The 222,522-nt window shown below is 69.1% G+C and carries 222 protein-coding genes, 5 tRNA genes, 1 pseudogene and 1 riboswitch (2 of these 229 running past the window's edge); of the genes and pseudogenes, 69 read left to right on the top strand and 159 right to left on the bottom strand.

The window, feature by feature from the left end:
• Both EPO51_RS17610 and EPO51_RS17605 read left to right on the top strand, forming a co-directional pair.
• A protein-coding gene (locus EPO51_RS17610; protein WP_293352928.1) for a TonB-dependent receptor crosses the window boundary here: on the top strand, positions 1-587 show its end. The gene continues 1,816 nt to the left of window position 1, outside the view; the window shows 587 of its 2,403 coding nt (coding positions 1,817-2,403); the start codon falls outside the window, past its left edge; it ends in the stop codon at positions 585-587.
• Between the two features lies 1 nt (position 588).
• Positions 589-1,809 (top strand): ComEC/Rec2 family competence protein, encoded by a 1,221-nt coding sequence (locus tag EPO51_RS17605; RefSeq protein WP_293352926.1) that lies wholly within the window; start codon positions 589-591, stop codon positions 1,807-1,809.
• On the opposite strand, the gene EPO51_RS17600 is transcribed toward EPO51_RS17605, so the two are convergent.
• The 5 genes from EPO51_RS17600 to glmU are packed head-to-tail and all read right to left on the bottom strand — an operon-like array spanning position 1,806 to position 7,870.
• Positions 1,806-3,191: a class II 3-deoxy-7-phosphoheptulonate synthase gene (locus EPO51_RS17600; protein ID WP_293352964.1), complete on the bottom strand. Its 1,386-nt coding sequence runs from the start codon at positions 3,189-3,191 to the stop codon at positions 1,806-1,808. The genes EPO51_RS17605 and EPO51_RS17600 overlap by 4 nt on opposite strands.
• Before the next feature lie 43 nt (positions 3,192-3,234).
• A complete protein-coding gene (locus tag EPO51_RS17595; RefSeq protein ID WP_293352924.1) occupies positions 3,235-4,428 on the bottom strand; it encodes an O-antigen ligase family protein in 1,194 nt (397 codons plus the stop codon).
• 11 nt (positions 4,429-4,439) lie between these two features.
• Positions 4,440-5,825 carry a glutathione-disulfide reductase gene (gene gor, locus EPO51_RS17590; RefSeq protein WP_293352922.1) on the bottom strand — a complete coding sequence of 462 codons (1,386 nt, stop codon included), beginning with the start codon at positions 5,823-5,825 and terminating at the stop codon, positions 4,440-4,442.
• 9 nt (positions 5,826-5,834) lie between these two features.
• On the bottom strand, positions 5,835-6,521 hold the full coding sequence (rpiA, locus tag EPO51_RS17585) for a ribose-5-phosphate isomerase RpiA (protein WP_293352920.1): 687 nt from the start codon (positions 6,519-6,521) through the stop codon (positions 5,835-5,837).
• Positions 6,518-7,870 (bottom strand): bifunctional UDP-N-acetylglucosamine diphosphorylase/glucosamine-1-phosphate N-acetyltransferase GlmU, encoded by a 1,353-nt coding sequence (glmU, locus tag EPO51_RS17580; protein ID WP_293352918.1) that lies wholly within the window; start codon positions 7,868-7,870, stop codon positions 6,518-6,520. Before glmU ends, rpiA begins: the two co-directional genes overlap by 4 nt.
• A gap of 110 nt (positions 7,871-7,980) precedes the next feature.
• Here glmU and EPO51_RS17575 point away from each other — a divergent pair, with 110 nt between their 5' ends.
• Together EPO51_RS17575 and gph are read left to right on the top strand one after the other, a co-directional pair.
• The gene (locus EPO51_RS17575) at positions 7,981-10,239 is read left to right on the top strand and encodes a transferrin receptor-like dimerization domain-containing protein (RefSeq protein ID WP_293352916.1); all 2,259 of its coding nucleotides are present in this window, start codon (positions 7,981-7,983) and stop codon (positions 10,237-10,239) included.
• Positions 10,229-10,945: a phosphoglycolate phosphatase gene (gene gph, locus EPO51_RS17570; RefSeq protein ID WP_293352914.1), complete on the top strand. Its 717-nt coding sequence runs from the start codon at positions 10,229-10,231 to the stop codon at positions 10,943-10,945. The genes EPO51_RS17575 and gph overlap by 11 nt, the downstream gene beginning before the upstream one ends.
• A gap of 17 nt (positions 10,946-10,962) precedes the next feature.
• Here gph and EPO51_RS17565 read toward each other — a convergent pair.
• The 4 genes from EPO51_RS17565 to EPO51_RS17550 form a co-directional block, all read right to left on the bottom strand.
• Positions 10,963-11,037, bottom strand: a tRNA-Val gene (locus EPO51_RS17565).
• Positions 11,038-11,098: 61 nt separating this feature from the next.
• Positions 11,099-13,588, bottom strand: a complete 2,490-nt coding sequence (locus EPO51_RS17560; RefSeq protein WP_293352912.1) for an ABC transporter permease — start codon at positions 13,586-13,588, stop codon at positions 11,099-11,101.
• 4 nt (positions 13,589-13,592) lie between these two features.
• The gene (locus EPO51_RS17555; protein ID WP_293352910.1) at positions 13,593-14,273 is read right to left on the bottom strand and encodes an ABC transporter ATP-binding protein; all 681 of its coding nucleotides are present in this window, start codon (positions 14,271-14,273) and stop codon (positions 13,593-13,595) included.
• Between the two features lie 9 nt (positions 14,274-14,282).
• Positions 14,283-15,527 carry an efflux RND transporter periplasmic adaptor subunit gene (locus EPO51_RS17550; protein WP_293352908.1) on the bottom strand — a complete coding sequence of 415 codons (1,245 nt, stop codon included), beginning with the start codon at positions 15,525-15,527 and terminating at the stop codon, positions 14,283-14,285.
• Positions 15,528-15,713: 186 nt separating this feature from the next.
• Between EPO51_RS17550 and EPO51_RS17545 the strand changes: the two genes are divergently transcribed.
• Together EPO51_RS17545 and EPO51_RS17540 are read left to right on the top strand one after the other, a co-directional pair.
• The gene (locus EPO51_RS17545) at positions 15,714-16,949 is read left to right on the top strand and encodes a sigma-54-dependent transcriptional regulator (RefSeq protein WP_293352906.1); all 1,236 of its coding nucleotides are present in this window, start codon (positions 15,714-15,716) and stop codon (positions 16,947-16,949) included.
• Complete coding sequence (locus tag EPO51_RS17540) at positions 16,939-18,147, top strand: sensor histidine kinase (protein WP_293352904.1); 1,209 nt, start codon at positions 16,939-16,941, stop codon at positions 18,145-18,147. The genes EPO51_RS17545 and EPO51_RS17540 overlap by 11 nt, the downstream gene beginning before the upstream one ends.
• Positions 18,148-18,156: 9 nt before the next feature.
• Here EPO51_RS17540 and EPO51_RS17535 read toward each other — a convergent pair whose 3' ends face one another.
• From EPO51_RS17535 to EPO51_RS17515, 5 genes are all read right to left on the bottom strand, one after another.
• The gene (locus EPO51_RS17535; RefSeq protein ID WP_293352902.1) at positions 18,157-18,651 is read right to left on the bottom strand and encodes a hypothetical protein; all 495 of its coding nucleotides are present in this window, start codon (positions 18,649-18,651) and stop codon (positions 18,157-18,159) included.
• 29 nt (positions 18,652-18,680) lie between these two features.
• The gene (locus EPO51_RS17530) at positions 18,681-20,765 is read right to left on the bottom strand and encodes an acylase (protein ID WP_293352900.1); all 2,085 of its coding nucleotides are present in this window, start codon (positions 20,763-20,765) and stop codon (positions 18,681-18,683) included.
• Between the two features lie 32 nt (positions 20,766-20,797).
• Positions 20,798-23,587, bottom strand: coding sequence for a TonB-dependent receptor plug domain-containing protein (locus EPO51_RS17525; protein WP_293352898.1), 2,790 nt, complete (start codon positions 23,585-23,587; stop codon positions 20,798-20,800).
• Positions 23,588-23,667: 80 nt separating this feature from the next.
• On the bottom strand, positions 23,668-24,663 hold the full coding sequence (locus tag EPO51_RS17520; RefSeq protein WP_293352896.1) for a FecR family protein: 996 nt from the start codon (positions 24,661-24,663) through the stop codon (positions 23,668-23,670).
• Positions 24,593-25,183 carry an RNA polymerase sigma factor gene (locus EPO51_RS17515; protein WP_293352894.1) on the bottom strand — a complete coding sequence of 197 codons (591 nt, stop codon included), beginning with the start codon at positions 25,181-25,183 and terminating at the stop codon, positions 24,593-24,595. Before EPO51_RS17515 ends, EPO51_RS17520 begins: the two co-directional genes overlap by 71 nt.
• A gap of 188 nt (positions 25,184-25,371) precedes the next feature.
• Here EPO51_RS17515 and EPO51_RS17510 point away from each other — a divergent pair, with 188 nt between their 5' ends.
• Positions 25,372-26,676, top strand: coding sequence for an MFS transporter (locus EPO51_RS17510; RefSeq protein WP_293352893.1), 1,305 nt, complete (start codon positions 25,372-25,374; stop codon positions 26,674-26,676).
• Between the two features lie 10 nt (positions 26,677-26,686).
• Here EPO51_RS17510 and EPO51_RS17505 read toward each other — a convergent pair whose 3' ends face one another.
• Entirely contained in the window at positions 26,687-27,544 is an 858-nt protein-coding gene (locus tag EPO51_RS17505) for an SDR family NAD(P)-dependent oxidoreductase (protein WP_293352891.1), read from the bottom strand.
• A 129-nt stretch (positions 27,545-27,673) separates the two neighbouring features.
• On the opposite strand from EPO51_RS17505, the gene EPO51_RS17500 reads away from it, so the two are divergent.
• The gene (locus tag EPO51_RS17500) at positions 27,674-28,573 is read left to right on the top strand and encodes a hypothetical protein (protein ID WP_293352889.1); all 900 of its coding nucleotides are present in this window, start codon (positions 27,674-27,676) and stop codon (positions 28,571-28,573) included.
• Positions 28,574-28,619: 46 nt separating this feature from the next.
• Complete coding sequence (locus tag EPO51_RS17495; protein ID WP_293352887.1) at positions 28,620-29,258, top strand: glutathione S-transferase family protein; 639 nt, start codon at positions 28,620-28,622, stop codon at positions 29,256-29,258.
• 10 nt (positions 29,259-29,268) lie between these two features.
• Here EPO51_RS17495 and EPO51_RS17490 read toward each other — a convergent pair whose 3' ends face one another.
• The 3 genes from EPO51_RS17490 to EPO51_RS17480 are packed head-to-tail and all read right to left on the bottom strand — an operon-like array spanning position 29,269 to position 30,947.
• Positions 29,269-30,081: a hypothetical protein gene (locus EPO51_RS17490; protein ID WP_293352885.1), complete on the bottom strand. Its 813-nt coding sequence runs from the start codon at positions 30,079-30,081 to the stop codon at positions 29,269-29,271.
• Between the two features lie 30 nt (positions 30,082-30,111).
• Positions 30,112-30,612, bottom strand: a complete 501-nt coding sequence (locus EPO51_RS17485; RefSeq protein WP_293352883.1) for a YdcF family protein — start codon at positions 30,610-30,612, stop codon at positions 30,112-30,114.
• A gap of 23 nt (positions 30,613-30,635) precedes the next feature.
• Complete coding sequence (locus EPO51_RS17480) at positions 30,636-30,947, bottom strand: hypothetical protein (RefSeq protein ID WP_293352881.1); 312 nt, start codon at positions 30,945-30,947, stop codon at positions 30,636-30,638.
• 252 nt (positions 30,948-31,199) lie between these two features.
• Between EPO51_RS17480 and EPO51_RS17475 the strand changes: the two genes are divergently transcribed.
• Genes EPO51_RS17475 through EPO51_RS17460 form a run of 4 tightly spaced genes read left to right on the top strand, consistent with a single transcriptional unit; the run spans position 31,200 to position 34,745 of the window.
• On the top strand, positions 31,200-32,327 hold the full coding sequence (locus EPO51_RS17475; protein WP_293352879.1) for an ABC transporter permease: 1,128 nt from the start codon (positions 31,200-31,202) through the stop codon (positions 32,325-32,327).
• Positions 32,324-33,154 (top strand): ABC transporter ATP-binding protein, encoded by an 831-nt coding sequence (locus EPO51_RS17470; protein ID WP_293352877.1) that lies wholly within the window; start codon positions 32,324-32,326, stop codon positions 33,152-33,154. Before EPO51_RS17475 ends, EPO51_RS17470 begins: the two co-directional genes overlap by 4 nt.
• A complete protein-coding gene (locus EPO51_RS17465; RefSeq protein ID WP_293352875.1) occupies positions 33,154-34,119 on the top strand; it encodes an MlaD family protein in 966 nt (321 codons plus the stop codon). The genes EPO51_RS17470 and EPO51_RS17465 overlap by 1 nt, the downstream gene beginning before the upstream one ends.
• On the top strand, positions 34,116-34,745 hold the full coding sequence (locus tag EPO51_RS17460; protein ID WP_293352873.1) for an ABC-type transport auxiliary lipoprotein family protein: 630 nt from the start codon (positions 34,116-34,118) through the stop codon (positions 34,743-34,745). The genes EPO51_RS17465 and EPO51_RS17460 overlap by 4 nt, the downstream gene beginning before the upstream one ends.
• On the opposite strand, the gene folD is transcribed toward EPO51_RS17460, so the two are convergent.
• The 4 genes from folD to EPO51_RS17440 are packed head-to-tail and all read right to left on the bottom strand — an operon-like array spanning position 34,742 to position 37,746.
• A complete protein-coding gene (folD, locus tag EPO51_RS17455; RefSeq protein ID WP_293352871.1) occupies positions 34,742-35,635 on the bottom strand; it encodes a bifunctional methylenetetrahydrofolate dehydrogenase/methenyltetrahydrofolate cyclohydrolase FolD in 894 nt (297 codons plus the stop codon). The genes EPO51_RS17460 and folD overlap by 4 nt on opposite strands.
• 17 nt (positions 35,636-35,652) lie before the next feature.
• The gene (locus EPO51_RS17450; RefSeq protein WP_293352869.1) at positions 35,653-36,114 is read right to left on the bottom strand and encodes an NUDIX domain-containing protein; all 462 of its coding nucleotides are present in this window, start codon (positions 36,112-36,114) and stop codon (positions 35,653-35,655) included.
• Positions 36,114-37,121: a phospholipase C/P1 nuclease family protein gene (locus EPO51_RS17445; protein ID WP_293352867.1), complete on the bottom strand. Its 1,008-nt coding sequence runs from the start codon at positions 37,119-37,121 to the stop codon at positions 36,114-36,116. Before EPO51_RS17445 ends, EPO51_RS17450 begins: the two co-directional genes overlap by 1 nt.
• Positions 37,122-37,164: 43 nt before the next feature.
• Positions 37,165-37,746, bottom strand: coding sequence for a glutathione S-transferase family protein (locus tag EPO51_RS17440; RefSeq protein ID WP_293352865.1), 582 nt, complete (start codon positions 37,744-37,746; stop codon positions 37,165-37,167).
• A 186-nt stretch (positions 37,747-37,932) separates the two neighbouring features.
• Here EPO51_RS17440 and EPO51_RS17435 point away from each other — a divergent pair, with 186 nt between their 5' ends.
• The 3 genes from EPO51_RS17435 to EPO51_RS17425 are packed head-to-tail and all read left to right on the top strand — an operon-like array spanning position 37,933 to position 39,230.
• Complete coding sequence (locus tag EPO51_RS17435) at positions 37,933-38,412, top strand: 3D domain-containing protein (protein ID WP_293352863.1); 480 nt, start codon at positions 37,933-37,935, stop codon at positions 38,410-38,412.
• An 18-nt stretch (positions 38,413-38,430) separates the two neighbouring features.
• Complete coding sequence (locus EPO51_RS17430; protein ID WP_293352861.1) at positions 38,431-38,661, top strand: hypothetical protein; 231 nt, start codon at positions 38,431-38,433, stop codon at positions 38,659-38,661.
• 32 nt (positions 38,662-38,693) lie between these two features.
• The gene (locus EPO51_RS17425) at positions 38,694-39,230 is read left to right on the top strand and encodes an AAA family ATPase (protein ID WP_293352859.1); all 537 of its coding nucleotides are present in this window, start codon (positions 38,694-38,696) and stop codon (positions 39,228-39,230) included.
• On the opposite strand, the gene EPO51_RS17420 is transcribed toward EPO51_RS17425, so the two are convergent.
• The 8 genes from EPO51_RS17420 to cobA form a co-directional block, all read right to left on the bottom strand.
• Entirely contained in the window at positions 39,227-39,400 is a 174-nt protein-coding gene (locus EPO51_RS17420) for a hypothetical protein (protein ID WP_293352857.1), read from the bottom strand. The two genes, EPO51_RS17425 and EPO51_RS17420, sit on opposite strands and share 4 nt — an antisense overlap.
• The gene (locus EPO51_RS17415; RefSeq protein ID WP_293352962.1) at positions 39,397-40,263 is read right to left on the bottom strand and encodes an adenylate/guanylate cyclase domain-containing protein; all 867 of its coding nucleotides are present in this window, start codon (positions 40,261-40,263) and stop codon (positions 39,397-39,399) included. Before EPO51_RS17415 ends, EPO51_RS17420 begins: the two co-directional genes overlap by 4 nt.
• A 143-nt stretch (positions 40,264-40,406) precedes the next feature.
• Positions 40,407-41,234 carry a ferredoxin--NADP reductase gene (locus EPO51_RS17410; protein WP_293352855.1) on the bottom strand — a complete coding sequence of 276 codons (828 nt, stop codon included), beginning with the start codon at positions 41,232-41,234 and terminating at the stop codon, positions 40,407-40,409.
• Between the two features lie 11 nt (positions 41,235-41,245).
• Positions 41,246-41,983, bottom strand: a complete 738-nt coding sequence (locus EPO51_RS17405) for a phosphoadenylyl-sulfate reductase (protein ID WP_293352853.1) — start codon at positions 41,981-41,983, stop codon at positions 41,246-41,248.
• Between the two features lie 3 nt (positions 41,984-41,986).
• Positions 41,987-42,487 carry a DUF934 domain-containing protein gene (locus EPO51_RS17400; RefSeq protein ID WP_293352851.1) on the bottom strand — a complete coding sequence of 167 codons (501 nt, stop codon included), beginning with the start codon at positions 42,485-42,487 and terminating at the stop codon, positions 41,987-41,989.
• The gene (locus tag EPO51_RS17395) at positions 42,471-44,126 is read right to left on the bottom strand and encodes a nitrite/sulfite reductase (protein WP_293352849.1); all 1,656 of its coding nucleotides are present in this window, start codon (positions 44,124-44,126) and stop codon (positions 42,471-42,473) included. Before EPO51_RS17395 ends, EPO51_RS17400 begins: the two co-directional genes overlap by 17 nt.
• Positions 44,127-44,130: 4 nt before the next feature.
• Positions 44,131-44,493, bottom strand: coding sequence for a DUF2849 domain-containing protein (locus EPO51_RS17390; RefSeq protein ID WP_293352847.1), 363 nt, complete (start codon positions 44,491-44,493; stop codon positions 44,131-44,133).
• A complete protein-coding gene (gene cobA / locus EPO51_RS17385; RefSeq protein WP_363200901.1) occupies positions 44,490-45,344 on the bottom strand; it encodes a uroporphyrinogen-III C-methyltransferase in 855 nt (284 codons plus the stop codon). The genes EPO51_RS17390 and cobA overlap by 4 nt, the downstream gene beginning before the upstream one ends.
• A 177-nt stretch (positions 45,345-45,521) precedes the next feature.
• Between cobA and gcvA the strand changes: the two genes are divergently transcribed.
• The gene (gcvA, locus tag EPO51_RS17380) at positions 45,522-46,478 is read left to right on the top strand and encodes a transcriptional regulator GcvA (RefSeq protein WP_293352845.1); all 957 of its coding nucleotides are present in this window, start codon (positions 45,522-45,524) and stop codon (positions 46,476-46,478) included.
• A 25-nt stretch (positions 46,479-46,503) separates the two neighbouring features.
• Positions 46,504-47,133 (top strand): hypothetical protein, encoded by a 630-nt coding sequence (locus EPO51_RS17375; protein WP_293352843.1) that lies wholly within the window; start codon positions 46,504-46,506, stop codon positions 47,131-47,133.
• Here the strand turns inward: EPO51_RS17375 and EPO51_RS17370 are convergent.
• Both EPO51_RS17370 and EPO51_RS17365 read right to left on the bottom strand, forming a co-directional pair.
• Positions 47,130-47,426, bottom strand: a complete 297-nt coding sequence (locus EPO51_RS17370) for a DUF6958 family protein (protein WP_293352841.1) — start codon at positions 47,424-47,426, stop codon at positions 47,130-47,132. The genes EPO51_RS17375 and EPO51_RS17370 overlap by 4 nt on opposite strands.
• Positions 47,427-47,484: 58 nt before the next feature.
• Positions 47,485-47,805 (bottom strand): Hpt domain-containing protein, encoded by a 321-nt coding sequence (locus tag EPO51_RS17365; protein ID WP_293352839.1) that lies wholly within the window; start codon positions 47,803-47,805, stop codon positions 47,485-47,487.
• A 121-nt stretch (positions 47,806-47,926) separates the two neighbouring features.
• Between EPO51_RS17365 and EPO51_RS17360 the strand changes: the two genes are divergently transcribed.
• Positions 47,927-48,274 (top strand): hypothetical protein, encoded by a 348-nt coding sequence (locus EPO51_RS17360; RefSeq protein ID WP_293352837.1) that lies wholly within the window; start codon positions 47,927-47,929, stop codon positions 48,272-48,274.
• Here EPO51_RS17360 and lepB read toward each other — a convergent pair.
• From lepB to EPO51_RS17315, 9 genes are all read right to left on the bottom strand, one after another.
• Positions 48,271-49,047 (bottom strand): signal peptidase I, encoded by a 777-nt coding sequence (lepB, locus tag EPO51_RS17355; RefSeq protein ID WP_363200897.1) that lies wholly within the window; start codon positions 49,045-49,047, stop codon positions 48,271-48,273. The two genes, EPO51_RS17360 and lepB, sit on opposite strands and share 4 nt — an antisense overlap.
• Before the next feature lie 134 nt (positions 49,048-49,181).
• A complete protein-coding gene (locus EPO51_RS17350; RefSeq protein ID WP_293352835.1) occupies positions 49,182-49,556 on the bottom strand; it encodes a DUF6491 family protein in 375 nt (124 codons plus the stop codon).
• Positions 49,557-49,682: 126 nt separating this feature from the next.
• Positions 49,683-50,306 carry a LysE family translocator gene (locus EPO51_RS17345; protein ID WP_293352833.1) on the bottom strand — a complete coding sequence of 208 codons (624 nt, stop codon included), beginning with the start codon at positions 50,304-50,306 and terminating at the stop codon, positions 49,683-49,685.
• A 22-nt stretch (positions 50,307-50,328) separates the two neighbouring features.
• The gene (locus tag EPO51_RS17340; RefSeq protein WP_293352831.1) at positions 50,329-51,822 is read right to left on the bottom strand and encodes a tryptophan halogenase family protein; all 1,494 of its coding nucleotides are present in this window, start codon (positions 51,820-51,822) and stop codon (positions 50,329-50,331) included.
• A gap of 23 nt (positions 51,823-51,845) precedes the next feature.
• A complete protein-coding gene (locus EPO51_RS17335; protein WP_293352829.1) occupies positions 51,846-52,874 on the bottom strand; it encodes a cupin-like domain-containing protein in 1,029 nt (342 codons plus the stop codon).
• Positions 52,874-53,602 (bottom strand): SapC family protein, encoded by a 729-nt coding sequence (locus EPO51_RS17330; RefSeq protein WP_293352827.1) that lies wholly within the window; start codon positions 53,600-53,602, stop codon positions 52,874-52,876. Before EPO51_RS17330 ends, EPO51_RS17335 begins: the two co-directional genes overlap by 1 nt.
• 102 nt (positions 53,603-53,704) lie before the next feature.
• Positions 53,705-56,806, bottom strand: a complete 3,102-nt coding sequence (locus EPO51_RS17325) for a TonB-dependent receptor (protein WP_293352825.1) — start codon at positions 56,804-56,806, stop codon at positions 53,705-53,707.
• 243 nt (positions 56,807-57,049) lie between these two features.
• On the bottom strand, positions 57,050-59,539 hold the full coding sequence (locus EPO51_RS17320) for a glycoside hydrolase family 3 protein (RefSeq protein ID WP_293352823.1): 2,490 nt from the start codon (positions 59,537-59,539) through the stop codon (positions 57,050-57,052).
• Positions 59,540-59,813: 274 nt separating this feature from the next.
• A complete protein-coding gene (locus tag EPO51_RS17315; protein WP_293352821.1) occupies positions 59,814-60,875 on the bottom strand; it encodes a LacI family DNA-binding transcriptional regulator in 1,062 nt (353 codons plus the stop codon).
• 95 nt (positions 60,876-60,970) lie between these two features.
• On the opposite strand from EPO51_RS17315, the gene EPO51_RS17310 reads away from it, so the two are divergent.
• Both EPO51_RS17310 and EPO51_RS17305 read left to right on the top strand, forming a co-directional pair.
• Entirely contained in the window at positions 60,971-62,218 is a 1,248-nt protein-coding gene (locus tag EPO51_RS17310) for an MFS transporter (protein WP_293352819.1), read from the top strand.
• Between the two features lie 39 nt (positions 62,219-62,257).
• Positions 62,258-63,280: a serine hydrolase domain-containing protein gene (locus EPO51_RS17305; protein WP_293352817.1), complete on the top strand. Its 1,023-nt coding sequence runs from the start codon at positions 62,258-62,260 to the stop codon at positions 63,278-63,280.
• Positions 63,281-63,343: 63 nt separating this feature from the next.
• Here the strand turns inward: EPO51_RS17305 and EPO51_RS17300 are convergent, their stop codons facing one another.
• The 5 genes from EPO51_RS17300 to EPO51_RS17280 all read right to left on the bottom strand — a co-directional run bounded on the left by EPO51_RS17300 (position 63,344) and on the right by EPO51_RS17280 (position 67,763).
• Entirely contained in the window at positions 63,344-64,930 is a 1,587-nt protein-coding gene (locus EPO51_RS17300) for an AMP-binding protein (protein ID WP_293352816.1), read from the bottom strand.
• Positions 64,927-66,252, bottom strand: a complete 1,326-nt coding sequence (locus EPO51_RS17295) for a spinster family MFS transporter (protein WP_293352815.1) — start codon at positions 66,250-66,252, stop codon at positions 64,927-64,929. The genes EPO51_RS17300 and EPO51_RS17295 overlap by 4 nt, the downstream gene beginning before the upstream one ends.
• Positions 66,253-66,255: 3 nt before the next feature.
• Positions 66,256-66,504, bottom strand: coding sequence for a TonB-dependent receptor (locus tag EPO51_RS17290; protein WP_293352813.1), 249 nt, complete (start codon positions 66,502-66,504; stop codon positions 66,256-66,258).
• A gap of 308 nt (positions 66,505-66,812) precedes the next feature.
• Positions 66,813-66,888, bottom strand: a tRNA-Lys gene (locus tag EPO51_RS17285).
• Between the two features lie 161 nt (positions 66,889-67,049).
• Entirely contained in the window at positions 67,050-67,763 is a 714-nt protein-coding gene (locus tag EPO51_RS17280; RefSeq protein WP_293352811.1) for a PEPxxWA-CTERM sorting domain-containing protein, read from the bottom strand.
• A gap of 187 nt (positions 67,764-67,950) precedes the next feature.
• Here EPO51_RS17280 and EPO51_RS17275 point away from each other — a divergent pair, with 187 nt between their 5' ends.
• A complete protein-coding gene (locus EPO51_RS17275) occupies positions 67,951-68,682 on the top strand; it encodes a helix-turn-helix transcriptional regulator (RefSeq protein ID WP_293352809.1) in 732 nt (243 codons plus the stop codon).
• A gap of 90 nt (positions 68,683-68,772) precedes the next feature.
• Complete coding sequence (locus tag EPO51_RS17270) at positions 68,773-69,219, top strand: hypothetical protein (protein WP_293352807.1); 447 nt, start codon at positions 68,773-68,775, stop codon at positions 69,217-69,219.
• Between the two features lie 4 nt (positions 69,220-69,223).
• Here EPO51_RS17270 and EPO51_RS17265 read toward each other — a convergent pair whose 3' ends face one another.
• Positions 69,224-70,807: a caspase family protein gene (locus EPO51_RS17265; RefSeq protein ID WP_293352805.1), complete on the bottom strand. Its 1,584-nt coding sequence runs from the start codon at positions 70,805-70,807 to the stop codon at positions 69,224-69,226.
• A 214-nt stretch (positions 70,808-71,021) separates the two neighbouring features.
• Between EPO51_RS17265 and EPO51_RS17260 the strand changes: the two genes are divergently transcribed.
• From EPO51_RS17260 to spt, 5 genes are all read left to right on the top strand, one after another.
• Positions 71,022-72,392 (top strand): lipopolysaccharide biosynthesis protein, encoded by a 1,371-nt coding sequence (locus tag EPO51_RS17260; RefSeq protein ID WP_293352803.1) that lies wholly within the window; start codon positions 71,022-71,024, stop codon positions 72,390-72,392.
• Entirely contained in the window at positions 72,389-74,098 is a 1,710-nt protein-coding gene (locus EPO51_RS17255) for a fatty acyl-AMP ligase (RefSeq protein ID WP_293352801.1), read from the top strand. The genes EPO51_RS17260 and EPO51_RS17255 overlap by 4 nt, the downstream gene beginning before the upstream one ends.
• The gene (locus EPO51_RS17250) at positions 74,095-75,045 is read left to right on the top strand and encodes an NAD-dependent epimerase/dehydratase family protein (RefSeq protein ID WP_363200922.1); all 951 of its coding nucleotides are present in this window, start codon (positions 74,095-74,097) and stop codon (positions 75,043-75,045) included. The genes EPO51_RS17255 and EPO51_RS17250 overlap by 4 nt, the downstream gene beginning before the upstream one ends.
• A 109-nt stretch (positions 75,046-75,154) precedes the next feature.
• Positions 75,155-75,406 carry an acyl carrier protein gene (locus EPO51_RS17245; protein WP_465246611.1) on the top strand — a complete coding sequence of 84 codons (252 nt, stop codon included), beginning with the start codon at positions 75,155-75,157 and terminating at the stop codon, positions 75,404-75,406.
• Between the two features lie 2 nt (positions 75,407-75,408).
• Positions 75,409-76,623 (top strand): serine palmitoyltransferase, encoded by a 1,215-nt coding sequence (gene spt / locus EPO51_RS17240; RefSeq protein ID WP_293352797.1) that lies wholly within the window; start codon positions 75,409-75,411, stop codon positions 76,621-76,623.
• On the opposite strand, the gene EPO51_RS17235 is transcribed toward spt, so the two are convergent.
• Genes EPO51_RS17235 through EPO51_RS17225 form a run of 3 tightly spaced genes read right to left on the bottom strand, consistent with a single transcriptional unit; the run spans position 76,578 to position 79,452 of the window.
• The gene (locus EPO51_RS17235; protein ID WP_293352795.1) at positions 76,578-77,507 is read right to left on the bottom strand and encodes a hypothetical protein; all 930 of its coding nucleotides are present in this window, start codon (positions 77,505-77,507) and stop codon (positions 76,578-76,580) included. The genes spt and EPO51_RS17235 overlap by 46 nt on opposite strands.
• Positions 77,504-78,415 (bottom strand): diacylglycerol/lipid kinase family protein, encoded by a 912-nt coding sequence (locus EPO51_RS17230; RefSeq protein WP_293352793.1) that lies wholly within the window; start codon positions 78,413-78,415, stop codon positions 77,504-77,506. The genes EPO51_RS17235 and EPO51_RS17230 overlap by 4 nt, the downstream gene beginning before the upstream one ends.
• Complete coding sequence (locus EPO51_RS17225; RefSeq protein ID WP_293352956.1) at positions 78,412-79,452, bottom strand: CDP-alcohol phosphatidyltransferase family protein; 1,041 nt, start codon at positions 79,450-79,452, stop codon at positions 78,412-78,414. The genes EPO51_RS17230 and EPO51_RS17225 overlap by 4 nt, the downstream gene beginning before the upstream one ends.
• Positions 79,453-79,595: 143 nt before the next feature.
• Here EPO51_RS17225 and EPO51_RS17220 point away from each other — a divergent pair, with 143 nt between their 5' ends.
• On the top strand, positions 79,596-80,477 hold the full coding sequence (locus tag EPO51_RS17220) for a metallophosphoesterase family protein (RefSeq protein WP_293352791.1): 882 nt from the start codon (positions 79,596-79,598) through the stop codon (positions 80,475-80,477).
• Here EPO51_RS17220 and EPO51_RS17215 read toward each other — a convergent pair.
• A complete protein-coding gene (locus EPO51_RS17215; protein WP_293352789.1) occupies positions 80,474-80,941 on the bottom strand; it encodes a DUF2141 domain-containing protein in 468 nt (155 codons plus the stop codon). The two genes, EPO51_RS17220 and EPO51_RS17215, sit on opposite strands and share 4 nt — an antisense overlap.
• A 62-nt stretch (positions 80,942-81,003) precedes the next feature.
• Here EPO51_RS17215 and EPO51_RS17210 point away from each other — a divergent pair, with 62 nt between their 5' ends.
• The 5 genes from EPO51_RS17210 to EPO51_RS17190 are packed head-to-tail and all read left to right on the top strand — an operon-like array spanning position 81,004 to position 85,588.
• Complete coding sequence (locus EPO51_RS17210; protein ID WP_293352787.1) at positions 81,004-81,438, top strand: HIT family protein; 435 nt, start codon at positions 81,004-81,006, stop codon at positions 81,436-81,438.
• Positions 81,439-81,460: 22 nt separating this feature from the next.
• Positions 81,461-82,648, top strand: coding sequence for an LptF/LptG family permease (locus EPO51_RS17205; RefSeq protein ID WP_293352785.1), 1,188 nt, complete (start codon positions 81,461-81,463; stop codon positions 82,646-82,648).
• A complete protein-coding gene (locus EPO51_RS17200) occupies positions 82,645-83,703 on the top strand; it encodes an LptF/LptG family permease (protein WP_293352783.1) in 1,059 nt (352 codons plus the stop codon). Before EPO51_RS17205 ends, EPO51_RS17200 begins: the two co-directional genes overlap by 4 nt.
• On the top strand, positions 83,703-84,842 hold the full coding sequence (locus EPO51_RS17195) for a dATP pyrophosphohydrolase (RefSeq protein ID WP_293352781.1): 1,140 nt from the start codon (positions 83,703-83,705) through the stop codon (positions 84,840-84,842). The genes EPO51_RS17200 and EPO51_RS17195 overlap by 1 nt, the downstream gene beginning before the upstream one ends.
• Positions 84,839-85,588 carry a nucleotidyltransferase family protein gene (locus EPO51_RS17190; RefSeq protein ID WP_293352779.1) on the top strand — a complete coding sequence of 250 codons (750 nt, stop codon included), beginning with the start codon at positions 84,839-84,841 and terminating at the stop codon, positions 85,586-85,588. The genes EPO51_RS17195 and EPO51_RS17190 overlap by 4 nt, the downstream gene beginning before the upstream one ends.
• Here the strand turns inward: EPO51_RS17190 and EPO51_RS17185 are convergent.
• From EPO51_RS17185 to EPO51_RS17155, 7 genes are all read right to left on the bottom strand, one after another.
• On the bottom strand, positions 85,585-86,664 hold the full coding sequence (locus EPO51_RS17185; RefSeq protein WP_293352777.1) for a methyl-accepting chemotaxis protein: 1,080 nt from the start codon (positions 86,662-86,664) through the stop codon (positions 85,585-85,587). The genes EPO51_RS17190 and EPO51_RS17185 overlap by 4 nt on opposite strands.
• Positions 86,665-86,831: 167 nt before the next feature.
• Complete coding sequence (locus EPO51_RS17180) at positions 86,832-87,581, bottom strand: phosphocholine cytidylyltransferase family protein (RefSeq protein ID WP_293352775.1); 750 nt, start codon at positions 87,579-87,581, stop codon at positions 86,832-86,834.
• A gap of 158 nt (positions 87,582-87,739) precedes the next feature.
• Positions 87,740-88,000, bottom strand: a complete 261-nt coding sequence (locus EPO51_RS17175) for an SWIB/MDM2 domain-containing protein (RefSeq protein ID WP_293352773.1) — start codon at positions 87,998-88,000, stop codon at positions 87,740-87,742.
• 120 nt (positions 88,001-88,120) lie between these two features.
• The gene (locus EPO51_RS17170; protein ID WP_293352771.1) at positions 88,121-88,759 is read right to left on the bottom strand and encodes a dienelactone hydrolase family protein; all 639 of its coding nucleotides are present in this window, start codon (positions 88,757-88,759) and stop codon (positions 88,121-88,123) included.
• A 66-nt stretch (positions 88,760-88,825) separates the two neighbouring features.
• Positions 88,826-89,938 carry an HlyD family secretion protein gene (locus tag EPO51_RS17165; protein ID WP_293352769.1) on the bottom strand — a complete coding sequence of 371 codons (1,113 nt, stop codon included), beginning with the start codon at positions 89,936-89,938 and terminating at the stop codon, positions 88,826-88,828.
• A complete protein-coding gene (locus EPO51_RS17160) occupies positions 89,935-90,393 on the bottom strand; it encodes a PaaI family thioesterase (protein WP_293352767.1) in 459 nt (152 codons plus the stop codon). The genes EPO51_RS17165 and EPO51_RS17160 overlap by 4 nt, the downstream gene beginning before the upstream one ends.
• Positions 90,390-90,974: a TetR/AcrR family transcriptional regulator gene (locus EPO51_RS17155; RefSeq protein WP_293352765.1), complete on the bottom strand. Its 585-nt coding sequence runs from the start codon at positions 90,972-90,974 to the stop codon at positions 90,390-90,392. Before EPO51_RS17155 ends, EPO51_RS17160 begins: the two co-directional genes overlap by 4 nt.
• A gap of 63 nt (positions 90,975-91,037) precedes the next feature.
• Between EPO51_RS17155 and EPO51_RS17150 the strand changes: the two genes are divergently transcribed.
• The 3 genes from EPO51_RS17150 to EPO51_RS17140 all read left to right on the top strand — a co-directional run bounded on the left by EPO51_RS17150 (position 91,038) and on the right by EPO51_RS17140 (position 94,881).
• Positions 91,038-92,636 carry a DHA2 family efflux MFS transporter permease subunit gene (locus tag EPO51_RS17150; protein WP_293352763.1) on the top strand — a complete coding sequence of 533 codons (1,599 nt, stop codon included), beginning with the start codon at positions 91,038-91,040 and terminating at the stop codon, positions 92,634-92,636.
• A 67-nt stretch (positions 92,637-92,703) separates the two neighbouring features.
• A complete protein-coding gene (locus EPO51_RS17145) occupies positions 92,704-93,165 on the top strand; it encodes an Lrp/AsnC family transcriptional regulator (RefSeq protein ID WP_293352761.1) in 462 nt (153 codons plus the stop codon).
• Between the two features lie 84 nt (positions 93,166-93,249).
• Complete coding sequence (locus EPO51_RS17140) at positions 93,250-94,881, top strand: acyl-CoA synthetase (protein WP_293352759.1); 1,632 nt, start codon at positions 93,250-93,252, stop codon at positions 94,879-94,881.
• A 40-nt stretch (positions 94,882-94,921) separates the two neighbouring features.
• On the opposite strand, the gene EPO51_RS17135 is transcribed toward EPO51_RS17140, so the two are convergent.
• From EPO51_RS17135 to EPO51_RS17125, 3 genes are read right to left on the bottom strand one after another with little or no spacing between them, the layout of a single operon-like run.
• Complete coding sequence (locus EPO51_RS17135; protein ID WP_293352757.1) at positions 94,922-96,238, bottom strand: M20/M25/M40 family metallo-hydrolase; 1,317 nt, start codon at positions 96,236-96,238, stop codon at positions 94,922-94,924.
• Between the two features lie 5 nt (positions 96,239-96,243).
• The gene (locus EPO51_RS17130; RefSeq protein WP_293352755.1) at positions 96,244-96,630 is read right to left on the bottom strand and encodes a helix-turn-helix domain-containing protein; all 387 of its coding nucleotides are present in this window, start codon (positions 96,628-96,630) and stop codon (positions 96,244-96,246) included.
• A 31-nt stretch (positions 96,631-96,661) separates the two neighbouring features.
• Positions 96,662-96,892: a hypothetical protein gene (locus tag EPO51_RS17125; RefSeq protein WP_293352753.1), complete on the bottom strand. Its 231-nt coding sequence runs from the start codon at positions 96,890-96,892 to the stop codon at positions 96,662-96,664.
• Positions 96,893-97,028: 136 nt separating this feature from the next.
• Here EPO51_RS17125 and EPO51_RS17120 point away from each other — a divergent pair, with 136 nt between their 5' ends.
• Positions 97,029-97,301, top strand: a complete 273-nt coding sequence (locus EPO51_RS17120) for a hypothetical protein (RefSeq protein ID WP_293352751.1) — start codon at positions 97,029-97,031, stop codon at positions 97,299-97,301.
• A 5-nt stretch (positions 97,302-97,306) separates the two neighbouring features.
• Here the strand turns inward: EPO51_RS17120 and EPO51_RS17115 are convergent, their stop codons facing one another.
• Both EPO51_RS17115 and EPO51_RS17110 read right to left on the bottom strand, forming a co-directional pair.
• The gene (locus EPO51_RS17115) at positions 97,307-99,385 is read right to left on the bottom strand and encodes a response regulator (RefSeq protein WP_293352749.1); all 2,079 of its coding nucleotides are present in this window, start codon (positions 99,383-99,385) and stop codon (positions 97,307-97,309) included.
• Position 99,386: 1 nt separating this feature from the next.
• Complete coding sequence (locus tag EPO51_RS17110) at positions 99,387-105,227, bottom strand: HAMP domain-containing protein (RefSeq protein ID WP_293352747.1); 5,841 nt, start codon at positions 105,225-105,227, stop codon at positions 99,387-99,389.
• A 224-nt stretch (positions 105,228-105,451) separates the two neighbouring features.
• On the opposite strand from EPO51_RS17110, the gene EPO51_RS17105 reads away from it, so the two are divergent.
• Complete coding sequence (locus tag EPO51_RS17105; RefSeq protein WP_293352745.1) at positions 105,452-105,580, top strand: hypothetical protein; 129 nt, start codon at positions 105,452-105,454, stop codon at positions 105,578-105,580.
• A gap of 226 nt (positions 105,581-105,806) precedes the next feature.
• Here the strand turns inward: EPO51_RS17105 and EPO51_RS17100 are convergent, their stop codons facing one another.
• The 9 genes from EPO51_RS17100 to EPO51_RS17060 form a co-directional block, all read right to left on the bottom strand.
• Positions 105,807-107,060 carry a spinster family MFS transporter gene (locus EPO51_RS17100; protein WP_293352743.1) on the bottom strand — a complete coding sequence of 418 codons (1,254 nt, stop codon included), beginning with the start codon at positions 107,058-107,060 and terminating at the stop codon, positions 105,807-105,809.
• Positions 107,061-107,118: 58 nt separating this feature from the next.
• Positions 107,119-109,347, bottom strand: a complete 2,229-nt coding sequence (locus tag EPO51_RS17095) for a TonB-dependent receptor (protein ID WP_293352741.1) — start codon at positions 109,345-109,347, stop codon at positions 107,119-107,121.
• A gap of 173 nt (positions 109,348-109,520) precedes the next feature.
• Entirely contained in the window at positions 109,521-110,213 is a 693-nt protein-coding gene (locus EPO51_RS17090) for a TetR/AcrR family transcriptional regulator (RefSeq protein WP_293352739.1), read from the bottom strand.
• 75 nt (positions 110,214-110,288) lie between these two features.
• Positions 110,289-112,172 carry a hypothetical protein gene (locus EPO51_RS17085; protein WP_293352738.1) on the bottom strand — a complete coding sequence of 628 codons (1,884 nt, stop codon included), beginning with the start codon at positions 112,170-112,172 and terminating at the stop codon, positions 110,289-110,291.
• A gap of 118 nt (positions 112,173-112,290) precedes the next feature.
• Positions 112,291-113,757, bottom strand: a complete 1,467-nt coding sequence (locus tag EPO51_RS17080; RefSeq protein ID WP_293352737.1) for a cobyric acid synthase — start codon at positions 113,755-113,757, stop codon at positions 112,291-112,293.
• 1 nt (position 113,758) lies between these two features.
• A complete protein-coding gene (locus tag EPO51_RS17075) occupies positions 113,759-114,535 on the bottom strand; it encodes an ABC transporter ATP-binding protein (RefSeq protein ID WP_293352735.1) in 777 nt (258 codons plus the stop codon).
• On the bottom strand, positions 114,532-115,521 hold the full coding sequence (locus tag EPO51_RS17070; RefSeq protein WP_293352733.1) for a FecCD family ABC transporter permease: 990 nt from the start codon (positions 115,519-115,521) through the stop codon (positions 114,532-114,534). Before EPO51_RS17070 ends, EPO51_RS17075 begins: the two co-directional genes overlap by 4 nt.
• Positions 115,518-116,375 carry an ABC transporter substrate-binding protein gene (locus EPO51_RS17065; protein ID WP_293352731.1) on the bottom strand — a complete coding sequence of 286 codons (858 nt, stop codon included), beginning with the start codon at positions 116,373-116,375 and terminating at the stop codon, positions 115,518-115,520. Before EPO51_RS17065 ends, EPO51_RS17070 begins: the two co-directional genes overlap by 4 nt.
• A gap of 18 nt (positions 116,376-116,393) precedes the next feature.
• The gene (locus EPO51_RS17060; protein WP_293352729.1) at positions 116,394-118,394 is read right to left on the bottom strand and encodes a TonB-dependent receptor plug domain-containing protein; all 2,001 of its coding nucleotides are present in this window, start codon (positions 118,392-118,394) and stop codon (positions 116,394-116,396) included.
• 193 nt (positions 118,395-118,587) lie between these two features.
• Positions 118,588-118,793: riboswitch (cobalamin riboswitch) on the bottom strand.
• Positions 118,794-119,021: 228 nt separating this feature from the next.
• Between EPO51_RS17060 and EPO51_RS17055 the strand changes: the two genes are divergently transcribed.
• From EPO51_RS17055 to EPO51_RS17045, 3 genes are read left to right on the top strand one after another with little or no spacing between them, the layout of a single operon-like run.
• Entirely contained in the window at positions 119,022-120,725 is a 1,704-nt protein-coding gene (locus EPO51_RS17055; protein ID WP_293352727.1) for a GMC family oxidoreductase, read from the top strand.
• Positions 120,722-121,327 carry a gluconate 2-dehydrogenase subunit 3 family protein gene (locus tag EPO51_RS17050; protein WP_293352725.1) on the top strand — a complete coding sequence of 202 codons (606 nt, stop codon included), beginning with the start codon at positions 120,722-120,724 and terminating at the stop codon, positions 121,325-121,327. Before EPO51_RS17055 ends, EPO51_RS17050 begins: the two co-directional genes overlap by 4 nt.
• Positions 121,328-121,338: 11 nt before the next feature.
• Entirely contained in the window at positions 121,339-122,016 is a 678-nt protein-coding gene (locus EPO51_RS17045; RefSeq protein ID WP_293352723.1) for a 3-keto-disaccharide hydrolase, read from the top strand.
• On the opposite strand, the gene EPO51_RS17040 is transcribed toward EPO51_RS17045, so the two are convergent.
• Together EPO51_RS17040 and EPO51_RS17035 are read right to left on the bottom strand one after the other, a co-directional pair.
• A complete protein-coding gene (locus EPO51_RS17040; RefSeq protein ID WP_293352721.1) occupies positions 122,013-122,549 on the bottom strand; it encodes a gluconate 2-dehydrogenase subunit 3 family protein in 537 nt (178 codons plus the stop codon). The genes EPO51_RS17045 and EPO51_RS17040 overlap by 4 nt on opposite strands.
• A gap of 1 nt (position 122,550) precedes the next feature.
• Complete coding sequence (locus tag EPO51_RS17035; protein ID WP_293352719.1) at positions 122,551-124,284, bottom strand: GMC oxidoreductase; 1,734 nt, start codon at positions 124,282-124,284, stop codon at positions 122,551-122,553.
• 117 nt (positions 124,285-124,401) lie between these two features.
• Between EPO51_RS17035 and EPO51_RS17030 the strand changes: the two genes are divergently transcribed.
• Entirely contained in the window at positions 124,402-125,202 is an 801-nt protein-coding gene (locus EPO51_RS17030) for a 3-keto-disaccharide hydrolase (RefSeq protein WP_293352717.1), read from the top strand.
• Position 125,203: 1 nt separating this feature from the next.
• On the opposite strand, the gene EPO51_RS17025 is transcribed toward EPO51_RS17030, so the two are convergent.
• Genes EPO51_RS17025 through EPO51_RS17010 form a run of 4 tightly spaced genes read right to left on the bottom strand, consistent with a single transcriptional unit; the run spans position 125,204 to position 129,561 of the window.
• Complete coding sequence (locus EPO51_RS17025) at positions 125,204-126,259, bottom strand: sugar phosphate isomerase/epimerase family protein (RefSeq protein WP_293352715.1); 1,056 nt, start codon at positions 126,257-126,259, stop codon at positions 125,204-125,206.
• Positions 126,256-127,374 (bottom strand): Gfo/Idh/MocA family protein, encoded by a 1,119-nt coding sequence (locus tag EPO51_RS17020; protein ID WP_293352954.1) that lies wholly within the window; start codon positions 127,372-127,374, stop codon positions 126,256-126,258. The genes EPO51_RS17025 and EPO51_RS17020 overlap by 4 nt, the downstream gene beginning before the upstream one ends.
• Before the next feature lie 26 nt (positions 127,375-127,400).
• Positions 127,401-128,321, bottom strand: a complete 921-nt coding sequence (locus tag EPO51_RS17015; protein ID WP_363200876.1) for a sugar phosphate isomerase/epimerase family protein — start codon at positions 128,319-128,321, stop codon at positions 127,401-127,403.
• A gap of 25 nt (positions 128,322-128,346) precedes the next feature.
• The gene (locus EPO51_RS17010; RefSeq protein ID WP_293352713.1) at positions 128,347-129,561 is read right to left on the bottom strand and encodes an MFS transporter; all 1,215 of its coding nucleotides are present in this window, start codon (positions 129,559-129,561) and stop codon (positions 128,347-128,349) included.
• A gap of 178 nt (positions 129,562-129,739) precedes the next feature.
• On the opposite strand from EPO51_RS17010, the gene EPO51_RS17005 reads away from it, so the two are divergent.
• Positions 129,740-130,744: a LacI family DNA-binding transcriptional regulator gene (locus tag EPO51_RS17005; RefSeq protein WP_293352711.1), complete on the top strand. Its 1,005-nt coding sequence runs from the start codon at positions 129,740-129,742 to the stop codon at positions 130,742-130,744.
• 43 nt (positions 130,745-130,787) lie between these two features.
• Here the strand turns inward: EPO51_RS17005 and EPO51_RS17000 are convergent, their stop codons facing one another.
• From EPO51_RS17000 to EPO51_RS16985, 4 genes and pseudogenes are all read right to left on the bottom strand, one after another.
• On the bottom strand, positions 130,788-131,534 hold the full coding sequence (locus EPO51_RS17000; RefSeq protein WP_293352709.1) for a class I SAM-dependent methyltransferase: 747 nt from the start codon (positions 131,532-131,534) through the stop codon (positions 130,788-130,790).
• A 235-nt stretch (positions 131,535-131,769) separates the two neighbouring features.
• Positions 131,770-131,904: a hypothetical protein gene (locus EPO51_RS16995; RefSeq protein WP_293352707.1), complete on the bottom strand. Its 135-nt coding sequence runs from the start codon at positions 131,902-131,904 to the stop codon at positions 131,770-131,772.
• A pseudogene (locus EPO51_RS16990) lies at positions 131,901-132,356 on the bottom strand (integrase core domain-containing protein); the annotation flags it as partial. The pseudogene EPO51_RS16990 and the gene EPO51_RS16995, both read right to left, overlap by 4 nt.
• A gap of 310 nt (positions 132,357-132,666) precedes the next feature.
• Positions 132,667-133,866, bottom strand: a complete 1,200-nt coding sequence (locus EPO51_RS16985; RefSeq protein ID WP_293352705.1) for an SAM-dependent methyltransferase — start codon at positions 133,864-133,866, stop codon at positions 132,667-132,669.
• 392 nt (positions 133,867-134,258) lie between these two features.
• On the opposite strand from EPO51_RS16985, the gene EPO51_RS16980 reads away from it, so the two are divergent.
• Both EPO51_RS16980 and EPO51_RS16975 read left to right on the top strand, forming a co-directional pair.
• Entirely contained in the window at positions 134,259-135,296 is a 1,038-nt protein-coding gene (locus EPO51_RS16980) for a hypothetical protein (protein ID WP_293352703.1), read from the top strand.
• A 25-nt stretch (positions 135,297-135,321) separates the two neighbouring features.
• Positions 135,322-136,404 carry a 2OG-Fe(II) oxygenase gene (locus EPO51_RS16975; RefSeq protein WP_293352701.1) on the top strand — a complete coding sequence of 361 codons (1,083 nt, stop codon included), beginning with the start codon at positions 135,322-135,324 and terminating at the stop codon, positions 136,402-136,404.
• Between the two features lie 17 nt (positions 136,405-136,421).
• Here the strand turns inward: EPO51_RS16975 and EPO51_RS28075 are convergent, their stop codons facing one another.
• The 4 genes from EPO51_RS28075 to EPO51_RS16960 are packed head-to-tail and all read right to left on the bottom strand — an operon-like array spanning position 136,422 to position 139,072.
• Positions 136,422-136,619 carry an MAPEG family protein gene (locus tag EPO51_RS28075; RefSeq protein WP_363200872.1) on the bottom strand — a complete coding sequence of 66 codons (198 nt, stop codon included), beginning with the start codon at positions 136,617-136,619 and terminating at the stop codon, positions 136,422-136,424.
• Positions 136,598-136,813, bottom strand: a complete 216-nt coding sequence (locus EPO51_RS28070; protein WP_363200870.1) for a hypothetical protein — start codon at positions 136,811-136,813, stop codon at positions 136,598-136,600. The genes EPO51_RS28075 and EPO51_RS28070 overlap by 22 nt, the downstream gene beginning before the upstream one ends.
• 55 nt (positions 136,814-136,868) lie before the next feature.
• Positions 136,869-137,570: a response regulator gene (locus EPO51_RS16965; RefSeq protein ID WP_293352697.1), complete on the bottom strand. Its 702-nt coding sequence runs from the start codon at positions 137,568-137,570 to the stop codon at positions 136,869-136,871.
• Positions 137,567-139,072 (bottom strand): ATP-binding protein, encoded by a 1,506-nt coding sequence (locus EPO51_RS16960; RefSeq protein ID WP_293352695.1) that lies wholly within the window; start codon positions 139,070-139,072, stop codon positions 137,567-137,569. The genes EPO51_RS16965 and EPO51_RS16960 overlap by 4 nt, the downstream gene beginning before the upstream one ends.
• A 701-nt stretch (positions 139,073-139,773) precedes the next feature.
• Here EPO51_RS16960 and nhaA point away from each other — a divergent pair.
• A complete protein-coding gene (gene nhaA / locus EPO51_RS16955; RefSeq protein ID WP_293352693.1) occupies positions 139,774-140,970 on the top strand; it encodes a Na+/H+ antiporter NhaA in 1,197 nt (398 codons plus the stop codon).
• Positions 140,971-141,359: 389 nt separating this feature from the next.
• Positions 141,360-141,674: a hypothetical protein gene (locus tag EPO51_RS16950; RefSeq protein ID WP_293352691.1), complete on the top strand. Its 315-nt coding sequence runs from the start codon at positions 141,360-141,362 to the stop codon at positions 141,672-141,674.
• A 396-nt stretch (positions 141,675-142,070) separates the two neighbouring features.
• On the opposite strand, the gene EPO51_RS16945 is transcribed toward EPO51_RS16950, so the two are convergent.
• The 26 genes from EPO51_RS16945 to EPO51_RS16820 all read right to left on the bottom strand — a co-directional run bounded on the left by EPO51_RS16945 (position 142,071) and on the right by EPO51_RS16820 (position 168,075).
• Positions 142,071-143,024 carry a proline iminopeptidase-family hydrolase gene (locus EPO51_RS16945; protein WP_293352689.1) on the bottom strand — a complete coding sequence of 318 codons (954 nt, stop codon included), beginning with the start codon at positions 143,022-143,024 and terminating at the stop codon, positions 142,071-142,073.
• Positions 143,025-143,080: 56 nt separating this feature from the next.
• Positions 143,081-144,484: an amidohydrolase family protein gene (locus tag EPO51_RS16940; RefSeq protein ID WP_293352687.1), complete on the bottom strand. Its 1,404-nt coding sequence runs from the start codon at positions 144,482-144,484 to the stop codon at positions 143,081-143,083.
• Between the two features lie 37 nt (positions 144,485-144,521).
• The gene (locus EPO51_RS16935) at positions 144,522-145,907 is read right to left on the bottom strand and encodes an amidohydrolase family protein (protein WP_293352685.1); all 1,386 of its coding nucleotides are present in this window, start codon (positions 145,905-145,907) and stop codon (positions 144,522-144,524) included.
• A 74-nt stretch (positions 145,908-145,981) separates the two neighbouring features.
• Positions 145,982-148,915 carry a TonB-dependent receptor domain-containing protein gene (locus EPO51_RS16930; RefSeq protein ID WP_293352683.1) on the bottom strand — a complete coding sequence of 978 codons (2,934 nt, stop codon included), beginning with the start codon at positions 148,913-148,915 and terminating at the stop codon, positions 145,982-145,984.
• Between the two features lie 121 nt (positions 148,916-149,036).
• The gene (locus EPO51_RS16925) at positions 149,037-152,201 is read right to left on the bottom strand and encodes a TonB-dependent receptor (RefSeq protein ID WP_293352681.1); all 3,165 of its coding nucleotides are present in this window, start codon (positions 152,199-152,201) and stop codon (positions 149,037-149,039) included.
• Positions 152,202-152,329: 128 nt separating this feature from the next.
• Entirely contained in the window at positions 152,330-153,274 is a 945-nt protein-coding gene (locus EPO51_RS16920; protein ID WP_293352679.1) for a FecR family protein, read from the bottom strand.
• Between the two features lies 1 nt (position 153,275).
• The gene (locus tag EPO51_RS16915; protein WP_293352678.1) at positions 153,276-153,893 is read right to left on the bottom strand and encodes an RNA polymerase sigma factor; all 618 of its coding nucleotides are present in this window, start codon (positions 153,891-153,893) and stop codon (positions 153,276-153,278) included.
• Between the two features lie 123 nt (positions 153,894-154,016).
• A complete protein-coding gene (locus EPO51_RS16910) occupies positions 154,017-154,193 on the bottom strand; it encodes a hypothetical protein (RefSeq protein ID WP_293352676.1) in 177 nt (58 codons plus the stop codon).
• 1,270 nt (positions 154,194-155,463) lie between these two features.
• Positions 155,464-155,540: transfer RNA gene (locus EPO51_RS16905), tRNA-His, on the bottom strand.
• 53 nt (positions 155,541-155,593) lie between these two features.
• Entirely contained in the window at positions 155,594-156,385 is a 792-nt protein-coding gene (locus tag EPO51_RS16900; RefSeq protein WP_293352674.1) for a LytTR family DNA-binding domain-containing protein, read from the bottom strand.
• A gap of 421 nt (positions 156,386-156,806) precedes the next feature.
• Positions 156,807-157,511 carry an energy transducer TonB gene (locus EPO51_RS16895; protein ID WP_293352672.1) on the bottom strand — a complete coding sequence of 235 codons (705 nt, stop codon included), beginning with the start codon at positions 157,509-157,511 and terminating at the stop codon, positions 156,807-156,809.
• An 11-nt stretch (positions 157,512-157,522) separates the two neighbouring features.
• On the bottom strand, positions 157,523-157,957 hold the full coding sequence (locus tag EPO51_RS16890) for an ExbD/TolR family protein (protein WP_293352670.1): 435 nt from the start codon (positions 157,955-157,957) through the stop codon (positions 157,523-157,525).
• Positions 157,958-157,962: 5 nt separating this feature from the next.
• Positions 157,963-158,868 (bottom strand): tonB-system energizer ExbB, encoded by a 906-nt coding sequence (gene exbB, locus EPO51_RS16885; RefSeq protein WP_293352668.1) that lies wholly within the window; start codon positions 158,866-158,868, stop codon positions 157,963-157,965.
• Positions 158,869-159,450: 582 nt separating this feature from the next.
• Positions 159,451-159,526, bottom strand: a tRNA-Phe gene (locus tag EPO51_RS16880).
• Positions 159,527-159,611: 85 nt separating this feature from the next.
• Positions 159,612-159,779: a DNA gyrase inhibitor YacG gene (locus EPO51_RS16875; RefSeq protein ID WP_293352666.1), complete on the bottom strand. Its 168-nt coding sequence runs from the start codon at positions 159,777-159,779 to the stop codon at positions 159,612-159,614.
• Positions 159,776-160,816 (bottom strand): ribonuclease E/G, encoded by a 1,041-nt coding sequence (locus EPO51_RS16870; RefSeq protein WP_293352664.1) that lies wholly within the window; start codon positions 160,814-160,816, stop codon positions 159,776-159,778. The genes EPO51_RS16875 and EPO51_RS16870 overlap by 4 nt, the downstream gene beginning before the upstream one ends.
• Positions 160,813-161,397 (bottom strand): Maf family protein, encoded by a 585-nt coding sequence (locus EPO51_RS16865; protein ID WP_293352662.1) that lies wholly within the window; start codon positions 161,395-161,397, stop codon positions 160,813-160,815. Before EPO51_RS16865 ends, EPO51_RS16870 begins: the two co-directional genes overlap by 4 nt.
• Before the next feature lie 17 nt (positions 161,398-161,414).
• Positions 161,415-161,633, bottom strand: a complete 219-nt coding sequence (gene infA / locus EPO51_RS16860) for a translation initiation factor IF-1 (RefSeq protein ID WP_111458197.1) — start codon at positions 161,631-161,633, stop codon at positions 161,415-161,417.
• A gap of 119 nt (positions 161,634-161,752) precedes the next feature.
• Positions 161,753-162,220, bottom strand: a complete 468-nt coding sequence (locus tag EPO51_RS16855) for an arsenate-mycothiol transferase ArsC (RefSeq protein WP_293352653.1) — start codon at positions 162,218-162,220, stop codon at positions 161,753-161,755.
• 6 nt (positions 162,221-162,226) lie between these two features.
• Positions 162,227-162,706, bottom strand: coding sequence for a UPF0262 family protein (locus EPO51_RS16850; RefSeq protein WP_293352651.1), 480 nt, complete (start codon positions 162,704-162,706; stop codon positions 162,227-162,229).
• 127 nt (positions 162,707-162,833) lie between these two features.
• Positions 162,834-163,406: an SH3 domain-containing protein gene (locus EPO51_RS16845; protein ID WP_293352649.1), complete on the bottom strand. Its 573-nt coding sequence runs from the start codon at positions 163,404-163,406 to the stop codon at positions 162,834-162,836.
• 90 nt (positions 163,407-163,496) lie between these two features.
• A complete protein-coding gene (locus EPO51_RS16840) occupies positions 163,497-164,723 on the bottom strand; it encodes a mechanosensitive ion channel family protein (protein WP_293352647.1) in 1,227 nt (408 codons plus the stop codon).
• A gap of 1 nt (position 164,724) precedes the next feature.
• Positions 164,725-166,011, bottom strand: coding sequence for a histidinol dehydrogenase (gene hisD, locus EPO51_RS16835; protein WP_293352645.1), 1,287 nt, complete (start codon positions 166,009-166,011; stop codon positions 164,725-164,727).
• A gap of 43 nt (positions 166,012-166,054) precedes the next feature.
• Entirely contained in the window at positions 166,055-166,480 is a 426-nt protein-coding gene (locus EPO51_RS16830) for a DUF2948 family protein (protein ID WP_293352643.1), read from the bottom strand.
• A 3-nt stretch (positions 166,481-166,483) separates the two neighbouring features.
• Positions 166,484-167,779 carry a UDP-N-acetylglucosamine 1-carboxyvinyltransferase gene (murA, locus tag EPO51_RS16825; protein WP_293352641.1) on the bottom strand — a complete coding sequence of 432 codons (1,296 nt, stop codon included), beginning with the start codon at positions 167,777-167,779 and terminating at the stop codon, positions 166,484-166,486.
• An 89-nt stretch (positions 167,780-167,868) separates the two neighbouring features.
• Positions 167,869-168,075: a hypothetical protein gene (locus tag EPO51_RS16820; RefSeq protein WP_293352639.1), complete on the bottom strand. Its 207-nt coding sequence runs from the start codon at positions 168,073-168,075 to the stop codon at positions 167,869-167,871.
• A 34-nt stretch (positions 168,076-168,109) separates the two neighbouring features.
• Here EPO51_RS16820 and EPO51_RS16815 point away from each other — a divergent pair.
• Positions 168,110-168,184: transfer RNA gene (locus EPO51_RS16815), tRNA-Thr, on the top strand.
• A 115-nt stretch (positions 168,185-168,299) separates the two neighbouring features.
• Here the strand turns inward: EPO51_RS16815 and EPO51_RS16810 are convergent.
• A complete protein-coding gene (locus EPO51_RS16810; RefSeq protein WP_293352637.1) occupies positions 168,300-170,615 on the bottom strand; it encodes a hypothetical protein in 2,316 nt (771 codons plus the stop codon).
• Positions 170,616-170,762: 147 nt separating this feature from the next.
• Here EPO51_RS16810 and EPO51_RS16805 point away from each other — a divergent pair, with 147 nt between their 5' ends.
• Positions 170,763-171,326: a DUF2239 family protein gene (locus EPO51_RS16805; RefSeq protein WP_293352635.1), complete on the top strand. Its 564-nt coding sequence runs from the start codon at positions 170,763-170,765 to the stop codon at positions 171,324-171,326.
• Here EPO51_RS16805 and EPO51_RS16800 read toward each other — a convergent pair.
• The 7 genes from EPO51_RS16800 to EPO51_RS16770 all read right to left on the bottom strand — a co-directional run bounded on the left by EPO51_RS16800 (position 171,323) and on the right by EPO51_RS16770 (position 175,472).
• Entirely contained in the window at positions 171,323-171,544 is a 222-nt protein-coding gene (locus EPO51_RS16800; RefSeq protein ID WP_293352633.1) for a hypothetical protein, read from the bottom strand. The two genes, EPO51_RS16805 and EPO51_RS16800, sit on opposite strands and share 4 nt — an antisense overlap.
• Positions 171,541-171,990, bottom strand: a complete 450-nt coding sequence (locus EPO51_RS16795; RefSeq protein ID WP_293352631.1) for a D-Ala-D-Ala carboxypeptidase family metallohydrolase — start codon at positions 171,988-171,990, stop codon at positions 171,541-171,543. The genes EPO51_RS16800 and EPO51_RS16795 overlap by 4 nt, the downstream gene beginning before the upstream one ends.
• A 21-nt stretch (positions 171,991-172,011) precedes the next feature.
• Positions 172,012-172,260 (bottom strand): hypothetical protein, encoded by a 249-nt coding sequence (locus EPO51_RS16790; protein WP_293352629.1) that lies wholly within the window; start codon positions 172,258-172,260, stop codon positions 172,012-172,014.
• Positions 172,261-172,277: 17 nt separating this feature from the next.
• Positions 172,278-173,144 carry a hypothetical protein gene (locus tag EPO51_RS16785; protein WP_293352627.1) on the bottom strand — a complete coding sequence of 289 codons (867 nt, stop codon included), beginning with the start codon at positions 173,142-173,144 and terminating at the stop codon, positions 172,278-172,280.
• On the bottom strand, positions 173,145-173,510 hold the full coding sequence (locus EPO51_RS16780) for a hypothetical protein (RefSeq protein WP_293352625.1): 366 nt from the start codon (positions 173,508-173,510) through the stop codon (positions 173,145-173,147). It abuts the gene before it with no gap.
• Positions 173,507-175,039, bottom strand: a complete 1,533-nt coding sequence (locus EPO51_RS16775; protein ID WP_293352623.1) for a hypothetical protein — start codon at positions 175,037-175,039, stop codon at positions 173,507-173,509. Before EPO51_RS16775 ends, EPO51_RS16780 begins: the two co-directional genes overlap by 4 nt.
• Positions 175,040-175,157: 118 nt before the next feature.
• Positions 175,158-175,472, bottom strand: coding sequence for a hypothetical protein (locus tag EPO51_RS16770; RefSeq protein ID WP_293352621.1), 315 nt, complete (start codon positions 175,470-175,472; stop codon positions 175,158-175,160).
• A gap of 253 nt (positions 175,473-175,725) precedes the next feature.
• Between EPO51_RS16770 and EPO51_RS28065 the strand changes: the two genes are divergently transcribed.
• A complete protein-coding gene (locus EPO51_RS28065) occupies positions 175,726-176,550 on the top strand; it encodes a glycosyltransferase family 9 protein (RefSeq protein ID WP_363200920.1) in 825 nt (274 codons plus the stop codon).
• Here EPO51_RS28065 and EPO51_RS28150 read toward each other — a convergent pair.
• The 8 genes from EPO51_RS28150 to EPO51_RS16735 form a co-directional block, all read right to left on the bottom strand.
• On the bottom strand, positions 176,525-177,241 hold the full coding sequence (locus EPO51_RS28150) for a glycine-rich domain-containing protein (protein ID WP_465246610.1): 717 nt from the start codon (positions 177,239-177,241) through the stop codon (positions 176,525-176,527). The two genes, EPO51_RS28065 and EPO51_RS28150, sit on opposite strands and share 26 nt — an antisense overlap.
• Positions 177,241-177,648 (bottom strand): hypothetical protein, encoded by a 408-nt coding sequence (locus EPO51_RS16765; protein WP_293352619.1) that lies wholly within the window; start codon positions 177,646-177,648, stop codon positions 177,241-177,243. The genes EPO51_RS28150 and EPO51_RS16765 overlap by 1 nt, the downstream gene beginning before the upstream one ends.
• Before the next feature lie 10 nt (positions 177,649-177,658).
• A complete protein-coding gene (locus tag EPO51_RS16760; protein ID WP_293352617.1) occupies positions 177,659-178,249 on the bottom strand; it encodes a hypothetical protein in 591 nt (196 codons plus the stop codon).
• On the bottom strand, positions 178,249-178,494 hold the full coding sequence (locus tag EPO51_RS16755; protein WP_293352615.1) for a hypothetical protein: 246 nt from the start codon (positions 178,492-178,494) through the stop codon (positions 178,249-178,251). Before EPO51_RS16755 ends, EPO51_RS16760 begins: the two co-directional genes overlap by 1 nt.
• Positions 178,494-179,120 (bottom strand): phage adaptor protein, encoded by a 627-nt coding sequence (locus tag EPO51_RS16750; protein ID WP_293352613.1) that lies wholly within the window; start codon positions 179,118-179,120, stop codon positions 178,494-178,496. Before EPO51_RS16750 ends, EPO51_RS16755 begins: the two co-directional genes overlap by 1 nt.
• Before the next feature lie 89 nt (positions 179,121-179,209).
• Positions 179,210-179,671 (bottom strand): hypothetical protein, encoded by a 462-nt coding sequence (locus EPO51_RS16745; RefSeq protein WP_293352611.1) that lies wholly within the window; start codon positions 179,669-179,671, stop codon positions 179,210-179,212.
• A 357-nt stretch (positions 179,672-180,028) separates the two neighbouring features.
• Positions 180,029-180,490 carry a DUF6973 domain-containing protein gene (locus EPO51_RS16740; RefSeq protein ID WP_293352609.1) on the bottom strand — a complete coding sequence of 154 codons (462 nt, stop codon included), beginning with the start codon at positions 180,488-180,490 and terminating at the stop codon, positions 180,029-180,031.
• 75 nt (positions 180,491-180,565) lie between these two features.
• Complete coding sequence (locus tag EPO51_RS16735; protein ID WP_293352607.1) at positions 180,566-181,741, bottom strand: P22 phage major capsid protein family protein; 1,176 nt, start codon at positions 181,739-181,741, stop codon at positions 180,566-180,568.
• A 202-nt stretch (positions 181,742-181,943) separates the two neighbouring features.
• Between EPO51_RS16735 and EPO51_RS16730 the strand changes: the two genes are divergently transcribed.
• On the top strand, positions 181,944-182,354 hold the full coding sequence (locus EPO51_RS16730; RefSeq protein WP_293352605.1) for a hypothetical protein: 411 nt from the start codon (positions 181,944-181,946) through the stop codon (positions 182,352-182,354).
• On the opposite strand, the gene EPO51_RS16725 is transcribed toward EPO51_RS16730, so the two are convergent.
• The 10 genes from EPO51_RS16725 to EPO51_RS16680 all read right to left on the bottom strand — a co-directional run bounded on the left by EPO51_RS16725 (position 182,331) and on the right by EPO51_RS16680 (position 190,217).
• The gene (locus EPO51_RS16725; protein WP_293352603.1) at positions 182,331-182,906 is read right to left on the bottom strand and encodes a hypothetical protein; all 576 of its coding nucleotides are present in this window, start codon (positions 182,904-182,906) and stop codon (positions 182,331-182,333) included. The genes EPO51_RS16730 and EPO51_RS16725 overlap by 24 nt on opposite strands.
• Positions 182,906-183,706, bottom strand: coding sequence for a hypothetical protein (locus EPO51_RS16720; RefSeq protein WP_293352601.1), 801 nt, complete (start codon positions 183,704-183,706; stop codon positions 182,906-182,908). The genes EPO51_RS16725 and EPO51_RS16720 overlap by 1 nt, the downstream gene beginning before the upstream one ends.
• A 102-nt stretch (positions 183,707-183,808) precedes the next feature.
• Complete coding sequence (locus tag EPO51_RS16715; protein WP_293352599.1) at positions 183,809-184,249, bottom strand: hypothetical protein; 441 nt, start codon at positions 184,247-184,249, stop codon at positions 183,809-183,811.
• 6 nt (positions 184,250-184,255) lie between these two features.
• Entirely contained in the window at positions 184,256-184,990 is a 735-nt protein-coding gene (locus EPO51_RS16710) for a thioesterase domain-containing protein (protein ID WP_293352597.1), read from the bottom strand.
• Positions 184,991-185,136: 146 nt separating this feature from the next.
• A complete protein-coding gene (locus EPO51_RS16705; protein ID WP_293352595.1) occupies positions 185,137-187,008 on the bottom strand; it encodes a portal protein in 1,872 nt (623 codons plus the stop codon).
• A 194-nt stretch (positions 187,009-187,202) separates the two neighbouring features.
• Positions 187,203-187,577 carry a hypothetical protein gene (locus tag EPO51_RS16700; protein ID WP_293352593.1) on the bottom strand — a complete coding sequence of 125 codons (375 nt, stop codon included), beginning with the start codon at positions 187,575-187,577 and terminating at the stop codon, positions 187,203-187,205.
• 330 nt (positions 187,578-187,907) lie between these two features.
• A complete protein-coding gene (locus EPO51_RS16695) occupies positions 187,908-188,345 on the bottom strand; it encodes a hypothetical protein (protein ID WP_293352591.1) in 438 nt (145 codons plus the stop codon).
• A gap of 406 nt (positions 188,346-188,751) precedes the next feature.
• Complete coding sequence (locus tag EPO51_RS16690; RefSeq protein WP_293352590.1) at positions 188,752-189,081, bottom strand: hypothetical protein; 330 nt, start codon at positions 189,079-189,081, stop codon at positions 188,752-188,754.
• Between the two features lie 31 nt (positions 189,082-189,112).
• Entirely contained in the window at positions 189,113-189,583 is a 471-nt protein-coding gene (locus EPO51_RS16685) for a hypothetical protein (protein WP_293352588.1), read from the bottom strand.
• Positions 189,584-189,791: 208 nt separating this feature from the next.
• Positions 189,792-190,217, bottom strand: coding sequence for an OsmC family protein (locus tag EPO51_RS16680; RefSeq protein ID WP_293352586.1), 426 nt, complete (start codon positions 190,215-190,217; stop codon positions 189,792-189,794).
• A 162-nt stretch (positions 190,218-190,379) separates the two neighbouring features.
• Here EPO51_RS16680 and EPO51_RS16675 point away from each other — a divergent pair, with 162 nt between their 5' ends.
• Complete coding sequence (locus EPO51_RS16675) at positions 190,380-192,533, top strand: hybrid sensor histidine kinase/response regulator (protein WP_293352584.1); 2,154 nt, start codon at positions 190,380-190,382, stop codon at positions 192,531-192,533.
• Here EPO51_RS16675 and EPO51_RS16670 read toward each other — a convergent pair.
• The 7 genes from EPO51_RS16670 to EPO51_RS16640 form a co-directional block, all read right to left on the bottom strand.
• Entirely contained in the window at positions 192,530-192,988 is a 459-nt protein-coding gene (locus EPO51_RS16670; protein ID WP_363200852.1) for a low affinity iron permease family protein, read from the bottom strand. The genes EPO51_RS16675 and EPO51_RS16670 overlap by 4 nt on opposite strands.
• Positions 192,989-193,026: 38 nt before the next feature.
• Positions 193,027-193,425 (bottom strand): BlaI/MecI/CopY family transcriptional regulator, encoded by a 399-nt coding sequence (locus EPO51_RS16665; protein WP_293352582.1) that lies wholly within the window; start codon positions 193,423-193,425, stop codon positions 193,027-193,029.
• A 5-nt stretch (positions 193,426-193,430) separates the two neighbouring features.
• Positions 193,431-193,949 (bottom strand): MotA/TolQ/ExbB proton channel family protein, encoded by a 519-nt coding sequence (locus EPO51_RS16660; protein ID WP_293352580.1) that lies wholly within the window; start codon positions 193,947-193,949, stop codon positions 193,431-193,433.
• A gap of 101 nt (positions 193,950-194,050) precedes the next feature.
• Complete coding sequence (locus EPO51_RS16655) at positions 194,051-194,308, bottom strand: GlsB/YeaQ/YmgE family stress response membrane protein (protein ID WP_293352578.1); 258 nt, start codon at positions 194,306-194,308, stop codon at positions 194,051-194,053.
• 60 nt (positions 194,309-194,368) lie between these two features.
• On the bottom strand, positions 194,369-194,491 hold the full coding sequence (locus EPO51_RS16650) for a hypothetical protein (protein ID WP_293352576.1): 123 nt from the start codon (positions 194,489-194,491) through the stop codon (positions 194,369-194,371).
• Between the two features lie 98 nt (positions 194,492-194,589).
• The gene (locus EPO51_RS16645; RefSeq protein WP_293352574.1) at positions 194,590-195,996 is read right to left on the bottom strand and encodes a hypothetical protein; all 1,407 of its coding nucleotides are present in this window, start codon (positions 195,994-195,996) and stop codon (positions 194,590-194,592) included.
• Positions 195,993-196,517, bottom strand: a complete 525-nt coding sequence (locus EPO51_RS16640) for a terminase small subunit-like protein (protein WP_293352572.1) — start codon at positions 196,515-196,517, stop codon at positions 195,993-195,995. The genes EPO51_RS16645 and EPO51_RS16640 overlap by 4 nt, the downstream gene beginning before the upstream one ends.
• 165 nt (positions 196,518-196,682) lie before the next feature.
• On the opposite strand from EPO51_RS16640, the gene EPO51_RS16635 reads away from it, so the two are divergent.
• Positions 196,683-196,868 carry a hypothetical protein gene (locus EPO51_RS16635; RefSeq protein ID WP_293352570.1) on the top strand — a complete coding sequence of 62 codons (186 nt, stop codon included), beginning with the start codon at positions 196,683-196,685 and terminating at the stop codon, positions 196,866-196,868.
• Between the two features lie 3 nt (positions 196,869-196,871).
• Here the strand turns inward: EPO51_RS16635 and EPO51_RS16630 are convergent, their stop codons facing one another.
• The 3 genes from EPO51_RS16630 to EPO51_RS16620 form a co-directional block, all read right to left on the bottom strand.
• The gene (locus EPO51_RS16630; protein ID WP_293352568.1) at positions 196,872-197,054 is read right to left on the bottom strand and encodes a hypothetical protein; all 183 of its coding nucleotides are present in this window, start codon (positions 197,052-197,054) and stop codon (positions 196,872-196,874) included.
• Positions 197,055-197,122: 68 nt separating this feature from the next.
• Positions 197,123-197,815 carry an RES family NAD+ phosphorylase gene (locus EPO51_RS16625; protein WP_293352566.1) on the bottom strand — a complete coding sequence of 231 codons (693 nt, stop codon included), beginning with the start codon at positions 197,813-197,815 and terminating at the stop codon, positions 197,123-197,125.
• Between the two features lie 3 nt (positions 197,816-197,818).
• Positions 197,819-198,259 (bottom strand): antitoxin Xre-like helix-turn-helix domain-containing protein, encoded by a 441-nt coding sequence (locus EPO51_RS16620; RefSeq protein ID WP_293352564.1) that lies wholly within the window; start codon positions 198,257-198,259, stop codon positions 197,819-197,821.
• A gap of 186 nt (positions 198,260-198,445) precedes the next feature.
• On the opposite strand from EPO51_RS16620, the gene EPO51_RS16615 reads away from it, so the two are divergent.
• The 3 genes from EPO51_RS16615 (at position 198,446) to EPO51_RS16605 (ending at position 200,598) form a co-directional block, all read left to right on the top strand.
• Positions 198,446-198,994: a hypothetical protein gene (locus tag EPO51_RS16615; protein WP_293352562.1), complete on the top strand. Its 549-nt coding sequence runs from the start codon at positions 198,446-198,448 to the stop codon at positions 198,992-198,994.
• Positions 198,995-199,320: 326 nt separating this feature from the next.
• Positions 199,321-199,671 (top strand): hypothetical protein, encoded by a 351-nt coding sequence (locus EPO51_RS16610; protein WP_293352560.1) that lies wholly within the window; start codon positions 199,321-199,323, stop codon positions 199,669-199,671.
• Positions 199,672-199,914: 243 nt separating this feature from the next.
• A complete protein-coding gene (locus EPO51_RS16605) occupies positions 199,915-200,598 on the top strand; it encodes a PEPxxWA-CTERM sorting domain-containing protein (RefSeq protein ID WP_293352558.1) in 684 nt (227 codons plus the stop codon).
• Between the two features lie 16 nt (positions 200,599-200,614).
• Here the strand turns inward: EPO51_RS16605 and EPO51_RS16600 are convergent, their stop codons facing one another.
• The 3 genes from EPO51_RS16600 to EPO51_RS16590 are packed head-to-tail and all read right to left on the bottom strand — an operon-like array spanning position 200,615 to position 201,632.
• A complete protein-coding gene (locus EPO51_RS16600; protein WP_293352556.1) occupies positions 200,615-201,202 on the bottom strand; it encodes a hypothetical protein in 588 nt (195 codons plus the stop codon).
• On the bottom strand, positions 201,199-201,396 hold the full coding sequence (locus EPO51_RS16595) for a hypothetical protein (RefSeq protein WP_293352554.1): 198 nt from the start codon (positions 201,394-201,396) through the stop codon (positions 201,199-201,201). The genes EPO51_RS16600 and EPO51_RS16595 overlap by 4 nt, the downstream gene beginning before the upstream one ends.
• On the bottom strand, positions 201,393-201,632 hold the full coding sequence (locus EPO51_RS16590) for a hypothetical protein (RefSeq protein ID WP_293352552.1): 240 nt from the start codon (positions 201,630-201,632) through the stop codon (positions 201,393-201,395). Before EPO51_RS16590 ends, EPO51_RS16595 begins: the two co-directional genes overlap by 4 nt.
• 28 nt (positions 201,633-201,660) lie before the next feature.
• On the opposite strand from EPO51_RS16590, the gene EPO51_RS16585 reads away from it, so the two are divergent.
• Both EPO51_RS16585 and EPO51_RS16580 read left to right on the top strand, forming a co-directional pair.
• A complete protein-coding gene (locus EPO51_RS16585; RefSeq protein WP_293352550.1) occupies positions 201,661-202,341 on the top strand; it encodes a LexA family transcriptional regulator in 681 nt (226 codons plus the stop codon).
• Between the two features lie 46 nt (positions 202,342-202,387).
• Positions 202,388-202,936: an SOS response-associated peptidase gene (locus tag EPO51_RS16580; RefSeq protein WP_293352548.1), complete on the top strand. Its 549-nt coding sequence runs from the start codon at positions 202,388-202,390 to the stop codon at positions 202,934-202,936.
• Between the two features lie 9 nt (positions 202,937-202,945).
• On the opposite strand, the gene EPO51_RS16575 is transcribed toward EPO51_RS16580, so the two are convergent.
• The 3 genes from EPO51_RS16575 to EPO51_RS16565 form a co-directional block, all read right to left on the bottom strand.
• The gene (locus EPO51_RS16575; protein WP_068876285.1) at positions 202,946-203,152 is read right to left on the bottom strand and encodes a DUF3126 family protein; all 207 of its coding nucleotides are present in this window, start codon (positions 203,150-203,152) and stop codon (positions 202,946-202,948) included.
• Between the two features lie 62 nt (positions 203,153-203,214).
• Positions 203,215-204,045, bottom strand: a complete 831-nt coding sequence (cysE, locus tag EPO51_RS16570) for a serine O-acetyltransferase (RefSeq protein ID WP_293352543.1) — start codon at positions 204,043-204,045, stop codon at positions 203,215-203,217.
• A 28-nt stretch (positions 204,046-204,073) separates the two neighbouring features.
• Complete coding sequence (locus tag EPO51_RS16565) at positions 204,074-204,688, bottom strand: NUDIX domain-containing protein (protein ID WP_293352541.1); 615 nt, start codon at positions 204,686-204,688, stop codon at positions 204,074-204,076.
• Positions 204,689-204,773: 85 nt separating this feature from the next.
• Here EPO51_RS16565 and EPO51_RS16560 point away from each other — a divergent pair, with 85 nt between their 5' ends.
• Entirely contained in the window at positions 204,774-205,385 is a 612-nt protein-coding gene (locus EPO51_RS16560) for a nitroreductase family protein (RefSeq protein ID WP_293352539.1), read from the top strand.
• A 312-nt stretch (positions 205,386-205,697) separates the two neighbouring features.
• Here EPO51_RS16560 and queF read toward each other — a convergent pair whose 3' ends face one another.
• Positions 205,698-206,153 (bottom strand): preQ(1) synthase, encoded by a 456-nt coding sequence (queF, locus tag EPO51_RS16555; RefSeq protein WP_293352537.1) that lies wholly within the window; start codon positions 206,151-206,153, stop codon positions 205,698-205,700.
• A 52-nt stretch (positions 206,154-206,205) separates the two neighbouring features.
• Between queF and EPO51_RS16550 the strand changes: the two genes are divergently transcribed.
• From EPO51_RS16550 to EPO51_RS16540, 3 genes are all read left to right on the top strand, one after another.
• A complete protein-coding gene (locus tag EPO51_RS16550) occupies positions 206,206-207,006 on the top strand; it encodes an SDR family NAD(P)-dependent oxidoreductase (RefSeq protein ID WP_293352535.1) in 801 nt (266 codons plus the stop codon).
• A gap of 180 nt (positions 207,007-207,186) precedes the next feature.
• On the top strand, positions 207,187-207,885 hold the full coding sequence (locus EPO51_RS16545) for a TorF family putative porin (RefSeq protein WP_293352533.1): 699 nt from the start codon (positions 207,187-207,189) through the stop codon (positions 207,883-207,885).
• 230 nt (positions 207,886-208,115) lie between these two features.
• Positions 208,116-210,044: a polysaccharide biosynthesis protein gene (locus EPO51_RS16540; RefSeq protein WP_293352531.1), complete on the top strand. Its 1,929-nt coding sequence runs from the start codon at positions 208,116-208,118 to the stop codon at positions 210,042-210,044.
• A 74-nt stretch (positions 210,045-210,118) separates the two neighbouring features.
• Here EPO51_RS16540 and EPO51_RS16535 read toward each other — a convergent pair whose 3' ends face one another.
• Positions 210,119-211,981 (bottom strand): phosphoenolpyruvate carboxykinase (GTP), encoded by a 1,863-nt coding sequence (locus EPO51_RS16535; protein ID WP_293352529.1) that lies wholly within the window; start codon positions 211,979-211,981, stop codon positions 210,119-210,121.
• Positions 211,982-212,474: 493 nt separating this feature from the next.
• On the opposite strand from EPO51_RS16535, the gene EPO51_RS16530 reads away from it, so the two are divergent.
• The 5 genes from EPO51_RS16530 (at position 212,475) to EPO51_RS16510 (ending at position 218,594) form a co-directional block, all read left to right on the top strand.
• Positions 212,475-213,026: an RNA polymerase sigma factor gene (locus EPO51_RS16530; protein WP_293352527.1), complete on the top strand. Its 552-nt coding sequence runs from the start codon at positions 212,475-212,477 to the stop codon at positions 213,024-213,026.
• Between the two features lie 97 nt (positions 213,027-213,123).
• On the top strand, positions 213,124-214,104 hold the full coding sequence (locus tag EPO51_RS16525; protein WP_293352525.1) for a FecR family protein: 981 nt from the start codon (positions 213,124-213,126) through the stop codon (positions 214,102-214,104).
• Between the two features lie 36 nt (positions 214,105-214,140).
• Positions 214,141-216,600 (top strand): TonB-dependent receptor, encoded by a 2,460-nt coding sequence (locus tag EPO51_RS16520; protein ID WP_293352523.1) that lies wholly within the window; start codon positions 214,141-214,143, stop codon positions 216,598-216,600.
• A gap of 86 nt (positions 216,601-216,686) precedes the next feature.
• Positions 216,687-217,514 (top strand): glycosyltransferase family protein, encoded by an 828-nt coding sequence (locus EPO51_RS16515; protein ID WP_293352521.1) that lies wholly within the window; start codon positions 216,687-216,689, stop codon positions 217,512-217,514.
• A 72-nt stretch (positions 217,515-217,586) separates the two neighbouring features.
• Positions 217,587-218,594 carry an NAD-dependent epimerase gene (locus tag EPO51_RS16510; protein ID WP_293352519.1) on the top strand — a complete coding sequence of 336 codons (1,008 nt, stop codon included), beginning with the start codon at positions 217,587-217,589 and terminating at the stop codon, positions 218,592-218,594.
• A gap of 88 nt (positions 218,595-218,682) precedes the next feature.
• Here EPO51_RS16510 and EPO51_RS16505 read toward each other — a convergent pair whose 3' ends face one another.
• A complete protein-coding gene (locus tag EPO51_RS16505) occupies positions 218,683-219,918 on the bottom strand; it encodes a M24 family metallopeptidase (protein WP_293352517.1) in 1,236 nt (411 codons plus the stop codon).
• A 212-nt stretch (positions 219,919-220,130) separates the two neighbouring features.
• Between EPO51_RS16505 and EPO51_RS16500 the strand changes: the two genes are divergently transcribed.
• Positions 220,131-220,451 (top strand): UrcA family protein, encoded by a 321-nt coding sequence (locus EPO51_RS16500; protein WP_293352515.1) that lies wholly within the window; start codon positions 220,131-220,133, stop codon positions 220,449-220,451.
• Between the two features lie 3 nt (positions 220,452-220,454).
• Here EPO51_RS16500 and EPO51_RS16495 read toward each other — a convergent pair whose 3' ends face one another.
• Both EPO51_RS16495 and EPO51_RS16490 read right to left on the bottom strand, forming a co-directional pair.
• Entirely contained in the window at positions 220,455-220,931 is a 477-nt protein-coding gene (locus EPO51_RS16495) for a RidA family protein (RefSeq protein WP_293352513.1), read from the bottom strand.
• 19 nt (positions 220,932-220,950) lie between these two features.
• On the bottom strand, positions 220,951-222,522 hold the 3' portion of the coding sequence (locus tag EPO51_RS16490; RefSeq protein ID WP_293352511.1) for a flavin monoamine oxidase family protein. It continues 48 nt past the right edge of the window; only the last 1,572 of its 1,620 coding nucleotides appear in the window; the start codon falls outside the window, past its right edge — the gene reads right to left on this strand; the stop codon is at positions 220,951-220,953.

Here is a 222,522-nt window from a genome sequence, read left to right as displayed (position 1 = left end):
GGTGGAACGACCGCGCACGGCTCAACGCCTCGGTGTTCCACATGACCTATGACGACAAGCAGGAGCTGCTGTTCAACGGCCTCACCCGGGTGCTGACGATCATCAACGCCAGCGAGGCGACCTCGAAAGGCTTCGAGATCGAGGCGACGATCGTGCCGATCGCCGGCGTCAGCCTGGGCGCCAACTACGGTTACCTCGACACCCGGTATGACGACTTCATCATCCCCGGCGGCGCCAACAACACCGGCAACCGGCTGGGGTCGTCGCCGAAGGTCAAGTACAGCCTGCTGCTCGACGTGCGGCGGCCGCTGGCCGACCTCGGCTACGCACTGGCCTCTGCTTCCTACACCCGGACCGGCGGCTACTTCACCGGCGCGGCGCGGGACCCCAACCTGTTCGTCGCCGCCTACGACCTGCTGAACGCCTCGGCCGGCTTCGAAACCCGTGACGGGCGCCTCCGCGTGATGGCCTGGGCCAAGAATCTCGGCGACACGGACTATGTGCTGATCCCGTCGACCCAGGGCGTGCTGGGCGAATACCTCGGCGAGCCGCGCACCTACGGCGTCAGCCTGACGGCGCGGTTCTGAGATGCCGACCCGCCGCCGGCTGCTGGCCCTCCTGCTCGCGTCGGGCGCGGGACCGGCCATCGCCCAGGAGACCCGGGATCGGCCGGGCGCGCCGCTGTCGCCCTGGCGTCCCGGTGAGGTGGACATCCACCACATCGCCACCGGCCGCGGGGACAGCGCTCTCGTCGTGGGGCCGGACGGCCGCACGGTGCTGATCGACGCGGGCGCCTCGGCCAGCCCGGCCGAGTCCTCGACGCCGGCGCGGCCGGACGCCAGCCGCAACGCCGGCGACTGGATCGGACGCTATGTGCGGCGACGGTTGCGCGACACCGGCGGCCGCCGGCTGGACCATGCGCTGGTCACGCACATCCATCCCGACCACGTCGGCGATCCGGCGGTCGGGACGGCGGATCCGCGCGGCTACGCCCGCACGGGCCTGAGCGCCGTGGCCGAGGTCGTCCCCATCGGAGTCATCGTCGACCGCGGGGCCCCGGACTATGCCGTGCCGGCCGTCGGCGGCGACCCGACGTGGCTCAACCACCGCCGCTTCGTGGCGGCGCGGCTGAGCGAGGGCGGACGAGTGGAGCGCGTGCGGGTGGGCGATCCCGAGCAGTGCGGCCCGGCGGGCGGCGGCTTCGAGATCCGGCCGCTGATCGCCAATGGTGAGGTCTGGACCGGCGTCGGGCGCGCGACCCGCGACCTGTTCGCCTCCCGGGCGCCCGGCGACGTGATCGACGAGAACCCCTGCTCCATCGGCCTGCGCCTCAGCCACGGCCGCTTCCGCTACTTCACCGGCGGCGACCTGGTCAGCTACACGGCCGACGGCGCCCTGCCCTGGCGCGACGTCGAGACCGCCGCGGCCCGGATCTGCGGCCGGGTCGATGTGGCGGTGGCCCCGCATCACGGCATGTTCGACGCCGTCGGAGCCGAGATGGCGCGCGCGCTGCGGCCGCGGGCCTGGGTGATCCAGGCCTGGCACGCGGCCCATCCGGGCATGTTGCAGCTCGAGCGGATGTTGAACGCCCGGCTCTATCCCGGTCCGCGCGAAGTGTTCGCCACCGGCCTCACCGAGGCCAGCCGGATTACGAACGATCGCCTGGTGCGGCGCATGGCCGCCAGCGACGGCCACGTGATCGTCCGCGTGGCGGCCGACGGCGGTTCATTCCGGATCGTGGTCACGTCCAACCGCGACGAAACGGACACCGTGACCGGCGTCCACGGGCCGTGGCGCGCCGGGGTCTAAATCCCCGCCGCCACCCGTTGCGACAGGTCCACGCGCTCGTCCTTGAGCTTCTCGGCCACCAGGAACGCGAGTTCCAAGGCCTGCTCGCCGTTGAGGCGCGGGTCGCAGTGGGTGTGATAGCGGTCGGCGAGATCGCCTTCCGACACCGAACGGGCGCCGCCCAGGCACTCGGTGACGTTCTGACCGGTCATTTCCAGATGCACGCCGCCGGGGTGGACGCCCTCGGCCTTGCAGACCTCGATGAAGGTCTTCACCTCGGAAAGGATGCGGTCGAACGGCCGGGTCTTGTAGCCGTTGGCGGCCGTGAGCGTGTTGCCGTGCATCGGGTCGATGGCCCAGACGACGTTGCGGCCCGAGGCCTTGGTCGCGCGCAGCAGCCCCGGGAGGCGGTCCGCGATCTTGTCGTAGCCGAAGCGGCCATACAGCGTGATCCGCCCGGCCTCGTCCTTCGGGTTCAGCGTCTCGATCAGGCGCAGGACGTCGTCGCCCTCCATGGTCGGGCCGCACTTGATGCCGATCGGATTGCGGATGCCGCGGAAGTATTCCACGTGCGCCCCGTCCAGTTGGCGGGTGCGTTCCCCGATCCACAGCAGGTGGGCCGAGGTGTCGTACCACTCGCCCGAAGTGCTATCGACGCGGGTCATCGCCTCCTCGTAGCCCAGCAGCAGGCCCTCGTGGCTGGTGAAGAACTCCACCTGGTGCAGGGTCGGCTGGCTCTCGGGCGTGACCCCGATGGCCTCCATGAACTGCAGCGTCTCGCTGATCTTGTCCGCGACCTCACGGTATCGCGCGCCCTGCGGGCTGTCGGCCACGAAGCCCAAGGTCCAACGGTGGATGTTGTGCAGGTCGGCATAGCCGCCGCCCGCGAAGGCGCGCAGCAGGTTCAGCGTCGCGGCCGACTGGCCGTAGGCCTGCATCAGGCGCTGCGGGTCCGGGATCCGCGCCTCGGGCGTGAACTCCATGCCGTTGATGTTGTCGCCGCGGTACGACGGCAGCTCGACGTCGCCGATCTTCTCGACCGGGGACGAGCGCGGCTTGCCGAACTGGCCGGCCATGCGGCCGACCTTCACCACCGGCTTGCCGCCGGCGAAAGTCAGCACCACCGCCATCTGCAGGATCAGGCGGAAGGTGTCGCGGATGTTGTCCGCGGCGAATTCCTTGAAGCTCTCGGCGCAGTCGCCGCCCTGCAAGAGGAAGGCCTTGCCGGCCGCGACGTCGCCAAGGAGGCTTTTCAGGCGACGGGCCTCGCCTGCAAACACCAGGGGCGGCATCTTGCGAAGGGTGGTCTCAACCCGCGAAAGCTCGGCCATGTCCGGATAGTCGGACGGGATGTGCTTGGCGGGTTTTCCTCTCCAGGATGCGGGCGTCCAGTGTTCGGTCATCGTCTTCACTCAGAACCGCCGGTTGTTCGACGGGCCGGGCGTTTTACTCGTAATGACCCGCAGCGTCGATGGGCTTGGCCGTCGCGGCCTCCTCGGCGTCGCCCAGGGTGGCGATCACCGCGGTGAGGGCCGCGAGCGCCAGCCACCATTCCTGCCAGACGCCGAAGCTGACCACCCCGAAGAACAGGTATACGGCGGCCGACCCGGCGGTGGCGGACGCCACCAGGCTGCGCTGGTCCCGAGCCATTCGGCGGAAGGCGAAGGCGTAGGCGAGCGCCGCAGCGGTGGCGCCCAGCAGGCCCAACTCCAGCCAGACCTGCAGCGCCCCGTTGTGGGGGTGGAGCACGATGTGCGGGCTGAACGCGCGGCTGGAATCCAGGCCCCAGCCGCGGAACGGATGCTCGGCGATCCGCTGCATGGCGTAGGTCCAGTAGCCGACCCGCTGCTCCCACGAGTCCGGCAGGCGCCGGCCCAAGCCCAACAGGTGCATCGCCAGGATCAGCAGCGGCATCACCAGCACCAGGCCCGCCGCGCCCAGCGCCAGCGCCTTGGGCCCGGAACGCGGCCAGACCCAGACCAGGCCGCCGACCGCGACCGCCAGCCCGACCGCCAGCACCGGCGCGTCGGACAGGAAGTTGTGCGCCAGCAGCACCGTCCCCGCCGTCATGGGCAGCGCCAGCCAGGCCGGCGCCCCGGCCCGCAGCCCACCCGCCGCCGCCACCGGCCACAGCAGCGCCAGGACGAAGCTGCCCTGCGCGACATTCTTGCGGCCGAGGTCCGCCCGGATGGGGTCGCCGATGGCGTCGCGCAGGCCCCGGTAGATCGCCGCGCCGGTGAACGCCTCCACCAGCAGGATGGCGCCATAGGCGGCCAACCCCCACGCGAAGACCTGCAGCGCCAGCCGCCGCAGCCTCGGATCCGCGCGGCGGGCCGCGGCCCAGGCCGCCCAGTAGAGCGGGAGCTGCAGCAGCAGCTTCAGCGCGACGCTGTCCTCCAGCTCGCCGGGCTTGTGGATACTCCAGAACATCGAAAACGCCGCCCAGACGACAGCCGCCGTCAGCACCACCGCCAGCGGCGCCTCGCGCCGGCCGATCTTCAGCGCCGGCAGGCACAGCAGGCCGACCACCGCCAGCAATTGGAAGCCCAGAGGGCCCAGCCAGGCGAACAGCGGCGTCAGCGCCGCCATCCCGACCAGCACCCAGCCGCACCAGACGCCCAGCCGGTCGTCGGTTCTCAACGTAGCTGTCGTCACGCCACCTGGCCGAGCGACGGCGGGAGGTGCTTCTCGCGCATGGTCACCAATTCCTCGGCCAGGGTCGGATGCACCGCGCAGGTCGAGTCCCATTGGGGCTTGGTGACGCCCATCTTGATGGCGACGGCGGCCATCTGGATGATCTCCGGCGCGTCCGGCGCCACCACGTGGCAGCCGAGGATCTTCTCGCTCCCCTGCTCCACCACCAGCTTCATCAGGCAACGCACGTGGCCGCCGTAGAAGGTCTCCTTCATGGGCCGCAGGTTAGCCATGTAGATGTCGATCTTCGGTCCGTACTGATGGCGCGCATCGGCCTCGGACAGGCCCACCGAACCCACCGGCGGCTGTGAGAACACCGCCGAGGCCACCATCTCATGATCGAACCGCGTCGGTTGGTCATGGAATACGGTGAGCGCGAACGCCTGCCCCTCGCGGATCGCCACCGGGGTCAGGTTGATGCGGTTGGTGACGTCGCCCACGGCCCAGATGTTGTCGACGTTGGTCTTCGAATAGTCGTCCACCTTGATCGCGCCGGTCTCGGCCAGTTCCACGCCCGCCGCCTCGAGCCCAAGGCCCTCGGTGTAGGGCTCACGGCCCACAGCGAACATGACCACGTCGGCGTCCAGGTTATGTCCGTCGACGCAGGCCGCGACCAAACCGGCCTCGGTCTTCTCGATGCTGCCGATCTGGGCGCCCAGGCGGATCTTGACGCCGCGCTCTTCCATCTGCTGCGCCACGTGGCTGCGGACGTCGTCGTCGAAGCCGCGCAGCAGGTTGGGGCCGCGGTGGACCAGGGTGGTGTCGACGCCCAGACCGTTGAAGATGCCGGCGAACTCCACCGCGATGTAGCCGCCGCCCACGATCACGATCCGCTTGGGCAGTTCGGTCAGGTGGAAGGCCTCGTTCGAGGTGATGGCGTACTCGAGCCCCGGCAGGTCGTGGGGCATCCAGGGCCGGCCGCCCGTCGCCACCAGGATCTTGGCCGCCGTCACGCGGCCCCGGCCCTCGACCTCGACGGTGTGGCGGTCGATCAGCCGGGCCTTGCCGTGGACCAGTTCGGCGCCGGCGTTCTGGAGGTTGCGGACGTAGATGCCGGACAGGCGGGCGATCTCGTTGTCCTTCGCCATCAGGAATCGAGGCCAATCGAAGCTGGTCTCTCCGATATCCCAGCCGTAGCCGCGGGCCGTCTCGAAATGCTTCGAATATTCAGAAGCATAGACCATGAACTTCTTAGGCACGCAGCCGCGGATGACGCAGGTGCCGCCGACGCGGTGTTCTTCGGCGACCAGCACCTTGGCGCCGGACATGGCCGCCACGCGCGCGGCGCGGACGCCGCCCGAGCCGGCGCCGATGACGAAGAGGTCGTAGTCATGCTCCGCCACTGCGGTCTCCTAAGGTTCAAGCTCGACGACGCCGTCCGGCGTGCCGATCAGGGCGCGGTCCGCAAGGTCGAGGAACAGGCCGTGGTCCACCACGCCGGTGACGCTCTTGAGCGCCGCCGCCAGGGCCGCCGGCTCCTCGATCCGACCGCAGTGAGCGTCATAGATAAGGTTGCCGCCGTCGGTTCTTACAGGCTCGCCGTCCTTTCGGCGAAGCATGGGGACGATACCGAGATCGCATTCCGCCAGCGCGTCGCAGATCCGGTCGGCTGTTGTCTTGTGCCCGAACGCGACCACCTCGATCGGCAACGGGAATTTCCCGAGGATTTTCACATTTTTGGCGGCGTCGGCGATGACCACGCAGGACTTCGACGCCTCCCAGACCAGCTTCTCGCGCAGCAGGGCCGCGCCGCCGCCCTTGATCAGCGACAGGCCCGGCCCGATCTCGTCCGCGCCGTCGATGGTGAGGTCGATACCCCTGGTCTCGCCCAGTTCGCCCAGCCGGATGCCCAGGCCGGCGGCCAGATCGGCGGTCGCCTGCGAGGTCGGCACGCCCACGATGTCCAGCTTGCGCTCGGCCAGGGCGCGGACGAACCAGGCGGCGGTCGAGCCCGTGCCCAGGCCCACCACCATGCCGCTCTTCACCAGGGCGGCGGCGGCTTCGCCGGCGGCCCGCTTCTGGGCGTCCGGATCGTTCATTTGCCTTTCGAGGCCTTCTTCTCGGTCATCCGCCTGCGGAACGCCGCCGCCCAGCCATCCTTCTGCACCTGCTTGCCCCGGGCGACGGCCAAGGCGTCGGGCGCCACGTCCTCGACGATCACCGAACCGGAGCCGGTGTAGGCCCCAGCCCCGATCCTAACCGGCGCCACCAGAGCCGAGTTCGAGCCGATGAAGGCGCCCTCACCCACGTGGGTGTCGTATTTGAAGAAGCCGTCGTAGTTGCAGAAGATGGTGCCGGCGCCGATGTTGGCGCCCGCCCCCACCGTGCCGTCGCCCAGATAGCTGAGATGGTTGGCCTTGGCGCCCTTGCCGACGGCGACCTTCTTCACCTCCACGAAGTTGCCGATGTGGGCGTCCTCACCGATGTCCGCGCCCGGCCGCAGGCGGGCGTAGGGCCCGATCAGAGCGCCCTCGCGCACGAGGCAGCCCTCCAGGTGGCTGAACGCCCGGATCACGGCGCCGGTCTCCACCTTCACGCCCGGCGCGAAGACCACATAGGGCTCAACGGTCGCCCCGGCGGCGATCTGGGTGTCCCAGGCGAAGAAGACGGTTTCCGGCGCGGTCATCGCCACGCCCTCGGCCAGGAACCAGGCGCGCCGCCGCTTCTGGAACTCGGCCTCGGCCTGGGAGAGCTGCATGGGCGTGTCGGCCCCCATGACCGCGGTCTCGGGAGCCACGCTGGCCCGGACCAGGGCCTCTTCGGCCACCGCCTCGGCGATGATCGCGGTCAGGAAGTATTCGCGCTTGGGATTGTCGTCGGTGATCCGCGACAGCCAGCGGAACAGGTCGGCGCGTCCCGCGAGGTACATCCCGGCGTTGCACAGGCGGACCTGCTTCTCACCGTCGCTGGCCTCGCTCGGCTCCACCACCCGCATCACATGGCCGTCCGCGCCGCGGATGATCCGGCCGTACAGCAACGGATCGACCGGCTCGAACCCCAGGATCGCCAGCGCCGCGCCATTGCGGCGCAGGGTGAAGAGCGGCTCCAGATCCTGGGCCTGCAGCAGCGGCGGGTCGGCGTTGACCACCAGCACGTCGCCGTCGAAGTCGACCAGGGCGTCGTGGGCGCACAGCACCGCGTGGCCGGTGCCCTTGGGCGGGTCCTGCACCACGACCGCGGCCTCGCCGAGGCGCTTCACCACCAGGTCGCGGACTTCGGGGATCGTGCCGACCACCACGTGGATCCGCTCGCAGCCGGCCGCCCGTACAGTGTCGATGATGCGGTCCAGCAGCGTGCGGCCGCCGACCTTGTGCAGCACCTTCGGCGTCTTGGACTTCATCCGCGTGCCGTGGCCTGCGGCCATGATCACGGCGGCTCTGGCGGTCATTCGGCTCTCCCGGTGCAGCTCGTCTGAGTCTTCTCACCCCCCGCTTAGCAAGCCTTGTGGCGAGGCGCGAGAAGGCGGTAGCGTCCGCCCCGTCCTTCGGGGGAGTCTTCATGAAATCTCATTCGCGTCTCACCGCCCTTCTCACCGCGGGGGCGCTGATCGCGCTCGCACCCGCCGCCGCCCAATCTGCCGACGCGGCGCTGGAGGCGAAGTTCGACGGCATGATCAACGACGCCGAGATGGGGGGCTGGCTGAAGACCATGGCGGCGGAGCCCAACCACGTGGGCTCGGCGCACAACAAGCTCAACGCCGAGATGACCTTGGCCCAGTTCAAGGCCTGGGGCTGGGACGCCAAGATCGAGACCGCCTGGGTGCTCTACCCCACGCCCAAGGAGGTCCTGATCGAACTGGCCAGCGGCCCCGGCGCGCCGTTCAAGGCCACCCTGACCGAGGCGCCGGTCCCCGGCGACGAGAGCTCCAGCCGCACCAAGGACGAGCTTCCGGCCTATGTGGCCTTCCAGGGCGACGGCGACGTCACGGCCCCGCTGGTCTACGTCAACTACGGCATGCCGGCCGACTACGACGCCCTGGAGCGCCTGGGGGTCTCGGTGAAGGGCAAGATCGTCATTGCCCGCTACGGCGCCGGCTGGCGCGGCCTGAAGCCCAAGCTGGCGCAGGAGCACGGCGCGGTCGGCGCGATCATCTATTCCGACCCGCGCGACGACGGCTATTCCGTGGACGACGTCTATCCCAAGGGCCCGGCGCGTCCGGCCAACGGCTTCCAGCGCGGCTCGGTGGCCGACATGACCGTGTTCCCGGGCGACCCCACGACGCCAGGCTACGGCTCCAGCAAGGACGCCAAGCGCGTACCGCGCGAACAGGCCGAGACGATCCTGAAGATCCCGACGCTGCCGATGTCCTACGGCGACGCCCAGGTGCTGCTGAAGGCGCTGGACGGCCCGGTGGCGCCGGCGAGCTTCCGGGGCAGCCTCCCGATCACCTACCATGTGGGCGGCGGCGAGACGGCCAAGGTCCACCTGAAGGTGCTCTCGGACTGGAGCCTGAAGCCCGCCTACAACGTGGTCGGGACGCTCAAGGGCAAGGAAAAGCCCGACGAGTGGATCGTCCGCGGCAACCACCGCGACGGCTGGGTGTTCGGCGCCTCCGACCCGCTGTCGGGCCACGTGGCGATGATGGGCGAGGCCAAGGCCCTGGGCGCGCTGGTCAAGGGCGGCTGGAAGCCCAAGCGGACGATCATCTACACCAGTTGGGACGCCGAGGAGCCGATGCTGCTGGGCTCCACGGAATGGGCCGAGACCCACGCCGCGGAACTCAAGACGAAGGCGGTGGTCTACATCAACTCTGACTCCAACAGCCGCGGATTCCTGGACGTGGGCGGCAGCCATTCGCTGCAGCACTTCGTGAACCAGGTGGCCGCCGACGTGAAGGACCCGCAGACGGGAGTCACCGTCGGCCAGCGCCTGCGGGCCGGCCTGGCGGTGCAGGCCGAGGCGCCGGGCGCAAATCCGCGCGCCGTGGCGCTGGGCAAGATCGCCGCCGACCCGGCCAGGGACCTGCCGATCGACGCCCTGGGCTCGGGCTCGGACTATTCCACCTTCCTGCAGAACCTGGGCATCGCCTCGCTCAACATCGGCTTCGGCGGCGAGGGCGACTCGGGCGGCGTCTATCACTCGGCCTACGACACCTACGAGCACCACAGCCGCTTCGTGGACCCGGGTCATGCCTATGCCGGCGCGCTCGCCAAGTACATCGGCCGGACGGTGATGCGGATGGCCGACGCCGAGACGACGGTGCAGCGCTACGGCGACTTCGCCGACACGGTCTCGGGCTATCTCGACGAGGTGAAGAAGCTGGCGGACACCACCCGCGATCAGGCCGCCGCCCGCACGCGCCTACTGGCCGCCGGGGCCTACAAGCTTGCCGACGACCCGACGATCCCGCGCGCCGACCCCGGCCCCCTCGCCGCCTCGCCGAAGATCGACTTCGCCCCCATGGACGGCGCGGTCGCAAAGCTGAAGACCAGCGCCTCGGCCTTCGACACCGCGCTCGCCGCCAAGGGCGCCACACTCACGCCGGCCCAGAAGAAGAAGTTGGACGCCGCCCTGCTACCGCTGGAGCAGCGCCTGCTGCGGGAAAAGGGGCTGCCGTTCCGGCCCTACTACAAGAACATGATCTACGCCCCCGGCCGCTTCACCGGCTACGGCGCCAAGACCCTTCCCGGCATCCGAGAGGCGATCGAGGAGCGCCGGTTCGACGACGCGGCGACCTATATGGTCCTCACCGCCGAGGCGCTGACCGACTACGCTTCCGGCCTCGACGCGGCGACCGCGGTGATCAATGGCGGCTAGCGCTCTTGAGGGCGCCGTCATCGCCTTCGACCTGGACGGCACGCTGGTCGATACGGCCCCCGACCTGATCGGCACGCTCAACGTGCTGCTGAAGGACGAGGGGCTGCCCGCCCGGCCCCTGGACGAGGCGCGGCCGTTCATCGGCCGCGGCGCGCGCTGGCTGATCGAGCGCGGCTTCGAGGCGGCGGGCCAGCACCTGCATCCCGCCCGGGTGCAGCCGCTGTTCGACCGCTTCATCGCCCACTACCTGGAGCACATCGCGGACGAGAGCCGCCCCTTCCCGGGGTGCGAGGCGGCGCTGGACGCCCTGAAGGCCCAGGGCGCCAGGCTGGCCGTCTGCACCAACAAGCGCACCGACCTGTCGATGGCTCTGCTGGAGGCGCTGGGACTCGCCGACCGGTTCGAGGCGGTGATCGGCGCCGACAGGGCTCCGGCCATCAAGCCCGACCCCCGCCATCTCCAGGCGGCCGTGGACGCGGTCGGCGGCGACATCGGGCGCACGATCCTGGTCGGCGACGCCGCCACCGACGCCGGCGCGGCGCGGGCCGCCAAGGCGGGCCTGATCCTGGTCAGCTTCGGCTACACCGAGATCCCGGCCGAGGACCTCAACCCGGATATCCTGATCCACAGCTTCGACGAACTGCCCGAGGCCTGCGGGCGGCTGTTGGGCCGGACGTGGACGCCGGAGCGCACGGCGAGAGCCTGATGTATCGGGGACGAAAATGGTGGATGCGACAGGGATTGAACCTGTGACCCCCTCGGTGTGAACGAGGTGCTCTCCCGCTGAGCTACGCATCCGCCGCAGGAAGTGGCGCGCTATAGCGGTTCGGATTGCGCGCCGCAAGCGCCCAAGTCCCCCCTATTCGTACCGCAGCGCCCGGGCCGGTTCGCTGCGGGACACCCGGATCGCCTGTTCGGCCACCGTCAGCACGGCGACGGCGACCGCCGCCAGGCTGGGGACCAGGAAATAGGCCGGGTTGAGGTCGATCCGCTGGTCGAAGCCCGAGAGCCACGAGCGCATGGCGAACCAGGCCACGGGCCAGGCGATGAGGTTCGCCCACAGCACCGGCCGCAGGAACTCGCCGACCAGCAAGCGCAGGACGTCGGCGGTCGAGGCGCCGAGGGTCTTGCGGATGCCGATCTCCTTGATCCGCCGGCTGGTGTTGAAGGCCGCCAGGCCATAGAGGCCGAGGCAGGCGATGGCGGCGGACAGCACCGCGCCGACCGCGAAGAGCTGACCGCGCCGCGCGTCCCCATCGTAGAAGGGCTTCATGGCCACCTGGACGGTCTCGGCGCTGAACGGCGTGCCCGGCGCCAGACGCCGCCACTGCGCCTCCAGCCGCTGGCGCACCAGGGGCATGTCGGCTTCCCGCACGCGAACGGCGGCCGACCAGCTCGAGGCCTGGCCGACCCGGCCGAGGTGGCTGTTCATCTCGTAGAATTGCGGCGGCGGGGAGATGCGAGGCGAGACGAACCGCACGTCACGCACCACGCCGACGACGGTCATGAGCGAGCGCCGGCCGCTGGTGGTATGCCCCCGCATCAGTTGCTGCCCGATCATGCGGGCCGGATCCTTGAAGCCGTAGAGGCGTGCGGCGCTCTCATTGACCATGATGTTCACGCCGCCGCGCGCCGCTGTCGCTTCCGCGTCCAGTCCCATGCGGTCGTCCAGGCCGTGGGCCATGTCCAGCGGTCGGCCGGCCGCCATGGTGAGGCCATAGGTGCGGACATAGTCCGGCCCGATACGCTCGTACGTGATTACCGGCTCGACGGCCGGGTTGCTGGCCAACTGAACGTTTCCGTTGGACTCGTCCCCGGTGGCCGGCCGGCGATCCGAGGCGGTCGCGGAGATCACGCCCGGCGTCGCCCGAAAGGCTTCGAGGATCGTGCGCATCTGGGGCGCGACTTGGGGGTCTCCGAGGCGCTGCACGATCAACAAGCCGTCGCGGCGGAAGCCCACGTCGGCGCTGCGCAGGAACTGTATCTGGCCGAAGATCACCGCCGTGCAGATCATCAGGGTGATCGCGATGGCGAACTGGCCGACGGCCAGCACCTCGCGCGCCCGCGTCCCGGCGCGGCCTCCGCCCGGCGTTCGCGCCGAGGCCAGCACCGAGGCGGGGCGGAAGCCCGACAGGGCCAGCGCGGGATAGGCGCCCGCCGCCAGACCCACCATCAGGCACAGGCCGGCCAGCGGCAGGGCGACGCCGTCGGCGCCGAAATAGGTCATGGTGATCGGCTCGCCCAACATCGCACTGACACCGGGCAACGCCAGCTCGACCATGGCGGCGGCGATCAGGCCGGCCACGCAACTTACGGCGACGGATTCGGCCACGAACTGCACCACCAGCGCCCGGCGCGTGGCGCCCATCACCTTGCGGACGGCGACCTCCCGCGCCCGCATACCGGATCGCGCCGTGGCCAGGCTGACGTAGTTGACGACGGCGATCAGCAGGATGACGGCCCCCATCACACCCAGCGCGCCGACGAACAGCGGATCGACGCCGGGCTTGAACGCCTCCGTCGTGTTGGCGTCGTCGAAGCGCGTGGAGGTCAGGGGGATCAGCCGATAGTTGATCATGTCGCTGGCGGGTTTCGGGAGCTCGATCGCCTCACGGTCGATGAACGCCTTCAGGCCGGCCCTGACGCCGGCGATGTCGGACGGGTCGCGCAGGCGGATATAGCTGTACAGCATCGCGCTGCCCCACCGATGCAGCTGCTCCTCATGGTTGGGCAGAACCTCGGGGCTGAACCGCGCGACGAAATCGAGCACCAGGGTCGTGTTGGGCGGCAGGTCACGCATCACGCCGGTGACGCGGTAGTCGCGGAGCCGACCGTCGATCATCACCGTCAGGCGCCGCCCGATGGCCCGCTCGCTGCCGAAATACTTGCGCGCCATGGCCTGACTCAGCACCACGCTGGACGTGTCGCCCAGCGCGGTCGCGCGGTCGCCCGCCACGAACGGCAGAGGGAAGACGTCGAACACCGACGGATCGGCCAGGACGAAGCGCTCGTAGTTCTGCTTGTCGCCGGCGCGGACGATGTACGGCCCTTCCATCAAGCGCGCCCCGGCCTTGATCTGCGGGAAGGTCGCCAGCAGACGCGGCATCATCACCGGCTGGGTGCCCGGCCCGTCCTTGGGCGCTCGGCCCGGCCAGGTGCCGACCAGGTTCATGCGGTAGACGGACTCCGCCCCTGGGATCCAACGGTCGAAGCTGCGTTCGAAGCGGACCACCAGGAACAGGATCGTGCAGACGGCGATGCCGAGCGCGAGGCCCAGGGTGTTGAGCGCCGCGTAAAGCCGGTGGCGGGTCAGGGTGCGGTAGAGCGAGAGCGCGTAGTTCTGCCACATGCGATCACGCCGCCCGACGCGCGGAGACGATGATGCGGCCGTCCAGCATGTTGACCACCCGCTTGGCGACGTCGGCGTGCGCGGGCGAATGGGTGACCATGACGATGGTCGCGCCCTCGCGGTTCAGGCTGCGAAGGATCTCCATCACCTGCTCGCCATTCTCGGTGTCGAGGTTGCCGGTGGGTTCGTCAGCGAGGATCAGGCGCGGCTCGCCCACGATGGCCCGCGCGATGGCCGCCCGCTGCTGCTGGCCGCCGGAGAGCTGGTGGGGATAGTGGCGGGCGCGGTGGGCGACGCCCACGCGGTCCAGCGCCGCCTCGACCCGGGCCTTGCGCTGCTTACCCGCCCAGCGGCGGTAGACCAGGCCCAGCTCGACGTTCTCGGCGATGGTCAGTTCATCGATCAGGTTGAAGCTCTGGAAGACGAAGCCCAGGTTGTCTCGGCGCATGCGCGCCAGCGCCGCCTCGCCCATCCGCGTGACCTCGGCCCCGTCGAAGACGTAGCTGCCGCTGGTTGGGCGGTCGATCATGCCCAGCGTGCTGAGCAGGGTGGACTTGCCGCAGCCGGACGGACCCATGACGGCGACGAACTCGCCCTCGTCGATTTCCAGGTCGATGGCGCGCAGCGCGGTGGTTTCGACCTCGTCGGATCGGAACATGCGGTGGATGTCGTTCAGGGCGATCATGGGGCCTTCTCAGCGCAGGATCAGGTGCTTGTAGGGCTCGAGGCCCGCATAGGAGGAGACGACCACCTTCTCGCCCCGGCGCAGGCCCGAAGCGACCTCCACCTGCTGGGGATTGCGGCGTCGCACGACGATGGCGCGGCGGTCGGCCTTGCGGCCGTCGGGCCGCACGACGAAGGCGTAGGCGCCGCCGGAACCCTCCAGCCAGGCGCCGTTGGGCAGGACGACCGCGGGTTGGGTCGCGCCAAGGGTCAGGCGGACCTCCAGGGTCTGGCCGCGGCGCAGGCCCGCGGGCGGGGCGCCGGCGAAGCCGAACTCGACGCGGAACCGGCCCTGGCTCACCTGCGGCAGCACGCGGCCCACGCGCAGGAGCACGGCCCGGCCGCCCAGATCCGCCTGGGCCGCCTGGCCGGGCGCCACGCGGCTCACGTAGAACTCGTCGAAGTCGGCGGTGAGCTTGTAGGCGCCTTCCACGTCCACCTGCCCGACCGTCTCGCCCGCCTTCAGGGTCTGGCCGGGCTGGAGGTCGAAGTTGGTGAGGCGGCCCTTGAGCGGCGCCTTGACCGTCAGCGCGTCCAGGCTGGCGGTGACCACGCCCAGGTTGGCGCTCAGCCGGCCGGCGAGCTGGCGCATCTGGCTGCGCTGGCTTGCACCGATCGCCGCCTCGCGGATATTGCCGCTGCTGAGGGCTGCGACGCGGCTGGCGTGGTACGCGGCCTCATCGGCCAGGCTGCGGATCGCCGCGGGGGATTCGAACCCGGCGTCATACAGGCGCTGGCGCTTTTCCAGGTCGCGGCGCGCCTTCAGCAAGTCGTAGCTGGCGGCCGCCAATTCGCGGTCGCGATCGGCCTGCGCCCGCTGCAGCTCCAACTCCTGGCCGCTGACGTCGCCCAGGCGGCCGGCGATCTCGGCCTCGCGCGAGGTCACGGCCAGGCGGAGCTGGGGGTTGGCCAGGCGGGCCAGCGGCGCGCCGGCGGCCACCGCGGAGCCGTCCTGGGCGATCACCTGCTCGACCTGGCCGCCCTCCACGGCGGTCACGAAGACGGTGGTCAGCGGAGCAACGACGGCGCGGACGGGGATGTAGTCGTGAAACGGCTCCTGGCGCACCTCGGCGATCTCGACCTCGCCGCGCCTGACGGCCACCGTTCCGGCGTCGGGCAGCAGCCAGGCCGCCGCCCCGCCCGCCCCAAGCACGACCGCGCCGATCCCCGCCGCCAGCCACAGCCTTCGGCGCGGCCGGGCGACCTTGCGGTCCATGCCTTCGGCGGCGGCCGCCGCAGGAAATCGGGAGATATGGGAACTGGACGTCATGGGCCCGGGAATGCAACGTTCATCGCCAGGATAGCGCGGCTTTCCGACAGACTAACCAGCGGTTTCCATTGATATTTTTCCTGCACCAGCGACTCCGTCGCCCGCTTTCGGACGAGGTGTTCGTTTCCGGACATGGCTGAGGCGGCGTCAAATGAATCCGGCGTCATCCTGTTCGTCGACGATGACCAGGACGTACTGACGGCCGCGCGCCTGCTGCTGGGCCGCAACGGCTTTCGGATGATCCCCGCGCGGAGCCCGACCGAGGCCTGGAGCGCGCTGGCCGGGGAGGCGGTGGACGCCATCCTGCTGGATCTCAACTTCACGCGCGGCGTCACCTCCGGGGCCGAGGGCTTCCAGTGGCTCGCCGACATCCGCGGCCACGATCCGGACGCCGTGGTCGTGGTGGTCACCGGTCACAGCGGGATCAACGTCGCGGTGGCCGCGATGAAGGCCGGGGCCAGCGACTTCGTCATGAAGCCGTGGAGCAACGCGCGCCTGCTGGACACCCTGCGCGACGCGGTTTCGCTGCGCCGCGGACGCCGCGGTGAGGCGCCCGCCCCGCTCGACGACGACCTGCTGCTGATCGGCGACAGCCCCGCCGCCCAGAGGGTCCGCGACCTGGTCGCCCGCGCCGCGCCCACCGGGGCGGCGGTGCTGCTCCGGGGCGAGGCCGGGACCGGCAAGAGTCTGGTCGCCCGCCTGCTGCACGCCCGTTCCGGACGGGCGGGCCCGCTGGTGGCCCTGGATGCGCAATCGGCCGGCGAGGCGGTGGACGCCGCCGTGGTCCAGGCCGAAGGCGGCACGCTGTTCCTGGACGAGGTCGCGAGCCTGCCGCCGGTCGAACAGCGGCGTCTGCTGGCCCTGCTCGACCGCGGCGTGGACGTGCGGCTGGTGTCGGCGAGCCGTGGGCCGGTGGACAAGCTGCGCGACGACCTGCGGGCCCGGATCGAGACGGTGGAGATCGCCCTGCCCCGGCTGGCCGAACGCGGCGACGACGCGATCCTGATCCTCGAACACTACCTGCGCCTGTTCGCGCGACGCTACGGCCGAGCGCCCAAGCCGCTGGACGCCAGCGCCCTGGAGCTGCTGCGTCGCCAGCCGCCCCCGGGCGAAGCACGAGGGCTGCGCCAGGCCGCGGAACGGGCCGTAGTGCTGTCCGACGCCGACGTACTGACCGCCGCCGAACTCACCCGGCTCACCGCGCCGGCCACGGCGCCGGCCACGGCCGACCTGAATCTGGCGCGATCGGAACGCACGATGGTCGAGGCGGCGTTGAGGCGGCACGGCCACAACGTCAGCCACGCGGCCCGCGAGTTGGGACTGACCCGCGCCGCCCTCTACCGCCGCATGGTCAAGCATGGCCTCTAGGCGCCTCTGGACGGGCCTGGCGGTCCAGGGCCTGGTCCTGGCCAGCGGCGCGCTCGCCGTGCTGGCCTGGCGCGGCGGGCTGGCCGCGAACGCGCTGCTGGCCGCCCTGGTGGGCGTGGCCGGCGCGGCCTGGACCCTGGGCGAGCTGCTCCGCCGGCCGCCCGCCGAACCGCCGGTCGAGGCGCCGCCCGCCCATCTGGACCGCGAGCGCGAGCGGCGCACGCTGCAGGCTTTCCTGGACCAGGCGCCGACACCGCTGGTCACCTGGCAGGCCGGCGGGCCCGTGACGGCGGTGAACCGGGCCGCGCGGCGGCTGTTCCACACGGACGGGGTGCTGCCCGACCCCGGCGGCGACCTGGGCGTCGCGATCCTGGACGCCTCGCCGGAGACCCGACGGACCGTCCGGCTATTGTCCGACGGCGTCTGGCGCACCTATGCGCTGTCGGTGGCGGACGTGGTGGGCGCCGGCGGCGCCCTGCGGCTGGCCGCCCTGACCGACATCGAGGCCGAGATCCAGGCGGCGGAGGCCGCGGCGCTGCGCGAGCTGCTGCAGGTGCTGAGCCACGAGATCATGAATTCGCTGACGCCGCTGGCGTCCCTGGCCCAGAGCGCCGAAGACCTGCTGGCCGTTGGCCGACCCGACGACGTGGAGGCGGCGCGCGAGGCGGTGGGGGTGATCGCCCGGCGGACCGGCGGCCTGCACCGGTTCGTGGAGGCCTATCGGGAACTGGCGCGGCTGCCGGCGCCCGTCCCGCGCCGGGTGAGCCTGCAGGCCCTGCTGGCCGAGGCCGCGCAGCTTTTCGAGACCCGGTGGACGCCGCTGGGCGTGCGGCTCGCCTACGAACCGCCGAAGCCCGACATCCTGATCCGCCTGGATCCCGACCTCACCGCCCAGGCGCTGCTCGGCCTGCTCACCAACGCCGCGGAGGCGGCCCTGGCGGGCGAGCGCATCCCGCGCACCGTGCGCCTCTCCGCACGCCCCGCCGGCGACGGCGCCGCCATCACCGTCGAGGACAGTGGACCGGGGGTCGACCCGGCCTCGGCCTCGGAGATCTTCCGGCCCTTCTTCACGACCAAGCCGGCCGGCAGCGGCATCGGCCTCAGCCTGGCCCGCCAGGCGGTGGTCAGCCAGGGCGGGCAGCTGGTGCTGGAACCCGCCAATCCCGGCGGCGGCGCCCGGTTCACGATCGCGCTCTAGCCTCGCGCGCTATTTCTTGAACTGCGGCTCCGCGGTCACCCTGACGAAGTGCTCCTGATAGGCGCGCGACTTGCCTTCAGGGCTCTTGCCGACGCCGCGGCGCACGGCGGTCTTGCCGTCCTTGCTGATGGTCCAGAACTCGCCGGCGATCACGTCGCCGTCCTTCATCTTCAGGATCTGCAGTTCGGTCGGCTCGGTCACCAGGGTCGAGACCTGGTTGAACCGCACTTGGTCCGGGAACGGCGCGACGGTCCCGTCCAGCTTGGAGATGTGATCGCTGATATAGGGCTTGTCGGGCTGGGTGGTGTTCTCCGAGTGATAGTGGAGCTGGTCGCCCTCCACCTTCATCCAGATGGTCAGCTTGAAGTTGGCCGGGGTGGTGATGCCGGGGGTGTCGTTGTGCTTCTCCTGCCAGGCCCCTTCGAAGGGCTGGGCGGCGAAGGCCGGGCCGGCGACCAGGGCGGCGCTCAGCGCCAGGCTTGCAAACGTCGCGCGGAAGTTCATGTCGGCGTCCTCTCGAAAATGAAGCGAAACTAGAAGGCGACCCGCTCTTCCACGTGTTTCTCGACCTCTGGGCGGGTGGTCCAGAGCGTCCGGAACGTCTTCTGCGACAGCTGTTCGAGCTGGTCGCTGCGATGCGGCGAGCCGGGCTGGGTGGAGTTGCCGTAGCTCATCAGGCCCAGGGCTTTGATCGGGGTCGAGAACTCCACCATCGACACCCAGGTCTCCCCATGGACCGGGGTCCGCTTGCCGTCCTTCAGCGGGCCCCAGGTGATCACGCGGAAGATGCCCGTGTTGCCGAAGCCGCCGTTGCCCGGCAGGTCGACCTTGCCGAGCGCAAAGCGCGAGACGTCGCCGAACGGCCGGTCAAGGGCGCCGTAGCTGGTCTTGGCCTCCGCCGCGGCGGCCTTGAGCATGGCCACGGCCTGGGCCGGGTCCTTCAGGCCCACGGGCGTGTCGATCGGCTTGGCGGGATCCCAGCGGACCCGGTAGTTCGCGTCATTGTTGTAGGTCGGCCCGGCGAACTTGCGCGCCCAGGCCTCGAACAGCAGCGCGCCCTTGGCGTCGGCGTTGACCGTGCGGTTCCACGCCTTGAGGACGGCGGCCGCCTCCTGCACATCGGCGTCCGTGCTTTGGGCCGCGGCGGCCAGCAGGTCGTCCAGCACCCGGTCGGTCATCAGGACGTGGTTGGTCAGCTTGCGGGCCACGAAGTCGTCGAAGGTGATCTTCGACGGATCGGCCATCAGGTGCGACGACTGCTGCGCGCGCAGCGACATCGGCCCGTTGTTGGCCATGTAGGCGGGATAGTCCTTGGCCTGGATCGCCTGCGGCCAGGTCGACACCCAGGGTGGGTCGTTGGTGTTCTGGACGTAGCCGCTGGGCGGATCGACGACCTTGGGCAGGTCCTCGTAGCTGTGGGTTTCGGTCCAGAGCGTCGCCGAGGTGTCGCCGGGGACGAGCCCGCTCCACTTGGCGACGTCGCCGTCGGCATGCTTGGGCAGGATGCCGTTGTAGAGGTACTGGATGTGCCCTTCGCGATCGCCGTAGACGATGTTGAAGGACGGCACCTGCAGGCGCTTCATGATCGCCTGGTAGTCGGCGAAGCTCTTCGACTTGCCCATGTCCCAGTACTGGCGAAGGCCGCCCGGCCGATCGAGGCCGGCCACGCGCAGGGCCACGGTCTTGCCGTCCGCGCGGGTGAACACCGGACCATGCACCGAGGAGCGGACCTCAAGCGTCTGGGTGCGCAGCGTGCCATCGGCCTGTTTGACCTTGAACGTCCGGGTCACCGTCGTGAACGGACGGACCTTTCCGTCGAACAGATATCCGCCGTCGGCCAGCTTGAGCTCGTAGTTGGTGGCGCCCAGGACGCCGTTGACGGTGTTGGTGAAGCCCATGCGGTCGTTAAACGCAAAGCGCAGGACCGGCAGGCCCACCTGGGTGGCGCCGTACATCTTGATGCCGGGCCCGTTCAGGTCGGCTTCGAAATAGGTGAGCTGGCTGGGCGCCCAGGGCAGGTGCGGGTTGGCCAGCAGCAGGGTGTTTCCGCTCGCCGACTTCTTCGGCATCACCGCCCAGGCGTTCGAGCCCGCATCGGCGTTGCCGCCCATGGTCCGGGCCTGGGGCGCCACATAGACGTAGTTCATCAGCCGGTGGCCGTGGGCCATGACGTCGACCCCGGTGATCGGGAAGACCTGCAGCACCGACGGGTCCAGCTTCTCCGGGTGGGCCTTGGCGTAGGCGTTCATACCCGCGGCGAAGGCGTCGAGGTTGGCCCGGAAGTTGGCCGGCTCCTGGGAGTACCAGGCCTTGGCGCGCTCATAGATGCCGTTGGCGATCACCCACTTGTCGGACTCGACCTCGGCCTCGCCCCAGTACTCGGCCGCGCGGCCGCGGGCCTGGCCGTACAGCTTCACGACGACGTTGCCGTGGTTCTGCACCGTGGCGTAGCCGAAGCCGTAGAAGACCGAGGCTTCGTCCTTCCCGTAGACGTGCGGCACGCCATAGGTGTCGTAGAGGATCTCGCCCTTGGGGGCCGTCTTCTGCGCCAGCGCCTCGCCGGACGCCGTGAGGGTCCCCACCGCCAGGACCGCGGCCAATACATACTTGCCGAACACTGCTACGCCTCCCCTGCGCCGACCCGACACCGTCAGAACGTGTACTGGACCCGGGCGTACCAGGAGCCGCCGGTGAATCCGAACGGCGAGGTGCCGGGGAAATGGCCGCTGCCCGTGGCGGCGTTGTAGATGCCGTTCTTGTCCGGGTACTCGTTGAAGAGGTTGTTGGCGCCCGCAGCCACGGTCACCGTCTCCAGGACCTTGTAGCTGACCTCCAGGTCCGTGATCCACTTGGCCCCGAAGCTGCGGTCCTGAGCCGGCAGGTCGGCGATCACCGTGTACTTGCCGTAGCGCGTCGAGCGCAGGTTCACGTTCAGCTTGTTCCAGTCCCAGTTCAGGCCCAGCGCCACCTTGCTCCTGGGGAACGAGGTGGTGAGGTAGCCCTGGCTGCCACGGCCGAACAGCACGAAGTTCGCGCCCAGCGCCGTCAGTTCCGGCGGGTTCGGGATGATGTTCCGGATCTTGGTCTTGCCATAGTTGAAGCCGGCGTTGGCGCGCAGCCGGCCCCAGTCGCCCAGGTCGTAGCGGTAGGTCCCCACCACATCGATGCCGCGGGTCCGGGTGTCGATGGCGTTGGTGTAGTACTGGGCGCTGAGGTCGCCCGAGAGGCCCTTGGAGATCAGGATGTTGCTCACCGCCGTCCCGGTCAGGGTGCTGGTGATGGCGATCCGGTTGTCCACCTCGATCTGGTAGCCGTCGACGGTGATGTCGAGGCCGGACAGCGGCTGCAGCGTGAAGCCGCCACTGATGTTCTTCGACTTCTCCGGCGTCAGCGGCCTGGCGCCCAGCGCGATCGCCTCAGGCGCGCTGACCGGCAGGGTCTTGATCAGCAGCAGCTGGTTGGGCACGCCGTTGACGGTCCGGAACTGGCTGGAGGTGGCGGCGTAGTGCTGCTGGGCCAAGCCGGGCGCACGGAAGCCGTTGCTGATCGCGCCGCGCAGCGAGAACCAGTCGTTCACCTCGTAGCGGCCGGTGAGCTTGCCCGTCAGGGTGTCGCCGGAGGAGTCGCTGTAGTCCTCGTAGCGGGCCGCGGCGCCGATGAAGAGCCGCTCGGTCGCATCCCAGCCCAGCTCGCCATAGACCGCCTTGGAGTCGCGGTGGCTGGTGCTGGCGTCCGCGGGGCGGAAGCCGGGAGTCGCCTGGGCGCCGGTCTGCGGCGCGACGCCGGCGAAGGGCTGGCCGGCCGGAGCACGGTAGAGGCCCTCGGCGTAGCTCGCCGGCTCTCCGGCCAGGATCTTGTAGCCCTCGCGGCGATACTGGGCGCCGAACGACACCTGAAGCTGCGACGAGCCGAGGTCGAAACCGCGGGTGACGTCGAGGTTGCTGGTCACCTCGTCGGACTGCAGCGTGCCGATGTAGAAGGTCTTGGGGCTGGCCGGCCCGAGGCTGGCGTTCTCGGTGTTGGAAGTGTGCAGCTTGGCCTTGTTCTTGCCGTAGCCGGTCGAGAGGTCCCAGTCCCAGCCGCCCAGGTCGCCCTTCATGCCGCCGGTGAACTCGAAGTCGTCCTCGTTGACGACCTCGTTCGGCCGGTAACCCAGCGGATAGAGCGCCGGCGTCGTGTTGACGTTGTTGGGCGTGCGGTAGGTGAACGGCAGGTCGGACTCGCGCTTGGAATAGGTGCCGAACCCGTAGAGCGCGATCTTGCCGAAGTCGTAGCCGCCGCTGAAGCCGAAGGTGGTGTTGGTCTGCGGCAGCTGGCCGAAGTTCTTGGTCACCAGCCGGTCGATGGTGGCCTCCCGCGGGTCCCGCGCCCCGCCGACCAGCGGGAACAGCTGGATGCTGGGGTCGATCGGATAGGCCCGGTTGGACAGCCGCTGGTCCTTGTAGTTCAGCGACACGTTGATGAAGCCGGCCTCGCCGAACGTGAAGCCCTTGTTGAAGGCGTACTGGGTGAGGTCGCCGTCCTTGCGGTCGAAGTTCAGACCGTAGGTGGCGCTGAGCGAGCCCGCGTTGGTGTCACCCTTCAGGATGATGTTGATGACCCCGGCGATGGCGTCCGAGCCGTACTGGGCCGCGGCGCCGTCGCGCAGCACCTCGATCCGCTCGATAGCGGCGGTCGGGATCATGTCCAGGTCGGCGGGGACGGAGCCGTTGTAGAGCGACGACACCGCGTTGATCAGCGAGGTCTTGTGCCGCCGCTTGCCGTTGACCAGCACCAGGGTCTGGTCGGGGTTCAGCCCACGCAGGCCGCCGGTGGCGATGATGGTCGAGGTGCCGCCGCCCGCCCGGAACGGCAGGTTGAACGAGGGGGCCAGGGTCTGCAGCGCCTGGAAGACGCCGGCACGGCCGGACTTCTCGAGGTCGGCGGCCGTGAACGAATCGATCGGCGTCGGGCTGTCGATGATGGTGCGCGGCGCGCCGCGGATCCCGGTGACCACCACGGTCTCGACGTCCTGCACGGCGGGAGGCCTGGCGGGCGCGCCGGCGCCCTCGTCCTGAACCGTGGCCGCCGCGGCGGTGGCGTAGATGGGGCCGACCGAGGCCGTGCGGATCAGCCCGGCCTGCGGGGTCGAGGCCGAGAGCGCGATCAGGTCCTTCTGCGCCATCGCCACCCGCAGCGGCGCGCCGGCGATGATGTGGCCGAGCGCCGTGCGCGTCGGCATCCGGCCCTTCACGGCCGGCGAGGTCAGGCCGGAGACCCGGTCGTAGGGATAGAGCAGCCTCACGCCCGACTGGGCGGAGAGTGCGTTCAACGCCCCCTGCATCGGCTGGGAAGCGATGTTGAAGTTCGCCACCACGTCCTGCGCAGACGCAGGCGAGGCCATGACGGCGATCGCCGCCGCGGGCGAGGCCCAAAGGAGAAGGTTGGATTTCCGCGACATGTAGCAAAGCCCCCAGTGCAACTCGCTACCCATCCGAACGGACGACGTTCACCGCACCGCCATGGCCGTGACAAAAAAGTTCAGCTCGACGGTCGCTCGACCAGCAGCACGCCGCCGTCCGTGGTGGCGATGACGTCGATCGAGAATGCGCCGGTGAGCGCGGCCAGGAACTTGTCGGCTTCGTCCACCTCGAACCGGCCGCCGATGCGCAGCGCCTCCAGGCGCGCGTCGCCGATCACGATCGGCTGGCGGCGGTAACGGTTGAACTCGGCCACCGCCTGCGCCAGGGACTCGCCGTCGAACTCCAGGACGCCCTCCTGCCAGGCGATGCGCTGGCGCAGGTGCTGGCCGTCCAGGGCGGTGGCCGCCACCGCGCCCGACCGGACCACCGCGCCGCCCCCCGCGACGATCCTGGCGGCCGCCGGGACGTCGACCTCCCCCTGCTTGGCCACCACCCCGACCACGCCCTGGGTGACGGTCAGCTCCACAACGTCCGGCCGCAGGCGCACGTTGAACGCCGTGCCGAGCGCGCGGAACCGGGCCGCGCCCGCATCGACCAGGAACGGCCGCGCCGCATCGTGGGCCACCTCGAACAGCGCCTCGCCGCGGACGAGACGCACCCGCCGCTCCGACGCGGTGAAGGCCACCTCGACCGTCGACGCGGTGTTGAGCGTCACCCGCGAACCGTCCTTGAGCGCGACCACACCCCGCTCGCCTACGCGGGTGCGATGAAGCTCCACATTGTCCAGCAGCCGCCAGCCCACCGTGGCGGCGACGGCCGCGCTCGCCGCGGCGAGGCCGCCGATCATGAGCTGGCGCCGACCGGGGCGTGGCAGGGCGCCCGATGGCTCGGGATGCGCTTCCAGGGCCGGGGGCGCGGCGCGCAGCCGCTCCGAGCCTTCCCAGGCCGATTCCATACGGGCGAAGGCGACGGCGTGGTGGGGATCTGCGGCCACCCAGCCGTAGATCTCCTGGCGCTCCGCCGGGGTGACGCCGCAGGCCAGCCTAGCGACGTAGGCGGCCGCCTGTTCGTCGATCGCCAGCCGGTCGCAGCTCTTGCGGGGCGTTTCGCCCAAACTCGTGATCCTCACGTTCCGCCCGCGCTTGGGCCACGAGCCTGAGCGCCTTGGCAAGATGCTTCTCGACCGTAGAAACGGACAAGCCCATCTGTCCCGCTATGGTGGCAAGCGAAAGATCATGCACCCGCCGCAGCAGGAAAACCCTTCGAGGCTGCGGCGGCAGGCGCTCCACCAGCGCCTGGAGCCAGCGCAGCTCGTCCCGCGCCTGAAGCTGGCGCTCGGCCGCCGGTTCGTCCGAGCGCAGCACGTCGAGGTCGGCGACAAAATCCAGCGAGACGATCGTCTCGCGCCGCAACGTGTCGATCAACAGGTTGCGGGCGATGGCCAGGAGATACGCCCGCCCGGCAGTGACACGGGCGAAGTCCTGGACCTGGTAGGCGCGCGCCAGGCTCTCCGCGACGAGGTTCTCCACGTCGAACCCGGCGGGACAGATGCGCAGCAGGCGAGCGCGCACCGCCGCCTCATGCGGCAGCACGACGGCCTTGAACCATTCCAGCCGAACAAGCAGTTCGCTCATCCCGCGCCCCCGCTGCGCCTTTGACGACGCCTGTGTGACAATCGGACATGGTTTGCATCGCGCCGTCCAGCCCGGCCTCGCCGCACCGGGTGCAAAGGCGAAAGGACAGGCGCCGCGATGCGCATATGGCGGAAAGTCGGGCGCCGGTTCGTTGAGGGCATCGGAGCGCGTTCGTTCGAAGCGGTGGGATGGGGTTGCGGGTGGCGGTGTCGGGATCCTTGGCGGGCGGTCGTCGCCTGAAGTCCATCATCGGCGGCTCCACCGGCAATCTGGTGGAGTGGTACGACTGGTACGTCTATTCGGCCTTCACCCTCTATTTCGCCCCGGCCTTCTTCCCCTCGGACGACCCTACCGCCCAACTGCTCAGCGCCGCGGCGGTGTTCGCAGTGGGCTTCATCGTCCGCCCGCTCGGCGCCTGGATCATGGGCGTCTACGCCGACCGGAAAGGACGCAAGGCGGGGCTCACGCTGTCGGTCACGCTCATGTGCCTGGGCTCCCTGATGATCGCCGTGGCGCCGACCTATGCACAGGCGGGCGCGGCGGCGCCGCTGATCCTGCTCTGCGCCCGCTTGCTGCAGGGCCTGTCGGTGGGCGGCGAGTACGGGGCCTCGGCCACCTACCTGTCCGAGATGGCCGGCCGGGAGCGGCGCGGTTTCTTCTCCAGCTTCCAGTACGTGACCCTGATCTCGGGCCAGCTCGTGGCGCTCTGCGTGCTGCTGGTCCTGCAGGGAACCCTGACGCCCGCGGCCCTCGAAGGCTGGGGCTGGCGGATCCCCTTCGCGATCGGCGGCCTGCTGGCGATCGCCGTGTTCTACATCCGGCGCGGGCTGGTGGAGACCGAGAGCTTCCAGAACGTCAAGGCGACGGCCAGCATGGGGTCCAGCGGCTGGATCCTCTTCCGCCACTATCCGCGCCAGGCCCTGCTGGTGATCGCGTTGACGGCCGGCGGCACCCTCGCGTTCTACGCCTACTCGACCTACATGCAGAAGTTCCTGGTCAACACGTCCGGCTTCAGCCGCGAGGCGGCGACCGAGATCACGGCCGCAGCGCTCTTCGTCTTCATGCTGATGCAGCCTGTCGCCGGCTGGCTCTCCGACCGGATCGGCCGCAAGCCGCTGCTGATCGGGTTCGGCGTGCTGGGCGCGACCTGCACCTATCCCATCTTCCGGATGCTGGAGCAGGCCGGGGACTCGTTCACCGCCTTCCTGCTGGTCCTTGCCGCCCTGATGATCGTGACCGGCTACACGGCGATCAACGCCGTGGTGAAGGCCGAGCTATTCCCCGCCCACATCCGCGCCCTGGGCGTGGCCCTGCCCTATGCGCTGGCCAACGCGATCTTCGGCGGCACGGCCGAATATGTCGCCCTCTGGTTCAAGAGCGTCGGCCTGGAACGCGGCTTCTACTGGTACGTGACCGCCATGATCGCCCTGTCGCTGTTCGCCTACCTGCGGATGCCCGAGACCCGGCAGGCCAGCGAGATCGCCGAGGACTGACGGCGGGGCGTCACGCGGCCGGCGGCAGCAGGCCCAGGCGCTTGCCCACGATGCGGTCCAGCATCCGCTTGGGCAGGTGCTCGCCCAGGAAGATCTGCAGCATGTCCGGCGCGACCGTGTAGCGGACCTTGGGCCGGGGCGCGGTCAGGGCGTGATGGATCACCTCGCCGATCTTCTCCGGCGGCAGGCCCGTGCGGCCCAGCTGCAGCATGTAGGCGCGGATCCGCTCCAGGGCGGCGGCGTAGGGGGTGTTGGCGTATCGGCTCACGTCCACCTGGTCGGCCTTGTCCCAGATCGGCGTCGCCACAGCGCCAGGCGCGACCACGACCACGTCCACGCCGAAGGGCAACAGCTCGCGGCGCAGGGATTCCGAGAGGCCCTCCAGCCCGAACTTCGAGACGTTGTAGGGAGCCATGAACGGATTGGCGGTGCGCCCGCCCACCGAGGAGATGTTGACGATCCGCCCAGGGTCTCGGACGGCCGGCGCCCGCGCGCCCAGCAGCGGCGCGAAAGCCTGGGTGGCGATCACCACCCCGGTGAGGTTCACCTCGAGCTGGTGTCTGAACTCGTCGATCGGCAGGTAGAGCAGCGGGCCGGCCACGGCGATGCCGGCATTGTTGACCAGGCCGGCCAGGGTGGCGCCGGCCAAGGCGGCCTCGACCAGCTCGGCCGCGGCCTGCGCCGCCGTCGCGTCGGTGACGTCGAATACGAGCGGAGTGAAGGCCTCCCCGAATTCGGCCTTCAGCCGGGCGCCATCCTCGGCCTTCCGCACGCTGCCGAACACATGGAAGCCCTTGCCCGCCAGCACCCGGGTCGCCGCCAGCCCGATGCCGGTCGAGACCCCGGTGATCACCACAGATCGCGCCATTGTCGCCTCCCGCCCGCCAATATGCGGCCGAGCTTCTATGTCGGGAGCAACCGGTTCAATCCCCTTTCCTGCGAAAGGATTTGAGGGCTCTATCGCGCGCGCCGCAAAAGCGCAGGGGTCGATCGCCGCATGAGTTCCGCCGAAATCGTCCTGGCGATGGCCGCCGTGTTCCTGGGCGCGCCCGTGCTCTGGTCGCTGGTCATGCTGCTTCGGAGCCCGCGGGCGACAGGGCCGCGGTCGCCCTGGGACTGGGGTCTGAGCCTCGCCTCGACGCTGGCCTATGCGCTGGCGTTCAACGTGGTGTTCTTCGTGCAGGAACTGTTCCTGGTGGTCCCCAAGGCGCTGACGCCCGGCCTGAAGCCGACGCTGTTCCACAACAACCATGCCTGGACCGGCCAGAACCCGTTGGCCGAGCTGTTCCAGGGGACGGGCGCGCTGGCCACCGTGATCGTGGGCCTCGGCTTCATCCTCTGGGCGACGCGCCGGCCGCCACGGTGGCTGGCGCTGCGGCTGTTCGTCGTCTGGATGGCGCTGCTGGGCCTGCTGGAGGCCTTGCCGCAGCTGCTGATCGGCACGGTGATCCCGCAGAACGACGTTGGGCGGGCGATGACCTACCTGGGATTCCCGGCCGCTTCGAAGCTGGCCGCCTCGGTCGCCGCCATGATCGCCATGGTCCTGACCTGCGGCCTCGTGGCCCCGCTCTTCCTGACGATGGTCCCCGGCGCCGACACCCAGGCGCCGCGGGGGCGGGCGCGGACCGTCCTGCGCTACGCCGTGCTGCCGGCGCTGGCGGCCATCGCCCTGATCGTCCCGTTCCGCGTGCCGGGACCGATGATCGAGATCCTGTTCCCGCCGGTGGTGGCGACGGGGGTCGCCGCGGCCTGGCTGCTGGCGTGGTCGTGGCCTGCGCCGCGGGGCCCGGCCGGGCCGCCCTCGCCCCGCTGGTCCATCGCAGCCCTGCTGGTCGCCCTCGGCCTGCTGCTCGCCCTGTTCCAGATCGTGCTGCGGCCAGGCGTCCGGTTCTTTTGAAACGCGCGCCGCGCCCCTAAATGCGGCGTGGCAAGGGGGACCAGGCATGATCCTGATCGGACAGTACGACAGCCCGTTCGTGCGGCGGGTGGCGGTGGCGCTGAGGCTCTACGGGTTCGACTACGAGCATCGGCCCTGGTCGGTGTTCGGCGACGCCGAGAAGATCGCGGCGATCAATCCCCTGCGGCGCGTCCCGACCCTGGTGACCGACGACGGCGAGGCGCTGCTGGAAAGCGGTGCGATCCTCGACTGGCTGGACGATCTGGCCGGGCCGGACAGGGGGCTCATCGCGCGCACCGGCGTCGAGCGCCGCCAGGCGCTGAAGGTCCAGGCGTTGGCCACCGGCCTCGCCGACAAGGCCGTCAGCCTGGTCTACGAACGCGCCATCCACCAGCGCAGCACGCCGGTGTGGGTGGAGCGCTGCCGCGCGCAGATCGCCGGCGTCCTCGACGCGCTGGAGGCCGACCGCGCGGGCCGGTCAGGCGACTGGTGGTTCGGCGCCGGGATCGGCCACGCCGACATCGCGGTCGGCTGCGTCCTGCGGTTCGTGGGCGAGGCGCACGCCGACCTGTTGGACGCTGAGCGTTGGCCCGCGCTCACGGCCCATGCCGCCCGCTGCGAGGCCTTGCCGGTCTTCCAGGCCGTCAGCAAACCCTTCTCGGTGACGCTCCCGCCCACGGGTTGAGCCGGGCCGGTCAGTCCCGCCGGGTGGTCATAGGCGCGTTCGGATCCGGCGCCGCCGGCGGCGTGTAGGTCGGCTGCGGCTGCGGCTGCGGTTGGACGGTTGGCGTCGCGGCGGCGGGCGGCAATGCGAGCACGGGCGCGCTGGCGGCCTCGTCGGTCGCGGGCGCCGAAGGCACGACCAGCCGGGGCGGCGGGGCGGCCGCACGGCTCGGCGGCCGGGACACCGCCGCGACCTTGGCGGGCGGCGCCACGGCCGGGGTTTCGACGGCGGGTTGCGAGGTCGGCGCGAGGGTCGGCGCCGGCGGCATGGCGACCGCCGCGGGCGGCGAGGCCACGGGCGCCTTCAGGGCGGCTTCCTGGCCGCGGCTCAGCGCATAGGCGATGCCCAGCACCGCGCCGAGGCCGACCACCGTGGCGGCGATGGCGGGGACGGGCGACTTGCGCGGCGGGGCCCGACGCGACGCGCCCAGCGGCTGTACGATGACAGGGGCGAGCTCGACGTAGGGTTCCGGCGGCGCGGCCGGTTCAGGCGGCGTTTCGGCGACCGGTTCCGGCGCGGACGGCGCTGCGGGCGCAGGCTCGACGCGCGTCTCGGCAGGCGGCGGCGCGGCCGGCGGCATGGCCCTGGGCAGGCCGGAGAAGGCGGCCGGCCCCGCCGGGCGGGTGAACACTGGCGTCACGGTCTGGCGCGCGGGCTCCGGGGCCGTGGGTTCCGATGGGGGCGCTGGCCCGGTCTTGGGCAGCGGCCCGACGCGGAACGGCGCCTGCGGCATCTGCGGCCAGGCGCTGTTGCGGGCGAAAGGATTGTCCGGTTCGGAAGCCATGGCTCACACTTCAGCGGGACTTGGACAGCACTATGACGCGCGTCGCCGGCGCCGCGCCATCGCGCGCGCCAGGCTGTGCGGGACCGCCAGGCATTCGCGCAGGCCCATGGCCAGGCCCTGCCCAAGCGGCGGCCGCTCCCGGCAGGGCCACGGCCGGCTCTTCACCCCGTGCAGCGCCAGCAGCAATCGGATGCGCGGCAAATGATAGGCGTCGCTGCAGGCCACGACGTGCGGATGGCCGCCCGTCTCGACCTGGGCCGCGGCCGCAGCCACATTCTCGAGCGTGTTGCGGCTCTTCTCGTCGAGGATCAGGCGCCCGGGCGGCACGCCCCTCGCCCGCAGCACCTCCGCTATCACCAGGGCCTCGGACAGGCCGGGAACGCGGACGCCGCCCGAACACAGGATCGGCGCGTCGGGATATTCGCGCGCCGCCTCCAGCCCATAGCCGATCCGTCGCAGCAGCGACGGCGACGGGCTGCCGTCGGGTCGCACGACGGCGCCGAAGACGACGATCAGGGGCGCGGCGGTCACGCCCCGACCATGCGGCGCTCCGGCTACCCGTTCAACGGCGGATGATAGTGCTCGATCAGGTCGGCCCGCTCGGCCTCCCGGACCGCGCGGGTGACGTTGAGGCGGGTGAGCACCGTGGCGTCGGAATATTTGCGCCGCGCCTTCTCCAGGTCCGAGCGCCAGGTCTGGCTGGCCAGGTTGTCGGTCTCACCGGCGTAGACCACTTTCGGCCCTTCCTCGGTCAGTTCGGCGATGACGTAGTTCGCTCCCGCCGGCGGCAGGAAGCGGTTTTCGTCCAGGGGGCTGTAGCGATAGCGCGCGCCCGAGGCCCCCGCGAGGTCGATCTGTTGCGTCACTCTCTCCACTCCTACGCTAGCGACTCGGGTCCGCAGCGGGACTTCCGGATGCTTACCCAGCGGACTTGGACCAAAACTTGGCTGAGCGTTGCCGTAGAGGGCTCTGGATCGCGAAATCATGTGTGCGGAACAACCTTCGCCATATGGACGTTGGGTCCTGGCGCTGTCTCTGTAAGGCGCCTGGGCCAAGAGGGAGACTGAATTCGGCGGCCAGGGCTGGACAGCCGCCCCGCAGCCCGAAACAACGCCAGTATGGAGAAGCCCGCCGACTTCCAGATGCAGGCCGCGACGGATCGCCCCACGGTGGTCCTCAGCGGCGACTGGACGACCAACCTGCTGGGCGGCGTCGGCGACGCCCTGGCCCAGGAGCTGCGCGGCCGGCAGGGCGTGACGTTCGATCTCACCCAGGTCCGGCGGATGGACACGGCCGGCGCCTATGCGGCGATCCGCGCCGTGGGCCGCGACTTCAGCCTCGAGCGCGTGAACGCCCGGCCGGAGACCCGCCGCCTGCTAGAGCTGGTGGACAACGCGGTCCGCGTCGAGCCGGTGGTGCGCAAGGAGCCGAAGGGCTTCCACAACCTGACCATCCGCATCGGCCGCGGGGTCGTCGACCTGGGCGTCGAGTTCATCACCACCATGGGCTTCCTGGGCCACCTGCTGGTGGTGTCCGGGCGATCGCTGGTCAACCTGGTGGTCGCCCCGCACCGGGTCCGCTGGGCGCCGATCTTCACCCAGATGGAGCGGGCCGGGCTGGACGCGATCCCGATCGTGGCGATCACCACCCTCTTCATCGGCGCCGTGGTCGCCCTGCTGGGCGTCAACATGCTGCGCCAGTTCGGGGCCGAGGTGTTCGTCGTCGAACTGATCGGCGTGTCGATGATCCGCGAATTCAACATCGTGATCACGGCGGTGCTGCTGTCGGGCCGCTCGGCCTCTGCCTTCGCCGCCGAACTGGGCTCGATGAAGATGCAGCAGGAGGTCGACGCCATGCAGGTGATGGGCGTCGATCCGTTCGAGGCCCTGGTCCTGCCGCGCTTCGTGGCGCTGCTGGTGACCATCCCGCTGCTGACCTTCGTCGCCACCCTGGCCGGCCTGCTGGGCGGGCTGATGGTAGTGTGGACCACGCTCGGCCTGGGCCCGACGTTCTTCCTGCAGCGGATCGTCGACAATGTGGGCGTCACCCATTTCTGGGTGGCGCTTTCCAAGGCCCCGGTGATGGCGGGCGTCGTGGCCGGCATCGGCTGTCGCCAGGGCCTGCTGGTGGGCGGTGACGTCCAATCGCTGGGCCAGCGCGTGACGGCGGCCGTGGTCCACGCCATCTTCGCCGTCATCATGATCGATGCCGCCTTCGCCCTCATCTACATGCAGCTCGACATATGACGGACGTCCGCAAGGAAGGCGCCCTCTCCGACGAGGAGCTGCTGGACCAATCCGGTCCCGCGATCGAGGTAAAGGGCCTGTCGTCCGTGTTCGGCGACCACGTGGTCCACCAGAACCTGGACCTGACCGTCAAGCGCGGGGAAGTGCTGGGCGTCGTCGGAGGCTCGGGGACGGGCAAGTCGGTGCTGCTCAACACCATCATCGGCCTGCGCGATCCGGACGAGGGCGAGGTCACCGTCTTCGGCCAGCAGCTGTGGCGGGCCTCGCGCCGGCGCTGGAGCGCGTTGGAGCGGTCCTGGGGCGTGCTGTTCCAGGGGGGCGCGCTGTTCTCCAACCTGACCGTCCGGGAGAACGTCGCCGCGCCGATGTTCGAGCACACCAAACTGTCCCGCCGCGAGGCGCATGAGCTGGCCGACCTGAAGATCGCCATGGTGGGCCTGCGCCCGGACGCCGGGTCGCTGAAACCTGCCGAGCTGTCGGGCGGCATGAGGAAGCGCGCCGGCCTGGCCCGGGCCCTGGCGCTGGACCCCGAGCTGCTGTTCCTGGACGAACCCACTTCCGGCCTCGACCCGATCGGGGCGGCCGCCTTCGACGAACTGATCCGCGACCTGGCCGACAGCCTGGACCTTACGGTGTTCATGATCACCCACGACCTCGACTCCCTCTACGAGATCACCGACCGCGTCGCCGTCCTGGCGGACAAGCACGTGGTCGCCACGGCGCCGGTTCACGAGCTTGAGCGTTCAGATCATCCGTGGATCCGAGAATATTTCCTGGGACCCCGGGGCCGCGCGGCTCGCGACGCCCGAAGTGGGACGAAAGACTGATGGAAAGAAACGCCAACTACGCCCTGGTGGGGCTTTCCACCCTGATCCTGACGGTGGCGCTGGTCGTCTTCGTGGTCTGGCTGGCCCGGGTGCGGATCAACGCCGAGTACGACCTGTACGACATCGTCTTCCAGGGGCCGGTCCGCGGTCTGAACGAGGGCGGCGAAGTCCATTTCAACGGCATCAAGGTGGGCGAGGTCACCAAGATCGCGCTGGACAAGTTCAACCCCCGCAACGTGATCGCACGGGTACGGGTGACCGAAGACGTGCCGATTCGCGTCGACAGCTACGCCACCCTGGAGCCGCAGGGCATCACCGGCCTGAACTACGTGCAGATCACCGCCGGCACCGGCACGCGCCAGCTGTTGAAGGAGGCGGACAAGCCCCGCTGCGAGCGTCTGGGCTTGGGCCGCGACTGCATTCCCGTGATCCGCAGCCAGCGCAGCGCCATCTCCGACCTGCTGGAGGGCGGCGGCACCGTGCTGACCCGCACCATCGAGGCGCTGGACCGGGTCAACCGCGTGCTCTCCGACCAGAACATCAAGACGTTCTCGGCGTCGTTGTCGGACGCCCAGGCGTTCACCGCCGAGCTGCGGGAGCGCAAGGCGATCCTGGCCGACGCCCAGAGCGCGCTGCAGCGGATCGACACCGCCGCCGACGAGCTCGGCAAGCTGTCCGCCTCTACCCGCGGTGTGATCGACGGGGACGGCAAGCGGGCGATCAGCAACCTGGCCGACGCGGCCGATGAGGCCAAGGCCGCCGCCAAGGACGCCCGCACCATGATCGACCGCCTTCAGGGCCCGACCGCCGACTTCGCCACCAATGGCCTGCCGCAGGTGACCTCGGCGGTGATCCAGCTCCAGACGACCGCCGAGTCGCTGGAACGGCTGATCAACGAGGTCCAGTCCAACCCGACCGGCGCGCTGGGCAAAGGCAAGGCCGAGGAAGTGAAGGTGCCCCAATGATGCGCTCGTCCGCCCTCCTCCGGCTCGCCGCTGTCGGCGCCGCCGCGCTGGCCCTTTCCGCCTGCGTCTCGCTGCTGCCCAAGACCAAGCCCGCGCACCTCTACCGCTTCGGCCAGCCGGTGGCGGCGGAGGCGCTCGATGCGCCCATGGGCGGCGTCGGCGTCTTCCGCTCCAGCGGCACCTTCCAGCGCGAAGCCGCCGGAGATCGGCTGCTGACCATCGCCAACGGCAAGGCGGCCTATGTGGCCGAGACGCGTTGGGTGGCGCCGGCCGCCGTGCTCTGGGACGAAGCGGTGGTCGCGGCCTTCGACGCCGACGGGGGCCACGTGCGGCTGATCGCGCGCGGCGAACCGGCGACGGCGGCCTATGTCCTGCGCCTGGACGTCCGGAACTTCGAGACCCAGTACGATCGAGGTCCCAAGGCCGCGCCGCTCGTCGTGGTCCGCGTGCGGGCCGCCATGACTGGCGCCACCGACCGCGGCCTCTTGGGCGAGAAGCTGTTCGAGAAACGGGTTCGGGCCGGCGACAACCGGGTCACGGCCATCGTGCCGGCCTACGACAAGGCGGTCGGCGAGCTGCTGGCCGACGTGGTCGCCTGGACCAACGCCCAGGCGAAGCCCAGCTAGGGTTTCAGCCCGGCCTGCCGCTTGGCCGCCGTGACGGTGTTCTGGAGCAGGACGGCCACCGTCATCAGTCCGACCCCGCCCGGAACGGGCGTGATCGCACCCGCCACCTCCAGGGCCTCCTTGTAGTGGACGTCGCCCACCACCTTGGTCCTGCCCTCCGCCGCCTTGATCGGGTCGTCGAACGGGACGCGGTTGATGCCGACGTCGATGACGCAGGCGCCTGGCTTGATCCAATCGCCACGGATCATTCGCGGACGGCCCACGGCGGCGACCAGGATGTCGGCTTCGCGGCACACCGACGGCAGGTCCACCGTCCGAGAGTGGGCCATGGTGACCGTGCAGTCCTCCGCCAGCAGGAGCTGGGCGATCGGCTTGCCCACCAGGAGCGAGCGGCCCACCACCACGGCGCGCTTGCCGGTCAGGTCGCCGAGCGTGGCCTTCAGCATGATGATGCAGCCCTTCGGCGTACAAGGCACCAGCGAAGGAAGCCCGGCCACGAGGCGCCCCGCGTTCACGACGCTCAGGCCGTCCACGTCCTTGTCAGGGTCGATGGCGGCGATCACCGCCTTTTCGTCGAGATGCTTGGGCAGCGGAAGCTGCACCAGGATCCCGTGGATCAGGGGATTTGCGTTCAGGTCGGCCACCAGCTTCATCAGCTCGGCCTGTTGCGTGTCGGCCGGCAGGCAGTGGGTCACCGAGTGCATGCCCGCGGCCAGCGAATGCTCGCCCTTCGACCTGACATAGATCTGGCTGCCGGGATCGTCGCCCACCAGCACCACGGCCAGGCCGGGCTGCAGCCCGTGTTCTGCGCGCAGGCGCGCGACCTCCGCCGTCACCTCGGCCCGAACGCGCTCGGCGTGGACCTTCCCGTCAATGATTTGCGCCGTCATGGCGCGCTGCTAGCCCCTCAGGCCCGCGCGCGCAATCTCAGCCAGGTGACGACGGCCCACACATGTGACTCCCGGTCGAGCCGCAACAGGGCCTCCTCGGGCGCGCTCCAGACCAGTTCGTGGTCGTCCTCGATCTTCAGGGCCGCGTCTTCCCGCATGACCTGGCCCAGGAAGAACGCGCCGCGGGTGTTGCGCACCACCCCGTCGTTATGGAGGAAGAAATGGTCGGCATGGACGAAAGGCTCGGCGTCGAGCGCAACGACCAGCCCGGCCTCCTCGCCGCATTCCCGGACCGCCGCCTCCGCCGCGGTCTCCCCCTCGTCGATCCCGCCGCCGGGCAGATCGAGCACCAGGCCGCGGCCGCGCCGCTCGACCCGGACCAGGGCGATCCGCCCTTCCCGCTCGATCACGGCGAAGGCCGCAGGGCGGTCCGGATAGGCCGACCCCGGCGCCGCCTGGCCGAACTGGGGCGTGGTCATCAGTCGATGCCGTACAACGCGGGGTAAGGGTCCACCTTACCCGCCAGCACGTCCTGCACCGCCACAGGCCGCCAGCCGACCTTGACGTTGGCGCTGGCCCGCCAGGCCTCGACGATTACGTCGCGTAGTTCCGAGGCGCCCACGGCGAGCCGCTCGGTCGCCATGGCGGTTCCCCGCGGGTCGCCGGGCGCCATGCCGCCCGCCTTCTCCATCTCATAGAACGGGATCACCTGTTTCCCTGTAGCCGAAAGGTAGTCAGAAACGCGCTGTTCGATCGGGCAGTTGCACAGGCGCAGCGGCGCGACCTTCGCCGCCACCACCGCCGGCTTGACGGTGGCCAGGACCAGGTCGCTCTCGAACGGACCGTGGAGGCGCGCCTTCGAGTAGTTGTTCGGGTTCGGCCCGTCGCCCCAGCCGTTGTAGTGACTGGTGACGTGCAGGGGCTGGCTGCCGTCGCCGACGAAGTGGCTGAGTTCGCCGAGGCTCTTCAGAATCAGGGCCTCGCGGCGGATCCGGTCGGCGGTGAACCACTTGCGGTTCGCCTTCCACTTCGGATTGCCCTCGGCCGCCTTCAGCACCTGCCAGTAGGCGAAGTCGGTGGTGAGCTGCTGATACCGATCGATGATCGAATACGGCAGGTAGCCGACCTTCCATTGGTCGAGGTTGGCGGCGCGGAGCTGGGTCTCGAAATCGGCGCGGGTCGTGGCCAGCGGCAGCATCGGCGGGCCGCCCAGCAGTTTGCCGTCATCGTCGAGGTCGATGAAGTGGCCCGGATCGCGATCCTGGTCGTGCAGCTTGCCCGAACCCTTGGAACGGTCCGGCTCCCGCGACAGCTCGCCCACATCGAGCGCCGCCTGCCGGGTCCGCAGGAAGGCGGGCAGCTCGGGCGGCAGCGCGCGCATGGCGATCTCGCCCAGCATCCGATGGCCGGTGTTGCCCCAGGCGAAAAGCGTGCTGGGCGTGGCGGCGATCACGGCGGCGAGCGCCAGGGCGGAGAGGCGTTTCATGCCCTCCGCTTTGCACGCTCGGACGTGACAATGGCAAGCGCGCTCAGCGGATGCCCAGCGCCGCCTCGACGCGGGCCACCCAGGCCTTCACCGCCGGGTAGGGATCGAGGCTGAAGCCGCCCTCGTGGCACACCCGCGTGTAGGCCACCAAGGCCACATCCGCGAGTGTGAGGCTGTCGCCTACCAGGAATGGCGAGCCGGCCAGGCCCAGCTCCATCCGCTGGAGGGCGTTCCCGCCTCGCTCGACCAGCCGGGGTTCCAGGTCCTCCACCGGCTTGCCCAGGTACTTCACGTGGAAGCGGGCCACCGCGACGTAGGGCTCGTGGCTGTACTGTTCCCAGAACATCCACTCCAGCATCTTGGCCCGATCGTAGGCGTCGGCGGGGATGAGGCTGGAGCCCTCCGCGAAGTGGAGGATGATGGCGTTGGACTGGGCCAGCGGGCGGCCGTCGTCGAGGATCACGGCGGGCGCCTGGCCCGCCGGATTGATCGCCAGATAGGCCGGCGTCCGCGACTCACCCTTCAGGATGTCTGTCTCGATCCAGTCGTACTTCAAGCCCAGGAAATCGGCGGTCCACCTGACCTTCAGGCAGTTGCCGGAGATGCTGTCCCCATAGATTTTCATTCGCCACGCTCCCGCTTTCGGGGCTGGCTGTGCGGCGGTTCCCCTGTGGGATCAAGCGATACCGCCTCACCCGGGCTGTTAGGGAAACTCACGGAGCGCGACCAAACGCCCTTCTGGGGTTGCCCCCGTAGGCCTCAGCCGGTAGGACTCCGGCCACCAGTTCAACGACGAAGGAGGACGCCGTCCATGCGACGCCGCCTCGCCGCCCTGGCAGTAGTTTCCGCCATCGGTATCGCATCAAACGCGCACGCCGCGCCAAACGATCCGATTGGGGACCTTGTTTCCTCGATCGTTTCCGGGGCCCTCCCGGGCACAGGGGTCTTCAACGTGAAGGCGACCCTTTATCATGCCGGCGCCAAGGGCGTTGGCGGCCTCGACAGCTTGGGCTGCCGCGTCGTTCCGATGCGCACCATCGCGGTCGACAAGACCCTGATCCCGCGCCGCACGGTGCTGTTCATCAAGGAAACCGTCGGCCTGAAGATGCCCGACGGCGGCCAGCACGACGGCTACTGGTACGCCTCCGATGTCGGCGGTGCGATCAAAGGCCAGCGCATCGACCTCTACACCGGGCACGGCGCGGCTTCGATGAAGCCGATGCAGAAGCTGAACCTCTCGACCCTCACCGCGGTGAAGGTCGGCCAATTCACGGGCTGCCCGCCGAAGTAGGCCGCCAAGGGGACGACGTTGGACGGCCTGCTCGACGCTGCCAAGAATCCCGCCATCCTCGGGCTGTTCGCGGTCATCGGCGCCATCGGGCTGGCCTTCGAAATCCGCGCCCTGTTGCTGTTGCGCCGCCTGAAGGCCGAGACCGAAGCGGGCCGCCCGCTGCCGCCCACCGTCGTCGGCATGCTGCTCATCGGAGGCCTCTGCTTCACCGTGGCGACCGCCATCATCGCCATCGGCATCCAGCCGTAACGCGCGCCCGGGCGCGCGCCGGGACCCCGAGCTTGATCGAGAAACCGAACTTCTTCGTCCTCACGGGCGGCCCCGGCGTGGGCAAGACGACGTTGATCCGCCACCTTCAGGGGCTGGGCGAGCTGGTGGTCGAGGAAACCGCGCGCGCGGTGATCCGCGACCAGCTCGCACGCGGAGAGCCCGGCGTTCCCTGGATCGATCCGGCGCTTTTCGCCAACCTCACCGCCGAACGCGACATCGCGATCTTCGACGGCATGGCCAACGAGACACGCCGGGTCTTCTTCGACCGCGGGATCGTCGACAGCTACGGTGCGAATGGAACGACACCTTCCGCGCGGATCGTCGAGGCGGTGCGCACGCGGCGCTATAACTCCCGCGTCTTCGTCCTTCCGCCGTGGCGCGAGATCTACGAGACGGACGACGAGCGGCGCCAGGACTGGGCCGAGGCGGAGCGCACGTTCGAAATCATCCAAGCGCGACTGCCGATGCTGGGTTACCGGCCGGTCGTGCTGCCCAAGGCCAGTGTCGAGGCGCGTGCGGCCTTCGTTCTGGACCGTGCCGCCCCTTAGCCGACGAGGCTGATCACGGCGTAGGCCAGGCCGGCCCAGAGACCCAGCGAAACTGCGGCGCCGATGGCGAGGCCGACGCCGGGCGGCAGCGGGCGGGCCGCCCTGTCAGGCTTGGAGCCGGCGGAGAGGACGGAAGCGTCCACGGAGGCGGGTTGCGATGCGTAGGTCATTGCCCGGGCTCCGATGGGGCGCCCAGCGCCGCTATGCCGAAGACCCATTGCTTTTCGGTGCGGCCGCGAAGGGTCAGGCGGCCGATCTCGGCGAGGCCCGCCTCCGGCGGCAGGCGGCGAGCCGTCTCCTCGCCGATCAGCAGCGGGATGTCGTAGACCTTGCACAGGCCCTCGATGCGCGAGGCGATGTTCACCGGGTCGCCCAGGACCGAATAGTCGAAGCGGTTGCGGCTCCCGAGTGCGCCCACGACGCACTCCCCCGAATTGATGCCGATGCCGATCCGGATGGTCGGCAGGTCGACCTCACCGGCGAAGGACGCACGCACACGGCGGTTCACGTCCTCCATCGCCAGCAGCATGGCCCGGGCGGCCTCGAAGGCGTGCTTCGCATGGTCCGGGTCATCGTACGGCGCCCCCCAGAAGGCCATGACGCAATCGCCCATGTACTTGTCGATGGTGCCGCCGTGGGCCAGCACGATATCGGTCATCGGGTCGAGGAAGGCGTTGATCAGGTCGTTGAGGCGCCGCGGTTTGTCCTTCATAGCCTCGGCCAGGGCGGTAAACCCCCGCAGGTCGGCGAACAGCACGGTCACGTCCCGGGTTTCGCCGCCAACGCTCAGTCCGTCCGGGTCGGCCATCAGCCGGTCGATCACCTGGGGCGAGACGTACCGCGACAGGACCCGATCCGCGCAGCAGCCGCAGGCGCCCACGGTCTCCTTGGCAGGTCCCAGAAACCGGGACGTGGATTGACGGCGGGCGGCTCGGACCGGCGCCTCTGCCGCAGCAGGCTGACGTGCGACGCGCAGCCAAGCGGCAAGCTGGGACACAAGCGTCAGTTGCGCGGGCGGGGTCTCGAAATACATCGCGGACACAGCGGGCTCCTCCAAGCCATGTCCAATCTAAGCACACGAGATTTATGGTTAATATTTGGGACGAACACCTAGGTAGATTCGCCTATCCTTTTCGCCGCACCCTCTGGGGTTGTGCCCGCCCCCTGGCGCATAGATCAGGTCTCGACGAACGCCTTTTCCAGCACGAAGTCGCCGGGTTGGGCGATGGATCCCTCCTGGTAACCTAGGTCGAGGAGCTGCTGCTTCAGGTCGGCCAGCACGGAGGGACCGCCGCACAGCATGACGCGATCCTCTTGCGGGTTGAACGACGGCAGGCCCAGGTCGGTGAACATCTGACCCGAGGCGATCAGGTCGGTGATCCGGCCCTTGGTGCGGAACTCTTCGCGCGTGACCGTGGGATAGTACTTCAGCTTGCCATCGATCAGTTCGCCCAGGATCTCGTCGCGCGGCAGTTCGTCGAACAGCTCGGCGTAGTTCAGATCGGCGACCTCCCGGACTGTGTGGGTGACCACCACCGTCTCGAAGCGCTCGTAGACGTCCGGGTCGCGGGCGAGAGACAGCCAGGGCGCCAGGCCGGTGCCGGTGCCCAGCATGTAGAGCCGCTTGCCGGGCTTCAGGCCGTCCAGCACCAGGGTGCCGGTTGGCTTGCGGCCGATCAGGACCGGATCGCCCACCTTGATGTTCTGCAGACGCGAGGTGAGCGGGCCGTCGGGCACCTTGATGGAATAGAATTCCAGCTCGTCGTGCCACGAGGGCGAGGCGATGGAATAGGCCCGGACCAGCGGCTTGCCGTCCTCCTTCTGCAGCCCGACCATCACGAACTGGCCGCTGGAAAAGCGCAGCGCGGGATCGCGGGTCGTGCGGAACGAGAAGAGGCTGGGGGTCCAGTGATGGACCCACGTCACCGTCTCGACGAAGAAGGCGCCGGACGCCTTGGGGGCCGCCCCGGCGGGCGTCGGAGTGGCCAAGGTCACGTCGTTCATTCCTGAAAGCCCTAGATGTCGCCGCCGACGTTGTTGGGCGTCCCCGGCGCACGCGCCAGATGGATGCCGCACTCCGACTTGTCCAGACCCTTCCAGCGGCCGGCCCGAACGTCCTCGCCATCCTCCGCCGGCTGGGTGCAGGGCCAGCACCCGATCGACGGGAAGCCCTGGGCCACCAGCGGGTGGGCCGGCAGTTCGTGCTCCGCCGCATAGGCGTCGAGGTCTTCCTTGCCCCAATTGGCGAGAGGGTTGAACTTAAGCTTGCCCTCGGACTGCTCCACCACCGGCAGGTTCAGGCGGTCGCCGCCGTGGAAGCGCTTGCGGCCGGTGATCCAGGCGTCGAACTCGCCCAGCGCCCGGTCCAGCGGGACCACCTTGCGGATCTCGCAGCAGGCGTCGGTGTCGGACTGCCAGAGCTTGGCCTGGGGATCGCCGGTGGCGAGATCCTGATAGGCAGGACGCAGATCGCGGACGTTGGTCAGGCCCAGGCGCGCGGCGAGCTGCTGGCGGTAGTCCAGCGTCTGGCCGAACAGCATGCCGGTATCCAGGAACAGCACCGCGATGTCGGGCTTCACCTTGGCGGCGATGTCCAGCAGCACGGCCGATTCCGCCCCGAAGGACGAGACCAGGGCCAGCTTGTCGCCGAAGCTCTCGACGGCGGCTTCCAGGATCGTCCGCGGGTGCGCGTGACGCAGCTCGGCGTCCAGGCGCAGCGCGATGGGGTTCCGGGCCAGTGCGTCAAAGGCCATGACTCATGCCTCCCGTTCCGCGAAAGCCGGCGCACGGCCGTCGGCGGACCTTTGGTAGACGTGGCGGTAGCGGCGCGCGGCGGCCTGCCATTCGTTGGCGCTGGCGTCGTCGGCTGGCTCGAAGGCGTCGAAGCCCACGCGGACCATGAAGCCCGCCTGCTCGCGCAGCACGTCCCCCACGGCGCGGACCTGGCCTGCGAACTTGAACCGCTCGCGCAGCAGCCGGGCGTTGGTGTAGGCGCGACCGTCCCGGTACTTCGGGAAGTCCAGCGCCACCACCGCCAGACGCGGCAGGTCGTAGGCCAGGACCTCGGCCTCTTCCTCCGCCTTCAGGCGCACGCCCACCCGGCGGCCTTCCGACAGCAGCCCGTCGCCTTCCGACTGGAAGCGGGCCAGCGACACAATCACGTCGCCCGTCGCCATGTCCTGGTCGTCGGCCACGTGGGTGAACGCGTCCTCGGCGCCGCGACAGACGCCGTCCTTCAGCTCAATGAGCGTCGGCATAGACGGCCTCCTTGAAGGGGGTGACGCCGGTGCGGCGGAAGGTGTCGAGGAAGCGCTCGCCGTCCTGGCGTTCGCGCAGGTAGACGTCGACCAGGGTGTCCACGGCGTCGGCGACCTTTTCGTAGGGCAGCGCCGGGCCGAGCATCGAGCCGACCGAGGCGTCCTCCGCCCCCGAGCCGCCCAGAGTGAGCTGGTAGAACTCCTCGCCCTTCTTATCGACGCCCAGGATCCCGATGTGGCCCACGTGGTGGTGGCCGCAGGCGTTGATACAGCCGCTGATCTTGATCTTCAGCTCGCCGATCTTCTCGGCGCGGTCCTGGTCGCGGAACTTCTCGGCGATGTGCTGGGCGATCGGGATCGCCCGCGCATTGGCCAGGGCGCAGTAGTCCAGGCCCGGGCAGGCGATGATGTCGCTGACCAGGTTGATGTTCGGCGTGGCGATACCAGCGTCGCGCAGAGCGGCCCATACGGTCGGAATGTCGTCCAGTTTCACGTGCGGCAGCACCAGGTTCTGCTCGTGCGTCACCCGGATGTCGCCCAGGCCGTACTGCTCAGCCAGGTCGGCTACGGTCTCCATCTGCTCGGAGGTGGCGTCGCCGGGGGTGTCGCCAATGCCCTTCAGGCTGACCTCGACAATGCCGTAGCCGGACTTCTTGTGCGGCTTGACGTTGTTGCGCACGAACCGGGCGAAGGCCGGGGTCGAGGCCTTGGCCGCCTCGAAGGCCTCCGACTGGGCCGGCAGCACCTCGAACGCCGTCGCGGCGAAGGCGCCGCGGATCCGGGCCAGCTCGGTGTCGGGCAGATCCGCGCCTTCGCCGATCTTGGCCCACTCGGCCTCGACCTGCCTGGCGAACTCGTCCTTGCCGAGCGCGGCGACCAGGATCTTGATCCGGGCCTTGTAGATGTTGTCCCGGCGGCCGTGGCGATTGTAAACGCGCAGGATCGCTTCCAGGTACGAGAGCAGCCGGTTCACCGGCAGGAACTCGCGGATGGTCGGCCCGACGTAGGGCGTGCGCCCCATGCCGCCGCCCACGATCACCTCGAAGCCCAGCGCGCCGTCGCGGGCCCGCTTCAGCACCAGGCCGATGTCGTGGACGCGGGCGGCCGTGCGGTCCTTGGGCGCCGCGGTGATGGCGATCTTGAACTTGCGCGGCAGGAACGAGAATTCCGGGTGGAAGGTCGACCACTGGCGGATCGCCTCGGCCCACACCCGTGGATCGTCCACTTCCTCGGCCGTCGCGCCCGCATAGGGATCGGTCGTGGTGTTGCGGATGCAGTTCCCCGAGGTCTGGATGGCGTGCATGTCGACGCTGGCCAAGTGGTCCAGGATGTCCGGCGTGTCGGCCAGCTTGATCCAGTGGAACTGCAGGTTCGTACGGGTGGTGAAGTGGCCGTAGCCCTTGTCGTAGGTGCGCCCGATCCAGGCCAGCTTGCGCAGCTGGGCCGGGTTCAGCGAGCCGTACGGGATGGCGACGCGCAGCATGTAGGCGTGAAGCTGCAGATAGAGGCCGTTCATCAGCCTGAGCGGCTTGAACTGGTCCTCGGTCAGCTCGCCGGCGAGACGCCGGGCTACCTGGCCGCGGAACTCGCTGGAACGGTCGGCGAGCATCGCCTTGTCGATGGTGTCGTACTGGTACATGCGCCTACTTCCGCTTGATCAGGTTGACGCGGCCGGTCGAGCGGGCCGCGCCGTGGGCGTGCTGCAGCGCCTCGATCACCGCCCCGCCCTCGGCCTGCTTGCCGTGGTGGAGGTGGTTCGAGGGGCCGAGCGCGCGGATGCGCTCGCGGTAGCTGAGCGGGGCCCAGAGGCCTTCGGATTCGATCAGGTCGATCAGATAGGCGTCGACCACGACCAGCGGCTGGTTCTTGGCCGCAGCCTCGGCCTCGACGCCGGCCGGATCGTCGTCGTCCCAGAGCTGGGCGTCGGCGAAGCGCTCGACCCATTGGCCGGCTTTCCAGAAGACGACCTCGCCGTCGGTGAGGCGGTTGGCGGTGAGCGCCTTCATGCGCGCGCCTCCTGGATGAGGGTTTCGACTTGGGTGCGGCCTTCGCCGGCCCCTTCTTCACTGGACGTCGCGAGCGCCATGGCCTCGCCCACGATCAGCAGGGCGGGACCGTTCAGGGTGGCGGCCGCCTCGGCCAGACCGGCGAGCGTGGTCACCACCCGGCGTTCGTCCGCGCGGCTGGCGTTCTCGACGATCAGAGCGGGCGTGGAGCCGGCCCGGCCAGCCGCCATCAGGCGCGCCGCGATCGGCGTGGCCATCGACAGGCCCATGTAGATCACCACCGTCTGGTTGGCCTTCGCCAGGTGATCCCAGTCCAGGTCAGGCTCGCCGCCCTTGGCCGCGTGGCCGGTGACGAAGGTGACGGCCTGGGCCGAACCGCGATGGGTCAGGGGCGCGCCGGCGCTGGCGCTGGCCGCCAGGGCCGCGGTCACGCCGGGCGCCACGTGGCAGTCGACGCCGGCGTCACGGCAAGCTTCCAGCTCCTCGCCGCCGCGGCCGAAGATGAAGGGGTCGCCGCCCTTCAGGCGCACCACGTTCAGGCCTTCGAGGGCGAAGGCCACGAGCATCCGGTTGATCTCATCCTGGCTGTACGAGTGTCGCGACTTGCGCTTGGCCACCGAGATCCGGCGCGCGCCGGCCGGCGCCAGGTCGAGGATCTCATCCGACACCAGGCCGTCGTGGACCACCACCTGGGCGGCCTGCAGGACCTTCAGCGCCTTGATCGTCAGAAGTTCGGGATCGCCCGGACCGGCGCCCACCAGCCACACCTGGCCAGGGCCACGCGGCCCGGCGTTTCCGCCCAGCACCACGAGGCGATCGGTACGCCTGCCTTTGCCGCCGCCTATGGCCATGTTTAGCTTCTCTATCGATACGCCGACCCTGAAATCATGACGGGGCGGACTCGCGCCCGCCCCGTCTGATGTCCACCGGTGAAAAGGGCCGATACACCGGCGGACGCTTGCAAATAGGGGCGGAGAAGCCCAAGTCGCAACCCGAGGACTTCTGCCCGGGGTGTCAGGAATTCTAGGATGGATCGAAACCACCAGCGCCGCCGGCTGCCACCGCTCAACGCCCTGCGGGCGTTCGAGGCCGCCGCGCGCCACCTGAACTTCAGCCGGGCCGCCGACGAGCTTTCCGTGACGCCGGGGGCGGTCAGCCAGCAGATCCAGAACCTCGAAGACTACGTCGGCGCGGCCCTCTTCAAGCGCACGCCCAAGGGCCTGCTGCTGACCGACGCGGCCCAGACCGCCCTGCCCGCCCTGCGCGAGGCGTTCGACCGCCTGGCCGAGGCCGCCAGCCTGCTGACCGCCGCGGTCGACGGCCGCCGCCTGACCATCACCGCCCCGCCTTCCTTCGCCGCCAAGTGGCTGGCGCCCCGCCTGGGCGCGTTCGAGCGGGCCCACCCGCAGGTGGACGTCTGGCTGAACGCCGGCATGGAGTTGGTCGACCTCTCGGCCGGCGAAGTCGACCTGGCGCTGCGCTACGGCGCCGGCCGCTACCCCGGCCTGGAGGTGAAGCGACTGGTCAGCGAGGCGGTGATCCCCGTCGTTTCCCCAGAGCTGCTGGCGGAACATCCGCTGGAGACGCCGGAGGACCTGGCCAACCACATCCTCCTGCACGACGGTTCGCCCGAGATCGACGACAGCTGCCCCGACTGGCCCATGTGGCTGGCCGCCCGCGGCCTGCGCGGCATCGACGGTCACCGGGGCCCACGCTTCAATCAGTCCAGCCTGGTGATCGAGGCCGCCGCCAACGGCCGCGGCGTGGCGCTGGCCAAGCGCACGCTGGCCCAGGCCGACCTGGACGCGGGACGCCTGGTGGCTCCTCTGCAGATCGCCACGGCCGTCGACTTCGCCTATTACCTGGTCCATCCCAAGGCCAAGGGACGGCTCCCGCAGGTGAAGGCCTTCATCGGCTGGATCGAGGCGGAGGCGCTGGCGCACGAAGAGGCGCTGCGGGCCATCGACAATGGCGCTGGGATTTAGGGACTTGAGGTTTCTAGGAGGTCTGGTGGCGACGGCTCTTGTCGCGACCTCGCTGGCGCCGGGCGGCGCGGCGGCGGAAGGTTCGCAAGCGGATTACATCCTGCGCCTGCGCCTGCAGGCTCAGCTCCAGACGCTGAACGCCGACCTGCTCAGCCATGACAGCGCGACCGCGGTGCTGCAGGCGCTGTGCGACCGGCGCGATCCCGGGGCGCCCAAGATCCTCGCCCGCCAGGTCGAGGTCCCCGACGACCTGCCGGCCGCCAACGCCGCGCGCCGCCAGCTGGGCGCCGCCGCCAACGAGCCCGTGCGCCGCCGCCGGGTCGAGCTGAAGTGCGGCGAGGTGGTCCTGTCGCGCGCCGACAACTGGTACCTGCCTGGCCGGCTGACCGCCCAGATGAACATCGACCTGGAATCGACCGAGCGGCCCTTCGGCGTCGTGGTGCGCCCGCTGGGCTTCCAGCGCCGCACTCTGTCGTCACGCCTGCTGTTCCAGCCGCTGCCGGCCGGTTGGGAGGCGGCCGATCCGGTGGGCTTCGACCTCCCCGTGAGCGTTCCGCCGAACGTGCTGCAGCACCGGGCCTACCTGCAGACCCCCGACGGCCGCCCGTTCGCCCTCTTGATCGAGACCTATTCCGACAGGGTGCTGGTTCCTTAAGCCGCGCGATACCACCGCAGCGGCTTGCTGTGGCGCACAATGACGCCCTTGGCCTCCAGGTCGAGCTGGACGCATTTCAGCCACCAACCGACGGTCTGACCGCCCGGGAACAAAGCCTCAGGCAGGCGCGGCAGGGCGGCGGCCTTCAGCTCGGCATACGAAAGTCCCGGCTCGGCCGTCGGCAGCGCCGCCATCACCGCCTCTCGCGTCGCCTCGTATTTCTCGCGGTTCACCGGGCGCGGCGGGCTGTCGGGACTGGCGACGTTCTCGACGAGGATGGTCTCGGCCTTCATGGCGCGCTCCTGATAGGTCGTACCGATACGACGAACGGGCCTGCGCGATTTCGACGGCTCAGCCGCCGCCGATGCGGGTGAGATAGCCTTCGATGGCGGCCAGGGCGTCGGCCAGGGCCGCGCGCAGCTCCGGCGCAAGCGATGGATCGCCCCGCTCGGCCCGGTCGGCCGCCTCCCCCAGCGCCGCGGCGCCGATGCCGCGCGCCGAGCCCTTGATGGTGTGGGCCAGGTCGCGCCAGCCTTCGGCGTCCGCGCGGTCCAGCCGTGGGATCCAGCCTTCGGCCTGGCCCTGGAACAGGGCGAGCACCTCGGTGACGACCTGCATGTCACCGGCGGCGAAGCCCTCAAGGTAGTCGAAGTCCACGGCCTCGTCGCTCATCGGTGTTCCCCTTCGCCCCTGCTGGGTAGCGGTCGGAGTGCGCCGCGACAACCGGGCGCAAGGCCGTGTCCGGACACGTTTTCACTGTCGCCGGCCGGTGAAATGGGTTTGCATTCCGATCATGCGCGAACCCAGGCCTCCCAAGAAGAGCGAGTCGCTCGAGATTCGGATCCCCTACGAAGCCAAGACGGCGTTCATGGAACGCTGCCGGCAGGACGGCCGCTCGGCCAGCGAGGCCCTGCGCACCTTTATCGACCAGCAGATCGAGGCGCCCCGGCCGCGCGGTCGGCGCTGGCGTCTCGCGATCGGCGCGGCGATCGCCGCGGCCCTGGGCGCGGTGGCCCTGCCCTCGCTGGCCCGGCCCGCCGATCCCGCGCATGACCTCCTGCGCCGCGTGGCCTTCGCCCATCTCGACGCCAACCGCGACGGGGTGGTCAGCCTCGACGAATACGTCCGGGGCCGCCCCTAGCGGACCCGCTTGAAGATCCGGCTGAGGTCGATGTTCGCCCAGGTCCACGGCTTCCACAGCGACGCCCCGCGCCATGACAGCAACACGAACCGCGCCTGGCCCACCAGGTTCTCGGCCGGCACGAACCCGACCCCCAGCGCGTAGGGCGGCCAGCGGCTATCCAGCGAGTTGTCGCGGTTGTCGCCCATCATGAAGTAGCGCCCCTCGGGCACGACGTAGGTCTCGGTGTCGTCGCCGTCGTGGGCCGGCCCACGGTCGAAGGTCATGTAGGACCGCCCGTCCGGCCGACGCTCGACGCGCTGTCGCACCGTGACGTCCGGAGATCCGGGATCGCGGGTGAAGCCGCCCTCCTCCTGCCGGATCGGCCGGTCGTTGACGAACACCGTCCCGCCGGTCACCCGGACCCGGTCGCCAGGAACGCCGATCAGCCGCTTGACGTAGTTCTGCTTTGGGTCGCGCGGCAGCTTGAAGACGATCACGTCGCCGCGCTGAGGCCCCTGGCGCTCCAGCGCCCGCCCGTGGAACAGCGGCAGGCCCAGGGGAATCGAATAGCGACTCCAGCCGTAGTCCCACTTCGTGACCACGACGTAGTCGCCGGTGCGCAGGCCGGGCTCCATCGAGTCCGATGGGATCGTGAAGGGCTCGAACAGCCCCACCCGCAGCCCCAGCGCGATCAGCAAGGCGAGCGCGACCGTCTTGGCGATCTCGACGGCCTCGGCGGCGAACGGCTTTCGGGCGGGCGGCGCGGCGACCGCGTCTTCCTGCATGCTCATGACGGTTCCGGTGGCGGCGCGGACATGCCCGCCGCAGCACCAGGCCGCATCCCGCCCACAGGCTCAACGCATCTCGCGTCCGGGCGCCGGAACTTGCTGTCCGGACAGCCGCGGTCTCCGTCGCGCCCGCGACTTCAGGACTTGGCGCGCTTCGCCTTCGGCGGCGGGGCGTCGCTTCGCTCCACGCTGCTCACCGCGCAGCGTTCGCCACGCACCCGGATCGTGGAAAAGCGGTCGAAGGTGTCGATCCCGCGGGTCTCGAACCCGATGGTCTGGACGAACGGCAGCTCGAAGCACGGGGCGAACAGCGTCGCCCGGTACCATTGCCGGCGATTGTCCTGGACGTAGAGGGTGCGGGAATCGGCGGCATGCCAGTCACGGATGCCATCGTGGTTCACGAACGGGATCGAGGCCTGCGGCGGCAAGGGCGCCTTGGGGGCGGCCTGCACGGCCTGGCTCGCGAGGCCCAGCGACAGGGTGGCCAACAGGCCGACAAACAGAGGCTTCATCATCAGACTCCTTTCCCCCGATCTTCGCCATTCCACCTGAACGCAGACTGACTGCTGCGCCAGATATAGGAACGATCGGGCAAGCGCGCGCGGGGGCCAGGCGAAGCGCGCGTCAGGTTCGCATGCTCACCGTCCGCCCACGGTGTGGATCGGCGCGGCGGTGGACGCCGCCGGCGGCAGGATCGAGGCGAGGATCAGGACGCTGAAGATCGCCACCACGACCGAACTCGTCCGGCGGATCGCCAGGCCGCCTCGGCCGCCGACCCCCGCACGGATGGCGGCGCCTAGGGAGACCCAGGCGCCGCCTGCCAGGGCCATGAGCGCGAAGAGGATGATCGCATAGGGCTGGACCAGATCGGCGACGCCGATGGAGCGCGGAGGAAGGATGACGAAGACGAAGACCAGGGCCTTTGGATTGCTGAGCGTGGCGAAGAAGACGCGGCGCCACGTGATCGCCCGCTCAGCGTCGTCCTGCGGGGCCCGCCAGATGAGCCAGGCGGTGTAGGCCAGATAGAGGGCGCACCCGATCCGCAAGGACAGCCGCACCCAGGCGAGGGACTCGGCCAGGGGCGCCACGAACACCTCGAGCGCCAAGATCGCCGTAGCGTAGCCGAGCAGCTCGGCGGTGATCAGCGGCAGCGCGCGGCGCGCGCCCATGATCGCCCCGCCGGCCGCCAGGAGCGTGTTCGTCGGCCCCGGCGTCAGGAGCAGGAGCGCCGCGGCAAGGATGAAGGCGTCCAGTTCGGTCACCGTCGCGGTCCTCTTGCTCGCCTCAGTCCGCTGGCTGGAGGCCGGCGTACTGGTCCACGAAGTCCTGGTGGCTGGGCATGCGGCCCACGGCGCGGGCGATGTTGCCCCTGAGGTCGTCGAGGGCGCGGCGCAACCGCTCGGGCGGCATGAGCGCGCCCATCAGATGGTGGCTCTTCGGCACGATCCGCTGGCCCAGCATCACCTGGAGCCAGGAGTCCACGAGGAACAGCTCGCCGGGCACATGGTAGACCTGGGCCGTCTCCCGGAAGAGCTCGATGCGCTCCGCCAGGGACTGCGGGATCTCCATGGTGCGGCAGCGGTCCCAGTAGGGTGTGTCGGTCCGCTGGGTCGCGTTGTAGTGCAGGATGATGAAGTCGCGGATCCGCAGGATCTCCTGGTCGGCCAGGAAGTTGAAGCGGGTCACCAGGGCGTCGTTGACGCCGGTGAACGGGAACAGCTGCAGGAGCCGGGTCACGGCGATCATGATCATGTGCAGCGAGGTGGCTTCCAGCGGCTCGATGAAGCCGGCGGCCAGGCCGATGGCCACGCAGTTCTTGTCCCAGGCCTTGCGGCGGCGGCCGGGGCGGAAGCGGAGCTGCCACGGGTCGGTGAGCCGCTCGCCCTTGAGCTGGCCCAGCAGGCTCGCGGACGCCTCGTCATCCGACATGAAGTCGCTGCAGTAGACCCAGCCGTTGCCTTCGCGGTGCTGCAGGGGGATGCCCCACTGCCAGCCGGCGGTATGGGCGATGGCGCGGGTGAGCGGCATGGCCGGGTGGGTCGTACGCGTCTGCACCGCCACCGCCCGGTCGTTCGGGAGCCACTGGCCCCAGTCCTCGAAGCCGGCCTTCAGGGTCTGGTCGATCAGCACGCCGCGGAAGCCCGTGCAGTCGATGAAAAGGTCGCCCTCGACCCTCTCGCCGGACTCCAGGACCAATGCGGTGATGTGGCCGGTCTCCGGTTGCTGCTGGACCTGTTGAATCTTCCCCTCGACGCGCCGCACGCCCTTGTTCTCGCAGCGCCTGCGCAGGTAGCGGCCAAAGCGGGTGGCGTCGATGTGATAGGCGTAGTTCACCGGGGCGGCGTCGGACGTGAAGAACTTGCCCTCCTCGGACGCCCGGAGCTCGAGGCAGTAGTCGCCCAGATCGCCGCCGAAGCCCTGGGCCCTGGCCTGCAGCCACAGGTGATGGAAGTGCGCCATCAGGGTGGATTTCCCCACCTGGCCGAAGGAGTGGATGTAGCGGTCGCCGAGCTGGCCCCAGTTCTCGAACAGGATGCCGAGCTTGAAGGTCGCCCCGGTCTCCCGCATGAACTCGCGCTCGTCGAGGCCGAGCAGGTGGACGAAGGTGCGCGCGGTGGGAATCGTCGATTCCCCCACGCCCACCGTGCCGATGGCGTCGGACTCCACCAGGGTGATGTCCAGCAGGCCGCCCAACTGGGTGGACAGCGCCGCGGCGGCCATCCAGCCCGCGGAGCCGCCACCCGCGACGACGACCTTTTTCACGACCTGTCCTTGCATCGTCTCCCCCTAGGGTCCGGGCTTCATCGGTTGAGCCGGTTCAGCAGCTGGGCGCGCAGGCGCCGGGCCTTGAGGTCATCCAGCGGCCCCAGTGGCCCTTGAGCCGCCTCTGGCAGGTGCGCGCTGGCGCCGGCCGCCGGACCGAAGACGTAGAAGTCGAAAAGCGCCTTCCAGGCCTGCTTCTCGTGCTCGGGCCGGTCGCGCAGGCTGAGCAGGCCGTGCAGTAGGGTGGTCTGCGGCGTATCGATGAACCCCGGCGACGGGTTCCACCAATAGTTCACCAGCACATTGAAGGCCTCGAGAGCTTCCACCTGATGCCACCAGAGCGCCGGGTAGACGAGGACATCCCCGGGCTCGAGCTCGGCCGTCTGGGCCGCGGCAAGGGCCTCCCGGAACCGCGGGAACCGGCCGAAGTCGGGTGCGCGGAGGTCCACCAGGCTCACCACCTGGCCGCCGGGCGTCGGCTCGAGCGGGCCGGGATAGAGGTTGGCCACCTGGTCCGGCGGGAAGAGCGTGAACCGCCGACGGCCCGCGACGCAGCAGGCGATGTTGTTCGACATGTCGTAGTGGGCGGCGGCCACCGTACGGTTGCCGATCCAGATGCTCACGGTCGGCGTCACGCCGCCGATGGCCGCCGACGCGAGGCGAAGGTCGTTCTCCGCGCGGAGGCCCGGCAGGTAGGTGTCGATATCGGTGGAGCCGATGTAGAGCGACGGCCCGGCCGCGTGGTCCAGTCCCTCGACGATCCGATCCAGGAAGGCGGCCAGGCCCACAGGCTCGGCCCGGAAGTTCAGGCCCGTCAGGCCCTCGTTGTAGAAGAACCGGCCTCCGATCTCGGGCGGCCCCGTGAAGCCCACCACGGGCCGGCCGCTGTCCCAGGCCTTCAGATCGGCGACCAAGGCCTGCGGCGACTCCTGCCCTTTCCGAACCAGGGGCCAGTCCCGCGCCATGCCGCGGAAGATCGTCGGGCGTTGGGCGTCGAGCAGTTCGTCGAACGGGATGTCGCCCGGCCTGACGCCCGCCAGCTCCCGCGTCGATCGGACGGGTTCCATCAGAGCGCCGCCGGCTTGCGCAGCTTGGCGTCGATGAGACGCGAGACGTTGGCGAGCGACGAGAGCACCGCATAGGCCGCCCGCAACGCCCCCGACCCGTGCAGCCGCTCGAGGTCCTCCCCGGCCACCGCCGCGAGCCGCGCCTCGGAGATCGTGAAGAGCCCGGGAATGGCGTACGCCTTGCCGTCGGTGAGCGTGGCCTCCACGTCCACCGGCTCGATAAGCCCGAGCCGGTCGAGCGTTTCGAAGAAGGGCGGTCCGATCTCCAGTCCATCGTAGATGGTCCCGAGCAGCCGGGAGACGTGCTGCAGGTACGGCGCATTGCCGCCGGCCGGGAGGAACAGCGGCTCGCCCTCGGCGCGGTTCACCCGGGGGTGATCGAGGTCGATGTGGATCATGGCTTCGGGCTCGGCGGCGCTGCCTGGCCGCGGCGGCTGCAGGACGATGGAGAACGGCCCCCGCTGCTGGGCGGCCGGCACGTAGCGGGCGTTCCACCCATCGGCCCCGAGGAACAGGTTCTCGTCCCTGTCCAGGCCCAGCAGGGCGACCGCCTGGAAGGCGCCGTTGGCGTCCCTTCGGAAGAAGATCGGGTACTCCCGCTGCAGATCCTCGAACTCGTTCGGGAAGACCAGCACCTGATTGACGCCGTCGCCGAACTCCGGACCGTGCCGGGCGATCACCCGCAGGTCGGCGTGGTCGACGTTGTTGAGCAGCACCTTGTTCGTCATCGCAATACTCCCGGCCACCCGCCGGCAGGCCGCCTGCAGCAGAGGCTAAAGCCCAGGGGCCGCTGCGGACAGCGACCCCTCGCCTCGCCAAAACCGCGTCGGCTAGAATTTGTACCTGACGCCCACCAGGTAGCGCGCATCCAGTTCCTGCGCGTAGTAGAGCTCGTTCTTGTCGCGGGCGTAGGTCCGGAGGTGTTCCCCGAGGACATTGATGCCTTCGAAGGACACCGAGACGTTCTCATTGATGTCATAGCTGATATTGAGGTCGACTTGGTCGAAGGGCGCCACGAACACGGGGTTTCGGGGACCGCCGCGATTTGTTCGCACCAGATATTTGTCACGCCAATTCCAGGCGATCCGCGCCGAAATCCCGTATTTCTCATAGATCAAGGTGACGTTGGCGGTGTCGCTCAGCCCTAGAAGGGCGAATTGATCCTCACCGGGATTCGCGCCGACATCGAATCCGACGTCTCCGTCGACGAAGGTGTAGGCCCCCGCGATACCGAACCCCGTGTCGCCCAGGAAGTATGCCCCGGCCACCTCGAAGCCCCAGATCTTCGCCTCCTGGTTGTTGATCGGCTGCGCCACCTGGAAGTTGAAGAGTGGGTCGGTGGCGTTGGCTTCGATGTCGATCGACGACAGGATCGAGTCCACGAAGGCCTGATTCAGGTCGCCACCCGCGATGCGGTTCGCCTGGAACTGCGCCGTCGCCGCGGGGACGGACCCGCCGTTCCGGATAATCAGGGCGGTGGCCGTGAACAGGTTCACGTCGGTCTGGTCGGCGCCGATATCGGTCAGCAGTTGCCGCGCCGCGCCGGAACGCGTGCCAGCCGCACCAGAGGCCGGGTCGCGGAGGTTGAACAGCGTCCGGTTCACCGTGCCGGTGCCGACGAAGTTATCCACCCGCTTCTCGAAGAAGCCCGCCGAGACGAAGCTGCCGGGCTTAAAATACCACTCGAGGGACACATCGAAGTTGTCCGAGATCAAGGGCTGCAGGTCCGGGTTGCCTGACGTGCCGAGCGGGATCCCTCCGTTAGCCGATGGCCGGTTCGGCTGCTGCGCCGTGACCGCCGCGAACAGGTTGCCGTAGTCGGGGCGCGCGATGGTGCGGCTGAAGGAAGCGCGTCCGATGAGGTTCTCCCGAAGCTCGAGCTGGAAGTCGAGCGCCGGCAACAGGTTGTTGTAGCTCCCCTTGCCGTCGACCGGCTCGTCCGCGCTCGAGGTCGAGACCAGGAAGTCATTGTCCGCGGTCCACACGATCGCCCGCGGGGTCCGGATAAGGGACGTGGCGTCGACCTCCGTGCGCTCGTAGCGCAGGCCCGCGACCATAGTGGCCGGCCAGTCGCCCAACCGGCCTTTCCAGGTCACCTGGCCGTAGACGGCGTAGATGTCCTCCTTGACCCTATTGTCGGTCTGGCCGGTGATGTTCACCGGGTTGCCGGGGTACGCCGCCGACAATGCGTTCAGGAGCTCGATCGGGTTGGCGCGGAAGGCGACGAGACCCGGACCGGTCTGCTTCAGATCGAAATCGTCGAACGCGCAGGCCAGGCAGAATTCGCTCACCAGGCTCCCCGCAATCCGCGACACGTCGCCAGGATTCGAAATGCCCCAACTGCCGAGGTCCTGTTGGGTGTTGGTCTCCGACTGACGCATCTTGGACGTGCGGTAGTTCGCGCCGAAGTCGAAGCGGCTGCCGCCGTCGTCGATGTCCCAGACGGCGTCCGCCCGGATCTCCTTGATTTCCTGCGATTGCCGCTGGGAAAAGGTCCGCCCGACCTGGCTGCCCAAGTCGCCGGCATCCAGCCGGCCGTTGCCGTTGCCACGCGGGGCGGCGTCGTTGATCGTCGGGCTCTGGATCGGAACGGAGCCGCTGAAGTCCACCGAATGGGCCGCGACCACCGGGGCGCCGATCGCCACCAGGGTCGAGCTGGTTCCATTCGAGCCGCCAGGCTTGCTCTTGGCCTTCGAGATGTGTCCGTCCACGGTGACGGCGAACCTGTCGCTGACCTGCCAGGCGCCGTTCAGCGCATAGGACTGAACAGTGTCGGTATTGGCCCGGAACTGCTGTTCGAACCCCATGTCCTTCGTGCCGCTGAGGGTCTCTTGCAGGAACACTGCCGTCGCCACCACCGGGTTGTCGTCGAACACCACCCGGTCGAAGGGCCGGTTGAACCAGTTGGTCTGATCGCTCCGGTGCTCGCTCGCCTTGTTGCGAGCGTAGAAGCCCTCGGCGGTCAGGACGAGGTTCTCAGCCGGCCGGAATTGGAACGAGGCCTGGCCGTTGAGCCGCTCGCGCTGGCCTTCCGCAAAATGGTAGCGGCTGTCATTGGGAATTGCGACGAGGACGCTGGGGTCCGACGGGGCGCCGGTGATCTGGGTCGCGTTGTTGTTGCGCACGAAGCCGTTGGCGGGATTCAGGAAGTCGGCCAGCGTGCGGATGTTCCACTCGTTGGAGGTGGCGCTTCGGCTGGTGAAGTTGCGCTTCTGATAGCTGCCGAAGACCGTGACGCCGAACACTCCGCCCGGGTCGTTCCAGTTCACGAGACCTGAGGCCTCCGGCGTGATCTTGTCGGCGTCCTTGAGGCTTTCCTCCACGCCCGTGTCGTACAGCCCCTTGATGCCGAAGCTGCCGCTCAGCCCCTCGGCGGCGTCGAATGGCCTGCGCGTGCGGACGTTGATCGTGGCGCCGATGCCGCCGGACGGGATGGCCGCACGCCCGGTCTTGTAGACTTCCAGAATGTTGACGCCTTCCGAAGCCAGGTTCGAGAAGTCGAAGGAGCGGCTCGTGGCGTCGATATTCTCGGCGTCCTGGTCGCCGCCAACCGTTTGCACGTTGGCGGTCGGCATGTTCCGCCCGTTGAGCGTCACCAGGTTGAAGCCGCCGCCGAAGCCTCGCACGGTCACCTCGGCGCCCTCCCCGTTGGTTCGGTCGATGGCGACGCCGGGGATCCGCTGCAGCGACTCGGCGAGGTTGGTGTCGGGGAACTTGCCGATGTCCTCGGCGACGATCGCATCAACGACGCCGCTGTTGCTGCGCTTGATGTCCAGAGCCGCCTCCAGAGAGGCCCGGAAGCCGGTGACAACGATCTCTTCGACCTCCCCAGGCGCGGCATCCTTGGTCTGGGCGACGGCCGCACCGGAAAGCAACACCGTCGAGATCGCGAGCACGGATGAAGATGTACGCAGGAAACTACGCCGGTCCATGGATATTCCCCCGTCTTATGGGATCAAATCGATCCGATTTATTATTGCAGCGCAGCATTCTTTCCTCCCATGACTTTTATGGAGGCTCCGAAAGCTTATGAACATATTATGGTAGCGATATCATCGGCGATCTTACCTCGTCAATTGGAAGATCATAGTTTTTCACAACACCGTCACTATCTCGCCGCGGTCGCCCAGCCAATTTGGCGCCCGCGTCAAATTCGTCGAGGATGACCGCGCCGCTCATGGGCAGACCGCGTCGTTCTGGTTGGGCGCGAGCCGCAGTTCGGCCAGGGCGAGCTCAAGTCCTCCCGAAGCCTCGATCCACGCCGGCGACGTCACCGCGGCGAGGTCCTCGCCGCCGGCCCGAAAGCAGGAAAGCCTGACCTTGATCGTGCGCCATTCGCCGGATTGCGCGGCGCCGAGCAGGCCCTGAAGCGGAACGCTTGCCCCGCCGATCCCCAGCCGGACGGCGCCGGTGGGCCGCCGGTCCACCCGATAGGTCGCCAGCAGGGCCATGTCGCCGTTCGCCTGGCGCCTGAGGTCGACCTCGGGGCCGGCGAAGACCGCCCGCCCCTCGCCGGTCCACGCCAAGGCGCGCCCCGCGCCCTGCACGCCCGCGGCATCCACCAGCCGTACGGCCAGCGCGCCCTGCGGCGAGGCCCCCGCCCCCGCCCCGGGGACGGCTTCGTCACCGCCGGCGTCCCGCAGCACCAGCCGCCACGGCGCCACGACCTGCCCACCCGCCAGGTAGCGGTCGACGTTCTCGGCCACGGCCGCGACGCCGGAGATCTCCGGGAGCTGCGGCACTGTGCGTGAGTCGCGATAGGTGAGGCCGTAGCCGTAGGCGAAGAGCGGGTCGTACCGGGCGTCGCCGCGATTGAGGCTGAACTGATCGGCGCGCCTGGGCCAGGAGAACGAGAGCTTGCCGCGAAAGTCGCTCCGCGGGCGGCCGCGCGCATCGCCGACCAGCACGTCCGCCACTCCCCCGCCTTCGCTGCCGGGGAGCCAGGCGGCCACGAAGGCGTCGGCGACGTTGAACTCCGGGTTCACCCAGAGCGGACGCCCGGACAGGAAGACGGCCACAACCGGCACACCCTGCGCCTTCAGTTTCCGCAGCAGGGCGAGGTCGGACTTGGCGCCGGGCTGATATTCCAGCGTCGCGCGGTCGCCCTGGAACTCCGCGTAGGGATCCTCGCCGAACACCACGATGGCCACGTCGGGCCGGGTGGCGAACCGGCCGTCGGGGCTGAGTTCCGCCTGCCCGCCGCCAGCCGCCACCGCGTCGCGGACGCCCTCCCAGATGGACTGGGCATTCGGGAAGTCGGCAGGCTTGTTGCCGGTCCCCTGCCAGCTCAGCGTCCAGCCGCCCGCCTGCTTGCCGACATTGTCCGCGCCGTCGCCGGCCACGAGCACCCTCGCCTTCGCGGAGATGGGCAACACGCCGCCATTGTTCTTCAGGAGCACAAGGGACTCGGCCACCGCGCGGCGGGCCAGCGCCCGGTGTTCCGGGGCGCCCACCAGCTCGAGCTTGCCCTCCAGCGGCCGGACGCCGAACAGCCCCGCCTTCGCCTTGACCCGCAGGATGCGGCGGACGGCGTCGTCGAGCCGGGCCATTGGGATCTCGCCGGAACGGGCCTGGGCCAGAGTGTTGCGGTAGAGCCCCTTCCAGCTGTCGGGGGCCATCAGCATGTCGAGCCCGGCGTTGACCGCCTGGGGACAGCTCTCGGTGGTGCAGCCGGGCACCTGTCCGTGCGCGTTCCAGTCCCCGACGACGAAGCCGTCGAAGCCCATCCGGCCTTTCAGCACATCGGTCAGCAGCCCCCGGTGTCCGTGCAGCTTGACGCCCCGCCAGCTGGAGAAGGAGGCCATGACGGTCATGACGCCGGCGTCGATGGCCGCGGCGTAGCCCGGAGCGTTCAGGCGGGCGAGTTCCGCCTCGCTCGACAGGTTGTCGCCCTGGTCCCGGCCGTTGGCGGAACCGCCGTCGCCCAGGAAGTGCTTGGCGGAGCCGGCGATGCGCCCGGCCTGCAGCGAAGGCCACTGGGCGGGCGTCCCCTGCAAGCCCGTCACCAGGGCGCGGGCGTAGCCGGCCACGACCTCCGGATCCTCGGAATAGCCCTCGTAGGTCCGGCCCCAGCGGTCGTCGCGGACGACGGCGACTGTGGGGCCAAACGTCCAGTCGATGCCGACGGCGGCGGCCTCGTTGGCGGTCGCCCGGCCGATATCGCGGATCAGGTCCGGATCGCGCGCCGCGCCCAGGCCGATGTTGTGCGGGAAGATCGTGGCGCCCACCACGTTGTTGTTCCCGTGCACCGCATCGACCCCGAAAATCAGCGGAATCGCGGGACGGCCGGGCCGCGCCTGGGCTGCGGCGGTTCGGAAGGCGCGGGCCGTGGCCAGCCAAGCCTGCGCCGGCGAACGATCGGGCGCGCCCAGCGGCGGGCTGTCGCCGCCGGCCAGGATGGAGCCCAGAGGGAACTCACGCAGGTCTTCGGGCCGGATCGAGCCCACGTCGGCCTGGATCAACTGGCCGACCTTCTCCTCCAGGCTCATACGGCCCATCAGCTCGTCGACGAAGGCTTCCGTACGGGGGTCGACCAGACCGCGGCTGTGCGCCGCCGGCCACGACTCCGGATGCACCGCCTCAACGGGGGCGGCGGCCTGCGCCGGGGCGAACCCCAGCGTCGCGACCGTGGCCACGCAAGCGCCCCGCAAGAACCTTCGCCCCATCGGAAGGCCGTTCAGGCGCAGGAAAAGGACGGCGCGGCGATGCGCTCGCCGCGCCAGGTGGGGACGAAAGAAGCGGCGGCGAACGACCGCGCGCCCAGGCGGCTGCCAGGCGGGACCATGGGTGTTTCCTCCCGGCCGTCTGTGGTCGCGGCCGTTGTGACAATGAAACCCTCGCGTGTAATGACAGCGCTGTCAACAAATACCGGTAACGCTACCATCCGAACGCCTACGGCTGGCGGGTGAATAGCGGGGCGCTGTCGCCTTCCTTGGGGATTCAGGTCCGGGGGCGGCCAGCAGGCGGCGCTGTCGAGTCCCTGCCGATCAGCACATAGGCCACCTCGCGGACGCGAGGAGCCTCGTGCGCGGCGTCCTGGGCATTGGCGATGATCATCCGCGCCCCGGCCTCGGCCATCTCGGCGACGGGCTGGCGCACGGTGGTCAGCTGGGGCACGGAGAACTGGGCGCCGGGCGCATCGTCGAACCCCGCGATCGACACGTCGCCGGGCGTCGACAGGCCCAGTCGAGTAGCCGCCTGGATCACGCCGAAGGCCATATCGTCGTTGCTCGCGAAGATGGCCGTGGGCCGCGGGTCGGTCGAGAGGATCCGGGCCCCGCATTCCAAGCCCGACGCGAAGGTGAAGTCGCCGTCGGCGATCCATTCGGGCCGCACCTGCAGGCCGTGCCGCGCCATCGCCGCCTCGAAGCCTTCGCGCCGCGCGCGGCTTGCCGCGTAGCGCGGGCTGCCGACGACGAAGCCGATGTCCCTGTGCCCCATCCGGGCGAGGTAGGTCGTCATGTCATAGGCGGCCCGGTGGTCGTCCATGTAGACGCGTCGACCGCGCGACGGCTCGGTCTCGGCCCCGAGCCGCACATAGGCCGCGCCGCGCCTGTCGAGGGCGTCCAGCACGACGGCGCAGTCCGACACCGGTGGAGTCAGGATCAGCCCGTCGGGCCGCAGCGACGACACCATCGCCAGGATGTCCCGCTCGAGCGTGGCCGAACCCACATCCACCAGCTCGACCAGCAGGTGGCAACCCGCCTGGCGGCATTCCATGAGCGCGCCGAGCTCCATCCTGCTCAGGTAGTCGTTGCCGCGCCCCGAGCGCCAGTGCTCGACCGTAAGCTCGGCGTCGACCAGCGCTGCGATGATATAGGATCGGCCTCCGGCGAGCCCGCGCGCCGAGAGGCTGGGGCGATAGCCGAGGGCGTCTGCGGCCTCCTCGACCTTCCGGCGCAATGCCTCGGTGACGTTGGGCTTGCCGTTCAACACCCGCGAGACCGACTTGATGGAGACGCCGGCGCGCTCCGCCACGTCGTAGATCGTCACCGCGCTCATCGGGTCTCCCGCGCCGGGATGAGAGTGGCGGCCCGCGCCGTCCCCCGCGCGGGGGGCGATTGCGCGGGGCCGCAGACCGCACCAGGATGTCGGCCGTGTCCAGCGCTTTCCTTGCAGATGTCCCCCCGCGACCGCAAGCCGCCAGCGGCGCTTTCCTGGCCGCGCTCGCGATCGCCCAGGTGGGCGCCTTCCTGTCGTTCATGCCGCTGCTCACAATACTGGCGCCGCTCAAGGCCGCGGCCATCGACCCGGACAACAAGGCCTGGATCCTGGCGCAGGTCGGGTTCTGGGGCGCGCTTGTCGCCGGGGGCGCCAACATCCTGGCCGGCGCGCTCAGCGACAGCACGCGCTCGCGCTTCGGACGGCGGCGGCCCTGGTTGATCATCGGCGCCACCGGCACGGCGGCCTCCTGCTTCGTCATCATGCGGGCGGATGCGACCCCCGAGCTGGTGGGCGGCGTCCTGCTGTTCCAGCTTTGCCTCAACCTGCTGTTCGGGCCGCTGGTGGCCTTGCTGGCGGACCAGGTCCCTCCGGCGCAGCGCGGCCGGGCCGCGGCGTTCATCGGGCTCGCGCCGCCGGCCGGAGCCATGACCGGCGCGCTGCTCGTCGGCGTGGCGCTGCCGCAGGATAGCGTCCGCTATGCGGTCATCGCTGGCTTGCTGGTCGCCGCCACGATCCCTGTGCTGCTCCTGGCGCGCGAGACGCCCACCGGACCGGGCGTGTTTCGCCTCGCGCGCCCGCGGCAGGCTGCGAAATTGCGGCCGTTCCGGCTCACCCGCGACTTCGCGGTCGCCTGGCTCTCACGGTTGCTCGTCCAGGCGGCGATCACGATCGTATCGCTGTTCACCCTCTTCAACATCCAGGACCGCGGCGCGCCGCCCGGCGGGCTTGCGCCCGAGGCGCTCCTGGGCCTGCTCGTGATCGGGTCCAGCCTGGTGCAGGTCGCCGCCAGCCTCGCCGGAGGGTTCCTGTCCGACCACCTCAGGCGGCGCAAGGCGTTCGTGCTCGCCGCAGGGCTGCTGGTGGCCGCGGCCGCCATCCTGCTCGCCTTCAGCGCCGATTGGCGGCTGATGGCCGGCGCCTTCGCTGTTTTCGGCGCCGGCTACGGGCTCTTCACCGCCGTCGACGCCGCGCTCATCACCGAAGTGCTGCCTTCGGCCCATGACGCCGGACGGGACCTGGGCCTGAGCAACCTCGCCAACACCCTGCCCCAGATGTTCGCCCCCCTGCTTGGGGCGGTGTTGCTGCAGACCTACAGCGGCTATGCATGGCTCTATCTCGCCGCTGGCGTGGCGGCGGCGGCCGGTGGCCTCCTTATCCTCGCCATCCGCCGCGCCCGCTGAGGAACGGCCGGAGTTGAATTGCAGAGCTGGAGTCGCCGGATGACGCTACCCCTTTCGCGCCGAGGCCTGATGGCCGGCGCCGGCGCCCTGGTCGCCGCCCCCGCCATGGCCGCCGGCTCGCTCTCCGCCGCCATGCAGGACGTAATCGAGTACGTTCAGGGCCAGAAGACCACGGGCTTCCTGGTCATCCAGGACCGCAAGACGCTGGCCGAGAGGAATTGGCCGCTGCCCGCCGACGCCGGCCAGTTCCGGGCCACGGCCGCCTACGAGACCACGTCCGAGGGCGCGCTGCTGGAGGATGTGGCCTCGCAGCAGAAGAGTTTCGCGGCCGTGCTGGCCGCGATCGCCGTCGACAAGGGCATGCTCGACGTCGAGACGCCCGTTTCGGACTACGTTGGCGCCGGCTGGTCGAAGGCTTCGCCCGAGCAGGAGCGGGCTATCCGGGTGGTCCACTTGCTGACCATGAACTCAGGCCTTGGCGAGAAGCTGGACTACCTGGCGCCGCCCGGCTCGGTCTTTTTCTACAACACCCCAGCCTATGCCGTGACGAAGCGTGTGCTGGCCGCCGCGGCCAGGCAGCCGCTGGAGACGATCACCCATGACTGGCTGACCGCGCCCGCCGGGATGACGAACACCGCATGGCGCAAGCGCCCGGCGGCCTTTGGCGACGTCGGCAACCCGACGGGCCTCGTCACCAGTCCGCGAGACGCCGCGGCGTTCGGACAGCTCGTGCTGGACGACGGTCGCGCCCGTAGCGGAAAGCGGATCGTCTCCGAGGCCGGGCTGAAGGCGATCTTCGCCCGCTCCCGGACCAACCCCGCCTACGGACGTCTCTGGTGGCTGAACGGCAGCGCCTATGCGATCCGCCCTCTGGCGAACCGCACCGAGGGCCCGCTGATTCCGGCCGCGCCGGCCGATCTCGTGGTCGCCCTGGGGGCCCTCGACCGCAAGCTCTACGTCGTTCCGGGCAAAAGGCTGGTCGTCGTCCGCATGGGCCAAGCGGCTCCGGACAAGGACTTCGATCAGCAACTTTGGCTGCGCCTCTCGAAGGCGATCGTCTAGCACGACCCGCAGGGTCTCAGGCTGTCGGGCACGCGGCACGCCTTCGACGGGGGGCGGCGAGGGTCAAGGCTCCGGGGCGCCGGGCGGGGCGGCATAGACGGCGCGCAGCCGAAGCTTGTCGATCTTGCCCGTTGCGGCCAGCGGCATGCTCTCCACGCGGATAACCTCGTCCGGGATCCACCAGTTGGCGACCCGGCCCGTCAGGGCTTCCAGCAGGGCGGCGTCGGTCAGGCCGCCGGGCTCGCGAAGCTCCACCAGCAGGATCGGCCGCTCGCCCCACTTCGCGTCGGGCCGGCCGATCACGGCGGCCAGGGACACCTCGGGCAGAGCGCTCACCACCGCTTCGATTTCGGCCGGGTTGATCCACTCGCCGCCCGACTTGATGAGGTCCTTGGCGCGGCCGGTGATGCTGAGATTGCCCTCATCGTCGATGCGCGCCAGATCGCCGGTGGCGAACCAGCCGTCGGCGTCGACGGCGGGCCTCTCCTCGCCGAAGTAGCGCTCGACCACCGCGGCCCCGCGCACATAAAGGTGGCCCTCGGTATTCCGTTGCTGGGGCAGCGGCCGGCCCTCGGCGTCGGCCACCATGAGGTCGACGCCCACCGCGGGCCGTCCGGACTGCGCGGCGGCGCGCACCGGATCGCCAGCCGCCGCCACCGTCCCGGACGGCGACAGTTCGGTCATCCCCCAGCTCGTCTGTACGACAACGCCAAGGCGCGCCTCCAGCCGGGCCATCAGGGCCGGCGGCATCGGCGCGCCGCCGACCACGATCCGCTGCAGGCTCGGGACCTCGCCCCCCTCGGCCTCAACGTGCTCCAGGAGACCCAGCCACACGGTGGGCACGCCCACCGCCACCGTCACCTCCTCGGCCCGAATCAACCGCGCCAGGCTGGCCCCGTCGGCGTTGCGTCCCGGCAGGACCAGCTTCGCGCCCACCGCCGGCGCCGCGAACGGCAGGCCCCAGGCGTTGGCGTGGAACATCGGCACCACGGCCAGCAGGCTGTCGCGGCCCGAGATCGCCATCCCGTCCACCTGCAGCGCCCGCAGCGTGTGCAGGAAGCTGGAACGATGGGTGTAGGTCACGCCCTTCGGCGCCCCCGTGGTGCCGGAGGTGAAGCAGAGGCCGCAGGGCGCGGTTTCATCGAACTGGCCCCAGGGGAATCCGTCCGCCGCCGCGGCGATCAGCGGCTCCAGCGCGACGGCGCCTCCATCGGCCGGACCATCGATCACGAGCAGCCGGAACGCCTGCGGAACCCGCTCGGCGATCTTGCGCGCCAGCCCAGACAGGTCGGCGCTGACGATCGCGAGGGTGGCGCCCGAACGCAGCACCATGGCGGCCAGGTCATCCGTGGTCAGGCGCGGATTCAAGGTGTGGCACACCGCGCCCATGCCCATGATCGCGTACCAGGCCTCGAAGTGAGCCTGGGTGTTCCAGGCCAGGGTCGCGACCCGGTCGCCGGTCTTCACGCCCAGTCCGGCCAGCACGGCCGAGATCCGCCGGCTGCGCGCCATCAGGGGCCCATAGCCGATCCGGTCCACGACGCCATCTTCACGGGCGGTCACCACCTCCGAGGTCGGACGCCACTTGGCGGCATGCGCCAGGAACCTGTCGAGCGTCAGCGCGAAGGGCTGCATGGCTCCGTCGATCATCGGCGCGCCTCTTCCCTCCGGAGCACGCCGGCCAGGGCCAGGAACAGGGCCACAGCGACGGCATAGACCGGCGTCAGCGCGTAGAATGCGAGCTGCAGCGAATTTTCCGGATGGCTGGCCTTCAGGGCGTCGCTGACCATGCCGACGAAGGTCGGGCCCACGCCCATGCCGATCAGGTTCATGACCAGCAGCAGCAGGGCTCCGGAGAGCACCCGCTGTTCGGGGGCGACCTCATCCTGGACCAACGCCACCGCCGAGGAGAGGTAGAAGTAGTTGAGGAACGTCGGCCCCAGCAGGAACGCCAGCGCCAGCGGCCAGCTCGGCGCCCAGACGAAGGCGATGTAGGGCAGGACCGCCAGCGACAGCGACAGGGCCGGCACGGTCGCGTAGGCGGCCCTCGATATCCGAGTGAACCGGTCGATCACCCGGCCCGAGGCGTAGATGCCGCCGCCCATGCCGACGGCGACCACCAGGGCGTACCAGAGCGAGACGTCCGGCAGGGTCATGCCCTTCTCACGCATCAGGAACAGCGTCGTGAAGTTGCCGGCGCCGTAGGTGATGACCTGGGTCGCCGCGCTGGCGAGCGCGACCAGAAGCAGGGTTGGCGTCGAGAAGAACATGCGCACCGTCGGCCAGAAGCCGGACCGGCCGCCCGCGGGCCTCGGCGGCTGTCCGGCCACTTGGTCGAGGCCGCCGCGCACCGGCTCGCGAACCCCAAACAGCACGACCGCCGCGGCCACCAGGCCCACCGCGCCCAGGACGATGAAAGCCGCTCGCCAGCTGTAGGCCGCCGCGATGGCCGCCCCGAAGGCGACGCCGAGCGCCTGGCCGATCGGCGGGCCGAGGTTGAACAGACCCAGCGCCGTGCCGCGGCGTCCCGGGGGGAAATAGTCCGTGATGATCGCGTAGGAGGGCGGCACGCCGCCCGCCTCTCCGACGCCCACCGTCATCCGGGCGAGGACGAGCTGCGGATAGTTGGCCGACAGGCCGCAGGCCATGGTCGCCGCGCTCCAGAGGCCACAAGCCAGGGCCAGCACCCGCGTCCGGTTCGTCCGGTCGGCCAGCCAGCCGACGGGAATCGAGATCAGGCAATAGAACAGCGCGAAATAGAGCCCGCCGATCAGCCCGAGCTGGCCGTCGGAAACACCCAGTTCATCCTGGATGGGCTTGGCCAGGATCGACAGGAGCTGCCGGTCCAGGAAGTTCAGCACATAGACGAAGCAGAGGATCGCCAGAACGGGCCACGCGCCCTTCGCCGGCTGCAGCGCCGCGGCGGAGCTTCCGGGGGAGTCCGCCACGACCGACGCGGGAGGAGGCGCCATGGTCTAGAAGTCGTATCCGACGCGAACGCCGAACGTGCGCGGGCGCTGCTCCGCGAAGCGGCTCGCGATGAACGCCTCGGGATGCACGTAGGTGATCTTGCGGCTGTTGAAGAGATTCTCGACGTAGGCCGCCACGGTCGCCTGCCCGAACGCCACCGCGAAGGTGGCGTTCACGTTGGTGTAGGCCTGCGTATAGGCATAGGTCGGGCTGATCACGCCGGCGGCCAGCGTCGCTGCGCAAACCGACGCCATGGAAGCGCTCTCATCGTCCCCTCCTCCCTGTCCGCACCGGTCATTCGCGCCGGGCTATGGACCCAGGATTGCGACCTGAGCCGTTCGGAGTCAATCTTCCCTCTCACGTTAGTGAATATATATCCGCCCTCGCGCTGACGACGCGCCAGTCCCGCGGACGAGTGATCGGTCGCCTGAGGCGTCGCAAGGGATTTCAGGAAGGGCGACCGGTCAGCGCGACCTGGCCGCGGACTGCCATCTCCGAAAGACGGCAGCCTCCGCCTCGCTGGGCGGTCACCAGCTAACTTCTTGTTTTCACAGGAAGGAAGTGGTGGGTGCAGTAGGATTCGAACCTACGACCCGCTGATTAAGAGTCAGCTGCTCTACCAACTGAGCTATGCACCCGCCGTGCCCCGAACACCCTGGAGGGGCCGGCGGCGAGGGCGCGGAAAATACGCAAAAACGCGCCTTTGGCAAGGCGCGTCTTCCGGCCTCTTGGAATATCGACCGCGGCGGGTGGTCAGACACGGTTTCCACCCGCCGCGGTCCCTGCGCAGCTTGCCGTGTCAGGCCGCTACGAAGGTGTCCTTGGCGCGGCGCCGGCGGAGCATCGCCCCGGCGCCGCCGAAGCCCGTGATGAGGAGAGCCCACGTGGCCGGCTCCGGCACGGGCACGACCGTGATGCTGGATTCGCCGACGCCGACCGCGGAGGCGGTCGAGAAACCGACGAGGCTGAAGGTGTCGACCGAGCCGAAGGTCCCGCCGTTTCCCCGCACCTGGTCGGAGAAGCTGCCGATCAGGTCGTAGGCCGCGTCCTTCTCGGCGGCGTTGTCGTTGTCGGGCGTGTTGAGCAGATCGAGGGCCGCGATCAGTTCGCCTTCGTCGAAGGCCGGGAACAGGTCGGTGAAGTCGAAGCCCAGGAGGCCCGCCGCGTAGCCGTCGTCCAGCGCCAGGACCAGGTGATCCTCGCCGGACTCGCTGTCGCCGAAGTCGCTGACGCCCAGGAAGTAGGTGTCGGTGATCGCCTCGGTCTTGAGGAAGGGATCGGTGATCAACGTCGAGGGCGCGAAGGCGTCGAAGCTGTTCGTCGAACCGCCGCCGCCGCCGGTGTACTGCAGGAACACGATCGAACGGATGTCGTACGTCGGCTCCACGAAGTAGTTCTGGTAGAAATTCAGCGCGTGCGCCGGGGCGGCCGAGAAGGCGCCCGCGAGGACAATCGCCGCGGCCGCGGCCACGCTGGCCAATCTGCCGCGTTCAAAGCCAAGCAAAGGTTTCATCGCACCACTCCCAACACCTGAGGTTGGGCCCGCCATGCCAATTCAGCGGCCACCCCAGGTCAGTGTTGCGGAACGATTGGGCGTTGGGCGCCTCTCGAAAACGAGGGGTTGACGCACGGCCATTACAAACCGGCGCCAGAATTGCTAAGATCGGCGAGTATTGGGGTGGGGTGGAATTCAAGTTCCGATGTTGAGGCGAGCGCTCGCGATCGCGGAGGTGGCGCTGTCCGCGCCGACTCCTCAGGCGGCGAGCGAGGGATTCTTCTCCGCGCTCGGCGGCCTCGGCGCTTCGTACCTGCAGACGCGCATCTATCGACGGCCCGTCATGCCCCTCACCTCGGCCGCCCATTTCGCCGCCGGCGGGATCGTGTCGCGGATCGCGCCCGAGACCTGGCGGGCGGGCACGCCGGCCTTCGACTACGTCTGCTTCGAGAATAACCCGCTGCTGGAGGCGATCCGCGGCGGCATGACCCGCTACCGCTTCACCGACTTCGCCCCCCGCGAGAAGGCCCATTACGGGACCTATTGGGAGGCGATGAGCGAGGCCGGGATCGGCGACGCCGTCTGCGCCACCTCCTACGGCCGCGACCGCACGATCACCTCCTTGCACCTGGGCTTCCGCGAGCCGGACCTGTCGCCCGACGACGCGCTCGCGCTCCAGCTCGCCGGCCTGATGCTCACCGAGCGGCTGATGACCTTCGCCGCCCCGCCCTCCCCCGACGAGGAAGTGCGCCTGACGGACCGCGAGCGCGACGCCCTGGCCTGGGTCGCCGAGGGCAAGTCCGACTGGGAGATTTCGGTGATCCTGGGCCTCTCGGAGACCACGGTGCGGTTCCATGTCGACAACGGCCGCAGGAAGCTGGGCGCCGTGAACCGCGCCCAGGCGGTGGCTCGGCTGGCCGCGGCGCGGTTGCTTTAGGGGAATCCTTCGCCCCAAGGGCGCATACCCTTGACCCGGCGGCCGCGAGACTAGATCACTCCCCCGGGTTTTGGGGGTTGAGGAGCGGTTATGCGCAAGACGATCCTGGGCTTCATGCTCGCTGCCGGCCTGGCCGGCGTGGCCCAAGCCGCCGACTACGTCGTAGTCAAATCTTCCGACCCATCCGTGAAGCCCGGCCTTGAGGTCAGCGCCGGAGAGCGCGTGCCGCTCGGCGTCGGCCAGACGGCGACCCTGATGTCCGCCAGCGGCTCGGTCAGCCTGCTTCGCGGCGGCGCCGGCGGCGCGGCGGTCCCCCGGGCCGGCGCCCAGGCCGATCCCGCGCGGCTGACGGCGTTGAAGGTCCTGGTCGCCCCGGCGCCCACCGGTTCGACGTTCGGGGCCCGGCGTTCGGGCGTCTGCCCCGATCCGACGACGCTCACGACCCTCGACGCGATTCTCTCAGTCCAGTCCGGCGGCTGCGCGGCCCAGGCCCGGGCCGCGCTGGACGCCTACGTCGAGCAGCAGGCCAAGCCCTGACGACCTAGCGGCCGGTGTAGAGCTCGCCCAGCGCCATCGCCGCCCGACCCTTGGCGGCGTCCAGTTCGTCGCGCACCAGCCCCGAGGCGACCATGGCGTCGCGCTTGCCGTCGATGCGCTTCAGGGCTGCGCGCAGCACCTTGGGCTCGGTGGGGGTGGCGATGGCGACCACGTTGTCGACCCCGAACGGCGGCGCGGCCTTGGTGCGAGCCATCACCACCCGCGTCTGGCCGGCGACCATCAGGCCGTCGCCGTCGCCATCCAGCGGGTAGAGCATCTGCACCGTGCCGTCGCCGGCAAGGTTGAAGGCGGTCAGCCACGCCTCGCCGCCCCGGTGGGTCACGGCCAGGTCGACGCTCTCGCCATTCTTGTAGAGCTGGCCCTTGGGCCTGGGCCCGATGTCGACCTTGAGCTGCCGCTCGTTGGCCGAGGCCGCAAGCTGGCCCACGGCGCGGCGCTTCATGATCACGCCGGTGAGCTGGGCGTCGCTGGTCACATTCTCGGCCACGCGGTCGCCGCGGCTGTCGGTGACCCAACCCTCCTTGGCGTTCCAGGTGAGGTCCGGCGTGCCGCGCGGGATCGAAGCCCAGGGCCCCTTGCCGCCCAGCAGGTCGGCGGCCTGTTCGTCGGCCGGCTTCACCTCGATCGGTCGCTCGTCCGCAGGCGGCGCCTTCAGCGGTTGGAAGATGACGCTGCGCTCGTTGCGCGCCGGCACCGCGGCGCTGGACCACTGCTGGGTGCTGGACAGCTCCCGCGTGCGGCTCTCCAGGCTGGAGGCCAGTTCGGCCAGCGACAGATGACCGTCGTCGTCGGCGTCCGCGGCCAGCCGGCCGTTCGGGCGGCGGTCCTTCAGCGCCCCTTCCAGGGCGTAGGTCAGCAGCCCCCGCGGCGGCGAGTCGCCGCGCGGCAGCGGGCCTTCCAGCGCGAACTGGTTGTCCTGGGCGGCGCCCACGTAGACGAGGTTCGGCGGGTTTGATCCCGCCGGCGCCACCGCCATCGGATCGACGGGACTGGGCGGCAGGGCGATGGCCATCGGATTGTCCAGCGCCGAGCGGCGTTTGAACGGCGTCGCGGCCGCCAGCGACCGGTTCATCGTCCCGCTATGACAGGCGTCGGCGATCTGCAGCACGTTCACGGTGGTCGGGAAGAAATTGACCAGCCAACCATGCAGGTCGTTGTCGAGGATGAACTGGTTGGTGTCGGGTTTGGACACCTTGAACCCACTCAGCGGCAGGAACTCGTCCATGCCGTCCTCCTCGCCGGGGTCGCGGGACTTCGCCTGCGAGCCATGGCCGGCGTAGTAGAAGATCACCCAGTCGCCAGGCTTGGCCCGCTTGCCCAGCGCCTCCAGCGCGGCGCGGATGCTGGCGCGGGTCGCCTGTGCGTCGTTCATGGTGACGATGTCGCGGGCGCCCTGCTCGGTCAGCACCGCCTTCAGCGCCGCGGCGTCGTTCGGCGGCCCCTCCAGCGAGGGAATGGGCGCCGTGTACTGCGAGACGGTCACGATCAGGGCCCGGATCTCGGCTTCGGCCGGCTGGGCGAGCGCCGCCACGACCATCGCCGCCAGACTTGCGAGCAGATTCCGCATCGAACGCACCCCATTCCCCTGAACCGCCGCGCCTAGAATGACGCGCGCGCCGACGACCACAAGCCGGCGCCGTAGCGATTCCTACGGATGGACCGGCCGCTCGGAGGCGCGAGTCCTGTGCGGCCGGGTCGCGCCGAGCTTTGCGTGAGCCCATGGTAGGAGGTACTTGAGGGCGCGCCGTCCAGGGCGACGGCGAAGGAGTTCGATTCCGCGCATGAGCGCTTCCCAGGCGGAACAGATCGCCGGCGTTCGGCCGATCCTGCGGCGCGTGGTGGCCAACGCCGGCCTCCTGCTGGGCGGGCGCACCGTGAACGCCGTCCTGGGCCTGGCCTTCATGGCCATCGCCGCGCGGGCGCTGGGCGCGGCGGAACTGGGCGTGCTGGTGCTGATCCAGGCCTTCGGCCAGTTCCTGGGCGAGGTGGTCAAGTTCCAGTCCTGGCAGACCATCCTGCACTACGGCGCGCGACCGCTGGCGGAGGGGCGCGCCAAGGACTTCCAGCACGTGCTGCGCTTCAGCCTGCTGCTGGATCTCGCCAGCACCTTGCTGGGCATCGCCATCGGGGTGATCGGCGCCTTCGCCTTCGCGGGCGCCCTGGGCTGGGGGTCGGACGAGGCGCCGGCTGCGGCGCTGTTCATGCTCTCCATCGCCTTCATGGTCTCGGCCACGCCCCTGGGCCTCCTGCGGCTGTTCGACCGCTTCGACGTCCTGGCCTGGCAGGCGGGGCTGATCTCGCTGATCCGGGTGATCGGCGGGGTCGTGGCCCTGGCGCTCGGAGCCTCGATGGAGGGCTTCCTGCTGGCGACGGCGGTCGCCACCTTCGGGAGCTGGCTGTACCTGGCCGGATCGGCGCTGATGGAGCTGAAAAAGCGCGGCCTGCTGCAGGACTTCTCCTGGCGCGGGCCGCTGACCGCCGGGATGCCCGGCGCCTGGCGCTTTGCCTGGAACACCAATCTCGCCACCACCCTGGATGTGGCCTTCACCCATGTGGCGACCCTGATCGTCGGCGCGATGGTCGGCCCGTCGCAGGCCGCCTTCTGGCGCGTCGGCCGGCAGGTGGCCGACGCCCTGGCCAAGCCGGCCAAGCTGCTGACGCCCGCCCTCTACCCCGAGCTGGCCCGGCTGCGCGCCGAGGAACGGCACCACGCCATGTGGCGGCTGGCCCGCAACGTCGGCCTGCTGGCCGGCGGCGTCGCCCTGGTGATGCTGGCCGCCAGCGCCATCGCCGGCCCCACCGTCCTCGCGCTCGTGATGGGCAAGGCGTTCGAGCCGGCGGCGGCGGTGATGACCTGGCAGGTGGGCGCCGCCGTGATCGGCGTCTTCGCCCTTCCGCTGGAACCGATGTTGATTTCCCTGGGCAAGCCCGGCGCCGCGGTCCGCGTCAGATTGGCGGTCAGCGCCGCCTTCCTGGCCATGCTGCCCTTCCTCGTGACGCAGTTCGGCCTTATAGGCGCGGGCGCCGGCTTGGCTGCGGCGGCGGGCGCGCTTGCCCTGGGCATGCTGTGGTTCATTTTGCGAGAGAACGGGAATCGGCGAGCTGCGGTGACCTCCCCGCCGGAGCCCGAAAGTCTGAAAGGCGACGTTTGACTGCTACCCCTACCGCTCCGGACCGTCCCTTCCACCGGGACGGCTTCGCGACCCTGACCGAGGCGCTCGACTTCGCCGCCAAGGGCCCGACCGGCATCAACCTCTATGGCCTGCGCGGCGAACTGATCGAAGCCATCCGGTACGGCGAGCTGCGCGAGCGCGCCCGCGCCATGGCCGCCCGCTTCCTCGCCGCCGGCCTGAAGCCCCACGACCGCGTGGGCCTGGTCGCCGAGACCGACGCCGACTTCGTGGTGGCCTTCTTCGCCTGCCAGTACGCCCGGGTGACCCCCGCGCCGCTGCCCTTGCCCGCGCCGCTGGGCGGACGGGACGCTTATGTGGAGCAGATCGGCCGCATGCTGGCCTCCGCCAGCGCCGCCGCCGTGTTCGGCCCCGAGAGCCTGCTGCCCTGGCTGCAGGACGCCGCGAACACCGCCGGAACCAGGATCGCCATGCGGGTCTCCGACCTTCCGCAGGCCGATGCCATCGACCTGCCTGCCCCGACCCCGGACGATCCCAGCTATGTGCAGTTCTCGTCGGGCAGCACGCGCAATCCCACCGGCGTGCTCTGCACGCACCGCGCGCTGATGGCCAACGCCCTGGCGTCCACCCGGGGCGGCCTGCAGGTGACGGCCGAGGACCGCGCGATCTCGTGGCTGCCGCTCTACCACGACATGGGCCTGGTCGGGTTCCTGCTGATGCCGCTGTCGGCGCAGATGTCGATCGACCTGATGCCCACCGGCGCCTTCGTGCGGCGACCGCTGCTGTGGCTGGACCTGATGTCGAAGAATGGCGGCACGATCTCGTACAGCCCCAGCTTCGGCTACGAACTCTGCGCCAAGCGCGGCGACGGCACGCGTGAGGGCCTGGACCTGTCGCGGTGGCGCATCGCCGGCTGCGGCGGCGACATGGTCCGCCCGGGCCCCCTCACCGCCTTCGGCGAGCGCTATGCCGCCGCGGGCTTCAAGCCCACCGCCTTCGTGGCCAGCTATGGCATGGCCGAGGCGACCCTTGGCCTGTCGATGTCGCCGCTGGGCCAGGGCCTGATCTTCGACACGGTCGACGTGGATCGCATGGAGAAGGACGGCGCCGTGACGCCGGGCTCCGGCGTGCGCTCGCGCGCCTTCGTCCGCTGCGGCCGGATCTTCGAGGGCCATGAGCTCGAGGTCCGCGACGAGGACGGCAAGCCCCTGCCCGAACGCCGGGTGGGACGGCTCTTCGCCCGCGGCCCCAGCCTGATGCGCGAGTACTACGGCGACCCACAGGCCACCGCCGCCGTGCTGTCGCGCGACGGCTGGCTGGACACCGGCGACCTGGGCTATCTGGCCGAGGGCCACATCGTCCCCACCGGCCGCGCCAAGGACCTGATCCTGCTGAACGGCCGCAACGTGTGGCCGCAGGACCTGGAATGGACCGCCGAGTCCGAGGTCGATCGCCTGCGCAGTGGCGACGTGGCCGCCTTCTCCATCGACCAGGACGCTGGCGAGCAGCTCGTGGTGCTGGTGCAGACCCGCACCAGCGACGCCGACGCCCGCCAGACCCTGATCGACGACGTCGCCGCCCTCCTGCGCGCTCGCCACGGCGTGGAGGCCCGGGTCGAGCTGGTGGGACACAACACCCTGCCCCAGACCTCGTCCGGCAAGCTCAGCCGCTCCAAGGCCCGCGCCCTCTTCCTGGCCGGCGCCTTCAAGCAGGAGGAGCCGGCCTGAGCGCCAAGGTCGGCCTGGGCCGGCTCGCGGCGGTCACCGGGGCCACCGGCTTCCTCGGCCGCCAGATCGTCCGTGCCCTGGCCGTCGACGGCTGGCGCGTGCGGGTGCTGTCCCGGCGCGATCCGATCGACCCGCTCTGGCGCGAGGTGACCCCGGAGGTGGTGATCGGCGACCTGGGCGACGAGGCCGCCCTGGCCCGGCTCTGCGACGGCGCGGACGTGGTGATCCACTGCGCCGGCCTGGTGAAGGCCCGCAGCCGCGTGGCGTTCGACGTCGTCAACGTCACCGGCGCGCGGCGCGTGGCCCTGGCCGCGGCCAGAGCGCCCCATGTGCTGCTGGTCTCCAGCCTCTCCGCGCGGGAGCCACATCTCTCGCACTACAGCGCCAGCAAGCACGCCGGCGAACGGGCGATGGCCGAGGTGCTGGGCGATCGGCTGACCATCGCGCGGCCGTGCGCGATCTACGGCCCCGGCGATCCGGAGCTGTTGCCGGTGTTCCAGGCTGCCGCCACCAGCCCCATCCTGCCGGTCCTGAGCGAAACCGGCCGCGTGGCGATGATCCACGTGGAGGACGCCGCCCGGCAGGCCGCGGCGCTTGCTGCAGCGCGGCCGTCGAGCCGCCCCATCGTGCTCTGCGACGCCCGGACGGACGGCTACACGTGGCGTGAACTGATGTCCGCCGCCGCCCGCGCCTGCGACCGCACGCCGCGGTTCGCGGCCGTCCCGGCGGCCCTGATCCACGCCATCGGAATCACAAATGATTTCACATTGCTGCTGGGTCAGACCCCGATGCTGACCTCGGCGAAGGCCCGCGAGCTGCTGCATTCGAACTGGGCGGTTGCGCCGGAGGAGCTTCCAGGGGAAATACCGGCCCCGATCTACGACCTCGATGCCGGTTTTTCGGCGACCGTGGCCTGGTACCGCAGTGCGGCATGGATGAAACATTAGATGCGGTTTTGTGACCCGCCATCGACGCACGGGTGGAAAAACCGGCCGGACAGGCTTAGGTACGCGTTTGGCGTTAAGAGTATGAGAGCCGATGGGGGGCTCGCGCATGGTGGAACTGGCGACGGATTTGACCGTCCGTGAAGTCGCGCGAGCGGCGGAGACGGTCCTGGGCCGTAGCGTTCAGGTCACCCCGGACACCGACATTGCCCGTGATCTGGCTGTGGATTCACTTGCGCTGATGAACATCGTCATGGAGCTTGAGGATCGTTTCGACCTCTCGATTCCCCTAGACCGTCTGGCGACGGTACAAACGGTCGGCGACCTCTCCGATCTGATCAACAAGCTGCGGGTGAAGGCTTAAGGATGTCGCTGCTCGACAAGCACCTGGGCTATCGCGCCCCGTTGGATGGCATCCGCGCGGCGGGCGCCGATCCGTCCGCCGTTCGATTCGATGCGGTCCTGTCCCCCACCGAGGGCATGCTCGACGGCAAGCAAGTCATCTTGCTTGGCACGAACAACTACCTGGGCCTGACCTTCGACCCGGCCTGTATCGAGGCTTCGGCGGAGGCCGTGCGCCAATGGGGCACCGGCACGACAGGCTCGCGCTTCGCGAACGGCACCTTCGCGGGCCACACCGCGCTCGAGACGGCGCTGGCCAAGTTCTACGGCCGCAAGCACGCCATGGTCTTCACGACCGGCTATCAGGCGAACCTGGGGGGCATCTCCGGCCTGGTGGGACGCGGCGATCACCTGATCCTGGACGCGGACAGCCACGCGTCGATCTATGACGCCGCCAAGCTCTCGGGCGCCGAAGTCATCCGCTTCCGTCACAACGACCCCGAAGACCTGGCCAAGCGCCTGCGCCGCATGGGCGACGACGCCAAGGGCAGCCTGATCGTCGTCGAGGGCATCTATTCCATGATCGGCGACGTCGCGCCGCTCAAGGAGATGGTCGCGATCAAGAAGGAAATGGGCGCCTACCTTCTGGTGGACGAGGCCCACTCCATGGGGGTCCTGGGCGAAAAGGGCCGCGGCCTCGCCGAAGCCGCCGGCGTCGAGGACGACGTCGACTTCATCGTCGGCACCTTCTCCAAGAGCCTTGGCGCGGTGGGCGGGTTCCTCGTCTCGAACGAGGACAATTTCGACCTGCTGCGCATCGTCAGCCGGCCGTACATGTTCACCGCCTCGCTGCCGCCGGCGGTGATCGCCTCGACGCTCACGGCGCTGAAGCGGCTGGAAGAGGACAAGGGCCTGCGCACCCGGCTCGCCGCCAACGCCGACCGCCTCTATGACGGCCTGCGGAACATGGGCTACGTCGTCGGCCCGCACGCCAGTCCGATCACCGCCGTGGTGATGCCGGACCAGGCCATGGCCGTGACCATGTGGAACGCCCTGCTGCAGAACGGCGTCTACCTCAACCTCGCGATCCCCCCGGCCACCCCTGAGAACAAGTCGCTGCTGCGCTCCAGCGTCAGCGCGGCCCACACGCCGGAACAGATCGACCAGGTCCTCGCCGTGTTCGAGCAACTCGGTCAGGAGTTCGGGCTGCTCAAACTGGCCCGCCGCGCCTCCGCCTGACGCTTGCGTAGCTCGATCCACGCCCCGGGCGCCGCCAGGAACGGGTGGCGCTCGCGGAAGGGTGTGACCGCGATCTCGATCCCGGTGTGCCGCTCGACCTTGTAGGCCGCGTAGCGCGCCGCGCCGTCGAAGGTGAAGGCCGCCTTGAGGATCCGCGCCACGTTGAGCGGCTTGCCCGCCAGGTTGGGCCAGGTCCAGCCGGGCAGCCCCCGTTTCGCGGGTCGCAGGCTCGCCGCCTCGCCCCCGAACACCACCCCGCCCTCGCGCCAGGCCAGGGGCAGGATCTCGGCGTAGCGGTCGCCGCCCGACGCCATCACGGTGTCGGCGCGGTCGGTGCTCTCCACCCGGAACTCGGCGGCGTAGGTCTTGCGGAACAGCGCCAGCCAATAGGCGTCCGCCGGGCCCTCCTCCGGGCCCAGGGCGGCGGCGTAGCGGGCGGCCGTGACCACGGCGGCGGCCACGGCCCGCGCCGTCGCGGCGGCGGCTTCCGGGTCGGCCGTCCACACCCGCTGGCAAGGCTGCACGAACCGGGCCCAGATCGTGGTGTCCAGCGTGCGGCCCTCCGCGGCCCTGCGGAACACGGCCAGGGGCAGGGTCGCCACCTTGGCCCGCAGGACGCGCCCGCCGACGGCGACTTCGTGGTAGCTGACCTCGGGCCACAGCACCCGCTCGACCAGGCCGTGCAAGCCCCCCCGGTGCGGCCGGCGGGTCAGGCGATAGAAGTCCAGGATGCCGGAGAGGTCGCCCGTCCTCAGCGTCGAGCCGTAGTAGAGGATCGCGGCGTCGCGGGCAGGGTCGGCCAGGGCCTGGGCCAGAGCGACCACCGCCTCAGGCGCCGGCGCGGCCAATTCGGCCTCGATGCGCTGGGCGAGCGCTTGGCTCACGGGATCACGAACTCCAGCGACGGCCCCTGGCGCACGGTCAGGTCACCGCCCTTGTAGGGCTCGCCGTCCAGGACGAAGTCACCCTCGAATGAGATGTCGAAACTGTCCGCATCGTGTCGGTGATAGCCGCTGGCCTCCAGCCAAGCGGTGTCCTCGCCGCGGATGATCCTGGGCAGCGCCCGGAGCAGCCGCCGGGGCGGCGCCTCGACCGACAGCACCTTCAGCCCCTCGCGCGGCTCGCCATAGGGCTTGAGGCCCAGCGGGAAGCGCTTGAACGTCGAGGCCATCACCATGAACCAACGGCGCTCCTCCGAGGTCGCGCCGATCGCGAGCCTGGCCATCTCGCCGCGCCGCCAGCGGTCTCCGGCCCCGCCCAGCACCGTCCGGACCAGGCCGCCGGCCATGGTGACGCCGACCGCCGCGTCGTCGATGAAGCCCCGGCCGTGGTTCTTCTGGGCCAGCTTCGTCGCCCGCACGAAGGCCCCGACCCCGAACAGGAACCCGCGCCGCTCGGGCTCACTCTGCCCGGCCCGCATGACTTCCAGGCACTGGCGGCGCTTGGTGGGTTTGCCGGCCTGGCAGGCGGCCAGGATTTCCTCCAGGGTCGTGCCGAGCGGGGTCTCGATGTCGAGGGCCAGCGCGTTGGTCTTGCCGTTCGGCAGGACCGCGAGCCGGGGCCAGCGGCCCTCGAAAGCTTCGGGCAGGCGCGTCAGGACCTCCCGCACCGTCCCATCGCCGCCGTCGATCACCACCAGCTCCACGCCCTCGCCGGCCAGGCGGCGCAAACCGGCTGCCAGGTGGCTGGGCTCTTCCGGCACGATGTCGAGGACGTCTTCCGGCAGGGGCGCGCGGCCGGCTCCGCGGTTGCGGTGGCTGTGCTGGTTCCAGATGAGGCCAGCGCGGATCAACGCGACAGCCAGGACACGACACGCTCGCGCGGCATGGCCATGGCCTGGACCACCTGTGCAGCGTGGACGATGAGGCAGAGCCCGGTCCAGACGGCGACCAGGTAGAAGCCGATCTGCGGATAGCCGAGCAGCCACGCGGGCGTGAGGATCAGCAGGTTCGGGTTCCGGCGCGCGGTGATCAGGCGGAAGAAGCTGTCGAAGGGCCGCCAGGCATGCACGTGGAAGCCGAAGAGGCGCATGAAGGCGCCCTCCTCCACCCGCTGCAGCACGTAGCCGGCCAGGATCACGATCAGCGCGATCCCGGGCCCGTCCAGCGCCACCGCCGCGCCGAAGCACCCCACGTACCAGGCCCACCACCAGAACGGCGGATGGATCAGGTCGATGCCGTGGTCGAAGACGTTGCCGATCGCCGAGGAGGTCAGCGTCACCCGGGCCAGCTTGCCGTCGACGGTGTCGAGGAAGGTCATGATCCAGGCGCAGACCAGACCCCAGCCGAACTGCCCCTGCCAGAACAGCCAGAAGGCCGCGAGCACCAGGAGAAATCCGATGAAAGTCACATGGTTGGGGCGCAGACCTGCCACGGCGCACCAACGGGTGACGATGCGCGCCGGGATGGGCCACCAGTACTTGGTGACGACGTCGGTGACGCCCTTGTACGAGCCGGCGAAGGTGCGGGCTTCCACGGCGCGGACGTTGTCGGCCGTCAGCCGAACCAGGACCGGGGGCTCGCGCTTGCGCAGGGCCTCGTTGTAGGCGAGTTCGGCCAGGGACAGGCGTTCCAGCCCACCAGGATCGGCGCCCCGCTCCAGCGCCGCGGCGGCCTCGGCCACGCGCTCGGCCGGAACGTGGGCGGCCACCGCCTCGCCGGTGTCGGCGATCAGGACCGAGCCGGGCCGCTTCGCCAGGGTCGCCAGGAGGGACTCGTCATAGACCCAGCCGCCCAGCGCCAGCACCACATTCCCCGAGGCGGGCGCGGCCTCGACCACGCCGAGCTTGGCGCGCGCGAAGGTGCGGCGCAGCCGTTCGCGCGCTGTCATGCCCCATATGCGGACGTCGCCCGCGCCCAGGATCATGCCGGCGGGCGCGGCGGCCGTTTGAACCGTGGTCTGCAAAAGCCTCGCGCGCCTCTCACGCAAATCAGTGGAACCTGATACCGAGCGCCGTTCCGTTAGGAAAGCTCGTGACCGCCTTCCGTCTTGCCCATCTGTCGGACCTGCAGCTCCCGCCGCCGCCCCTGCCCTTCCGTTGGCGCGACGCCGCCTCGAAACGGCTGCTGAGCCGTTTCGCGTGGCGGCGCAAGCAGCGGCGACACATCCGGGCCGTCCTGGACGCCATCGCCGCCGACGTCGCCGCCCATGCGCCCGACCATGTGGTCATAACCGGCGACGTGATCAACTTCGCGACGCCAGAGGAATTCGCGGCCGCCCGCGTCTGGCTGGAGGGCCTCGGCGATCAGGCGGAGGTCACGGTCAGCCCCGGCAACCACGACGCGCTCAGCGCCGCGGGAGCGCCGAAGAGCTTCGCACCCTGGAAGCCCTGGCTCGGCGATGACGACCGCGGCTTCCCTTATCTGCGCGTCCGCGGGCCGGTGGCGCTGGTCAATCTCTCGTCCGCCACGCCGACGGCGCTGCACCTGGCCCAGGGCACACTGGGCGCCGCGCAGATCGAGCGGGCGCGAGCGCTGCTTCGCGAGACCGCGGAACAGGGCCTCTTTCGAATCGTCCTCCTGCACCATCCCGTGGCGCAGGGCGTGGTGGCGGGCCGCAAGGCGCTGACCGACGCCGGGGCCCTTCGGGCCATGCTGGCGGAGACCGGCGCCGAGCTGGTCCTCCACGGTCACGCCCATGAAGCGCTGATGACCCGGACGGCGGGTCCGGCCGGGCCGATCCCCATCCTGGCGGTCCCGGCCGCCTCGACGCCGGTCGGCGGCCACGGACAGCCGGCGCGATGGAACGAGATCGCCATCGCGCGTGAGGGGGCGGGCTTCCGCACGCAGGTCACGGCGCACGGAATCACCGCGGCAATGACCGTCGAGACCCTGGGCGGCTACGTACTGTGCTAGCGAAGGTACTTCATCTGGATCGGCGCCAGCCGCTCGCCCGGGCCCACCCGGAACCGAACCGCCGACAGGGAGGGCAGGCCCGTCTTGGTCTCCGGGTCGTTGGAGAAGCCGAAGCCCTCGGCTGGCAAGCCCACCAGCGTACGGTCGAAGTCGCGGTCGCCGTCGCGGTCATGATAGACCGCCACGGCATAGCTGCCCTGGGGCAGCCAGAAGCAGGCGCGCACGCTTGCGGCCGCCCGCACCCGCTGGCGCGCCAGCTTGCCGCCCTTGGCGAGGAAACGGCGCTTGTCGTCGGGATAGACGGTGATCGCCACCTCGCCCACGGCCGGGCGGACGCCAGCCACCTGGACCACCAGTCGGGAGGAGTTCGCGGCGCGCACGCCCGCGCAGCCCTGGTCCGCGAGGGCGGGGCTGGCGGCCAGAAGGCCCGCGGCGACGGCGAATGCGGCCGTTCGGCCTTTCATGGTCAGGACCGGCTCCCTATGATCTTCGCGCGGCCTGGCCGCTCACCTGGCACGGACAGATCGTGACGAACCCGACCGCCCGCAAGTTCGGATACCCGCGTACGATGGTCGCGGAGACGGAGCATTGGCTGGTCCTCGTGCGGCCGCAACAACCGACGTACGGCGCGTTGGTGCTGGTCTGCAAGGACCAGGCGACAGCGTTCTCCGACTTGTCGCCCGCCGCATTCGCCGACATGAAGCTGGCCGTCGATGGCATTGAGGCCCTGCTTCGAAATGCTGTGGCCTACGAGCGCATCAACTACCTGATGCTGATGATGGTCGACCCCGACGTCCACTTCCACGTTCTGCCTCGATACGAAGGCGAGCGGCTTTACGGCGGCCGGGCCTTCAAGGATGCGGGCTGGCCAGGTCCGCCAGCGCTTGCTTCGCACGTCGCACTGAGCGAGGAGGAGGCAGCGGCGCTCGCCGCCGATTTCGCCGCCCGCTGGCGGGCATGACCGCCGCATCCCGGGGGACCTGTTGAGTCTCATCGACCGCTACCTGCTCCGCCTGGCCTTCTGGCCGATGGTAGGGGCGATGGGCGTGACGCTGGTCGCGCTGCTGCTCGAGCGTATCCTGCGGCTGCTCGACATGCTGTCGGCGTCCAGCGACCGGTTCGGATTCGTGGCCCAGCTGGCCGTGAACCTGGTGCCTCACTACCTGGGCCTGACCCTGCCGGCCGCCTTCTTCCTGGCCCTGGTGGTCGTCGTGAACCGGATGAACCAGGCCTCGGAAATCGACGCCCTGCTGGCGGCGGGCGTCTCGCTCACCCGCCTGGCGGCGCCCTATCTGTGCCTTGCCGCGGCGTTGACCGGGGTTAGCCTGCTGGTCTTCGGCTTCCTCCAGCCCTACAGCCGCTACGCCTACCGCGCGGTGCTGCACACGGCCCAGAACGCCGGCTGGAACGGGCTCGTCCCCGCCGAGACGATCCTGTCGCCGTCCAAGGACCTGACCATGACCACCGACGAGGCGGACGCGGCGGGCCAGCAGCTCTCGCGCATCTTCATCCGCCGGATCACCGACAAGGGCCGCGAGGAAGTCACCACGGCCCAGATGGCCGAGGTGCGCCGCACGAACGACGGCCAGAACGTGCGCCTCGAGCTCCGGAACGGCCAGCAGCTCCGCTTCAACGACCAGGGCCGCCCCGAGATCCTGAGCTTCAAGACCTTCACCATGCAGCTTCCCATGACCGGGCCGGCCAAGCTGCTGCGGTCTCGCGGCGGCGACGAGCGCGAGCTGACCCTGTTCGAGCTCGCCGACCAGGCGCGGAGCGGCCGGTCCACGATCCCGCGGGAGGCGTTGAAGGCCGAGCTCTACGGCCGCCTGGCGCGCGCCTTCTCCCTGCCGCTGCTGCCCCTGCTGGCCGTACCGCTCGGGCTGGCGGCCAAGCGCAGTGGACGCGCGCCCGGCGCCATCGTCGGCGGTCTGCTCCTCCTCGCCTTCCACCACATGGTGCAGCTTGGCCAGGGACTGGCCGCCAGCGGCCGCATGTCGGCGGAGCTTTCGGTCGGCGTGCCTTTCCTGATCTTCGCCCTGATCGCCTTCACGGTCTTCATCACCAGCCGCAAGCGGCCCGGAGAGACGCCCATCGGCCAGCTCATGGAGCATCTCGGCGCCGCGATGGCCCGCATGCGCATGAAGAAGAAGGCGGCGGGAGCCGCCGCATGACCCTGGGCGGCTATCTCCTCAAGCTGATGGGGTCGCGGATCCTCATCGCCCTTCTGGTGCTGGTCGGCGTCCTGCAGATCCTCGACCTGCTGGACGTGACCAACGAGATCCTGGACCGCAACCTGGGCGCCGGCGGCGTGGGCTACTACGCCCTGCTGCGCCTGCCGCGCCTGATCGAACAGGCCGCGCCGCTCGCAGTGCTGGCCGGCGCCCTCTTCGCCTTCGGCAAGCTGGCGGGCGACAGTGCGGTGACGGCGATGCGGTCCACGGGCGTCTCCGCCTACCGCCTGACAATGATGGCGATCCCTGCGGCGCTGGTCCTGACCCTGCTTCAGCTGGCCATCGGCATGCAGATCGCACCGCGCACCGACACCATCCTGAGCGACTGGTGGCAGGCGAGCTCGCTGAAAGACCCGTCTAAGGTCATCGATCCGGTGACCTTCCGCGTCGGCGACGAGATCGTCGTCGCGGTGCCCCGCGACCCCGACGGCCGCAGCCTGGAGAAGGTGACCATCTATCGCCGCGACCAGGCCGGCCGGCTGGTCCAGCGCACCAGCGCCCCGGCCGCCGTCTTCGAGAACGAGCGCTGGCGGCTGGTCGAGCCACGCTTCGAGACCCTGGGCGCAGCCAGTGTGACCGAGGGCCAGGCGCGATCCATGGACTGGACCCAGAGCCTGCGTCCGAGCGACGTGCGCACGCTGGCCCAGGGCCAGACTTCTGTGACCCCCGCCGAGGCCAGCCGGGCGCTCGCCGGCGGCCTCTCGGTGCGGCCGCGCACCTTCTACGACACCCAGCTCCAGCGGGCCTGGGCGGCGCCGCTGTCCTGCCTCGTGATGCTGCTGCTGGCCGCACCCGCCGCCCTGGCGAACTTCCGGGGGGGCGGGGCGACCTTGATCATCCAGTGCATGGCGGCCGGCCTGCTGTACCTGGTGTTCGACGGCGCCTTCACGGCGCTGGGCGAGAACGGGGCCGTGCCGCCGATCCTGGCGGCCTGGGCCGCGCCGGCGATGTTCGCGGCGCTCGGGGTGACCGTGCTGCTCTATCTGGAGGGATGATGGCCTCGGGGGGCGTCCACATCGTCCCGGTCGGTTCCAAGGCGGAACTGGACCGGTTCATCCGCGTGCCCATGCGGCTGGGCGAGCGCGACCCCAACTATATCGCGCCGCTGATCATCGAGCGCGGCGAGTCGCTGACCGCCAAGGGCAATCCCTTCTTCGAGCACGCCGACGTCCAGTTCTGGCTGGCGGTGAAGGACGGCCGCGACGTCGGCCGGATCAGCGCCCAGATCGACCACCTCAACCCGCAGACCGCGGAGGGCGTCGGCCACTTCGGCCTGATCGCCGCCGAGGACGACCCCGAGGTCTTCGCCGCGCTCTTCGCGACCGCCGAGGCCTGGCTGAAGGCCAAGGGCTGCAAGACCGCCATCGGGCCGGTGAACCTGTCGACCAACGAGGAGGTTGGGCTTCTGGTCGAGGGCCACGACAACCCGCCGATGTTCATGATGAGCCACGACCCGCGCTACACGCCGGGCCGCATCGAAGGCGCCGGCTACGCCAGGGCCAAGGACATCTTCGCCTATGTCTGCAGCGTAGCCGACGACCTGCCCGCCCCCATCCTGCGCCGCATCCGCAAGGGCCTGCCCGAAGGTGTCACCTTGCGCACCCTGGAGATGAAGCGCCTGGACGAGGAGGTGCGGACGCTCACCGGGATCCTCAACGACGCCTGGTCGGGCAACTGGGGCTTTACGCCCACCACCGAGGCCGAGACCAAGGCCCTGGCGACGACGCTGAAGCTACTGATCGACGCCCGACTGGCCTGGTTCGCCGAGATCGACGGCGAGCCGGCGGGTTTCATGATCCTGCTGCCCAACATCAACGAGGCGATCGCCGACCTGAAGGGCAAGCTGTTCCCGTTCGGCTTCCTCAAGCTGCTCTGGCGGCTGAAGGTGAAGGGACCGAAGACCGGCCGGGTGCCGCTGATGGGTGTGAAGCGCAAGTTCGCCTCGACGCGCCGCGGCCAGCTCCTGCCCTTCCAGCTCATCGACGCGGTCGCCCGGGCGGCCCGCGAGCTGGGCTACGAGCGCTACGAGCTGTCGTGGATCCTGGAGGACAACGTCGCCATGCGCCGGATCTGCGACGCGGGCGGGGCCAAGGTCTACAAGACCTACCGGCTCTACGAGAAGGCGCTGGCGTGACCGGCTTCTCGGCGCTGGTGCTGGCGGGTTCGCGCGGCGGCGAGGACCCGGTGGCGGCCTATGGCGGGGCCGCGCACAAGGCCCTGATCCGGCTCGGCGGCGAAACCCTGCTGGCGCGAGTAGTCGCGGCCTTGAGGGCGGCGGGCGCGACGCGCGTCGCGGTGATCTCAAGCCACCCCGAGGTCCGCGACGAGATCGCCCGCCTGGGCGCGGAGGCCCTGGACGAGGCCGCGGGGCCCAGCCTCAGCGTCAGGGCGGGCGCGGAACGACTGGGGACGCCTCTGGTGGTCACGACCGCCGACCACGCGCTGTTGCGACCCGAATGGGTCGCCCGCTTCCTCGCCGACACGCCCGCCGAAGCCGACGTCACCGTCCTGGTCGCCGCCCGCGCCACGGTCGAGGCCGCCGCGCCAGGCACGAAGCGCACCTGGCTGAAGCTGGCCGACGGCGACTGGTCGGGCTGCAACCTCTTCTACCTGGCCAACGACCGCGCCCTGGGCGTCATCGACCTCTGGCGGCGCGTGGAGGCCGAGCGCAAGCGGCCGTGGAAGATGGCCCAGATCCTGGGGCCGCGGATGCTGCTGCGCTACATCACCCGTCGCCTGAGCCTCCGGGACGCGGCGGCGCGGCTGGGCGCACTGGCCGGGGTGCGGGCGGCGATCGTGGAGACGCCCTACGGCCTGGCCTCGGTGGACGTCGACAAGCCCGCCGACCTGGACCTCGTCCGGCGGATCGTGGCCGGCTAGGCGGCGTCCGCGCGCTCGGACGGGGCGTGCGCCCGGCGCTCCTCCTGGACGATGCAGCCGTACCAGCCCAGCCCTTCGTAGGTCTCGTAGCCTGGCGTCAGCGCATAGCCGACGGTCACGCCCTGATCCGCATAGCTGCCCATGCTGACCACGGTGGCGGGCAGCTGGAAACGATCGGTGAGTTCGCCGCGCCGGTCCGAGGCGGCCAGCACCCGGCCCGTGCGGTCCAGCAGGAGGACGCGCGAGCGGTGTTGCTCCTCCTCGGTCAGGCGGACACCATCGACCACCGCGCGGGCCTGGGGCTGCCAGTCGAAATGGATGCCCAGCACGCCGATGACCTCGCCGGTCACCGACCCTTCGCGGCGGATGGCGGCGGCGTAGGTGGCGACCGGCGCGTCGTTCAGCAGCACTTCGCGATCCACGTCGCAGGCGACGAACTCCTGGCCCGACGCGGTGGACTTGGCGTTCTTGAACCACGCCGCGTTCGCGACCGAACTGCCGGCGACGCGCGGATAGCGCTCGGGCCGGCCGGTGGCGATCACCCGGCCGCGGGCGTCGCAAATCCATAGGTCGAGGTACACCGTGTAGGCGTCGAGGATGACCTTCAGACGGCTGCTGGCGTGCGCGGCCGCCGCGTCCGTGGCCGCCGTCGCACAGTCCACGACTGCTGAGTCGGTGGCCCACCAGCGGACGTCGCAGGTCCGCTCGTAGAGGTTCCGGTCGATGATCTCGATGGCGTTGAGCGCCAGGTCGGCCAGCCGCTGACCGCGCAGGTGACCCAGGATCGCCCCGCCGACCGCGGAGAGCTCCTTCAGGTTGCCCTGGACCTGACTCTCCAGGTCGGCCGTCACCTCGTCGATGCGCGACGAGATCTGCTTGAACTCCTCGGCGACGACGGCGAAGCCACGCCCCGCTTCGCCGGCGCGCGCGGCGGTGATCAGCGCGTTGATGGCTAGCATCTTGGCTTCGCGGTTGATGCGGGCGATCTCGCCGATGCTGGTGGCCGCGGCCGTCGAAAGTCGCTCGGAGAGCTCGAGGATCCGCTCCGGGACCAGCGCCTCATCGTTGTCGGACACGGAACCTCTGCCGCAACTGGGCGGCGCCCACCACAGGCGCGCAAAGTCGGGACGCTAAGGTTGCCAGCCTTTCGAAGTTGTTGCCACGCATCGGCGGGGGCCAGGACGGCCGCCCAACAGGCCACATGCGCCTATTCTTCAGGCATCATCGCTATGAGATCAGGCGCCTAGGCGCGGGCCGGCGCCGTCCAGCCGCTCGACAGGCGATTCAGGTTCTCGACGTCCTGCGGGAAATCCATCTCGCCCCATTCGAGGCCCTCGATGGAGGCGACCTTCACGTCGACGCCCGCGCGGGCCAGCTCATCGATGACCGACAGGTACCAGCGGCGCAGGCCATCCGGCGTCTGCAGCACCTTCTCGACGCCGGCGGCGAACTTGGCGGCGCCTTCGACAGAGAACCGCAGGAAGCCGATGGACTCGGCGTCGTAGGCCTCGATCGTCTTGCCAATGGCCACGAGGCGGCCCGCTTCGGTCAGCACCTTCATGTCGTCCGCGTCGTAAGCCGGCTTACGGTCGATTGCGACGGTGATCTCGGCCGGTGGCGCAGCCAGCAGGCGCTCGGCCACGCCCGGGCCGAACAGGGTGTCGCCGTTCAGGACCAGCACCTCGCGGTCGAACTCCTGGCGTACGATCCAGCACGAGGCGGTGTTGTCTGACACCGTGTAGAAGGGGTTGAAGGCCAGCCGCACGGGCATGTCGAGACTCAGGGCCGCGACCTCGGCCTCGACGGCGTCGGCGCGGAACCCGGTGACGATCACCGCCTCCTGCACGCCGGCCGCCTGCAGGCGCAGCAGCTGCCAGGCCAGCAGGGCGCGGCCCGAAAGCTCGATCAGGCACTTCGGACGCGCCTCGGTGAGCGGCAGGAGGCGCTTGCCCTGCCCAGCGGCGAGGATGATGGCTCTGTTGGGCGAGGTCACGAAAGCGTCCGTGAGAAGGGATATGGCGGCCCGGGCCGCTCAGGTCGGCCCTTATGTAAGGGCTCGGTCCAAAAGTGAAGAGACCTCGCAGGGCGAGCGGCCCGCGAGGTCTCTCTTTTCCGTAGAAGGCGGCGGCGCATGGAGGCGCCGCACACGTCCTACTTCAGGTGCTTCGCAAGGTGCTTGTTCATCTCGAACATGCTGACCTTGTCCTTGCCGTCGAACACGGGCTTGAGCTTGGCGTCGGCCAGGATCTCGCGCTTGTTGGCGGGGTTCTGCAGGTTGTTCTTCTTGATGTATTCCCAGATCTTCGAGACGGTCTCACCGCGCGAAAGCTGGCCAGCGCCTACGACGGCCGCCAGTTCGGCGGAGGGCGTCAGCGGCTTCTGCAGGGCGTTCGTCTTCTTTTCCGTGGCCATGGGCTCCCCCGGCTAAAATGTTGGCGCGAGGTCCCGGCGGGGGTCGCCGTGACCGAGTCGCTTTGGGTATCCTAGCGCCGCGCGCGTCGGGCGCTACAGAAGATGCGTCACATCAGTCGTCTAAGGGTTGAGCGCGTGACGCGCGGCTCCTGTTCCATCATCGCTCTCCGACGCTGACGCGCCGAGGCCACGGCCGAAGAAATCCAGCAGCTCGGACCAGCGGGGCTCGTCCTCGTAGACTTCGATGTCGAACAGCACGCCCGATAGGTTAAGCGCCGCCTCGAGCAGGCCCGCGCGGGCGGGGACCGCGCCCATCGCATAGCCAAGGCGAACCAATCCATTGATTTTCTGCGATATTTCCAGCACGGCCCTGGGGCCGAAACCCCGCGCGCCATAGGCCGCGACCGCGGCGATCCGCTCGGCCCGACCTGCCGCCAGGGCAAGCGCGAGGTCGGCGCCGGACCCGAAACCCAGCACGCCGACCCGCGTGTCATCCACCCGGCGCTCGTCGGTGAGATGGTCCAGGCAGGCCCGAGCGGCCTCCCGCCTGTCGTCCGCCGAGAGGCCCGATAGATCGGGCGCGAGGACGAAATAATTGTGGGCGGATAGGCGCCGGGCCCGGGATTCCGCCGTTTTGGCGGGTCCATTCCGCCGGGAAAGCAACAGAATCGGTGGCTTGCGGCCCGGGCTGTCGGGACAGGCGACGAAGGCGTCCAGGGCGCCATCGTCCATTTCAAGCTCGATACGGGCTTCCGGCATGGCCCGACGTTATTCCTACTATATAAGTGGGAATAACGGCTTTGTCTGAGACCGGATTCAGATTTGCTACTCGCCTTCCAGTTCGACCGTGACCTTGGCGGACAGGCCGGGGCGCAGCTTGGCCACCCCCGGCTGGCCGGGATCGAAGCGTAGGCGCACGGGCACGCGCTGGACGATCTTGGTGAAGTTGCCGACCCCGGGCTCGAACGGCAGCAAGGCGAACTCCGAGCCGGTGCCGGGGGCGAAGCTGTCCACGTGCGCCTTCAGGACCACGCCCGGCAGGGCGTCGACCTTCACCTTGGCCGCCTGGCCGTTCAGCATCCGGGCGGTCTGGGTCTCCTTGAAGTTGGCGGTGATGTAGAGCCGGTCCAGCGGATTGACGACCAGCAGCCGCGAGCCGGGCTGGACATAGTCGCCGACATTGGCCTGGCGGTCGCCGACCACGCCCGCCACCGGCGCGCGGATCTCTACGTGCTGCTGGTCCTGGCGAGCCAGGTCGAGGGCTGCGGCGGCCTTCTGGCGCTGGGCCCTGGCCTGGGCGATGGCGGCGAGCAGTTCGCCCCGGCGGCTGGCGGTGACGCTAGCCTGGCTACGGCTGACCGCAAGCATGGCGCGGGTCTTGTCGGCCGCCGCCGCGGCGGCCACGGCGTGGGTCTGGATCCGGTCGGCGTCGCGGCGCGGCGCGTAGCCGGTCTTCAGCAACGCATCGTAGCGAACCCAGTCGGCCTTCGCCCGGACCGCTTCGGCGTCGGCGGCGCGGATGCCGGTCTCGGCCTCGCGGACTTCGGCCACGGCCATCGCCTCCTCGGAGCCCAGGCGGCCGAGGGCGGCTTGCGCCGAGGCGATCGCGGCCTCGGCGATGGCCAGATCGCCCTGGGCCGAGGCCACGCGGGCGGCGTATTCCTCGGGATCCAGGCGCACCAGCACCTGGCCGGCCTTCACCGGCTGATTGTCGCGCACCAGCACCTCGGCCACATGGCCCCGCACCCGCGGCGCCACGATGGTGACGTCGGTCTTCACATAGGCGTTGTCGGTGGTGGCCGAGGCCTTGGCCGAGTGGATGTAGGTGTAGCCGGCGGCGCCCACGACCAGGGCCGCGCCCAGCATCAGCACGCCCCGGGGCGGCAACCTGCGCCTGGCCTTGACGGGCACGCCTTCGGTGACGGTTTCCATTTTCATCGGTCGAACACCAGCAGGGTGGAGGTCGCGGTCGCGTACAGGCGGCCCTCCAGGTCGGTGAGCCGGCCCTCGGCGAAGGCGGCCCGGCGGCCCACTTGGATCACCTTGCCCTCGGCGCGGACCGGGCCGGTGTCTTTGGTCATGGCGCGGTGGTAGGCGACCTTGAGCTCCAGGGTCGTATAGCCCTGCCCCGCCTTCAGCGCGGAATGCACGGCGCAGCCCACGCAACTGTCCAGCAGGGTGGCCGCATAGCCGCCATGGACGGTCCCGATCGGATTGTAGACGCTCTCGTCCGGATGGCCGCCGAAGACCACCCGGCCCTCCTCCATCTCGATGACCGAGAAGCCCAGCGTCCGGCCGATGCCCGGAGCACGTTCCGGCCGCGCCGGATCGAAGGCGTATCGCAGCTGCTCCAGGCCGGAGAGCTTCGACAGGTCGGGCGCGACGGCGTTCACTGGACGATCCCCATGCGGGCCTTGATGCCGGCCCGCGCCGCGGCGAGCAGGCGATCGGCTTCCTCATCGTCGGAGATGGCGCGTGACAGCGCCACCGTCCCGGCCATCTCGGCCACGATGGAGGCGGCCAGGCTGTCGCGGTCCCTCGTGCCTTCCGGCAGCCAGTTCGCGATCCGGCCCACCAGGCTGCGCACGCCGCGCTCGTAGGCCTCGCGCACCGGCAGGCCCTGCCGCGGCAGTTCGCTGGAAAGGCCCGCGACCGGGCAGCCCCGCTCGGGATGCGCCCGGTGCTCCGGGGTGACGTAGAGATCCACGAACCTCGCCAGCGCCTCGGCGGGGACAAGGCCGTCGGTCATCTTCCCGAAGCGTCGCGAGCTCTGCCCGAAGGCTTCCTCGATGGCGGCGACCACCAGGGCCTCCTTGTTCGGGAAGTGGGCGTAGAAGCCGCCGTGGGTCAGGCCGGCCTCGGCCATGATCTCGGCGACGCCGACGCCCTCCGGCCCCTTGGCCCGAACGGCCTTGGCCGCGGCCTTCACGACCTTCTTCCGAGTCTCTTCCTTGTGGGTCTCGCTATAGCGCATGGGCTTGCCCGCGTTTATATGATGCTCATAATATTAAGCGCCGACCGCCGGAGCGCAAGGACCATGACTGTCGCAACCGCTTCCGCCGCCGGCGCGCCGCCCGTCGGGCCGGCTTCGCTCAGCGAGAGCCGCAAGCTGCTGATCTTCGCGATCATGGCCTTCGGTCAGTTCATGGCGCTGCTGGACATCCAGATCGTCGCTGCCTCGCTGAACTCGATCCAGGCCGGGCTGAACGCCGGGCCCGACGAGATCGCCTGGGTGCAGACCGCCTATCTGATGGCCGAGATCGTCATGATCCCGCTGGCGGCCTTCCTGTCCCAGGCGGTTTCGACCCGCTGGCTGTTCACGCTCTCGGCAGGCCTGTTCACGCTCTCCAGCCTGCTGTGCGGCCTGGCCTGGGACATCAATTCGATGATCGCGTTCAGGGCCATCCAGGGCTTCACGGGCGGCGCGATGGTGCCGCTGGTGTTCGCCACCGGTTTCGCCATGTTCGACGGGCCGAAGCGGGCGATGATCCCGGCGATCCTAGGGATGGTCTCGACCCTGGCTCCCACCTTGGGGCCCAGCGTCGGCGGCCTGATCACCGAGTACTACGACTGGCGCTGGCTGTTCTTCATGAACATCGTGCCGGGCGTCGCAATCACCATCCTGTTCCCCCTGCTGGGCAAGGTGGACGGCGCCAATCCCGCGATGCTGAAGCGCATCGACTGGCTGCACGTGGCCTCGCTCGCCGTCTTCCTGGGCGGCCTCCAGTACGTGCTGGAGGAAGGCCCGCGCCACGAGTGGTTCACCGACGAGAAGGTGCTGGCCGCCGCCTGGTTCTCCTTCGTCGGCTGCGTGGTGTTCTTCGAGCGGACGTTCTTCTCCACCATGCCCGTGGTGAAGCTCACGCCATTCAAGCGGCCGACCTTCGCCATGGCCTGCGCACTGAACGTGGTGATCGGCTTCGGCCTCTACGCGGCCACCTACCTGACGCCGGTCTATCTCGGCCGGATCCGGGAGTTCTCCAGCCTGCAGATCGGGTTGACCGTGTTCGTCACGGGGATCGCCATGACCATCACCGCCCCGATTGCGGCCCGGCTCTCCACCCTGGTGGACGCCCGCTATGTGATCGCGGTCGGCTTCTCGATGTTCGCCCTGTCGCTCTGGATGTTCAGCCACGTGACGCCCGAGTGGGGCTTCTGGGAGCTGTTCTGGCCGCAGGTGATGCGGGGCCTGGCCATGCTGCTGTGCATCGTCCCGGCGGTGGGCATGGCGCTGAACGGCGTACCGCCGGACCAGCTGCGCTATGCGTCGGGCCTGTTCAACCTGATGCGCAACCTGGGCGGCGCCATCGGGATCGCGGTGGTGAACACCTGGCTGATCGATTTCACCCGCGACCATGCCGCCCGCCTGTCGGCCGCCATGGGCGAGCAGCCGGACAGGGCGCGGGAGATGATCGGAGGCCTCTCGCAGATGGCGCAGCAGTGGACTCCCGACGGCGCCCGCGCCCTGCAGATGGCCGAGGCGGTCATGGGCCGGGTCGTGGGCCGCGAGGCGGCGACCCTGGCGTTCGCGGACACCTACATGCTGATGGCCCTGCTGTTCGCCGTCGCTCTTATCATCGTGCCGTTCGCCAAGCCCGCCCCGCTGCCCAGCGGGCCGCCGCCCTTGGAGCACTAGAAGACGAACCTCTGGCCTCCATCCAGGCCCGACGCTAGAATCTGGTTCTCTGAGGGGAGCCACGACTATGGATCTCGTTCTCGACGCCGTCGACCGCCGCATCCTGCGAGAACTGCAGCGGGACTCCACTATCGCCATCGCGGACCTGGCGCAGCTGGTCGGCCTGTCGCAGACGCCGTGCTGGAAGCGGATCAAGCGGCTGACCGACGCCGGGATCATCACCAAGCGGGTGGTGCTGCTGGACCGCAGCAAGCTGGACCTGAGCCTGGCGGTCTTCGTCTCCGTGCGCACCAATCGCCACGACCAGGAATGGCTGGACGCCTTCGCCGGCGCGGCCGCTTCGATGCCCGAGGTGGTCGAATTCTACCGGCTGTCCGGCGACACCGACTACCTGCTGAAGGTGCTGGTGCGCGACATCGCCGCCTATGACGCCTTCTACAAGCGCCTGATCGCCGCCGTCCCGCTCTCGGACGTCAGCTCGGCCTTCGCCATGGAGCAGATCAAGTCCACGACCGCCGTCCCGATCTAGCGACCATCCCCGTTTGACATAACCCCACGGCAGGCCGCCAACTTCCTTCCAACGAACAAGAGCGTGTCGGGAGGCGTATCGGCCATGGCGTGGACAATCGCGGACGTGTGGGAGGCGATCGCCGCCGCCCAACCGGAGCGCCCGGCGCTGGTGCAGGGCGAGCGTGTCATTACCTGGGCTCAGTTCGACGCCCGCGCCGACGCCCTGGCCGCTCACTTCATCCAAAGCGGCATGGGCCATCAGGCCAAGGTCGCGGGCTACCTCTGCAACGGCCCCGAGTACCTCGAGACCTACTTCGCCGCGTTCAAGGGCGGCTATTCGCCGGTCAACACGAACTATCGCTACGGCGCCGAGGAGATCGTCTACCTCTTCGACAACGCCGACGCCGAGGCGGTGGTCTTCCACGCCGGGTTCACGGACCTGCTGGAGCGGATCCGCGACCGGTTGCCGAAGGTGAAGGCCTGGATCGCGGTGGCCGAGCCCGGCCATCCGGTCCCGGCCTGGGCCGCCGACTACGACACCATCGTCGCCAGGGCGCCGGCCGAGCGTCCGGTGAAGGCGAGCTGGGGCCGCTCGGGCGACGATCTGTTGCTGCTCTACACCGGCGGCACCACCGGCATGCCCAAGGGCGTGATGTGGCGCCAGGATGACCTGTTCCAGGTGCTGGGCGCTGGCGGCAACGCGGCCCTGGGCATCCCGCCAGCCACCTCGATTCCCGAACTCATCGCCCGCATCCAGGGGCCGGACCACCTGCGCGGCACCATGATCGTGGCCGCGCCCCTGATGCATGGCACCGGTCAGTTCTCCGCCTTTATCGCCTTCAACGGCGGCGGCACGGTCTGCGCCCTGCCCTCCCGGAAGTTCGACCCCGTCGAGCTGTGGAACGAGACCGAACGGCTAGCGGCCACCAACATCGTTCTCGTCGGCCTGGCCTTCTCCACGCCCATGCTCGAGGCGCTGGAGGCCAATCCCGGGCGCTGGGATCTCACCAGCGTCCGCGCGATGAGCTCCTCAGGCTCGATGTGGAGCCAGGAAAACAAGCGGGGTCTCCTCAGCCACATCCCCGGCGCGCTGATCGCAGACAGCTTCGGCTCTTCGGAGGCCGTGGGGTTGGGAGCGTCGGCTTCCGCCGCGGGCGCGGAGGCCCAGACGGCAGCCTTCATGCTCGGCCCCAACACGGCGGTGTTCAGCGAGGACGGCCGGCGGGTCGAGCCCGGCTCCGGCGAGCGCGGTCTGGTGGCGGTGAGCGGCTTCCTGCCCGTGGGCTACTACAAGGACGAGGAGAAGAGCGCCAAGACCTTCAAGGTCATCGAAGGCGTCCGCTGGAGCGTGCCGGGCGACTGGGCCGAGGTGAACACCGACGGCTCGCTGAAGCTGTTGGGCCGCGGCTCGGTCTGCATCAACACCGGCGGCGAGAAGGTCTTCCCCGAGGAGGTCGAGGAGGCGCTGAAGCGCCACGCCGACGTCCGCGATGCGGTGGTGGTCGGCGTCCCCGACAGCCGCTTCGGCGAACGGATCTGCGCCGTGGTCGAGCCCGAAGCCGGCGCCCAGCCGACCCTGGCCGGCCTGTCCGAGCACGTGCGCGGCCAGCTCGCCGCCTACAAGGCCCCCCGCGAACTGGTGGTGGTGGCGAGCATCGGCCGCGCCCCCAACGGAAAGGTCGACTACAAGGCCATCAAGGAGCACGCGCTGGCCACGCTGGGCGCTCCGGCCTGACGCCAGGCTCATCGCCGCGGATGCGGGACGAACGGATGAGCTATCGCCTTGGCCGAGGCTCTTTCGAAAGCCGGGTGATCAGCAGGGCGGCGCGTTTGGCCTGAACGTCCAGGCTCTTCAGGTCGGCCGTCTCGCCGGGCGCGTGGCTGCCCTCGCCCGCCATGCCCAGCCCGACCAGCCCGTCGATGAAGGCCACGAACGAGATGTCGCCGGCGCCGCGATTGGCGGGATCGCCCGCCGGCATCTCGGGCAGGTCCAGGGCGGCGTTGACCTGGTTCAGCTTCGCCAGCAGCGCCTTGTTGCCCTCGGTCGGCGCCATGGGCGGATAGCCATCGTCGGAGAAGACGATCTCGGCCTCGGTCTTATCCAGGTGGCGGGCGACGATGGCCTTCATGCGGGCCCGCACCCGCTGCTCCTGCTCCTCGGAGAGGGTGCGGATATCGCCGCGCGCCAGGGCCTCGGCGGCGATGACATTGGGCTTGCCGCTGGCCTGGCCGCCGGTGTCGCCGGCGTTCAGGTCGGCCTGGGAGCCGCCCACGATCACGCCCACGTTGTAGGTCAGGTTCGGCTCCGGCAGCTCGCGGCGGAACTCGTCGACGATGCGGGCCAGCTCGTAGATCGCGCCACAGCCCGCAGCCGGCTTGCAGACCCCCGACGAATGGCCGGACGGCGCCTTGGCCCGGATCGTCCAAGAGGTGGAGGACCGCCGTGCGATCGAGCCCACGTCCCGGCCGCCAACCCGCGACAGCCCCTCGAAGTCCAACGCCACGTCGCTGTTGCGCCCGGCGGCGATCAGGTCCGCGCGGGCTTCCGCCAGCGGCGCGCCCGGCTTCTCCTCGTCGCCCGTCAGCACCACGGTGATGTCGGCGGTCTTCAGCGTGCCGGCCGCCTGCATGGCGCGCAGCGCGGCTACGATGATCACGTCGCCGCCCTTCATGTCGCCGACGCCCGGCCCCTCGACGATGTCGCCGTCGCGCTTCCAGTCCTGGAACGGACTATCGGGCTCGAAGACGGTGTCCAGGTGGCCGATCAGCAGGATGCGCTTGCCCTTGCCGTTCCCCTTGTGGGTCGCAATCAGGTGGCCCGCGCGGCCCACCTTGGCCATCGGGATCCAGCGGACCTGAAAACCCAGTTGCTCGAACTCGGGGCGCAGCATCTGCCCCACCCGCTCGACGCCCGCGAGGTTCATGGTGCCGGAGTTCACCCGCACCAGATCTTCGAGGAGCTTCAGGTTGCGCGCGTTGTCGGCCTCGACGGTCGCGACCATCCTGCGCTCGGCCGCGTCCCTGGGCGCGCCGAAGGCCGGCGACGCCAAGGCGACCGCCGCCAGGACGGCCAGGACCGCGGACGTGCGCATGAATATCAGCTCGGCTGGCTGCGCAGGCTGCGGACGAACTCCACCAGGGCCGAGCGGGAGACCCCGCGCGGCAGGCTGGCATAGGCCTTGAGAAGTTCCAGGGCGCCAGGCTCGGCCAGCAGGGCCGCGACTTCGTCGACCGCGCCGCTGTGGACCGATGCTTCCCCGAACATCTCGGCCACCGGCACGCCCAAGGTCTTGGCGATGCGAGTCAGCATGGAGGCGCTGACGCGATTGGCGCCGCGCTCGTATTTCTGGATCTGTTGGAACGTCACGCCGGCGGCTTCCGCCAGCGCCTGTTGCGACAAGCCCCGCACCTTGCGTAACAGCCGTATCCGCGCCCCGACAGCGACGTCTACAGGATCAGCGACCGCCTCGGGTCTGTTGGCCATTTGTGTCCGGATCTCCTAGAGGACGTGAGCTCTACCTTGTACGACTGGCCGCGTCATCGGCCGGAGGAACAAGGTTTTCTTGCGGCAACACTGTATCCGAAATGCAATAGCAGGCCTCGGCAATCACGATGCCCAAGGCCCGCCGCAGGGGACCAAACGCCGGCACATCGCGTTCAAGCTGGATCAATTCTTCTTCATAGGGCGCCAGCAGCTCGACAAGGTTCTGGGCAAGACGCCTGCCGTGCTCCGAGTCCTGAATCATGTGGCCCCCTTTTGCGGGAACCTCGACCATCGAATAGGCGAATGCAAGCAACCCCAGCGGGCGATGGCCTCAACAGCGATCATGCGTCGCAGGTAGGGGGGAACTCCCGGTGGAATAAGGGGTTACCCGCCACCAGATGGGACATCCACACCGACATCAGGGCCGTCCGAAAACCTGCGAGGTCATCGACTTCGACGAGGCAATGCTGAACGCCTGCCCGCCAGAGGTGCAGGCAGACCTCATGATGGAGGCGCGACTGCTGGCCGGCGTCTTCGCGCCGCACGGCGACGCGACCGCCCTGGAGCGCATCGCGATACAACTCTCGGCGGGTGAACGGGACGGGGAAATGGACCGCGCCCATGCGCGTCGCGTGGCGGCCGCGCTCAAGCGGCTGGCCCGGGACCGCTAGGATTTCTATTCCGCGGCCGCCGACGCGCGTTTGCGCGGCTTCCGTTCGGGCCGGTCCAGGAGCTTGCGGAGCGTCGTGGCCAGGACCGCTGCTTCGTAGGGCTTGTCCAGCAGCGGGAACTCCCGCCCGTCGATCGCCCGGTCCTCGCCCACGAAACCGGATGTGAGCAGCACCCGCAGGCTCGGCCGCAGCTGGCGCGCCGTGCGGGCCAGGCTGAGGCCGCTGACACCGCCCGGCATGACGACATCCGTGAACAGCAGGTCGATCGCCGGGTTGGCGTGCAGGACTTCCAGCGCCTCGCTGGCGTTGGTGGCGGTGGTCACCTGGTAGCCCAGACCGGTCAGGACATCGAGCGTCAGCGCCAGCACCGTGGCGTCGTCCTCGACCAGCAGGATCTTCTCGACGCCACCGACCACCTTGGCCGCCGGGACATCGCGCCGAGGGGCCTCCGCCTCGCCGCCGCTGGCCGGCAGCAGGAGGTGGAACGCGGTCCCCTCGCCCGGCGTGCTTTCCAGGCGCACCTCGCCGTCGGACTGGCTAACGAACCCGTAGACCTGGCTCAGGCCCAGCCCGGAGCCCTTGCCGACGTCCTTGGTCGTGAAAAATGGCTCGAAGACCCGGGTCCGCACCTCTCCGCTCATGCCGATGCCGGTGTCGCGCACCTCGATGGCGACATAGCCCAGCTCGGTCGGGCCGGGCTCCCGGCGGGTGGCGATCAGCAGGCGGCCGCCCTCCGGCATGGCGTCGCGCGCATTGACGGCGAGGTTCAGCAGCGCCGTCTCGAGTTGGGTCGAGTCGACGTGGGTGTTCAGGGGTTCGGCCGGAAGGTCCAGATCGATCGTGACGGCCTCGCCGACCGCCTGGCGCATGAGGGGGGCGAAGTCGCGGATCAGGCGATTCACGTCCAGGGTGACGGGGGTGAGGCGCTGGCGGCGCGAGAAGGCCAGCAGCTGACCCGTGAGGTCGCGGCCCCGCTCGGCGGCCTGGCGCACGGCCTCGATGCGCCGCATGCGGCGCTCATCCTCCTCCTTGCGGGTGGCCAGCATGTCGATGTTGCCCAGCACCACCGTCAGCAGGTTGTTGAAGTCGTGGGCGACGCCGCCGGTGAGCTGGCCGACGGCCTCCATCTTCCGGGCCTGGGCCAGCTGCTCCTCCAGGCTGCGGCGGTCGGTGGCGTCCAGGATCACACCGAAGATCTCGCGCGCCTCGCCGTCCGTGCTGGGGGCGACGACGCCCTGGTCCTGGAGCACCCGATACTGGCCGTCGGCGCAGAGCCAGCGGTACTCGACGCTGTAGTGGCCGGTGCGGGCGGCGGCGCCGACGCGCTCGACCACCGTCGCCAGGTCGTCGGGGTGGATGCGGCTGGTCCCGAACTCGGCCTCGCCGGTGAAGCGCCCGGCCGGGAAGCCGGTGATCGCCTGCACGCTGTCGGAAACGAACAGCGGCGCGAAGGGCGGCTCGATGCTGCGCGAGTGGAAGACGATCGGCAGCGACCGCAGGATCGCCTCCTGGGTCGCCTCGGTGCGGCGCAGCGCGCGCTGGGTGCGGTCGTTCTCGGCTTTCACGCGAGCATGCTCGTCCAGCAACCACTGCTGGTAGGCCGACTGGCGCTCCACCTCCTTGGTTTTCAGGAAGAGGTCGACGAACACCTGCACCTTGGCCTTCAGGATAAAGGGGTCGATCGGTTTGAACACCACGTCGACGGCGCCGGCGGAGTAAGCTTGGAAGATATGCGCCTCGTCGCGGAAGATCGCGGTGAGGAAGACGATCGGCGTGTGCTGGTTGCGTTTGCGCGAGCGCACCAGCGCGGCCGTCTCGTAGCCGTCCATCCCCGGCATGTGCAGGTCGAGGAGGATCAGGGCGAACTCTTCCGAGAGCAACCGCTTCAGCGCCTCCTCGCCGGACCGGGCGACGATCAGCTCGTGGCCGAGCTCGTTCAGCGCCTCCACCGCCGCGTACGCGTTCCGCTCATCGTCGTCGACGATGAGTATCCGCGCCGTGAGCGGGGCGTCCAGGTCGGGCGGAGCCGGCGGCTCCGCCCCCCAGGCCCGGGGCAAGGGTCTGGTGGTCGCGGTTGGCGTCACGTCAGCTCGCTTGGGGCATCAGGGAGACCACTGTGTCGCTGGCCAGCTTCATCGCATCGGCCCGCTGGATCGAGACGCGCAGCACCGAGATGAGGTGGTCGATGTCCACCGGCTTGGAAACGTAGTCGGACGCGCCGGCCTGGATGCATTTCTGACGGTCGCCCTTCATCGCCTTGGCCGTCACGGCCACGATCGGGATGTCAGCGGAGTCCGGCCGCGACCGGATCTCGCGGATCGTCTCATAGCCATCCATATCTGGCATCATGATGTCCACCAGCACCACGTCCATGTCGGCCTTGTCCTCGAGGATCTCGAGGCCGGCCCGACCGCTCTCGGCATAGGACAGGTCGATACCGTATTCCTCCAGCGCCGAGGCGAGCGAGAAGATGTTGCGGATGTCGTCGTCGATGACCAGCACCTTGCGGCCCGTGAGCACCGCATCCTCGTGCCGGCTTTGGGTAAGCTTGGCCTTGGCGGGCGCCGACAGGGTCTCCAGCGGCGTGTGCAGCAGCAGGCTGGCCTGGTCGACCAGCTGGTCCGGCGTGCGGGCCATGCGGACCAGGCCGCCGAACACCGACAGGCGCAGGCGCCGGTCGTCGTCGGGCTCCATCTCGGTCGGCGCATAGACCAACACTGGCGTGCAGCGGCCCTCCGCCTGCTTGAGCTGGTCGATGAGTTGCGCGACCGGCATGGCCGAGCTCTCGATGACCACCGCGTCCGGAAGCTCCGCGGCGGGCCGGGCGATCACGGCGTTGAAGTCCTCGGCCAGCTCCAGGTCGGCGAAGCACTGCCGCAGGATCTCGGCCGCCTCCCCTTCCCGCCCGACCAGCACGATCCGGCGATCGGCCTTGTCGGCGAAGGTCTTCACGCCCTGCAGGGTCGAGACCACCACCTCGCGCTCCACCGGCTTGTGGGTGAAGCCGAAGGCGCCCATCGAAAGGCCCAGGCCCTTCTGGTCGTCGGCCGAGATGACGTGGACGGGGATGTGCCGCGTCTCGGGCGTGCGCTTCAGCAGGTCCAGCAGGGCCAGGCCGTCCATGTCCGGAAGCCCGATGTCCAGCATGATGGCGTCGGGGCCGAAGCGGCGGGCCAGCGACGGGGCCGCTCCGCCCTCGCCCGTGACGACGCCCTTGAAGCCGCTGTCGTGGACCAGGTTGAGCAGAATCGAGGCGAAGCGCGGATCGTCCTCCACGATCAACACCACCGAGTCCTCGGAGGTGATCAGGTCGCGGTCGTCGGCCACCGCCTCCGCCGGCTCGTCCGAGAAGGACGACGGCATCAGCATCGGCCGCGGGAGCTGCGGGGCGGCGCCGGAGCGGGTCGGCGGCGCCTGGGCCGGGCTGAAGTTTAGCGGCAGGTAGAGGGTGAAGGTCGACCCCTTGCCGGGCGTCGAGACGACCCGCAGTTCACCGCCCAGCAGCCGGGTGATCTCACGGCTGATCGACAGGCCCAGGCCCGTGCCGCCGTACTTGCGGCTGGTGGTGCCGTCGGCCTGCTGGAAGGCCTCGAAGATGATCCGCTGCTTCTCCTCCGGAATGCCGATTCCGGAATCTTCCACTGAGAATGCAAGCACTTGTCCGGCAGTGTTCAGGTGGTCGTTGGTGGGGTTCCAGCCGGAATGGGCCCGCGCCACCTTGAGCCTGACGTGCCCCTTCTCGGTGAACTTGAAGGCGTTGGAGAGCAGGTTCTTGATGATCTGCTGCAGCCGCTTGTCGTCGGTGTACATGGAGCGCGGCAGGGCCGGATCGAGGTCGACGATGAACTCCAGCTTCTTGTCCGCCGCCACCTGGCTGAAGGTGCGGTCGGTCTGATCGCGCAGGCTGGCGAACGACATCTCGCTGATGTCGAGGGTGGTGGTGCCGCTCTCGATCTTCGACAGGTCCAGGATGTCGTTGATGAGGCCCAGCAGGTCCGCGCCGGCGGCGTGGATGTTGTGGGCGAACTCAACCTGCTTCTCCGACAGATTGCCCTGGGTGTTGTCCGCCAGGAGCTTGGAGAGGATCAGCAGCGAGTTCAGCGGCGTGCGCAGCTCGTGGCTCATGTTGGCCAGGAACTCGGACTTGTACTTCGAGGTCAGCGCCAGCTGCTCGGCCTTGTCCTCCAGCGCGATCTTGGCCTGTTCCACCTCGCGGTTCTTGGCTTCCACCTGCTGGTTCTGGACCGACAGCAGGTGCGCCTTCTCCTGCAGCTCGGCGTTGGTCTGCTGCAGTTCCTCCTGCTTGGTGCGCAGCAGCTCCTCGGACTGACGGAGCGAGGCGGCCTGTTGCTCCAGCCGGTCGTTGGTCTTCTTCAGCTCCTCCTGCTGCGCCTGCAGCTCGGAGGTCAGGAGCTGCGACTGCTTCAGCAGGCCCTCGGTCCGCATGTTCGCGGCGATGGTGTTCAGCACGATGCCGATGGATTCCATCAGCTGGTCCAGGAACTGCTGCTGGGTCTCGTTGAACTCGCCGAAGGTGGCCAGCTCGATCACCGCCTTCACCTCGCCCTCGAACAGGGCCGGCAGCACGATGATGTTGGCCGGCGCCGCCTCCCCGAGGCCGGAGGAGATCTGCACATAGTCCTTGGGCACGTTGCTCAGCAGGATGCGCGACTTCTCGTAGGCGCATTGCCCGATCAGGCCCTCGCGGAGCTTGAACGAATTGGCCAGGTGCTTGCGGTTGTTGAAGGCGTAGGACGACGCCAGGTTCAGCACCGAATTGCCGTCCTCGTCGCGGTCCGAGACGTAGAACACGGCGTGCTGGGCGTTGATCAGCGGCGCCAGCTCGCTCAGCACCAGGTTCGACACCGTCGACAGGTCGCGCTCGCCCTGCAGCATGCGGGTGAACCGGGCCAGGTTGGTCTTCAGCCAGTCCTGCTCGGTGTTCTTCAACGTCTGATCGCGAAGATTCCGGATCATCTCGTTGATATTGTTCTTCAATTCCTCAACCTCGCCGGACGCCTCGACGGTGATCGACCGCGTCAGGTCGCCCTTGGTCACGGCGGTCGACACCTCGGCGATGGCGCGGACCTGAGTGGTCAGGTTGGCGGCCAGTTCGTTCACGTTGTCGGTGAGGTCGCGCCACAGGCCGGCGGCGCCGGGCACCCGGGCCTGGCCGCCCAGCTTGCCCTCGATCCCCACTTCGCGGGCCACGTTGGTCACCTGGTCGGCGAAGGTGGCCAGGGTCTCGATCATGCCGTTGATGGTGTCGGCCAGCGCCGCGATCTCGCCCTTGGCGTCCAGGGTCAGCTTGCGCTTCAGGTCGCCGGTCGCCACCGCGGTCACCACGTCGGCGATGTTCCGCACCTGGCCGGTCAGGTTGCCGGCCATCATGTTCACGTTGTCGGTCAGGTCCTTCCAGGTCCCGGCCACGCCGGGCACCTGCGCTTGGCCCCCCAGCTTGCCTTCGGTGCCGACTTCGCGCGCCACCCGCGTGACCTCGGAGGCGAAGGCGTTGAGCTGGTCCACCATGATGTTGATGGTGTTCTTCAGCTCCAGGATTTCCCCGCGCACGTCCACGGTGATCTTCTTGGAGAGGTCGCCGCGGGCCACGGCGGTGGTCACGTCGGCGATGTTCCGCACCTGGCCGGTCAGGTTGCCGGCCATCAGGTTCACGTTGTCGGTCAGCTCCTTCCACGTCCCGGCGACGCCCTTCACCTGCGCCTGACCACCGAGCTTGCCTTCCGTGCCCACCTCGCGGGCCACACGGGTCACTTCCGAGGCGAACGAGTTCAGCTGGTCCACCATGGTGTTGATGGTGTTCTTCAGCTCCAGGATCTCGCCGCGCACGTCCACGGTGATCTTGCGCGAAAGGTCGCCGTTGGCCACGGCGGTGGTCACTTCGGCGATGTTCCGCACCTGACCGGTCAGGTTGTTCGCCATGAAGTTCACGTTGTCGGTCAGCTCTTTCCAGGTCCCGGCGACGCCCTTCACCTGCGCCTGACCGCCGAGCTTGCCTTCCGTGCCCACTTCGCGGGCGACGCGGGTCACTTCCGAGGCGAACGCATTGAGCTGGTCCACCATGGTGTTGATGGTGTTCTTCAGCTCCAGGATCTCGCCCTTCACGTCGGCGGTGATCTTCTTGGAGAGGTCGCCGTTGGCCACGGCGGTGGTCACCTCGGCGATGTTGCGGACCTGGCCGGTCAGGTTGTTCGCCATCAGGTTCACGTTGTCGGTGAGGTCCTTCCAGGCGCCGGCGACGCCCTTCACCTCGGCCTGGCCGCCCAGCTTGCCCTCGGTGCCCACCTCCCGCGCGACGCGGGTCACTTCCGAGGAGAACGAGTTCAGCTGGTCCACCAGGGTGTTGATGGTGTTCTTCAGCTCCAGGATCTCGCCTCGCACATCCACGGTGATCTTCTTCGACAGGTCGCCGTTGGCGATGGCGGTGGTCACCTCGGCGATGTTGCGGACCTGGCCGGTCAGGTTGCCGGCCATCAGGTTCACGTTGTCGGTGAGCTCCTTCCAGGCCCCGCCAACGCCCTTCACCTGGGCCTGGCCGCCCAGTTTGCCTTCCGTACCCACCTCGCGCGCCACGCGGGTCACTTCCGACGCGAAGGCGTTCAGCTGGTCGACGAGCGTGTTGATGGTGATCTTGAGCTCGGAGATCTCGCCCTTCACGTCCACGGTGATCTTCTTGGACAGGTCGCCGTTGGCGATGGCGGTCGTGACCTCGGCGATGTTCCGCACCTGGCCGGTCAGGTTGGCGGCCATGAAATTCACGTTGTCGGTCAGGTCCTTCCAGGCGCCCGTGACGCCCTCCACCCGGGCTTGGCCGCCCAGCTTGCCCTCGGTGCCCACTTCGCGGGCCACGCGGGTCACTTCCGAGGAGAAGGCGTTGAGCTGGTCCACCATGATGTTGATGGTGTTCTTCAGCTCCAGGATCTCACCCCGCACCTCCACGGTGATCTTCTTGGAGAGGTCGCCCCGGGCCACGGCGGTGGTCACGTCGGCGATGTTGCGGACCTGGCCGGTCAGGTTGCCGGCCATCAGGTTCACGTTGTCGGTGAGGTCCTTCCAGGCCCCGGTGACGCCCTTCACCTGGGCCTGGCCGCCGAGCTTGCCTTCCGTCCCCACTTCGCGGGCCACGCGGGTCACTTCGGAGGAAAAGGCGTTCAGCTGGTCCACCATGGTGTTGATGGTGTTCTTCAGCTCCAGCACCTCGCCCTTCACGTCCACGGTGATCTTGCGGCTCAAGTCGCCGTTGGCCACGGCGGTGGTCACCTCGGCGATGTTCCGCACCTGGCTCGTCAGGTTGGCGGCCATGAAGTTCACGTTGTCGGTCAGGTCCTTCCAGGCGCCGGTCACGCCCTTCACCTGGGCCTGGCCGCCCAGCTTGCCCTCGGTGCCGACCTCGCGCGCCACGCGCGTCACCTCGGCGGCGAACGAGCCGAGCTGGCCCACCATGGTGTTCACCACCTTGCCGATCCGCAGGAACTCGCCGCGCAGCGGCCTTTCCTCGTTCTCCATGTCCATGGTCTGGCCCAGGTCGCCCTTGGCCACGGCGCCGATCACGCGGGCCATTTCCGCCGTCGGGTGGATCATGTCGGTGATAAGGGTGTTCACGGCCTCGACCGAGGCCGCCCACGACCCCTGGGCGGCGGGCAGCCTGGCGCGATGGCTGATCTTGCCCTGTCGGCCCACCGTGTCGCCCAGCCGTTCGAATTCGCGGGTCATGCGATCGTTCTGTTCGACCACGTCGTTGAAGGCCTCGGCGATCTCGCCCGCCATGCCCGTCGACCGCGGGAGGCGCACCGAGAAATCGCCCCGCCGGAAGGCTCGCAACGCTGCCAGCAACTGGGCGGTATCGACCTCCGCCTCCGGACCTGGCGCACGACGGGTCTTGGCGGTCTTGGCAGCGGCAGCAGGCATGTTTCCCCCGACAGGAATTGGTCCGCGATCGCGGGGAAATGCCCTGGCGCGCGCCAGGCACACCCCCACCGTTCCGGGAAACGTCGCCCTACAGCCACGGTTCCAGCTTCGCCGGAAATTTAAGCCGGCCCATTGTCAAAGAAACCTGAAGTTTAGTGAGGTCAACCTTCAGGCGCAGCGCGCCTCGGCGGAACCGGCCTGTGGCGGCGCCGTTCCTTGGCCCGATGTCACAGCCCTACGACGCGTCCGCCTTCGAACCGCCGCCGGACGCTGAAGCGTTCTATACGGAGAGCCCGCGCCTGCTCACGGAATGCACGATCCCGGTGGTCGGCCTCCTGGGCAACAACGCCTGAGAGTGCGGCCAGCCGTCGGAGGTGTCGCGCATCCTGCAGGACGCCGGGATGAAGCTGCTGGACGGCGAGGCGTCGAGATCGAGGTCTAGGCTTCAGGCCGAAAAAAAGGCCGCACCCGGAGGTGCGGCCAAGTCATTAGGGAGGAAACGCCCAAAAGGGCAGGACCTTTCTGCGCCTTTGCTGCACTGCACGCAAGCGCTAATTTCATTCCGAGGTGAAATCCGTTTCATGCGACCCAGTCGCGCTTGAGGCCCCGCGCTGCGAAGGCGAACAAGGCCGCGCTGACCAGGTAGAATCCCAACCCCGAGTAGATGGCGTAGCGGAGGGCTTCCGCTCCGTAACGTGGCGTAAGGGCGTCGGAAACGGCCCCGAAGTACCAGGTGCCCAGGCCAAGGCCGATCAGGTTGTTCACGAACAGGAAGCAGGCCGATGCGGTGGACCGCTGGGCTGGTGCGACAAGATGCTGCACTGCCGTAATGACCGGCCCCAGCCAGACTAGATTGAGCCCCGTGGGGATCAGGAACAGGATGAAGGCCAGCCAAAGTTCCTTGGCCTGGACCGCCAGGACGAAGCACGGCAGCGCCAGCAGGAACGCCACCGCCGGCACCAGCAGATAGGCCGCCGGCCGCGCGCGGCCAAGGCGGTCGCCCAGCACCCCGCCGGCCCAGACGCCGATCACCCCGCCGACCAGGGTCATGGCGCCCAGGAACAGCGAGCGATCGACCAGACCCATGCCGAGGCTGCGCTCGAAAAAGCTGGGCAGCCAGAACGCCACGCCGTAGCCGCAAACCGAAGAAGCGGCCGCCCCCAGCGAGATCAGCCAGAAGCTGGGCTTGGCCAGCAGGGCCCGGATGCCGCCGGCGGCCGGCGCCTGCTCGACGGCGGCGGCAGCCGCCTCGCGCGGCGGCTCGCGGACCACGAAGCGGAACAGCGGCGCCAGCGCCACGCCCGCCAGACCCACGACGATGAAGGCCGCACGCCAGTCGATCGCGTGCGCGATCAGCCCGCCGAACAGGATGCCCAGCGCCGAGCCGATGGGGATTCCGAACGAATAGGCCGCCAGCGCCCTCGCCCGCTGCTCCTTGGGGAAGTAGTCGCTGATCAGGGAATAGGCCGGGGCCACGCCGCCGGCCTCGCCGACGCCCACGCCCATCCTGCAGAGGAAGAGCTGCCAGAAGCCGGTGGCGAAGCCGCAGAGGGCGGTGAATCCGCTCCACAGGGTCAGGGCCCCTGTCATGATCCAGGTCCGGCTCCACCGATCGGCCAAGGCGGCGATGGGAACGCCCAGGCCCGTGTAGAACAGGGCGAACGCCAGGCCGCCCATCAGGCCGAGCTGGCTGTCGCTGAGCCCCAGCTCGGCCTTGATCGGCCCCGCCAGGATTCCGAGGATCTGACGGTCCAGGAAGTTGAAGGTGTAGGCGAGGATGAGGACCGCCAGCACCATCCGGGGTGAGCTGGCGCGCCGCGCTTTCGAGGCCATGGGGACCGCCTGAATCAAGAACGCCCGGCTCTTGTGGAGCCGGGCGTCGATGAGGAAACTAGAACTTCGCCTGGACCGAAAGGGTCACGGTGCGCGGCGGACCGTAGTAGGCGGTCACCGAGTTGCCGAACAGGACGCCGGCCGCCTGCGAGAAGTTGTAGCCCCCGATGCGGTACTCTTCCTTGCCGAGGTTCTTGCCGTGCAGGCCCACCGTGTAGCGGTCATCGGCCGACGTCCAGACGACGCTGGCGTCCAGCAGCCAATAGCTGTCCTGGTCGATGATCGAAGGGACTTCGAACATGTGGAACGACGAACGGTAGGAGGCCGACGGGATGAAGGCGATCGAGCCGTGGTCGCCCAGGTCGTGGCGATAGGTCAGGCTGGCCGAACCGTTCCACTTGGGGGTGTTCTGGAAGACGCGGCTGTCGGCAAAGTCACGGACCACGGGAGGCGTGGTGGTCAGATCCAGCGCGCGGTATTCGTCGAACTCGGCCTTGGTGTAGCCGAGCGAGAAGTTGGCGAAGAGCGACGAGGTGAACGTCGCCTGGCCTTCGACCTCGGCGCCGTAGATGTGCGACTTGCCGACGTTCAGAACCTGGGAGGCGATCGAGGCGCCGACCGGGGTCTGTTGGGTGATCTGCTGGTCCTTGTACTTCGAGTAGAACACCGCGGTGTTAAGCGACAGGCGGCGGTCGAAGAAGTAGCCCTTCAAGCCGCCCTCGAACGAGTCGACCGTCTCCGGATCGTACCCATTCACCGAGTTGGGGGTGAGGATCGCATCGGCGCGCATGTCGAACCCCCCCGACTTGAAGCCCTTGCTGTACGAGACGTAGCTCGAGACGTCGGGGGTGATCTCGTAGCTGACACTCACCCGCGGCGTGAACTTCTCGTAGGTGTCCGAGTTGGTGAAGTTCGAACGGACCAGGCCGGGGATCGCCGTCGGGTTGCCGAACAGCGGGGTCTTCAGCCCCGTAAAGTTCTGGCGATAGACCTGGCCGGTCTTCTTGTCGTGGGTGTAGCGGCCGCCCACCGAGATCGAAAGCTGGTCGGTGAGGTCGTAGCTGACGTCAGCGAAGGCCGAGTAGCTCTTGGTGTCGACGTGGCCCGCGGTGGCGATGGACAGGTTGGCCTGGCCCACCACGGTGTCGAAGGCGCCCGCCGCCGTGGCGTTGAGGTAGTAGAGGCCGAACACGCCCTGGAGCCGCTCGCCCGTGTAGAGCGCCTGGAATTCCTGGGTGAACTGGTGGTCGTTGTAGCGGGCCGGGATGTCCAGCAGCGCGGCCGGCTCGTTGTCGAAGTCGATCACGCCCTCGGTCTCACCGGCGCGATAGGCGGTGATCGACTTGAAGGTCAGGGTGTCGGAGGCCTTCCACTCGCCCAGCAGCGAGACGCCGCGGGCCTCGACCTTGTTCTTGTCGCCCGCGCCGGCGCGGGTGTCGTAGACGTCGTCCAGCACCGTGGCGGTCGGGATCGGCGCGCCGGTGGCGGTCAGGCCCGGCACTTCGCGGTGACCGTGGCGAGGGTTCGAACGATCCTCGACGATATCGCCCGACAGGCGGAAGAACAGATTGTCGGTCGGCGTCAGCTCGACGGTCGCGCGGGCGGCGGTGACGTCCTTGTCGTAGTGCTCGGCGCCGGTGGTCAGGTTCTTGCCGAAGCCATCGCGGTTGAACGAGGCCCACGTCAGGCCGAGGCCCACATAGTCGTTCACCCGGGCCTTGGCCGAGGCGATCACGTCCAGCTGGTCGTACGAACCATAGTTGCCGCGCAGCTTGATCTCGGGCTCGCCCTCGATCTTGGCGGTCACGTACTTGATCGCGCCGCCGATGGTGTTGCGGCCGTAGAGCGTGCCCTGCGGTCCGCGCAGCACTTCCAGGCGCTGGACGTCGAAGATGTCGAGCACGGCGGCCTGCGGGCGGGCGACGTAGACGTCGTCGATGTAGAGGCCGACGCCGGGCTCGAAGCCCCACAGCGGGTCCTGCTGGCCGACGCCGCGGATGAAGGAGATCAGCGTCGAGTTCGACCCGCGGGCCACCTGGACGGTCAGGTTGGGCGTGGTCTGCTGCAGGTTGGTGATGTCCACAGCGCCGGTGGCGGCCAGGCGCTCGCCGCTCACGGCGGTGACAGCCACGGGCACGTCCTTCAGGCTTTCCTCGCGCCGGCGGGCGGTGACCACCACTTCCTCGACGCCGACGTCATCGGCGGCCGCGGTCTGGGCGATGGCGAGGGTAGGAACGACGGACCAGGCCGCGCCCGCAAGCAGGGCGGCTTTCACCAGCTTCTTCATGTGTATCCTCCCGAAGATCCCTTGGACGCCCCCCATGGGCAGCCTGGAATCAACGATTTCACCAAGGGGTGAATTAAGCTGGAGTGTTGAGGCATTCCGGCGCGACAAGCCAGCCGCTCGCGGCGACGTCGCACGCTTTTTGATCAACTGATGAATTTACGACACAGTCCGGCCTACACCCGGCGGCGGACGATTTCCTCGAGTCCGGCCGCGCACCAGGCGTAGAGCCGCGCGCGCACGGCCTCCAGGTCGGTCGAACGGCAGAGCCCGTCCGAGAGCTGGTCGATCCGGCCCGTCTCGGACAGGGTCAGCATCATCGCCCCGGTCAGGAACTGATAGGCCCAGTAGAGGTCCCGCAGCTCGGCGTCCGGCAGGGCCGCCCTCAGAGTGTCGATAAGCTGGTGGACCACCGGATCGAAGAACCGGTGCATCGTCTCGCCGCCCCAGGCCGGGGTGTTGTTCACTAGAGCCACCAGCCGGAAGTAGTTCTTCCAGCCTTCGTCGTTGGTCATCGAACGCTCGACGAGCGGGCCGATGAACGCCTCGATGACGCCCTCGGGGGTCAGGTCGCCCGGGTGGCTCGCGACATAGGCCCGCATCGCCTCCAGGCGTGCGTCGTTCAGGATCTCGGCGCGCCGGGCGAAGACGCTGTCGAAGAGTTCGCGTTTGGCGCCGAAGTAGTAGTGGATCAGAGCGGTGTCGACGCCGGCCTCCGCTGCCACCTGGCGCACGGTGACGCCATAGAACCCGTGGCGCGAGAACAGCGCCTCGGCGGCGTCCAGGATGGATTGGCGCAGGTCAGGCCCCTGCCCCTTGGGCCTGCGCCCCCGCAGGGCGCCTCCCGCCTTTCCGTCCGCGCGCGCCATGGCCTCCCCGCTATGCCATTGCATGTGGCTAGCACTGTTCGGGCGCATTGCCAGTCCGGCGAGGCGTCCCGCGGCTCAGGCGCCGAAGATCCAGGACCCGGTGAGCGAGGTCATGGCCACGCCCACCAGGATCATCTGGCCGCCGCCGACCATGCTGACGACCGTGTCCGCGCCGACCTGGGCCGTCGTGTAGCGCGTCCCGGGATCGAGCTGGACCCGGTCGCCCTGGGCCAGGCTGAAGTCGGTGACCCGATCGATCCCGGCCTCGCCGAAGGCGTGGAAGGTGTCCGCGCCCGCCCCGCCGGTCAGGGTGTCGTTGTCCCGATCGCCCGACAGCCAGTCGTCGCCCGCCCCGCCGATCAGCACGTCGTCCTGCTGACCGCCCCGGATGAGGTCGTTCCCCGCGCCACCGTCACAGGTGTCGTTCCCGATATTGCCGTAGACGATGTCGCTTCCCTCGTCTCCGGCGAGGCGATCATTGTCCTTGCCGCCGACGACCCAATCGTCGCCTGCTCCGCCCGAGGCGCTGTCGTCGCCGGCGTTGCCGTTGATGTCGTCGAACACGCCGCCGCCGGTCAGGCTGTCGTTCCCGTCGTCGCCGCGCAGATAGCTCGCGCCATCGCCGCCGCTGACCGTGTCGGCGCCGGTCCCGCCCTGGATGGTGTCGTCGCCCGCCTCGCCGAACAGCATGTCCTCGGCCCCCGCGCCGCTCAGCGAGTCCGCGCCCGACCCGCCGACCAGGACGTCCGCAAGCGAACCGCCCTGCAGGGTGTCGGCGCCCACGTCGCCGAACAGGACAACGGATTCGATGCCCGACCACGTCCCCCCGTCGGCGCTGAGGGTCGCGTAGCTGAGCGAGACCGCCGCCCCGCCCGCGGGCGAAAGCCACAGCTCGTCGTAGCCATCGCCCCCCTCGACGAAGCTGGCCCCGTCGGCGACCACCAGGACGTCGTCGCCGGTCCCGCCGAGCAGACGGTTCACGCCCGCGCCGCCGTTCAGGGTGTCGTCGCCGCCGTCGCCCGCGAGGACGTCCGCGCCCGCCATGCCCCAGAGGCCGTCGTTCCCCTCGCCACCGGCGAGGTTGTCGTCTCCATTGTCACCGTCGAGGACATCGCTCCCGAGGCCGCCGATGACCGTGTCGGCCCCATCTCCGGCCGCGAGGGTGTCCGCCCCGCCCTCCCCGTCGATCTGATCGTCGCCGCCGCGGCCCATGACGTAGTCGTCGCCCGCGCCGGCCCGGATCCGATCGGCGACCGCCACGCCCGCCAGGGTGTCGCCGTCCGCGCCGCCCGCCTGGGTGAGGAGCAGGCGCGCCGGATCCCAGGACCAGGACGCCGCCTGGGTCCCGTCGGCGTCCGGACCACCGTAGAGGCGCTGGGCCGCCAGCATGTCCAGCGTGCCCAGCCCGGTCGCCGGCCCGCCGGCCGGGTTGTAGGTCATCACCGTGTGGGCGAGATCGTTCAGGGCGCCGTCGAGGGTGACCTCGCCCTCGAACGGATGCTTCAGCCCGATCGCATGGCCGATCTCGTGGATCAGGGTGTCGAAGGTGGCGGCGCCGATGTCGATGAAGATGTCGCCGCCGAACGGCTCTTCCCAGGCGCCGCTGTCGAAATCGAGCACATAGGGCGTGTAGGCGAAGCCGAGGCTATCCGTGCTGTCGGGCGGCGCGAGACCGAAGTCGTAGATCCCCAGGCGGATGTCGCCGAGGCCCGCCGGGACTTCGAACAGCGTCAGTCCGCTGACGTCGGCCCAGGCCGCCAGCGCCAGGCGGGCGATCGCCTGCTCGGCCGCGCTGAACGGCTGGAAGCTGGCGAGGAAGGCGCCGGAATAGGTCCCGGCGAAGATCGGCGACGCCGCGGCGTCGAAGGAATAGGTGACGAAAGCCGGGCGGCCCACGACGCCGACGCCGTTCCAGGAATACCCGGACAGCAGGGCGTCATATGTCGTGACAGCCGGCACGCGCGCTGAGCCCCCTACCAAAAAGGACCCAACCACCCCGGCCGCGCCCGCCCTCCCAAGCGCGCGGACTTCAGATCGCACGCTCAAGCTTTGCAAGCACGCTCACCGGTTGCGGGAATTATTCGGCTGCGCCTCTTGAGGCCAATCCCGCGATCCGGGCCAGGGCGCCGATGTCGAAGGCGCCCGCCAGGGCCTCCGCGATCTCGTCAAGGGCCGCGTCGACGATCGCGTCGTAGTCCCCGACCCTGGAGGTCGCGCCCAATTCGGCCAGGAACGCCGCACGGGCCGACGCCGCGGCGAACAGGCCATGGACGTAGCACCCCGCGATCCGGCCGTCGGCGGAGCGGGCGCCATCGCCGCCGCCGCCCGCCAGGGTGAGGAACGGCCGCTCGGCGCCCGTGGTCCGCCCCACGTGCATCTCGTAGCCGTGGAAGTCCGCGCCGTTCAGTTGCCCCGTCACCGGACGCAGGACCTTGTCGCCGGTCAGGACGGTGTCGACGCCCAGCAGGCCGAGCCCCGGCGCAGATCCCGGCGGACCCTCGACGCCGTCGGGATCGGCGACCCGGGCGCCCAGCATCTGGTAGCCGCCGCAGACGCCCAGCACCCGGCCGCCGCGCCGGACGTGCGCCGCCAGGTCGATGTCCCAGCCTTGACCGCGCAGGAAGGCCAGGTCGGCCAGGGTCGCCTTCGTCCCGGGCAGGATCACCAGGTCGGCGTCCCCCGGCAACGCCTGGCCGGGCGGCACGAACCGCAGGTCGACGTCGGGCTCGGCGCGCAGGGGATCGAAGTCGTCGAAATTGGCGATCCGCGAGAGCATGGGGACCGCGATGGTCACCGCGCGGCGTCCACCAGCGGCCAACCGTTCCAGCACCACGGCGTCTTCGGCCGGCAGGCGGGCCGCGGCCGCCAGCCAGGGGGCCATGCCCAGGTCGGCCCAGCCGGTGCGAGCGACGATTTCCGTGCGACCGTCGTCGAACAACGCAGGGTCGCCGCGGAACTTGTTGATCACGAAGCCGCGGATGCGGTCTCGGTCGGGCCCGTCGAGCACCGCGTGCGCGCCCACCAGGCTGGCGATCACGTGGCCGCGGTCGATGTCGCCGACCAGCACCACCGGGACGTCCGCGGCATGGGCGAACCCCATGTTGGCGATGTCGCCCGCGCGCAGGTTGATTTCCGCCGGGCTGCCCGCGCCTTCCACCACGACCAGATCGGCCTCGGCCGACAGGCGCCGGAAGCTGTCCACGACGGTGGGAAGCAGGCCGGCCTTGCGGTCCTGGAACGCGCGGGCCTGCCAAGTCCCCTCCATCCGCCCGCGCACCACCACCTGGGCGCCGGTGTCGGACTGCGGCTTCAGCAGCACCGGATTCATGTGGACGCTGGGCGGGACACGGCAGGCCAGCGCCTGCAGGGCCTGGGCCCGACCGATTTCGCCCCCGTCGGCGGTGACGGCGGCGTTGTTGGACATGTTCTGCGGCTTGAACGGGCGAACCCGCAGCCCGCGGTTGGCGAACAGGCGGCAGAGGCCCGCCACCAGCACCGACTTGCCCACGTCCGAGCCGCAGCCCTGCAACATCAGCGCGGCCATCTCAGGCCGGCCCGAGGTAGTCGACCAGGGTCTCGCGTCCGGAGCCGTGGATGGCGGCCTCGACCTCGAACACCTGTCGCAGCAGATCCGGCGCCAGGGTCGCGGCCGTGGGGCCGAAGGCGACGAGACGGCCCTGGCGCAGGGCCATGAGATGGGTGGCGTGGCGCGCAGCCAGGGTCAGATCATGGATCGTGGCGACCACCAGACGACCCTCTTCCACCGCCAGCCGGCGCAGGCGGCCCACGGTGTCCAGCCGGTGGCGCGGGTCGAGGCCGGACGTCGGTTCGTCGGCCAGCAGGACCTGCGGATCGCCGATCAGGGCGCGGGCCAGCATCGCGCGAGCCAGTTCGCCGCCGGACAGGGTCGTGGCCGGCTGGAAGCGGTGGTCGACGAGATCGCAGGCTTCGATGGCCCGGGTCAGCCGCGGCTCGAACCCGCCCGGCAGGCCGCCGAACGCCGGAAGCTGCGGGGTCAGGCCCAGCGCCACCAGCCGCTCCACCGAGATCGGCCATTCGGCGCGCAGGCTCTGCGGCAGGTAGGCCCGCCGCTTGGCCAGGTCGCGGCCGTCGAGCGCCAGGACCGGCCGGCCGTCCAGCACGACCTCGCCCGCATCCGGCCTCAGCAGGCCGGCGAGACAGCGGAGCAGCGTCGACTTCCCCGCCCCGTTCGCCCCGATCAGGGCCACGAACATGCCGGCGCCGAGCGTCGCGGAGACGCCATCGACGATGGCGCGGCCGCCTCGGCGGACGGTGACGTCGCGGGCGATGAGCTCGCTCACGGCGCCACCTTGCGCAGGCGCAAGACCAGCCAGAAGAAGAACGGCGTGCCGATCAGGCTGGTGATCACGCCGAGGCGCAGCTCCGAGGTGGTGTGCAGGACCCGCGTTCCGATGTCGGCCAGCAGCAGCAGCGCCGCGCCGAACAGGGCCGACGGCAAAAGCGTCCGGCTGGGCTGGTACCCCACGAACGGCCGGACCAGGTGCGGCGCGATCAGGCCGATGAAGCCGATGGAGCCGGTCACCGAGGTCGCCGCGCCCACCGCCAGGCCGACGCCAAGCAAGACCAGCACCCGCGTCCGGTCCAGGTCGATCCCCAGGCTGGCCGCCTGCTCCTCGCCCAGGGCCAGGGCGTCGATGGCGCGGCCCATGGTGGACAGGATGAACAGGCCCGCCAGGATGAACGGCCCCGCCAGCAGGATGTGGTCCCAACTCCTCTGCGACAGCGAGCCCAGCATCCAGATGCTCATCTCGAAGGCAGCGTACGGATTGGGCGCGAAGTTCAGGGCCATGGCCAGGAAGGCGGCCATGAGGCCGGAGACCGCCGAGCCGGCCAGGATCAGGCTGAGCGTGCCGCCGCGTCCCAGGGCGAAGGTCAGGGCCCCGGCTCCCAGGGCGCCCGCCAGGCCCAGCAGAGGCGTCGCCAGGGTGAAGACCGTGGCCAGGCCGAAGTAGATCGACACCACCGCGCCCAGGGCCGCGCCACTGGAGACGCCCAGCAGGCCGGGCTCGGCGAGGGGATTGCGCAACAGGCCCTGTAGCACCGCGCCAGAGAGGCCCAGGGCGGCGCCGACCAGGATCGCCAGGACGGTTCGCGGCAGGCGCAGTTCCACCACCACCAGGCGGGCCAGGTTCACGTCGGACGAGAACAGGCCGTCCAGGATCTGGTGCGGGCCGATGTTGACCCGACCGAGGAACAGCGAGGCGCCGGCGGCCACCGTCAGCACCACGATGGCCAGCAGGCTCATCGGCAGGGCGCGGCCCGTCATCGGCCGGCCCCCTCGCGACGCGGCAGGGCGTCGAGCTGCCGACGCAAGTCGACAGCGGCTTTTGCCGACTGCGGCAGACCGCAGTTGAAGGCCACCTCGGGGTAGCCGAGGAAGCGGCCGGCGAAGACGCGGCGGATCACCCGGTGGCGGGCCTCCTCGGCCTGCAGCAGCGGCTTGCCGCCGCCACCGAACAGCAGGGCGTCGGGCTGGGCTTCGAGCAGCCGCTCGACGTCGAAGCTGGTGTAGATCGGGCCGGGCTGGGCGGCGATGTTCACCGCGCCCGCGGCCGTGATGATGCGGTTGGCGAAGGTCTCGGTCCCCGGCACCGTCGCGCCGCCGTCCCAGGCCACAACGCGCACCGGCCGCGACGGCGGATGCGCGGCCAGGCCGGCCAGCCGCGCGTCCATCTGGCGGATCAGCCCCTCGGCGCGTGCCGCCTCGCCCACCGCCGCGCCAACCTGGCGCAGGTTGCGGCGGACGTCGTCGAAGGTCCGGGTGCTCTTCACCTCGACGACCGGGGCGCCGACCTCCTTGGCGAGGCGGCGCGTGACCGCCAGCGAGAAGTCGCCAGTCAGGATCAGGTCCGGCCGGAACTTGATGATGTCTTCCGGGGTCCCGTAGTTGATCGGGATGCCGTCGGCTGCCCCGGGGAACAGCGCCTGGGCCCCGTCCTTGGCGAGGTAGGTCACGCCCGCGATGCGCGCCTTGGACGCGAGCTGCAGCACGAGCAGGTCCGTGCATTGGTTCATCGACAGGATGCGCTGCGGCTTCGGGCGCGCAGGAGAACCCGCGGCCATCCCGGGCAGGATGGCCGCGGCAAGGCCCAGCGCAGCGATGCGAAGGGCTCGTCTCATGTCAGTGTCGGCCCACGCTCAGAACCTCACCCTCGCCCCGACGGTGGCCGTGCGGCCCTGCGTCGGGAACCCGAAGACTTCGTAGTAGTCCTCGTCGGTCAAGTTCTCGACTCGCCCGAACACCTCGACCTGGTCCGACAGGTCGTAGCTGCCCGACAGGTTCACCAGGGTGAAGGACGGCAGCACCACCTTGCCGGCGTTGGCGCCGGTGGCCGGCTTCACGTCGGGCAGAGAGGCCGGGAACGGCGTATTGATGCCCGAGAAGTTGCTGTCGAGCTGGCGGCCGTTGTAACGGACGTTCAGGTTCAGCGTGGCCCGGCCGTCCAGCGGCTTCCAGGTGACGTTGGCGCTGCCGATGTGCGGCGCGCGCCGGATCTCCTCCAGCCCATTCTCCTTGGCGTTCAGGTCGGTGTAGCTGCCGGAGACCGTGAGGTCCGGCAGGACCGCGACCGTCGCGAACAGCTCGAAGCCCTTCTGCTTGGAATCAAACTCGCGGTTGCAGCTGGTGCTGGTCCCGACCGGGGGCGGGTGGCATGCGACGGGCAGGCCCGCGCCGCCGAAGTACGAGAAGATCTCGTCCTCCAGGGTGGCGTCGAAATAGGTCGCGCCCAGGCTGACGCGGCCCTCCCAGAAGGTCAGGTCGGTTCCGACTTCCCAGCCCTCGGACTTCTCGGGCTTCAGGTTCGGGTTGCCGCGGAAGGGGAACGGGCCGGTGGCGTTGAAGCCGAACAACTCGGTCTGGGTCGGGTTCTTGATCCCCGTGCCGCCGGCCGCGCGCACCCGGATCATGTCGCTCACCCGGTAGAAGCCCTGCACCTTCCAGGTGGTGGCGTTCTCGAAGAAGTCGTTGTCGTCGTGGCGCACCGCCCCGCCCAGGCCCGCGACCTCGCCGATCTGCAGGTCGTATTGGGCGACCCCGCCCATATTCTTGACCGAACGCCGCGTCGTGTCGGCCCCGGCGCTGGGCGGCGAGGTGTTCTGGAAGGTTTCCTTCTCCCAGTCGACCGCACCAGTTATCAGGTGGGTGAACTCGCCGGTCTCGAGCCGATAGCTGGTGACGTAGGAGGCCTTCTTGCGCAGGCCGTCGTTGCCGCCGGAACGCTTGCGCCCGCTGTAGCTGTCACGCTCGGCGTCCACGCCCTGGAACGACAGGCTGTGGGTCCAGGCGCCGTCCAGCAGCTTGAGGTCGGCGCCGGCGAAATAGGTCAGGCTCTTGGCGTCGTAGTAGCTGCCGGGGCTGTCGACGACACCGCGCCCGAAGCTGGAGTTGTTGGTCTCGGCGTGGGTGTCGCTGTAGCGCAGCACGCCGCGCAGCTTCAGGGTCTCGGTGACCTGGTAGCCGGCCTTGGCCGAGAACGACTGCAGTTCCGAGCCGATCCTGCGGGTCCCGCCCGGCAGGGTCTGGGTGACATAACCGTCGGTCGTCTGGACGTCGGCGTTCAAGACGACGTCGAAGGGTCCGCTGACCACGGCGTAGCGCGCCGCGCCGCCCAGAGTCCCCTGCGTGCCGAACTCGACGCGCATCCGGCCGCCCGGCGCTTCCTGGGCCGTGGGAGTGATGTAGTTGATGACGCCGGCGATCGCGTCCGAGCCGTAGAGCGCGCTCTGGGCCCCGCGCAGTATCTCGATGCGGGCCACGTCGTCGGCCAGCAGGGTGGCGAAATCATACTCGCCGAAGAACGGGTCGGACGCCTCGATCCCGTCGATCAGGGTCAGGACGTGGTTCGCCTCGCTTCCGCGCACTCGGATCTGGGTCTGGCCGCCGACCGCCCCGGTGCGGCTGACCGCGAAGCCGGGCACGTCGCGCAGCACGTCGGAGACCACGCGGACCTGGCGGTCCTTCATTTGCTGAGTCGTGATGACGGTGACCGACGAGCCGATCTCGTCAGCGTCAACGCCATCAGCGGCGCGCGTTCCGGTGACGATCACTTCGTCGACCGCTGAATCGTCGGCAGCGAAGGCGGGTTGGCTGATGAGTAGCGCGGCGACGCCAGCGCTGAATAGGTGGTTCCTGGGCATCGAAATGGCCCCCTCTGTCCGCGTCCCTACGACATGGCTGAGGGCCTCCCGCGGCGCACCGCGCCATAGGTCGACTGGCCGGCGGGCGTGGACGCTTGGCAGCTCCGCCCGGTCGGTCGAAACGGCCCTCCGCCGCTTCACGTCGTCGCTCAGACGGAGATCCGCGCCCTGGAGGTCCACTGCCCCAAAGCTCGAGCGACACGCACCGACCGGTTTCCTGGCTCGCGGATCATCGCGTCATGCGCTCGCCTTCCCAGGCCCGAAGGCCCAGTGGCCGGCAGGGATAGGTCCCCTGCCCGTCGCATGCGCTCACCGCTCACAGTTACAGGGATAGCTGCAGATCGGGAGATCCCTACTGCATTCCCGTTTAAGCCCGAGGGCTTCGGCGCGCTAAGCGCCACGGCCCGCCGGGGCGCGCCATGACACCGGCGCTCCTTGACGGGCTTTGGCCAGCTTGTCCATGGCCTTCCACGGTCACCCAGCGGCGCCCTCGAAGGCGGACGGCGGTCAGGTGCGGTCGTCAGAATCCACCTTGGCGCGCCCGCGAGTCGGCGCCAGGGTGCCCGCCGTAAACGATTACATCGGGGAGGAAGCGCGCAATGAACGCGCCGGTGTCGGGAGCTGCGCATGGCCGCGGCTGAACCGTTTGACGTGATCATCGTCGGCTCGGGGGCCGGCGGCGGGATGAGCGCCTACCACCTCACCCGTTCGGGCCTGAAGGTGCTGATGCTGGAGGCCGGGCGGAACTACGACCCGGTCACCGAGACCCCGATGTTCAACATCAACGCCGAGGCGCCGCTGCGCGGGGTCGGTACGCCGGACAAGCCGTTCGGCTTCTACGACGCCACCGTCGACGGCGGCTGGCAGGTGCCGAACGAGCCCTACACCGTGGCCGAGGGCTCCGAGCCCTTCACCTGGTGGCGGCCGCGGATGCTGGGCGGGCGCACCAACCACTGGGGCCGCATCTCGCTGCGCTTCGGGCCGCTGGACTTCAAGCCCCGCAGCCGCGACGGCCTGGGCGACGACTGGCCCATCACCTACGACGACCTAGCTCCCTGGTACGACAAGACCGAGAAGCTGATCGGCGTCAGCGGAGCGGCTCCGCCGCGCAACCTCACCAACACGCCCGACTCACCGGACGGCTGCCTCATGAAGTCGGCGCCGCCCCGGGCCTTCGAGCTGTTCTACGCCCGCGCCTTCGACGCCATGGGTATCCCGGTGGTGCCGATGCACGGGGCCGTGGTCACGGAGAAGATGGAGGGGCGCAACACCTGCCTCTTCGCCACGCCGTGCGGCCGCGGCTGTTCGATCGGCGCCAATTTCCAGAGCACGACGGTGCTGATCCCGCCCGCCATGGCGACCAAGAACCTGACTGTCGTGACCAACGCCTTGGTCTACCAGGTCGACCTCGACAAGGGCGGCAAGGCCAAGGGCGTCAGCTACGTCGACCGGGTGACCGGCGAGCATCATTCGGTCACCGCGCAGGCCGTGGTCCTGGCGGCGGGCTCCGGCGAGACAGCGCGGATCCTGCTGAACTCCAAGAGCACGGCGTTCCCGAACGGCCTGTGCAACACCCACGGCATGGTCGGCCGCTACCTGATGGACAGTGTGGGCCTGGGCGTCGACGGCCAGTTCCCGGCGCTGGAGGGCCTGCCGCCGACCAACGACGACGGCCAGGGGACCCAGCACACCTATGTACCCTGGTGGGGCTACGACAAGCACAAGGAACTTGGCTTCCCGCGCGGCTACCACATCGAGATCAACGGCGGCCGCCGCATGCCCTCGATGGGCCTCTCGGGCCTGCTTCCGGAGGACGAGACCAGCGTCGGGGACGACCTGCGCGGCAAGCTCCGCCAGCGTTTCGGCAGCACCATTGGCTTCGATGGTCGCGGCGAGATGATCCCGAACGACGACTGCTACTGCGAGCTGGATCCGACCGTGAAGGACAAGTGGGGTATCCCGGTCCTGCGCTTCCACTGGAAGTGGGGCGACCACGAGACCCGGCAGGCGGCCCACATGGTGCAGACATTCCTGGAGGTCATCGACCGCCTGGGCGGAAAGCCCCTCGGCAAGGTCGAGACCGATGGCCGCAAGGCCATCTCCAAGGGCGGCGAGATGATCCACGAGGTGGGCACGGTGCGCATGGGCGCTTCGGACGCCGACTCCGTCGTCAACCAGTACGGCCAGACCTGGGCCGTGCCGAACCTGTTCGTCACCGACGGCGCCGTGCTGGTCTCCAGCCCGGACAAGAACCCGACGCTGTCGATCCTCGCGCTCGCCTGGCGGTCCAGCGACCATCTGGCGACCCTGGCCAAGCAGGGGGCCCTATGAGCGAAGAAGCCCCCTACGTCCGCAAGATCGACCGTCGCACGGCGCTCACCTGGATCGGCGTGGTCGGCGCGGCCACCGCGGTCGGCGCCGGCGTCGTGGTCTATGGCCCGAAGATCGGCGGCGAGCCCGAGGCCAAGGGCTATGGCACCGACCCCAAGCTGGCGAAGCCGGAGAAGGCGCCCTGGCCGCGCCTGCTCAGCGACGAGGAACTGCAGGCGGCCTCGGTCCTGTCCGACTTCATCCTACCGGCCAGCGGCGGCGCGCCGGCGGCGAGCGCGCTCGGGATTCCCGACTTCATCGACGAGTGGGTGAGCGCCCCCTACCCCGACCAGCTCAAGGACCGGCCGCTGATCCGCGACGGCCTGAAGGCCCTGGCCAAGAAGAGCACGGCGGAGCGAACCGCGGCGATGACCGCGCTCAGGACCTCCGGCGACGCGTTCTTCAAGCGCTTCCGGCACCTGACCATCGGCGCCTATTACACGACCGAGGAAGGCTTCAAGGACATCGGCTACATCGGCAACATCGCCCGTGAGGTCGACGAGGGCCCGTCCGAGGCGGTGAAGGCGGCGCTGGACGTCCAGCTCAAGAAACTCGGCCTCTAGGAACCATACGAATGAAGATCCTCGCGCTCGGCCTCGCCCTGGCCGTCGTCGCCACCAGCGCGCTCGCGGCCGACAACGTCCTGACTCCAGCCGAACAGAAGGCCGGCTGGAAGCTGCTGTTCGATGGCAAGACCACCGCCGGCTGGCGCGGGTTCAAGACGCCGGAGCCGGACGCGGGCTGGACGGCGAGCGGCGCGCTCAGCCCCGACCCGAAGACGTCCAAGGACATCATGACGAAGGACAGCTTCGAGAACTTCGACCTGAGCTTCGAGTGGAAGATCAGCCCGAGAGGCAATTCCGGCGTCATGTTCCATGTGACGGAGGCCGGCGACGAGACCTACCAGAGCGGGCCCGAATATCAGGTGCTGGACAACGCTCGCGGCGAGCCGCCGCCGGAGCAGGCCGGCGGCCTCTTCGCGCTCTATGCGCCGCAGAACGCGAAGCCGAAGCCGGTGGGCCAGTTCAACCAGTCACGGCTGGTCGTCGATCATGGCAAGGTCGAGCACTGGCTGAACGGCGTGAAGGTGGCCGCCTACGACATGAACTCAGCCGACTTCAAGGCGCGGGTCGCGGCCAGCAAGTTCAAGGCCTGGCCCACCTTCGCCGCCTCGCCGACCGGCCACATCGCCCTGCAGAACCACGGCGACGCGGTGGCCTTCCGCAGCCTGAAGATCCGGCCGCTGCCTTAGGCGGTGGCCCAGGCGCGGCCGATCTCCTTCAGCGGCACACAGCCGCGGTAGTCGCCCGGCACCGGATCGTATCGCAAGGCGATGGTCGCGCCCGGCTCCGACGTGAAATAGCCGATGGTGACCAGCTCCTTCAGGGCTTTGAACGATGCCAGGCCCTCCGTGTCGTAGCGGGTCAACAGGGCGAGCTGCTGGGCGCCGGTCAGGGCGACGAAGGCGGCGCCGTGGGCCGCGCGGGCGTCGCTGTCGATCCGGTCCAGACCGGCCTTGATGCGCGCGGCGTCGGCCGGCTCGTAGTAGTCGGCGACCGCCCGGTCGATGAACTGCGGCACGCCGGCCGCGCGGGCGCCCGGCGAGTCGGTGGCCGGGATGATCAGTTCGGCCACCACGTCCAAGGTGCGCGCCTGCTCGGCGCTCAGCGCCCTGGGCGTCCAGGCCGAGGTCGGGGTCGCCTGGGCCAAGGCGCCGGCCGGCAGGACCAGGGCGGTCCAGAGGGCGCCGAAGCTCAGCGCCGCATCGCGTCGGGTCAGCAGCATTCTAGAGCTCTCCCCGCTTCTTGGCCTCGACCGCGTGGGCGCAGGCCCGGGCGGTCAGCGCCATGTAAGTCAGTGACGGGTTCACGCAGGCGGCGGAGGTCATGGCCGCCCCGTCGGTGACGTAGACGTTCGTACACTCGTGGACCTGATTGTGGGCGTTCAGCACCGAGGTCTTCGGGTCGCGGCCCATCCGCGCCGTGCCCATCTCGTGGATGCCGAGGCCCGGCGAATAGCCGGTGTCGCCGGCGCGGATGTTCTTGAAGCCGGACGCCTCCAGCATCTCGGCCGCAGCGGCGGCCATGTCCTTGCGCATGGCCTTCTCGTTCTCACGGATGCTGACGTTGAAGGTCAGGGTGGGCAGGCCGTATTTGTCCTTCACCGCCGGGTTCAGGGTCACCCGGTTGTCGGCGTACGGCAGGATCTCGCCGAAGCCGCCGAGACGCATGACCCAGGGTCCCGGCTGGCTGAGCGCCGCCTTGCGTTCGGCCCCCAAGCCGCCACCGGTCAGGCTGCGATCCCAGCCCTGGCGCGCCGCCCCGCCCTGGTAGCCGAAGCCCCGGGTGAAGTCGGAGCGCGCGGTGGCCTTGTCGCCGAGGTTGCGGAAGCGCGGGACATAGATTCCGTTCGGCCGCCGCCCCGAATAGTACATCTCCAGATAACCCGGGACCTCGGCCTGGGCGCCGACGCCCAGGTGGTGGTCCATGACATTGCGGCCCAACTGGTCGCTGCCGTTGCCGAAGCCGTTCGGGAACCGCTTGCTGGTGGAGTTCAGCATGATCCAGGCGGTGCTGAGCGCGGAGGCGCAGAGGAAGACGACAGCGGCGTAGAACTCGCTCTCCTCGCCGGTCTGCTCGTCGATGACGCGCACGCCCGTCGCCTTGTTGGTCTTCGGCTCCAGGATCAGCGAGGTGACGATGGAGCCCGGCCGGATCTTCAGGTTGCCGGTGCGCTCGGCCGCCACCAGGGTCGCCGAGTTGGAGCTGAAATAGGCGCCGAACGGGCAGCCCCGAACGCAGAGGTTGCGATTCTGGCACTTGCCCCGGCCCAACGCGAGCTGCTCCTCGGTGGGCGCGGTCAGGTGGGCGCAGCGGCCTATGGTGATCCGGCGCTCGGGAAAGCGCGCCTCGGCCGCCTTCTTGAAGTCCCTCTCGACGCAGTTCATCTCCATCGGCGGCTGGAACTGGCCGTCCGGAAGCTGCGGCAGGCCCTCGGCCTGGCCGCTGACCCCGATGAAGCGCTCGACGTAGTCGTACCAAGGGGCGAGGTCCGCGTACCGGATCGGCCAGTCGACGGCGATCCCCTCGCGCGCGTTGGCCTCGAAGTCGAGGTCGCTGTGGCGATAGGTCTGACGGCCCCAGGTCAGCGAGCGGCCGCCGACGTGGTGGCCTCGGATCCAATCGAAGGGCTTGTCCTCGGTGTAGGGGTTCTCGTCATCCTTGATGAAGAAGTGCTTGGAGTATTCGGTGACGGCGTAACCCGTGCGGCCCTGGACGGGATAGTGGGCCCTCATCTCCGCTGGCGGCAGCTTGCCGCGCGGGTACTTGGCCTCCCACGGATTGGTCTGGGCCGTGGGGTAGTCCTCGATATGACGCACCATCGGGCCGCGCTCGAGCACCAGGGTCTTGAGGCCCTTTTCGGTCAGTTCCTTGGCGGCCCAGCCGCCGGTGATACCGCTGCCGACGACGATCGCGTCGTAGGTGTTCTCTTTTCGCCATCGAGCGTTGAGATTGGCCATGTCCCCTCCCCTTCAGCGGCCTGATCCGGAGTGGTCGGTCGGCAGCGATCGTTGGCTTCTAGGTTCCATGAAATCGATTACACTGCAAGCGAACAACAACGTTTCGGGAGACGCTGAATGACATGGGCCTGTGGAAGGATTGCGGCGGCGGCCCTGGCCTGGGCGGCCCTGCCCCTCAGCGCTTCGGCGCAGGCGGCGGGGCCCTGGAAGCCGATCTTCGACGGCAGGACCCTGGACGGTTGGACGGCCAAGATCGCGCGCCATCCGGTCGGCGAGAACTGGCGTGACACCTTCATCGCCAGGGATGGCGCGATCCAGGTGTCGTACGCGGGCTACGACAAGTTCGCCCTGCAGTTCGGGCACCTGTTCTACAAGACGCCGTTCACGGCCTACCGGCTGCGGCTGAAGTACCGCGTGCTCGAGCCGCCCCTGCCCGACACGCCGGCCTGGGCGCGCGCCAACAGCGGGGTGATGTTCCACAGCCAGAGCCCGGACAGCATGGGGCTGAACCAGCCCTTCCCGGTGTCGGTGGAGTTCCAGATCCTGGGGGCGAACGGCCCGGCGCCACGGCCGACAGGTTCGGTCTGCACGCCAGGCGTCAGCATCACCCTGGCCGGCGTCCGGCAGGCGGAGCACTGCACCACGTCCACCGGTCCGACCATTCCGAACGGGACCTGGACCAAGCTGGAGCTGGAAGTGCTTCCGAACGGCCAGGTGACGGAGCGGATCAACGGCGCGGTCGTCCACCGCTATGCCGATATCGAGCTGGATCCCAACGACCCAATGGCCGCCGCCGACGCCCGCCGCCTGATCGCCGAGCGCAAGGGCGAACTCGCCGTGAAGGGCGGCTACATCGCCCTGCAGAGCGAGGGCCACCCCATCGAGTTCAAGGACATCGAGGTCCAGGCGCTGAAGTAGCTCAGAGCCCCAGCAGCCGCCGGTTGGCGGCGGCGTCGACGCCGGAGCCGGCGAAGTCGTCGAAGGCCCGTTCGGTCACCCGGATGATGTGGTCCCGGATGAAAGGGGCGCCTTCGCGGGCGCCGTCCTCGGGATGCTTCAGCGCGCACTCCCACTCCAGCACCGCCCAGCCCGGATAGTCGTAGGCCGCCAGCTTCGAGAAGATGGCTCCGAAATCGATCTGGCCGTCGCCGGGCGAGCGGAAGCGGCCCGGCCGGTCAACCCAGCCCTGGTAGCCACCATAGACTCCGGAGCGGCCGGTCGGCCGGAACTCGGCGTCCTTCACGTGGAAGGCGCGGATGCGCTCGTGATAGCGATCGATGAAGTCCAGGTAGTCGAGCTGCTGCAGCACGAAATGGCTGGGATCGTAGAGGATGTTGGCGCGGCGGTGGCCGCCGACCTCGTCGAGGAACCGCTCGAAGGTCGCCCCGTCGTGCAGGTCCTCGCCCGGATGGATCTCGAAGCAGGCATCGACGCCGGCGTCCTCGAAGGCGTCCAGGATCGGTGTCCAGCGCCGGCCAAGCTCCGCGAAAGCCTCCTCGATCAGGCCAGCCGGCCGCTGGGGCCACGGATAGAGGTAAGGCCAGGCGAGCGCGCCCGAGAAGGTCGCATGGGCGGTCAGGCCCAGGCGCTGGCTGGCCTTGGCCGCCGCCTTGACCTGGCGCACGGCCCAGGCCTGGCGTTCGAAGGGCTTACCGCGCACCGCTTCCGGCGCGAACCCGTCGAACAGCTCGTCGTAGGCCGGGTGCACGGCCACGAGCTGGCCCTGCAGGTGCGTGGAGAGCTCGGTGATCTGCAGGCCATGGCCGGCCAGCAGGCCGGCGATCTCGTCGCAATAGGCCTGGCTCTCGGCCGCGCGCTCCAGGTCGAAGAAGGAATCGGCGCCGCCCGTGGGCATCTGCACGCCCACATAGCCCAGGCCCGCGGCCCATTCCGCGATGGTGTCCAGGCGATTGAACGGCGCCTCGGTTCCGATGAACTGGGCCAGGAAGATGCCGGGGCCCTTGAGGGTCTTCATGTCAGGCTCCTTGGCATGGCGACCCAGCCGTCGCCGGCGCGGCTGGCGGCCACCGCGGTTTCGACGAAGGCCATGCCACGCACGCCCTCGGCGATGTCGGGGACCAGGCCCGCGTCGGCGCGGCCCTCGCCGATGGCGTCGGCGAAGTCGCGATAGATGTTGGCGAAGGCTTCGACGAAGCCCTCGGGGTGGCCGGTGGGAAGGCGCGACGCGGCCTGCGCCGGCGCGCTGAGATAGGCCGCGCCGGCGTGCAGCACCTGGCTCGGCGCATCCAGCCAGTCGATGGTCAGCTCGGTGTGGCGCTCGTGGCTCCAGGTGAGCCCGCCCTTCTCACCATAGACCTGGATTTTCAAACCGTTGCGCGCGCCGGCTGAGATCTGGGACGCGATGATGACGCCGCGCGCGCCGCCCGCGAACCGCAGCAGCACGTTGCAATCGTCGTCGAGGGCGCGGCCCGGCACGACGGTGGAAACGTCGCCGCACAGGCGCTCGACCCGGACCCCGCCGACGAACTCCGCCAGGTTAAAGGCGTGAACGCCGATGTCGCCGATACAGCCGCCGACCCCCGATTGCGCGGGATCGGACCGCCAGCCGGCCTGCTTGTCGCCGTCGCGTTCGATCGGGCGCGACAGCCAACCCTGGGGATATTCCGCGACGATCTTGCGGACCGCGCCCAGGTCGCCGCGGCGGACGATCTCTCGCGCCTCGCGGACCATCGGATAGCCGGTGTAGACGTGTGTCAGGCCGTAGAGCCGGCCCGAACCGGCGACGACCCCCGCCAACGCCTTCGCCTCGGCCAGATCCAGCGTCGCGGGCTTGTCGCTCATCACGTGCAGCCCAGCCTTCAGGGCCGTCGCCGAGACGTCGAAGTGCAGGTGGTTCGGCGTCACCACCGCCACCATCTCAGCGCCGTCGTCCCGCACCGCCTCCGCCGCGATCATGGCGCGGTAGTCGCCATAGGCCCGATCCGCAGCCACCCCCCAGGCCCCCGCGGCCTCGGCGTTCTTGGTGGCGTCGCGGCTGAAGGCGCCGGCCACCAGCCGGATGCGGCCGTCCAGCTCGGCGGCCATGCGGTGAACCGGCCCGATGAACGAACCCGGGCCGCCGCCCACCATGGCCAGCCGGATGGGCCCGCGCGACGTCACGCCGTGACGCCGGCCAGGTAGTCGTAGCTGATCTTCGCCGCCTCGATGCGCGGCCGCGCGAACGGCGGCTCCTGCTCCACATAGAAGCCGCGCACGCCGGCAGCGTAGGCGGCGGGCAGCAGGGTCTTCCACAGCAGCTTGCCGGAGCCCACCTCGGTCGGGTCCATCTTCAGTTCGAAGTTGGGCTGGGTGTCGGCCTTGATGTCCTTCACGTGCATCAGGCTGAAGCGGCCCTTGTGCCTGGCGAAGAACGCCGCCGGATCGACGCCTGCGGCGGCCACCCAACCGACGTCCAGCTCGAAGGTCACCAGCTTCGGGTCGGTGTTCTTCAGCATGATCTCGAGGCCGGTCGTGTCGCCCAGCGGCGCGAATTCGAAGTTGTGGTTGTGGTAGCCGAGCCTGATCCCCGACTTCGCCAGGACGACCGCCTTCTCGTTGAGGAAGGCGGCGTTCATCTTCCAGTCGTCGGCGGTCAGCTGGGTGAGCACCTCCCGCAGACCCTTTCCCTGCAACCGGTCGGGGATGTAGGGGCTGGGCATGATGGCCGTCTTGACGCCGATCGCCTTGAGTTCGCCCACCAGCTTGGCGAGGTCGCCATCCAGCTGGCCGCGGCCCTGCACGTGGATGTCGGTGCACACGAGCCCTGCGCCATCCAGGGCGCTTCTCATCTGGGCGCCCGTCCGGCCGAGCAGGCCGTGGAGTTCGACCGACTTGTAGCCGATGCCGGCGACCGCCTTCAGCGCCCCGTCCAGGTCCTTCGCCGCGTCGGGGGCCAGGGTGTAGAGTTGGATGCCGATCGGCAGGCCGTGGCGCTTGAAGAACGGCTGAGCCGCCGCCGAGGCTCCGCCGGCGGTCATGGCCGCGACGCCGGCCGCGAGGAAGGCGCGCCTGTGGAGGTCGGTCGAGGTGGGGCGCAAGGGGCGTCTCCTTCGGTTTGGGCGGTCATGCCGCCGCCACGGCTTCAGGTGCGCGGGTGGGCGGCCGGAAGAACAGGGCCAGCAGCAGGACGGCGACCAGCGCCATGCCCGTCGGGACCAGGAACAGGCTCTGGTAATCGACCGCGCCGTCGCCGGTGCGCAGCCGTCCCATCAGGGACGGGAACAGGAAGCTCGCCACCACATTGCCCACGCCCAGGATCAACAGGTTGAACAAGCCCTGGGCGCTGGAGCGAACGTCCTTTGGGAAGGCGGCGTCCACGAAGATGTACACGGTAGCGAAGAAGAAGGCGTAGCAGACGCCGTGCAGCAACTGGACCGCCACGATGGTGGGGATGCTGTCGGCGAAGAAGGCGAACACGGCGAACCGCGCCGCGTGGCCCAGGATGCCGACGATCATTGTGACCTTCCAGCCGAGGCGGATGAGTACGCCCCCGAGCACGAACATGGTCACGATCTCGGCCAGCTGACCCAGGCTCAGCACCACCATGCTGAGGTTGCCGGCAATTCCGACGCGGTCGGTCAGGAAGGCGTCGGCCATGACGAAATAGCCGTTGTGGATCACGCTATCGATGAAGGTGACCAGGAACAGCACCGCCACGAACGGCACGCGCAGCAGCTTCAGCGCCTCGCGCCAGGCCAGCGGATCGGCGCCCGCGGCGTCGCGCTTGGGCGGCGTGTGCGGCAGGGTCAGGCTGTAGGCGGCCAGGACGAACGAGACGATCGCGGCGACCAGGAAGATCCACCGCACCTGCTCCGGCCCAGAATGGGCTCCCAGCAGGAAGACGAAGGGCCAGCTCACCAGCATCCAGCCGACGGTGCCGCCCATGCGCACCGCCCCGAAGTCCCGCGCCGCATTGGGCAGGTTGGCGAAGGCGATGGAATTGGAGACCGACAGGGTCGGCACATAGACCAGGCTGAAGGCCAGGTAGCAGGCGAAGAACGGCCAGAAGCCGGTGGCGAAGGCGCAGCCCACGAGCGCGAGACCGCCCAGCAGGTGGCTGACCGCCATGAACCGTTCGGCCGCGAAATTGCGGTCCGCGAACTGGTTGGAGAAGAAGATGCCCGCCAGCGCCGCGACGCCCCAGGAGCTGCCGACGAGCGACTGCTGCCAGGGCGCGAAGCCCAGCATGCCCATGTAGGGGAACAGCTTCGGCGCCCAGGCGCCCCATACGGCGAGCTGGAGCACCATCATCAGGAAGAGCCGCGCCTGCGCCGTCATGCCTTTGGCCCCTCCCCGGGCGGACCGGCGGCGGGAGCTTTTTTGGATTGCCCCCGTCCACGCGATGTAATCGATTTCACGGATAGCAAAGCCGGTTGACGCAGGCAACCGCCCAACGGCCGCTCGGATCGGGCGCCGTGCGCCTTGAATTGACGGGAGCGTATGGCCAGTGTCGGCCATGGCCACGATTCAGGACGTCGCTCGGAGCGCCGGTGTCTCCACCGCGACGGTATCGCGCGTATTGAGCGCGCCCGAGCTGGTCGCCGAGGCGACGCGCCAGAAGGTGATCACGGCGGTGACGGCGTTGGGCTATGCGCCGAACCAGGCGGCCAAGATGCTGCGCACGCTGCGCACCGAGAAGATCCTGGTGACGGTCCCGGACATCTCCAACCCGTTCTTCTCCCAGGTGATCCGCGGCGTCGAACAAGCCGCCCAGGCGGCCGGATACTCCGTGCTGCTGGGCGACACCCGCCACGAGGCCGAGCGCGAGGACCGTTATGGAGAAATGCTCCGGCGAAAGGAGGCGGATGGCCTGATCTTCCTCGGCCACCGGCTGCCGGAGAGCCTGGCCGACATGGTGCGGACGATGGGGCCGCGCGCGCCGATCGTGAACGGCTGCGAGTTCAGCCCCGGCCTGGGCGTCTCCAGCGCCCACATCGACAACGAGCGCGCCGCCGCCGAGGCGATGGAGCACCTCTATGGTCTGGGCCACCGCCGAATCGGCGTGATCACCGGCCCACTGGCCAGTCCGATCAGCCGCGACCGCCTGACCGGCGTGCACACCGCGGCCCGGGCCAGCGGCCATGGCGCGTCGCTCCGCGTGGAGACCGGCGACTTCTCGATCGAGTCGGGGCTAGCCCGGACCCTGGCCCTGCTGGGCGAGGCGCCGAAGCTGACCGCGCTGTTCTGCTTCAGCGACGAGATGGCGATGGGCGCTCTGGAGGCGCTGCGCGAACGCGGCCTGCGCTGCCCGCAGGATGTCTCGGTCGTCGGCTTCGACGACATCCGGTTCGCCCGACACCTGGACCCGCCCCTGACCACGATCGGCCAGCCGATGGACCGCATCGGGCACGAGGCGGTGCGGCTGCTGCTCGATATCCTCGCCGGCCGCGCCGAGGCGCTGGAGCAGGTCACCCTGCCCCACAGCCTGGTCGTCCGCGCAAGCACGGCGCGGAGCGCCTAGGAAGACCGATCGGCGCGAGGGATCTGTGGGCAGCTGGACCCGCTCACCAGATGACGACGGCCTGACCCGTCGGAATCTCGAGGATCGGCACGCCGCGGCGAGCGAACCACGCCCGTTCTTCCAGATGCTGGGCCTGGTACGGGAGCTGGCCATAGTCGTCGAGCACGATGACGGCGCCGGGCGTCAGCCTCGGCTCGAGGGCGTCCAAGGCTGCGATTTCGGCGGCGGCGTTGTTCATGTCGATATGGGCGAAGCTGATCTTGTCCGGTACGCCCAACGCGAAGCTTTCGGGAACAAAGCCCTTGATCACGGATACGTTCGGCGTCGAGGCGAAGCGCGTCCGCACGCGATCGTAGAGGTCGGGTCCGTGATCGGGCATCGCGTGGTGCGCCATGTCCGGCGAATGCTCGAAGAGGTCGTAGAGAAACACCTGACGTGAACTCAGATCCACCGTGTCCAAGACGATCTTCATGGAGGTTCCAGCGTAGCAGCCGCACTCGACAAAGTCGCCGTCGCGCCGCACCGCTTGTCGGGCCGCCCACACGAGGACGGCCGAGCGCCACAATATGCCCCGTTCGTGCGGGGCCTCTGCATGCCGATCCCAGGCTTGCACGAAGGCTTCATCGTCGAGAAAGCCGAGGTTCCGCGCCCAGACGATCATGGCGTCGGACGAGAACACCCCGGCGTCCGACTTCAGAGCCTCGCGGAGACCCTGCACGCTCTCCCAAAACTTGGGCTGATCCTTCACCGCCCAGTGATACTTGTTCGTTATAAAGCTCTTCCCGGGCATCTCAGGCCTCATGCGCCAACACTAGAGCCTGACTGCAGATAGTTCGAAGGCGTGGAAGACTTCAAGGCACGCCATCTCTGTCACCAGCCGGGCTCTTTCGTTGGCGCGATATCAGCCTCGATTCCGGGCTCTCAAGATAGGGTGGCGAGGCGGCAACCGAACACGCAACGTCCAACGGGCTCCCACAGAGCTCCCACGGAGCCTGAGCCTCAACTCAAGCAGATAGCTTAGAGCCCTAGTCGTCTCCGCCTTCGTAGACGAAGGCGTTGTTCACATGACGGATCGTGGCCGCCGCGACCTGCAAACCGGCGCCGCGCGCCACCCACACCTGGGTCGCCAGTGACCTGCCCCCCGCCGGTCCCTCGATCATTGTGAGAGCCCAGGGGGTTGATAGTTGATCTCCAGCGCCGACGGTAGCGGCCGGCCGGTGGAGTTGATCAAGTTGCGCAGCCGGCCGGCCGCGGGGTTCAGCCGCACCGCTTCCGGCGTGAGGCCGCCATGCGCCGAGTGCGGGCGCACGTGGTTGTAGTCGAGCCGCCAGCGCTCGATCACGGCCCGGGCCTCGGCGAGGTTGGCGAAGACCTCCTCGTTCAGGCACTCGTCGCGCAGCTTGCCGTTGAAGCTCTCGACGAAGCCGTTCTGCTGCGGCTTGCCCGGCGCGATGTAATGCCAGTCGACGCCCGTGCGGTTGGTCCATTCCAGCATGGCCCGGCTGGTCATCTCGGTCCCGTTGTCGCTGACGATGGTCGCAGGCCGGCCACTCCGGGCGATCAGGACGTCCAGCTCGCGGGCGCTGCGATGGCCGCCGATCGAGAAGGATGCCGAGCCGCCGGTAGCCGAAGCGACGCCGTTCCGCCGGGCGCCAGAAGCGGAACTTGGGCTCAGGCCAGAAGGCGGACATGCGCGAAGGGACCCCGACGTCGTCCGCTTCGCGGGCCCCCGGAACTCCCGCGACGGCTCAGGACAGGGTTGCCCCCCAAACGCGTGGTGGAGAGCAGTGGACTCGAACCGCGGACCCTTCTGGCCGATGTCCCAGTTGCGTCCCGGCCGGTCGACACGAGCGTCCGCTCGTCGGCGAGACCCTATTGGTTGCACTCAATCTGTTACCGAGTGGGCGGTGTGGGAGTGATCCTCAGCCTCGACCCGAGGCTTCGGGGCCCATGTAGTCCCGCGTGATCGGAACGGCGTCGCGGCGTTTGGCCAACTGGATCTGGACGTTCATGTGGCCGCCGTAGCGGAACCCCATCTCCGACCCCGCCAGGTAGAACTCCCACATGCGCCGGAACCGGGCATCGTAGAGGTTGGGGATCTCAGGATCGGCGAGGAAACGCTCCCGCCAATGGCGAAGGGTGAGCGCATAGTGCAGGCGCAGCACTTCCATGTCGGTGATCCACAGGCCCACCTCCTCGACCGGCTTCACGATCTCGGAGACCGCCGGCACATAGCAGCCGGGGAAGATGTACTTGTGGGTGAAGGCGTCGGTGACCTTGGGCCCGTCCATGCGGCCGATGGAATGGATCAACGCCACCCCATCGTCCGTCAGCAGGCGCTTCACCGTCGCGAAGTACTCATAGAGGTGGGGCGCCCCCACGTGCTCCAGCATCCCCACCGACACGATGCGGTCGAACTTCCGATCGACGTCGCGGTAGTCGGTAAGCTGGAAGTCCACGTGGCCGTCCAGTCCGGCCGCTCGAACCCTTTCGCGGGCCAACTCCAGCTGTTCAGTCGACAGCGTCACGCCGGTGACCTTGGCGCCATAGTCGCGGGCCAGCGTCATGGCGAGGCCGCCCCAACCTGAACCGATGTCCAGCACCGTCTGTCCGGGACGGATCATCAGCTTGTCGGCGATGTGCTTCTTCTTGGCGGCCTGGGCGTCCTCCAGGGTCATGTCCGGCCGCTCGAAATACGCGCAGGAATATTGCAGGTCGGCGTCCAGGAAGCGCCGGTAGAGCTCGTTGGAGAGGTCATAGTGGTGGGCCACATTGCGGCGCGCGGCGGCGCGCGAGTTCGCCTGCTGCCGGCCCCGCTTGAACTCCCGCTTCAGCCTCTGCGCCCAGGAATCGCGACGTGGCTTCGGCGCGCGCGCGCCGCTGCGGCCGGCGATCTCCAGCAGCTCCCACATATTCCCCTGCTCGAGCACCAGGTCGCCGTTCATGTAGGCTTCGCCCACTCCGAGTGAAGGTTTGGCCAGAATGCCGCGTACCGCCTTCGCATTGACCCGAATGGCCACGGTGGGCGCGGCGCCGTCCCCCACCCGCATCGTCCGTCCACCCGGCAAATGGATGGTCAGGTCGCCGACCTTGATCGTTCGCTGAAGGAAATCCTCGATCATCACCCCGAAGACTGCGGCGCCCCGTCGAGGAGGACAAGCGGCCAGTCCCGGCGTGCCGGGCCCCCGACAGGGTACGCATACGGGGGCCTCGACGATGGCGACGCCGAAAGGACGTCCGGGAACAATCGATCGCGCGGCTCCCCACGGGCGGCGCGGAGAGTCTCGATCGGGGCCTCCTACTTTGGGAGCGTCAGGGGCGCCGGGCATCACAAGGGCGTGGGAGGCCCTGACAACATGTTGAACACCCGCAAGGCCGGCCCCGGTCTTCGTAAGACCGCACCGAGGACCACGGTCCGCGGAGCCCAAGCTTCGCTGTCCTTATAAGTTTCTCAGAATTGCGCCCCCCGCGAACGACGGCATGTTCCCGCCCGTGACGCGACTGGAGGGGAACGGTGCAAGACGAGGCCTTTGACTGGGATCCCGTGCGAACGGGCCTGCCTATTGACGCGGATGCGGCGGCGGCGAGCACGCGCCTCCCGACACCGATCGCGCCGCTGGCGGCGCCGGACGACAAGGTCGCGGACCCCGCGGCGATCACCTTCGACCCCCCGCTCCCGGTCGAAGCCCCGGGCGACGGGCCGCCGCTGCTCGTCGAACGCGACGGCGTCTTCCCGGCTGAGGTCGCGCCCGAGGGCATGGCCACGCGGGAGTCGTGGCTGAGCGGCCTCTCGGCGCCCGCCCCGGAGGGCGAGATCGATCCGGCGCAGATCCTGCGGGACCGATCCGACGTCTACGCCGCCTTCTACCGGGACTTCTACGGCGCCAACAACGACCGCAACTCGCCGGCCTGGGTCGACCGGGTCGGCGGCGAGACGCCTGAGGACTACGCCCGCTACTGGTACAACGCCCACGGGCGCTTCGAAGGCTATACGCCGGACTCGGGCTTCCAGGGCGCGCCGGCGGAGGGCGGGGCTGAGGCGCCGGCCGGCCGCACCACCCTCGACGGCATTCCGCTCTCGAAGATCCTGAGCGACCGCCCCGACGTGTTCCAGGCCTTCTTCACGGAATACTACGGCCCCAACAACGACCGGAATTCCGACGCCTGGGCCGAGCGCGTGGGCGGGACGACGGTCGAGGACTACGCCAACTACTGGTACAACGCCCACGGCAAGGTCAGCGGCTACGTTCCGAGCGGAACCGCCCCGGCCGCCGACCCCGGCCCCGGCCCGGTGACGGCCCCCGATCCCTCCGCCGGGGCGGATGTCGAGCCGCTCCCGGCCGAGGACCCGTCCCTCGATCCCTGGAACCATCCCGCGATCTATCCGGACTGGCAGCCGCCGTACCCCGGCTGGACGCCGCCGACCGCGGGATCCGGCGACGCCGCCCCCGCGGGCTCGGCGGCCGAGGATCCGTTCATCTACTCGGATCCGGAATCGCCGATGCTGCGCATCGTCCCCGGTCAGTCACTGTTCGACGACGGCGGCCTCTAACGCCCGCGAGAGACGAGACTCGACCATGAGCCTGCCCGCGGGCATCCCGGCCCCGCTGTTCAGCGCGCCCTCGCCGATCAATCCGAAATTCGCGTTCGGAAGCCTCGGCGGGCGCTACATCCTGCTGGGCTTCCTGCCGCACCCCGGGCCGGAGCGCGACGCGGCCCTGCAGCTCATCCAGGACCATGCCGCCCTCTTCCGCGACGACCGGATTCTGTTCTTCGGGGTGCTTCCGGACGCGGAGTCCTACGCCAAGGCCCAGAACGAGCCGCCCTGCCGCTGGTTCGCCGACCTCGAAGGCGAGCTGCGGCGGCTCTACCATGCCGTCGACGCGTCCGGCGGCCTGCAGCCCCTCTGGGTCCTGATCGACCCGATGTTGCGGATTCTCGGTTCCGCGCCGCTCGCCCGGGGTCCCGAGGTGATCGCCCAGCTGGCGCGCCTCGGCGACCCGGACGCCCACGCCGGGGTCCCGGTGCATGCTCCGGTGCTTATCGTCCCGCGCATCTTCGAACCGCAGCTGTGCCGCCGGCTGATCGAGGTCTACCAGGCGGACGGCGGCGCCCCTTCAGGCACCATGGTCGAGCGGGACGGTAAAACGGTCGGCATGCTCAGCGATTTCAAGCGGCGGCGCGACGCGAGCATCACCGACGAGGTCCTGATCGCCGAATGCCGCGGGCGCTTGCGGCATCGGCTGCTGCCGCAGATCGAGAAGGCCTTCCAGTTCAGCACCACCCACATCGAGCGCTACATCGTCGCTTGCTACGACGCCGACGACGGGGGCTGGTTCAATCCGCACCGGGACAACACCACCCTCGGCACGGCGCACCGGAAGTTCGCGGTCTCCATCAACCTGAACGCCGACGAGTTCGAGGGCGGTGACCTGCGCTTTCCGGAGTTCGGGCGGCGAACCTATCGTCCGCCGACCGGCGGGGCGGTGGTCTTCTCCTGCTCGGTGCTGCACGAGGCCACCCAGGTCACCAAGGGCACGCGCTACGCCTTCTTGCCGTTCCTTTATGACGCGGCCGGCGCAGTCGTCCGCGCGGCCAACGTGCATGCGCTCGATGTGTCGGACCCAGCCGCGCCGGCGATCGAACCCGCGGAACGCTGACGCGCCGGGAACGGGCCTCAGACCACGACGTCCGCCATCACAAACACGAGCCCGAGGGCCACAAGGTTCCAGCTGAAGGTCCGCAGCCAGGGAACGCCCCAGGCGTAGAGGGGCAGGAAGGCAATACGCCCGGCGACATAGGCGACCGCGCCGAACGCGCTCCATGGCCCCTCTTCCCGCAGGATCGCCAGCATCAGGACCGCGCCCACGAACACCGCGAAGGTCTCGGGGAAGTTCCGCTGGGCCCGGACGAGCCTTCCCGCGCCATACCCGTGGGCTGCAGGTCCTCGTCCCGCGGCTCGACGGTGTAGCGGTTGCCCACCTGGGCCTTGAAACTGAACGACGCTGCGATCAGGTGCACGAGCGCAAGGCCCATGGCGGCATAGAGGCGCCAGCACTCGACCGACATCCCACTCCTCCCACAGGCCAGCCCGCCGTCCGGCGCACCCGAAAAACGAGATCGCTCATGAGCCGTCGTCGTCCTCCGCCACGAGGCGGTAGCCCAGTCCGGGCTCCGTGGTCACGAGCCGCGGCGCCGAGGGCTCGGCCTCCAGCTTCTGCCGCAGCTGGCCCACCAGCACGCGGACGAACTGGGCGTCCACCTGGGCGCCAGCCCCCCAGACCGCGGCGATCAGCTGACGATGGGTGACCACCCGGCCGGCATGGCGCGCCAGCACCCGGAGCAGGTCGTACTCCCGAGGCGTCAGGCGCACCTCGTGGCCCTCGATCGTCACCCGGCGCAGGGCGAAGTCGATGGCCAGGTCCGCGGCGCGGAACTGCGCCTGCGAGCGGAAACGGCGCTCCCGGCCGCGCAGGCTGGCGCGGACCCGGGCCAGCAGCTCGCCCACCCCGATCGGCTTGTTGACGAAGTCGTCGGCCCCGGCGTCGAGGGCCGCGATCTTCTCGCTCTCCAGGTCGCGCGCCGACAGTACGATGATCGGGGCGGCGGACCACTCCCGGATCCGCACGATCACCTGCTTGCCGTCGAGATCCGGCAGACCGAGATCAAGGATGACGACGTCGCAGGGCTCGCCGGCCAGCTGGGTCAGGGCGCCTTCCCCGGTGACTGCGACGTCCACCGTATAGCCGGCGGCCTGCAGCGCGGGCGTCAGGGCGCGGACGATCTGCGGCTCGTCGTCGACGAGCAGGAGGCGCGGCCCGCTCACGCCGACACCGCCTCGAGGCTGAACCGCATCACCAGTCCGGGCGCGCCGTCCGAGCGGTCGCCGGCGACCACCTGACCGCCCATGACGGTCATCAGGCCCCGGCTGATCGACAGGCCGAGGCCGGTGCCCGCGGTGTCCGCGGCGCCGGGCGCGCGATAGAACTTCTCGAAGATGCGCTCGAAGTCATGCCCGGCGACGCCGGGTCCGCTGTCCATCACCTCGACGATGACCTCGTCGTCCTCCGCCCTGGCCGCGATCGACAGGACGGAGTCCGACGGCGTGTATCGGAACGCGTTCTCGACGGCGTTGCCCAGCGCCTGCTCGAAGAGCACCGGGTCGCCGAGCGCTTCGGGCAGTCCGGCCGCGGCCGCCGTGGAGATACAGCGCCGGTGATTGCGGTTGCGGCGCTGAAGGGTGCGCTGGATGACCTCCGGCACATTGAAGGGCGCCCGCTGGATCTGCAGGGCGCCGGCCTCGAGCCGGGTCATGTTGAGCAGGTTCGCCACGAAGAGGTCGAGGCGCTCGGCCTCCTCCTGGATGGTGGTCACCAGATCCTGGCGCGTCGCGGCGTCAAACGTCTCGCCGAAGGCGTCGAGGCTGCTGGCGGACGCCAGGATCGCGGCCAGGGGCGTCCGCAGGTCGTGCGAGATCGAGGACAGGAGCGCGTTGCGGAGGTCCTCGGTGCGCGCCCGCGTCTCCGCCTCGGCCTTGCCGGCGGCGAGCCGCGCCCGTGAGATCGCCGCCGCGCCCGTGTCGACCAGAATGCCGAGCACCGTCTGTTCCTCCTCGCTCAATGGGCCGCCGCCCAGGGGCCGCCAGGCGACGATGCCGAGCGGGGCCTCGCCGGCGCTCAGCGTCCGGAGGCTCCAGCCGTTCACCTGCTGTGTCGCGCGCGCCGGCGCGGGGTTGCGCCCCTCCGCCGCCCGCAACATGCGCACCGCATCGTCCGCCAGCTTGGCGGTGGGCGCGCTGACGTAGCTGGGGCCATCATGCACCGCCGCCTCGCCCCGCGCGGCGCGCGCCATGTGGTGCGCCAGCCGTGCGCGGATGAAGGCCTCGTCGGAACTGGCCGAGAACTCCTGGGTGGCGTCCAGCAGCGCCCCGTTGACCCGCTGCCGCGCCTTGGCGCGCGCGGCCTCGTCCCGGACCCGGCCCGTGAGCAGGCCGGTGAGCGCGGAGACCGCCAGGAACATCATCAGGACGTTGAAATCGTCCGGCGAGCCGAAGGTGAACTGGAACCGGGGATCGACGAGGAAGAAGTAGACGAAGAAGGCCGCCACGGCGGCGAGATAGGCGGGTCCCGAGCCCAGCAGGAACGCCGCCAGCAGGACGCCCGCGATGAAGATGCTCGAAAGCCGGTCGCTGCCGGTGCCCCGATAGACGAGCTCGGCGACCCCCGTGGTCAGGCCGATGATCGGGATGACGGCCGCATAGCGCAGCGTCTGGCGCAGCGCCGCCTTCAGCCGGTTTCCATCGTCAGGCTCGGAAGACACCCACCACATGCGCTCACGTTCCCCAAGGGTCGGGCCGGGTCAATTATGCCGTCCTTACGGGGTCTCGCGCGCCGCCTTCCTTATAAGTTCCTTATGCTTGGTCTTGGGGCCATCGGCGCGCGATGACTTCCGGGAAGGTTCACCCGCCTCAAAGGCGCCCATCGAGTCCCCCCATGCCTCACATCCTGGGCGTCGGGCGAACCTTCAACGGAGATCGGATGGATCGGAGCCTTGAGCTGCGGCGGGCTACCATCTCCTTCGGCAAAGAACGATCCCTCGATCCGGCTCGAACGAGGACGCCTGGGCGCGGAACCGCAACGCCGGGACCGTGGTCATCGGCCTCGGGTCGCCGTGCCCCCCGAGGACTGCCGCGAGCGCCGGGTCGGGCTCGGCGTGACGGAGTCCGAACTGGCCCGTCACGCGGGTCTCGTGGAGCGCACCGTCGTGCGGTTCGAGGCCGTGGCTCGCCCGCCCGCGACCGGTGACGCTTGTCGCGCTGCGCAAGGGATTCCGGCGGCTGTCGCAGGCCCAGTCGCAGGACGCCTGAGCCTCGACCCGTTGGGGCCCGGGCGTCCGTCCGAACCTGCCGGCGAGCTGGCCGGCGCATTTGCTGCGGATTCGGCGGCAGGGCTGGTAAACGCGCGTCGAGCCCCTTGCGAGCGCGGCGCGAAACACCGACGACGCGCGGCCGCTGATCCCAACGGAGTTCCATGACCCCGCCCCGCCCCCCTGCCAGAACGTCCGTGCTTCGCGAATTCCTCGACAGCGAGGCCGCCGGCGGTGTGCTGCTGATGGGCGCCGCGGCCCTGGCCCTGTTCATCGCCAACTCGCCGCTCTCGAAGGACTACATCGACCTGCTGCACGCCCATGTCGGCGGCCTCAGTGTCCTGCACTGGATCAACGACGGCCTGATGGCCGTGTTCTTCCTGTTCGTCGGGCTCGAGATCAAGCGCGAGTTCCTCGACGGCCAACTCTCGACCTGGGCCAACCGCGCGCTGCCCGGCATCGCCGCGGCCGGCGGCGTGGCGGTCCCGGCGCTGATCTACGTGGCGATCAACGCCGGCAGCCCGGAGACCCTGCGAGGCTGGGCCATTCCCACGGCGACCGACATCGCCTTCGCCCTGGGGGTCCTGTCCCTGCTCGGCTCGCGCGTGCCCACCAGCCTGAAGGTCTTCCTGGCCACGCTGGCGATCGTCGACGACGTGGTGGCGGTCCTGGTGATCGCCGTCTTCTACACCGCGGAGATCAACCTCGCCGCGCTCGCCGGCGCCGGTGTGACGACGCTGCTGCTCGTGGCCCTGAACCGCCTCAAGATCTTGCGCCTGGCGCCCTACGTCGTCCTGGGCGTTGCCCTTTGGTGGCTGGTGCTGCTGTCCGGGGTCCATGCCACCGTCGCGGGCGTCGTCCTGGCCATGACCATCCCGCTGCGCCGCATCAAGGGCGCGCCCGACGACATGACCTCCCCTCTCCACCGGCTGGAACACGGTCTTTCGCCCTGGGTCGCCTTCCTGGTGGTTCCCGTCTTCGGGTTCGCCAACGCCGGGGTCTCCTTCGCGGGCATGACTCCGGCCATCGCCCTGGAGCCGATCACCTTGGGCGTCGCCGTCGCCCTGTTCGTGGGCAAGCAGGTCGGTGTGTTCGGCGCCGCCGCCCTCGCCATCAAGCTGCGCCTCGCGAACGTGCCGGTGGCGGCCTCATGGGCGCAGCTCTACGGCGTCAGCCTGCTCTGCGGGATCGGCTTCACCATGAGCCTGTTCATCGGCCTCCTGGCGTTTCCGAACCCGGCCCTGCAGGACGAGGTGAAGGTGGGCGTGCTGCTCGGATCGCTGGTCTCAGCCCTGTGCGGCGCGGCGCTGCTGAGCGTCGCCAAGCGCGAGCCGCCTAAGACCCGGGCCCTGGACGCCTGAGCCATCGCGGACCCGGGGGCCGCGAAGGCGGTCAGGACGCACCGGCCCCAACGAGTCCGAAGAGGTCATGGATGTGGCTGCAACCCGCCTGAGGCCCGATCCGCCCGACAAGCGGCCGGTTTTGCTTGTGGTGTGAAGGAGCCGGATTATCCTCTGCGCAGACATTGGGTCGCGCATGCGACCGGGCTGGCGCTCCGAAGAGCGAATCCAGTCAGGCGTCCGTCAATAACCTGACGCCATGAGCGCTCACCTTTCGGGAGGTCGCCGTGGCGAACAGACAAAGAGCCTACGCTCAGCGGGTGGGTGCGGCGGATTCAGGGACGACACGGACACCAAGCCCGAGCGCCCTCGACGTCGGTCGCCGGGGCGGCTTCGCCAGGCGGAACCCGTTGGACACCCCCCGTGAACCCGGGATGGGCTGGCTGGCCCTTCTGCCGCTCGGCGCTGCGGCGGCGTTCGTCGCCTTTGGCTTGGTCGCCCAGAAGGCCACTGAGGAGCGGCGGATTCGCGCCGTCGAGGCCACCATCTTTGCGACCGGCCGCGCCGGCCCCGTCCACGTCGAGCCCATACGGGGCGACGAATGCTGGCGGGCTAGCGAAGGCTTCCGCTGGCGCGTAGGGTCGGAGGAAGGCTGGGCCTGCGCCGGGCCGGGCGACCAGGTCTCACTCCGGGGCGCGTCGCGCCGGATTCCCCACGACCCATGATGGTAGCGTACTTGCCTGCACGGCGTTCGCACCGCCATGGCGTGGTCTCAGGCGGGCTTCGGAGCGCCGCCGGCACGCCGACGAGTGCCGCTTACTTGCCGGGGCGATCTGTCCACACATTTTGCCCCTGCGACATTTGCGCGAACGCGCCTGAACTGCGTCTTGGTCGTCCGCCGCAATAGGGCGGGGAAGATGGGTCCCGAACGACCGACCCGCAGGACAGAGATGCGCCAGAAGTTGAAGTTGGGATCCGATCCGGAAGCGGACATCCGTCGGCACGTTCTCTGAAGCCGGCGGCTCGGCGCGCCCGAAGGCAGCTATCCCCCGCTGAAAGTTGGGAAAAGTCGCCCGGCGAAACCCTGATCGTCCAACTCACGCCGCTCCAGCAGCCGTTGCTCACACCGAGCGGTCGAACCTGGAGCACCATGTGGAGATCAACTCCAAGAATGCCGCGGGCCGGTCGGCGAGGATCGCGTGGGCGGACCCTTTAACCTCCCGGAATGTCGAGCCCGGGACACGGCGCGCGAACCCGGCCACGGTCGCCGGCGTCGCCTCGTCGTACTCTCCGCACACGAAGAGCGTTCGAGGGCCGTTCAGTTTCTTGAGCAGCGGCTCACCATTGTAGTCTGCCAGGACGCCGGAGGCGGAGAACTCGCTCTTGCCCCACATCTGCTCATAGACCACCCGCCCGGCCTGTCGCGGCTGGCGGCCCGCATAGTCCGCCAACAGTGGGCTGCGCACCGTGGAGCGACGGACGTACGCGTCATAGTAGGCCTTGGTCGCCGCGTCGCAGACGGTGGCGTCCGGCGGCGGGGCCGCATCGCACGCGGTCAGAGTATCCCGCGTCTCGGCCGGGAGTTGACGCCGAAGCCTCGCCGCGTCGGCCATCCACGATCGCGTAGAGACCAGGGGCGATTGGACGATCAGACTCTGCAGCGCCCGCGGACGCCGTGCGCCATATTCGAGAGCAAGCGTGCCGCCCCAGCTGCCGCCGCCCACGTGCCAGCGCTCGACGCCAAGCGCTTCGCGAATGCGATCCAGTTCATCGACGAACCGCGGCACGCGCCAGTTGGCGGGATCCTCCGGCGCGTCCGAGCGTCCGCTGTCCAGCTGGTCGTAGAGGATGACAGCGCGATCATCGGCCAGCGCGGTGAGGGGCAGCAAACCGATGTGGTTCCCGCCGGGACCGCCGTGCATGTAGATCAGCGGCGGGCGCCGGGACGTCAGATCGCCGTTTACCCGCACATATATCCGACCGCCCTCGACCGGGACCATCAGCTCCTTGTCCGGCTCCAGCCGGATCGGGAGGGATTGGGCCACGGCCCGCGGAGCCAGCGCGCCGAACGCCAATCCCCCCAGGCAGGCGCGACGATCGAGGCGGCGCCCCCCGGGCGGCGCAGGGTGGCTCACGGCGTGGGACTCGATGCGTCGACGAGGGCCTTCTGGTTGGAGATCAGCGGCGCAGTCGGCAGCTTGCTCAGATCCACCGGCTCGCCGGCCTTGATGACCATGTTGATGGATCGATAATTGCGGGCCGCCGCCAGCGGGTCTGCGTCGAGCACCACCATGTCGGCGTACTTGCCTACTTCCAGGGTGCCGAAATCCTTGTCGAGCTTATAGCCCCGCGCGACGTTGATCGTCGCGATCTGCAGCGCCTTCATCGGATCGACACCCAGCTGCTCCAGCCCTAGGAGCGCGAAGAAGTGCCCCTCACCGAGTCTGGTGCGGACGTCGACAGGCGGCTTCTCCGGAGCCTTGGCCGGGAGGGGATGGTCGATGCCGCCGTCCGTGGAGAGCATCACGTTCACGCCGCCATCGATCAGGTTTTTGATGTTGATCCGCGAATTGGCGTAGATCGGTTCAAGCGTCTTCGACTGATTGGCCTGGTAGGCCTTGGTCACCGGAAGGGCCGAGCACGAGACCTTCTTGGCGACCATCTCCTGGATGATCGAAGCTGGGATCGTCCGCTCGGGCGTAATGTCGCAGTGGGTGAGGATGTCCGCGCCGGCGTCCATGGCGGCCTGGATTCCCTCCAGCGAGTGGACGTGGGCCTGCACCGTCTTTCCGGCCCCGTGGCCCGCCTTGACGATAGCGTTCTGTGCTCCTTGCGAGAACGCCATGAACGAGTAGTCCTTGTGGCCGTTTGCTGCGTACTTGAGGAAGTCGACGTCCTTGGCGGCGTAGGTGGTGATCCGTGCTCCGACCTCGTCGGCGGTGTCCCACAGCAGCTCGCGGCCCGTGCCCTGCGTCCAGCGTCGGTTCAGATAGTTGATCGTGTCCGGCCGCAGGATACCCTTGAACTCGTCGCGGAAGTCATCGGAGACGGGTCCGTCGAAGCCGATGATATTGCCGGCGAAATAGATCCGCGCCCCGACGTCCTTGCCCCCGTTGATGCGGGCGCGCGCCGCCCTCAGGTCGGGATATGGTCCCCAGGTGTCGAACACCGTGGTCTGGCCCGTCTTCAACGCCAGCTGCGCCGCCTCGACGATGATGTCGGCATATCGGCCGCGGAAACGCAGCAGGGTGTCCACGTCAAGGTTGAGGTGCAGATGGACATTCGCGTCCATCAGGCCCGGGATCACATATTTCCCCGCCTTGTTCACCACGGTGGCGCCGCGCGGGATCGTCACGCTGCCGGCGGACCCGATCGCGGTGATACGGCCCTTGTCCATCACGACGACCGCGTTCGACACCGGCGCACCCCCGGCGCCGTCAATGAGGATGACGTTCGTAAGCGCCAAGGGGTTGGCGCCGGCCGCGCTGGCGGCCAGCGAGAACGCGGCGGCGCAGAGGAGGGATTGTCGCGTCATGAGAGTCTCCGACGAGCTTGTGACGGCGCGAAGCGCGTCACTGGTAGGGCTGGATCTTCTGGTTGGAGATCAGAGGCGCGGTGGGCAGCTTCTCGAGGTCGACCACCTGGCCGCCCTTGATGACCGTGTTGATGGCCCGGTAGTTGCCCGCCCACGCTAGCGGATCGGCGTCCAGCACCACCATGTCGGCGTACTTGCCGCGTTCCAGCGTCCCGAGGTCCTTGTCGAGCTTGTAGCCCCGCGCGACGTTGATCGTCGCCGTCTGCAGGGCCTTCATCGGATCGACGTTGATCTCTTCCAGGCCCTGAAGCGCGGCGAAGTGCCCTTCCCCCAGCGTCGTCCGGCTGTCGACCCGCAGCTGTGGCTCGGCCATCGGCAGGGGGTGGGTGATCCCGGCGTCGGTGGACAGCATGAGCGGCACGCCGGCGTCCATCATGTTCTTGATGTTGATCATCGACTGGCTTTGATAGTGCACCGCTCGCTTGGGCAGGGTGTCCTGATGGGCCCTGGTCGTGGGCAGGACGGAACAATAGGCGCCCTTCTGGAGCATCTTCTGGATCAGGGCTGGCGGGATGATGCGCTCGGGCGTGATGTCGCAATGGGTCAGGATGTCCACCCCTGCATCGAGTGAAGACTCGATGCCCTCCACCGAATGGACGTGGGCCTGGACGGTCTTGCCCGCGTCGTGGCCGGCTTTGACCACGGCGTCCTGGGCGCGTTGCGACATGTACGCGAACGCCATGTCCTTGTGGCCGTTGGCCGCATATTTCAGGAAGTCGACGTCAAGCTTGGCATAGTCGGCGACCTTCTTGCCCACCTCGTCCGAGGTGTCCCACAGCAGCGAGCGGTCCGTTCCCTGCGTCCACCGCTTGTTGAGGTAATCGATGGTGTCCTTGTGCAGGACGCCCTTGAACTTTTCGCTGAAGTCCGCCGAGGCGGGGCCGTCGAAGCCAATGATGTTGCCGGCGAAGAAGATGCGGGCGCCGACATCCTTCCCGCTGTTGATCCGCTCCCGAGCCGCCTTAAGGTCCGGATAGGGCCCCCAGGTATCGAACACCGTCGTCTGACCGGTCTTCAGGGCAAGTTGCGCGCCCTCGACGATCACGTCCGCGTAGCGGTCGCGGAACCGCAGCAGGGAGTCCACGTCGAGATTCAGGAAGAGATGGACGTTGGCGTCCATCAGCCCGGGGATGACGTACTTTCCAGTCTTGTCGAGCACCTTGGCGCCGCGCGGGATCGCGACCTCGGACTTGCGCCCGACCGCCGTGATGCGCCCCTTGTCCATGACGATCACGCCCTCCTCGATCGGCGGACGGCCCGTCGCGTCGATGATCGTGACGTTGGTGAGGGCCAAGGGGGCGGCGCAGGCCACGCCGGCGATCAGCGAAAGCGCGGTCGCGCCGAGCAGCGAAAGACGCGTCATGAAGGTCTCCGGAAGATGTATGCGAAGGAGTGACCCGTTGGCGCGGGGCCAAGCCCCGCGCCTTCGTCGAGCCATCAGTTCCAGAGGTCGGCGAACTTCAGGTTCACGCCCACATAGTAGGTGCGACCGGCATAGCCCTGGCGACCCAGAAGGCCGTTGAGCGAGCCCTGGACCTTGTCCGGATATTCGTTCGTCAGGTTGCGGACGCCGGCGTAGATGCGGCTGTCCTCCTGCACCTTGTATCCGACCTGGAAGTCGTGGTTCACGAACGCCTTGATGTAGGGCTCGTCGATGAACGTATCGACGGTGGGCCGCTGGATGTTGGTGATGCCGTTGCGAAGCGTCCGGCTGCTGTAACTGAAGCCGTAGTTCGCATCCCAGGCGCCGTAGGACCACGACAGGTCGACGTTGCCCACCCACTTGGGCGAGGAGCCGCCGGCGTCGGTGTCGTAGAGACCCCGGTCGTCGGTGAGCAGCGGAGCCGGAGTCTTCTGCAGGTCCAGGCGCTTCAGGTAGCTGGCGTTGCCGCTCAGCGTGAAGCGGCCGTAGTCCGTCGGCAGGGTGTAGCTGCCGCTGAACTCGTAGCCCTCGGTGTAGATCTTGGCCACGTTGACGTCGCTGATCTGCACGAAGGTGGCGAAGCCGGTCGTGGCGTCGCGGCGCAGCAGCGAGCAGAATACGTTGTTCAGATCGGCCGCGTCGTAGCAGGCGTTGAAGATCGAGTTGGCGGTCGGCCGGATCACCGCGTCGCTGAGCTCGATGTCGTAGTAGTCGACGCTGAGGGACAAGCCCGGGATGAACTCCGGCTGCCAGACGCCGCCGAGGGTCAGGGTCTTGGCGGTCTCTTCCTTCAGGTTCACGTTGCCGCCCGTCTGCGACAGGAAGAACGTCCCCAGCAGCGGGTTGAAGGTCGCCGGATTGACGTTCAGGGCTCGCAGCGCCGTCTCACAGTTGGCGCGGCGCGTGCTGGTGCCCAGCGAGACGTTGCTGGTCGAGCAGGGATCGTTGCTGCCCAGCGCAGACGTCCCGTTGGCCAGGGGCGTGTACAGCTCGCCGATGGTCGGCGCGCGCGCCGCCCGAGAATAGGTGCCGCGCAGCTTGAGGCCGAGCGCGGTGGCGAAGACGCCGCCGACCTTCCAGGTGCTGGTCGTGCCGATGGTGGAGTAGTCGGAATAGCGATAGGCGCCGTCGATCGTCAGCTCGCGGATGAACGGCCCGACGTCCTTCAGCAGCGGGGCGGAGATTTCCCCGAACACCTCGGTGACATCGTACTGGCCCTGGGCGTCGGTGCCGTTCAGGTGGGCGATCTTGCGGGGCGAGCCGCTGAACGGACCGAAGTCGATGTCCGACTCTTCCTTGCGGTACTCGGCGCCGGCGACCAGGTTGATCGCGCCGCCCGGCAGCTCGAACAGGCCGCCGGTGTCGGCGGTCAGGAAGCCCGAGAGCACGGTCTGCTTGTTGCGCACATAGTCGACCGTCGGCTGGTAGATCCAGGCCACGGCCGCCGCTTGCGATGCGCTGTCGGTGGTCAGGGGATTGTAGGGCACGCAGCCGCTGTTGCGGCCGGCCGTGAAGCTCACCGGGCCCAGGGCCGGGTTGAAGGCCACGGCCAGGGCGTCCGTGCGCAGGCGGTTGAAGCTGGAGGGGTCCAGGTCGCTGCGGCAGACGGCGCGGCCCGTGGCGGGATCCACCACCGCATCGATAGCCGCGATGAAGCGGTCGTAGAGCCGGTTGTTGGCGATGTAGGCCCGGCGGCGGACCTCGCCGTAGTTGGCCGAGATGTCGTACTGCAGGTGATCAGTCAGCTCGCCCTTGGCCCCGACCACGATGCGGACCGTCCGCTTGGTGATGCGCTGATCGCGCAGACCGCCGTCGTAGTCCCAGCGGTTGAAGAGGATCGGGGTGGCGCCCGCGGCGGCCCGGACGTTGGCGGGAATGAAGGCGGTGTCCGAAGCGATGGGCTGGAAGACCAGCTGCGACTGCTGCGACAGCGACTCGTTGCGGATGTTGGAGAGGTGCAGGTCGAGGTACGGCTTGAACTTGTCGCTCACGTCGTAGTGCGCCAGCACGGAGATGATGTTCCGCTCGCTGCTGGGGCGCAGGTCGTCGCTGAACAGGGTGTAGGTGGGCGGGCCGTCGCCGCCGATCTCGGTCGCGCCGGCGTAGCCGCCCACGTTCTGGCCGTGACGATAGGGCGTACCGTTGCCGTTGAAGCCGCCTGGCGAGAACGTGCGGCCCGGATCGATGAAGGCGCCGCCGTTGGCGAAGAACCCGTCACGGGTGTTGTTCAGCAACACGAAGCGCGGAACCGTCCCGCTGGGGTTGTTCACCCGCTCATAGAGGTCGAAGGCCTCCTTGCGCGCCGACACCGGCACGTTCGGGCGCTCGCCGTAGGTGTAGTTGATCGTCACATTGCCGCGGCCGTCGTGGAAGTTGCGGCCGGCGGTGACGGAATAGACCTGGTCGCGGAAGTCGCCGCGCTCGGCGTTGCCGAACTGGGCGTCGAAGCCCAGGCCCTCGAAGTCCTTCTTCAGGATGAAGTTCACGACGCCGGTCACCGCGTCGGCGCCGTACACGGCCGAGGCGCCGCCGGTCAGGACGTCCACCCGTTCGATGAGCGCGGAGGGGATCACGTTCAGATCGACCGCGCTGTTGCCGCCGAAGCCGCCGACGAAGCGGCGGCCGTCGACCAGGGTCAGGGTGCGGTTCTGGCCGAGGTTGCGCAGGTTCAGCGCGCTTTCACCCGTGCTGCGCTGGTCGTCGCCGTTCGAGCCCACCAGGGCGCCAACCTCGGCCACCATCTGCTGGACGTTGGTCTTGCCGGTATAGAGCAGGGCCTGCTCGCTCAGCGTGGTGATCGGGGCGGGCGACTCCAGGTTCGGCACGCGCACGCGTGTCCCGGTCACGACAACCTCGCCGACCTCCTGGGCCAGGCCCTGCGTGGCGAAACCCAGCGCCAGCATCGCGGCGCCGCAAGCCAAGGTCGCCCTGCGCGTCTTGTTCGTCATTCTGCATATCCCCCTTAGGCCCCAGCCGGGGCTCTCATGGGGTTTAGACAGGTGGGGTCGAGCCGATCCGCCATATGACCTTTTTGATTTCGTCACATTGTGCGGCGGGGCCGCGCCGGGCTCAGGGCCGGGCGTCGTCGAGCTTCAGATTGAAGCCCACATAGTAGGTCCGCCCGGCGTAGCCCTGGCGTCCCGAGGCCGCGTTGAGGGACCCCTGGTACTTGTCCGGGTACCGATCCGTGAGATTGCGCACGCCGGCATAGAGGCGGCTGTCGCTCCGCACCCGATAGCCCACCTGGACGTCGTGATTGATGTAGGCCTTCACATAGGGGGTATCGATCACGTCGTAGGCCGTGGCCCGCTGGGCGTTGGACAACGGGTTGCGTAGCGTGCGACCGCTGTAGTTGATCCCGTAGTTCAGGTCCCACCGCCCGCCGGCCCAGCCGAGGTCGACGTTGGCCACCCACCGGGGCGACGATCCGCCGGTGTCGGTGTCGAAGCGCCCGCGGTCGTCGGTCAGCACCGGCAGCGGCGTCTTCTGCAGCTCCAGCCGCTGCAGGTAGCTGGCGGTCGCGGCCAGGCTGAAGCGCCCGAACCGGTCGGTGGGCAGGGCGTAGGCGCCGGCCAGCTCCCAGCCGCTGGTGTAGACCTTGGCGACGTTGACCGCGTTCACCCGCACGAAGCTGGCCATGCCCGAGCCTGTGTCCCGGCGCAGGAGCGAGCAGAAGATGTTGTCCAGCGAGGCGGCGTCGTAGCAGGCGTTGAAGATCGAGATGGTGGTCGGCGTGATGACCGCGTCGCTGATCTCGATGTCGTAGTGGTCGGCGCTCAGCGACAGGCCCGGGACGAAGGTCGGCTCCCAGGTCACCCCGTAGGTCTTGGTGCGCGCCGTCTCCTCCTGCAGCGTGGGGTTTCCGCCGACGCTGGAGGGGAAGAAGGAGCCCAACAGCGGATTGAACGTGGCCGGATCGACGCCCAGCGTGCGCAGGGCGGTCTCGCAGTTGGCCCGCCGCGTCGCCGTGCCCAGGCCGAGGTTGGCACTGGCGCAGGGATCGTTGATGCCGATGGTCGTGACCGTGTTGGTCACCGGCGTGAACAGCTCGCCGATCGTCGGCGCCCGAGCGGCCTTCGACCAGGCGCCGCGGAAGCGCAGCCCGCCGGCCGTGGCGAAGACCCCGCCGACCTTCCAGGTCTGTGTCGTGCCGATGGTCGAATAGTTCGAGAGGCGATAGGCGCCGTCGACGACCAGCTCACGGACCAGCGGCCCGACGTCCTTCAGCAGCGGCAGCGAGACCTCGCCGAAAACTTCGTAGACATCGTATTCGCCCTTTAGGTCGATGTTGTTAATCCGCGTGATGCTCCGGCTGGAACCGCTGAACGGGCCGAAGTCGGCCTCGGAGGCCTCCCGCCGGTACTCGCCGCCGACCACCAAGCGGATGGGACCGCCCGGCAACTCGAAGACCTCGCCGGTGTCGGCGCCCAGATAGCCCGACACCACGGTCTGGCTGTTGCGCACGACGTCCACGATGGGCTGGTAGATCCAGGCCAGCGCCTGGGCGTTGACGCTGCTGTCCGTGGTGAAGGGGTTGTAGGGAATACAGCCGCTGCCCTGCCCGGCGACAAAGCTGGCCGGTCCCAGGGCCGGGTTGAAGGCTACCGCCAGGGCGTCGGTGCGCAGCCGGCTGAAGCTCGCCGGGTCGATGTCGCTCCGGCAGACGATCCGGCCGCTCGCGGGATCGACCACCGCATCCATGGCAGCGAGGTAGCGATCGTACAGCCGCGCATTGCTGGCCGACGACCGCGCGCGCACCTGGCCGTAGTTGATCGAGACGTCGTACTGCAGGTGTGGGCTCAGGTCGCCCCGCGCGCCCGCCACCACGCGGACGGTCCGCTTCGAGACCCGCAGGTCCCGCAGGTCGCCGTCGTAGTCCCAGCGGTTCATCAAGGTGCCCGAGGCAGGGACCAGCGCGGCGACATTGGCCGGCAGGAAGGCGTTGTCCCTGGCGATCGGCTGGTTGACCAGCTGGGTCGGCTGCGCCGTCGAGGTGTTGCGGACCTCCGAGAGATGCAGGTCGACATAGGGCCGGAAGCCGTCGCTCACATCGTAGCGCGCCAGGACCGTCAGGATGTTGCGCCGCGCGCCCGGGCGGATGTCGTCGTTGAACAGGGTGTAGGATGGCGCGCCGTCGCCGCCGATCTCGGTCGCGCCCGCGAAGCCGCCGACGCTGACGCCGTGGACGAAGGGCGTGCCGTCACCCTTGAACCCGCCGGGCGAGATCTGCCGGCGAGGATCGATCACCGCGCCTCCCAAGGTGAAGAACGCCTCGCGGGTGCCCTGCATCAGGACGAAGCGCGGCGTGGGGCCGTTGGGATTGTTGACCTGCTCGTAGATGTCGACCGTCGCCTCGCGCCGCGCCGCCGCCAGCACATTGGGGCGCTCGCCGAAGGTGTAGTTGACCGTGACGTTGCCGCGATCGCCCTGCAAGCCCTGGCCCAGGGTGATCGAATAGACCTGGTCGCGGTAATCGCCCCGCTCGGCGTCGCCATACTGGGCGTCGATCGCCAGCCCCTGGAAATTGCGCTTGAGGATGAAGTTGACGACGCCGGTCACCGCGTCCGCGCCATAGATCGCCGAGGCGCCGCCGGTCAGCACGTCCACGCGCTCGATCAGGGCGGCGGGGATGGCGTTGACGTCCACGGCGCTGGAGCCGCCGAAGCCGCCGACGAAGCGCCGACTGTCCACCAGGGTGAGCGTGCGGTTCTGGCCGAGGTTGCGCAGGTTCAGCGCGCTCTCGCCCGTGCCCCGCTCGTCGTCGCCCGCCGCCGACCCGACCAGAGCGCCAGCCTCGGCCACCATGCGCTGGACGTTGGTGTCGCCGGTGTCGGCGAGCGAGCGTCCGCTGCGCGTCGTGACCGGCGCGGACGATTGCGGCGCGCCCGTCCCGACTCGCGTACCGGTCACCACCAGTTCGCTGACGTTCGAGACGGTCGTCACTGGCGCCGCGTCGGTGTCCGACACGAACCGCAAGGTGATCGTGCGGCCATCGTCGCGCGCCACGGCGAGGTGCGTGCCCCGCAGGAGCGTCGCCAGCGCCGTGCGGACGTCCATGGCCCCGCGCACAGCGGGCGTCCGCACGCCAGCCAGCCGCGACACCGGGGCGGTGATCTGCACGTCGGCCTGCAGGGCGAAGGCGACGATGGCCGTCGCGGCGTCCTGGGACGGGACGTTGAAGACGCGGGTCTGGGCGATGGCGGGCGCCGGCAGACCCACCAGCAACAGCGCCACGGCGCCTCGCCTCACAAACCGCCTGACACCCCTGCCCATACGCCCGGAGCCCTGCGGCTCATCCCCACCTACAGGCGGCAACCTAGGCGGGGCGCCCTCCGCCGGAAAGCCTTTGCACGGCCCGCGTGTCAACGGGCCAGACGCACCACATCCGCGCGGATTTCCGCCGTGGCGTTCAGGCTGAGCGCCATCGACTTCGCGAAGCCGACGGGGTCGTTGGCGTTGAACACGCCGGCCACCTTCTCGGCGCCCAGGTCGGGGTCGTCGATGACAATGCCGATATCGCTGTAGCGGCTGAACCGGGCGGCGGCGGCGGCCAGGGTCTCGCCCTGGAAGACGATCTTGCCGTCCTTCCATGCCAGGTCGGTCCCCAGCTGGGCCTCCTCCACATGTGCCACGGCGACGGCGCCGGTGTCGCGGGCCAGGATCGCGCGGCTGTTGGCCGTCACGCGGGTCGGCGCCTGTTCCGGGGCGTTCGCCCGTCGGACATCGACGATGCCCTCGCGCACCAGCACCTCGACGGGCGCGCTGTCGACGTTCGACACCGTGAAGCTGGTGCCGACGGCGCGGACCTCGGCGTTGCGGGCGCTGACGATGAACGGCCGGGCGCGGTCCTTGGCGACGTCGAACAGGGCCTCGCCGTCGACCAGGCGGATCAGGCGGCGGTCGTTCGTGAACCGCACCTCGAGACGCGTGGCCGTGTTCAGGGTCATCACCGAGCCGTCCTCCAGGCTGACGACCTTCTTCTCGCCCTTGCGGGTGCTATAGGCGGCGGGCCGCGACGAGCCGAGGTAGACGCCCACGCCCGCCAGCGACGCGGCGATGGCGCCCCCGCCGGCCATCCACCGCCGGCGCGTGATCCGGGGCGGCGCACGAGCATCCCCAGCAGCAGCAGCGGATGGCTCGGTGCTCATCAGCGCCCAGGTCATGCGCGCATAGGCGCCCGAGCGGCGGATGTCGCCGCGCAGCCAGGCCTCCAGCTCCACCGTCTCGGTGGGCGTCAGACCGCGGTCGGCGCGCGCCGCCCAGCCGGCCGCGGCCTCGTCGATGTCGTCAGCCGTTTCCCTGGCCATGTTAGGGCATCAACCTCTGGATCACGGTCTTAGACGCCGGGGGTCGTTCTTTTCCGCCAGTCTTGAACCATCCAGCCATTAGCACGGCCCCGCGGGCCATATGTTTCTCGACGGTGCTCTCGGCGACGCCAAGCCGACTGGCCACCTCGCGCTGCGAAAGCCCCTCGATGCGCCGCAGCTTGAAGACCTCCGCGACGCGGGCCGGCAGCGAGGCCAGCGTCTTCTGCAGGCGCCGAAGTTCATCCCGGTCGGCGGCGATGCGTTCCGGCGATGGGTCGTCATCGGCCACATCCAGGTGCTCGAAGCTCGCCACGGACTCGATGGAGACCACTTTCAGTCGGCGGATGTGGTTGATCATCACCGAGGACGCCACCTGGAACGCGTAGGTCTTCGGGCTTTGGACGTGGTCGACCGAGTGAAGTGCGATGAGCCGTGTGTAGACCTCTTGCACGATATCGTCGATGTCGAGGCCGTCCACCTCGCGGCGGCGGAGCCAGTTCCTGAGCGCTGGCTCGTGCGGAATGACGTGGTGGCCCAGCCAGGCGGCCCGTGCGCGCACGTCGACAGGCGTCGTCGCGTCTGCGATCTCGCCCCATCCGTCCTGCTCGATCTCTGGCACCCGCAAATCCCCCGGCGTGACGCTAAGGCATAACCGCGGTCGAAGAGAAGCTCGGGTGGGGGCAGATGCGAACAATTTCATGGTGCGGCCCGCATAGGCGCAGGAATTCTGGCGCCTGCCCCATCAGGTGATCGCCCAGCCGACGTATTGGCGGGGGATCACGAGGTCGCGCCCGTCGCCCCGTCGGCCCCGGACCAGGACATGCGCCTGCGGCTGGTCGGTGTCGAAGTGGCAAGCCGCCAGCCAGTCCAGCTCCGGCTCGCCAAGGTCGGCCGACACCCGCCCCATCACGTCGCGCACATAGCTCCTGAGGTCGGAAAGCCGGTCCCATGCTCAGGCAAGCAGCGCGCCCGGGCGGCCCGGCGCCACATGACGAAACGGAGCTGACGTGAAGCACCTCCACCAGATCAGCCAGCCCGACGGCCGGGTCTTTCTCTACTTGCGCAAGAAGGGCCTGCCTTCCGTCCGGCTCCCCGATGGCCTGAGCGACTCCGCCCTCGAGCGGCACGTGCTGCAGCTGATCGAGGACCTGTCGCCGACGACGTCCCTGGCCAAGGGCGCCATGGCGGCGGCGCTCCGCGCCTACGAGCTGGAGAACCCGGACCGCAAGGCGCCGGCGGCCTCCACCAAGTACCTCTACCGGGCGATGCTGAAGGAGTTCGAGGATGACCTCGGGACCCTCGCCGCCTCGGCCTTCACCCCGGCCTTCGTGAATCGACTTAAGGGCGCCTGGGCCAGCCACGGGCATCGGCGGCCAACCTGCGCCTGCAGGTGCTCAGGAACGTTCTCAAGCCCGCCCGGTGGCCGGAAAGCTGAAGCAGGCCCCCTTCCCGCTGGTGGGCCAGGTCCGCCGGCCCCGCGAGCTCAAGGAGCCGCACCTGATCTGGTCGGACGCCACTTTCCAGACCGTGATGGAAGCGGTCCTGGAGGCCCGGAAACTCGGCTTGGCCCGGGCCATGGCGGTCGCGCGCTACATCGGAGCCCGGCGCGGAGACCTGGTCACCATGCCCCGCTCCGCGCGCCAGGATGGCCGCTTCCAGTACGTCTCCGGAAAGCGTCGGGTCCGGGTGGATGTGATCGAGGACCCCGAGCTCGGACGCCGGCCGCCCCTCCAGCCGAGCCGCGGCAGGGCCGCAAGGTCAAGGCCGATGCGGCGCCGGGCGCCACCACCGCCCGGGTCTACAACGTGGCGGGCCGCCCCTACACGGAGGATGGCTTGGCTCTCGAGCTGCGCAAGCTGGTCGCGAAGCTCCACGAGCCGGGCCGAGTGGACAGCCCCCCTATGACCTCCACGGCCTGCGTCACACGCGCGGCGTGGAGCTGGTCCTGGCCGGATGCAGCGACGCCACGGGCGCCGCCATGATGGGTCACGCGGGTCCTTCCAGCTTCATGCAGTACCGTCGCCAGGCCGATCGGGTGCGACTCTCGGACACCGCCTCGGCCCGCGTCGCGAAGCTTCGGGAACAGGCCGAAAACGGCGAGTGGAAAACGAACTGGAAAGAAGGTGGAAAAACAGCGTTCGGAATGAAAAAGGGCCGAGATAAATCCCAGCCCTTTCAATTCTTTGCGATGGTACCGCCCCCCGGTCTCGAACCGGGGACCTCTAGATCCACAATCTAGCGCTCTAACCAACTGAGCTAGGGCGGCGCATCGCGAGCGCGCCTTTTAGTCGGGAGCGGCGGTCCGATCAAGCCGCCCGATCACGGCTCCAGCAACGGGCGCCGGTAGCGGCGCGAGCCGGCCAGTTCGCGGCCGTCGACGAGGCGCACGAGGTAGTCTCCCGACGGCTTGGACTCCACCTCGACGATGAGGTCGCGGCGAACCAGGCGCGAGCGGTGGATGCGGACAAAGCCGGCGCCCCGGAGCTGGCGTTCCATCTCCGACAGCGGCGCGCGGTGGAGAATGGGCGTCTGGCCCCGATGAAGCTCCACATAGTTCCCCGCCGCCTCGATCCAGGCGACCTCGGCCAGGGGCACGAAGTGGCGTCGCGCGCCGTCGCGGACCTCGATGGCGTCCGGCTCGGCCGCGACCGCGAGCGGCGGGCGTACCCGCTGCCGCCGCCAGAGGACGTAGAGCAAGACGAAGCCGGCGTAGCCGAGCGCATCCTTACGGAATTCGTAGAGGAAATCCCCGAGTGGCGCGAAGGGGGCGTAGTAGTCGCCCACCACTGCATAGACCGCCCAGCGCAGGACGCCCATGGCGGTGATGTGGATGAGCGCAAAGACCAGCAGCCCGGCCAAATGTACAGCCGCCGCGCGCGGCCACGGCGGGTCCAGCGGCCAGACGCGGCGGACCAGGGCCAGGAAGATCGGCGTCATTCCGAGAATGACCACGATGCTGCTGGTCTCCCAGACGAACGGTTCCCAGAATGCGAGGCGCCGGCCCGCGCCCCTTACCTCGTCGAGGACGCTGAAAGTGTTCACGATGGCGAACAGGAACAGCGCGACGGCCACAACGATCAGGAACGGCCCGTCGCCCTTGCCGCTCGCCATCGCGGCTCCACCGCCCGCTCCTGAGGCCTGCCGATCCGTCACAACCGCTCCGCCGCGCGCCGCTTCATTGTGGTGGGATTCTGCGTCGTCGCAGCATCGATGCGGCCTCGACAACCGAAGATGCGTCGTGTCCACCGCAACTCGCAGATCCGGCCTCGACGCCCTGCGCATCGGCGCCTTCCCGCTCCTGCTGCTCAACCATCTCGGCCTGTTCTATGTGTTGTGGAACGGCCACGTGACGAGCAGCCACGTCCTGCCGGTTCTGGAGTCCTGGATGGGCGTGCTGAACGCGTGGGGCTCAACCTGCTGTTCGCCGTCTCGAGCGCCGCGGCGCGATGGCAGGCAAAGAAAAAGCCCCGGTCGCTTGCGCGACCGGGGCTTGGTCTTGTCAGGCGGGCCCGGAGGCCGGCCTTCTCGTGCCTTAGCCCTTCGGCAGGGAGAAGCGGATCGGAATCCGTACCGTACCCCCGTCGACCGGCTGACCATCTCTGGTTTGCGGCCTCATCTTGAAGAGCTTCGACATCTTCATAGCGGCGTCGCCGAACCCCATGTCACCCGGCTCTTCCGAAACGACGGAACAGCCATCAAGGGTGCCTCGGGCGTTCACCTGGCAGCTGATCGTCGCCCGGCCCTCAACCTCCATCCGCGACGCGCGGTCGGGATAGTAGCGGTTGATGTCGTCACCGGACGGACGGCGGAGCCAGTCCGGGTTGGTGATGACCGATGGGCGCGGCGGCTCCGGCGGCGGCGCAGCGGGCGGCCGAGGCTCTTCGATCCGACGCTCGACCGGCGGAACCGGCAGAGGCGGGATCGAGGGGACATCGGGCACCGCGACGGGCGGCCGGGGCTGCAGCTTGGGCGGCGGCGGCGGCGGAGTGTTCGGCGGCGGCGGCGGCGGAGGCGGCGGAGGTGGCGGCGGAACGGGCTTGATGATAGCCACGTCCGTCACTTCGTCCGAGTACTCCTTGTACTTGGGTTCGAAACGCGTCTTCCAAAGATAGACGCCAAGGGCCCCGTGTACGACCACAGCGATAATCAGTGCGATGATCGTCCCCGGCCGGCTTTTCGGCTTGGGATCATCGAACGGATTGTGCCGCGCCAGAACTTCGTGGTGAGCGTCAGACATGTGTCACCACCTTAGTTGTTATCTTCACCGACGAGAGCCACGCTGTAGAACCCGTTGTCCTGCAGCATGTTCATCACGCCCATGAAATCGCCGTAGAGCACGTCCTTGTCCGCACGGATAAAGATGCGCTCCTTCGTCGGGTTCCGAACCGCGCCCAGTTGCGTGCGCAGGTCTTCGCCGAGGGTCGGAAGGTCCGTCCGGAAGTCCTGGATGAACAGGCCGCCGTTCGGTTGGATCGAGATGTAGATCGGCTTCGGCGGGTTGGTGCCGGGCGGGGCGACGGCAGGCGGCAGAACCACCTTGACCGTCACGGCCGCCATCGGCGCTGCCACCATGAAGATGATCAGAAGGACGAGCATCACATCCACGAAGGGGGTGACATTGATCTCGGCGTTCTGGGTCTCCTGGTAGCGGCCGCCTCCGGAACTGGAGAGCTTGGCGGCCATCTAGCTTAGGCCCCCTTGTCGAGCTGCCGGGAGATCGCGTTCATCAGCTCGGCCACGAACCCTTCCGAACGCGCCCCGAAAGCCGAGATGCGGGTCTGGAAGTAGTTGTAGAAGATAACCGAGGGGATGGCCGCGAAGAGGCCCAGACCGGTGGCCAGAAGCGCTTCGGCGATGCCGGGCGCCACGACGGCCAGGTTGGTGGTGTTGGTGTTCGCGATACCGATGAACGAGTTCATGATCCCGTAGACGGTGCCGAACAGACCGATGAACGGACCGTTGGAACCGACCGAGGCCAGGTACTGCATGCCACCCGAGAGGCGGCGAGCCAGCGAGGCCTGGACGGCGCTCACCGCGTGCGCGGCGCGATCGATGGTGGTGTCGCGGTGCTCGCCGGCGATCTGCAGGCCAGCCTGACGGCTGAGCTCGATCTCCTGCGCGGCCGCGGCGGCCATGTCGGCCAGCGGGTTGCCGTCGAATTCCTCGCTGAGGGCGATCCGGCTCATGTCGTTGATCGACTTGGCGCCGCGGAAGGATTCCACGAAGCCGTCCGACACCTTATTGAGCGAATTGAACTCGAGGATCTTGGTGACGAGGATCGTCCAGCTCAGCACCGAGGCGAGAGCCAAGCCGATCATGATCACCTTAACGACGGGGTCGGCGTCCATGAACATGGTGCCGACGTTCAGCTTGCCCGCGTTCTTCATGGTCGGCGGATCAGCCGATTCAGGGGCGGCGGGAGTAGCGGCCGGATCGGCGGCGGGAGCCGCGGCGGCGTCGGCAGCCGGAGCGGCGGCTTCAGCAGCGGGGGCGGCCGGGGCGGCGGCGTCCTGGGCGAACGCCGGTGCGCTCGTCATCAGCGCGACGGCGCCGAGGAGAGCGGAAAAAGTGATCTTCAGTTTGTTGTCGAGCATCTGTCGCCAGTTCCTGGTTGGTCTAGCACGATTGGCCGGAGGGTCGTCGCGCGAGAGCGTCTCCACCCTAGTTGAAACAAGCCCGGCGCCTCGGTTCGCTTTCGCGGGCCCGAAACCCCAGAGGCGCTGTCGCTGCGCCCGACCCGGAACGCGGACTCCCGACTTTTCGCAGGGATTGGCGTTACGAAGGTGCGGACGGCCTTGAACTCCCACGGGGGGACCCCAAAGTCTTACCACTTTTTTAGACAAGCGGCCCGGACCCTTTGGCAACCCCTTGTCGAAGCGTCAAGGGGCAGAAGCTTTCCCTCCAGCGTCAAATTACTGACGCATGCGCACGGATTGTGCGCTGCACACGCAAGAAGCGTCTTTAGCTCGGCGATTCACCACCGTTCATCGCGAACGTTTGCTGCATCGCAGCAATTTCGCGAAACCAGGATTGACGAAGTCGAGGCGCCGCAATTCGCCCCGCGCGCGGATTCGAGGCGCCAAGCGGTCCTCTGGCCTTTCCCGACCGATCGGACTTGCAGGTCGGCGGGCCATGCGGGCGGCGCTTCACCGGCATCCGGCGGCTTGTGGGGAAAGTGGTGCCTGGGGGCGGATTCGAACCACCGACACGCGGATTTTCAATCCGCTGCTCTACCAACTGAGCTACCCAGGCACGGGTCCCGGCGCGCGGGAGCCGCGTCTATAAAAGAGGCGTCGGCGTAAGTCCAGCGAGCCCGGGACGGGATTTTTTCACCGCGTCAATCGTCCTCGGAATCCTCGCCCGGCGCCTCGTCGTCCTCAGCCGCAGGAACCGCATAGGCGCCGACCAGCCAGCGCTGCAGATCCACGTCGGCGCAGCGGCGCGAGCAGAACGGCCGATATTCGGACAGGGTCGGCTTGCCGCAGATCGGGCACTTGGCGCTCATGTGGCGTAGACCTCCAGATGATCGCGCGCCCGGGCTGGATCGGCCGCGACGGCGAAGCGGGCGCCCAACCGCCCCGACAGCGTCGCGACAAGGGGTTCCGCCGCCTTGGCGACGGGGGGCGCGCAGACCGCGGTGAGCCGAGCGCCGGGCTGGGCCGCGCCCTCGCCCTCGAGCCGGCGAACGAGCCGTTGGGCCAGGGCGCGCTCGCTCAAGCCGCCGCCCGGGTCCTGCAGATACTCGGACAACGGACGGGTCCTTCGCGGGATCGAGAGCTCCATGGTCCCGAAACGCCCAACGGGTCCGATCGCGACACCCGGATTGTCGGGGGCGAACGCCAAGCGCGCCGCCGCCAGGAGGGCATTGCCGTCGTGGCCGCGCCCGGCCAGGTCCAGGATGACTAGGCCGCCCAGCCCCTTGAGGCGCAGGAGTCGCGCGCCCTCCCCGATGGCCGCGAGGTTGGCCTGGCGAGTAACGCGCTTGGCGTCCTGACCCTTGCGCTCGCCCAGGTCGACGTCGATGGACGTGAGCGCTCGGGTAGGTTCGATGGCGATATCGCCGCCGCCGGGCAGCGGATGGACCGTCTCCAGGATCTCCGCCTCGGCTTCGTCGGCCACGGCGCGCGCCTCACGGCCTTCGACGAGCGCGGCGTCACGCACGATGGCCGCCAGGATCGCAGCGACCTCGGGTGGAGGTTGAAGCAGGCGTGGCCCGCCCTCCCCACGGCCGATCTCCCGGGCGACGGCCAGCTTGCCGCTACGCGGCTCACCCCTGATCTCGACCTCGATCGCCGCGCCGCGAACCGGGCGCGCATCGGACTTGAACGGCAGGATCGCCTCCAGACCGCCTCCCAGGTCGAGGAATGCTGTGGCGATCGCAGGCTCGACGCTCGCCACGCGAGCCACCAGACGCGCCCCCAGGGCGAGGCGCAGGTCCTCGTCATCGCGGCGGAGGATCAACCGCTCCGGGCGGCCGTCGAGGGTGACGACGCCGCGCGTCTCACCGACGCCGCGGTCCAGGAAGATGCGCCGCTCGCTCATGGCCAGCGGAATCCCAAGCCGGTCAGCAGATTGGCGGTCTCATAGAGCGGCAGGCCCACAACACCGGAATACGAGCCTTGAAGGGAGATCACGAGAGCTCCGGCGCGTCCCTGGATCGCATAGCCGCCGGCCTTGCCCACCCCCTCGCCGCACGCGAGGTAGGCCGCGAGGTCCGCCTCGCTCAGCCGCTTGAAGTGAACCCGGCTTTCGACGAGGCGCGACGCGACGCGGCCGTCCGGGGCCACGACCGCGACGCCGGTCAGCACGCGATGGGCTCGCCCTGACAGAAGCGCCAGGCAATGCCGGACCTCTTCCGCGTCCACGGCCTTGGGCAGAACCCGTCGACCGACGGCGACGACGGTGTCGGCGCCCAGCACGAAGGCGGACGGCGTGCGGGCCGCGACATGGGCGGCCTTGGCCGCGGCCAGTCGCAGCGCGAGCTGGCGCGGGGTCTCTTCGCGCTGGGGGGTTTCGTCGAGCTCGGCGGCCTCGATGGCGTCCGGGACAAGCCCGATCTGGCGCAGCAGGTCCAGGCGGCGGGGGCTCGCGGAAGCGAGGACGAGGCGCGGCTCAGCGGACAAGTCGGCGCCCCGGTGAATCAGCGAACGCGGAAGGTGATACGGCCCTTGGTCAGGTCGTAGGGCGTCATTTCCACTAGGACCTTGTCGCCAGCCGACACCCGGATGCGGTTCTTGCGCATCTTACCGGCAGTGTGGGCGATGATCTCGTGGTCGTTCTCGAGCTTCACACGAAACGTGGCGTTGGGCAGCACCTCGCTGACCGTCCCCGGAAACTCGAGCAGTTCTTCCTTCGCCATGCGGCTCTCTTGATGCCTCAACGCTTCGCAAATGACGACGGCTCGCGCCGTCTGGCTGCGAGCCGCATTCTATCTCCAAGACTATAGCTTACCGTCAGAGAAAAGGTCGATGGGGGGCATCAGGCGCGAAATCGCTGGATGATCCGCGAGGCGAGGCCGTCGCGGACCTGGCGATAGGCCTCAAGCCGATGCTGGCGGGAGCCTTCGGATAGGGTGGGGTCCAGCGTCGGCCAGTACTCGATGTCGGCGGACCGCCCGCGGGCCAGCTCGACCGCGCGGTGCTGCGCCTCGGGCGTCAGCGAGATCACCAGATCGAAGGAATCGTCCTCCAGTTCGGCGAAGGTCTTGCTGCGATGGCGGGTCAGGTCGACCCCCAACTCCTTCATGACTTCGGCGGCGAGCGGATCGACCTCCGTGTCGTCCACATCGGGATCGAAATTCGCGCGCTTGAGGCCGCAACTGTCCACGAAGATCCGCGTGCCGATGAGGTGCTTCAGCAGCGCCTCGGCCATGGGGGAGCGGACCTGGTTGAAGTTGCAGCAGAAGAGGACCGCATCGGGCAGCCGCTTCCCGGGGTCGTCGCCCATTCCCCGTCAGCCCCGCCAGTGCAGGGCGCAGATCAGGGTGAACAGGCGCCGCGCCGTGTCGAGGTTGGTCTCGATCTTACCGGCCAGGCGGGCCTGCAACAGTTCGGAGGCCTCGTTGTGGAGGCCTCGCCGGCCCATGTCCAAGGCCTCGATCTGCTGCGGGGTCGAATTGCGGATGGCCTGGTAGTAGCTGTCGCAGATCATGAAGTAGTCTTTGATCAGCGTCCGGAACGGCGACAGCGATAGGATATGACGCCGCTCGTAGCGGGGCCCGCGCACATCCAGCACCAACCGGTTCTCCAGCAGGCCCATGCGCAGATTGTATGGGCCGGTCTCGGCGCCCTCGGGGAAGAAGAAGTTCTCTTCGAGCAGGTCGAAGATGGCGATCTGTCGCTCCTGTTCCTGGTCGCGCGAAACCGCCGCGAGCGACTCTTCGTCAAGCTCGACGGACTGCAGCCGGTGAATGGTCTTCGGATCTTCGGCCATGGTTTCCAGGCCGAGCTTTATTGCAATCCGGGGGGCCGCGTCATCCCGCAGGTGTGAACTGGCCGCCGGGATACGAAAAAAGCCCGGCGCTGGGAGCGCCGGGCGTCGCTTTCAGGATGCAGATGGATCAGTAGGCGGCGTAGCGCCCGCCGGCCGGCCGGACAAAGTCGCCGCGGACATAGCCGACGCCGACCCCGTTCTGACCCACCAGGATCCAGTCCGACCCGCGCACCTCGGCGAGCGCCTGGAACCGCTCGCCGGCCTGGAGACGGCCGACCTTGGCTGAGTTGGTGGTGGGTGCGCCGCGCAGATTCACGCCGCTGCGGGCCACGAAAGTATCGCCGATCCGATCATAGCTGGCGGGCGAGACGTTGTTGTACAGGCGATAGCCGTTGCGGGAGTAAGTGCCGGCGTTCTTCGCCCTGCTCTTCTGCGCCTCGCACCCGATCGCCGAACCCGCGGCCGCGCCGACCGCAGCGCCGGCGACGGTCTCGCCCGTCGCATGGCGGCCGCCGACCTGGTTGCCGATCACCCCGCCCAACACCGCGCCGATCACCGCGCCGGCCTCTTGCTTGCCGCCGGATGCGGAGCAGCCGGTCACGCCGGCGCTGGCGCCGGTCGCGCCTCCGAGCGCTAGGGCTCCGGCCAGAAGCGCGGCCGCAAGGCTGCCGCCGATCGTTTTGGTTTTCAGATTGCGCATGGGTGATCTCCGTCCTTCTGCATTCGTTCGATGATGCAGCTTTAGACGACCCAGCCTGAACGGCTCTTCAGGTGATCTGACAGGAACTGTTCAGCTTCGCGATGCGGATTCGGACGGCGTCGGCGCGGGGCGCTCTTCCAGCGGCTGGGCTTGGACGGGAGTCGTCTTCACCGGTGTCAGGATGCCTTCGGCGTCGAAAGCGTTCTTCAGCCGGCGGTTGAACTCCCGGCCTACGTCCCACTGGGCGCGGGGCTCGGTGGTGAACCGCGCCTTCAGGTGGACGGCGTTGTCGGAGAGCCGATCGACGCCCAACATTTCGAACGGCTTGGTGATCATCTTCTTGAACGCCGGATCGGTCCGCAGCCCGTCGCCGACTTTCTGGATCACCGCCAACGCGCGGTCCAGATCGGTGTCGTAGCTGATCGGGATCTCGGCCAGGTAGGCGGAGAAGACCTTGGTTCGGTTATGGATCACCTGGGCTTCGCTGTAAGGGAAGATGTGCAGCGTCGCGTTGGCGTCGCGCAGGCGAATGGTGCGCAGCGTCATCGCTTCGACCACACCGCTGGAATCGGCGATCTGCACATTGTCACCCACGGAGACGACGTCCTCGGCGATCAGGAAAAGCCCGGTCAGGAAGTCCTTCACCAGTGTCTGGGCCCCGAAACCCACGGCGATGCCCAGCACCCCGGCGCTGGCCAGGATCGGACCGACCTTCAGGCCCACCTCGGTGAGGATGGTGAGACCGCCGACGACCACAAGCACGGTCTGCGCGCAGCCCGTCAGGATCGGACCCAGCGTGCGAAGCTGCGCGGCCCGGCGCGGATCGGTGCTGCGGCGTGCGAAGCCGCTGATCAGGCGCTTGATGATGAAACCAGACACCTCGACCAGCGCGGTGGCGATGATGATCACGAGCGCCAAGCGGACTAGGCGGCCGCCCGCCTCGCCGGACAACCATGCCCGGGCGTCGATGCCCCAGATGCCGAGGACCGCGACCAGCACGCCGACGGCGACGGCAAGGCGCAGCAGGCCCCAGGTCAGCCGCGCCGCCTGCTGGGTCCGGGCCGTCTCGGTCTCGGCGCCGCCGACGCTGACGCGCGCCAGCCAATAGTCGGAAAGCCGCCGGACGAGCCAGAGCAGGCCGTACGCCGCCACAACGACAAAGGCCGACAGCCCGGCGTTGATCGCCGCTTCCCGCGGGTCGAGGCTCAAGATGTGGTCCAGCGCCGCGGTGGTGGAAGCGACCAGCTGTTCCGTGAAGCTGGGCTTCGCCACCTCGGTCGCAGCCGCCGCTTTCGCGGGCGCCTCCGCCGCGACCATCCTAACGCCCCTGCCCCAGCCGGATCGCCGCCGAACGGGCGTGGGCTGGAAGTCCTTCGGCCTCGGCCAGGGCGATGGTGGCCGGCGCCAGCTTCGCGAACGACTCGGCGTCGCACTTCACGAATGAGGTGCGCTTGATGAAATCGTAGAGGGAAAGGCCGGACGAGAACCGCGCTGCGCGGCTGGTTGGCAGGACGTGGTTCGACCCGGCGACATAGTCGCCCACGGCCTCCGGGGCGTGGCGCCCCAGGAAAATGGCGCCGGCGTGCCGCACGCGATCCGCCAGCCGCTCGGGATCATCGATCGCGAACTCCACGTGCTCGGGGGCGATCTCGTCCACCAGCCCCGGCACTGCGTCGAGCGGCGCGATCACCACGGCCCCATGGTCGCGCCAGGACGCGGCCGCGTCCCGGCCGGTGGACAGCGTCGCGAGCTGTTCCTGAACGGCCGCCTCCACCTTCGCGGCGAAGGCTTCGTCGTCGGTGATCAGGATAGACTGGGCGGCCGGGTCGTGCTCGGCCTGGGAGAGAAGGTCGGCCGCGATCCAGTGCGGCTCGTTGGCGCCGTCGGCCACCACCACGATCTCCGACGGGCCGGCCAGGGCGTCGATGCCGACCGTGCCATAAACCCGACGCTTGGCCGCGGTGACGAAGGCGTTGCCGGGCCCTACGATCTTGTCGACGGGCTTGATTGGCCCCGCGCCATAGGCCAGGGCGGCGACCGCCTGGGCGCCGCCGACGCGCCAGATCTCGGTGACGCCGGCCGCCTGCGCCGCCGCCAGCACGGCCGGCTGCAGGCGTCCGGGCGGGGTCACCATGGCAATCCGGTCGACGCCGGCCGCAGCCGCCGGCACGGCGTTCATCAGGACGGTGGAGGGATAGGCGGCGCGACCGCCCGGGACATAGATTCCCACAGCCTCGATCGGCGTCCAGCGCCATCCCATCTCGACACCGGCGTCATCTACGAAGCGCTGGTCGGCGGGGCGCTGGCGCTCATGGTAGGCGCGGATGCGGCCGGCGGCGAAGGCGATGGCCTCACGGACCTCCGCCGGGCACGCCGCAGCGCCGTCGGCGATCTCATCGGCGCTCACTCGCAGGGTGGCCTCGGTCAGCTCGACCTTGTCGAACTCACGCGCATAGCGGAGCAGGGCCGTGACGCCCTCGGCGCGAACCGCGGCCAGGACCTCGCGGACAATGGCGTCGACCTCCTCGGGCGTCTCTCTCCGCTCGGCCACGAAGGCGGAGAAGGCGGCCTGAAAGCCAGGGTCGGAAAAGCGAAAGCGGCGCATAGCCGGCTCTTTAGCGGCGCGAGCCGATCAAGACCACTGCCGCTCAGGCCTCGTGGGCGGGTGCGCGCGGCGTGGGCCACGGCTCGGAGACGTCGGCGAGGACCGCGTCCACGCACTCGATCTCGGCGCGCAGGTCCCCGCCGCCGGCGAAGCTCAGCGTCAAAACACCGCCCGGCGCCTCGCCGGGCTCGAACCCGATAGCCAAGAGCTCGAGCACCGCGTCCCGGCGGTCGCGCCGGATCTTCCGTCCCTGCACCGAGAGAACGCCGCCGAGCTGCAGGGCGGATCGGACGCGCTGGCGCACGCCCGCCTCCCAGCGGAAGCGATTGAACGCGATGGTCAGGCGGCGCGCTTTCGCCTCGAACGAGATGTCACCCACCTTCGCTACCGCGTCCTGCAGGGCGGCGGAGATCACGGCTAGGTCATCCTGGTCCTCGGCGAGCAGTTGAAGAGGCTGGGCGGCGGCCATCGGCTACTCCACCTCCTCCTCGGGCCCATCGCCTTTCAGGCGACGGACCTGCGCGCCGCAGGCGCCGAGCTTCTCCTCCAGTCGCTCGAAGCCGCGATCGAGGTGATAGACACGATTGACCACCGTCTCGCCGCGCGCGGCCAGGCCCGCGATCACCAGGCTGACCGACGCCCGCAGGTCGGTCGCCATGACCTGGGCGCCTTCCAGAGCGTCCACGCCGCGCACCCGTGCTTCACCGCCATGCACCGAGATGTCCGCGCCGAGGCGAGCCAGCTCCGGCGCGTGCATGAACCGGTTCTCGAATATGGTCTCGCGGATCACACTCTCGCCGTCGGCCAGGGTCATGAGGGCCATGAACTGCGCCTGGAGGTCGGTTGCGAAGCCCGGATAGGGATCGGTCGTGATCTCCACCGCCTTGAGCCGCCCGCCATTCCGTTTCACCGTAAGACCATCGTTGTGCGACGTCACCTCGACGCCGGCCTCGATCATCTTGTCGATCAACGCCTGGATGAAATCACTGCGCGTGCGGGTCAAGCGCACCTCGCCGCCGGCCATCGCGGCCGCCAGGGCGTAGGTGCCGGTCTCGATCCGGTCGGGCAGCACGGCATGGGTCGTGCCCGACAGCCGACTGACGCCCTGGACGCGGATTGTGGGGGTGCCGGCGCCCGTGATCTTTGCGCCCATCTTGTTCAGGCAGTCAGCCAAGTCGGTGATTTCCGGCTCGCAGGCCGCGTTCGTCATCACCGTCTCGCCGTCGGCGAGGACTGCGGCCAACAGTGTGTGCTCGGTAGCCCCCACCGACACGAACGGGAAATCGACCTCGCCGCCCTTCAGGCCGCGCGGCGCTTGGGCGTACACATAGCCCTCGTGTAGATCGATCTTGGCGCCCAGCGCTTCCAGCGCCTTCAGGTGCAGATCCACCGGGCGGGCGCCGATCGTGCAGCCGCCCGGCAGCGACACCTTCGCCTGGCCATTCCGCGCCAGCAACGGTCCCAGCACATTGAAGGAGGCCCGCATCTGCCGGACAAGGTCGTAGGGCGCGAAGCCGCTGACGATCTCGCGCGTGGTGAGCAGGGTCTCGGCCCCATCGGCCCCGTTCGCTTCCGTCACGTCCGTGCCCAGCCGCTGCAGCAGCTTGCCCAGGAAGCGCGTGTCCGCCAGCCTGGGCATGTTGGTCAGGCGCAGAGGCTCTTCCGTGAGCAGGCTCGCCGCCATCAGCTTGATGGCCGAGTTCTTGGCGCCGCTGATGGGGATCTCCCCCTCCAGCCGCGCGCCGCCGGTGATGGCGATGCGGTCCAATCGTTATCCTTCGAAGCACGTTTGGGCCGCGTCCCGCCGCGGCGCCTCAAGCGCGTATCTAGCCTGCGCGCCGGGAGCGCGCCAAGTCGTCAATCCGTCGTGTTCCTGTCGGGGTTCGGCGCAGGCGGCGGCGGCGCGGCCTTGCGGCGGCGCAGGTTGGCCCGCAGCGCCTGGGCGAGCTTCGCCTCCCGTGAGTCGCGCGCGCGCTTTTGATCGTCATCCTGCCCGGCCATATCCTGGAGGTGCGGCGAGGCGTCCCGCCCGTCAAGCGTCCGCTGCTCGATTTGGGGCTTCACGCCGCGCCCGGCTCCCGCTATAGCGCCCGCCTTCGCCGCCGTAGCTCAGTGGTAGAGCGCATCCTTGGTAAGGCTGAGGTCGGCAGTTCAATCCTGCCCGGCGGCACCAGGTCCCCCTAAGTTTTCAAGACTTAGGGGGACGCCAGCCTCAAAATTGGACTCACGGGGGATCGACCCTCGGATTCGGCGGCGTCACCTTTCCTGATTGATCGCGCACTCGGTGCTCAAGGCCGCTCGTAGGCGCCGGCCGCGCCCGTCCCGTCCTGGCGACGCAGGTTGCCGTCAAGGTCGAACCGGAAGATGCCCCAGAGCTGATCGACCGCGCCGTAGGCGTCGTTGGTCGCGCCGGTCAGGCGGTAGTTGCCCCCGCCGCCGCTGTTGTCCCCGAAGGCGGACTTGTCGGCGACGTAGGCGACCGTGGCCGTCGGGCTGCTGTTGAGCGGCTGAACCTCGCCCAGCCAGGAGCCGACGCTGTAGCCGGTGTTGCCCGCATTGTCGCCGTACTGGACGACGATCCCGCGCCGGTTGACGGCGTTGATCCAGGCCCAGTTTCCGGTCCGGGTGGCCATGTCCGACCCGCCTTCCTGCACGCGGAATGGGTCGCTCTTGGCATTCCAGTAGGGACAGAGGTCGTAGGCCTCGTCCCCTTCCTTGATGATCCCCGGCGTGGCGATGCCCGAGGTGGTGTAGCAGGTGTTGTACCTGCCCCCGGTGACCGTGTTGTGGAAGGACAGGAAATTGGTCGCATTGGCCGCGGCGCCGTCCCCGAACAGGATCAATCCGGGATCGCCGCCCACCCGGCATTCGACCACGTTCGACACCATGGCGAAGGCGGTCATGGCCTTGCCGATGCGGATGAGCTGGGTGTTGGAGTTCTTGTAGAACTCGTTCCAGCCCACCACCCAATGGTCGTTGGTGGCGTTGGCGTCGCTGACTTCAAAGCCCTCCATGAGCCGGTTGCCCACGAAGACGATCGGGTTGAACTGGCCGTGGCCGCGAGAGATCACGTTGCCCAGGAACAGGTCCGCGCGGCCACAGAGGAAGGGCTTGTCGTCAGTCGTCATGTTGGTCACGTAAATGTGGCCGGTGACGTTCTGCATCACAGCATCCCCAGGCACGCCGGCCCAGCTCTGCGTCCCGCCCGTACCGTCCAGCCACACCGCGCAGGTGGCGTCGCCCTGGAGGACGATATCGTTGTTCGGGTTGCCCGCGGGGAACTGCACGCCCCGGTCCAGGGCGAACCGCGGGCCAAGGAGGAATTTCGTGAAGGACCCGCCGACGCCGTTGGAGCCGCCGCGGGTGAACTTGATGACGCCCGTCGCCGCGGGGTCCGGGGCAATGACCGTCCAGGCCTCGCTCCCCGTGGTGAAGTCGCTGTACTCGTTGCCGTAGGTGCCCTCCATGCCGGGATAGGTCGCCCCCGCGCCAGACGCGGTTTCCATCAGATAGATGGTGCTGCCCCCCGCGTTGTTGCGCTGGTCAGCGCCGGACTTGGCGTTGTTGGCAAGTTTCAGGCCCTTCGCCGCCTGGGCGATGGTCGGATAGGGCTTGGCGGGATCGTTGACCGCGGCATTCGCCAGGACAGCGCCGGTCTTCACATAGACGACGTTGTTCCCGTAGGTGCCGTTCTTATCGCAGATGAAGCGGACGCCGGTGGCGTTACCGTTGTGCATCGTCAGGGAATAGGCCGTCCCGATCACGCGGGTGTCGAACGCCGCCGCGCCGACCCACGGATAGATGATCGCATACACCTCGTACTTGACGCCCTGCGTCAGGCCGGCAATCGGGATCGTCCCGCCGTAGCACTCGACTTTGGGGCCCTGTGCCTGGAGCGTCGAAAGCTCCGGCGTCCCGCACTTCACGGAAATACCCTGATCGGCGTTCGTCGCCACGTCGCGCACGCGGAACTCGACACACGCCACCTGCTGGCCGAAGCGCGCCTCCGCGTGCGTCACCACCATTTCGAAGCGGAACGCCGCCTGGCGGACCTGATGGTGGGGGACCAGGAAGCCGTAGACCGGGGACGGCACGGCATAGGTGCTGTTGTTGGCCGGCGCGCTGATGGCCCTGGCGTTCGAAGGCGTCCCGCCGACCGTGTAGGCCCCGGCCGGGACCGTCGCCGAGTTGATGACGTCCACGCCGCCGCCATAGACCCGACGCCGCAGGACCGCCGTGGCGATCACGTCCGCGCCGCTGGCGCGGTTCTGCTGCGTGACGGCGGGGGCGATGTTGCGCAGGGCGGCGGAGCCTTTGATGGTCTCGGAGAACGTCACGGCGCTCCCGGCCGTGTTGAACCCCGTGCGCGTCAGATCCAGGGACAGAGCCTTGGCCCCTGTCATGTCCAGCACGCCGCCGGTCGCCATGCCCTTGAAGGTCACGTCCGCGGTCCAGCCGTTGCCGTTGACCGAATTGAGGGCGGTGGCGTCTCGGATCGCGAGGGCGCTGGCGTCGCCGGCGACCGGCGCGGGAGAGCCACTCAATCCTTGCAGGCAGCGGTTAAGATGGCCGGGACCGCGCCCCGCGCCGACGTGTATGGCCATGATCTATCGCTCTCATCTTGGGAGGTGGAGACTCGTGAAACTCGAGCCCGCCGCTGCCGCGGCTCGCTGGCGATCATTGTCGCAAGCAATTTATACCCGGATCATATTGACCCGCGGCTTGTCGCGCGGCATAGCCGCTTGGGAATCATGAGTGAAACCGAGCCCTTCACCGCCTTTGCTGACCATCGCCTGGTCGCGACGGGCGATATCGAGGTGGTCGCCAGGGCGCTTGCGAGCGGTGGCGATTCGTCGGGTTCCGTTTTGATCTTCGACGCCACCGGAAGGCCCGTGGAGCTCGACCTGCGCCACGGTCCCGAGCATGCCGTCGCCGACTACAGGGCCCGGACGGCGCCGATCGACGCGCCGCCGGCCCGCCAGGGTCGCGGCCGACCGAAGCTTGGCGTCGTGGCCCGGGAAGTCACTCTCCTGCCCCGTCACTGGGACTGGCTCGCGAGCCAGCCGGCGGGCGCCTCGGCGGCGCTGCGCCGCCTGGTCGAGGAGGCCCGCAGGGCTGGTGACGGCCCGCAGCGCGAGCGCCAGGCGCGCGAGGCCGCCTATCGCGTGATGTCGGCGCTCGCCGGGGATCTGCCGGGCTTCGAGGAGGCCAGCCGCGCCCTGTTTGCCGGCGATATGGAGGGCCTGCGCAGCTTGGCCGCCGCCTGGCCTACGGATGTCCGCGACGTCGTGATGCGCCTCGCTATCCCGGCCTAATCATCTCGCGTCGGCTGCGCCTTGCAGTCGATGTTGAAGGTGAAGCTGGCGCCCAACCCGAAGCCGCCCTGATAGTGCCGGTCACAGCCCGAGATATGCTCACCGAGGGCCTTCAGGGTCTCCTGGTGGCTGTCTGGACCGGACGCGCCTGTGAGCGCCGACAAGGAACTGCAGGCGCCGAGGCTCAGCATCGCGATGGCCAAGAACAATCGCTTCATCGAACGTCTCCTTGAATGTCGTCGAGGCCGAGCACGTACCGCCCGCCCGGTCGCTTGGTGAGCACCTGCCGGCGCATCCGGGGATCGAAGGAAATGTGCGTCCAAGTCCCCTCCTCGATCAGTTGGTCGAAGACGAGGCTGGACGCCGCCACGGCGCGGCACACCGCCTTGGGCGTCCCAAAGCCGAAACAGTTGAAGTCCACGGCGCGCCCGGTGAGGTGGGCCGAGGTCCGAGCCCCGCCCACGGCCCGATTCAGCGCCGGAGAGCGATAGCCGCTGGATACGGTGATCACCCGGTTGCCCAGCAGACGGCGCACGTCTTCCATGCGCGCCGCGGTGTCGCGCAGCGTCGGGACCACCCCAGGGGGTGCACGGTTGTCGATCGCCCGGTGCTGAGTGGCCACGAGTTCTTCCAGCGCGAAATGCGCCGTGAGCTTCGTCGTCATATCGATGTCCTTAGGTTCGGCTCAGCCGGCGCTACGCGCGGCGACCTCGACGGCAGCGGGGCGACTTGCCTCCAGCCGCTCGATCTTCGTGGCATTGGCGCTCCAGAGCTGCGCCAGGGCCCAAGCCAGCAGCGCCGCCGCGACGCCCCAAGAGCGGTTCTTCAAGCCCTCGATCGCCTGCAGCGTCGAGGCGACCGTCGCCTTGATTTCCGCCAGCCGTTCTTCACAGCGCGCCTCATGGTCGCCAAGGCGCTGTTCCAGGGCCGCCAAGCGTTCGGATTGAGTCGTCATGCGGGCTTGCTGGCTTCGAAGCCAACGGTGGTCGTCTTGCCGGTCCCTACACTCGACTCAGCGCCGGTCTTCTGCTCTCCCGTGAACAACCCGATCGGCAGGCCGCTAAGCATCGCCACAAGCTGCTGGGTGTTGCTTACCGGCGCCTGCCGCTGTTGCTGGTCGATGTCGCGGAGCGTTCCGCCGAGACCCGCCTGGGCCGCGATATTGGCGCGCTGGTTCTCACCGGCCTGGAAACCGAAGCCCGCCTTCTGCGCGCGATCCTGCAGGGCCGTCTGTGCGTTGGCGATCCGGGCCTGTGTCGCCCGCTCGGCATCGCCGGCCGCGGCGCCCAGCGCGGTCTCGTAGCCCTTCGATCGCAATCCCGAGAGTGTCGACGCCCGGCCGCGAGCCAGCTCGCCCTCGGTCATGCTCTGGGTCAGCGCCGCGCCGGAGCCACCGAACGCGCCCGCCCCCGCCAGGTCCAGCGCCTGCTGCGCCCGCACGTTCCCGGCGTTGAAGTCGAAGTCGGCGGCCGATGAGTCGACGACCTCCTTGAGGTACGGGTTCAGGTAGCGATCGACATAGTCATAGGCCTTGCCGCCCGATGCGAAGGGCGTGTCGGCGTTCATGTAGGGAGCAAGCCAGCTCGGATCGCCGGAGCTGTTCAGGTTAGCCGCGCCGCTCGCCGCCTGGTTCTGCAGCGCGTGCGCCGGCGCGACGAGGCTGTTTGGATCCAGCCCCATCAGGCTGTTCACCCGCCCCGCGACGCCTTGGGTCAGCGACGAGGCCCATTCCGGCGCTATCGGCGTCGTGGTGGAGTTCGACGTGCTGTTCGAGGTGGTCTTGGTCTTCGAATGCGACCCGCTCAGTTTCAGGCTCATCTAGAGCTCCTTTGCGATGATCCGCGCCAACGGCGCATAGCCCTCGGGCGCCAGCGCCCGCTCCCAGCCGGGCCGGCCCACGACCAGCACCCGGCGGCATCCCTGCGCCTTCGCCCACCGCTCGGCGGCGGGCCTGAGGCCTTGAACCAGCTCGTCCAGGTCGCCACCGGCCAGCCAGATCAGCAGGCGGCGCTCCCTGGGCTCATCCTCGATGATCGTAACCATGGCGGCGCCCGCGCCGACCCAGAGCTGGGCCTCGCCGTCCTCCACCATCGCCTGCACGTCGCTGAGCGCGTGGCTGCGGCCGGCGTGCGCCAGCGCCGCATCGATCCAGGGCGCGCATCGCGCCCAGTCCGGGCCGGTCAAAGCCGTCCGGCTTGCGCGACGTCGAACGTCGGCGCGCCAATCCGGCATCCCGTGGGGGCGCTCTCCCCGGAGAATTTCACACGGAACAGCCGGCCGCTGGTCAGCAGGTCCGCCTTGGCGTCGCCCGGGGCCATGGCCACGGCCGCCACGGCCTGCTCCGGCGCCTGGGGATGCAGCCGCCCGGCGACCTCGACGATTACCGGCCCGACCTGGTCCTTGAAGTCCGGCCACAGGCCCCGGACCAGCATGGTCGCCTCCGGATCGAGATAGCTGTCCGCAGTCTCGATGAACCAGCCGAAACTGCCGCCATCGGCCGAGCGTCCGCGCTCGTGCAGGAACACGGCGCCGTCGTAGGTCGCTCCGATCGGATAGGCCGACGGTCCGGCGTCCACGAACGCGGTGCGCGCCATGACTCCGCGATGCCACGCGCCGGCGTCGGGCCCGTTCACGGCCACCGCCAGGTAGCGGCTGTTCTCATAGCCGTCCCGCCGGTCGGGATAGTCGAACCGCACCTCCGAGAATTCGGCGTTCGACGACGCGACGACCTTGTCGCCCTGGCTGGCCGCCAGTTCCTCCGCGAAATCACGCCGGATCGGGCATGGGACAGGCTCGGCCTGGCCGCCCAGGGCATAGCTGTAGAATTGTCGGTCCGGGCTCACCCAGAACGCCGTCTGCCCGACCACCACCGCCGCGTTCGGTCCGATCAGCCCGCAGTTGCGCCCCACCCGGTCGAATCGCCACGGCTGGTTCAGGGCGCCGACGAACGTCCCCAGGAACAGCGCGTCCCCTGTCCAGACCAGCAGGCAGGGGCCGCACATCCGCCCCGCCACGATCCGACCGCCACCGGTCAGGATGTATTCCCGCGCCGTCGAGCCGCTGGCGCTTGTGGTCCACTCCTCGTTCTTGCGGATGGAGGAGTGCCGGATGCAGAGCGGATTGAAGGTCCCCGAGACCTCTTCGTTGCAGCCCAGCGCGAACACCTGGTAGCCACCGTTCAGCGGAGCCACGAGCATGTTGGTCACCCGCGCCGGGGCGCCGGTCAGCGCCTTTGCTGGCTGGGCCGGGTCGTTTGTCCAGGCGAAGATCGTCTGGTTGCGCGGGCTGGCCAGCAGTTGCTCGCCCCAGGCGCCGAACGACCAGGTCAGCGGAAAGTAATCCGTTTCCGAGGGCAGGCCGTACCCGCCCGTGCCGTAGGCTCCGGTCCCATAGCCTGCGGAACCCGCGCCATCGATCGCCCCAGGCGTGAAACCCGCGGCCGGCGTGATGTCGAACAGCGACCCGCCCCGCCAGAGCTGCAGTTTCGAGTGCGTGCCGAAGGCGATATCCAGCACGCCCTTGTTGTCGGTCCAGGGGAACACCGCCCGGCACACGCCGGTCAGCGACTCGCGCATCAGCCGCTCCCAGCCGCCGATCGTCTCCGGCCGCCCCAGTCGGAAGCGGACGTTGGATCCGTCCGCCCACCGGTCATGGGCGGCGAACGTCGTGTCGTCGCCGCTCAGCCCCGGCGGCGGCTCGAGGGGAATCTTCATGGGGATCTCATGGGTTGATTGGCGCCAGCGCGCAGGGCGGCGCATTCGGCCGGAAGGTTCTCGCCGCCGGTAAGCGGCCGGATGGCGGACTTCGCGTCGCGCTACGTTGCGCTGCGCTTCAGATCCCGTTGCCGGTCGAGGCGTAGACCGCGCCCGCGCCCGACGCCGCGATGAAGGCGATGTGCGTATCCGGGCGGCTGTCGCTGTTCTTCACGGTGATCACTTCGACCGCGCCAGCCGGCAGCGGCACGTCGGCGGCGGTCGCCTGAACACCGGAATCCCCGACCCGGTAGAAGACCAACCCCGCCAGAGAATTGTGCAGCCGAAGCTGGAACGCCCCCGTGGGCCGGCTCTTGATCGCACCGGGCTGCGACGACGTCGAAACGCTGACCGTGACCGTGGCGTTGTCCACGGGCATGAATGCCTTGTCCATTTTGGTCTCTCTGGGTTTTGAGGAGTGGGGCGGCCGGTGGGCCGCAAAGGGAGCGCGCGGAGATCATTCGCGGAAAGGCGATGCGCCTCTATCCATAGCTGCTGAGGTCGATTATTCCCCTGAAAGTGAGGGGCGAATTTTCAGGTCGTGCTCGTCCTGCTAGAGATCGACTGTGCAATCGCTAATTAAGGCCGCCGTCCTGGCGAAGCGTGAAGAGCGTTACGAGGACGCGGAGCGCATTTATCGCGACTGGATGGCCGCTTATCCGGCAGATCCTCGTCCTCGATATGGGCTAGCACTACTGCTACTGGCGCGCGGCTCGTACAATGAGGGTTGGAGACTCTACGAAGCCCGCGCCGATATTCCAGAAACGCGAATCCACAAACCTCGCCTGTCTTTTCCGGAATGGAATGGAGCGGAGGTTCAGAGCCTTCTCTTGTGGCCCGAGCAGGGTCTCGGCGACCAAATCATGTATGCGCGCTTCGTGCCCAAGCTGCTAGCACGCGGCTACAGCGTCACCATGCTCGCCCCGCCGCCCCTGGTACGAGTGCTTCGCCCGCTAGGCTGTAACATAATTTCAGCGGAGGGTGAGGTAGGTATTCCACGTCACGAGGCGTGGTGCTTGGTCGGGTCACTTCCGCATTTGGTGGGAGAGATACCTACAGCTCCTTATCTGACTGGAAGCGAGAAGGGCACTGGCGTCGGCGTGATGGCCGCCGGCAACCCGCAGCACGTCAACGACGCAGCTCGCTCTCTACCTCCAAATCTACGCGGCGAGCTTCTCCGCATGGGCCGGGACCTTTCACCTGCGTCGACCGGCGCCGCAGATTTTGAGGAGACCGCTGAAATCATCCGGGGATTAGAAACTGTGATTTCCGTTGATACCGCGGTGGCTCATCTTGCCGGCGCGATGGGTAAGCCGACATGGTTACTCCTGCCATACCAAGCGGAATGGCGCTGGGGTCGTGGCCATTCCGTCACAAACCTATACCCGTCGATGCGACTGTTTAGGCAAGAAACCCCAGGCGACTGGAGGCAGCCGCTCCGGGACGTCAGAGAAGCCTTACTAGCCAGATAACGGCGCGACCTATGCCGCCAGCCCCCGCCGTTCCTGAATTCCACGCTCCTGAGCCAGCTCCGTAGTTGCCGCCCGGCAAGTTCACTGCACCTGGGGAGCCATTACCACCGCCAAGTGACGGACCCACGTCAGAAAAGCCCGCGCCGCCGCCGCCGCCGCCGCTCCCGGCCAGAGAATATCCGAGACCTCCGGCACCGCCGCCAAGGCCTGCCGGAGAACCATTTCCACCGTTCCCACCGCCCGCGCCGCCCATGCGATTGATGTCGCCATTTGTGGCAATGCCACCTGGAGCCGGTGGTGGCACGGTACCTCCCATACCCGCTTTGCCACCTCCAGCGGTCAACAGTATTCCGCTCGGCAGTGTGAGAGTCGTGTCCCCTCCGGGTAGGCCACCGGTCCCCGAGCTATTGGCTGCCCCCGGGGCTCCCACCGAAGGCGACAGACTTTGCTTCGGGGATAGCCGAACCCTCTTGAAAAGCGCCGCTCCCCCGCCGCCGCCGCCGCCTTGGTTTCCGCCCGAGCCCGACCCTCCGGCCCCAAATAAATATATCAAAGCCCAACAACTTCTGTCAGAAATTACACTTGCTGTGCCAGAAGAAATATCTAGCACGGATAACACTTCCGTCCTCGGACTATACGCCGACTTGTTTCCACTTGCGCCCTGAGCAATTAGACCTCGAAGCCCCCTCATCAGTAATCGACCCACTCAGCCAAAATATTAATGCTCACAGACTGTCCTTCAGCCATGTATATGCGCTCATTGGCGGACAGGATCAGTGGATTTTCGTCCGAATACCCGAAGTCCGTCGTAGGCGCCTCGGTATTCTGCGCCATCGCGTAGGCAGCCATCAGCGTACTGTCCGCGAAGTACTTCGTCGTCCCGCCGTCCAGGGACCGGAACATCTGGATCTGGTTGGCTGTCACCGTCGCCGCTGGAATCGCAGCCAGCCTGATCAGACGCGCGCCGTTAGGGCCGGCGGTGACGAGCAGGACGCTGTTGGTCGGCGTGGTGGTATAGGTCGTGTTCGCCGTGGTCAGGTTCGCGACGTTCGACCTCGGCGTCTGCGGGGTGATGATGCTGTTCGGCGTTACAGCCATGGTTTCTCTCCTAAAGGGCTACGGCAAAGGCCAAGGCGAGGCCCCTTACGGCGCTCGCGTAATCAGTGAGGTCGGCGGTCGACAGCGCCTGCCAGCTCGCGCTCACCCCGTCCGTTCGGACGAACTTCCCGGCGTTGCCGGTCTGGGCGGGCAGGTTGCCGGCGTTGTAGGACCAGGCCACGCTGGAGACCCAGTCCTTGATCGACGCGCCGCCGTATCCGGGCGTCCTCACGTTCGCCCCATCGGTGGCGACCCAGACGATGTCGCCCGGATCCACGGCGACGGCGGCTCCGGCCCCGGTGGTCAGGGTCACCGCGCCAGTGCAGGCGTTCCACACCAGATAGGCCTTGCTCACCGCCGGAATCGTGACCGTGAACGGCCCCGCCCCGCCGGTGAACTTGACCATCGCGGCGCGCGCCTCGTCGTCGGCGTCGTTGGCGGTGGTGAGCGCGGCGTCGCCCGTCAGCGGCTTGGTCAGCCAGCCGGCGACGGCATAGTCGGCGCGGCGGAGCACGGCGTTCAGCCGGTCGCCCCAGGTGTTGATGTTCTCGCCGGTGAACTGCTGTTCGAACCGGAGTGACGGTGTCCAGGATGAAGGCATCAGACGATCACGGCTCCCGTGTCTTGGCGGATCCAATGGGCCCCGTCCGAATGGGCGAGGATGTTGAGGTCGGTGACGAGCACCAGGGTCTGCGGATGGTCCGCCGCCGGCGGCAGGCCCGCCGCTGCGACGGCGAACAGCGGCGTCGGCGCGCCTGGCGTGATCAGGCCGGCGAGCGCGTCGTGGAACGACTTGAGCACCGCCCGCACCGTCGCGGGCACGCCGGGCCCGACGGGCGACAGCATCAGAGGCCCCGCGCCGGAACCAGGTCCGGCAGTTCCGTCACCAGGGTCCACGGCGCCCGGCTTCGGGCGTCCTTGGCGTTCAGTTCGCCGATCGCCCGGCTCAGCTTGGACTCGTAGACGCCGGCCAGGTCGGCATCCCGCAGGAACGGCCCGGCTTCGCTGAGGGTGGCGAACAGATAGACATCCGGAGCCTCGCTCAGCAGCGCATTGGTCGGCGCGATGTCCGACAGGGCGAACGCCTGCAGCATCCGCAGCGTTAGCGCATAGGCCTGGTCGCAGGGCCGGTCGAAGGCGAGCCGGTCGCCGTCCACCGTCCACGCCCCGGGTGCGCCCCGCAGCGAGGACGCGCCGATCAGGCTGGCCTCCAGGAACGGCAGCTCGTCCCGCACGCCGCCCCGCTCGATCCACACGCGCAGCGGCTCGGTGAAGCCCGCCGGCAACGGGACAGACCGGCCCCCGACGGTCACGGCCAGCGGGATCTCGGTCTCCGCCAGCCGCGTCCGCAACAGGCGGTTCAGCCTGGCCTCAGCCAGGGTGATGAATTCGGGGATGCGCGCCGTGAGGTCCGCGCGCACAAGCCAGTTCGCCGCGGCAGCCTGAAGCTGCGCGTAGGTCGCGATTGCCATGATGTGGTTCCGAGTCCTGGAGGGACTGGCTGGCCGCCAGTCAGGGACGCCGCGTCAGACCGACGGGCGCCAGGGCCTCGGTTCAGATGCTAGCGGGTGGGTATTTCGCGCCCTGCCGCCGGGCGGCTGGGCACAGGAGTTGGGGTCAGCCCGGCCATGCCGCCCTTCACGTGCAGGGCATCTTCGCCCGAGATGACGAGGTCGGTGGGAAGGCCGTCCGTGACGTAGCCCGCGTTGTCACACGCGACACAGACTCCGCGTGCATCCAGCACTTTCACCTCGTAGTCGCCCTCGCCGGTGCTCTGGCGTAGCTGGACATCGTCGCAGCCGCCCGCGCAACGTTGGGTGATGCGGCTAAGGCCGTCGGACAGGACAATGCGCGCGCCGCCATGGCGGTCGACATCATGGCCATTGATCTCGGCGCTGACGCTCCACCAGCCGAACGGTGGGAACGGCCAAGCGATCCATACCGCACCGACGGCCACAGCGCCCCCGGCGACCAGACCCAGGATGAAGGCGCCGGGACGCCAGCCGCGCACCCCGTTCGTCATCTGGGCGCTCCTGGCCGCTGCCCACTCAGGGGCGACGACGAGGGGGCGGCCGGAGGGGCGCCATGCACCAGCCGGATATCGTCGCACGCGCCGCGGCAGCGGACGCGCATACCCAGGGCTCGGCGGGTAGCATGCACGACCGCACCGTCACCACCGCGCGCGGCGGACGATAATGTCCAGCCGTCTCGGGGCGACAATAGCCTCAGTCCTATCGGGTCGCCGACTACCAGGATGAAGATCGCCAGGAAACCGACGATGCAGCCGCCCACGAATTTTCCAATATTGGACCAGGTCAACAAGCCACGCGCTCCAGGATGCGGCAGCCCCCATGGAACATATCACGAACGATGCTGTCGATCAAAATCCGTGCGTCATCTTAGGTCGATAAGGCGTTGGGGTGGCCTGAAGCCGCGTCGGATCGATCGGCCGGCCCTCGCGAGCGGCGCGGCGACCCTCGGCATTGTTACGGAAATCCATCAGGGCCTCCGCGCGTGGCTGGAACATCTCCGCAAGTTCGTGACCGGTCCCCACGAGGAACGAGGTCACAGGATCGATCTCCCGCGCCATCCGCTCAGACCAGCGCGCGTGGCGTTGAGCGTCGAGCGCATTGTTGTGCGGACGCGAAACGCCCTGAGCCCGTGCCGCCCCCCACGCGGCGCGTCCTTCTTCATCGGCGATCGCTCGCGCCCGATCTAGTTTCGCGGGCAGGTTCCAGAATTGCTTCTCGGGCTTGAGCTTCGGTGCTCGCGAAAGTTCCGCACGCTCGCGCAACGAAAGGCCGAGCGCGCGGGCGCTCGCCTCGGTGTCACTGATCGCCATCGTTCCTCCTGACAGCGTTGGAGCCTTAACGGCGGACGACGCCCGACTGGAGCGCCGTCCGCCGCGGTCATCCCGCTAGATGTTGGCCAGGCGGCAGGCGAGCTGCGGCCGGATGGTCTTGAAGCCGTACAGCACGTCCAGGCGGCACGGGAACTTGTCCGAGTTGATGTCGTACTGGCGCACGATCCGCATGGACACGCCGTCGAACACCTCCCGGCTGGCGAAGTCCACGCCGCGCGGCATCACCATGTCGGCCGTCGCGAAGGCGAAGGCGCCCTTCTGGTAGGCCATCGAGAGACCGTGAGCGACGTTCGCCGTCCCCGCGATACTCACGGGCGCGGAGTTCGCCGGGGAGCCCGAAACGTTCTGGGCCGCGCCACTCGTCACGATCGCGGGCGAGATCGGATACGACGTCGCCGTCGCCCCGGCCCCGACCACGAACTGTTGCAGCACGCCGGTGGACTGCTTGGTCTCCGGATGGACCCGGAACACGCCCGTGATGGTGATGACATCACCGGCCGCCGGGGCGCCCGTCCCGCCGGAGACCGTCAGGGCGGCGCCCGTCTGGCTCGCGCCGTTCACCACCACGCTGCCGGTGGTCGGACCCCGCCCGTGAGCCGGCCACAGCGTGTTCTCCATGAAGTCGAACCCGGCGGTCCGCCCCATGAAGCCCTCGCGGTTCTGCTTCGAGATCGTGGTCTTGTCGTTGAACAGGCCCTTCAGCTCGCTCACCAGGTCCACGTTGTCCTGGGTGTTGAGGTTGCAGGTCCGCGCGTTCAGCGGCGCCAGGTTGTCCACCAGCACCTTGCGCGCTTGCAGCACCTTGGCGAAGTTGGTCGCGCCGCCGACCTGACTCCAGACGTCCTTGTACATGGTCATGGCGTCCGCCTCGATGTTGGCGGCGAGCACGCTCATGGCGGGCTCCAGGATGCGCTCGGAGAAGTCGTCCAGGCTCAAAGTCAGGTCGATGGAGGTGAAGTTCAGGTCCACGCCCTTCTGGGTCTGGACCTTGAGGTCCGCCGAGGTCTCGGTCGTGTCGTTCAGCGTGCTGTTGTTGCCCAGCGGCGCCCCGGTGCGGACAACGTACTGGTTCGGCAGGCGGATCTTCAGGGTGTCGCCGATCTTGGCGCCCGAGTGGGCGAACCGGTCGTCGTAGTCGCGCGTGATGGTGCCCACGAAGTTCAGCTTCTGGTGGAGCACGCGCAGCGCTTCCCGCGTCACCGCGGTGGCGGTCAGGATGGTGTTGGCCATGGTTGGTCCTTTGGGATGTTGGATGAGGCCGCGCTGTCGCTCCCGAGGCGCGAAGGACGCGTGTGCTCGGGCGCTCGCCGTCTGGCGGCGCGGTGTTCAAGGGATCGACCGGTGTTCCGGCGCTCGCGCGGCTCGGAGGCGGGCAGTCCTTGCAGCTCGGAAGAGTTGCGCTTAGAACGTAAAGGGAACTTGAGGAGCGTTCATGCGCCCAGCCTTCGCGCCCCTTGCGCTGATCGTCTTGTCCGTCGCAGCGGTTGCGGCCTTTTTCGCCTTCGCACCGGCGGATGGCACTCCGCTGCTCGGCGCGATCCTGTTCGCCTGCGTCGGGGGCTATTTCTTCGGTACGGACTGGTGGATTCTGCAGTTGGGACGCGCACCAGCCCCCACCGGTAGCCGCTGGCGCCGAGTGGCCGGCATACTGGCGCTTGCCGCGCCGGCCACGATCTGGACCGTCACCCTCTTCGCCGCCATCGTGGTGGAGGGCGACAATATGTGGATGGTGCTGCCCTCCGCGCTCACGCCAGGCTTGGTTGTATGGCCGTTCGCGATTGGAGGGCTGCGGAGGATTCTGACCGCAACGCCCGAGGGTTCACCAACCCGGCAAGTAGGGTGACAAGGTGCTTGGTCTGTATCCCGGCGTCTGCCGATCTCCCACACGGTGTCCCAGTTGGTCGGCGGTCAAATCGCCGATAACGGAGTTCGAGTTCGATCCGAAAACCAGATAGGGCTGCCCGGAGCGATTGAGGTGATCGGCCGCCTCGCGCGCCGGCTGGATCGCCTGACGCGCCGTCTGGCCGGGCAGTTCGGTTCGGTAGAGAACACGCTCTCCGCGGCCGTAGTCCGGGCTCTCGCGCGCCGGATCCACCCGCGCGCTCAGGAACGCTCCACGAGGCCCGCCGCGGTAGATGTACTGTTCGCGGCCATCGTCATACTCCGCGTACATGTGGTCGGGCGAGTAAGCCTTCGCTTCGTCGGACAGCTGCTTGCCGGTGAGTTTGTTGAGCCAGCTCCCGGGCACGTCGTACGATCGCACCGTCACTCGGGTCGTCGGCGCCCGTTTCGGCGCGCGTTGCAGCGCCGCATAGTCCTTCAGCGACAGCACGGGTCCTTCGGTACGGCCGGAGACTGGCGGCGGCGGCAGGACGCCGTCGATCATCGTCACCATCAGCGCCCCCGCGTCATCTGGTCGTTGCGGCGGCGCATCCACTCCTTGGTGGCCAGTTCGTCGCGGACGCCGCCCCCGCCCGCGCCACCGCCGGCGACCGTCACCGCGGGACGCACCTGGACCGCTTCGGCCTGCGTCTCACCCTGGCTCGCCTGGTCGGCCCGCCAGGCCTTGTGCAGCAGCTTCCAGAGCCGCGCGTCGGCCATCTGGGCCAGCTCCTCGAGCGTGACGCCGAACGCCTGGCCGTACTCCACCAGCTTGGCGGCGACCTCCGGCGACCAGCCGTCGATCTCCTCGCGAAGCTTGGCGCCCGTCGCCGCCATCTCCTCGGCGGCTTCGCGCGCGGCCCGCATCTCCTCTCGGCTCTCGTGATGCGACACGGCGTAGGCCAGGCGCTCGCGCGCATCGCCCACCGCCTGGAAGCGATCCCACAGATGCTGGGCAGCCTGAGGGTCCTCCGCCGCATAGGCGTCCCAGTCGACGGCCTGGAACTCGGCGATCTGCTCGTCCAGCGCCGCCAACCGCATGCGGTCGCGGCTCGCTCCGCGCAGGCTCGCCGCCTCCTGCCCGAAGGCCTGGCGCTCGGCCTCCAGCGCCCGCCGATGCTCGGCCAGTTCCTGGGTCTTGCGGGTGTAGTCCGCCTGTCGAAGGATCGCGCCTTTCAGCGCCGCCGGCACGACATGGACCTCGCCGTCCAGTTCGACCTCGATCGTCTCTGGTCCGTCGCCGGCCTCCAGGCCGAGTTCGTCCGCGCGCACGAGGTCGCCCTCGCCCGCCATGATGGCGTCGTCGTTTTCCATGGATGTCCTTTGTGGATTTGCCCGTGCGGGCGGTCAGTATTGTGGGCCGAGCGCCTTCACGCCGGCCCTGAGGTCGTCCTGCTCATCACGGAGCAACGAGCGCTAAGGCGTCTCGCCCGTCCCGCTCCGGCCTTCGTTCTCGTAATAGCGCCGGATCAACACACGCCGTCGCCACCCGGCCAGCCACACCGACGCCAGGGCGACGGGCAGCCACAGCCAGACGAGGAACCCCCAACCGAAGTAGAGGATCATCCCGTAGAGCCGTCCGCCGTCGGCGAGCCACGACCCGCCGACCGTGACCGCCACCGTGCAGAGCAGCCAGAGGGCGACGGGGATCAACGCTGCGCGGAAACCCCGCCGACGACCATGCAGGATCGCCGTCATATAGACCGGGATCGCCAGAATGGCGGTGGGTATGCCGCCGAACAGCGCGAGTTTCGCCCAGCCCCGATACCAGTCTGGATTGGCCAGGAGCTCCATGCCGGCGTTCGCCGCGGCGCCCAGGTGCCCGAACAGCATCGAGAGAGGTGGAACAGGATCCATGCCGCCTCAGCGCCTTCCGCGCGCAACCTGCGCGTTTCGGCCGGCGACCCATTCAGGTGTCGGCATGGCGTCGTCAATCTCGGGCAGACGGCGGCTGGCGTCCAGCGTGGCTCGTCCACCCGCCCGCATCATCGCGTCGACATCCTCGTGACCGGCGCGCGTGCTGTTGTGGTGGCCGGCCTCGCTGAGCGGCAGTTCCGAAGGCTTACCGCCGATGGCGGCCACCAGGTCGGCGAAACCCGCCTCGCGCGGATTGGCCGTCACATTGGTCCACGTGCCCGGCGTCGGCTTGCCCAGGTCACGTCCCGCCAGCCCAAGTCCGCCGCCAACCGGATCAAGGGTGATGACGTTGTCGATCCGCAAGCCCTCGCGCCTCGCCTGCGCGGCGACATTGTAGGCGTCGGTGCCGCCCCAGCTATGACCGACCAGGTTCACGGGTCCGCCTGTCGCGTTGGCTTCGCGGACCGCGCGCATGACGTCCGTTTTCTTCCAGTTGCCATAGTACTTTGTCGGACGTCCGGTCTCGTCCCTGTAGCGGTCCGCATAGTCCCTCATCACGCCCTTATCGAGCAGCACGCCAGGCGGCAGAAGCGGGATCCTGCGATCATCGAATCCACCGCCGATGAAGATGTCGGCGCCCCCGCCGCGCTCCTTGGGCCTCTTCGGCGGGGCCGCCGTCTGGGACCAGTTCGCGTAGTCCGCGATGGCGCGCCCAGGCAACAGACCCGGCGCTCGCGACACCCGCGCCTCCGAAAAGCTGGGGAATACTCGCTCGCCCGCCGGGCCAGCCTGCCGTCGTGGAACACCCTCGGGCACGCCAAATGCTGGGAATAGCTGCTCTCCCATCTAGGCTTCTCCAGAACAAATAATGAACATGACCGAGCGCGTCAACGCTGCATCGCCTTCATCCGGTTGGTCTCGGCTTCGAAGGCCTCGATCTCCAGCTTCCGCGCCTCATGCGCGCGGTCCTGCTTCAGGCCCGCGATCTCCGCCCTGGCCGCATTCAGCGCCTGGGCCAGCTGGCCCAGCTGCGCCTTGGCCTGCTCCACCTCCGGCCCGGCGCCCTTCACCTGCGCCGGCAGCAGGGCCGAGAGCCGCTGGGCGATCTCGTCGGCGCCCGGCCAGTCCAGGTTCCGCGCCAGCAGGTCGCCGATCAGCGGCGCCGCGGCCGGATAGGCCCGGATCAGCTCGATCATCTGGTTCGCCGCCTCTTCCCGGCGGCTGGTGAAGCTGGGTCCCGAGCGCACCGTCAGGTCGTACTTGCCCGCCGCCAGGTCGTAGATCCTGCCCACGGCCTTCAGCTGCTCGGCCCCCTGCCCGCCCGGCGCCACGCCCACCGACCTCGCCGCCCCATCCGGTCCCAGGACGCGCACCACGCGCGCGGTCGCATAGACCTTGGGGATCAGGTCCAGCAGGATGCGCCCGGCGTGCCGGATGGAGCGGCTCAGATTGTCGATGTAGTGGAAGGTCGAGACGTCCCCTTCCCGCTGCCGGGCCATGATCGCCCGGCCCGAGGTCTCGTTCGACCGCGCGCCCAGGCTGGCGTCGAACAGGCCCATGATCGACTTCATGTCGTCGGCCGCGTTCATCGCCTCCTGCAGCGCCCCGGCCGGCACGCCCGCGAACCCCTGGCGCATCGGCGGTTCCGGCCCGTCGTACTCGATGTAGGCGTGGCTCTGGACGTTGGCCGTCGCCCACTTCGCCGAGTCCGTCTCGAAAGCGCCCTTGCGGCCGATGAACGGCGCCTTGGGCGCCAGCGCCACCAGCTCGGTCGAGGTCGTGCGCCAGTAGTTGAACATCCGCTGCGGGTCCTTCGCGTCGCGCACCAGGCTGCGCAGCCGGCGGCGGCCGTCGACCATCAGCTCCTCGCCATAGACCGGCACGATCGGGATGAACCGCCCGGCCCAGTCCACGGTCTCCAGCACCTCGGCGCCGGTCACGATGCGCTGGGTCACCTTGTGGCTGGCGGTCTGCCGCGGCCGGCCGATGGGCTTGACGCCCAGGGCGTCGAACATCGCCTTCTGGGCCTTGTAGACGCCCTCCTCCACGACCTGGCCGTCCGACAGGGCCAGGATGGTCTTGGTGATCCGCTCGCGCCGCCAGTACTCGGCCACCATCACCCGGTCGCCGTCCATCCAGGGGCCGTCCAGGCGGCCATAGTCGTCCGCCTCCCAGTCCACCGCCTGCGCGCCCTTCCAGCGCGCCTCGAACGCGGCGCGCGGCAGGGTGTCCACCACGAAGGCCGTGTTCCAGTCGCTGCTGTCGGCCGCCGTCCCCTCCGGGTCGCCGTAGATCGAGAACGGGTTGGCCACCCGCTCGACGGCGATGTCCTGGTCGAAGCCGTCGTCGGCCGCGTAGCGGGTGTTGATCCGGAAGTACCCGACCCCCGAGGTCACCGCGAAATCCAGCGCGGTGTCATAGGCCACCTCGGCGTCCGAGCTCTGCTCGATGTGCCGGATCAGGCCGTTGAACACCTCCGCCGTCTCGGGATCCGAGCCACCGTCCACGGGATGAACCGAGATCGCCGGCTTGTTCTGCCGCGCGTCATTCACAACCTGGCGGATGAAGGTCGGCAGGCGGTTGATCGTCAGGCACGGCCGGCCCTCCAGTTCCCGCTCGCGCCGCACCTTCTCGGGCCACTGCTCGCCCAGCCGCGCGAAGCGCAGGTCGTCCAGCGCGTCGCGCCGGTTCTCCGCCTCCGCGTCCGCCGCCAGCTGGAACGCCGCGCGGGCCTCTTCAAGGATGTCGTCGTCGGACAAGGCTCGGCCCCATAGGTTAAGGCCCGCGCGAGCAGGCTCGGCGGGTGAAGGCGGCCCTTTCGGACCACGGCGATCGGGATGTGGAAGGCGCGAACTGCGCGCTCAGCCCAGCAGCGGCAGGGCCCCAGGCGCACTAATCAACGCTGACTGAACTCTCGCAAATTCCCGTGGGAATGTCAAGAACAAAATAGCAACTATCCGAGGCCCGGAGGACGCAGCCGTGTCTCCGAGGCGAACAGACCGAACCACCGTGCCAGGACGATATAGATGAGCGCGGTCACGAGCAGCGGCGCCTGCTCGTAGGCGGGAATCCAGTACCAACCCGGCTCCGATCCCATGCCCACTCCGAAGATGACGAACGGTATGGCTGCGACTGCCGCATAGCCCGGCCAAAGAAACGGGAAATCCGGCCGAACGATGTAGCGCCGTAGCAGCACCAGCGGCGGGCCCACCGCCACGGACGTCGTGGCGGCTCCAAACGCCCACAAGACAGAGAGCGTCAGCGGATGCTCGCCCTCTCCGTCGCTACCCCCTCCAGCGAGCGCCACCATCGCCAGTTCCAGAGCCACGCCAAAGAGAGCCAGCCCGTGACGACAGCGATGAGCAGAAGCAGCCACGAAGCGAAAAAGCTGCGAACCCCTGCGAAGAGCACCGTCAGTTCGTCGGGGTCTTGGGCCTTGGCCATATCGGCACATAACGCGAACATCAAGGTCGCACAACAGCAACGGCGTCAGGGCAAAGGTCGACCGTTCAGGTCGGTTCTGAACATGATCGCTTGATGGGTCGTGCCTCGGGGGCCGGGGCGAGGCAGGTCCGGCACGCCGGAAGACCCAATCTTCTGTAACAGGCGCCCACCGAAGTAGGAGCGCTGGCCCATAGGCGCCCCTGGACGATGTCGCCTACCGTTCGGCCTCGTCGAACGCTCCGAACATCCGACCCAGGCCAATGAAGATCAGCGCGCTCACGGCCAGGAAGATCTCGAGGCCGCCGACGATCACAAGCCGCTGGCCCCACGTGAGTTCGACCAGGGCCAGGGCCGCCAGCGGAAGGGCGGCGACGAGACCATATCCTCGTCTGGCGAAGGGAAACCTCGGCCCCACGATCAGCCGCCGGAACGGGACAAGGAAAAGGCCTGCAGCCAGGGCCGCGAAGTAGATGAACACTGCCGCCAGCAGCAGGAACGCCGGCGGCGCATCGGCGGTCGAATCGGGGTCGAGCGGCGTCAGCGCGGCCGACGTCACCATCATCAGAAACGCCGCGAGGCTGACGGATGACCCGAAGACCAGCCATGCCGGCAGGAAGCGTTGGAAGTTCGGCGCCAAAGGGTGTGCCATCATCCGCATATTATCGGAACAATATAAGAACTCAACGACCCGAATTCAGCGGGCGACCGTTCAAGTCTGTTCTGAACTGAATGGTCTGATGGGTTCGTCCGCCTGGCCATGGCCGGTCGTAGCTCGGAATGAACGGAAGGCCGCGCTCTCGCAGGGGACGGCCATAGAAGAAGGATGTGGTGTTCCTCCGAAGCAAGCATGGCGAAAGCCCGCGCGAGCAGGCTCGGCGCGTGAAGGCGGCCCTTTCGGACCACGGCGATCGGGATGTGGAAGGCGCGAACTGCGCGCTCAGCCCAGCAGCGGCAGGGCCCTAAGCGCACTAATCAACGCTAACTGAACTCTACTAAATTCCCGTGGGAATGTCAAGAACAACCTGAGAACAACATCCATCGGCAGCGACCGGTAGTCTTTACCCTCGCGCCGCGCGTGCGAGCCCCAGTCCGCCCAGGAGAAGCGCCAGGGCCGCAACCCCGAACAGCGTTCCAAGCGCCTGCGATCCGGCATCGCCGCCAATCAGCGCGAATCCCGCCTGGACCGTCGCGACCGCTCCGGCCGCGACCGCGATCCGCGGCGCCTGGGGGAGCCTCGCGAGCAGCGTTCCGGCCGACATCAGGGCGAGGAGAAGCGAGAGCGCGATGCTGTTCACCGCCAGCAGCCGGAGCCCGCAATAGGCGACGACCCCTAGAGCGCCCGCCACAGCCAGGGCGCGCCAGAGGCGTGAAGATGAGTCGCGCGTCATCGGGGAACCCTATGCAGCGCCGCCGCAAGGCTCAACGGCGCTTCTCCGGCGGCTCGGTCAGCCCCTCGAGCGCAGTCTTGCCGAGCTGGTAGAGGCCGCTGGCCAAGCCCGCGCCATCCGCCCTGGTGAGCCCTCCGCCCATGGCGCCTGCAAGGCCCATCCTCGACGGCAGGGTCGCCAGCGCCCCCGCCCCGATGGACTGAGTGGCGATGTCCGCGAGATCGCCGGCCGTCCCCGCCCAATCGATGTTGCGCCCCCATTCACCGAAGGCGAACGGGCCCGTCGTATGCCACCCCGCTATGGGATGCAGCTTTCCGTCCGGGCCACGCCGGAAGACGTCGGTGCGGGACGGATCCACTACCAGGCGTTCCGGGCGCGGACCGGTCGCCGAGGAAGAGCGTTGCGGCGCAGCGCCCCTCGCGGCGCCGGCGACCTGCAGGTTCCGCGCGCGCTGCCACTCCGGACCGCTCAGCTTGTCGCTTGGAGGCGGCTCTGACGTCATGACGATCTCCACCTATGCGTGTCCGCCTATCCGACGACGACGGCCACGCCGCGTCGGTTCGCGATGGAATAAGACGAAGGATGCGACGCCCCTCGCCTGCTCAGCCAGCAGCGGCGGCAGCGAGACCCGGGCGCAGCAATCAACGCTGACTGAACTCTCTCAAATTTCCGTGGGATTGTCAAGAACAAACCGCGAACAAGCGTGTGAGCTAATCCTCGAGCAGCGCGTCCAGCGTGATCTCGGCGTTGAGCACCCGCGACACCGGGCAGGTCTTCTCCGCCGCCTCCGCGAGCTCCTTGAACTTCGCCTCGCTCAGGCCGGGGACCTTGGCCCGCAATGTCAGCGCCGACTTGGTGATCTTGAAGCCCGCACCGTCCGGGTCCAGCGACACCGCCGCCTCGGTGGAGAGTTCCTGCGGGGTGAACCCCTCGCGCTGGATCGCGAACGCGAGCGCCATGGTGAAGCACCCGGCGTGGGCTGCCGCCAGCAGTTCCTCGGGATTGGTTCCGGGGCTGTCCTCGAACCGGGTCTTGAAGCTGTAGGGCGTGTCCTTCAGCACGCCCGACTGCGACGTCAGCGCGCCCGTTCCGTCTCGGCCCGTACCCTGCCAAACCGCGCTCGCCTTGCGGATCATCGTCCCGCTCCTGTGCTCTGGGTAGGCCCGACCCTGCGGCAATCGGCGTCGCTCGTCGAGCGCCGCGCCGGGGGCGGCACGTCGATTTGCCGCAGGCCGGCTTAGCTGGGCGGTCATCTCCTGTGCCGCTTCCTGTGGGCGCGCCCGATCAGGAGCTCCCGCTTGACGACCCACGACCGCGAGACCCGGCCCGCCGCCGCCCCGACGGCCTCGCGCCGCGCGCCGGCCCGACCGAGCCTGCGGCAGCGGTTCGACGAGGCCGCGAAGCCGTGGCACGAGGTCGCCGGCGTCAAGGTCGGCCTCAGCCTGGTCGCGGCCCTGAGCGCTGCGCTGATCGTGCCGTGGACCCTATGCTTGGCCTGGTCCGGCGGCATGATCCTGATCGAATTCTGGGGTTGGGCCGCCACCCGGGCGAGCGCCCTCGCCCGGCCGCGGGGTCGGCTCGGGTTCTTCGCCGCCTACCTGGCCTCGAACGCCTGGTGGCTCCTGCTGGGGGCGATGCTGTGGGCCGCGGGCACGCCGGAGGCGCACGCCGCCGGCGGCGCCATCACCCTCGTCGTCTGCGCCGTCGCGGTGCTGCTGTACTACAACGTCCCGGCGGTCTTCCTGCTGGCCGGCGCCGCGCCGGCCATCGGGGCGTTGCTGGTCCTGTCGGTCGCCGATGGGCGGGACCAGCGACAGATGGCCGTGGTCTGGATGAGCCTCGCCCTGGGCGGCGTCTTCTGCCTCGGCCGTGCGCTGGCCACGCCGTCGGCCCAGGAACAGCAGCGCCGGCTGAACGCGAGCCTCCAGAACTACGAGACCCTGGCCGCGAACGTCACCGACGTCATCGCCCGCACCAGCCTGGCCGGCGAGTACGAATATGTCTCCCCGGCCGCCCTGCCGGTGCTGGGCTATCGCCCCGAGGAGCTGATCGGCACCTCGCGCTGGGACATCACCGACCCCGACACCGACCGGACGGCCTTGCTGGCCGCGTTCCAGCGGATGTTCGCCGACCCGACGCGCCCCGAGGTCATGACCGTGCGCATCCGGCACAAGGACGGCCACTGGCTCTGGGTGCAGTCCAGCGCGCGGCTGATCCTCGAGGATGGCGTGCCCGTGGCCACCATCGACGCCTGCCGGGACGTCACCGCCCGTCTGGCCGCCGAGGCCGCGCTGCTGGAAGCCAAGGCCGAGGCCGAGGCCGCCACCCGCGCCAAGGCCGACTTCCTGGCCAATGTCAGCCACGAGATCCGCACGCCGATGAACGGCGTCCTGGGCGCCCTGCAGCTCCTGGAGCACGAGGACATCTCCCCGGAAGGTCGCGAACTGATGCGCCGGGCCGGCGACAGCGGCCGGATGCTGTCCCAGCTCCTGAACGACGTGCTCGACTTCTCGAAGATCGAGGCCGGCCAGCTCGACCTGTCGCCGGAGCCGATGGACGTAGGCGAGGCGCTGGAGGCGGTCGTCGGCCTGCTGGACGGCCAGGCCCGGGCCAAGGGCTTGGACCTTCGCTGCGAGATCGTGGGCGACGACCTCTGGATCGAGGCCGACCCGGTGCGCCTGCGCCAGGCCATGTTCAACTTGGTCGGCAATGCGGTGAAGTTCACCCCCGCCGGCCACGTGGCCGCCCGCCTCCTGGTGACTCCCGCCGCCTCGGCCGGCCGCCGCGAGGTCCGCCTCGAGGTCGAGGACACCGGCATCGGCATGACACCTGAGGCCCAGGACCGGCTGTTCGAACGCTTCCACCAGGCCGAGAGCGACACGGCCCGCCGCTTCGGCGGCGCCGGCCTGGGCCTCTCGATCAGCCGCGCCCTGGCCCAGATGATGGGCGGCCGCATCGACGTCGCCAGCGTCGCCGGCGAGGGCTCGACCTTCCGCTTCGAATTCCAGGCGCCGGCCGCCCAGGCCGTGGGGCTCCAGGCTGTGGAGACCGGCCTGCTCGAAGGCGTGCGCATCCTGCTCGTGGAGGACAACCCTACCAATCGCCTCGTCGCCCGCACCATGCTGGGCCGCCTGGGCGCCGAGGTGGCGGAAGCCGAGGACGGCGTCGCCGGCCTCACCGCGGCCCGTTCGGGTGTCTTCGACCTGATCCTGATGGACATACAGATGCCCCACATGGGCGGCGTCGAGGCCTCGCGCGCCATCCGCGGCCTGAAGGGACCGGCCGGCCAGGTCCCGATCGTCGCCCTCACCGCCAACGCCATGGTCCACCAGCGCGCCGAGTACGCCGCCGCCGGCATGAACGGCATGGTCGCCAAGCCCATCGCCGCCGGGGCCCTGCTGGCCGAGATCGCCCGCCTGCTGGGCGACGAACCTCAGCAGGTCGCCGTCTAGGCGGCCTTCCGGGCGGCGGGCTTGCGGGCCACCGATCGTGGCTTCCGCTTGCGCGCGCGGCTCTCCATCTCCTCGGTCACCTTGGCGTGGAGCTTCTCGTGGGCCTGCGCCCGCTCGACGCAGCGGTCGTGCAGCGCCTTCAGCTCCTTCTCCGTCAGCTTCTCGATGCCGATGAAGTCGTTCTCCGCCGCCGAGGTCAGGATCAGGTCGTCCAGCTTCGCCTGGATCGCCGCCCCGTCCCGGTTCTGGGTGTTCTGGATCAGGAACACCATCAGGAAGGTGACGATGGTCGTGCCGGTGTTGATCACCAGCTGCCAGGTCTCCGAGAACTTGAACGCCGGGCCGCTCACCGCCCACAGGATGACCACGGCCAGGCACGCCCCGAAGGTCCAGGGACTGCCCGTGACCTTGGCGGTCTTGTTGGCGAAGCTGGCGAAGGCCTTGTCGATGCTCATGGCCGCTGAACGCGCAGGAGGCCGATCCGTGGCGCCGCTTAGTCGTCTTCGTCGGCGTCCAGGTCCGCCACCAGCCGGCGCAGCCGCGCCAGGTCCTCCGGCGCCATCGCCCGCTCCTTGGTGAAATGCGCCACCAGCGGCGCCAGCTGGCCGCCGAACAGCCGGTCGAGCAGCCCCTGGCTCTCCGAGGTCACCCAGGCTTCGCGGCTCACGAGCGGCGCATAGACCACCGTCGCGCCGCGCCGCTCCGACCTCAGCGCGCCCTTGCGGATCAGCCGGTGGATCAGGGTCCTGACGGTGGCCTCGCCCCAGGCGTTGGCGGCGCCCGGCCCGGCCAGGATCTGTTCGACCCCGGCCCCGCCGTTCCCCGCGTCCGCCCCGGCCCAGACCGCCGCCATCACCTGGCTCTCGGCTTCGGAGATCTTCAGGTCCGCCACGGCCGTCAGGCCGCCGCGCGGCGGATCCGGCCTTCCAGGTGCCGCTCGCAGATCACCGCAACCGTCGTCGCCAGCAGGCCCAGCATGATCGCCAGCGCCCCTTCGGCCACCCCCGGAGCCACCACCGACAGGCTGGGCGCCGGCCGCACGTTCGATATGGCCAGGAAGCTCGAGAACAGCACATAGGCCGCACCCAGCGAGCCCAGCGGCACGCCGGCCGAGCGCACGATCCGCAGGCGGCCCAGCGCCGTGGCCAGGCCCTTGGCGTCGGCCTTGCCCACCTTGCCCAGGCTCAGGGCCCAGACGGCCACCGCGGCGACCGTGCCGATGATCAGCAGCGCCATCACCAGCTTCATTTCCGGCGCGGCGTTCGCGAACACGTCGCCCACGGTCAGCCGCTCCGCCACGGGAACCAGCGTATAGACCGGCTTGGCCACCGGCCCGGTGACATAGGTCGCCTCCGCGGCCAGCCCGGCGCTCGCCGCCAGCGCCGTCCCGATCCCCAGAACCAGGCTTCGTCCCATTGCCCGCATCGCGGCCTCCCAATTCGTTATTACAGATGTAGCAATTTCAGACTACAGCTGTAACAACGACTGTCAACCGCCGCGACGCGGGCCTGGGTCCGCTAGACGCTGCGGCGCCGGAACAGGCCGACGATGAACAGCAGCAGGATCGCGCCCGCCGTGGCCACCAGCAGGCTCGGGATGACGCCCGCGCCCGTGCCGATCCCCAACGAAGTGGCGATGAAGCTGCCCAGGAAGGCGCCGACGACGCCGACGATCAGATTGGTGATCAGGCCATGCCTGCGGCCCATCACCTGCTCTGCGATCCAGCCGGCCAGGATGCCGATCAGGATCGCGCCGATAATTCCCACTCCACTCATGTTCGCATGTCCTCCATTCGCGTGCAGGGGCAATGCGGAGCGAGGCAGGAAGTTGCAGCTTCAGTGCAGGCGCGGCCCCGACAGCATCAGGCGCAGATAGAGGAAGGTGGCCATGAAGCCCCCCATGCTCTCCAGCGGACGGGCCTCGATCAGTTCGACCAGTTGGCGCAAAGGCTCGGGCATCGCGGCCTCCTGCGGCTCACGCGTCCCCCGACATTTCCCTTTTATATCAATGTGCTTAACGGCGCTTAAGCAAGGAGGATTAATGTCGACCGCCGTTATCACGCCATCCAGGACAGCCCGCCGCCCACGGTCCGCGGCGCCGGCCGGGGCTGCGCCTCGGCCCCGCCGCGCCGGTTCAGCGCGAACTCTCCGAAGGCGTCGGCGCCGTGGCTGGCCTGGTCGTGCAGCGGACCGGCATAGCTGTGCGTCGCCCGGTTCCACCGCTTGCGATAGGCCCGCAGGCGCGCGAGCCCGCCGGCGCACCGCTCGGCGTCGAACCAGCACATCGGGATCATCAGGCGCGCGGCGTTCACCCGCTCCTCCGGGTCCGTCGCCGTCCCCACGCTGATGCCGCGCACGCCCAGCGACTCCAGCGTATCGTACCGCGACCGGCCGCTCGCCAGCTCGCGCACCATCACGTCGTGCGGCAGGTGGTGGGCGCCCCACAGGTAGGGCCGGCCGCCGATCGCCTCGCGCACCACCGCGTCCAGCCCCTGCCCGCTGGTCTCGTAATAGTCGATCACCCGCACCTCGCGCCCGGCCTGCTGGAAGAACCAGACCGCCGTGTAGTCGTCGATCCCCAGGTCCCAGGCGGTGTCCACGCGCAGCGATGGGTCCGCCGGCACGCGCCCCACGCGCCCCGCCCGCTCGGCCTCGGCCAGCAGGCTGGCGTAGTAGGTCCCGGGCGCCGCGGCGTCGAAGTCCACCAGGTACTCGCTGGCGAACCGCGCCTCGCCCTCCTCCGTGCTGCCCAGCTCGGCGACCAGTTCGCGCTTCTCCCGTTCCAGCTGCTCGGGCGTGAACACGTCGGTCTCGGTCGCCGGGCTCTTCAGGCAGAACCACTCCGGATCGACCCGCCGGCTCTCGAAGGCGCGGGCCGCGTGGTTGCGCCCGCGCGGCGTCCACAGGAACAGCGCCCAGCCGTCGTTCTCCAGCAGGATCGGCCGGATCTGCGCCCAGGCCTCCGGCCGCGCCAGCGACCATTCCGACATCACCACCCCCGCCGCCGAGGCGCCCATCAGCCGGTCGTAGTTGTCCGAGCCCAGCACCTGCCACGTCGAGCCGTTGCCCAGCACCACCCGCATCTCGCTCTCGTTGAACGTCGGCTTCATCTCGGCCGGGAACGCCTCCTCGATGCGCCGCTTGCCGGTGTGCGGGTTCACCGCGTCCCAGATCACCTTCCGCCCCTGCGCAGCCTCGGGCAGCATGTGCCAATAGCCGCCCGGCCGTTTCCACGCCGCCGCCGCGGCCCAGTGCAGCGCCACCTCGTCCTTGCCCCAGCGCCGGTGGGCCACCACGTCGGCCCGCTTGGCCCCGCCCAGCAGCGCCTCCCACAGGTCCACCTGGTAGGGCCTCGGGTCCCATTTCATCGGCAGGTCATGCACGACCTGGATCTTGACCGGAGCCTCCGCCTCCACGGCCGCAGCCGTCTTGCGTCCGTCGCCTTTCGCCGCCGGCTTGCTCACGCCTCGCCCTCCGGCTTGATCTCGCGGACGAAGGCCTTGCCGTCCGGCCCGATCACCTTCTCGAAGTGGCGAACGCGGAAGATCACCTCCATCTGCGCCGGCCTGGCCTCTTTGGCCCCTCGGTCGGCCTTGCCGCCCCAGGTCCGCGGCGCCTTCAGCGCGGCGTGCTTCATCAGGGTCTGCACGTGCAGGCGGTCCTGCTGCACCGTCTCCTTGGTGGAGGCGGCCGCCACCTCCAGCGCCCGGCCGGCCAGGTAGTCGGCGCCCGCCTCCCGCGCCTGCGCCACCGCCTCGGCGAATTCGGGGTGGCGGCGCTGCCAGGCGTAGATCGTCGAGGTCGCCGGCATGTCCTCGGCGTTGCCCAGCTGGAACACGCTCTCGCCCATCGCCAGCCGCTCGCAGACCCTGCGAACGACCGCCGGGCAATAGCGGATATAGGTCACCCGCCCGTGCTTGTCGGGCGTCTTCGTTCGCGGCGCCCGCTGGGCGCGCCGCGGCGCGGCCTGTGGCTTCTCAACCATGGCTAAGCTCCTTGTTTGATTTGAACTTTCCGGCCGGCCGCGCCGCCACAAAGCGGTCGCGATTCGCCGGCTCCCTGGCCTGCGTCCGCGCCTCGGCGCGGCGCGTACAGTCGGACACGCCGCCTGATCTCACCGTTGCGGCGCCACCTTGGGGAGTGAGCTTGAATGCCGTCCGAGGATGACTATCGCCGCCAGGCCGAAGCCCTGCTCCGCCTGGCCGCCGCCGCCGACAACATGCGCGACCGCTCGCGCCTCATCGACGAGGCCATGCACTGGCACAATCGCGCCGTTGAGGTGCGCGACGCCGCTGACAACGGCGGAGGCGATCCCGGCGCGGACTATCGGCTCTAGGGCCTAGATGTCGTCCCGGTCGCTGCGCGACACCAGCGGTAGCAGCACCCCGCATTGGGAACAGATGAAGCCGATCGCGTCCGGGGTCCGTCCCGGCCGGGCCCGATCGTCGGTGTCCGTCGGGATCCGGACCGGCCGCACCTTGTGGATGGGCTTCTTGCAGCTTGGGCAGTGCGCTTCGTCCATTCCGCACCCTACGCCCGATCCTCCGCCCCGGCGCTATCCGATCGGCCGTGGCGCCGGCGCGGGGTATCTCACCCTCGCTCCACCGTCGGCGTCGGCGTCCCCGCCCATTCCATCCGCCAGTAGGCGCCCGGCGCCACCGACTGAACCGCGTGCGGCCACAACGCGGCGACGCACGTCCCGCCCGCGTGGCGCACGGACGGATAGATGATCCCGTTCAGCCCCCGCGCCCGCACCGCCTCGGCCAGCGCGTTGCCGGCCGGATAGGCCGCCGCCGGGTCGGGCCTCAGGCAAGCGTGGTCGGCCGCCTCGCGCAGGTCCAGGAACTCGCCCGCCAGGCTGGCGTGCAGCTCCACATATTCCACCACCGCCCGGTACTCGCCGGTCCGGCCCAGGAAGTCGGCCATGTGGAAGGCCACCTCGGCCAGGCAGGTCTCCACGTCCAGCGCCGCGTACCAGGCCCCGCGCCCCGGCCCGTTGAACCGGTTGAGCTCCCGCGGCCGGGAATAGGCGAAGGCGGCGTTGATGAACCGCGCGTGCGGCACGCCGAACACCAGCTCGCCCACCCCCACGCTCTCCAGCCCATGATCCTGCGCCATCAGCCGCGCGCTGGTCGCCCCCTCGATCTCGGCCAGGGCGGCCAGGTCGTCCTCGTCCACCAGCGCGCGCAGCACCGAGGGCCGCCGGTCGGCGGTCGAGACCAGCCGCACCGTCCGCGCGAACGCCTCCCGCACGACGGGCAGGCCATCTATCTCCAGGGCCAAGGCCTAGAGACCCCCTCGCACCGCATCGACGTAGCGGCGCACCTCGATCATCCGCGGGATCCCGCCGGCGATCATCGCCTCGATCGGCGTGCGCCGCTCGAACAGCGGCCCGGTGTTGGACAGCCTGGGCCAGCGATCGGCCGCCCCATCCGCGAACAGCAGGCTGAGGCCCTTGAACACCCCCACCACCGCCGAAACCCGCGTCAGCTGGTCCTGGCTCAGCGCCTGGTCCCACGTCCCGCGCTTGATCCGGTCCCAGGTGCTGGCCGAGACTCCCAGCAGCGCGGCGGCCTCCCCGTTCGACAGCCCCCACCGCTCCGCCAGCGCCCGGTACGCCCGCACCGCCGCCCCCGACAGCCGCTCCCGATCCGCCTCCCCGGCGAACGTCTGCAGCTCCCCGGGCCCGGCCGAACCCCCGCCATCCGAAAAAGCATGATCCGTCATCTTCGTCTCCTGACGCCTATATACGCACCATTTGACGAAATGTTAGCCCCCGCGTGTGGCAAAGGAATCTGACGGACGCAGGAGACCCGGGGCCGCTAGCTGCCCGTTGTGGGAGTTGCCCGCGTGGCCAGACGCTGGCAACCTTCAACCAAAGCGTGTGTTGAGCGGGCGATACGGAGAGGCGCTATGGTTCGCGGAATCCAGCTTTGCCTGATCCTGGGATCACTCTCGGCCTGTTCCAGTGGTCCCAGCCGGCCAAGCGCGCCGATCGCCTTCGCGACGGCCGAAGGTGCGCTTCAACACGTCTGCACCGCGCCGTCATCTCATCGGCAAATCATCAAGGCGGTGCGCGGGTTGAACTGGCCGTTGGCTGGCCGTCACGAGGTTCCTGAACAGATCGTCGGAAACGGTATGGTGGCCTGGTCGGATGTGGCCGTTTCGCCGAGGCAGGACTTGGTCGTCGCCGCGGGTCGGCTGGGCGGAACGTCGTACTGCCGTGTCTATGCTCGTCGGCCATCTTCAACGGTCCCGCTCAACCTGATGCACCTCCAGGTCCTGGGCGCGCCGTTGGGAACCCCCGACTTTCGCCAGCGCGTCGATGGCAGCGATATCGTCGGGTGGCACAAGCGGCTTGGGCCGGAATGGCGTGCCGTGCATGTCTCTGTCGCCGCCCCGGCGGGCGTTGAACGGCCTGAGATGCCGCTCATGATCGAGGTGACCCGGTCGGCGATCTGAGCGCGGTCCGGAAGCGATCAAAGGGAATAACGTGGGCCTGTTGTACTAGCTGATTGGGGCCGCCGTTCTAGCTGGAGCCGCAGAACCCACTGATGTGGTTATGAGTGAAGGCGGCCCAGCGCCGCTTTCAAGAGACTCTTGGACGCCTGGTGAACACACCACACAAACCGCGCCATCCTGCTGTTCGCCGCGACGTCCGCGGGCCATGCGGCCGATCGCGCTTGGCCTGCCGACGCCCCGCTGCCGAACTTCCGGCTGTACGCGCCGTACGACAAGGTCCGGGCCAGCCTGATCCGGTTGGGATACCGGCCGATCCACATCCTGAAATGGCCGGACCACAGCGGCGTCTACTGCCGCAGCGAGCCACGGGCCTGCTGAAATGGCCGGACCACAGCGGCGTCTACTGCCGCAGCGAGCCACGGGCCTGCCGCCTTTACCCCGAGCGCTTCCTCTGCAGCATGACCGACTGCATCTTCCTCTTCGCGCGCCCCTCGGATGGCGCGCTGGTCGAGGTGGTCGCCTATGGGGACGCTCCGGGGAACTTCAGGTTCCACCTTCTGCGCCGGGCCGGCGCCGATGCGCTGCGCGACCTTCGCGCCGACTATGTCATCGCCAAGCCGGCGCCCAAAGGTCGTCCCCCAGGTCCCGCAGATGCTCGGCCTCGGCCGGATCGCTAGCCGCCTGGATCTGCGCCAACGAACCCGCCAACTGCAGCGGCAGGCGCAGTAATCAACGCTGACTGAACTCTCTCAAATTCCCAGGGAAATGTCAAGAACAAATCACGAACATTTTCCTGTTTCGACCGCTCGGCCACCCCACCCCCGCACGCAACACCCCCGAACGGGGGAGGCGCCGCGGCCGCGCCTGGGGTTTCCTCCGGCGACACTGGCCGCATCGCGCGGCGACTGGGGGACGTTTCCATGCGTATCGTCACGGCGCTCGCCGCGATCTCCGCCGTGCTGGCCAGCGCCGGCGCCGCCTCGGCCGCGGTGGTGGCCTACAACAGCCAGGCCGGGTTCCAGGCCGCCCTCGACGGGTCCTACACCTTGGTCGACTTCGATGCGCTCGGCGGCTTCGCGGCCGGCTATCGGCTGGACGACGCCGCGCCCGCCGCCGCCCTCGCCGCGCTGGGGGTCGACTCCGTGGGTCTGAACGCCCAGGTGCTGGGCGGCCAGGACTTCCAGACGCCCACCGCCCGCGACCGCATCATCGGCAACGGCGGTTTCTTCGGCGGCCACATCGCCTTCGACTTCGCCTCGGCGATGAACGGGGTCGGCGCCTTCTCCAACACCATCGACTACGGCCGCGTGCGCCTGTTCAGCGGGACCGGCCTCAGCGGGACCTTCCTGGGCGAGGTCCAGTTCGGCCCCGGCAGTTTCGGCGGCCTCACCAGCACCGTCGGCATCCGCTCGGCCCAGTTCACCTGCGACTTCAACGCCGACATGGCCTGCGGGGTCTACGACCTGCAGTTCGGCACGTTCGCCGCGAACGGCGGCGGCGCGGTCCCGGACCCGGCCACCTGGGCGCTGATGATCGTGGGCCTCGGCGCGGCCGGCGCTCGGCTCCGCCGCCGCGGGATGACGGCCCAGCCCCGCGCCCGCTGATCGCCGCCGACCGCCCCTACCCTGGCGCACCGGCCAGGATCTCCAGCGCCACCTTCAGCACGGCTTCGAGCTGGGCGATCTCGCGTTCCCCCGCGGCCGCCTCGCGCGGCGTCTTCTCCTCGCCGCAGATCAGGTCGCAGGCGGCCACCAGGTCGGCCTGGACCTGCAGCCGGCGGCGGAACTCGCCCAGCTTGCGCCGGGCCAGCTCGGTCCCCTCGCCGTGCGCGAGCACCTCGGCGATGTCCGGGGCGACGAAGGCGCCGCGCACCTCGCCCCCCAGGGACGAAGGGATCGCCTTTTCGGCCTTCACCCGGCGATAGGCCCAGCCGTAGCGTTCGCCCGCCGCCTTGGCCGCCGGGTCGATGCGGCCCTTGGCGGCCAGCCACTCCAGGCCGGTCTGGCGGCGGTAGGCCTGGGCGCAGGTCCGCTGGCGCTTGGCCGACGGCTCGGCGATCGCCTGGCCGCGGGCCCGCGACAGGGCCACGGTCTCGGCGACCCCCTCGGCCACCGCAGCGGCCTCGGCGCGGGCCCGAGCCTGGCGCTCCAGGCGCAGCAGCCGGTCGCGCGCCGCGCGGGCCGGATCGCGGGGCTGGTTCGGCCTCATGCGCCGAGCCCCCGCGCCACCACCGCGTCGGCCAGCCGGTAGACCGCTTCGGAGGCCTGGGCCTCGCCGTCGATCACCACCAGCCCCGCGGCCGTGTGCGCCAGGAGTTCGCGCAGGAACCGGCTGCGTTCGGCGGGCCCGCGGCGGCTGAGCGCGCCCGCGACCAGGGCCGCGGCGTCGGGCGTCCGGCTCATCGGCGCAGCGCCGGATAGCCGCCCGCCGCCAGCACGGCCGCCACGTGGCCGCCGTGCCGGGCGAACCGCGGCCGCATCCGGTCCAGCAGCTTGCCGGGCCGGCCGACGTTGAAGATCGCCTCCAGTTTGCCGGCCTCGCCCGGCGTGATCGCCAGCTCGGCCCGGGCGCGGTCCTGAGAGGCCCCGCCGTACCGGAGCGCGGCGTAGGTCGATGTGATGTGGGATGACGTTTCCATACGCCTAATGTAGGAAATATACTGTCCGTTGCGCAACGTTTCTCAGCAGGTTATCTACAGCATTATGGACGGACGCGCGCAACGGCTCAGGCAGGCCCGGATCGACAGAGGCTACGACACCGCTGCGTCAGCTGCGGACGCACACGGGTGGAGCCGCAACACCTACGCCTCCAACGAGAACGGCAACGCCCCGTTCTCGTACCGGCGGGCCAAGGAATACGCCGCCGCCTTCGGGGTCAGCCCGGAGTGGCTCTACGACGCCGCCGGCGCGATGCAGCCGGCGGGCGAGGCGACCGAGGTCCAGGTGATCGGGCGCGTGGGGGCCAATCCGGACGGCACGGTCCTCTTCGCCCTCGGCCAGGACCCCGCCGAGCTGGCGCCGATCCCCCCCGGCGGCACGGACCGGGCGCGGGCCCTGCGGGTAGTCGGCCACTCCATGCGCGGCCTGGCCGACGACGGGGCGCTGATCTATTTCGAGGACCAGCGGACCGCGCCGACCCCCGACATGCTGGGCCAGGTGGTGATCGTCGAGACCGACACCGACGAGGTGCTGGTCAAGCGGCTGCTGCGCGGTTCGCGGGCCGGGCTCTATGACCTGGAGAGCATCGCCGGGCCCATGCGCCACGACGCGCGCCTGCGCTGGGCCGCCCACATCACCGCCATCATCCCGCCCTTCCAGGCCCGCCGCATCATCCGCGGCGCGGCTTGACTGTATTCAATATACATGCCGCCTTGCCCGGATTGATGTAGATTACATGTGCAACGAATACGCCCAGGAACGCTCGCTCGATGAGCTGCTCAAGGAATTCGGCCAGCTCGAACTTCCGCTGACCTGGGACGGCGGCGCGCCCAACATGGAGCCCCGCTCCTCGATCCGCCCCACGGACCCCAGCTACATCGTCACCGGGCGAGATGGCGCGGCCCACCTCTCCCGGATGCGGTGGGGCTTCCCAGGCCCGCGTGGGCCGGTCATCAACTTCCGGTCGGACGGCCGCGGCTTCCCGAAGGGCCGGTGCCTGGTCCCGATCGACGCCTTCTTCGAGTTCACGGGCCCCAAGGCGCCGAAGTCCAAGTGGCGCTTCACCGCGACAGACGATTCGGTCCTGGGCGTCGCCGGCCTGATCCGCGACGATCGCTTCAGCCTGCTGACCGGCCCGCCAGGACCGGACATCGCGCCCTACCACGACCGCCAGATCGTCATCCTGCCCCGCGCGCACTGGGCCGCTTGGCTGGACACGAGCCAACCACAACCGCCCATCGCGCCAGCACCGGCAGGCACGCTGAAGGTGGTCCAGATTCGCTAGACGGACGGGTTAGGGCAGGTCCTCGGCGAGGATCGACATGTTGAAGACGTACGAGCCGTCGCCGTCCTCGTCCTCGAAGACTACACCGATGAACTCCTCGCCGATGTAGACCTCGGCGGAGTCCTTCTGCTTCGGCCGCGGCACGAGCGTGATGCGCGCGTTCGCGAAAGTCCCCCGGAGGTGGCCTTCGACCTTGCGGATAGCTCTCTCGTCCACGCCAAAACGCTCCGTGCAAATCGTTGCGCGGAACCTAGCCGGTCCGGCGTCCGGGCGAAACCTCAGATGACGTAGTCGTACACAGCATCGGCGAGCGTGTGGTCCATGCTCTTGGCCGGTTCCTCGCAGGTCGGGCAGTTGACGAGCCGCGCAGGCACGCCCGCCGCCGTGCAGCCGGAGGGCACCGGCTTCAGGACGACCGAGCCCGACGCGATCTTCGCGTAGTCGCCGATGGTGATGTTGCCCAGCACCTTGGCGCCCGCCCCCAGCAGTACGCCCCTGCCGATCTTCGGGTGGCGATCGCCACGCTCGGCGCCGGTGCCGCCCAGGGTCACGCCCTGCAGCATCGAGACGTCGTCCCCGATCACCGCGGTCTCGCCGATCACGATGCCGGTGCCGTGGTCGACGAACACGCCCCGGCCGATCTTGGTGGCCGGATTGATATCCACCTGGAACAGCTCGCTGGAACGGCTCTGCAGGTAGAAGGCCAGGGTGTCGCGGCCTTCGTTGTACAACCAGTGGGCCACGCGATGCGTCTGCAGCGCCAGGAAGCCCTTGAAGAACAGGAACGGTTGGACATAGCCCTTGCAGGCCGGGTCGCGCTCGAACACCGCCTTCAGGTCGGCCTCGGCCATCTCCACGATCGACGGAGCGGCCTCATAGGCCTCCTCGACGGTGTCGCGCAGGCTCATGGCGCGCAGCTCCTGGTCGCCCAGCTTGCGGGCGAGCTGATAGCTCAGCGCATCGCCAAGGCTGTCGTGGTTCAGGATCACCGCGGCCAGCAGACTGGCCAGCGCCGACTCCGTCTTGGCGGCGGCATAGGCCTCGTTCCGCAGCGCGGCCCAGACAGGCGGCGGCGTGGCGGAATTCACCACCTCCAGGCGCTGACTCATCGGTTCCTCCCGACCCATAGGCTTCTCCCTAGCCTAGCATGGCGCGCGCGAGCGCGGACGCCAAATGCCCTTCCCGAGCCATATGGTAAGCCTTGAGCAGCATCGCCACCGTCAGCATATCCTTGATATCGCCGGCCATCGCCGCGTCCAGGGCCTCCCGGAACGGCACTCGCACGACCTCGATCGCCTCGGTGTCGTCCATCTCCTGGCCGGCCCGGGCCCGCGACAGGCCCAAGGCGAGGTAGCCGAACATCTGTTCGTCGGTCACCGAGTTCGACAGCTGGGCCCGCATCACCTCGTGCCACTCGGCCGCCTGCAGGCCGGTCTCCTCGGCCAGTTCGCGCTTGGCGCTCTCCAGCGGGTCGTGCTCCAGCGGGCCGCCGCCCTCGGGAATCTCCCAGCTGTAATCGCCCGCCGGGAACCGGTTCTGCCCCACCAGCACGGTCGTGCCGTCGTCGTAGAGCGGCAGGACCGCCACCGCATAGTTCTTGAAGCTGACTAGGCCGTAGCGGGCCGGCTTGCCCGTCGGCGCCGTCGCCGCGAACTCGGTGACCGTGATCCAGGGATTCTCGAAGATCGCCCGGCCCCACCCCCGCACCCAGGGTGTTCCGTGCGCCCGCAACCAGGCCGGCTTTTCGTCCACTTGTCGTCTCCCTCGCCTTGCAGATCGCGCGCGGCCACCCATAAAGGAAAGGCCGCATCCGCACTCTTAAACGCCGGACCCTTCGTTGCCTTCAGCTCTGCCGCCCGCGCCCGCCTTTGGCGCGGCCCTGCCCCTCACTGCCGCGCCCGAGGTCCTGCGCTTCCTGGCGCTCCGGCGATCGACGTCGGCCGTGACGCTGGCCGAGCCGGCGCCGAGCTCCGACCAGCTGGCCGACCTGGTCCGCCTGGCGGCGCGCACGCCCGACCACGGCAAGCTCAACCCCTGGCGCTTCGTGGTGCTGGAAGGCGCGGGCAAAGCTGCGTTCGCAGCCCGGCTGGAAGCGGTCGCGCAGACGCAGGGCGACGCCAGGCGGGTAGCCAAGCTCGCCAAGCTGAAAATCCCTCCATTGGCGGTGGCGGTGATTTCCTCGCCCAAACCTGGCGAAATTCCGGAATGGGAACAGGTCCTGTCCGTCGGCGCGGTCTGCGCGAACCTGACCTATGCGGCGCTCGCCATGGGGTTCGGGGCCAACTGGATCACCGACTGGTACAGCTACGACCCCGACGCGACGGCCGTGCTCGGCCTGCAGCAGGGTGAGCGCGTGGCCGGTTTCGTGATGCTGGGGACGCCGCGCGAGCCGCCGCTGGAACGGGAACGCCCTGCCTTGGATCCCCTGATCACCCACTGGACTGCATAGGCCCGGAGCGCCAGAAACACGACGGCCGGACGACGCGCGGCGCCGCCCGGCCTGAGGTGACACGCCCGAGGAGAGTTGGGCGGGTTTAGGTATAGGCCCGTCCCGAGCTTTTGGGAAGCCCGAATGGGCGCTGGCATGAGTCCATCTCCCTTTTTCCCCTCGGGCGAGAGTAGGGTCGGACTCAACTCGCCCGGCGGTATGCTGACTTCGATCTGCGCGTCACAGTTGGGAGCCCTCGGATAATCTTGAAGCTCTGCAGTATTCCGAAGCCGCCGGACTCAAGCCGAATTCAATCCTCAGCGCCGATACGCTTCAGCCGCGCCCGCGATAAGGCGCAACGCCTTGGTCAGGCAGCCAGAGTCCTTGCGGCACGGCGCCGCTTTGCCAGAAAACATCAATCGGGATTCCGCCCCTCGGGTACCAGTACCCGCCGATCCTGAGCCACTGCGGCGAAAGCGCGCTGACCAGCCGTTTGCCGATCGCCACCGTGCAATCCTCGTGGAAGGCGCCGTGGTTGCGGAACGATCCGAGGTAGAGCTTCAGCGATTTGGACTCCACGAGCCAGTCGCCGGGTACGTAGTCGATGACCAGGTGGGCGAAGTCGGGCTGGCCGGTCACGGGGCACAGCGAGGTGAACTCCGGCGCCGTGAACCGCACCAGATAGGCCGTGCCGGGGTGAGGGTTCGGGACGCGCTCGAGGACCGCGGTCTCGGGGCTGTCGAAGCCCCGGGTCTCGCGGCCCAACTGCGTGAGATGGGTCTCTTCCATGCCGGCGGCTTTACCGGCTACTAGCACCCCGAACAACATCGGGAGGCGCATCATGGCCCAAGGCGACTATCAGGATTTCGTGGTGGTGGTGACCGGCGCATCGACCGGTCTGGGCCGCGCCGTGGCGGTGGAGGTCGCCTCTCGCGGCGCCAAGGCCGTGGTCATCAACTACGCCCGCAACCGCGACGACGCCGAGGAAACGGCGCGCCGGTGCCAGGCCCACGGCGCCGAGACCGTCCTGGTCCAGGGCGACGTCGCCCAGGACGACGACTGCCGGAAGATCGCCGCGGCGGCCGCGCCCTACGGCCGCGTGGACGCCCTCTTCAACAACGCGGGCGTGACGAGGTTCGCCGGCCATGGCGACCTGGACGCGGTCTCGGGCCAGGACTTCCTCGACCTCTATGCCGTGAACGTGGTGGGCGCCTATCAGATGGTCCGGGCCTGTCGCACCCTGCTGGAAGCCGCGCCCCAGCCCGGAGCGGTGGTGATGACCGCCTCGATCGCCGGGGTCACCGGCATCGGCTCGTCGATCCCGTACGCCGCATCCAAGGGCGCGCTCACCACGATGACCCTCTCGCTGGCCCGGGCGCTGGCGCCGAAGATCCGGGTCAACGCGATCTGCCCAGGGTTCATCGACACCCCCTGGTTCGGCAAGGGCCTGGGTGAGCAGGCGGCCGACCGCATCCGCGCCAACGCCGCCGCCGGCACGCCCCTGAAAGCGGCCTCCACCCCCGAGGACATCGCCGCCTCGGCCGTCTTCCTGGCCTCGCCCGCCTCGCGACATGTGACCGGCGAGACGCTGCTGGTCGACGCGGGGTCACACCTGGGATTCGCGCCGCTCGTCGCGCGATGACCTGCCGCAGGGTCATGGCGCCCGTTTTGTAGGCGCCTCACCACACGGGCGCCCAATCGCACATCAGCCTCCCCATGGCTCGGCTGTCGCGAGTTCGTCACGTTGATCTGCAGGCCCCGCCGACCACGATAACCCTCGCCCGTCGGTTTCGGCCGGACGGACGTGAGAGGGGATAATCAAATGAGAACGCTGAAAATCGCGCTGGCGGCCGCTGTCGGTTCGCTTGCGCTCGCCGGCGCCGCGCAGGCGCAGGACGGGGGCCCAACCTTCGCCTTCAACCTCGGGGCCAACACCGACTACGTCTTCCGCGGCATCAGTCAGACCGACGAGGATCCTTCGGTCTTCGGCGGCGTCGACGCCTCCATGGGCATCGGCTACGCCGGTGTCTGGGCCTCCAATGTGGACTTCGGCAACGGCACCGACGCCGAGTTCGACCTCTACGCCGGCATCAAGCCGACGGCCGGCCCGGTGAGCTTCGACATCGGGGTGATCTACTACGGCTATCTCGACCAGCCGTCCGGCTCCAACGAGGACTATTGGGAGGGCAAGATCGCCGCATCGGTCCCGGCCGGCCCGGCGACCCTGGGCGTCGCGGTCTATTACTCCCCGGAATTCTTCGGGAAGACCGGCGACGCCGTCTACTATGAGGCCAACGCCGCAGTCGCCATTCCGGACACGAAGTTCTCGTTCAGCGGCGCCATCGGCCGGCAGGAGGTCGACAAGGCGTTCGACTATACCACCTGGAACGTCGGCGTCGGCTTTGCGCTGACCGACCATGTCGGCTTCGACGTCCGCTACTGGGACACCAACAAGGGCAAGGCCGTCACCGGCGGGCTCGGCGACAGCCGGGTCGTGGGCGGCATCAAGCTGACCTTCTAATCGCAACCAAAGCTTAGCTTTACGGTTGTAGGGAAGCCGTCGCGGTCTCGCGGCGGCTTTTCCATTGCGCCCGAGGGCGCCTGTACCTAAGTTCGGCCGCGCTCGCCGGACGCCTGTTCAACGCGTACAGGGCGCCGATCGCGGAAAAACTCCGCCAGTCCAAGTTTTACTGGCCGCCCGCACGACCGGGCCTATGGTTGGGGAATCGCAACGTGAGTGGAGTGCGGCGCATGGAGCGGATGGCCGTCCGGGCCCAGACGGTCGTCTTCGACATCCTGCTTGCCGCGCTGGCGTTTTCCATCGCCTTCTTCGTGGCCCCCACCCAGCCGGAACTCGGCTTCGGCCAGGCCGGGGCCCTCAGCTTCTTCCAGCTCGCCGCCCTCTACGCCGCCATCGCCGGCGCCTTCAGCCTGATCTTCCGGGGCGAGCTGTCGCCCTGGCGGTACGTTTCCATTCCCGACGCCCTGGTCCTGGCGCGCAGCGCCCTGCTGACGGTCGGGGTCTTCCTGCTGGCGGTCTTCGTCCTCGACCGCGCCGAAGGCCTGCCGCGCTCCACCCTGGTCATGGCGCCGCTGTTCCAGATGGTCACCGCCATGGGCGTGCGGATCATGCGCCGCGCCCTGCACGAGCACGCGCTGGAGAGTTTCTCGCCGCTCAAGACCATCACCGACCGGCTGACCCAGTCCCCGTCGCTGCTGCTGATCGGTCCGCCGTCGCTGGCCGACACCTATCTGCGCGACGTCGCCCGCAGCCACGATCGCACCTATACGCCCGTGGGCATCATCGGAACCGACCGCCGCGACGTGGGCGCCCAGGTGCGCGGGGTCTGCATCCTCGAGGCGATCGACCGGCTGGACGAGGCGCTGGCCGATCTCCGCCGCTGGAACCGCTACCCGCGCGCGATCCTGTTTCTGGAGGAGCCCGGCAAGCTGAAGGGGCTTACGGCCGACATGCTGGGCCGGTTGAAGACCGACGGCATCCGCCTGCTGCGCCTGCCCTCCATCGTCGAGCTCAGCCAGCACGACGGCCTGACCCTGCTCCCGATGCGCGACATCAACATCGAGGAACTGCTCGCCCGCGAGCCCATCGAGCTGGACCGTCGCGCCATCGGCGGCCTGATCAAGAGCCGGCGCGTCCTGATCACCGGCGCCGGCGGCTCCATCGGCTCCGAGCTCTGCCGTCAGGTCGCCGCCTTCAATTGCGCGCAACTGACCGTGGTCGACTTCTCCGAGACCGCGCTCTTCGAGATCGAGCGCGAAATGCGCGAGACCTACCCGCACATCGCGGTCAAGGCCGTGCTCTGCGATGTCCGCGACGCCCAGCGCACGGCGACCGTCTTCGGCCAGGAGGCGCCGGACCTGGTGTTCCACGCCGCGGCGCTCAAGCACGTCTCCATGGTCGAGCGTCACCCGATGGAAGGGATCCTGACCAACGTCATCGGCACCTGGAACGTGGCCGAAGCCTCCAAGGCCAGCGGCGCCCGCCAGATGGTGCTGATCTCCACCGACAAGGCGGTCGATCCCACGAACGCCATGGGCGCCACCAAGCGGCTGGCCGAGGCCGTGGTCCAGGCCCAGCAGACCACCGGCGAGGGCACCCGCTTCTCTGCCGTCCGCTTCGGCAACGTCCTGGGCTCGTCGGGATCGGTAGTGCCGATCTTCAAGTCGCAGATCGAACGCGGTGGGCCGGTGACCGTCACCCATCCGGAGATGACGCGCTTCTTCATGACCATCCCGGAGGCGGCCCAGCTCGTGCTGCACGCCACCGCCGCCTGCCATGAGGACGACCGCCGCGACTCCCGCCTGTTCCTGCTCGAGATGGGCGAGCCGGTCAGCATCCTGGACCTTGCCCGCCAGATGATCGCACTCTCCGGCCGCCGCGATATCGAGATCGAGATCACCGGCCTGCGGCCCGGCGAGAAGCTCACCGAGGCGCTGCTGGACGAGACCGAGCGGTCCCTGCCCGCCGCGCCCAAGGTGCTGGAAGTGATCTCCAACTCCGCGGTGCGGGTCACGCCCGGCCATCTGGAGGCGCTCGCCGCCGTAGTCGCGACCGGCGACGTCGACGACGTCCGCCGCGCGCTCTTCGATCTCGTCGCCCAGGTCCGCGGCGAAAAGCCCGGCGCCGCGCCCGCCCTGCGGGTCGTCGCCGGCGGCTAAGCCAGTCCCAGGCAGCAGAAAGGCCGCGGGATCGCCGCGGCCCTTTGCCTTTTCCGAGCGGTTGGGCGGCGGCGCTATTCCGCCGCCACCACCCTTTCGTCGGCCATCTCGTCCTTGGCCGCCTCCAGCCGCGTCACCAAAGCCTCGTACTCGTCCCACAGCGCCTTGGGCGTGGTCTCGCCAAAGCGTTCGTAGAAGGCCGGGATCAGGGCCGCCTCCTGGGTCCAGATCGCGGGATCGACGGTCAGCAGCAGGTTGAGCTGGGCTTCGGTCAGGGTCAGGCCCGACGTGTCCAGGCTGGCGCTGGAAGGCACCCGGCCAATCGGCGTGTCCACGGCCTCGGCCTTGCCGTCCAGGCGCTCGGAGATCCACTTCAGGACGCGGCTGTTCTCGCCGTAGCCCGGCCAGACGAACTTGCCGCGCTCGTCCTTGCGGAACCAGTTCACGAAGTAGATGCGGGGCAGCTTTGCGGCGTCGCGCGCCTCGCCCATTTTCAGCCAGTGGCCGAAATAGTCGCCCATGTTGTAGCCGCAGAAGGGCAGCATCGCGAACGGGTCGCGGCGCAGCTCGCCGATGGCGTTCTCAGCCGCCGCGGTGCCTTCAGAGGCCACGTTGGAGGCCATGAAGACGCCGTGCCGCCAGTCGCGGGCTTCCGTCACCAATGGCACCGCCGAGGCACGCCGGCCGCCGAACAGGATGGCCGAGATCGGCACCCCGGCCGGGTCCTCCCATTCGGGCGCGGCCACCGGGCATTGCGCGGCGGGCACCGTGAAGCGGGCGTTCGGGTGCGCGGCGGGTTCGTCGCTGTCCGGCGTCCAGTCGCGGCCCTTCCAGTCGATCAGGTGCGCCGGCGCATCGGGCGTCATGCCTTCCCACCAGACGTCGCCATCGTCGGTCAGGGCGACGTTGGTGAAGATCGAATTGCCCCAGAGCGCGTCGATGGCGTTCTTGTTGGTTTCCACGCCGGTGCCCGGCGCCACGCCGAAGAAACCGGCTTCCGGGTTGATGGCATAGAGCCGGCCATCCTCGCCGAAGCGCATCCAGCAGATGTCATCGCCGATGGTCTCGGCCTTCCAGCCGGGCAGCGTCGGCTGCAGCATGGCCATGTTGGTCTTGCCGCAGGCGCTGGGGAAGGCCGCGGCCACATACTTGGCCTCGCCCTCGGGCGAGGTCAGCTTCAGGATCAGCATATGCTCGGCGAACCAGCCCTCGTCGCGGGCCATGACCGAGGCGATGCGCAGCGCGAAGCACTTCTTGCCCAGCAGGGCGTTACCGCCGTAACCGGAGCCGTACGACCAGATCTCCCGGGTCTCGGGGAAATGGACGATGTACTTGATCTCGTTGCAGGGCCAGGCGACGTCCTTGACGCCATCGACCAAGGGCATGCCCACCGAGTGGACCGCCGGCACGAAGAAGCCGTCGTCGCCCAGCATGTCGAGGGCGCCCTTGCCCATGCGGGTCATGATCTTCATCGACACGGCCACATAGGCGCTGTCGGTGATCTCGACGCCGATCTGGCTGATCTTCGAGCCCAGGGGGCCCATGCAGAACGGCACGACATACATGGTGCGGCCGCGCATCACGCCCTTGAAGAGGTCCTTCAGGTCGGCGCGCATCTCGGCGGGGTCCAGCCAGTTGTTCGTCGGGCCGGCGTCCTCCGGCTTTTCCGAGCAGATGAAGGTGCGGCTCTCGACCCGGGCCACGTCGCGAGGGTCGGACGCCGCATGGAACGAATTCGGCCGCTTGTCGGGGTTCAGCGCCTTCAGGGTGCCGCTGGCCACCAGCTCACCCGTCAGGCGGGTCCATTCGGCGTCCGATCCATCGCACCAGACGACGCGGTCAGGCTGGGCCAGGTCGGCGATTTCACGCACCCACTGCACGAGTCTGGCGTGTTTCGTCGGCGCGGGCTCAAGCCCCGGCACGGTCTTCAGGCTCATAGATGACTACTCCTTGGGCCCCATTTCGGCACAGCGGACTGTGCGCACTGCTCTCTCACCGAGAGCAATCTCATAGAATGAGAAGACCCGTCTGCATACCTTGGGCCAGCCCGGTCGCCTTCGACTTCGCGTGATCGCACCGATCTGGCTGGCGGGATCGCAACGCCGCCTGTGGATAAGTCAGCGGCGGGCGCCAGGCGCGGCGCCGGCTGTCACGAATCGGCGGGAGAACGTGCGGGTCGCTCCCCCGCGACCCGCACGTCGTGACACCACCCCCAGGACGGCTGCCGCGAGGCGCCGTCAACCATGGCATCGAAGCCAAGACGCCGCCGAAGCGCCCCGCCCCCCGGCCGGCCGCGCAGCGAAGTTGGCGCGGGCTCCGGAATGAGGCATGTCTTCTGCTAGGTTCCACCGTTCCGGCGTCCATGGATCAGCCCCGCCCGAGCCCGACCTTCTCGCCCGGCCCGGGGGCCGGACGCCGCAGGCTGCCGGCGTGACCGTCGTGACCGACCCCGAAACGCCCGCCGCCGGGCCAACCGATCCGCTGCTGGAGATCTATCTGGAACGCCGGGCCAACCTGGTCCGCTTCTTCGCGGCCCGCTCGGGCTCGCGTCTCGTCGCCGAGGACCTTGCCCAGGAGCTGTACGTCAAGCTGGCCACGCGGTATCCGGCCGTCACGGCGGAGAATCCGGTCGCCCTGATCTATCGCATCGCCACGAACGTCATGCTGGACCGCGCCCGCGGCGAGGCCCGCGCCACCGCCCGCGACGCCGCCTGGCGGCGTGTCGCCCACGCTTCGATGGGCGGCGAGGACGTGGCCGAGGAAATCCCCGCCGACGAGGCGGTGGCCTCCCGCCAGCGGCTGCGCCAACTCGTCGAGGCGGCGGCCGGACTGCCGCCGCAGATGCAGCGCGCTTTCCGCCTGCACAAGCTGGAAGGCCGCAGCCACGCCGAGACCGCGCGGGTCATGGGCATATCCGTGAAATCGGTCGAGAAACATGTATCGGCCGCCCTCAAGGCCCTGACCGCGAAGCTTGGCCGATGATCTACCGGAAATTGCATCGAGCAACTGGGGGGCGGCGCCGGGCGGCGGCGTCTATTCCAGCGACGGGCCGCCGCACGCGGTGGCCGTGGAAGGGCTCATGAGCAACGCTTGGCGATATGGCGACGATGCACGGCGTGAAGACGCCGCGGCATGGGTCGTGCGCGTCGAGGCCGGGGACCTGAGCGACGCCGAGGCGGTGGCGTTCGACGCCTGGTTGTCGGCCACGCCCGGGAATGCGCGGGCCTTCGACGACGCGCTCGCGGTCTCCCACGCCTATGCGGCTGCCGGCGAAGAGGTGGCGCGCAACCTGTCCGAGCGCCGCGCCAGGCCAGCGGTCGGCCGCCGCGCCTTCGTGGGCTTCGGCGCCGTGGCCGCCGCCGCGGCCCTGGCGGTGGTGATCGCACCTCAATTCTCGCAGCCCGAGTCCGACAGCTACGTCACCGCCAAGGGCCAGCGCCGGACGGTCCAGCTCGCCGACGGCTCCACCATCGACCTCAACGGCGGGACCCGCCTGACGGTCAGGCTCGGCAGCGACAGCCGCCACGTGTCCCTCGCCGAGGGCCAGGCGGTGTTCGACGTGGCCCATGACGTTCGTCGCCCGTTCCTCGTGGACGCCGGCGATCGCACGGTCCGCGTCGTGGGCACGCAGTTCGACGTCCGCCGGCTGGGCGGCAAGCTCTCGGTCACGGTGGCGCGCGGCGCCGTCGAAGTCCGGCCTGCCGATGGCGCGGCCGGCAAGGCCTACCGCCTTCATCCCGGCCAGCGGCTCGAGCATGTGGACGGCGCGGCCGTGACCCGGATCGCTGCGGCCGAGCCCGCGGAAGTGCTGGGCTGGCGCTCCGGCCGCCTGGTCTATCGCCAACAGCCTTTGAGCGAGGTCGTGGACGACCTCAACCAGCAGTTTGCAACACCGATCCGCATCGAAGACCCGGAATTGGCGGCGATGCCCATCTCCGGCGTCCTGGTTCTCGACGATCAGGCTGCGGTAATCCGCCGCCTGGCCTTGCTGGTTCCCATTACCGCTGTACGTTCCGGCCCGGGCGTGGTCCTGCGGCGCAATCCTGCGGCGGGCCGATAATGGGGATGTGGAGCCATAAACAGGCGCGGCCTGTCTATGCGTGCGATGCTGGGCGGCGCCGCCCTCGCCTGTCTGGCGGGGCGCGCTGAGGCCGCCGACGCGCGCCTGCGCTTCAGCATTCCGCCGCGGCCCTATGCCGATGCGCTGATCGACCTGGGCCTGCAGGCCAACATCTCCGTCCTCGGCACCGCCAGCTGCGGCGCAGGCGGCCGCGCCGAGCTGTCCGGCCGCCACAGCATCCGCGAGGCGCTCGACCGCCTCCTGGCCAGCGCCCCCTGCCGCTATACGATCATCGACCCGCGCACCGTGCGGATCCTGCCCAGCGCGCCCGCCCAGGAGCCGGCGTCCGTGCGCGACGCGCCGCGGGCGCCGGCGCTGGTCTCGGAGGTCGTGGTCACCGCGACCAAGCGTCCCGCGGCCCTGGCGCAGCTCCCCGCCGGCGTCAGCGCCATCTCCCGCGAGCAGATCGCCGCCACGCGCGCCGCCGATGTCGGTCAGACCGTGGGCCAGCTCGCCGGGGTGCTTACCACCAACCTCGGGCCGGGCCGCGACAAGCTGTTGATCCGTGGCCTGTCGGACGGCGCGTTCACCGGCCGAACGCGCTCGACGGTGGCGACCTACCTCGACGACGCCCCGATCAACTACAACGCCCCCGACCCCGACCTGCGCCTGGTCGACGTCGACCGGGTCGAAGTGGTGCGCGGCCCCCAGGGCGCGCTCTATGGGGCCGGCTCGCTGGCCGGCATCTACCGGATCGTCACCAGCAAGCCCGATCTGGAGCACGCCACATTCGGAATTTCCGGAGGTCTCGCCTGGACCAAGGGCGGCGACAGTAGCCACGAGATCGAGGGCCACGCGAGCCTGCCCATAATCAAGGATCGCATCGCGATCCGCCTGGCAGCCTACGAGGAAGTCCAGGGCGGCTATCTGGACGACGTGAACCTGCGCATCCCCAACGTCGATCAGACCCGGCGCGATGGAGGCCGGGTCGCCCTACGGGTGCGGATCGACGACAATTGGCGGCTGGACGCCCTGGCCGCCACCCAGCACCTCCGCTCGAACGACACTCAGTACGTCACGGTCGCCACAGGCTCTAGCCCGCTCTCCGGCGGGATGAGCCTGGCCCTTGAAGACGGCGATGAGGTCGGCGCGCCGGGCGAACGCCGCAACCGGGTGCGCGAGGCTCACAACAATGACTTCTACTCCGCCGGCGTCACGCTGCACGGCGACCTCGCCTGGGGCACCCTCACCTCGTCGCTAAGCTATGTGCATCATGTCTTCTCCAGCCAGTTCGACGCCTCGAGAAGCCTGGACGACGTGTTCCCCACAAGCGAAGCCGACCTCGGCGTCTTTGTCGAGGCGACCCGTTCCAACATGGTCGTGCAGGACCTTGTCGTCCGCTCGCCGGGGACCGGGCGTCTCAACTGGCTCGTCGGGATTTACGCCGCCCGCACGGTCGAGCGGGCGCCCTCGGAACTCGGCTTCGTGACCATGGCGTCCGCCTCGCGCGCCGGGCCGATGGTGGAGACGGTCTACACCGAGAATCGCAAGGATCGCCTGAGCGAGTCCGCGCTCTATGGCGAGGTGGCCTATGTCCTCGGTGACGGGTGGACCGCGACCCTGGGAGGGCGACTCTTCCGGACACGTGTCCACACCACCGCCGATATTTCCGTCATCCCGCCCTACGACACCCGCGCCTTCGACGCCGCCCGCACCTTCGACGGCTTCTCCCCTAAGATCTCCCTGCAGCGGGAGTTCTCGAATGGCGACCTTATTTACGGCCTGATCACCGAGGGATATCGCCCCGGCGGGTTCAACTCAGGCGGCTTCTACGCGGTCGGCGTGGCCCGAACCACCTTTGCGCCCGACCGGCTGCGCAACTACGAAGTCGGGGCCAAGTTCCGTCGCCTCGACGGTCGGCTGGCGGTGCGGGCCGCCGCCTACTACGACGACTGGGCGAACATTCAGACGGACCAGTACCGCCCCTCCGGTATCGCCTTCACCGGTAATGTGGGGGACGCCCGCATCGTCGGGCTCGAAGTCGAGATGAGCTACGATTTCCCCTTCGGCCTGTCGCTACAGGCCAACGGGCTGATTTCGGACAGCCGGATCAAGAATCCCAATATCGCCTTCAACCAGAACGTCACCGGCGACCTGCCGGGCGTGCCCAGGGTTTCCGGCGGGCTGTTGGCCGTCTACGAGCGTCCGCTGAGCGAAGACCTGAACCTGCGCCTGGTCGGCGAGACCAGCTATGTCGGCAAGGCCGACCTGAGCTTTGACGCCACCGTGCGCTCCCAGACCGACGACTACCTGCGCGCCAAGCTTTCAGCCGAAATCGCCAGCGACCACTGGCGATTGACGGCCTTCGTTACCAACCCGCTCAACTACGAAGGCGACACCTTCGCCTATGGTAACCCCTTCAGCTTCGGCCGGGTCCGTCAGGTCACCCCGCAGCGTCCCCGCACCTTCGGCCTGCGACTCGGCGCCGCATTCTGAACAAATTGTAAAGCTTGGCCTGGGGGGCAAAAGCTTCGGGCGGCGTCTTATCTCGTAACGGGGTCGTCGGGATGGGAGCGTTCGGGGTGGTCAGGTTATCTGCGCTCGTCTGCGTGCAGAACCAGGATGCGAGGCTTTCGGAATGCCTGCGCAAACTCTCCTTCTGCGATGAGATCGTGGTGGTCGCCGACCGCTGTACGGACCGCTCGCAGGACGTCGCGCGCCGGCAGGGCGCGATCGTCATCGACGGCATCTTTCCGCTCGAAAGCCAGCGCAAGGCCGCGGGCGTCGAGGCCTGCTCCGGCGATTGGATCCTCGAGATCGACCCGGACGAGCTGGTGGACGCCGCCCTCGCCTGGGAAGTCCGCGCCGTCTTGCAGATGCGTCCGGCCGGCGACTGGTACGAACTGCCCATCGACAACTACGTGGGCGAGACGCTGGTGCGCGAAGGCTGGGCCGGCGCACTGAGCTCGCGGGCCGAACCGCGCCTCTACAAGCGCGGCCTGAAGGCCTGGGAGCCGCGGCGCCTCAACGCCCCGGCCGTCATGGCCGGCCGCTCCGGCGGCGCTCTAACCGGCGCCATCCGCCGTTCGCTGGGCCGCGACGTCGGCGGGCTGCTGGAGCGCCTGAATCGTCTCACCGCCCTCGCCGCCGAGGATCTGGCCGACGCCGGCCGGCCGGTGAACCTCGCCTCGGGCCTGCTGGCGGGCGCCGCGACCTTCCTGCGCGGATATGTGGGCCGTGGGGGCTGGCGCGAGGGCCGTGTGGGCCTGCTGGTGGCCATGCTGTCGGCGATGTTCCCCGTCCTGTCGCAAATGCGGGCCAGCGACGTGCTGGAGGCCCGCAACACCGCGGTGGCCGAGGCCACCCGAGCTTCCCGGATGCGCGACGTGGTCGGCCTCGCCGCGCGCTGAGAACTTAATCGCCTTGCAACCCGGCGACCGCTAGGCACGCTTGCGCATCGGCGCAGGCAGCGAGGCGACGTCTTGACGATTCTGGTCACCGGTTCCGCCGGCTTCATCGGTTTCCACCTGAGCCGCCGACTGCTCGAGCGCGGCGACACGGTGGTCGGCCTCGACAGCCTGAACTCGTACTACGACCCCAAGCTCAAGGCCTCGCGCCTGGCGATCCTCGAGGCCCACAAGGGCTATCGGCACGCCAAGCTCGACCTCGCCGACCGTGACGGCGTGCCCGCGCTGTTTGCCGAGGTGAAGCCGGAGCGGGTGGTCAACCTCGCCGCCCAGGCCGGCGTCCGCTACAGCCTGGAGAGCCCCGAGACCTACGTGGACTCCAACGTGGTGGGGTTCCTGAACATCCTGGAGGGCTGCCGCGCGGTCCAGCCGAAGCACCTGGTCTTCGCCTCCACCAGCTCGGTCTACGGCAACCACAACAACCTGCCGTTCAACGTCCACGACGCGGCCACACACCCGATCACGCTCTATGCGGCCACCAAGCTCGCCAACGAGAGCATGGCCCACTCCTACGCCCACCTGTTCGGCATCCCCGCGACCGGCTTTCGCTTCTTCACCGTCTATGGCCCGTGGGGCCGTCCTGACATGGCGCTGTTCAAGTTCACCGACGCCATCCTCAAGGGCCAACCGATCGACGTGTACGGCGAGGGCCGGATGCAGCGCGACTTCACCTACGTCGACGATATCGTCGACGGCCTCGTCGCCGCCCTTGATCGACCGCCCGTGGCGAACCCCGCCTGGAACTCCGAGACCCCCGATCCGGCCACCAGCGCGGCGCCGTGGCGCATCCTGAACCTGGGCGCGAGCCGCCGGGTCGAACTGATGCGCTACATCGAGGTCCTCGAAGAAAAGCTCGGCCGCAAGGCCACGATCAACCTCATGCCCATGCAGCCCGGCGACGTGGCGCGCACCGAGGCCGACACGGCTGAAACCCGCGCCGTCCTGGACTACGCTCCTTCGACGACCGTCGACGTGGGCGTCGGCCGCTTCGTGGACTGGTATCGCGAGTACTACGGAGTCTGACGGCGATGGCGCGGATCGACCGGGCTTCGAGGACCGCCAGGCCAGGATGGACTCCCGCCTCGCGAACCTCGCGGCCCTCGTCGAATAACTAGACCGGCGTCTCGATCGAGACCGAGGGCTGCGAGAACCACTTCGGCCCCGCCTCCGTCATGTGGAAGCAGTCCTCCAGGCGCACGCCGAACTCGCCCGGGATGTAGATGCCGGGCTCGTCGGAGAAGCACATGCCGGACGCCAGCTTCGTCGCCTCGCCGCGCACCAGGTTGACCGGCTCGTGGCCGTCCAGGCCGATGCCGTGGCCGGTGCGGTGCGACAGGCCGGGCAGCTTGTAGTCCGGCCCATAGCCCAGGCCGACGTAGTAGCTCCGCGCGGCGTCGTCCACACTGCCGGCGGCTACGCCCAGCTTCGCCGCCTCGAAGGCGATCTGCTGGCCCTTCTGGACCTCGTTCCACACCTTGCGCTGCCTGGCCGTCGGTTCGCCGAACACGAAGGTGCGCGAAATGTCGGACTGGTAGCCCTCCACCGTGCAGCCGCAGTCCATCAGCACCACCTCGCCGGCCCTTACGGCCTGCGGCTTGCCCGAGCCGTGAGGATAGGCGGACGCCTCGCCCAGCAGGACCAGTTCGAACTCCGGATCGCCGCCCAGGGCCACGGTCGCCTGGTTCATCAGCCGGCCGATGTCGGACGGCCGCATCCCCGCCTCCACCTTGGGGATCGCATGGCGGTAGGCCGCCATGGTGATGTCCGAGGCGTGCTGCATCAGGGCGATTTCGGCCGGCGACTTGATCATCCGGCAGCCCCGCACGATCGGCGCGCCGTTCTTGAGCGTGGCGGTGGGCAGGTTCCGCTTGAGGCCGTCGACGATGAAGTAGCGGTTGGTCTCCTCGATCCCGACGACGCCGGATCCCAGCTTGCGGTCCCTCAGCCAGCCGGCGACCAGGGCCAGCGGGTCCTCGTGTTCCTGCCAGGTCCGCACCTGGGCCGGGACGCCCAGGCTCTCGCGGACCGAGGGCTCCTCGAAGAAGGGCGTCACCACGCCGATCTCGCCCTCTGCGGGGATGATCGCGCAGGTCAGCCGCTCGCTGCGGCTCCAATGGATGCCGGTGAAGTAGATCAGGCTGGAGCCCGGTTCGACCAGCAGCGCCGAGACGCCTTGCTCGCGCATCAGCCTTTGGGCCTTGGCGACCCGCGCCTCGCGCTCGGCAGCCCCGATGGGCGGCGGCGTATCGGGCAGCGGCGCGGGGAGATCGGCCGCGCCCGCTGCGCCGGCGACGGTGGTCAGGGCCAGGCCGGCGGCGCCCAGGGTGAGAAGTCTGCGACGATCCATGCGGCGAAGCTCGCGCGACTCCGGACCCGGCTCAAGGCCCCGCGGGGCCTGGCGGTCCGCTCAAAGCCATTTTCCGGGAACTGGCGCTATTTTCACTCACTTGCCCGTGAAATAAGCGCCGCCACGGGTTTCACGCTTGGATAGCGCGCATTATCTAGCACCCAACCATACCAAAGGCCGGCGCACGACCGGTCTCCAGGAAGGAGTACCCCATGAAACTCATCGCCATCCCGGCGCTTTTCGCGCTCGCCCTGGCCGCGCCCGCGGTGGCGGGGCCAACGGTCACGACGTCGATCGCGGTCTCGCCGGCCGGCCTCGACCTCTCCACCGCTGCCGGCGCCGAGACCATGGCGAACCGGCTGGACCGCGCCGCCGTGCGCGCCTGCGGCGCCTCCGACTTCAGCCTGCGCGATTACCAGCAGGCCGTGCGCCGCTCGGCCTGCTATCGCGACGCCATGGGCCAGGCGCTGACCGCGCTGAACGCCCCGGCCGTGAACGCCGCGCTGCGAACGGCGCCCCCCGGCGACCGCTGACGACTATTTCGCGGGCGCCTTGGCCGCCTGCACCTCGATCTCGGCATACATCCCGGGTCGCACCAGCGCGGCGACCTGGGACGTAATGCGCGCGGGCTTGTTCTTCAGGGGCCCGTAGAACTGGTTGTAGCCTTCCATCATGCCGGCGAAATCCATGCCGCCGCCCTTGGCCGGGTCGCCGACCAGCAGCACCCGCATCATCACGCTGTCGCTCAGCTCGTAGCCCTGCGCCTTCATGATCCCCTGGATCTTGGTCAGGATGCTGATGACCTGGGTCTTGGTGTCGCCGAACGGCGTGGCCGCCGGCGCGCCCGCCACCGGATCGGGCGTGATCCCGCTGACGTAGAGCATCTCCGATCCGGCCGGCACCTTCACCGCACTCGAGATGAAGGCGTTGGATGGATTGACGTGGACGTTCTGGGCTTGGGCCGCACCCGCGGCGAGCGCGAGCAGGACGGCGGGCAGGATGGCTTTGTGCATGGTTTTCCCCTCGAAGGCTTCAGGCTGCGGGCCGCTCGCCGCGGCGCTCCGCGACGGACTGTGACACACGGGTCGCGATCTGGCCTAGGGTTCGCTGCGCGGAAAGCACAGCCCCTTCCTGCCAGCCCGGCATCTGCGACAGGTGGGCGCCTGAGAAATAGACGCGGCCGTGGGGCTCGTTCAGCAACCGGTAGGCCGGATCGTCCAGATGGCCCTCCTGGCCGGCCGCGCCGGGCCAGGCCGGCCACGGCCCGAGATTGAAGGGGATCTTGCTCCAGTTCACCACCACGGGGTTCGACATTTCGGCCTCGTGCCCGGGGTGCAGACGGCCGACCACGCCCCTGGCGATGGCGATCTGCTCCTCCAGCGGCCGCGCTGCAAAGCCCTTGGCGTTCGGCCCCGAGCCATAGCAGGCCAGCAGCATGCCCCGCTGGGTGTGCAGGCCGTTGGAGGGATACCAGACCAGGCCCGTATCGCCGCCGACGAACGAGATGCCGCCGAAGATCTGCTGCTTCTCCCAGAAGCGCGGGGCGTCGAAGCCGATCTTGTTCGAATAGTCGTACGGCACGGCCGCGATCGCCGCCTTCACCGGCTTGTCGAAGTTGGTGTCGATCTTCGCGAGGATGTTCAGTGGGATGGTGACGATGGCGTAGTCGGCCTGCGCCACCTGGTTCGGCCCGCCCGACCGATCGCGCCACGCCACGGCCACGCCGCCGGCGGTCTGGCGGATCTGCAGAACCTCGGCGTTCAGGATGAGCTGACTCTTGATCGCCCGCTGGAAGCCCGCGGCGATCCGGTCCATCCCGCCCACGGGCTGGAACATCGTGGCCTGCATGTAGACCACGTCCTCGAAGAGGGTCGAGGGGAGCTGCTCGTTGGCCAACAATTCCTTGAGAGGCACCGGGTCCCGGCCTTTGCCGAACTGCGAGGCCGCTCCCGGAAGCTGCGCGAAGCCGGAACGCTCGGTCCCCTTGAACGTCATGCCCTGGTCCAGGTCGCCGTAGGCCCTGAGGAACGGCAGCAGCTTCTGCTTGTCCTCGGCCGTCAGGTCCTGGTCCAGCGCCCCCTTGTTCAGCGCCTTGGCGAGCAGTTCGGAGATGTAGCCGCGGGTGTCGTTCACCCCCTGCCGCATCTGGATCGGCTTGCCGCCATTGGAACCGGCCGACCAGAAATAGGCGCTGCGGCTGGAGTTGATCTCGACCTCCAACGGCACGCCCAGCTTGTCGCAGTAGCCCAGCAGGCCCTCGTGGTGGCTTGGGATGCGGGCGGGGCCGGCGTTCATGTAGAGGCCGTCCGAGAACGCGACGGTCTGCGTCGCCTCCCCCACCATCTCGACCTTGGAGCCGTTGCGCAGCGTCCAGTTGCGTCCGCCCAGCCGGTCGCGCGCTTCCAGCAGGGTCACGGCGAACCCTGCCCTCTCAAGTTCGTAGGCGGCCGTCAGGCCGGCGATGCCGCCGCCCAGCACCACCACGCTCTTCCCCGCCCCCAGGTTGGTCGGCAACTGCAGGGGCCCGGCCTTGGCCGGCGTGGCCATCAGGCCCAGGCTGACCATCGCCGAATAGGCGGCCGCGTAGCCGCCGGCTGCCCCGAT

The organism is Phenylobacterium sp., assembly GCF_004297125.1.
GTDB lineage: Bacteria > Pseudomonadota > Alphaproteobacteria > Caulobacterales > Caulobacteraceae > Phenylobacterium.
The sequence above is the reverse complement of the archived record's forward strand: the minus strand, read 5'-3'. Positions and strand labels throughout refer to the sequence as shown.

Excerpts from the sequence above, each read along its gene's own strand:
- EPO51_RS17605 (WP_293352926.1), top strand. The coding sequence starts at position 589 with ATGCCGACCCGCCGCCGGCTGCTGGCCCTCCTGCTCGCGTCGGGCGCG.
- EPO51_RS17600 (WP_293352964.1), bottom strand. The coding sequence starts at position 3,191 with ATGACCGAACACTGGACGCCCGCATCCTGGAGAGGAAAACCCGCCAAG.
- rpiA (WP_293352920.1), bottom strand. The coding sequence starts at position 6,521 with ATGAACGATCCGGACGCCCAGAAGCGGGCCGCCGGCGAAGCCGCCGCC.
- glmU (WP_293352918.1), bottom strand. The coding sequence starts at position 7,870 with ATGACCGCCAGAGCCGCCGTGATCATGGCCGCAGGCCACGGCACGCGG.
- EPO51_RS17575 (WP_293352916.1), top strand. The coding sequence starts at position 7,981 with ATGAAATCTCATTCGCGTCTCACCGCCCTTCTCACCGCGGGGGCGCTG.
- gph (WP_293352914.1), top strand. The coding sequence starts at position 10,229 with ATGGCGGCTAGCGCTCTTGAGGGCGCCGTCATCGCCTTCGACCTGGAC.
- EPO51_RS17560 (WP_293352912.1), bottom strand. The coding sequence starts at position 13,588 with ATGTGGCAGAACTACGCGCTCTCGCTCTACCGCACCCTGACCCGCCAC.
- EPO51_RS17555 (WP_293352910.1), bottom strand. The coding sequence starts at position 14,273 with ATGATCGCCCTGAACGACATCCACCGCATGTTCCGATCCGACGAGGTC.
- EPO51_RS17550 (WP_293352908.1), bottom strand. The coding sequence starts at position 15,527 with ATGGACCGCAAGGTCGCCCGGCCGCGCCGAAGGCTGTGGCTGGCGGCG.
- EPO51_RS17545 (WP_293352906.1), top strand. The coding sequence starts at position 15,714 with ATGGCTGAGGCGGCGTCAAATGAATCCGGCGTCATCCTGTTCGTCGAC.
- EPO51_RS17540 (WP_293352904.1), top strand. The coding sequence starts at position 16,939 with ATGGCCTCTAGGCGCCTCTGGACGGGCCTGGCGGTCCAGGGCCTGGTC.
- EPO51_RS17535 (WP_293352902.1), bottom strand. The coding sequence starts at position 18,651 with ATGAACTTCCGCGCGACGTTTGCAAGCCTGGCGCTGAGCGCCGCCCTG.
- EPO51_RS17525 (WP_293352898.1), bottom strand. The coding sequence starts at position 23,587 with ATGTCGCGGAAATCCAACCTTCTCCTTTGGGCCTCGCCCGCGGCGGCG.
- EPO51_RS17515 (WP_293352894.1), bottom strand. The coding sequence starts at position 25,183 with ATGAGCGAACTGCTTGTTCGGCTGGAATGGTTCAAGGCCGTCGTGCTG.
- EPO51_RS17510 (WP_293352893.1), top strand. The coding sequence starts at position 25,372 with ATGGGGTTGCGGGTGGCGGTGTCGGGATCCTTGGCGGGCGGTCGTCGC.
- EPO51_RS17505 (WP_293352891.1), bottom strand. The coding sequence starts at position 27,544 with ATGGCGCGATCTGTGGTGATCACCGGGGTCTCGACCGGCATCGGGCTG.
- EPO51_RS17500 (WP_293352889.1), top strand. The coding sequence starts at position 27,674 with ATGAGTTCCGCCGAAATCGTCCTGGCGATGGCCGCCGTGTTCCTGGGC.
- EPO51_RS17495 (WP_293352887.1), top strand. The coding sequence starts at position 28,620 with ATGATCCTGATCGGACAGTACGACAGCCCGTTCGTGCGGCGGGTGGCG.
- EPO51_RS17490 (WP_293352885.1), bottom strand. The coding sequence starts at position 30,081 with ATGGCTTCCGAACCGGACAATCCTTTCGCCCGCAACAGCGCCTGGCCG.
- EPO51_RS17475 (WP_293352879.1), top strand. The coding sequence starts at position 31,200 with ATGGAGAAGCCCGCCGACTTCCAGATGCAGGCCGCGACGGATCGCCCC.
- EPO51_RS17470 (WP_293352877.1), top strand. The coding sequence starts at position 32,324 with ATGACGGACGTCCGCAAGGAAGGCGCCCTCTCCGACGAGGAGCTGCTG.
- EPO51_RS17465 (WP_293352875.1), top strand. The coding sequence starts at position 33,154 with ATGGAAAGAAACGCCAACTACGCCCTGGTGGGGCTTTCCACCCTGATC.
- EPO51_RS17460 (WP_293352873.1), top strand. The coding sequence starts at position 34,116 with ATGATGCGCTCGTCCGCCCTCCTCCGGCTCGCCGCTGTCGGCGCCGCC.
- folD (WP_293352871.1), bottom strand. The coding sequence starts at position 35,635 with ATGACGGCGCAAATCATTGACGGGAAGGTCCACGCCGAGCGCGTTCGG.
- EPO51_RS17450 (WP_293352869.1), bottom strand. The coding sequence starts at position 36,114 with ATGACCACGCCCCAGTTCGGCCAGGCGGCGCCGGGGTCGGCCTATCCG.
- EPO51_RS17445 (WP_293352867.1), bottom strand. The coding sequence starts at position 37,121 with ATGAAACGCCTCTCCGCCCTGGCGCTCGCCGCCGTGATCGCCGCCACG.
- EPO51_RS17440 (WP_293352865.1), bottom strand. The coding sequence starts at position 37,746 with ATGAAAATCTATGGGGACAGCATCTCCGGCAACTGCCTGAAGGTCAGG.
- EPO51_RS17435 (WP_293352863.1), top strand. The coding sequence starts at position 37,933 with ATGCGACGCCGCCTCGCCGCCCTGGCAGTAGTTTCCGCCATCGGTATC.
- EPO51_RS17420 (WP_293352857.1), bottom strand. The coding sequence starts at position 39,400 with ATGACCTACGCATCGCAACCCGCCTCCGTGGACGCTTCCGTCCTCTCC.
- EPO51_RS17415 (WP_293352962.1), bottom strand. The coding sequence starts at position 40,263 with ATGTATTTCGAGACCCCGCCCGCGCAACTGACGCTTGTGTCCCAGCTT.
- EPO51_RS17410 (WP_293352855.1), bottom strand. The coding sequence starts at position 41,234 with ATGAACGACGTGACCTTGGCCACTCCGACGCCCGCCGGGGCGGCCCCC.
- EPO51_RS17405 (WP_293352853.1), bottom strand. The coding sequence starts at position 41,983 with ATGGCCTTTGACGCACTGGCCCGGAACCCCATCGCGCTGCGCCTGGAC.
- EPO51_RS17400 (WP_293352851.1), bottom strand. The coding sequence starts at position 42,487 with ATGCCGACGCTCATTGAGCTGAAGGACGGCGTCTGTCGCGGCGCCGAG.
- EPO51_RS17395 (WP_293352849.1), bottom strand. The coding sequence starts at position 44,126 with ATGTACCAGTACGACACCATCGACAAGGCGATGCTCGCCGACCGTTCC.
- EPO51_RS17390 (WP_293352847.1), bottom strand. The coding sequence starts at position 44,493 with ATGAAGGCGCTCACCGCCAACCGCCTCACCGACGGCGAGGTCGTCTTC.
- cobA (WP_363200901.1), bottom strand. The coding sequence starts at position 45,344 with ATGGCCATAGGCGGCGGCAAAGGCAGGCGTACCGATCGCCTCGTGGTG.
- gcvA (WP_293352845.1), top strand. The coding sequence starts at position 45,522 with ATGGATCGAAACCACCAGCGCCGCCGGCTGCCACCGCTCAACGCCCTG.
- EPO51_RS17370 (WP_293352841.1), bottom strand. The coding sequence starts at position 47,426 with ATGAAGGCCGAGACCATCCTCGTCGAGAACGTCGCCAGTCCCGACAGC.
- EPO51_RS17365 (WP_293352839.1), bottom strand. The coding sequence starts at position 47,805 with ATGAGCGACGAGGCCGTGGACTTCGACTACCTTGAGGGCTTCGCCGCC.
- EPO51_RS17360 (WP_293352837.1), top strand. The coding sequence starts at position 47,927 with ATGCGCGAACCCAGGCCTCCCAAGAAGAGCGAGTCGCTCGAGATTCGG.
- lepB (WP_363200897.1), bottom strand. The coding sequence starts at position 49,047 with ATGAGCATGCAGGAAGACGCGGTCGCCGCGCCGCCCGCCCGAAAGCCG.
- EPO51_RS17350 (WP_293352835.1), bottom strand. The coding sequence starts at position 49,556 with ATGAAGCCTCTGTTTGTCGGCCTGTTGGCCACCCTGTCGCTGGGCCTC.
- EPO51_RS17340 (WP_293352831.1), bottom strand. The coding sequence starts at position 51,822 with ATGCAAGGACAGGTCGTGAAAAAGGTCGTCGTCGCGGGTGGCGGCTCC.
- EPO51_RS17335 (WP_293352829.1), bottom strand. The coding sequence starts at position 52,874 with ATGGAACCCGTCCGATCGACGCGGGAGCTGGCGGGCGTCAGGCCGGGC.
- EPO51_RS17330 (WP_293352827.1), bottom strand. The coding sequence starts at position 53,602 with ATGACGAACAAGGTGCTGCTCAACAACGTCGACCACGCCGACCTGCGG.
- EPO51_RS17325 (WP_293352825.1), bottom strand. The coding sequence starts at position 56,806 with ATGGACCGGCGTAGTTTCCTGCGTACATCTTCATCCGTGCTCGCGATC.
- EPO51_RS17320 (WP_293352823.1), bottom strand. The coding sequence starts at position 59,539 with ATGGGGCGAAGGTTCTTGCGGGGCGCTTGCGTGGCCACGGTCGCGACG.
- EPO51_RS17315 (WP_293352821.1), bottom strand. The coding sequence starts at position 60,875 with ATGAGCGCGGTGACGATCTACGACGTGGCGGAGCGCGCCGGCGTCTCC.
- EPO51_RS17305 (WP_293352817.1), top strand. The coding sequence starts at position 62,258 with ATGACGCTACCCCTTTCGCGCCGAGGCCTGATGGCCGGCGCCGGCGCC.
- EPO51_RS17300 (WP_293352816.1), bottom strand. The coding sequence starts at position 64,930 with ATGATCGACGGAGCCATGCAGCCCTTCGCGCTGACGCTCGACAGGTTC.
- EPO51_RS17295 (WP_293352815.1), bottom strand. The coding sequence starts at position 66,252 with ATGGCGCCTCCTCCCGCGTCGGTCGTGGCGGACTCCCCCGGAAGCTCC.
- EPO51_RS17290 (WP_293352813.1), bottom strand. The coding sequence starts at position 66,504 with ATGGCGTCGGTTTGCGCAGCGACGCTGGCCGCCGGCGTGATCAGCCCG.
- EPO51_RS17280 (WP_293352811.1), bottom strand. The coding sequence starts at position 67,763 with ATGAAACCTTTGCTTGGCTTTGAACGCGGCAGATTGGCCAGCGTGGCC.
- EPO51_RS17275 (WP_293352809.1), top strand. The coding sequence starts at position 67,951 with ATGTTGAGGCGAGCGCTCGCGATCGCGGAGGTGGCGCTGTCCGCGCCG.
- EPO51_RS17270 (WP_293352807.1), top strand. The coding sequence starts at position 68,773 with ATGCGCAAGACGATCCTGGGCTTCATGCTCGCTGCCGGCCTGGCCGGC.
- EPO51_RS17265 (WP_293352805.1), bottom strand. The coding sequence starts at position 70,807 with ATGCGGAATCTGCTCGCAAGTCTGGCGGCGATGGTCGTGGCGGCGCTC.
- EPO51_RS17260 (WP_293352803.1), top strand. The coding sequence starts at position 71,022 with ATGAGCGCTTCCCAGGCGGAACAGATCGCCGGCGTTCGGCCGATCCTG.
- spt (WP_293352797.1), top strand. The coding sequence starts at position 75,409 with ATGTCGCTGCTCGACAAGCACCTGGGCTATCGCGCCCCGTTGGATGGC.
- EPO51_RS17225 (WP_293352956.1), bottom strand. The coding sequence starts at position 79,452 with ATGACAGCGCGCGAACGGCTGCGCCGCACCTTCGCGCGCGCCAAGCTC.
- EPO51_RS17215 (WP_293352789.1), bottom strand. The coding sequence starts at position 80,941 with ATGAAAGGCCGAACGGCCGCATTCGCCGTCGCCGCGGGCCTTCTGGCC.
- EPO51_RS17200 (WP_293352783.1), top strand. The coding sequence starts at position 82,645 with ATGACCCTGGGCGGCTATCTCCTCAAGCTGATGGGGTCGCGGATCCTC.
- EPO51_RS17195 (WP_293352781.1), top strand. The coding sequence starts at position 83,703 with ATGGCCTCGGGGGGCGTCCACATCGTCCCGGTCGGTTCCAAGGCGGAA.
- EPO51_RS17175 (WP_293352773.1), bottom strand. The coding sequence starts at position 88,000 with ATGGCCACGGAAAAGAAGACGAACGCCCTGCAGAAGCCGCTGACGCCC.
- EPO51_RS17170 (WP_293352771.1), bottom strand. The coding sequence starts at position 88,759 with ATGCCGGAAGCCCGTATCGAGCTTGAAATGGACGATGGCGCCCTGGAC.
- EPO51_RS17165 (WP_293352769.1), bottom strand. The coding sequence starts at position 89,938 with ATGAAAATGGAAACCGTCACCGAAGGCGTGCCCGTCAAGGCCAGGCGC.
- EPO51_RS17155 (WP_293352765.1), bottom strand. The coding sequence starts at position 90,974 with ATGCGCTATAGCGAGACCCACAAGGAAGAGACTCGGAAGAAGGTCGTG.
- EPO51_RS17150 (WP_293352763.1), top strand. The coding sequence starts at position 91,038 with ATGACTGTCGCAACCGCTTCCGCCGCCGGCGCGCCGCCCGTCGGGCCG.
- EPO51_RS17145 (WP_293352761.1), top strand. The coding sequence starts at position 92,704 with ATGGATCTCGTTCTCGACGCCGTCGACCGCCGCATCCTGCGAGAACTG.
- EPO51_RS17140 (WP_293352759.1), top strand. The coding sequence starts at position 93,250 with ATGGCGTGGACAATCGCGGACGTGTGGGAGGCGATCGCCGCCGCCCAA.
- EPO51_RS17135 (WP_293352757.1), bottom strand. The coding sequence starts at position 96,238 with ATGCGCACGTCCGCGGTCCTGGCCGTCCTGGCGGCGGTCGCCTTGGCG.
- EPO51_RS17130 (WP_293352755.1), bottom strand. The coding sequence starts at position 96,630 with ATGGCCAACAGACCCGAGGCGGTCGCTGATCCTGTAGACGTCGCTGTC.
- EPO51_RS17125 (WP_293352753.1), bottom strand. The coding sequence starts at position 96,892 with ATGATTCAGGACTCGGAGCACGGCAGGCGTCTTGCCCAGAACCTTGTC.
- EPO51_RS17120 (WP_293352751.1), top strand. The coding sequence starts at position 97,029 with ATGGGACATCCACACCGACATCAGGGCCGTCCGAAAACCTGCGAGGTC.
- EPO51_RS17110 (WP_293352747.1), bottom strand. The coding sequence starts at position 105,227 with ATGCCTGCTGCCGCTGCCAAGACCGCCAAGACCCGTCGTGCGCCAGGT.
- EPO51_RS17105 (WP_293352745.1), top strand. The coding sequence starts at position 105,452 with ATGTCACAGCCCTACGACGCGTCCGCCTTCGAACCGCCGCCGGACGCT.
- EPO51_RS17100 (WP_293352743.1), bottom strand. The coding sequence starts at position 107,060 with ATGGCCTCGAAAGCGCGGCGCGCCAGCTCACCCCGGATGGTGCTGGCG.
- EPO51_RS17095 (WP_293352741.1), bottom strand. The coding sequence starts at position 109,347 with ATGAAGAAGCTGGTGAAAGCCGCCCTGCTTGCGGGCGCGGCCTGGTCC.
- EPO51_RS17090 (WP_293352739.1), bottom strand. The coding sequence starts at position 110,213 with ATGGCGCGCGCGGACGGAAAGGCGGGAGGCGCCCTGCGGGGGCGCAGG.
- EPO51_RS17080 (WP_293352737.1), bottom strand. The coding sequence starts at position 113,757 with ATGGCCGCGCTGATGTTGCAGGGCTGCGGCTCGGACGTGGGCAAGTCG.
- EPO51_RS17070 (WP_293352733.1), bottom strand. The coding sequence starts at position 115,521 with ATGACGGGCCGCGCCCTGCCGATGAGCCTGCTGGCCATCGTGGTGCTG.
- EPO51_RS17065 (WP_293352731.1), bottom strand. The coding sequence starts at position 116,375 with ATGAGACGAGCCCTTCGCATCGCTGCGCTGGGCCTTGCCGCGGCCATC.
- EPO51_RS17060 (WP_293352729.1), bottom strand. The coding sequence starts at position 118,394 with ATGCCCAGGAACCACCTATTCAGCGCTGGCGTCGCCGCGCTACTCATC.
- EPO51_RS17055 (WP_293352727.1), top strand. The coding sequence starts at position 119,022 with ATGGCCGCGGCTGAACCGTTTGACGTGATCATCGTCGGCTCGGGGGCC.
- EPO51_RS17050 (WP_293352725.1), top strand. The coding sequence starts at position 120,722 with ATGAGCGAAGAAGCCCCCTACGTCCGCAAGATCGACCGTCGCACGGCG.
- EPO51_RS17045 (WP_293352723.1), top strand. The coding sequence starts at position 121,339 with ATGAAGATCCTCGCGCTCGGCCTCGCCCTGGCCGTCGTCGCCACCAGC.
- EPO51_RS17040 (WP_293352721.1), bottom strand. The coding sequence starts at position 122,549 with ATGCTGCTGACCCGACGCGATGCGGCGCTGAGCTTCGGCGCCCTCTGG.
- EPO51_RS17035 (WP_293352719.1), bottom strand. The coding sequence starts at position 124,284 with ATGGCCAATCTCAACGCTCGATGGCGAAAAGAGAACACCTACGACGCG.
- EPO51_RS17030 (WP_293352717.1), top strand. The coding sequence starts at position 124,402 with ATGACATGGGCCTGTGGAAGGATTGCGGCGGCGGCCCTGGCCTGGGCG.
- EPO51_RS17025 (WP_293352715.1), bottom strand. The coding sequence starts at position 126,259 with ATGAAGACCCTCAAGGGCCCCGGCATCTTCCTGGCCCAGTTCATCGGA.
- EPO51_RS17020 (WP_293352954.1), bottom strand. The coding sequence starts at position 127,374 with ATGGTGGGCGGCGGCCCGGGTTCGTTCATCGGGCCGGTTCACCGCATG.
- EPO51_RS17010 (WP_293352713.1), bottom strand. The coding sequence starts at position 129,561 with ATGACGGCGCAGGCGCGGCTCTTCCTGATGATGGTGCTCCAGCTCGCC.
- EPO51_RS17005 (WP_293352711.1), top strand. The coding sequence starts at position 129,740 with ATGGCCACGATTCAGGACGTCGCTCGGAGCGCCGGTGTCTCCACCGCG.
- EPO51_RS17000 (WP_293352709.1), bottom strand. The coding sequence starts at position 131,534 with ATGCCCGGGAAGAGCTTTATAACGAACAAGTATCACTGGGCGGTGAAG.
- EPO51_RS16995 (WP_293352707.1), bottom strand. The coding sequence starts at position 131,904 with ATGATCGAGGGACCGGCGGGGGGCAGGTCACTGGCGACCCAGGTGTGG.
- EPO51_RS16985 (WP_293352705.1), bottom strand. The coding sequence starts at position 133,866 with ATGATCGAGGATTTCCTTCAGCGAACGATCAAGGTCGGCGACCTGACC.
- EPO51_RS16975 (WP_293352701.1), top strand. The coding sequence starts at position 135,322 with ATGAGCCTGCCCGCGGGCATCCCGGCCCCGCTGTTCAGCGCGCCCTCG.
- EPO51_RS28070 (WP_363200870.1), bottom strand. The coding sequence starts at position 136,813 with ATGTCGGTCGAGTGCTGGCGCCTCTATGCCGCCATGGGCCTTGCGCTC.
- EPO51_RS16960 (WP_293352695.1), bottom strand. The coding sequence starts at position 139,072 with ATGTGGTGGGTGTCTTCCGAGCCTGACGATGGAAACCGGCTGAAGGCG.
- nhaA (WP_293352693.1), top strand. The coding sequence starts at position 139,774 with ATGACCCCGCCCCGCCCCCCTGCCAGAACGTCCGTGCTTCGCGAATTC.
- EPO51_RS16940 (WP_293352687.1), bottom strand. The coding sequence starts at position 144,484 with ATGACGCGACAATCCCTCCTCTGCGCCGCCGCGTTCTCGCTGGCCGCC.
- EPO51_RS16935 (WP_293352685.1), bottom strand. The coding sequence starts at position 145,907 with ATGACGCGTCTTTCGCTGCTCGGCGCGACCGCGCTTTCGCTGATCGCC.
- EPO51_RS16930 (WP_293352683.1), bottom strand. The coding sequence starts at position 148,915 with ATGACGAACAAGACGCGCAGGGCGACCTTGGCTTGCGGCGCCGCGATG.
- EPO51_RS16920 (WP_293352679.1), bottom strand. The coding sequence starts at position 153,274 with ATGGCCAGGGAAACGGCTGACGACATCGACGAGGCCGCGGCCGGCTGG.
- EPO51_RS16900 (WP_293352674.1), bottom strand. The coding sequence starts at position 156,385 with ATGGCGAGCGGCAAGGGCGACGGGCCGTTCCTGATCGTTGTGGCCGTC.
- EPO51_RS16895 (WP_293352672.1), bottom strand. The coding sequence starts at position 157,511 with ATGTCTGACGCTCACCACGAAGTTCTGGCGCGGCACAATCCGTTCGAT.
- EPO51_RS16890 (WP_293352670.1), bottom strand. The coding sequence starts at position 157,957 with ATGGCCGCCAAGCTCTCCAGTTCCGGAGGCGGCCGCTACCAGGAGACC.
- exbB (WP_293352668.1), bottom strand. The coding sequence starts at position 158,868 with ATGCTCGACAACAAACTGAAGATCACTTTTTCCGCTCTCCTCGGCGCC.
- EPO51_RS16875 (WP_293352666.1), bottom strand. The coding sequence starts at position 159,779 with ATGAGCGCCAAGTGCCCGATCTGCGGCAAGCCGACCCTGTCCGAATAT.
- EPO51_RS16870 (WP_293352664.1), bottom strand. The coding sequence starts at position 160,816 with ATGAGCGAGCGGCGCATCTTCCTGGACCGCGGCGTCGGTGAGACGCGC.
- infA (WP_111458197.1), bottom strand. The coding sequence starts at position 161,633 with ATGGCGAAGGAAGAACTGCTCGAGTTTCCGGGGACGGTCAGCGAGGTG.
- EPO51_RS16855 (WP_293352653.1), bottom strand. The coding sequence starts at position 162,220 with ATGGGCGACGACCCCGGGAAGCGGCTGCCCGATGCGGTCCTCTTCTGC.
- EPO51_RS16850 (WP_293352651.1), bottom strand. The coding sequence starts at position 162,706 with ATGGCCGAAGATCCGAAGACCATTCACCGGCTGCAGTCCGTCGAGCTT.
- EPO51_RS16845 (WP_293352649.1), bottom strand. The coding sequence starts at position 163,406 with ATGCGCAATCTGAAAACCAAAACGATCGGCGGCAGCCTTGCGGCCGCG.
- EPO51_RS16840 (WP_293352647.1), bottom strand. The coding sequence starts at position 164,723 with ATGGTCGCGGCGGAGGCGCCCGCGAAAGCGGCGGCTGCGACCGAGGTG.
- hisD (WP_293352645.1), bottom strand. The coding sequence starts at position 166,011 with ATGCGCCGCTTTCGCTTTTCCGACCCTGGCTTTCAGGCCGCCTTCTCC.
- EPO51_RS16830 (WP_293352643.1), bottom strand. The coding sequence starts at position 166,480 with ATGGCCGCCGCCCAGCCTCTTCAACTGCTCGCCGAGGACCAGGATGAC.
- EPO51_RS16810 (WP_293352637.1), bottom strand. The coding sequence starts at position 170,615 with ATGGCCATACACGTCGGCGCGGGGCGCGGTCCCGGCCATCTTAACCGC.
- EPO51_RS16805 (WP_293352635.1), top strand. The coding sequence starts at position 170,763 with ATGAGTGAAACCGAGCCCTTCACCGCCTTTGCTGACCATCGCCTGGTC.
- EPO51_RS16800 (WP_293352633.1), bottom strand. The coding sequence starts at position 171,544 with ATGAAGCGATTGTTCTTGGCCATCGCGATGCTGAGCCTCGGCGCCTGC.
- EPO51_RS16795 (WP_293352631.1), bottom strand. The coding sequence starts at position 171,990 with ATGACGACGAAGCTCACGGCGCATTTCGCGCTGGAAGAACTCGTGGCC.
- EPO51_RS16785 (WP_293352627.1), bottom strand. The coding sequence starts at position 173,144 with ATGAGCCTGAAACTGAGCGGGTCGCATTCGAAGACCAAGACCACCTCG.
- EPO51_RS16775 (WP_293352623.1), bottom strand. The coding sequence starts at position 175,039 with ATGAAGATTCCCCTCGAGCCGCCGCCGGGGCTGAGCGGCGACGACACG.
- EPO51_RS16770 (WP_293352621.1), bottom strand. The coding sequence starts at position 175,472 with ATGGACAAGGCATTCATGCCCGTGGACAACGCCACGGTCACGGTCAGC.
- EPO51_RS28065 (WP_363200920.1), top strand. The coding sequence starts at position 175,726 with ATGGCCGCTTATCCGGCAGATCCTCGTCCTCGATATGGGCTAGCACTA.
- EPO51_RS28150 (WP_465246610.1), bottom strand. The coding sequence starts at position 177,241 with ATGAGGGGGCTTCGAGGTCTAATTGCTCAGGGCGCAAGTGGAAACAAG.
- EPO51_RS16765 (WP_293352619.1), bottom strand. The coding sequence starts at position 177,648 with ATGGCTGTAACGCCGAACAGCATCATCACCCCGCAGACGCCGAGGTCG.
- EPO51_RS16760 (WP_293352617.1), bottom strand. The coding sequence starts at position 178,249 with ATGCCTTCATCCTGGACACCGTCACTCCGGTTCGAACAGCAGTTCACC.
- EPO51_RS16755 (WP_293352615.1), bottom strand. The coding sequence starts at position 178,494 with ATGCTGTCGCCCGTCGGGCCCGGCGTGCCCGCGACGGTGCGGGCGGTG.
- EPO51_RS16750 (WP_293352613.1), bottom strand. The coding sequence starts at position 179,120 with ATGGCAATCGCGACCTACGCGCAGCTTCAGGCTGCCGCGGCGAACTGG.
- EPO51_RS16745 (WP_293352611.1), bottom strand. The coding sequence starts at position 179,671 with ATGACGAACGGGGTGCGCGGCTGGCGTCCCGGCGCCTTCATCCTGGGT.
- EPO51_RS16740 (WP_293352609.1), bottom strand. The coding sequence starts at position 180,490 with ATGGCGATCAGTGACACCGAGGCGAGCGCCCGCGCGCTCGGCCTTTCG.
- EPO51_RS16735 (WP_293352607.1), bottom strand. The coding sequence starts at position 181,741 with ATGGCCAACACCATCCTGACCGCCACCGCGGTGACGCGGGAAGCGCTG.
- EPO51_RS16730 (WP_293352605.1), top strand. The coding sequence starts at position 181,944 with ATGCGCCCAGCCTTCGCGCCCCTTGCGCTGATCGTCTTGTCCGTCGCA.
- EPO51_RS16725 (WP_293352603.1), bottom strand. The coding sequence starts at position 182,906 with ATGGTGACGATGATCGACGGCGTCCTGCCGCCGCCGCCAGTCTCCGGC.
- EPO51_RS16720 (WP_293352601.1), bottom strand. The coding sequence starts at position 183,706 with ATGGAAAACGACGACGCCATCATGGCGGGCGAGGGCGACCTCGTGCGC.
- EPO51_RS16715 (WP_293352599.1), bottom strand. The coding sequence starts at position 184,249 with ATGGATCCTGTTCCACCTCTCTCGATGCTGTTCGGGCACCTGGGCGCC.
- EPO51_RS16695 (WP_293352591.1), bottom strand. The coding sequence starts at position 188,345 with ATGATGGCACACCCTTTGGCGCCGAACTTCCAACGCTTCCTGCCGGCA.
- EPO51_RS16690 (WP_293352590.1), bottom strand. The coding sequence starts at position 189,081 with ATGACGCGCGACTCATCTTCACGCCTCTGGCGCGCCCTGGCTGTGGCG.
- EPO51_RS16685 (WP_293352588.1), bottom strand. The coding sequence starts at position 189,583 with ATGACGTCAGAGCCGCCTCCAAGCGACAAGCTGAGCGGTCCGGAGTGG.
- EPO51_RS16680 (WP_293352586.1), bottom strand. The coding sequence starts at position 190,217 with ATGATCCGCAAGGCGAGCGCGGTTTGGCAGGGTACGGGCCGAGACGGA.
- EPO51_RS16670 (WP_363200852.1), bottom strand. The coding sequence starts at position 192,988 with ATGAGCATCGACAAGGCCTTCGCCAGCTTCGCCAACAAGACCGCCAAG.
- EPO51_RS16660 (WP_293352580.1), bottom strand. The coding sequence starts at position 193,949 with ATGGGACGAAGCCTGGTTCTGGGGATCGGGACGGCGCTGGCGGCGAGC.
- EPO51_RS16655 (WP_293352578.1), bottom strand. The coding sequence starts at position 194,308 with ATGAGTGGAGTGGGAATTATCGGCGCGATCCTGATCGGCATCCTGGCC.
- EPO51_RS16650 (WP_293352576.1), bottom strand. The coding sequence starts at position 194,491 with ATGCCCGAGCCTTTGCGCCAACTGGTCGAACTGATCGAGGCCCGTCCG.
- EPO51_RS16640 (WP_293352572.1), bottom strand. The coding sequence starts at position 196,517 with ATGGTTGAGAAGCCACAGGCCGCGCCGCGGCGCGCCCAGCGGGCGCCG.
- EPO51_RS16635 (WP_293352570.1), top strand. The coding sequence starts at position 196,683 with ATGCCGTCCGAGGATGACTATCGCCGCCAGGCCGAAGCCCTGCTCCGC.
- EPO51_RS16630 (WP_293352568.1), bottom strand. The coding sequence starts at position 197,054 with ATGGACGAAGCGCACTGCCCAAGCTGCAAGAAGCCCATCCACAAGGTG.
- EPO51_RS16620 (WP_293352564.1), bottom strand. The coding sequence starts at position 198,259 with ATGACGGATCATGCTTTTTCGGATGGCGGGGGTTCGGCCGGGCCCGGG.
- EPO51_RS16615 (WP_293352562.1), top strand. The coding sequence starts at position 198,446 with ATGGTTCGCGGAATCCAGCTTTGCCTGATCCTGGGATCACTCTCGGCC.
- EPO51_RS16610 (WP_293352560.1), top strand. The coding sequence starts at position 199,321 with ATGGCCGGACCACAGCGGCGTCTACTGCCGCAGCGAGCCACGGGCCTG.
- EPO51_RS16605 (WP_293352558.1), top strand. The coding sequence starts at position 199,915 with ATGCGTATCGTCACGGCGCTCGCCGCGATCTCCGCCGTGCTGGCCAGC.
- EPO51_RS16600 (WP_293352556.1), bottom strand. The coding sequence starts at position 201,202 with ATGAGGCCGAACCAGCCCCGCGATCCGGCCCGCGCGGCGCGCGACCGG.
- EPO51_RS16595 (WP_293352554.1), bottom strand. The coding sequence starts at position 201,396 with ATGAGCCGGACGCCCGACGCCGCGGCCCTGGTCGCGGGCGCGCTCAGC.
- EPO51_RS16590 (WP_293352552.1), bottom strand. The coding sequence starts at position 201,632 with ATGGAAACGTCATCCCACATCACATCGACCTACGCCGCGCTCCGGTAC.
- EPO51_RS16580 (WP_293352548.1), top strand. The coding sequence starts at position 202,388 with ATGTGCAACGAATACGCCCAGGAACGCTCGCTCGATGAGCTGCTCAAG.
- cysE (WP_293352543.1), bottom strand. The coding sequence starts at position 204,045 with ATGAGTCAGCGCCTGGAGGTGGTGAATTCCGCCACGCCGCCGCCTGTC.
- queF (WP_293352537.1), bottom strand. The coding sequence starts at position 206,153 with ATGGAAGAGACCCATCTCACGCAGTTGGGCCGCGAGACCCGGGGCTTC.
- EPO51_RS16550 (WP_293352535.1), top strand. The coding sequence starts at position 206,206 with ATGGCCCAAGGCGACTATCAGGATTTCGTGGTGGTGGTGACCGGCGCA.
- EPO51_RS16545 (WP_293352533.1), top strand. The coding sequence starts at position 207,187 with ATGAGAACGCTGAAAATCGCGCTGGCGGCCGCTGTCGGTTCGCTTGCG.
- EPO51_RS16540 (WP_293352531.1), top strand. The coding sequence starts at position 208,116 with ATGGAGCGGATGGCCGTCCGGGCCCAGACGGTCGTCTTCGACATCCTG.
- EPO51_RS16535 (WP_293352529.1), bottom strand. The coding sequence starts at position 211,981 with ATGAGCCTGAAGACCGTGCCGGGGCTTGAGCCCGCGCCGACGAAACAC.
- EPO51_RS16525 (WP_293352525.1), top strand. The coding sequence starts at position 213,124 with ATGAGCAACGCTTGGCGATATGGCGACGATGCACGGCGTGAAGACGCC.
- EPO51_RS16520 (WP_293352523.1), top strand. The coding sequence starts at position 214,141 with ATGCGTGCGATGCTGGGCGGCGCCGCCCTCGCCTGTCTGGCGGGGCGC.
- EPO51_RS16505 (WP_293352517.1), bottom strand. The coding sequence starts at position 219,918 with ATGGATCGTCGCAGACTTCTCACCCTGGGCGCCGCCGGCCTGGCCCTG.
- EPO51_RS16500 (WP_293352515.1), top strand. The coding sequence starts at position 220,131 with ATGAAACTCATCGCCATCCCGGCGCTTTTCGCGCTCGCCCTGGCCGCG.
- EPO51_RS16495 (WP_293352513.1), bottom strand. The coding sequence starts at position 220,931 with ATGCACAAAGCCATCCTGCCCGCCGTCCTGCTCGCGCTCGCCGCGGGT.